This window comes from Streptomyces chrestomyceticus JCM 4735 (genome assembly GCF_003865135.1).
GTDB classification, from domain to species: domain Bacteria; phylum Actinomycetota; class Actinomycetes; order Streptomycetales; family Streptomycetaceae; genus Streptomyces; species Streptomyces chrestomyceticus.
Genome location: NZ_BHZC01000001.1, coordinates 113765 through 344450, shown reverse-complemented (window position 1 = coordinate 344450; position 230686 = coordinate 113765). Strand labels below are relative to the sequence as shown.

180 protein-coding genes and 9 pseudogenes (1 of these 189 only partly in view) are annotated in these 230686 nt (G+C 70.8%); 80 read left to right on the top strand and 109 right to left on the bottom strand.

The window, feature by feature from the left end:
• Window positions 1-83: 83 nt before the first annotated feature.
• The 3 genes from EJG53_RS01480 to EJG53_RS01470 form a co-directional block, all read right to left on the bottom strand.
• Entirely contained in the window at window positions 84-1175 is a 1092-nt protein-coding gene (locus EJG53_RS01480) for a DUF5954 family protein (protein WP_244954914.1), read from the bottom strand.
• Window positions 1176-1280: 105 nt separating this feature from the next.
• Window positions 1281-2567, bottom strand: coding sequence for a cytochrome P450 (locus tag EJG53_RS01475; RefSeq protein WP_125043162.1), 1287 nt, complete (start codon window positions 2565-2567; stop codon window positions 1281-1283).
• Window positions 2568-2642: 75 nt separating this feature from the next.
• Window positions 2643-4010, bottom strand: a complete 1368-nt coding sequence (locus EJG53_RS01470) for a glutamine synthetase family protein (protein WP_174856352.1) — start codon at window positions 4008-4010, stop codon at window positions 2643-2645.
• A gap of 254 nt (window positions 4011-4264) precedes the next feature.
• Here EJG53_RS01470 and EJG53_RS01465 point away from each other — a divergent pair, with 254 nt between their 5' ends.
• Window positions 4265-5116, top strand: a complete 852-nt coding sequence (locus EJG53_RS01465) for an acetoacetate decarboxylase family protein (protein ID WP_125049093.1) — start codon at window positions 4265-4267, stop codon at window positions 5114-5116.
• Here EJG53_RS01465 and EJG53_RS01460 read toward each other — a convergent pair.
• Entirely contained in the window at window positions 5097-5975 is an 879-nt protein-coding gene (locus EJG53_RS01460) for an SDR family NAD(P)-dependent oxidoreductase (RefSeq protein ID WP_125043160.1), read from the bottom strand. The two genes, EJG53_RS01465 and EJG53_RS01460, sit on opposite strands and share 20 nt — an antisense overlap.
• Window positions 5976-6250: 275 nt before the next feature.
• Between EJG53_RS01460 and EJG53_RS01455 the strand changes: the two genes are divergently transcribed.
• Window positions 6251-6826: a MarR family winged helix-turn-helix transcriptional regulator gene (locus EJG53_RS01455; protein ID WP_030019726.1), complete on the top strand. Its 576-nt coding sequence runs from the start codon at window positions 6251-6253 to the stop codon at window positions 6824-6826.
• An 8-nt stretch (window positions 6827-6834) separates the two neighbouring features.
• On the opposite strand, the gene EJG53_RS01450 is transcribed toward EJG53_RS01455, so the two are convergent.
• Together EJG53_RS01450 and EJG53_RS01445 are read right to left on the bottom strand one after the other, a co-directional pair.
• A complete protein-coding gene (locus EJG53_RS01450; RefSeq protein ID WP_125049092.1) occupies window positions 6835-7605 on the bottom strand; it encodes a gamma-glutamyl-gamma-aminobutyrate hydrolase family protein in 771 nt (256 codons plus the stop codon).
• A 5-nt stretch (window positions 7606-7610) separates the two neighbouring features.
• Window positions 7611-7712: pseudogene (locus tag EJG53_RS01445) on the bottom strand (aldehyde dehydrogenase family protein); the annotation flags it as partial.
• A gap of 258 nt (window positions 7713-7970) precedes the next feature.
• Here EJG53_RS01445 and EJG53_RS01440 point away from each other — a divergent pair.
• From EJG53_RS01440 to EJG53_RS01425, 4 genes are all read left to right on the top strand, one after another.
• A complete protein-coding gene (locus tag EJG53_RS01440; protein ID WP_174856351.1) occupies window positions 7971-9488 on the top strand; it encodes an aldehyde dehydrogenase in 1518 nt (505 codons plus the stop codon).
• On the top strand, window positions 9481-10368 hold the full coding sequence (locus tag EJG53_RS01435; RefSeq protein WP_125043158.1) for a DODA-type extradiol aromatic ring-opening family dioxygenase: 888 nt from the start codon (window positions 9481-9483) through the stop codon (window positions 10366-10368). Before EJG53_RS01440 ends, EJG53_RS01435 begins: the two co-directional genes overlap by 8 nt.
• Window positions 10369-10480: 112 nt before the next feature.
• Window positions 10481-11362: a fumarylacetoacetate hydrolase family protein gene (locus EJG53_RS01430; protein ID WP_125043156.1), complete on the top strand. Its 882-nt coding sequence runs from the start codon at window positions 10481-10483 to the stop codon at window positions 11360-11362.
• A 172-nt stretch (window positions 11363-11534) separates the two neighbouring features.
• Window positions 11535-12176 carry a hypothetical protein gene (locus tag EJG53_RS01425; protein WP_125043154.1) on the top strand — a complete coding sequence of 214 codons (642 nt, stop codon included), beginning with the start codon at window positions 11535-11537 and terminating at the stop codon, window positions 12174-12176.
• A 6-nt stretch (window positions 12177-12182) separates the two neighbouring features.
• On the opposite strand, the gene EJG53_RS01420 is transcribed toward EJG53_RS01425, so the two are convergent.
• The 3 genes from EJG53_RS01420 to EJG53_RS01415 are packed head-to-tail and all read right to left on the bottom strand — an operon-like array spanning window position 12183 to window position 15080.
• Window positions 12183-13706 carry a sodium:solute symporter family protein gene (locus EJG53_RS01420; RefSeq protein ID WP_167515015.1) on the bottom strand — a complete coding sequence of 508 codons (1524 nt, stop codon included), beginning with the start codon at window positions 13704-13706 and terminating at the stop codon, window positions 12183-12185.
• Window positions 13707-13738: 32 nt separating this feature from the next.
• Window positions 13739-14164 (bottom strand): PT domain-containing protein, encoded by a 426-nt coding sequence (locus tag EJG53_RS40920; protein WP_167515014.1) that lies wholly within the window; start codon window positions 14162-14164, stop codon window positions 13739-13741.
• Complete coding sequence (locus EJG53_RS01415) at window positions 14151-15080, bottom strand: amidohydrolase (RefSeq protein ID WP_307721665.1); 930 nt, start codon at window positions 15078-15080, stop codon at window positions 14151-14153. The genes EJG53_RS40920 and EJG53_RS01415 overlap by 14 nt, the downstream gene beginning before the upstream one ends.
• Before the next feature lie 606 nt (window positions 15081-15686).
• Between EJG53_RS01415 and EJG53_RS01410 the strand changes: the two genes are divergently transcribed.
• A complete protein-coding gene (locus EJG53_RS01410) occupies window positions 15687-17210 on the top strand; it encodes a chitinase (protein WP_125043148.1) in 1524 nt (507 codons plus the stop codon).
• Window positions 17211-17323: 113 nt separating this feature from the next.
• Here the strand turns inward: EJG53_RS01410 and EJG53_RS01405 are convergent, their stop codons facing one another.
• Window positions 17324-18259: an NmrA/HSCARG family protein gene (locus EJG53_RS01405; protein WP_125043146.1), complete on the bottom strand. Its 936-nt coding sequence runs from the start codon at window positions 18257-18259 to the stop codon at window positions 17324-17326.
• A gap of 110 nt (window positions 18260-18369) precedes the next feature.
• Here EJG53_RS01405 and EJG53_RS01400 point away from each other — a divergent pair, with 110 nt between their 5' ends.
• The gene (locus EJG53_RS01400; RefSeq protein ID WP_125043144.1) at window positions 18370-18726 is read left to right on the top strand and encodes a MerR family transcriptional regulator; all 357 of its coding nucleotides are present in this window, start codon (window positions 18370-18372) and stop codon (window positions 18724-18726) included.
• A gap of 73 nt (window positions 18727-18799) precedes the next feature.
• Here EJG53_RS01400 and EJG53_RS01395 read toward each other — a convergent pair whose 3' ends face one another.
• The 7 genes and pseudogenes from EJG53_RS01395 to EJG53_RS01365 form a co-directional block, all read right to left on the bottom strand.
• Window positions 18800-20371: an FAD-binding oxidoreductase gene (locus tag EJG53_RS01395; RefSeq protein WP_167515013.1), complete on the bottom strand. Its 1572-nt coding sequence runs from the start codon at window positions 20369-20371 to the stop codon at window positions 18800-18802.
• Window positions 20368-21648, bottom strand: coding sequence for a cytochrome P450 (locus EJG53_RS01390; protein WP_125043141.1), 1281 nt, complete (start codon window positions 21646-21648; stop codon window positions 20368-20370). The genes EJG53_RS01395 and EJG53_RS01390 overlap by 4 nt, the downstream gene beginning before the upstream one ends.
• The gene (locus EJG53_RS01385; RefSeq protein WP_167515012.1) at window positions 21645-24245 is read right to left on the bottom strand and encodes a type I polyketide synthase; all 2601 of its coding nucleotides are present in this window, start codon (window positions 24243-24245) and stop codon (window positions 21645-21647) included. The genes EJG53_RS01390 and EJG53_RS01385 overlap by 4 nt, the downstream gene beginning before the upstream one ends.
• Before the next feature lie 28 nt (window positions 24246-24273).
• A pseudogene (locus EJG53_RS01380) lies at window positions 24274-28875 on the bottom strand (type I polyketide synthase); the annotation flags it as partial.
• Between the two features lie 64 nt (window positions 28876-28939).
• Entirely contained in the window at window positions 28940-37480 is an 8541-nt protein-coding gene (locus EJG53_RS01375; RefSeq protein ID WP_371858783.1) for a type I polyketide synthase, read from the bottom strand.
• 124 nt (window positions 37481-37604) lie between these two features.
• Window positions 37605-42515, bottom strand: a complete 4911-nt coding sequence (locus EJG53_RS01370) for a type I polyketide synthase (RefSeq protein WP_125043132.1) — start codon at window positions 42513-42515, stop codon at window positions 37605-37607.
• The gene (locus tag EJG53_RS01365) at window positions 42512-45721 is read right to left on the bottom strand and encodes an AMP-binding protein (RefSeq protein ID WP_125043131.1); all 3210 of its coding nucleotides are present in this window, start codon (window positions 45719-45721) and stop codon (window positions 42512-42514) included. Before EJG53_RS01365 ends, EJG53_RS01370 begins: the two co-directional genes overlap by 4 nt.
• 209 nt (window positions 45722-45930) lie before the next feature.
• Between EJG53_RS01365 and EJG53_RS01360 the strand changes: the two genes are divergently transcribed.
• Together EJG53_RS01360 and mhpA are read left to right on the top strand one after the other, a co-directional pair.
• Entirely contained in the window at window positions 45931-46995 is a 1065-nt protein-coding gene (locus EJG53_RS01360; RefSeq protein WP_125043129.1) for an FkbO/Hyg5 family chorismatase, read from the top strand.
• Between the two features lie 47 nt (window positions 46996-47042).
• Window positions 47043-48674 carry a bifunctional 3-(3-hydroxy-phenyl)propionate/3-hydroxycinnamic acid hydroxylase MhpA gene (gene mhpA / locus EJG53_RS01355; RefSeq protein WP_125043127.1) on the top strand — a complete coding sequence of 544 codons (1632 nt, stop codon included), beginning with the start codon at window positions 47043-47045 and terminating at the stop codon, window positions 48672-48674.
• Between the two features lie 63 nt (window positions 48675-48737).
• Here mhpA and EJG53_RS01350 read toward each other — a convergent pair whose 3' ends face one another.
• From EJG53_RS01350 to EJG53_RS01335, 4 genes are all read right to left on the bottom strand, one after another.
• Window positions 48738-49739: a methyltransferase gene (locus tag EJG53_RS01350; protein WP_280526808.1), complete on the bottom strand. Its 1002-nt coding sequence runs from the start codon at window positions 49737-49739 to the stop codon at window positions 48738-48740.
• A 169-nt stretch (window positions 49740-49908) separates the two neighbouring features.
• On the bottom strand, window positions 49909-50622 hold the full coding sequence (locus EJG53_RS01345) for a class I SAM-dependent methyltransferase (protein WP_125043123.1): 714 nt from the start codon (window positions 50620-50622) through the stop codon (window positions 49909-49911).
• 35 nt (window positions 50623-50657) lie between these two features.
• A complete protein-coding gene (locus tag EJG53_RS01340) occupies window positions 50658-51743 on the bottom strand; it encodes a methyltransferase (RefSeq protein ID WP_125043122.1) in 1086 nt (361 codons plus the stop codon).
• A gap of 127 nt (window positions 51744-51870) precedes the next feature.
• Complete coding sequence (locus EJG53_RS01335) at window positions 51871-54672, bottom strand: helix-turn-helix transcriptional regulator (protein ID WP_167515011.1); 2802 nt, start codon at window positions 54670-54672, stop codon at window positions 51871-51873.
• 633 nt (window positions 54673-55305) lie between these two features.
• Between EJG53_RS01335 and EJG53_RS01330 the strand changes: the two genes are divergently transcribed.
• Together EJG53_RS01330 and EJG53_RS01325 are read left to right on the top strand one after the other, a co-directional pair.
• Window positions 55306-56097, top strand: a complete 792-nt coding sequence (locus EJG53_RS01330; protein ID WP_125043118.1) for an MBL fold metallo-hydrolase — start codon at window positions 55306-55308, stop codon at window positions 56095-56097.
• Between the two features lie 50 nt (window positions 56098-56147).
• The gene (locus tag EJG53_RS01325) at window positions 56148-56726 is read left to right on the top strand and encodes a TetR/AcrR family transcriptional regulator (protein WP_244955571.1); all 579 of its coding nucleotides are present in this window, start codon (window positions 56148-56150) and stop codon (window positions 56724-56726) included.
• Window positions 56727-56787: 61 nt separating this feature from the next.
• On the opposite strand, the gene EJG53_RS01320 is transcribed toward EJG53_RS01325, so the two are convergent.
• Both EJG53_RS01320 and EJG53_RS01315 read right to left on the bottom strand, forming a co-directional pair.
• Window positions 56788-57138, bottom strand: a complete 351-nt coding sequence (locus EJG53_RS01320; protein WP_031009717.1) for a hypothetical protein — start codon at window positions 57136-57138, stop codon at window positions 56788-56790.
• Between the two features lie 168 nt (window positions 57139-57306).
• Window positions 57307-57990, bottom strand: a complete 684-nt coding sequence (locus tag EJG53_RS01315) for a TetR family transcriptional regulator (RefSeq protein ID WP_125043114.1) — start codon at window positions 57988-57990, stop codon at window positions 57307-57309.
• Window positions 57991-58159: 169 nt separating this feature from the next.
• Here EJG53_RS01315 and EJG53_RS01310 point away from each other — a divergent pair, with 169 nt between their 5' ends.
• A complete protein-coding gene (locus EJG53_RS01310; RefSeq protein WP_218041894.1) occupies window positions 58160-59344 on the top strand; it encodes an MFS transporter in 1185 nt (394 codons plus the stop codon).
• Between the two features lie 40 nt (window positions 59345-59384).
• Here the strand turns inward: EJG53_RS01310 and EJG53_RS01305 are convergent, their stop codons facing one another.
• Complete coding sequence (locus tag EJG53_RS01305; protein WP_125043110.1) at window positions 59385-59969, bottom strand: helix-turn-helix domain-containing protein; 585 nt, start codon at window positions 59967-59969, stop codon at window positions 59385-59387.
• Window positions 59970-60100: 131 nt separating this feature from the next.
• Here EJG53_RS01305 and EJG53_RS01300 point away from each other — a divergent pair, with 131 nt between their 5' ends.
• Together EJG53_RS01300 and EJG53_RS01295 are read left to right on the top strand one after the other, a co-directional pair.
• Window positions 60101-60937 carry a DMT family transporter gene (locus tag EJG53_RS01300; RefSeq protein ID WP_125043108.1) on the top strand — a complete coding sequence of 279 codons (837 nt, stop codon included), beginning with the start codon at window positions 60101-60103 and terminating at the stop codon, window positions 60935-60937.
• A gap of 75 nt (window positions 60938-61012) precedes the next feature.
• Window positions 61013-61720, top strand: coding sequence for a B3/B4 domain-containing protein (locus EJG53_RS01295; RefSeq protein WP_125043106.1), 708 nt, complete (start codon window positions 61013-61015; stop codon window positions 61718-61720).
• Window positions 61721-61740: 20 nt separating this feature from the next.
• Here EJG53_RS01295 and EJG53_RS01290 read toward each other — a convergent pair whose 3' ends face one another.
• Window positions 61741-62505 (bottom strand): SDR family NAD(P)-dependent oxidoreductase, encoded by a 765-nt coding sequence (locus tag EJG53_RS01290; RefSeq protein WP_125043104.1) that lies wholly within the window; start codon window positions 62503-62505, stop codon window positions 61741-61743.
• A 241-nt stretch (window positions 62506-62746) separates the two neighbouring features.
• Between EJG53_RS01290 and EJG53_RS01285 the strand changes: the two genes are divergently transcribed.
• Window positions 62747-63637, top strand: a complete 891-nt coding sequence (locus EJG53_RS01285) for a hypothetical protein (RefSeq protein WP_125043103.1) — start codon at window positions 62747-62749, stop codon at window positions 63635-63637.
• A gap of 30 nt (window positions 63638-63667) precedes the next feature.
• On the opposite strand, the gene EJG53_RS01280 is transcribed toward EJG53_RS01285, so the two are convergent.
• The 4 genes from EJG53_RS01280 to EJG53_RS01265 all read right to left on the bottom strand — a co-directional run bounded on the left by EJG53_RS01280 (window position 63668) and on the right by EJG53_RS01265 (window position 70544).
• On the bottom strand, window positions 63668-66322 hold the full coding sequence (locus tag EJG53_RS01280) for a glycosyl hydrolase family 28-related protein (protein ID WP_167515010.1): 2655 nt from the start codon (window positions 66320-66322) through the stop codon (window positions 63668-63670).
• 178 nt (window positions 66323-66500) lie between these two features.
• Window positions 66501-68036, bottom strand: a complete 1536-nt coding sequence (locus tag EJG53_RS01275; protein ID WP_125043099.1) for a trypsin-like serine protease — start codon at window positions 68034-68036, stop codon at window positions 66501-66503.
• Between the two features lie 558 nt (window positions 68037-68594).
• Window positions 68595-69506 carry an alpha/beta fold hydrolase gene (locus tag EJG53_RS01270; RefSeq protein WP_307721664.1) on the bottom strand — a complete coding sequence of 304 codons (912 nt, stop codon included), beginning with the start codon at window positions 69504-69506 and terminating at the stop codon, window positions 68595-68597.
• Window positions 69507-69713: 207 nt separating this feature from the next.
• Window positions 69714-70544: a methyltransferase gene (locus EJG53_RS01265; RefSeq protein ID WP_125043095.1), complete on the bottom strand. Its 831-nt coding sequence runs from the start codon at window positions 70542-70544 to the stop codon at window positions 69714-69716.
• A 463-nt stretch (window positions 70545-71007) separates the two neighbouring features.
• On the opposite strand from EJG53_RS01265, the gene EJG53_RS01260 reads away from it, so the two are divergent.
• From EJG53_RS01260 to EJG53_RS01245, 4 genes are all read left to right on the top strand, one after another.
• On the top strand, window positions 71008-71259 hold the full coding sequence (locus EJG53_RS01260) for a hypothetical protein (protein ID WP_031009740.1): 252 nt from the start codon (window positions 71008-71010) through the stop codon (window positions 71257-71259).
• A complete protein-coding gene (locus EJG53_RS01255; RefSeq protein WP_125043093.1) occupies window positions 71252-72469 on the top strand; it encodes a DUF6895 family protein in 1218 nt (405 codons plus the stop codon). Before EJG53_RS01260 ends, EJG53_RS01255 begins: the two co-directional genes overlap by 8 nt.
• A gap of 634 nt (window positions 72470-73103) precedes the next feature.
• The gene (locus tag EJG53_RS01250) at window positions 73104-73823 is read left to right on the top strand and encodes an alpha/beta hydrolase (RefSeq protein ID WP_125043091.1); all 720 of its coding nucleotides are present in this window, start codon (window positions 73104-73106) and stop codon (window positions 73821-73823) included.
• A gap of 575 nt (window positions 73824-74398) precedes the next feature.
• Window positions 74399-75388 (top strand): PI-PLC domain-containing protein, encoded by a 990-nt coding sequence (locus tag EJG53_RS01245; protein WP_125043089.1) that lies wholly within the window; start codon window positions 74399-74401, stop codon window positions 75386-75388.
• Between the two features lie 145 nt (window positions 75389-75533).
• Here EJG53_RS01245 and EJG53_RS01240 read toward each other — a convergent pair whose 3' ends face one another.
• The 3 genes from EJG53_RS01240 to EJG53_RS01230 form a co-directional block, all read right to left on the bottom strand.
• Complete coding sequence (locus tag EJG53_RS01240; protein ID WP_125043087.1) at window positions 75534-75902, bottom strand: DoxX family protein; 369 nt, start codon at window positions 75900-75902, stop codon at window positions 75534-75536.
• A gap of 3 nt (window positions 75903-75905) precedes the next feature.
• Window positions 75906-76496 (bottom strand): TetR family transcriptional regulator, encoded by a 591-nt coding sequence (locus tag EJG53_RS01235; RefSeq protein WP_125043086.1) that lies wholly within the window; start codon window positions 76494-76496, stop codon window positions 75906-75908.
• A 328-nt stretch (window positions 76497-76824) separates the two neighbouring features.
• Window positions 76825-77559, bottom strand: coding sequence for a glycosyltransferase family 4 protein (locus EJG53_RS01230; protein ID WP_125043084.1), 735 nt, complete (start codon window positions 77557-77559; stop codon window positions 76825-76827).
• On the opposite strand from EJG53_RS01230, the gene EJG53_RS01225 reads away from it, so the two are divergent.
• The gene (locus EJG53_RS01225) at window positions 77558-78097 is read left to right on the top strand and encodes a hypothetical protein (RefSeq protein WP_125043082.1); all 540 of its coding nucleotides are present in this window, start codon (window positions 77558-77560) and stop codon (window positions 78095-78097) included. The genes EJG53_RS01230 and EJG53_RS01225 overlap by 2 nt on opposite strands.
• Window positions 78098-78158: 61 nt before the next feature.
• Here the strand turns inward: EJG53_RS01225 and EJG53_RS01220 are convergent, their stop codons facing one another.
• Both EJG53_RS01220 and EJG53_RS01215 read right to left on the bottom strand, forming a co-directional pair.
• Entirely contained in the window at window positions 78159-78911 is a 753-nt protein-coding gene (locus EJG53_RS01220; protein ID WP_125043081.1) for a class I SAM-dependent methyltransferase, read from the bottom strand.
• 499 nt (window positions 78912-79410) lie between these two features.
• Window positions 79411-82626 (bottom strand): S41 family peptidase, encoded by a 3216-nt coding sequence (locus EJG53_RS01215; protein ID WP_125043079.1) that lies wholly within the window; start codon window positions 82624-82626, stop codon window positions 79411-79413.
• Window positions 82627-83331: 705 nt separating this feature from the next.
• Here EJG53_RS01215 and EJG53_RS01210 point away from each other — a divergent pair.
• Window positions 83332-84101: pseudogene (locus tag EJG53_RS01210) on the top strand (transposase).
• A 150-nt stretch (window positions 84102-84251) separates the two neighbouring features.
• Here EJG53_RS01210 and EJG53_RS01205 read toward each other — a convergent pair.
• The gene (locus EJG53_RS01205) at window positions 84252-85016 is read right to left on the bottom strand and encodes a GNAT family N-acetyltransferase (RefSeq protein ID WP_125049089.1); all 765 of its coding nucleotides are present in this window, start codon (window positions 85014-85016) and stop codon (window positions 84252-84254) included.
• Window positions 85017-85215: 199 nt separating this feature from the next.
• On the opposite strand from EJG53_RS01205, the gene EJG53_RS01200 reads away from it, so the two are divergent.
• From EJG53_RS01200 to EJG53_RS01190, 3 genes are all read left to right on the top strand, one after another.
• Window positions 85216-85596, top strand: coding sequence for a hypothetical protein (locus EJG53_RS01200; RefSeq protein ID WP_125043077.1), 381 nt, complete (start codon window positions 85216-85218; stop codon window positions 85594-85596).
• A gap of 511 nt (window positions 85597-86107) precedes the next feature.
• The gene (locus EJG53_RS01195; protein WP_125043075.1) at window positions 86108-87895 is read left to right on the top strand and encodes a BCCT family transporter; all 1788 of its coding nucleotides are present in this window, start codon (window positions 86108-86110) and stop codon (window positions 87893-87895) included.
• A 188-nt stretch (window positions 87896-88083) separates the two neighbouring features.
• The gene (locus EJG53_RS01190; RefSeq protein ID WP_125043073.1) at window positions 88084-88725 is read left to right on the top strand and encodes a permease prefix domain 1-containing protein; all 642 of its coding nucleotides are present in this window, start codon (window positions 88084-88086) and stop codon (window positions 88723-88725) included.
• 66 nt (window positions 88726-88791) lie between these two features.
• Here the strand turns inward: EJG53_RS01190 and EJG53_RS01185 are convergent, their stop codons facing one another.
• Window positions 88792-89124, bottom strand: a complete 333-nt coding sequence (locus EJG53_RS01185) for a PadR family transcriptional regulator (RefSeq protein ID WP_125043071.1) — start codon at window positions 89122-89124, stop codon at window positions 88792-88794.
• 179 nt (window positions 89125-89303) lie between these two features.
• Here EJG53_RS01185 and EJG53_RS01180 point away from each other — a divergent pair, with 179 nt between their 5' ends.
• Window positions 89304-89723 (top strand): hypothetical protein, encoded by a 420-nt coding sequence (locus tag EJG53_RS01180; protein WP_125043069.1) that lies wholly within the window; start codon window positions 89304-89306, stop codon window positions 89721-89723.
• A 376-nt stretch (window positions 89724-90099) separates the two neighbouring features.
• Window positions 90100-90525: a hypothetical protein gene (locus tag EJG53_RS01175; RefSeq protein WP_125043067.1), complete on the top strand. Its 426-nt coding sequence runs from the start codon at window positions 90100-90102 to the stop codon at window positions 90523-90525.
• Between the two features lie 52 nt (window positions 90526-90577).
• Here the strand turns inward: EJG53_RS01175 and EJG53_RS01170 are convergent, their stop codons facing one another.
• From EJG53_RS01170 to EJG53_RS01140, 9 genes and pseudogenes are all read right to left on the bottom strand, one after another.
• Window positions 90578-91105 (bottom strand): S26 family signal peptidase, encoded by a 528-nt coding sequence (locus tag EJG53_RS01170; RefSeq protein ID WP_125043065.1) that lies wholly within the window; start codon window positions 91103-91105, stop codon window positions 90578-90580.
• On the bottom strand, window positions 91102-91455 hold the full coding sequence (locus tag EJG53_RS43575) for a hypothetical protein (protein ID WP_307721729.1): 354 nt from the start codon (window positions 91453-91455) through the stop codon (window positions 91102-91104). The genes EJG53_RS01170 and EJG53_RS43575 overlap by 4 nt, the downstream gene beginning before the upstream one ends.
• Before the next feature lie 21 nt (window positions 91456-91476).
• A pseudogene (locus EJG53_RS43570) lies at window positions 91477-91623 on the bottom strand (hypothetical protein); the annotation flags it as partial.
• Window positions 91620-93185, bottom strand: coding sequence for an ATP-binding cassette domain-containing protein (locus tag EJG53_RS40915; RefSeq protein ID WP_307721663.1), 1566 nt, complete (start codon window positions 93183-93185; stop codon window positions 91620-91622). The gene EJG53_RS40915 and the pseudogene EJG53_RS43570, both read right to left, overlap by 4 nt.
• Window positions 93182-93724 (bottom strand): thioredoxin domain-containing protein, encoded by a 543-nt coding sequence (locus EJG53_RS01160; RefSeq protein WP_125043063.1) that lies wholly within the window; start codon window positions 93722-93724, stop codon window positions 93182-93184. Before EJG53_RS01160 ends, EJG53_RS40915 begins: the two co-directional genes overlap by 4 nt.
• Window positions 93725-93770: 46 nt before the next feature.
• The gene (locus EJG53_RS01155) at window positions 93771-94343 is read right to left on the bottom strand and encodes a MauE/DoxX family redox-associated membrane protein (protein ID WP_125043061.1); all 573 of its coding nucleotides are present in this window, start codon (window positions 94341-94343) and stop codon (window positions 93771-93773) included.
• Window positions 94344-94576: 233 nt separating this feature from the next.
• Window positions 94577-94795, bottom strand: a complete 219-nt coding sequence (locus EJG53_RS01150) for a hypothetical protein (RefSeq protein WP_125043059.1) — start codon at window positions 94793-94795, stop codon at window positions 94577-94579.
• A 160-nt stretch (window positions 94796-94955) separates the two neighbouring features.
• Window positions 94956-95852, bottom strand: a complete 897-nt coding sequence (locus EJG53_RS01145) for a helix-turn-helix domain-containing protein (protein ID WP_125043057.1) — start codon at window positions 95850-95852, stop codon at window positions 94956-94958.
• A 455-nt stretch (window positions 95853-96307) separates the two neighbouring features.
• Complete coding sequence (locus EJG53_RS01140) at window positions 96308-96730, bottom strand: MarR family winged helix-turn-helix transcriptional regulator (protein WP_031009772.1); 423 nt, start codon at window positions 96728-96730, stop codon at window positions 96308-96310.
• Window positions 96731-96945: 215 nt separating this feature from the next.
• On the opposite strand from EJG53_RS01140, the gene eno reads away from it, so the two are divergent.
• The 3 genes from eno (at window position 96946) to EJG53_RS40905 (ending at window position 100136) form a co-directional block, all read left to right on the top strand.
• Window positions 96946-98253 (top strand): phosphopyruvate hydratase, encoded by a 1308-nt coding sequence (gene eno / locus EJG53_RS01135; protein WP_125043055.1) that lies wholly within the window; start codon window positions 96946-96948, stop codon window positions 98251-98253.
• A gap of 609 nt (window positions 98254-98862) precedes the next feature.
• Complete coding sequence (locus EJG53_RS43770; protein ID WP_371858654.1) at window positions 98863-99498, top strand: eCIS core domain-containing protein; 636 nt, start codon at window positions 98863-98865, stop codon at window positions 99496-99498.
• On the top strand, window positions 99483-100136 hold the full coding sequence (locus tag EJG53_RS40905; RefSeq protein ID WP_167515009.1) for a hypothetical protein: 654 nt from the start codon (window positions 99483-99485) through the stop codon (window positions 100134-100136). Before EJG53_RS43770 ends, EJG53_RS40905 begins: the two co-directional genes overlap by 16 nt.
• A gap of 14 nt (window positions 100137-100150) precedes the next feature.
• Here EJG53_RS40905 and EJG53_RS01125 read toward each other — a convergent pair whose 3' ends face one another.
• The 3 genes and pseudogenes from EJG53_RS01125 to EJG53_RS01115 form a co-directional block, all read right to left on the bottom strand.
• Window positions 100151-101005 carry a poly-gamma-glutamate hydrolase family protein gene (locus EJG53_RS01125; protein ID WP_244954911.1) on the bottom strand — a complete coding sequence of 285 codons (855 nt, stop codon included), beginning with the start codon at window positions 101003-101005 and terminating at the stop codon, window positions 100151-100153.
• 174 nt (window positions 101006-101179) lie between these two features.
• Window positions 101180-101527, bottom strand: coding sequence for a VOC family protein (locus tag EJG53_RS01120; protein ID WP_125043051.1), 348 nt, complete (start codon window positions 101525-101527; stop codon window positions 101180-101182).
• Between the two features lie 470 nt (window positions 101528-101997).
• Window positions 101998-104498: pseudogene (locus EJG53_RS01115) on the bottom strand (ATP-dependent Clp protease ATP-binding subunit).
• A gap of 412 nt (window positions 104499-104910) precedes the next feature.
• On the opposite strand from EJG53_RS01115, the gene EJG53_RS40900 reads away from it, so the two are divergent.
• Window positions 104911-105060: a hypothetical protein gene (locus EJG53_RS40900; RefSeq protein ID WP_167514988.1), complete on the top strand. Its 150-nt coding sequence runs from the start codon at window positions 104911-104913 to the stop codon at window positions 105058-105060.
• Window positions 105061-105174: 114 nt separating this feature from the next.
• Here EJG53_RS40900 and EJG53_RS01105 read toward each other — a convergent pair whose 3' ends face one another.
• Window positions 105175-105495, bottom strand: a complete 321-nt coding sequence (locus EJG53_RS01105) for a hypothetical protein (protein ID WP_244954910.1) — start codon at window positions 105493-105495, stop codon at window positions 105175-105177.
• A gap of 193 nt (window positions 105496-105688) precedes the next feature.
• Between EJG53_RS01105 and EJG53_RS01100 the strand changes: the two genes are divergently transcribed.
• On the top strand, window positions 105689-105880 hold the full coding sequence (locus EJG53_RS01100) for an immunity 51 family protein (RefSeq protein ID WP_244954909.1): 192 nt from the start codon (window positions 105689-105691) through the stop codon (window positions 105878-105880).
• A 139-nt stretch (window positions 105881-106019) separates the two neighbouring features.
• Here the strand turns inward: EJG53_RS01100 and EJG53_RS01095 are convergent, their stop codons facing one another.
• The 3 genes from EJG53_RS01095 to EJG53_RS01085 form a co-directional block, all read right to left on the bottom strand.
• The gene (locus EJG53_RS01095) at window positions 106020-107075 is read right to left on the bottom strand and encodes a DNA-3-methyladenine glycosylase family protein (RefSeq protein WP_244954908.1); all 1056 of its coding nucleotides are present in this window, start codon (window positions 107073-107075) and stop codon (window positions 106020-106022) included.
• A 398-nt stretch (window positions 107076-107473) separates the two neighbouring features.
• Entirely contained in the window at window positions 107474-108145 is a 672-nt protein-coding gene (locus tag EJG53_RS01090; protein WP_244954907.1) for a DNA alkylation repair protein, read from the bottom strand.
• A gap of 212 nt (window positions 108146-108357) precedes the next feature.
• A complete protein-coding gene (locus EJG53_RS01085) occupies window positions 108358-109281 on the bottom strand; it encodes an NmrA family NAD(P)-binding protein (protein ID WP_125043046.1) in 924 nt (307 codons plus the stop codon).
• A 103-nt stretch (window positions 109282-109384) separates the two neighbouring features.
• On the opposite strand from EJG53_RS01085, the gene EJG53_RS01080 reads away from it, so the two are divergent.
• On the top strand, window positions 109385-109939 hold the full coding sequence (locus tag EJG53_RS01080; RefSeq protein WP_125043044.1) for a TetR/AcrR family transcriptional regulator: 555 nt from the start codon (window positions 109385-109387) through the stop codon (window positions 109937-109939).
• A 253-nt stretch (window positions 109940-110192) separates the two neighbouring features.
• Here the strand turns inward: EJG53_RS01080 and EJG53_RS01075 are convergent, their stop codons facing one another.
• Both EJG53_RS01075 and EJG53_RS01070 read right to left on the bottom strand, forming a co-directional pair.
• Entirely contained in the window at window positions 110193-111641 is a 1449-nt protein-coding gene (locus EJG53_RS01075) for an FAD-dependent monooxygenase (RefSeq protein WP_125043042.1), read from the bottom strand.
• A gap of 1002 nt (window positions 111642-112643) precedes the next feature.
• A complete protein-coding gene (locus EJG53_RS01070; protein WP_125043040.1) occupies window positions 112644-113177 on the bottom strand; it encodes a DUF1648 domain-containing protein in 534 nt (177 codons plus the stop codon).
• Between the two features lie 85 nt (window positions 113178-113262).
• Between EJG53_RS01070 and EJG53_RS01065 the strand changes: the two genes are divergently transcribed.
• Entirely contained in the window at window positions 113263-113442 is a 180-nt protein-coding gene (locus tag EJG53_RS01065) for a DUF6234 family protein (protein WP_125043038.1), read from the top strand.
• A 218-nt stretch (window positions 113443-113660) separates the two neighbouring features.
• Here the strand turns inward: EJG53_RS01065 and EJG53_RS01060 are convergent, their stop codons facing one another.
• A complete protein-coding gene (locus EJG53_RS01060) occupies window positions 113661-114434 on the bottom strand; it encodes a DUF6461 domain-containing protein (RefSeq protein WP_125043036.1) in 774 nt (257 codons plus the stop codon).
• Between the two features lie 293 nt (window positions 114435-114727).
• On the opposite strand from EJG53_RS01060, the pseudogene EJG53_RS43765 reads away from it, so the two are divergent.
• From EJG53_RS43765 to EJG53_RS01050, 3 genes and pseudogenes are all read left to right on the top strand, one after another.
• A pseudogene (locus tag EJG53_RS43765) lies at window positions 114728-114841 on the top strand (DUF6891 domain-containing protein); the annotation flags it as partial.
• Between the two features lie 331 nt (window positions 114842-115172).
• Window positions 115173-116216: an NAD(P)H-dependent flavin oxidoreductase gene (locus EJG53_RS01055; protein WP_125043034.1), complete on the top strand. Its 1044-nt coding sequence runs from the start codon at window positions 115173-115175 to the stop codon at window positions 116214-116216.
• A gap of 251 nt (window positions 116217-116467) precedes the next feature.
• Window positions 116468-117229 (top strand): DeoR/GlpR family DNA-binding transcription regulator, encoded by a 762-nt coding sequence (locus EJG53_RS01050; RefSeq protein ID WP_125043032.1) that lies wholly within the window; start codon window positions 116468-116470, stop codon window positions 117227-117229.
• Window positions 117230-117326: 97 nt separating this feature from the next.
• Here EJG53_RS01050 and EJG53_RS01045 read toward each other — a convergent pair whose 3' ends face one another.
• From EJG53_RS01045 to EJG53_RS01035, 3 genes are all read right to left on the bottom strand, one after another.
• Window positions 117327-117902 carry a sigma-70 family RNA polymerase sigma factor gene (locus EJG53_RS01045; RefSeq protein WP_371858653.1) on the bottom strand — a complete coding sequence of 192 codons (576 nt, stop codon included), beginning with the start codon at window positions 117900-117902 and terminating at the stop codon, window positions 117327-117329.
• 451 nt (window positions 117903-118353) lie between these two features.
• Window positions 118354-120261 (bottom strand): SMI1/KNR4 family protein, encoded by a 1908-nt coding sequence (locus EJG53_RS01040; RefSeq protein WP_125043028.1) that lies wholly within the window; start codon window positions 120259-120261, stop codon window positions 118354-118356.
• A 440-nt stretch (window positions 120262-120701) separates the two neighbouring features.
• Window positions 120702-121808, bottom strand: a complete 1107-nt coding sequence (locus EJG53_RS01035; protein WP_125043026.1) for a serine hydrolase domain-containing protein — start codon at window positions 121806-121808, stop codon at window positions 120702-120704.
• A gap of 1121 nt (window positions 121809-122929) precedes the next feature.
• Between EJG53_RS01035 and EJG53_RS01030 the strand changes: the two genes are divergently transcribed.
• On the top strand, window positions 122930-123808 hold the full coding sequence (locus EJG53_RS01030) for a response regulator (RefSeq protein WP_218041893.1): 879 nt from the start codon (window positions 122930-122932) through the stop codon (window positions 123806-123808).
• 24 nt (window positions 123809-123832) lie between these two features.
• Here EJG53_RS01030 and EJG53_RS40895 read toward each other — a convergent pair whose 3' ends face one another.
• The 3 genes from EJG53_RS40895 to EJG53_RS01020 form a co-directional block, all read right to left on the bottom strand.
• Entirely contained in the window at window positions 123833-125221 is a 1389-nt protein-coding gene (locus EJG53_RS40895) for a phenylacetate--CoA ligase family protein (protein ID WP_167515008.1), read from the bottom strand.
• Window positions 125218-125874, bottom strand: a complete 657-nt coding sequence (locus EJG53_RS43230) for a TetR/AcrR family transcriptional regulator (protein ID WP_167515007.1) — start codon at window positions 125872-125874, stop codon at window positions 125218-125220. The genes EJG53_RS40895 and EJG53_RS43230 overlap by 4 nt, the downstream gene beginning before the upstream one ends.
• 141 nt (window positions 125875-126015) lie before the next feature.
• On the bottom strand, window positions 126016-126741 hold the full coding sequence (locus EJG53_RS01020) for a TetR/AcrR family transcriptional regulator (RefSeq protein WP_125043024.1): 726 nt from the start codon (window positions 126739-126741) through the stop codon (window positions 126016-126018).
• 144 nt (window positions 126742-126885) lie between these two features.
• On the opposite strand from EJG53_RS01020, the gene EJG53_RS01015 reads away from it, so the two are divergent.
• Entirely contained in the window at window positions 126886-128340 is a 1455-nt protein-coding gene (locus EJG53_RS01015) for a serine hydrolase domain-containing protein (RefSeq protein WP_125043022.1), read from the top strand.
• Between the two features lie 168 nt (window positions 128341-128508).
• Window positions 128509-129240 (top strand): phosphatase PAP2 family protein, encoded by a 732-nt coding sequence (locus tag EJG53_RS01010; RefSeq protein WP_125043020.1) that lies wholly within the window; start codon window positions 128509-128511, stop codon window positions 129238-129240.
• Window positions 129241-129252: 12 nt separating this feature from the next.
• Here EJG53_RS01010 and EJG53_RS01005 read toward each other — a convergent pair whose 3' ends face one another.
• The 23 genes and pseudogenes from EJG53_RS01005 to EJG53_RS00895 all read right to left on the bottom strand — a co-directional run bounded on the left by EJG53_RS01005 (window position 129253) and on the right by EJG53_RS00895 (window position 162496).
• A complete protein-coding gene (locus tag EJG53_RS01005) occupies window positions 129253-130578 on the bottom strand; it encodes a glutamate-1-semialdehyde 2,1-aminomutase (protein WP_125043018.1) in 1326 nt (441 codons plus the stop codon).
• A gap of 7 nt (window positions 130579-130585) precedes the next feature.
• Window positions 130586-131137 carry a dTDP-4-dehydrorhamnose 3,5-epimerase gene (rfbC, locus tag EJG53_RS01000; protein WP_125043016.1) on the bottom strand — a complete coding sequence of 184 codons (552 nt, stop codon included), beginning with the start codon at window positions 131135-131137 and terminating at the stop codon, window positions 130586-130588.
• Window positions 131134-132384 carry a polysaccharide pyruvyl transferase family protein gene (locus tag EJG53_RS00995; protein WP_125043014.1) on the bottom strand — a complete coding sequence of 417 codons (1251 nt, stop codon included), beginning with the start codon at window positions 132382-132384 and terminating at the stop codon, window positions 131134-131136. Before EJG53_RS00995 ends, rfbC begins: the two co-directional genes overlap by 4 nt.
• Window positions 132381-133337 carry a glycosyltransferase family 2 protein gene (locus EJG53_RS00990; RefSeq protein ID WP_125043012.1) on the bottom strand — a complete coding sequence of 319 codons (957 nt, stop codon included), beginning with the start codon at window positions 133335-133337 and terminating at the stop codon, window positions 132381-132383. Before EJG53_RS00990 ends, EJG53_RS00995 begins: the two co-directional genes overlap by 4 nt.
• Window positions 133334-134638, bottom strand: a complete 1305-nt coding sequence (locus tag EJG53_RS00985; protein WP_125043010.1) for an MATE family efflux transporter — start codon at window positions 134636-134638, stop codon at window positions 133334-133336. Before EJG53_RS00985 ends, EJG53_RS00990 begins: the two co-directional genes overlap by 4 nt.
• Before the next feature lie 5 nt (window positions 134639-134643).
• Entirely contained in the window at window positions 134644-135918 is a 1275-nt protein-coding gene (locus EJG53_RS00980) for a DUF4910 domain-containing protein (protein WP_371858652.1), read from the bottom strand.
• Window positions 135915-136940 (bottom strand): NAD-dependent epimerase/dehydratase family protein, encoded by a 1026-nt coding sequence (locus tag EJG53_RS00975; protein WP_125043006.1) that lies wholly within the window; start codon window positions 136938-136940, stop codon window positions 135915-135917. The genes EJG53_RS00980 and EJG53_RS00975 overlap by 4 nt, the downstream gene beginning before the upstream one ends.
• Window positions 136941-136943: 3 nt before the next feature.
• A complete protein-coding gene (locus EJG53_RS00970; protein ID WP_125043003.1) occupies window positions 136944-137591 on the bottom strand; it encodes a PIG-L deacetylase family protein in 648 nt (215 codons plus the stop codon).
• Window positions 137588-138382, bottom strand: a complete 795-nt coding sequence (locus tag EJG53_RS00965; RefSeq protein WP_031007624.1) for a glycosyltransferase family protein — start codon at window positions 138380-138382, stop codon at window positions 137588-137590. Before EJG53_RS00965 ends, EJG53_RS00970 begins: the two co-directional genes overlap by 4 nt.
• A gap of 13 nt (window positions 138383-138395) precedes the next feature.
• The gene (locus EJG53_RS00960) at window positions 138396-139631 is read right to left on the bottom strand and encodes a class I SAM-dependent methyltransferase (RefSeq protein WP_125043001.1); all 1236 of its coding nucleotides are present in this window, start codon (window positions 139629-139631) and stop codon (window positions 138396-138398) included.
• Entirely contained in the window at window positions 139628-140899 is a 1272-nt protein-coding gene (locus tag EJG53_RS00955) for a glycosyltransferase (RefSeq protein ID WP_125042999.1), read from the bottom strand. The genes EJG53_RS00960 and EJG53_RS00955 overlap by 4 nt, the downstream gene beginning before the upstream one ends.
• An 8-nt stretch (window positions 140900-140907) precedes the next feature.
• Window positions 140908-142203 carry an O-antigen ligase domain-containing protein gene (locus EJG53_RS00950; RefSeq protein ID WP_125042997.1) on the bottom strand — a complete coding sequence of 432 codons (1296 nt, stop codon included), beginning with the start codon at window positions 142201-142203 and terminating at the stop codon, window positions 140908-140910.
• Between the two features lies 1 nt (window position 142204).
• A complete protein-coding gene (locus EJG53_RS00945; protein WP_125042995.1) occupies window positions 142205-143731 on the bottom strand; it encodes a right-handed parallel beta-helix repeat-containing protein in 1527 nt (508 codons plus the stop codon).
• A gap of 8 nt (window positions 143732-143739) precedes the next feature.
• The gene (locus EJG53_RS00940; RefSeq protein WP_125042993.1) at window positions 143740-145698 is read right to left on the bottom strand and encodes a heparinase II/III family protein; all 1959 of its coding nucleotides are present in this window, start codon (window positions 145696-145698) and stop codon (window positions 143740-143742) included.
• Window positions 145695-147869, bottom strand: a complete 2175-nt coding sequence (locus EJG53_RS00935; protein WP_125042991.1) for a bi-domain-containing oxidoreductase — start codon at window positions 147867-147869, stop codon at window positions 145695-145697. Before EJG53_RS00935 ends, EJG53_RS00940 begins: the two co-directional genes overlap by 4 nt.
• A 26-nt stretch (window positions 147870-147895) precedes the next feature.
• Window positions 147896-149824, bottom strand: a complete 1929-nt coding sequence (asnB, locus tag EJG53_RS00930) for an asparagine synthase (glutamine-hydrolyzing) (protein ID WP_125042989.1) — start codon at window positions 149822-149824, stop codon at window positions 147896-147898.
• A 3-nt stretch (window positions 149825-149827) separates the two neighbouring features.
• Window positions 149828-151399: a Wzz/FepE/Etk N-terminal domain-containing protein gene (locus EJG53_RS00925; RefSeq protein WP_125042987.1), complete on the bottom strand. Its 1572-nt coding sequence runs from the start codon at window positions 151397-151399 to the stop codon at window positions 149828-149830.
• Window positions 151396-152793: a Wzz/FepE/Etk N-terminal domain-containing protein gene (locus tag EJG53_RS00920; RefSeq protein ID WP_125042985.1), complete on the bottom strand. Its 1398-nt coding sequence runs from the start codon at window positions 152791-152793 to the stop codon at window positions 151396-151398. The genes EJG53_RS00925 and EJG53_RS00920 overlap by 4 nt, the downstream gene beginning before the upstream one ends.
• Window positions 152790-154075, bottom strand: a pseudogene (locus EJG53_RS00915) (glycosyltransferase family 4 protein). Before EJG53_RS00915 ends, EJG53_RS00920 begins: the two are co-directional and overlap by 4 nt.
• The gene (locus tag EJG53_RS00910) at window positions 154065-155384 is read right to left on the bottom strand and encodes a nucleotide sugar dehydrogenase (RefSeq protein WP_125042983.1); all 1320 of its coding nucleotides are present in this window, start codon (window positions 155382-155384) and stop codon (window positions 154065-154067) included. The pseudogene EJG53_RS00915 and the gene EJG53_RS00910 overlap by 11 nt, the downstream one beginning before the upstream one ends.
• A gap of 81 nt (window positions 155385-155465) precedes the next feature.
• On the bottom strand, window positions 155466-156944 hold the full coding sequence (locus EJG53_RS00905) for a sugar transferase (RefSeq protein ID WP_125042981.1): 1479 nt from the start codon (window positions 156942-156944) through the stop codon (window positions 155466-155468).
• 930 nt (window positions 156945-157874) lie between these two features.
• Window positions 157875-162122, bottom strand: coding sequence for an nSTAND1 domain-containing NTPase (locus tag EJG53_RS00900; protein ID WP_167515005.1), 4248 nt, complete (start codon window positions 162120-162122; stop codon window positions 157875-157877).
• A 47-nt stretch (window positions 162123-162169) separates the two neighbouring features.
• Window positions 162170-162496: a CU044_2847 family protein gene (locus EJG53_RS00895; RefSeq protein ID WP_125042977.1), complete on the bottom strand. Its 327-nt coding sequence runs from the start codon at window positions 162494-162496 to the stop codon at window positions 162170-162172.
• A 406-nt stretch (window positions 162497-162902) separates the two neighbouring features.
• Between EJG53_RS00895 and EJG53_RS00890 the strand changes: the two genes are divergently transcribed.
• Complete coding sequence (locus tag EJG53_RS00890; protein WP_125042975.1) at window positions 162903-163790, top strand: alpha/beta fold hydrolase; 888 nt, start codon at window positions 162903-162905, stop codon at window positions 163788-163790.
• Here the strand turns inward: EJG53_RS00890 and EJG53_RS43760 are convergent.
• On the bottom strand, window positions 163715-164317 hold the full coding sequence (locus EJG53_RS43760) for a nuclear transport factor 2 family protein (protein ID WP_371858782.1): 603 nt from the start codon (window positions 164315-164317) through the stop codon (window positions 163715-163717). The two genes, EJG53_RS00890 and EJG53_RS43760, sit on opposite strands and share 76 nt — an antisense overlap.
• Window positions 164318-164428: 111 nt before the next feature.
• Between EJG53_RS43760 and EJG53_RS00880 the strand changes: the two genes are divergently transcribed.
• Window positions 164429-165457, top strand: coding sequence for a S66 family peptidase (locus tag EJG53_RS00880; RefSeq protein ID WP_125049084.1), 1029 nt, complete (start codon window positions 164429-164431; stop codon window positions 165455-165457).
• A 26-nt stretch (window positions 165458-165483) separates the two neighbouring features.
• Here the strand turns inward: EJG53_RS00880 and EJG53_RS43225 are convergent, their stop codons facing one another.
• From EJG53_RS43225 to EJG53_RS00860, 4 genes are all read right to left on the bottom strand, one after another.
• Window positions 165484-168792 carry a DEAD/DEAH box helicase gene (locus tag EJG53_RS43225; protein ID WP_125042973.1) on the bottom strand — a complete coding sequence of 1103 codons (3309 nt, stop codon included), beginning with the start codon at window positions 168790-168792 and terminating at the stop codon, window positions 165484-165486.
• 134 nt (window positions 168793-168926) lie between these two features.
• Window positions 168927-169712 carry an ArsR/SmtB family transcription factor gene (locus EJG53_RS00870; protein WP_125042971.1) on the bottom strand — a complete coding sequence of 262 codons (786 nt, stop codon included), beginning with the start codon at window positions 169710-169712 and terminating at the stop codon, window positions 168927-168929.
• A gap of 116 nt (window positions 169713-169828) precedes the next feature.
• Complete coding sequence (locus EJG53_RS00865; protein ID WP_125042969.1) at window positions 169829-170050, bottom strand: hypothetical protein; 222 nt, start codon at window positions 170048-170050, stop codon at window positions 169829-169831.
• Between the two features lie 170 nt (window positions 170051-170220).
• Window positions 170221-170592: an OsmC family protein gene (locus tag EJG53_RS00860; RefSeq protein ID WP_125042967.1), complete on the bottom strand. Its 372-nt coding sequence runs from the start codon at window positions 170590-170592 to the stop codon at window positions 170221-170223.
• Window positions 170593-171376: 784 nt separating this feature from the next.
• Here EJG53_RS00860 and EJG53_RS00855 point away from each other — a divergent pair.
• The 8 genes from EJG53_RS00855 to EJG53_RS00820 all read left to right on the top strand — a co-directional run bounded on the left by EJG53_RS00855 (window position 171377) and on the right by EJG53_RS00820 (window position 179321).
• Complete coding sequence (locus EJG53_RS00855; RefSeq protein ID WP_125042965.1) at window positions 171377-172126, top strand: SDR family oxidoreductase; 750 nt, start codon at window positions 171377-171379, stop codon at window positions 172124-172126.
• Between the two features lie 86 nt (window positions 172127-172212).
• Window positions 172213-172527 carry a nuclear transport factor 2 family protein gene (locus tag EJG53_RS00850; protein WP_125042963.1) on the top strand — a complete coding sequence of 105 codons (315 nt, stop codon included), beginning with the start codon at window positions 172213-172215 and terminating at the stop codon, window positions 172525-172527.
• 217 nt (window positions 172528-172744) lie between these two features.
• Window positions 172745-173620, top strand: a complete 876-nt coding sequence (locus EJG53_RS00845; RefSeq protein WP_125042961.1) for a LysR family transcriptional regulator — start codon at window positions 172745-172747, stop codon at window positions 173618-173620.
• A 547-nt stretch (window positions 173621-174167) separates the two neighbouring features.
• The gene (gene rph / locus EJG53_RS00840) at window positions 174168-176870 is read left to right on the top strand and encodes a rifamycin-inactivating phosphotransferase (RefSeq protein ID WP_125042959.1); all 2703 of its coding nucleotides are present in this window, start codon (window positions 174168-174170) and stop codon (window positions 176868-176870) included.
• Between the two features lie 150 nt (window positions 176871-177020).
• Window positions 177021-177278, top strand: a complete 258-nt coding sequence (locus EJG53_RS00835; protein WP_031007576.1) for a YlcI/YnfO family protein — start codon at window positions 177021-177023, stop codon at window positions 177276-177278.
• Between the two features lies 1 nt (window position 177279).
• Entirely contained in the window at window positions 177280-177651 is a 372-nt protein-coding gene (locus EJG53_RS00830; RefSeq protein WP_125042957.1) for a toxin Doc, read from the top strand.
• Window positions 177652-178000: 349 nt separating this feature from the next.
• On the top strand, window positions 178001-178243 hold the full coding sequence (locus EJG53_RS00825) for a hypothetical protein (protein ID WP_125042955.1): 243 nt from the start codon (window positions 178001-178003) through the stop codon (window positions 178241-178243).
• The gene (locus tag EJG53_RS00820; protein ID WP_125042953.1) at window positions 178236-179321 is read left to right on the top strand and encodes a response regulator; all 1086 of its coding nucleotides are present in this window, start codon (window positions 178236-178238) and stop codon (window positions 179319-179321) included. The genes EJG53_RS00825 and EJG53_RS00820 overlap by 8 nt, the downstream gene beginning before the upstream one ends.
• Window positions 179322-179361: 40 nt before the next feature.
• On the opposite strand, the gene EJG53_RS00815 is transcribed toward EJG53_RS00820, so the two are convergent.
• Window positions 179362-180081 carry a helix-turn-helix domain-containing protein gene (locus EJG53_RS00815; RefSeq protein WP_167515003.1) on the bottom strand — a complete coding sequence of 240 codons (720 nt, stop codon included), beginning with the start codon at window positions 180079-180081 and terminating at the stop codon, window positions 179362-179364.
• Between the two features lie 495 nt (window positions 180082-180576).
• On the opposite strand from EJG53_RS00815, the gene EJG53_RS00810 reads away from it, so the two are divergent.
• Together EJG53_RS00810 and EJG53_RS00805 are read left to right on the top strand one after the other, a co-directional pair.
• Window positions 180577-181341, top strand: a complete 765-nt coding sequence (locus EJG53_RS00810; protein ID WP_125049083.1) for an SDR family oxidoreductase — start codon at window positions 180577-180579, stop codon at window positions 181339-181341.
• 194 nt (window positions 181342-181535) lie between these two features.
• The gene (locus tag EJG53_RS00805) at window positions 181536-182300 is read left to right on the top strand and encodes a hypothetical protein (protein WP_125042949.1); all 765 of its coding nucleotides are present in this window, start codon (window positions 181536-181538) and stop codon (window positions 182298-182300) included.
• 159 nt (window positions 182301-182459) lie between these two features.
• Here the strand turns inward: EJG53_RS00805 and EJG53_RS00800 are convergent, their stop codons facing one another.
• Window positions 182460-184304 (bottom strand): hypothetical protein, encoded by a 1845-nt coding sequence (locus tag EJG53_RS00800; protein WP_244954906.1) that lies wholly within the window; start codon window positions 184302-184304, stop codon window positions 182460-182462.
• 291 nt (window positions 184305-184595) lie between these two features.
• Here EJG53_RS00800 and EJG53_RS00795 point away from each other — a divergent pair, with 291 nt between their 5' ends.
• The 6 genes from EJG53_RS00795 (at window position 184596) to EJG53_RS00770 (ending at window position 190153) form a co-directional block, all read left to right on the top strand.
• Complete coding sequence (locus EJG53_RS00795; protein WP_125042947.1) at window positions 184596-184865, top strand: hypothetical protein; 270 nt, start codon at window positions 184596-184598, stop codon at window positions 184863-184865.
• Between the two features lie 175 nt (window positions 184866-185040).
• Window positions 185041-185619: a TetR/AcrR family transcriptional regulator gene (locus EJG53_RS00790; RefSeq protein ID WP_167515002.1), complete on the top strand. Its 579-nt coding sequence runs from the start codon at window positions 185041-185043 to the stop codon at window positions 185617-185619.
• 436 nt (window positions 185620-186055) lie between these two features.
• Window positions 186056-186271, top strand: a complete 216-nt coding sequence (locus EJG53_RS00785; RefSeq protein WP_125042943.1) for a hypothetical protein — start codon at window positions 186056-186058, stop codon at window positions 186269-186271.
• Between the two features lie 494 nt (window positions 186272-186765).
• Window positions 186766-189042, top strand: coding sequence for a telomere-associated protein Tap (tap, locus tag EJG53_RS00780; protein WP_125042941.1), 2277 nt, complete (start codon window positions 186766-186768; stop codon window positions 189040-189042).
• A gap of 9 nt (window positions 189043-189051) precedes the next feature.
• Window positions 189052-189609, top strand: coding sequence for a telomere-protecting terminal protein Tpg (tpg, locus tag EJG53_RS00775; RefSeq protein WP_125042939.1), 558 nt, complete (start codon window positions 189052-189054; stop codon window positions 189607-189609).
• A gap of 310 nt (window positions 189610-189919) precedes the next feature.
• A complete protein-coding gene (locus tag EJG53_RS00770) occupies window positions 189920-190153 on the top strand; it encodes a hypothetical protein (RefSeq protein WP_125042937.1) in 234 nt (77 codons plus the stop codon).
• 35 nt (window positions 190154-190188) lie between these two features.
• Here EJG53_RS00770 and EJG53_RS00765 read toward each other — a convergent pair whose 3' ends face one another.
• Window positions 190189-191118 carry an NADP-dependent oxidoreductase gene (locus tag EJG53_RS00765; protein WP_125042935.1) on the bottom strand — a complete coding sequence of 310 codons (930 nt, stop codon included), beginning with the start codon at window positions 191116-191118 and terminating at the stop codon, window positions 190189-190191.
• Window positions 191119-191193: 75 nt separating this feature from the next.
• Between EJG53_RS00765 and EJG53_RS00760 the strand changes: the two genes are divergently transcribed.
• Together EJG53_RS00760 and EJG53_RS00750 are read left to right on the top strand one after the other, a co-directional pair.
• Complete coding sequence (locus EJG53_RS00760) at window positions 191194-191574, top strand: winged helix-turn-helix transcriptional regulator (protein ID WP_125042933.1); 381 nt, start codon at window positions 191194-191196, stop codon at window positions 191572-191574.
• Window positions 191575-192049: 475 nt separating this feature from the next.
• A complete protein-coding gene (locus tag EJG53_RS00750) occupies window positions 192050-193138 on the top strand; it encodes a hypothetical protein (RefSeq protein ID WP_125042931.1) in 1089 nt (362 codons plus the stop codon).
• Window positions 193139-194401: 1263 nt separating this feature from the next.
• Here EJG53_RS00750 and EJG53_RS00740 read toward each other — a convergent pair.
• Window positions 194402-195340: an alpha/beta fold hydrolase gene (locus EJG53_RS00740; protein WP_125042927.1), complete on the bottom strand. Its 939-nt coding sequence runs from the start codon at window positions 195338-195340 to the stop codon at window positions 194402-194404.
• A gap of 913 nt (window positions 195341-196253) precedes the next feature.
• Here EJG53_RS00740 and EJG53_RS00735 point away from each other — a divergent pair.
• The 3 genes from EJG53_RS00735 (at window position 196254) to EJG53_RS00725 (ending at window position 198221) form a co-directional block, all read left to right on the top strand.
• Window positions 196254-196850: a TetR/AcrR family transcriptional regulator gene (locus EJG53_RS00735; RefSeq protein ID WP_125042925.1), complete on the top strand. Its 597-nt coding sequence runs from the start codon at window positions 196254-196256 to the stop codon at window positions 196848-196850.
• A gap of 244 nt (window positions 196851-197094) precedes the next feature.
• A complete protein-coding gene (locus tag EJG53_RS00730; RefSeq protein ID WP_125042923.1) occupies window positions 197095-197781 on the top strand; it encodes a TetR/AcrR family transcriptional regulator in 687 nt (228 codons plus the stop codon).
• A gap of 35 nt (window positions 197782-197816) precedes the next feature.
• On the top strand, window positions 197817-198221 hold the full coding sequence (locus tag EJG53_RS00725) for an ester cyclase (RefSeq protein ID WP_125042921.1): 405 nt from the start codon (window positions 197817-197819) through the stop codon (window positions 198219-198221).
• A gap of 267 nt (window positions 198222-198488) precedes the next feature.
• Here EJG53_RS00725 and EJG53_RS41995 read toward each other — a convergent pair whose 3' ends face one another.
• From EJG53_RS41995 to EJG53_RS00700, 4 genes are all read right to left on the bottom strand, one after another.
• A complete protein-coding gene (locus EJG53_RS41995; RefSeq protein ID WP_244954905.1) occupies window positions 198489-198881 on the bottom strand; it encodes a calcium-binding protein in 393 nt (130 codons plus the stop codon).
• An 841-nt stretch (window positions 198882-199722) separates the two neighbouring features.
• Window positions 199723-200580 carry a glycosyltransferase family 2 protein gene (locus tag EJG53_RS00715; RefSeq protein WP_154806350.1) on the bottom strand — a complete coding sequence of 286 codons (858 nt, stop codon included), beginning with the start codon at window positions 200578-200580 and terminating at the stop codon, window positions 199723-199725.
• Between the two features lie 494 nt (window positions 200581-201074).
• Window positions 201075-202475, bottom strand: a complete 1401-nt coding sequence (locus EJG53_RS00710; protein WP_244954904.1) for an erythromycin esterase family protein — start codon at window positions 202473-202475, stop codon at window positions 201075-201077.
• Between the two features lie 806 nt (window positions 202476-203281).
• Window positions 203282-203854, bottom strand: coding sequence for a VOC family protein (locus tag EJG53_RS00700; RefSeq protein ID WP_125042917.1), 573 nt, complete (start codon window positions 203852-203854; stop codon window positions 203282-203284).
• Window positions 203855-204414: 560 nt separating this feature from the next.
• Between EJG53_RS00700 and EJG53_RS43755 the strand changes: the two genes are divergently transcribed.
• Window positions 204415-204888 carry a LysR substrate-binding domain-containing protein gene (locus EJG53_RS43755; RefSeq protein WP_371858651.1) on the top strand — a complete coding sequence of 158 codons (474 nt, stop codon included), beginning with the start codon at window positions 204415-204417 and terminating at the stop codon, window positions 204886-204888.
• Between the two features lie 117 nt (window positions 204889-205005).
• On the opposite strand, the gene EJG53_RS00690 is transcribed toward EJG53_RS43755, so the two are convergent.
• Complete coding sequence (locus EJG53_RS00690; RefSeq protein ID WP_125042915.1) at window positions 205006-205356, bottom strand: hypothetical protein; 351 nt, start codon at window positions 205354-205356, stop codon at window positions 205006-205008.
• A 303-nt stretch (window positions 205357-205659) separates the two neighbouring features.
• On the opposite strand from EJG53_RS00690, the pseudogene EJG53_RS00685 reads away from it, so the two are divergent.
• Window positions 205660-206479: pseudogene (locus tag EJG53_RS00685) on the top strand (phosphotransferase); the annotation flags it as partial.
• Between the two features lie 391 nt (window positions 206480-206870).
• Here the strand turns inward: EJG53_RS00685 and EJG53_RS00675 are convergent.
• Window positions 206871-208733, bottom strand: coding sequence for a trypsin-like serine peptidase (locus EJG53_RS00675; protein ID WP_244954903.1), 1863 nt, complete (start codon window positions 208731-208733; stop codon window positions 206871-206873).
• Window positions 208734-208991: 258 nt separating this feature from the next.
• On the opposite strand from EJG53_RS00675, the gene EJG53_RS00665 reads away from it, so the two are divergent.
• Window positions 208992-209969, top strand: a complete 978-nt coding sequence (locus tag EJG53_RS00665; protein WP_125042909.1) for a hypothetical protein — start codon at window positions 208992-208994, stop codon at window positions 209967-209969.
• Window positions 209970-210835: 866 nt separating this feature from the next.
• Here the strand turns inward: EJG53_RS00665 and EJG53_RS43750 are convergent.
• On the bottom strand, window positions 210836-211006 hold the full coding sequence (locus tag EJG53_RS43750) for a DUF4240 domain-containing protein (RefSeq protein ID WP_371858781.1): 171 nt from the start codon (window positions 211004-211006) through the stop codon (window positions 210836-210838).
• Between the two features lie 1610 nt (window positions 211007-212616).
• Between EJG53_RS43750 and EJG53_RS41990 the strand changes: the two genes are divergently transcribed.
• Window positions 212617-212859 (top strand): hypothetical protein, encoded by a 243-nt coding sequence (locus EJG53_RS41990; protein WP_244954902.1) that lies wholly within the window; start codon window positions 212617-212619, stop codon window positions 212857-212859.
• 350 nt (window positions 212860-213209) lie between these two features.
• Here EJG53_RS41990 and EJG53_RS00650 read toward each other — a convergent pair whose 3' ends face one another.
• Window positions 213210-214136, bottom strand: coding sequence for a LysR family transcriptional regulator (locus tag EJG53_RS00650; protein ID WP_125042905.1), 927 nt, complete (start codon window positions 214134-214136; stop codon window positions 213210-213212).
• A gap of 85 nt (window positions 214137-214221) precedes the next feature.
• Here EJG53_RS00650 and EJG53_RS00645 point away from each other — a divergent pair, with 85 nt between their 5' ends.
• The 4 genes from EJG53_RS00645 (at window position 214222) to EJG53_RS00630 (ending at window position 217593) form a co-directional block, all read left to right on the top strand.
• Window positions 214222-215340 carry an epoxide hydrolase family protein gene (locus tag EJG53_RS00645; RefSeq protein ID WP_125042903.1) on the top strand — a complete coding sequence of 373 codons (1119 nt, stop codon included), beginning with the start codon at window positions 214222-214224 and terminating at the stop codon, window positions 215338-215340.
• 95 nt (window positions 215341-215435) lie between these two features.
• Complete coding sequence (locus EJG53_RS00640; RefSeq protein ID WP_125042901.1) at window positions 215436-215759, top strand: hypothetical protein; 324 nt, start codon at window positions 215436-215438, stop codon at window positions 215757-215759.
• Window positions 215756-216646: a fumarylacetoacetate hydrolase family protein gene (locus tag EJG53_RS00635; protein ID WP_125042899.1), complete on the top strand. Its 891-nt coding sequence runs from the start codon at window positions 215756-215758 to the stop codon at window positions 216644-216646. Before EJG53_RS00640 ends, EJG53_RS00635 begins: the two co-directional genes overlap by 4 nt.
• Before the next feature lie 89 nt (window positions 216647-216735).
• On the top strand, window positions 216736-217593 hold the full coding sequence (locus EJG53_RS00630; RefSeq protein WP_125049080.1) for an SCO6745 family protein: 858 nt from the start codon (window positions 216736-216738) through the stop codon (window positions 217591-217593).
• Window positions 217594-217830: 237 nt separating this feature from the next.
• Here EJG53_RS00630 and EJG53_RS00625 read toward each other — a convergent pair whose 3' ends face one another.
• The gene (locus EJG53_RS00625; protein ID WP_244954900.1) at window positions 217831-218229 is read right to left on the bottom strand and encodes a hypothetical protein; all 399 of its coding nucleotides are present in this window, start codon (window positions 218227-218229) and stop codon (window positions 217831-217833) included.
• Between the two features lie 69 nt (window positions 218230-218298).
• On the opposite strand from EJG53_RS00625, the gene EJG53_RS00620 reads away from it, so the two are divergent.
• Window positions 218299-218817: a hypothetical protein gene (locus EJG53_RS00620; RefSeq protein ID WP_125042897.1), complete on the top strand. Its 519-nt coding sequence runs from the start codon at window positions 218299-218301 to the stop codon at window positions 218815-218817.
• 538 nt (window positions 218818-219355) lie between these two features.
• On the opposite strand, the gene EJG53_RS00610 is transcribed toward EJG53_RS00620, so the two are convergent.
• The 3 genes from EJG53_RS00610 to EJG53_RS00595 all read right to left on the bottom strand — a co-directional run bounded on the left by EJG53_RS00610 (window position 219356) and on the right by EJG53_RS00595 (window position 221913).
• The gene (locus EJG53_RS00610; RefSeq protein ID WP_125042896.1) at window positions 219356-219580 is read right to left on the bottom strand and encodes a hypothetical protein; all 225 of its coding nucleotides are present in this window, start codon (window positions 219578-219580) and stop codon (window positions 219356-219358) included.
• A 67-nt stretch (window positions 219581-219647) separates the two neighbouring features.
• The gene (locus tag EJG53_RS00605; RefSeq protein WP_125042894.1) at window positions 219648-220232 is read right to left on the bottom strand and encodes a phosphatase PAP2 family protein; all 585 of its coding nucleotides are present in this window, start codon (window positions 220230-220232) and stop codon (window positions 219648-219650) included.
• Window positions 220233-221022: 790 nt separating this feature from the next.
• Entirely contained in the window at window positions 221023-221913 is an 891-nt protein-coding gene (locus EJG53_RS00595; RefSeq protein WP_125042892.1) for a tachylectin-related carbohydrate-binding protein, read from the bottom strand.
• A 220-nt stretch (window positions 221914-222133) separates the two neighbouring features.
• On the opposite strand from EJG53_RS00595, the gene EJG53_RS00590 reads away from it, so the two are divergent.
• Window positions 222134-222394 carry a GlsB/YeaQ/YmgE family stress response membrane protein gene (locus tag EJG53_RS00590; protein ID WP_125042890.1) on the top strand — a complete coding sequence of 87 codons (261 nt, stop codon included), beginning with the start codon at window positions 222134-222136 and terminating at the stop codon, window positions 222392-222394.
• A gap of 266 nt (window positions 222395-222660) precedes the next feature.
• Window positions 222661-223035: a hypothetical protein gene (locus EJG53_RS00585; RefSeq protein WP_174856350.1), complete on the top strand. Its 375-nt coding sequence runs from the start codon at window positions 222661-222663 to the stop codon at window positions 223033-223035.
• Window positions 223036-223606: 571 nt separating this feature from the next.
• Here EJG53_RS00585 and EJG53_RS00580 read toward each other — a convergent pair.
• Both EJG53_RS00580 and EJG53_RS00575 read right to left on the bottom strand, forming a co-directional pair.
• Window positions 223607-224674, bottom strand: coding sequence for a serine hydrolase domain-containing protein (locus EJG53_RS00580; protein WP_167515001.1), 1068 nt, complete (start codon window positions 224672-224674; stop codon window positions 223607-223609).
• Window positions 224675-224839: 165 nt separating this feature from the next.
• Window positions 224840-225082 carry a hypothetical protein gene (locus EJG53_RS00575; RefSeq protein WP_125042886.1) on the bottom strand — a complete coding sequence of 81 codons (243 nt, stop codon included), beginning with the start codon at window positions 225080-225082 and terminating at the stop codon, window positions 224840-224842.
• A gap of 319 nt (window positions 225083-225401) precedes the next feature.
• On the opposite strand from EJG53_RS00575, the gene EJG53_RS41985 reads away from it, so the two are divergent.
• The 3 genes and pseudogenes from EJG53_RS41985 to istB all read left to right on the top strand — a co-directional run bounded on the left by EJG53_RS41985 (window position 225402) and on the right by istB (window position 227531).
• Entirely contained in the window at window positions 225402-226151 is a 750-nt protein-coding gene (locus EJG53_RS41985) for a hypothetical protein (RefSeq protein ID WP_244954899.1), read from the top strand.
• The gene (locus tag EJG53_RS41980; protein WP_371858780.1) at window positions 226076-226750 is read left to right on the top strand and encodes a Mu transposase domain-containing protein; all 675 of its coding nucleotides are present in this window, start codon (window positions 226076-226078) and stop codon (window positions 226748-226750) included. Before EJG53_RS41985 ends, EJG53_RS41980 begins: the two co-directional genes overlap by 76 nt.
• A pseudogene (istB, locus tag EJG53_RS00565) lies at window positions 226747-227531 on the top strand (IS21-like element helper ATPase IstB). The gene EJG53_RS41980 and the pseudogene istB overlap by 4 nt, the downstream one beginning before the upstream one ends.
• A gap of 9 nt (window positions 227532-227540) precedes the next feature.
• Here the strand turns inward: istB and EJG53_RS00560 are convergent.
• A complete protein-coding gene (locus tag EJG53_RS00560; RefSeq protein WP_125042884.1) occupies window positions 227541-228482 on the bottom strand; it encodes a polysaccharide deacetylase family protein in 942 nt (313 codons plus the stop codon).
• 144 nt (window positions 228483-228626) lie between these two features.
• On the opposite strand from EJG53_RS00560, the gene EJG53_RS00555 reads away from it, so the two are divergent.
• The gene (locus EJG53_RS00555; protein ID WP_125042882.1) at window positions 228627-228920 is read left to right on the top strand and encodes a hypothetical protein; all 294 of its coding nucleotides are present in this window, start codon (window positions 228627-228629) and stop codon (window positions 228918-228920) included.
• Here the strand turns inward: EJG53_RS00555 and EJG53_RS00550 are convergent.
• Window positions 228870-229454, bottom strand: coding sequence for a CGNR zinc finger domain-containing protein (locus EJG53_RS00550; protein WP_125042880.1), 585 nt, complete (start codon window positions 229452-229454; stop codon window positions 228870-228872). The genes EJG53_RS00555 and EJG53_RS00550 overlap by 51 nt on opposite strands.
• Before the next feature lie 165 nt (window positions 229455-229619).
• On the opposite strand from EJG53_RS00550, the gene EJG53_RS41975 reads away from it, so the two are divergent.
• Window positions 229620-230549, top strand: coding sequence for an MFS transporter (locus EJG53_RS41975; RefSeq protein WP_244954897.1), 930 nt, complete (start codon window positions 229620-229622; stop codon window positions 230547-230549).
• A protein-coding gene (locus EJG53_RS41970) for an MFS transporter (protein ID WP_244954896.1) crosses the window boundary here: on the top strand, window positions 230546-230686 show its beginning. 285 nt of this gene lie beyond the right edge of the window; the window shows 141 of its 426 coding nt (coding positions 1-141); it begins with the start codon at window positions 230546-230548; the stop codon falls past the right edge of the window. The genes EJG53_RS41975 and EJG53_RS41970 overlap by 4 nt, the downstream gene beginning before the upstream one ends.

The following is a 230686-nucleotide window of genomic DNA, read 5'->3' as shown; positions in this document are numbered from 1 at the left end:
CCAGCCGTTTGACGCGGCCGGGTGCTGTCGGAGCCGGCCGTCCGGGACGGCCAAGTGCGGTGCGCGTCCCGGACGGCCGGCCTTCACGGGGCGTCGTTCTCCTGTTCGTGATGGATGTTGCCGTCCTCATCGATACGGGGGTGCATCCGCTCCGGAGGATGACTGTTGGCGTCCGACGGGCGTGCCGCTTCCGGCCCGTCCGGGCCCCAGCGCAGCAGCCGGCGGGCACGGCAGATCCGGTGGACGGTGCCCCGGGCCTCGACCTGGTTGACCCGTTCGGACCGGAGCCGGTCGGCGGCCCGGACGTACTCGGCCAGCTCTGCGGCGGCAGGGTCGGTGCCCTCGGCGGTCACCGTCCGGGCGTCGGTGGTCATGTTGTCGGCCTCCCAGGGGATGAGCCCCTTCAGGCGCGGCTGCAACCACGTCAGGGCGAAGTCCAGCGACCTGCGGGCCGCGTGCGCACTGGCGTGCAGGCCGCTGCTCGATTCCCACCCGGGGTCGTTGCGCTCCACGACCCTGAAGGCCGTGGGCAGCAGCATCACGTCGGGATGGGTCTCCAGCGCCTTACGGGAGTCGGCGCGCACGTCCTCGGGGAACCGGACGCCGCTGTACGCCAGGCCGCGCAGCATCAGGCGTTCCGCGGCCTGGGTGGGCGTGACCGGCGCCTCGGGGTCGAGCAGCAGGCCGTTGTCGATCGGATCCCTGGCGCTGCGGCTCCAGTCGGGCACGGTGGGTTCGGGGTCGGTCGGGCGGGGCTGTTCGATGCCGTCCGGCCCCGTCCCCGCGTACTCCTCCGCACGGACGATCCGGTAGCGGGTCGTGAGCACGGTGAGTTCGTCGACGCGTTCGCTCTCCAGCCGGGCGACCGCCGCCAGCAGGGCGCATCGCTCCTCCCGGTCCTGGGCCTCGTCCTTCGCGCGGCGCCACAGCAACGAGTTGAGGCTGTCCCGGGCCTGCTGCGGGCAGCCGGCGTCCACCGCGACCACCACCCGCCACCGCGGTGCCTGCCCGGCGTCCTGCGCGGCCACCCCGAACAGCGGGCCCCGCACCAGTATCGCCGCGGTCTGCAGCTTGGCGTCGAGCGCGTCGGCCTCCATGACCGCTTCCACCGGATCCTCCGGATGCCGCACCACGATCGGCCACATCCGGCTCCGACCCACGTTCTCATGACCCATGCCCTCATCCTGTCGATCGCGGCGGGGGCACGGCACGGTTTTCCTGATTCCCGCCCGTCGTCCCGCGGAGCGTGCTCCGGCAGTACGCGATGACGCCACCGGCTCCTACGCCAAGGTGATCTCGACCGGCAGGGTCTTGAGGCCGTTGACGAAGTTGGAGCGGACGTACCGGGGCTGGGCGGTGAGACGGACGTCGGACAGGCGGGGGAGCAGCTCTTCGAACATGACGCGCAGCTCCAGCCGGGCCAGCGAACTGCCCAGACAGAAGTGCGGTCCGCCCTTGCCGAAGGTGAGGTGATCGTTGGCGGTGCGGGTGACGTCGAAGCGGTACGGGTCGTCGAAGACCGTCTCGTCGCGGTTGCCCGAGGCGAACCAGAGGACGACCTTGTCCCCCTCCGCGATCCGCCGGCCGCCCAGCTCGGTGTCGCGGGTGGCGGTGCGCCGGAAGTGGTGGACGGGGGAGGACCAGCGCAGGAACTCTTCGACGGCGCCCGGCATCAAGGACGGGTCGCGGCGCAGTTTCTCGCGCTGTTCCGGGTGGTTGATCAGGGCGAGCATGGTGTGCGAGATGGCGTGCCGGGTGGTCTCGTTGCCCGCGACGACCAGCAGCAGGAAGTAGTTGTCGAAGTCCCGCGCCGACAGCGGCACCCCGTCGGACGGCGTCCCGTTGACGAGCCGGCTCACCAGGTCGTCGCCGTCGGCGCCCCGGCGCCGCGCCGCCAGCTCCCGCCCGTACGCGAAGACCTCCAGCGCCGCGGGGCTGCGGAAGGGCAGGTCGCGGTAGCGCTCGCTCTCCGCGGTGCCGAGCAGGACGTCCGCGTAGTCCGGGTCGGTGTTGCCGATGATGCGGTTGCCCCAGTCGATCAGCCGCCGGGTGTCGTGCCCGGGGACGCCGAGCATGCGGGCGAGGACGTTGATCGGGAAGTCGGCCGCGACCTCCTGGACGAAGTCGAAGCGGCCCTTGGCGAGCGCCGCGTCGAGGGTGCGCGCGGTCAGCCCGCGGAGGAAGACCTCGTACGTGGCGACGGCACGCGGAGTGAACTGCCGCTGCAACAGTCTGCGCATGGCCCGGTGGCGTGGTCCGTCGGTCTCCAGGAGGGAGCGGCGGGTCTCGCGGTGCCGCTCGTCGACCTCTTCGAGGTTGGTGAACCGGGTGGAGGTGAAGGTGTCGGGGTCGCGGCCGGCGCGCACGATGTCGGCGTGCCGGGTGACGGCCCAGAAGCCGCTTCCGGGCGCGGCCTCCGGCTGCCAGTGGACGGGGTCCTCGCGGCGCAGCGTGTCGAGCATCCGCCAGCACAGCTCGCCGTCGGTGAAATTGTCGTGGTCGGTGAGGTCGACCGCGTCGAGGGGCAGGGGTTCGGGTGCGCGGGAAGTGGTGGAAGCGGTGGTCATGGGGCCGTCCTTGCGAAGAAGGCGAGGAGGGTGGCACAGGGAATCCGGTGCAGGCGGAATCCGTCACGCGATCCGTCACAGGAGAAAGGCGTACTCCTTGAACTCCCAGTCCGTGACGTACTGCTGGAACCGCTCGATTTCATTGCGTTTGTACGTGAGGAAGGAATGGGTGAAATCGGCTCCCAGCATGTCCGTCAATTCCGTGTCGCCCTCCAGCGCGTCCAGCGCCTCGGTGAGCGTGCGCGGCAGCCGCGCCGCGGTGTTCTCCCGGTAGCCGTAGCCTTCCAGCGGCTCGGGCGGCTCGCGTTTTTCCCGCAGGCCGAGTCCTACGGCGGCGATCGCGCCCGCGACGGCGAGATAGGGATTGGCCGTGGCGTCACCGAGGCGCAGTTCCAGGCGGGTGCCGTCGCCGCGCTCGGGCGGTATGCGCACCATGGCGCTGCGGTTGTCCAGTCCCCAGTCGATCAGCCACGGGGCGAGGCTGTCCGGGCCGAACCGCTTGTAGGAGTTGACGGTCGGGTTGAGCAGCGCGGTGAGCGCGGGCGCGTGGGCGAGGACACCGGCGGTCGCGTGCCGCGCGGCGGCGGACAGGCCGTGCGGGTCACCCTCGTCACGGCCTTCGAAGACATTGCGTCCGTCCGGGTCGACCATCGACAGGTGCAGGTGGAAGCCGGAGCCGCCCTCTTCGTTGAAGGGCCTGGCCATGAAGGTGGCGAGTCGTCCCTCGGTGCGGGCGATCTCTTTGACGGCCGCCTTGAAACGGAACGCGCGGTCGGCGGCGTCGAGTGCCGCCGAATGATCGAGGTTGATCTCGAACTGACCGCTGCCGAACTCGCGGTTCCCGGCCGTCGCGCCGATCTCCAGGTCCTTCAAGTGCCGCAGCGTGCGCAGGAGATGGCCGTCGGGGTCGCCACGCAGCCCCGCGCTGTAGACGTTGCCCGGCGCCCGCCCGTACGGCGACCAGCCGGTGACGGCGCTTTCGTCCCGTTCGCACAGGTAGTACTCCAACTCGGGGCCGACCACCGGGTGCAGTTCCGCGCCGATCCGGTCGAGGACGCGGCGCAGCAGGTCGCGCGGGGATTCGGTGGCCGGGCGCCCGGTCGCCGGGTCCAGCGCCTCACCCAGACACCAGGCGACGCCGGGCTCCCAGGGGAGCCGGTGCAGGGTGTCCAGGTCCGGCCGGACCGAGATGTCCGGCATCCCGGCCGACAGGCCCCCCGGCATGGGAACGGTGTCGCTCTGGGGGCTGGTGTGGTAGACCGCGCGGCAGAACGCCAGGCCGTGGCGCGTGGCGGCCGGCAGGTGGCTGACGAGGATGTCGCGGGCGCGGTCGGCGCCGAGCAGATCGGGGTAGACGACGCGCACCACGTCGATGTCCTGTGCGCGCAGTGCCGCGACGGCCTGCCGGGCCTGGTCGCTGTGTGCCGGGCTCTGTTCGCTCACCCTGTCCAGCCTTCCTGCGGGGACTGTGCGCGGGCCCACTCGGGATGTCGTTTGGGGTCGAACAATATGGAGAGGGTGGGGGGCGCGCAAGAGGGTGTGGCGGATCGGCGGCGCGGCCGGCCCGCCCGTGACAATCCGGCGGTGACGGCATATCGTACGGGCCCAAACGACTAGCCGGTACGCCGAGCGGGAAACCCGAGGAGTCCGCTGTGCCCACCGAGCCCACCGAGTCCGCTGTGCCCACCGAGTCCGACGTGCCCGCCGCCCCGGCCGTCCGAGGTTTCTTCCCGCCCAGGACCGCCACGGGCCGGGCCTCGCTGATCCCGCCCCCACCCTGGTACTACTCCGGCGACCTGCTCACCGTCGAGTACCGCACCGACCCCGCCCGGGTACGCGAACTCCTCCCCGAGCCACTCGCCCCCGCCGCCGAGGACCCGGGTGCCGTCGCGCTGATCTGGGCGGACTGGCAGTCCTGCGGCGCCGGGAAGGAGGAGCTGCTCGACCCGGTGCGCAGCCAGTACAAGGAGTGCTTCGCGGTCGTCCGCTGCGGCTACCGCGGCCGTACGTACTCGCGCTGCGTCTACATCTGGGTCGACAAGGACTTCGCCGTCGCCCGAGGGATCCACCAGGGCTACCCGAAGAAGCTCGGCTCCATCCACCTGACCAGGCCCCATCCGTACGGGCCCGCACCCCGCATCGAGCCCGGCGCCGTCTTCGGCGCGACGCTCGCCGCGGGGGACCGGCGGCTGGCACAGGTGGTCGCCACGCTGCGCGAACCGTCGGCGACGGGCGGCTTCGTGAACGGCCACCCGATGGCCCACCACCGTGTACTGCCCTCGGTCGACGGGACGGGACTCGCGCTGGACGAGCTGGTCGAGAGCGGAGCCGCTTCCTTCGAGGCGGGCCAGGCGTGGGCGGCGGACGCGGAGCTGGACCTGTTCGAGTCGCCCACGGAGGAACTGGCGGCCCTCGCCGTCGCGGAGCCGATCGGGGCGTACTACCGGCAGGTGGGGGTGTGCTGGAACGGGGGGACGGTGCTGGAGCGGAGCGCGGGCGCGTCGGCCGGTGCCTGTCAGCGGTACGGGGTCACCGCGGAAGCACGGTGAAGTCGAACGGCACCCGCCCCGCGTCGACCGAGGTCAGGCCGCCGTCCACGGTCAGCGTCGCCCCGTTGACGTACGACGACCGCGGCCCGAGAAGCCACAGCACGGCGTCCGCGACCTCCTCGGCCGCCGCCGCGCGCCGCTGCGGCACCAGCGCCGTGGCCCGCGCGTACGCCGCGTCCAAGGAAAGCCCGCCGCCGAACTCCCGCATCTCCTCGTCGGCCATCTCCGTGCGCGTCCAGCCGGGGCAGACCGTGTTGGCACGTACTCCGTACGGCCCGAACTCCGCGGCGATGACGCTCGTCAGCATGCCGGCTCCCGCCTTGGACGCGGCATACGCACTCGCGCCCGCGGCGGCGCGCAGTCCGGCGACGGAGCCCACGGTGACGAACGCGCCCCGCGTGGCCGCCAGGTGCGGAAGGGCCGCGCGGGCGAGCAGGAAGACGGAGGTGAGGTTGGTGCGCAGCGTGGCGTCCCAGTCCTCGTCGCTGAGTTCGAGCAGGCCGCCGGGGCGGATGGTTCCGGCATTGGCGACCACGCCGTCCAGCCGGCCGTGGTCCCGCACCACGGCCGCGACCAGGTCGTCGACCTCACCGCGTACGGTCACGTCGGCCACGTAGGGCATCGCGCCGCACGCCTCCGCGACCTCGCGCAGCGCACCGGCGCGCCGGGCGCACACGGCGACGCGCGCCCCTCCGTCCGCCCCGCGCGCGGCGACGGCGGCACCGATCCCGCTGCTCGCTCCGGCCACGAGCAGGACGGGGCGGGCGCCGGGGGAGGGCCGGTCGGGCTGACCGGACTGATCGGCCTTGCCGGGCTTATCGCGCTGATCGTTCTGGTCTGGCTCATCGGGCCGGGTCATGCGGAACTCCCTTTCGCTGAGGGCGGTGCGACGGTGTGCTGGGCACGGCGGAGAAAGCCGGCCCAGGGACCCCGGCGGGCCGCCGTGAAAGTGCTTCCGGCTGCCGTGGCGGGCGGTGCTTCCGGAAAAATGCTTCCGGAGGAGAGCGGATGGGCCGGTACGGCGCGGGTTATCGTTTGAGTCCGTAAGGATCGCGAACGGCAACGGTCTTACGGGGGCGCACGGAACCCGGCAGGGGATTGCCGGCGAGGGCGAGAGACACGGGAGAACACGACGTGACGGAGCACCGTTCCATCCGGGAGACCGAGAAGGCCGTACAGGCCAAGCTGGGCGACACACCGATCCGGCACGTACAGATGGTCGCAGTGGCGAACATCTACCGTGCCGCCGCGGCCGTGCGACAGCACTTCGAGAACTCCGTGCTGCGGGGCGCCGAACTGTCCTGGACCTCGTTCGTCGTGCTGTGGGTCGTGTGGATCTGGGGCGAGACGGAGACCCGCCACGTGGCGGCGGAGGCCGGCATCTCCAAGGGCACCTTGACGGGGGTGTGCCGCACCCTCCAGAGCCGGGGCCTCCTCGAACGCAACAGTCACCCCTCCGACGGGCGCCTGGTGCTGCTGCGGCTGACGGACCAGGGCGAGCGGCTGATGGCCGAGGTGTTTCCCGCCTTCAACGCGGAGGAGGTCTTCGTCTCCGAGCGGCTGACCGACGAGGAGTGCAAGACGCTGGCCGACCTGCTGCGGAAGATCGTGGTGCAGACGGAGGAGAACGGGGAGGAGCGGCGGCTCGCCCTCCTCGACGGGGCCGACCCCCGCCCGCGACGCAGCGGACGCCGCCCCTCCCGGAGCTGAGCCGCCCCTCAGGAGAACCGCCTCCCGCACGCCTCGGTCAACGCGTCGAACAGGCCCTGCTGGGCAGGATCGATGGCCGCCGTGTCCTCGGGGTGCCACTGCACTGCCGCGAACCACTCGCGGCGGCCCGGGAGTTCGAGGGCTTCCACGGTGCCGTCCGCGGCCCGCCCGATGACGGCGAGCCCTTCGCCCAGCCGGTCCGTGCACTGGTGGTGATAGCACGACACCTCCACGTTGACGGCTTCCCTCGCCGCTTCCCCAGCCTTGGACACAGTCACGGGTACGGGTACGGCCACAGACACCGAAGTCGCCCTCGCCATCGCCCTCGCGACCGTCGAACCCGCCGCGAGCGCGACACGGTGAACCCGGTGCCGGTGGTCGTACCCCCGGCCGCCCATGTCCTGGCGCAACGTTCCGCCGAGGGCGACGTTGACGACCTGGAGTCCGCGGCAGACAGCCAGCAGCGGCAGCTCGCTCGCCAGCGCGTACCGCGCCACCGCGAGATCGAACGCGTCCTGCTCCGCGTCGACGTCGTAGACCCTGTCGTGGACCTCGGCGCCGTAGAGGTACGGTGCCACGTCGCCGCAGCGGGCCAGCCGCTCGCCCGCCTCCTCCGGCGGGCCCGGGTGCAGCATGAACGGCTCGCCGCCCGAACGCAGTACGGCTTCCGACAGCGCCCGCGCCGTCACCACGGCGCCGTACCGCAGCGCCGAGGCCGAGGCGGAGAAACGCTGGGGGAGGGCGATGAGGGGACGGGCGCCGTTGCGCGGGGTGCTCACCACGTTCACCACTGGATCCAGGTCGTCTTGAGTTCGGTGTACTTCTCCAGCGCGTGTACGGACTTGTCGCGCCCGTTGCCCGACTGCTTGTAGCCGCCGAAGGGGGCCCGAACCGTCCTCGTCCGTGCCCGCGATGCGGAGGCGGGCGGGCGGCTCCCACCGGTCCGCCCGGCGCAGCCAGGTGCGGTGGCTGGTGGCGCTGTCCGGCATGAGTGTCACGCGCGTCTCTCCCGTCTCTTCCGGTACCACTCTCCGGCATGACGTTTGGGATCAAATGATAGCCGCGAGGGGCCGCCGGGGAAGGGGTTGACCGCCTGGAGCGAGGCCGCCTATTTTGTTTGGCCTCAAACGAATTGGAGGCTGTGATGGCTCTCCCCGCGCCCGCACCGGGCTCCCTGACCGCCGGTTTCACCGCCACGGTCGCCGGAGTCCCCGTCGACACCCGCCACTGGATCGGTGGCGAACGCCGCGCCTCCACCGTCACCTTCACCGACCGCTCACCCATCGACGGGACACCGCTCGCCGAGATCGCGCGGGGCGGCGCCGAAGAGGCCCGGGCCGCCGTCGCCGCCGCCCGCGCCGCCTTCCCCGGCTGGGCCGCGACGCCGCGCCGGGAGCGCGCCCGGCTGCTGCACGCCGTCGCGGACGGCATCGAGGCGCGCCTCGAAGACCTCGCCGCCGTCGAGACGGCGGACAACGGCGCGCTGCTGCGCTCCCACCGGCGTGGCGTGGTGCCCCGCGCGGCGCACAACCTCCGCTTCTTCGCCGACCGCCTGCTCGCCCTCGGCCACGACGACTTCGCCACCCGTGGCCACACCAACCACGTGACCTGGGACCCGGCCGGCCCCGCCGCACTCGTCACACCGTGGAACGCGCCGCTGATGCTGGCCACCTGGAAGATCGGCCCCGCGCTGGCCGCCGGCGACCCGGTGATCCTCAAACCCGCCGAATGGACCCCGCTCACCGCCTCGCTCCTCGCGGACATCGCCGCCGAGGCCGGGCTGCCCCCGGGAGTCCTCAACGTCCTCCAGGGGTACGGCGACGAGGCCGGCGCGCCCCTCGTGTCCGACGCGGGCGTGCGCCGCATCAGCTTCACGGGCTCCGTGCCCACGGCGCGGCGGATCGCCCGTGCCGCCGCCGCGAACCTGGTGCCCACCAGCTTCGAACTCGGCGGCAAGTCTCCCCTGTTGGTCTTCGCGGACGCCGACCTCGACCTGGCCACCGACCTGGCCGTCGAGCAGTACGACAACGCGGGCCAGGTCTGCCTGGCCGCGACCCGGCTGCTCGTCGAGAACTCCGTACGGGACGCCTTCCTGGAGCGCCTCCTGAACCACGCCAGCGCCCTCGTCCAGGGCGACCCGCGTGAGGATTCCACCGGCATCGGCCCCACCATCCACCCCCAGCACCTGGAGCGGGTCGACGGCTTCGTACGGCGCGCGCTGGCGGACGGCGCCACCGCGCTCCTAGGCGGCGGCCCGCACACCGAACTGAACGAGCGGACCGGCGGCACGTACTACCGGCCCACGCTGCTGACCGACGTCGCGCAGGACTCGGAGATCGTCCAGGAGGAGGTCTTCGGCCCCGTGCTCACCCTCCAGAGCTTCAGCACCGAGGACGAGGCCGTGGCCCTGGCCAACGACACCCGCTACGGGCTGGCCGCCACCCTCGCCACCGGGGACCGCGAGCGCGCCGCCCGTGTCGGCGCGCGGCTCGTCGCCGGAACGGTCTGGATCAACTGCTTCTTCGTCCGCGACCTCGCCGCGCCCTTCGGCGGCTCCCGCGCGTCCGGCATGGGGCGGGAGGGCGGCGACTGGAGCTTCGACTTCTACTGCGACCTCAAGAACACCGTCACGGCACCGAAGGGGTGGCAGCGGCATGGGTGAGATTGTCGGCGCCGGTCTGCTCGCCCACGTCCCCACCATCGTCCTGCCCGAAGCGGGCCGGCGGGAGCTGAACGGGGGACGGGAGGTCAGCCTCGTACCGGGGCTGCGCAGGCTGCGCCGGGACGTCTTCGAGACGCTCGACTACGACACGGTCGTCGTCCTGGACTCGCACTGGGCGACCACCGTCGAATTCGTCGTCGCCGCGCAGGACCGGAGGGCCGGGCTTTACACCTCCGACGAACTGCCGCGCGGTATGTGCCGGATGCCCTACGACTTCCCCGGCGACCCCGAACTCGCCCGCTCCGCCGCCGCGTTCGCCGGCAAGCACGGCACCTGGATCACCCCGATCGACGACCTGTGCCTGCCCATTCACTACGCCACCGTCAACCTCTGGACCTACCTGGGCCAGGGGCTGCCCGACAAGCGGTGGCTCTCCGTCGGGGTGTGCCAGACCGGAGACGACGAGGACCACCTCCGGTTCGGCCGCGCGCTCGCCGACGGCATCGCCGCACTGCCGGACCGCAAGGTGCTGCTGATCGCCTCCGGCGCGCTGTCCCACACGTTCTGGCCGCTGCGCGAACTGCGCGACCACGAGGCGAGCGACCCGGCCCACCTCCGTACCCCCGAGGCGCGGGCCGCCGACGAGCAGCGGATCGCCTGGCTCCTGCGCGGCGACCACGCGCGCGTGCTGCGCACCATGCCCGAGTTCGCCGCCCACCGCCCCGAAGCGGGCTTCGGGCACTACCTGATGCTGGCGGGCGCCCTGGGCGAGGACCGCCTGACCGCGCCCGCGCGCGCCTACAGCGCGTACGAGAACTCGATCGGAACGGGACAGATCCACCTGTGGTTCGACCGCCCGGCAGACGGCTGGACGGCGTAAGGACGCTTCGCCGTGCCCTGCATGGGCGTGGGGGACGGCGCGACAGGCCACCACACCCCCGCACCCCGCGACGCACCAACAGGGGCACCCCGTGCCCGGAAACGGAGGCCCCATGAACACAACACGCACCCCCAGTCAGGACGGAACCCGCGAATACCGCCGCATCCTGCTCGACGGCGCCGTCGTCCACGTCGTACGGGAGGGCGAAGCCCTCATCGCAGGCGACGGCCGCCGCGTGCCGGCGGCCACCGCCCGGCACCTGCCGCCCGTACAGCCCTCGAAGGTGATCGCCGTGCACCTCAACCACCGCAGCAGGGTCGAGGAATTCCAGACATCACTGCCGCCCGCGCCCACGTACTTCCACAAGCCCGTCTCCGCACTCAACGCGCACGGGGGAGCGGTGGTGCGCCCCGAGGGCTGCCAGTACCTCAACTACGAGGGCGAGATCGCGCTCGTCATCGGCCGCGTGTGCCGCAACGTCGCACCGGACGACGCCGGCCACTACATCGCCGGATACACCGTCGCCAACGACTACGGCCTGCACGACTTCCGCGACACCGACGCCGGCTCGATGCTCCGCGTCAAGGGCTCCGACACGCTCTGCCCACTGGGCCCCGGGCTGGTGACCGGGTGGGACTTCCGCGGCAAGTACCTGCGGACGTACGTCAACGGCGAGCCGGCGCAGGACGGTTCCACCGACGAGATGACGTGGGACATGCACTACCTCGTCGCCGACATCGCCCGGACCATCACCCTCGCCCCCGGCGACGTCCTCCTCACGGGCACGCCCGCGCATTCACGCCCCGTCCGGCCGGGCGACGTGGTGGAGGTCGAGGCGGAGGGCCTGGGGCGGCTGACCAACCACATCGTGGCGGGCCCGACACCCGTCCGGGACGACTGCGGAGCGCAGCCGACAGCCTCCGAGGAGGTCTTGTCCACGGCCTTCGGCGGTGACTGGGAGTACCGCGGCATCCGGCCCCCTCGCCGGTCCTAGACCCGGTGGCCCGGCCGTCACCGGCGTGCGACCTGAGGACGACGGCGTGGCGTCGGGCGGGGGAAACGGGTGCACGGCAGTGGCGACTCCAGGTGGATGGGGAGACGGCCGCCGATCGGCGACGATGATGCGGCCCGCGCGGCCCACGTCCCCTTCGACACCGGAGCATCACATGCGTTCTGTCATCCGCCGTAAGGTGGCCGTCTCTCTGACGGTCCTCGCCACGATGAGCACACTGAGTACGGCGTGTGCCACGTCGGCCGGTGCCAACATCGGCAGTCGGCAGGCGAGACCCGTGTACGCGAGTGTGACCGGCAGCGCGGAGTTCACGCTGCCGTACGTCAAGGACGACGACATCCGCTCGTTCAGCTTCGACGCGCATGCCGCGCCCTACAGCAAGCCGCTCCCCGGAATTCCGACCGGCCTGCCCACCGATGCCCGCGGCACGGTGAAGATCTCCCACTACTCGGCCGAGCGGGACACCACCTACACCTCGGAAGGCCGGGTGGACTGCCTGGTCACCGGCCCGCACACCGCCACGCTGACCGCCGTCATCACCAAGGTCGGCGCCGGAGGGCCGCCCTGGGCGGGCAAGCGGCTGGGGTTCAGCGTCCAGGACGGCGGCGCGGGCCAGGGCCGCTCCGACGACCGGGTGGGATTCTCCTGGGAGATGGTGAACCTGCTGCCGGGCGGCACCGCCGCACCGCCGGAGGCCGAGGTGGGCACCTGTATGGCACCGGCCCCGTACGCCCCCGTCACCAAGGGCGGATACACCGTCCGGCACGCTGATCTGCTGCCGCCGCCCCGGAACTGACCCCGGTCACGCCTGCGCCGGCCCGGGCGGCGGGGCCGCGGTCCTGCTGGGTGCGGCCCGCGTGCCGGGCACGGCCGTGGCGGTGAACAGCTCCCCGACCCGCCGCCTCTCCGCCGTACTCTGCGGGAGCAGGTACGCACACGCGACGTACACCGCGAGGTTGACGGCCAGGCCCACGATCCCCGAGGTCAGGCCGTTCAGCCAGGGGATGAAGGTGGGGTAGACCGCGGAGAGCCCGGCGGCGGTGACGAAGCCGGCCACGGTTCCGGCGACCGTGCCCGTCCGGTTGCCGCGCTTCCAGAAGAGGCCGAGGAACTGCGGGACGGCGAGCTGCACCACGCCCTGGTACGCCATGATCGACAGCGTGATGAGGTTGCTGAGCCCGAGATTGGCGACCAGCGCGGAGGCCACCGTGTAGACGGCGATGGAGATCTTCGCCGCCAGCAGCCGACCCTTGTCGTTCATCGGCCGGTACACGGCCACCAGGTCGTTGGAGATGAGGGTGCCCACGGACTGGAGCACCCCGTCGGCCATGCCGATCTGCGCGGCCAGGACGCACAGCGCGATCGCGATGATGACCCATGGGCCGCCGATGTGCCGGGCCAGGGTGAACAGGGCGCGGTCGGGGTTGTCGGAGACACCGGGCAGCGTCCCGGACAGCAGGGCGGCGGTCAGCAGCAGCCCGGCGAAGACGAGCGAGGCCGGCATCACGAACACGGCGGAGCGTTTGACGCTCCGTACCCCGTCCGCGGTGAAGAGCCGGACGAACATCCCCGACAGACACCAGCCTCCCACCGACCCGGTGAAGGTCAGCGCGAAGAGATACAGGCCGCCGCTGTCGCCGCCGGCCGGCAGCGTCAGCCGCTCCAGGGGCAGCCGCGCGAACCCGTGACCGTTCACGGCCAGGTAGACGATCAGCCCCACCAGCAGGACCGACCCGAAGACGTACGCGATCATGCCCTGGTAGAAGTCCGTGACGACCACACCGCGCATGCCCATGCGCACCGTCCAGAACTGGCGGGCCACCAGGACCAGCACGCCCGCGAGCACCGACTGGGAGTAGCTGAGGTGGCCGAACGAGATGTAGTAGAAGATCAGCCCCATGGCCTGCATCCCGAGCACGGTCATCGGGAAGTTGACCAGGACCTGGATCAGCGCGGGCACGGTGCGCGACGCCGTTCCGCCGTAGCGCAGGCCGAACAGGTCGGACTGGGTGCGCAGCCCGTGCCGCTCGCCCCACATCCACACCCGCCGGGACATCAGATACATCAGCAGGTAGGCGAACAGGCCGTAGACCAGCAGGTGGAAGCCGATCACCCCGCTGCCCGCCGCCATGCCCGCGTCGGCGATGAAGACCGAGCCGGGGAACCAGGTGTTGAGGACCGACATGGTCTGGTAGCCGCTGCCGAAGCTGCGGCCGCCGACGGCGTAGTCGGTGAAGTCGGCGTCGCGCCTGTGGTGGATGTACAGCGTGCAGAGCACCCCGCAGAAGAAGAGCACCACCATGCCGTAGCCGAGGAACACATTCACTGGGGCGAGCCCCTCTCCGTACCGAGGAGGTGTCAGTCGATCTCGCCGCGGGCCGACTCGACGCCGTACAGGGCGACGACGCCTGCCGAGATGTGCGCGCCGAGAGCGAGGAAGTAGCAGACGGACAGCGGAATACCGGGTCCGCCCTGGAACCGTGGATCGCCCGCGGCCCAGTACACCGGAGGTGCCAGCGCCAGTACGGCGTCGAGCGCGAACCAGCAGCCGAACAGCGCCCATTTCCGCCGTGGCGAGAGGGCGACGGCCCAGCGGGCGAAGCGCGCGGACAGTGTCCCGGTGAGCCGCCGGGCGAACCGTTGGGCGGACCGCCGGGTGGGCGGCAGGGCGGTCGGCTCAGAGGTTGGTTGAGAGGTCGGATGAGAGATCGGTTGAGTGGTTGACTGGGAGTACGGCTGCGAGGTCGACCGGCCGGCCGGTCGCACGGAATCACCGGATGTCATGGACGATCTCCCCGTCGAAAACCGTCATCGCCACCGGCATCGCCGCGATGTCGTGCGGATCCGCGTGCGCGAGATCACCGTCCACGACGCAGATGTCCGCCACCTTGCCGGGCTCCAGCGAGCCCTTCCAGTTTTCCGCGAAGTCCTGCCACGCGGCGTTCGAGGTGTACGCGCGGACCGCGGTCTCCAGGTCCACGCACTGCTCGGGGCCGCTCTGCCGCCCGCTCGCCGTCGCCTCCCGCAGCATCATCGAGGCCACGCCCCGACGCCAGTCGGGGTAGGTGATGGGCGCGTCCGAGCTGGCGGTGACCGGGATGCCGGCCGCCACGGCGCTGCGTACGGGCCACTGGTAGGCGGACCGTTCGGGCCCCACGATCGCGTCCATCGCGTCCGCGGTGGCGTCCTTGACGCCGGGGTTCATGTTGATGCCCCAGCCGTGCCGCGCGAGCGTGGCGAGCGAGCGGGCCGAGGCGAAGTCGCCGTGGATGACGTAGTGGCGGGCGTCCGGGCGAGGGGTCTCGGCCTGCGCCGCCTCGAATGCCTCGACGACCGCGTCGATGCCGTGGTCCCCGGTGATGTGCACGCCGAGCTGGTGGCCCGCGGCGTGCGCGTACCGCACGATCGTGTTCAGCTCCTCGACCCGCTGGGCGTCGCTGTGGCCGTGCAGACAGAGACTGCCGTATCCGCCGCCCTCGTACTCCTCGTGCATCCAGGCCGTACGGCTCGGCGGAATACCGTCCGCGAACAGCTTGACGCCGAGTACGCGCAGCCGCCGCGGGTCGGCTGCCGCGCACACCCCTTCCAACTGGACCAGCCGGTCGGGCAGGTGCCGGGCCGCGCCGCCCATCTCCAGGGGGAGCAGCAGCACACTGACCCGCGCCCGCAGCTCACCGGCCGACTCCAGACGTGCGTACACGTTGAGCGTCTCGGTGTCCGCGACGCCCAGGAAGAGTGAGGTGCCGCCGCCGCGGAGTCGATGTACGCGTTCACCTCGACGATGGTCTCGCCCTCGAAGCGGCACACCCAGACGTAGAACGGGTCGTACGGGACTCCGTCCTTCGCCGTGGCGACCCCGTCCATCTCGGCCACGGTCACCGCCCCGCCGCCGTACAGCCCCCGGATACGGAAGCGCAGCCCGCCGTCGAGCAGCGGCCGCACCTTGCCGATCGTGGCGGGGACGAACTCCTCCCGCCCCCGGTAGGACCCGGCCAGCGGGTGCTTGCCGAACAGTGTCCACCGCACGTCGTCGGCGAGCCGCCCGAAGAACTCGTCGACCGTGTCCACGCGCTCCAGCAGCGCGAACACCTCACGCCGGGCCGTACCGGGTTCGTCCGCACCGGCCATGATCACTCCTCACCGTGCACGGAGGCGGCGGGCGTTCATCCGCCCCTCGGCGCCGATTGGTCTAGTCCTAGTTTGGTCCAGACCATTGACATGTTCGTGCTCTCGGGGGGACTTTCTTCCCCGTCCCGTGTACCGCACGGGGCGAGCTGGACACCCCCTTCGGCTGGACGGAACAGACATGAGACCCAAGCACCCCTTACGGGCGGCCCTCGCCGCCGCGGTCACCGCCGCCACCGCGCTCGGCCTCGCCGGAACCGGCACCGGCACCGCGGCGGCGGCCACCCCCCTCCCGGCCCAGGTCTTGGCCCCCTACTTCGAATCCTGGACCGGCCAGAGCCCCGCCGCGATGTCCGCCGAGTCGGGCGCCAAGCACCTGACGATGGCGTTCATCCAGACGGCCGCCAAGGGCTCCTGCACGCCCCTGTGGAACGGCAGCACCAGCATGCCGATCTCCCCGGCCACCTTCGGCGACGACATCAAGACCCTGCAGGCCAGGGGTGGTGACGCCATCCCCTCGTTCGGCGGCTACACCGCCGACACCACCGGCACCGAGATCGCCGACAGTTGCACCGACGTCCAGCAGATCGCCGCCGCGTACCAGAAGGTCGTCACGACCTACGACATCAGCCGGCTCGACATGGACATCGAAGTCGACGCGCTGGACAACACCGCGGGCATCGACCGGCGGAACAAGGCGATCAAACTCGTACAGGACTGGGCGGCGGCCAACGGCCGGAAGCTCGAAATCTCCTACACCCTGCCCACGACCACCCGCGGCCCCGCCGCCAACGGCGTCGCCCTGCTGAAGAACGCGGTGCAGAACGGCGCCCGGGTCGACGTGGTCAACCTGATGACGTTCGACTACTACGACAACGCCGCCCATGACATGGCACGCGACACCGAGACCGCCGCCCAGGGCCTGCGCGACCAGCTCGCGCGGCTCTACCCGGACAAGAGCGACGCCCAGCTCTGGAGCATGATCGGCGTCACCGAGATGCCCGGCGTCGACGACTTCGGCCCGGCCGAGACCTTCACCCTGGCCAACGCCCGGCAGGTCTACGACTGGGCCAAGGCCAAGAAGATCAACACCCTGTCGTTCTGGGCGCTGCAACGGGACAACGGCAGTTGCCCCGGAGGCCCGGCCCGGGACAACTGCTCCGGCATCGAGCAGCAGACCTGGGACTTCACCCGGATCTTCGCGCCCTTCACCAGCGGCTCCAGCACCCCGCAGAACGACTTCTCGGTCACCGCCGCACCCGCCGCCGGATCGGTGACGGCCGGTGGTACGGCCACCACCACGGTGCGCACCGCGGTGACCGCCGGCGCGGCCCAGAAGGTGGACCTGAAGGTCAGCGGCGCCCCCGCGGGCGTCACCGCCGCGCTCAGCCCCGACTCCGTCACGGCGGGCGGCTCGGCCACCCTGACCCTCACCACGACCGCCGCCACGCCGTCCGGCACCCACCGCATCACCGTCACCGGCACCGGCCCCTCCGGCAGCCACACGGCGACCTACGCCCTGACCGTCACCGGCGGCAGCGGCGGCCAGTGCACGGCCGCACCCTGGGCCGTCGGCACGGTGTACACCGCGGGCCAGCAGGTCGCGCACCGCGGGCACACCTGGAAGGCCAAGTGGTGGACGACGGGCGAAGAACCCGGCACCACAGGCGAGTGGGGTGTCTGGCAGGACCTCGGCTCCTGCTGACCGGCTTCCTGCCGACCGGCCCCTGTTGACCGACTTCGCGTGAAGCTCCGTCCCCGGATGCCAGTGCCTGGCACTCGGGGACGGAGCGGGCGGGAGCCGGCCAGGGGCCGTCGTCAAGGACCAGCGGGTGAGGGGGCATGCAGCGCCTCGGCGAGGAGGCCCGCCCCAGGGCCTGACAGCCAGCGGTCGAAGCGCAACAGGAAGGGAAACTCCGCACGCAACGCGTCGAGGTCCGCGTTTCCCGTCAGCCTGCCGTCGTCCACCAGTGCTTCCAGCTTGCGAAGGATCTCGTCCTGTGCGAGCGGTGTCGTCGGCAGGCGGCTGTAGTTGATCTTCCGGCCGGCGGCCCGGGTCAGATGCTCGGCCAGGGCGTTGCCGGTGAGGGCGTCTCCGGCGATCTCCATGGTGCGACCGGCGTAGCGATCGGGGGAGCCGAAGACCTTGGCGACGATACGGCCGATGTCGCGCACCGCGATGAACTGCATGGCTTGGTCCGGGCGCATCAGGAAGGACAATTGTCCCCGGTCGAGCCCCGTCGCGGGGGTCACCAGGAGCTCCATGAAGGTGGCCGGCCGGATGATGGTTCCGGCGATGCCCAGGTTCCGGACATGGGCCTCGATACGGTTCTTGGTGTCGAGGTGGTGCACGCCCGTTGTCGAACCCGCGGTGACCGCCGAACTGTAGACGAGGTGGGCGACGCCGCGGTGCTCGGCGATCTCGGCCACCGCCGCGCCGAAGCGGATCTCGTCCTCGTCGGTCACCTCGGCGCCGGACTGGCCGGAGTTCGGCTGGACGCTGAAGACGCCGTGGGCGCCGGTGAAGGCCGCGCGGAGCGAGTCCGGATCGCCGAGGTCGCCGCGGACGGTCTCGACGCCGAGGGCCGACAGCGCCCGGGCCCGGTGGCCGGACGGGTCCCTCACCACCGCGCGCACCGCCCAGCCGTCGTCCCGCAGCGCCGCGGCGACCGCTCCGCCCTGCTGCCCCGTGGCGCCCAGGACGACGACGGTTTTGTGCGGTCTGGTGGAGTGAGTCGAAGACGTGCTGGTCACAGGCGAGCTCCAGGGTTCGGACGGGGTGGTTGTCACCGGTGTCCGCTACGCTAAAACCTGACGCCAACGTCAGGTGCAAGCGCGACGTGGAGTCGCGTCAGGAGGTCGGGATGCGGATCGGAGAGGTCGCCGCCAAGGCGGGCGTCAGCGTCCGGGCGTTGCGCTATTACGAGCAGCAGGACCTGCTCCACTCCTCCCGGAATCCGGGTGGCCAGCGCCGGTACGCGGACGGTGCCGTCGAACGGGTCAGGTTGATCCAGCAGCTCTACTCCGTGGGCCTGACCAGCAGAACCATTCGCGAGGTGCTGCCGTTCGCCGACGCCGGTGCCACGCCACCGGAACTGCTCGCACTGCTCGCGGCCGAACGCGACCGCCTCGATCAGCAGATGACGGACCTGCGGGACAAGCGCAGGCGGCTGCACAACTGCATAACCGAGGCTCGCGATCATGACGGAACAGGAAGGTGACGGCGGCGTATCACCCCGCCATGCACCATCACCCCGCCATGCACCGTCACCCGACGGTCTTCGAAGACGGACTTCAGCTCTCCGCGGCCGGCGGTTCGACGCTCATCCGGTGCCGGAACACGTTGCGCGGGTCCCAGCGTCCCTTCACCCTGCGCAGACGCGGATAGTTGTCCTTGTAGTAGAGAGCCGGCCAGGGGATGCCGGACCGGTTGAACTCCGGGTCGGTCATGTCGGCGTCCGCGTAGTTGATGTAGCAGCCGTCGGTGGCGGAGTCCGGTACGGGCACGCCGCCGGTCTCCGCGAACAGGTCCTGGAAGATCTCCCGCGTCCAGCCGATGTTCGACGCGTCGTCCGCCGGGTTCACCCACCAGTTCTCGATCCGCATCTTGATGACCGAGTCGCGCTGCGCGGAGGCGGTGGCGTCCGGGGCCACCGCGTTGATCTGCCCGCCGAAGGGCATCAGCATCACGATCGCGCCGGGGCTGTGCACGTCGGGACGGTTCAGATGCCGGTACATCGTGGCGGCCTGGTCGGTGGAGTAGTTGGTGCGCAGGTACGCGGACTTGGTGGCGCCGCGGACCGAGGGGATCGGCTGGTTGCCGATGATGGTGACCAGGTGCCGGTTGGCCTGCAGCCAGGTCAGTTCCTGGACGGCTTCGGTGACGGTGGGATCGCCTTGGACGGAAGTGCCCTCGACCAGTGCGGTGAGGAAGCCGCGCAGCCGGTCCCGCGCACCGGGCCGCTCCGCGTCGATCTGGCTGACCAGTGCCACCGGGCCGCCGGCGCGGTGGTTGAGCACCAGGACACTGGAGACTTCCGCGCCCGGCGAGCCCGGCGCGCTGTTCTGCTCGCTCCAGGCACCGTAGTTCAGGAGCAGCCGGCGGAAGTCCGCCTCCGGCAGCCGGTCCCAGGGGACGGCCGTCTGGCCGAACAGGACCTTGGCGGGCGGGGCGACCAGCAGTTGCGACGGGTCGGTACCGGTACGGCCGGGCGTACGGAACCAGTAACGCGTCACCAGCCCGAAGTTGCCGCCCCCACCACCGGTGTGGGCCCACCACAGATCATGGTTCGGATCGTCCGGGTCCCGGCTCGCCACCACGCTGTACGCCTTGCCTTGGGCGTCGACGCACACCACCTCGACGGCCTCCAGGTGGTCCACCGTCAGCCCGAGGGTGCGCGACAGCATGCCGTACCCACCACCGCAGACATGCCCGCCGACGGCGACCGAATAGCAGATGCCGCCCGGAATGACGACGCCCCAGCGCCGGTAGAGCTGCTCGTAGACGTTGAACAGCAGCGCGCCGCTCTCCACGGCGAATGCCTGACGCGCGTGGTCGAACTCGATGCGCGACATCCGCGTCATGTCGAGCACGACTTCCACGTCCGGGTTGCACACGAAGTCCTCGACGCAGTGCCCTCCGCTGCGCACCGCGATGCGCTTGCCCTCGCGCACGGCCTCCTGGACGGCGTGCACCGCGTCGGCCGTGGAGGTGATCAGCCTGATGCGTTCCGGGCTGCCGATGAACCGCTGGTTGGTGCCGGAGATCAGGTCCACGTACCGGGGGTCGCCCGGCTTGACCACCGTGCTGTCGCCGGTGTGCCGCGGCCCGGCGCTCTCGTCCGTACGGCTTGCTGTGTCGCTCAACGCTCTGCTCCAGTTCGGTTCCGGTGTCCACGCGGCAGCGCGCACGGCAGGCGCGTGATGCCGTGGACGAAATTGCTGTGCAGGTAGGAGGCGTCTCCCACCTCGAAATCCGGCGCCCGGCGCAGCAGTTCACCGAAGAGTTCGGTCAGTTGCGTACGCGCCACGACGGCGCCGAGACAGTGGTGCGGCCCGCCGCCACCGAAACTCACGTGCGGGTTGGGTGAGCGCCGGACGTCGAAGGCGAGGGGGTCGGTGAACACCCGCTCGTCCCGGTTGCCCGACAGGTAGAACAGGACGACCTTGTCCCCTTCGGCGATGCGCGCGCCGCCCAGCTCCACGTCCCGCGTGGCGGTGCGCCGGAACGTCAGTACCGGGGTGGACCAGCGGACGAACTCCTCGACCGCAGTCTTCGCCAGCCCCGGGAAGTCCGCGCGGAGCAGCTCCCGTTGCCGGGGGTGGGCGGTGAGCGCCAGCGCCGTATGGCTGATGGTGTTGCGCGTCGTGTCGAAGCCCGCGGTGACCAGGAGGTTGAAGAAGGCGCCGATCTCCTGGTCGGTCAGCCTGGCACCGTCGATCTCCGTCTGCACCAGACTGGTCATCAGGTCGTCGGCCGGCCGGCGGCGGCGGGCCCGGGCCAGGTCGGTGCCGATGCCGGTGACGAACTCGACGGCCTCGGCGACCACACGCATCGGATCGCGGCCCCGGTGCACGGACTCCTCGTGGACGGACAGCGGGACGTCGGCCGCCGTGGCCAGCTCGTCGTGGAGCGACGCCGGTACCCCCATCATCTCGGCGATGGTCCACACCGGCAGGCGGCGGGACACCTGAGCCACGAAGTCGCAGTCACCGGCGGCGAGAAGGCCGTCCACGATCTGCCGGGCCTGGGCGGCGATCTGCTCCCTGATGGCCGCCAGGCGCCGGGGCGTGAAGGCGGCGACCACCAGCCGACGCAACTGAGCGTGACGCGGGTCGTCCATGGCGATGAAGGACTGGGTCGCCTGGAGGATCTCCGGCGGGAAGTCGTCGAGCAGCATGCCGCGACCGGAACAGAAGGCCGCGGGGGCGCGGCTCACTTCGAGGATGTCCGCGTGCCGGACGACCGCCCAGAACCCGTCCCCCTCCTTGGCCGACAGCACACCGGCCTCGGGGACGAGTGGGTGCCAGGAGGGCGGTCGTTGCCGCAGTTCGTGGAAGACCTCTTCCTGTTCGGCGGCCCGGGCGGCCCAGAAGGCGCCGGTGAACGGCGTGTCGGTCGTGGTGGACGGCGTGCCGGTCATGAGGCGCTCACCGGGCCGGGGGCCGCAGCGGCGGCGTGCTGGTTGTCGTGATGGTCGCGGTCGTCGTGGCCCTCGGGGGCGTCAGGGCCCTCGCGGTCGTCGCGGCCGAGCCAGTAGCTGCGGCGCTGGAAGGCGTACGTGGGCAGGGAGACCGCCCGGCCGCCGATGCCGTCGTACGCCGCCCGCCAGTCCGGGGACGCGCCGTACGCGAACGCCATCGCCAGCCCCGGCAGCAGCGGGTCGCCCGCGTCCCCGCAGCGGGCGCCGGGAATCACGACCGCTGCCCCCGGCCGGTCCGGAACCTCGGCCGACGCGCCTGCCTCCGTACCACCAGACAGCCCGATCTCCTTGCCACCAGGCACCCCGAACCCCGTACCACCAGGCGCCCCGAACCAGATCACGAGCGGGCCGTCCCACTGCGCGAACGCCTTCTCCAGCGCTTCGGAGCCCGCCGGGGCGGACCGCCAGTGCCCGGCCGGCACCGTACCGAGGACGAGTTCGGTGGCCTGCCCGGCGGAGTACCAGGAAGCGGCGTCCGTCTCCGCGACGGCCGGTGCCGCAGCGCCGGGATCGCCGCCGCTGCCGCGCAGCGCGGCCATCCGCGCGCCGTCCTCCGGCCGTACCGCCCCCACGGCACAGGCCGCGGCGATCTCGCCGAGCCCGTCACCGACGACGGCGGCCGGGCGCACGCCGCAGGACCGCCACAGGTTGGCGAGGGCCGCCATCGCGGCGTACGCCGTCACCTGGGCGTCGACCTCGGTGTCCGCCGCGTCGGCGAGCGACGCCTCCGCAGCCGTACGGCAGCGCTCGTACAGGGCGGAGAAGCCGGGCGACCGGTCGCGCAGGGTGGCCACCAGCTCTGCCCAGGCGTCCCGGTCGGCTGCTCCGCCGTACTCCGGGAAAGCGAAGACGATCTGCCGACGGCCGCTGGTGCCGCTCCGGACGACCTCCGCTGCGGCCCGTCCGTCCGCCACCGCGCGCAGCCCCGCCGTCAACGCGTCCCGGTCGCCGCCGAGCAGCGCGGCGCGGTGTGCGAAGGACGCCCTGGTCAGCGCCAGTGACCAGCCGATGTCCCGTACGGACCGGCCGGGCCGCGCCGCCAGATCGGCCAGCAGCCGCCGCGCCTGGTCACGCAGGGCATCGGGCGTACGGCCCGAGAGCACCCACGGCACCGCACGGTCGCCAGGCTCCGCAGCGGGCGTCGTACCGGTCGGTTCCGGTGCCTGTTCCAGGATCGTGTGGACGTTGGTGCCGCTGACGCCGAAGGCCGACACCGCCGCCCGGCGCGGCTGCCCGGTCTCCGGCCACGGCGCCGCCCGCGCCACCAGACGGAGGGCGCCGGGGGACCGTTCCACCGTCTCGGCCGGCCGGTCCGCGTACCGGGACGGCGGCAGCGTGCCGTGGCGCAGCGCCAGTACCACCTTCATCAGCCCGGCCATCCCCGCCGCTGCCTGGGGATGCCCGAGGTGGGACTTGACCGAGCCCAGCCACAGCGGCCGGTCGCGCTCCGCCCCGTACGCGGCGAGCAGCGCGTTGGCCTCGATGGCGTCGCCGAGCGGCGTACCCGTACCGTGCCCCTCGACCAGGTCGATCTGTGTCGGCGACAGCCGGGCGTCGGCCAGTGCCTTGCGGATCATCCGCTGCTGCGACGGGCCGTTGGGCGCGGTCAGACCATTGCTCGCACCGTCGTGGTTGACGGCGCTGCCGCGGACGACGGCCAGGATGCGGCGGCCGTTGCGTACCGCGTCCGAGAGCCGTTCCAGCAGGACGACCCCCACACCGTCCGCCCACCCGGCGCCGTCGGCCGCCGCGGAGAACGACTTGCAGCGGCCGTCCGGCGCCATCGCGTCCTGCCTGCTGTACTCCAGGAAGATCTCCGCGTCCGCCATGACCGTGGCGGCGCCGACGAGCGCCAGCGAACAGTCCCGGTTGCGCAGCGACTGCCGGGCCAGGTGCAGGGCGACGAGCCCCGAGGCGCAGGCCGCGTCCAGGGTCGTACTCGGCCCTTCGAAGCCGAAGGTGTAGGAGAGCCGGCCGGCGGCCACGCTCGTGATCGAGCCGGTCATCCGGTGGCCGATGCCGTCTTCGGGAAAGGCGTCGACCGTGTCCCCGTACGGCTGCCGCGCCATGCCGAGGAACACGCCGGTGTCGCTGCCGCGCAGGGTGCGCGGGTCGATCCGGGCGTCCTCCACCGCCTCCCAGCCGGTCTCCAGCAGCAGCCGCTGCTGCGGGTCCATCATGGTCGCCTCGGCGTCGTCGATGCCGAAGAACTCCGCGTCGAACAGGTCCGCGTCGTGCAGGAACCCGCCGGTACGGACATGGGTACGGCCCGGTGTGCCGGGCGTGGGGTCGTACAGCCCCGCCACGTCCCAGCCACGGTTGTCCGGGAACGCGGTGATGCCGTCGGCGTCGCCGGTCAGCAACCGCCACAGGTCGTCGGGGGAGGAGACGCCCCCGGGCCAGCGGCAGCCCATGCCGATGACGGCGACGGCGTCCCGGGTGTCCTCCTCCAGTTCCCGCACCCGGGCGCGGGCCGCCTGGAGGTCGCCCGTCACCCGCTTGAGATAGTCCCGGAGCCGTTCTTCGTTGCTGTGCACGGTGTCCACCCCGCGTTCCGTTCCGTCGTCAGATGGTCGAGTCGAGTCCGTCGATGAGGCTGAACAGCTCCTCGTCGGTTGCCGTCCGTACGCGGTCGCGGTCCGCCGCCGCGCCGTCCGCCGCCCGGCCCGTCAGCCGGTCCGCCATCTCCCGCAGGCGCGCCACGACACCGGCGCGCACGTCCTCGTCGTGCGTGGCCGCCTCGCCCACCAGCGCCTCGACGCGGTCGAGCTCGGCGAAGACGGCGGCCGAGGGCGCCTTCTCGGGCGGCGCCAGCAGCGTCCGCAGGTGCACGGCCAGCGCCGCGGCGTTCGGCTGGTCGAAGAGCAGCCCCGCGGGCAGCCGCAGGTCCGTCGCGGCGCCGATCCGGTTGCGCAGCTCGACGGCGAGCAGCGAGTCGAGCCCCAGATCGCGGAAGGCCCGGTCCGGATCGATGTCGGCAGCAGAGGCGTGACCGAGCGCGGCGGCCACCTGGCGCCGCACCAACTCGGTCAGCACCTCGTCCGCTTCGTCCGCCGGGAGCCCGGTCAGCCGCTCCCGCAGGCGCTCCGCGTCCGAAGCGCCGCCGCCGGGCCGTCCGTCCTGCGGGTCTGTACGGCCGCCGTCGCGGATACGGGTACGGGCCAGCGCGGCCAGCAGCGGCGGCAGGCCCCCGTACTGCTCCCGGTCCGCCAGTTCTCCGGCAACGAGGCCCAGCGGTACGAGTACCGACGGCCCGCCGTCCGCCGCACCGAGCAGGTCGGCGGCCCGGTCGTCGGACAGGGGCGACGTGCCGTGCCGTCCGCCGTCCGCGTCGCGCTCCCAGGCGATCACCTGGCCCGGCAGCCCCAGGGCGGCCCGGTGCTGGACGAGAGCGGTCACGAAGGCGGTGCCGCTCGCCTGGGCCACTTCGCCGATCCTGGGCAGCAGGCCCGCCGTTGGGGAGGTCACGAGGAAGAAGGCCGGCGCGAGGCCGAGAGTCGCTTCGTGCAGCCACCACACCGGTGCGGCCACCTGGAGCAGGGCGGCGTCGAGCCCGTCCGGCGCAAGGGAGCCGAGTACGCCGTCGTCCGTGGCCGGTACGCCGTGCAGGACACCGGCCAGCGGCCGCGACAGCTCGGCCAGGATGGCGGTGAGTTGCGGTGGGTCGGTGCTGTCCCAGGGGACGGCGTGGACCTCGCACGGGAAGGCGGAGTCGGTCATGGCCTCGGTGATCTTTGTGGCTTCGCCGTCCGGGCCGGTGAGCACCGTGAAATGACGTACGCCACGGGCCACCAGATGCCGCACGGCCGAGGGGTCGGGCCGGCCGGTCACCAGGACGGTGCCCGCCGGGTCCGGAGCCGGCCCCGCGGCGGACGCCGGGGCCACCGCCGACAGTTGGGGTACGAGCAACTGCCCATCGCGTACGGCGGCTTCGGGCTCGCCACTCGCGAGCACCGCAGCGACCGCATCGGTGAGCGCGTCACGGTCCTCGACGTCCACCAGCACGATACGGCCGGGATTCTCGGCCTGCGCCGCACGCACCGCTCCCCATACCGCCGCGTCCCCGAAGCCGTCCGTACGCTCATCCCGCACGGCGACCGCACCCGACGTGGCGACGACCAGCGGTCCGTCAGCCCAGCGCGCGTCACCCAGCCACTGCTGCATCACGGTCACCGCGTGTGTCACACCGGTACGGGCGCGGTCGAGGGCGGACCCGGCCTCGTCGGCGTCTTCGTCGGCGTCCGGGAGGAGCCAGAGGGGCAGCACGGCTGTGGCGGCGTCGGGGTGCGGTTCTCCGTCTTCGGTGGCGGCGTACGGTCCGCTCAGCACCACCAGGTCGCCCGGCGAGAGGTTGCGTCCGGGCCGGTCGACGGCCGGGGCATGGTCTCCCGCCGGTTCCCACCGGATGGTGAACAGCTCGTCCCGTACATCTGAGCTGCCGACGGGTGGTGCGGCGTCCAGCCAGTGGTGTTGGTGTTGGAAGGGGTAGGTGGGGAGGTTGGTGGTCGGTTGGTTGGTGTGGGTGGGCCAGGTGATGGTGTGGCCGTGGGTGTGGAGGTGGGCGGCTGTGGTGTGGAGGTGGTGGGTGTCGGGGTGGTTGCGGTGGAGGGTTCCGGTGGTGTGGATGCGGGTGTTTTCGTGGGTGGTGGCGGTTTCTTCGATGGCGGGGGTGAGGACGGGGTGGGGGCTGGTTTCGATGTAGGTGTGGTGGCCTGCTTGGAGGAGGTGGGTGATGGCGGTGTGGAACTGTACGGGTTCGCGGAGGTTGCGGAACCAGTAGTCGGGGGTGAGTTCCGCACCCTCGACGAAGCGGCCGAGGAGCGTGGAGAACATGGGAACGCCGGTGTCGCGGGGGGTGATGCCGTCGAGTTCGGAGCGCAGGCGGTCCCGGATCTGTTCGATCTGGGGGGAGTGGGAGGCGTAGTCGACCGGGAGGAGGCGGGTGCGGGCGTTGTGGGTTTCGGTGGCGCGGGTGAGGGCTTGCTGGATCTGGTCGGCGGGTCCGGAGATGACGGTTGTGGTGGGGCTGTTGACGGCGGCGATGGTGGTGTCGAGCGGCAGGAGTTCCTGCACGGTGTGCGGCGTAAGGTTGATGGAAGCCATGGCGCCGTGGCCGGTGAGGGGGAGGAGAGCTCGGGCGCGGAGAGCGCTGATGCGGGCGGCGTCGGGGAGAGTGAGGGCGCCGGCGATGTGGGCGGCGGCGATCTCGCCCTGGGAGTGGCCGGTGACGGCGGTGGGGTGGATGCCCAGGTGCTGCCAGGTACGGGCGAGCGCGACGAGGACCGCGAAGAGGGCGGGCTGGACCACGTCGACGCGGTCGAGTGCGGGGGCGTCCGGGGCACCCCGTAGGACATCGGTCAGCGACCAGTCGACCCAGGGAGCGAGGGCGTCCTCGCAGGCGGTGATGGCGTGCGCGTAGGTGGCGTTGGTCTCCAGCAGTTCGGCCGTCATACCGGGGTACTGGCTGCCTTGACCTGGGAAGACGAAGACCGGTCCGGCTCCGGTGGGCCGGGCGGTGCCCCGGATCACTGACGGGTCGTCCTGCCCGGTGGCCAGCGCGCTGAGAGCGTTGTGGAGCTGGTCCGGTGCGGTGGCGGCGGTCAGGACGGCGCGGTGGGGGAAGGTGGTGGTGCGGGTGGTCGTCAGGGCGTGGGAGATGGCCTGTGGGGAGTCTTCGGGGTGCTCGGTGACGTGGGTCAGCAGACGTCGGGCCTGAGCGGCCAGAGCCGGTTCCGACTTGGCCGACAGCACCCAGGCGACGTCCCAAGGGCTGCCCCAGGCAGCGTCCCGACCTTCGTCGCCGGCCGGTTCCGCCGCGTACGTCCCGCGGGGCGCTTCGAGGATGAGGTGGGCGTTCGTACCGCTGACGCCGAAGGAGGAGATGGCGGCCCGGCGCGGGCCCTCGGCCTCTTCCCAGTCCCTGGCTTCGGTCAGCAGACGTACGGGTCCGGCGGACCAGTCGACGTGCGGGGACGGCTCGTCGACGTGCAGGGTACGGGGCAGTTCTCCGTGCTGGAGTGCCATGACCATCTTCAGCACGCCGGCGGCTCCGGCGGCGGCCTGGGTGTGTCCGATGTTGGATTTCACCGAGCCCAGCCACAGCGGCCGTTCGCGTTCCCGTCCGTACGTCGCCAGCAGCGCGTTCGCCTCGATGGGGTCGCCCAGGTTCGTTCCCGTGCCGTGCGCCTCGACGACGTCGACGTCGGCGGGGGAGGACCCGGCGTCCCGCAACGCGTCCCAGATCACACGCTGTTGGGCGGGCCCGCTAGGGGCGGTGAGGCCGTTGGAGGCGCCGTCCTGGTTGACGGCGGAGCCACGGATGACGGCCAGGACGCGGTGCCCGTTGCGCTCGGCGTCCGACAGCCGTTCCACGACAAGGATGCCGACGCCCTCGCCCCAGCCCACGCCGTCCGCCGCAGCGCCGAATGCCTTGCAACGCCCGTCGGGGGCCAGTCCGCGTTGGCGGCTGAACTCGATGAAGGTCATGGGGGTCGACATGACGGTGGCGCCGCCGGCCAGCGCGAGGTCGCACTCACCCAGTCGCAGGGACCGTACAGCCAGGTGCAGGGCGACCAGCGACGACGAGCACGCCGTGTCGACCGTCAGCGCTGGCCCCTCCAGCCCCAGCGTGTACGCGATCCGCCCCGACGCCACACTCCCCGCGCCGCCCGCGCCGAGCAGCCCTTCGATCTCTTCCGGCGTGGGGAAGAGCCGGGTGACGTGGTCCTGGTACATCAGCCCGGTGAAGACGCCGGTGCGGCTGCCGCGCAGCGACTCCGGGTCCAGCCCGGCACGTTCCACGGCCTCCCACGACACTTCCAACAACAGGCGCTGCTGCGGGTCCATCGCCAGTGCCTCCCTCGGGCCGATGCCGAAGAAGTCCGCGTCGAACAGCCCAGCGTCGTGCAGGAACCCGCCCTCCCTGGCGTAGGACCTGCCGCGCCGGTCCGGGTCCGGGTCGAACAGCCCGGCGAGGTCCCAGCCGCGGTTCGTCGGGAACCCGGACACGGCGTCCCGCCCGTCCCGTACGAGCTGCCACAGTTCCTCCGGCGTGGTCACGCCGCCGGGATAGCGGCAGCCCATGCCGACGACGGCGACCGGCTCGTGCCGCGCGGTCTCCGCCTCGACCAGCCGCTGCCGGGTGCTGTGCAGTTCTGCCGTGACCTTCTTGAGGTACCGAAGGGTCTTGTCGTCGGTCATGGGACCAGTTCCTCCGCGGTTCTGCGCTCGGTCAGGGCGTGCCGAACTCGGCGTCGATGAAGGCGAACAGCTCCTGTTCGCCGGCGTCCTCGATGTCCTGGCGTACGTCGTCGGGCCGGGCCCCGCCCGCGCTACCGGCGTCCTGCCACTGCGAGAGCAGTGCCTGGAGGCGGACGGCGACCCGGGTGCGTGCGGCGGCGCCCGTGTCCATGGCCGCCAGCGCCCCGGCCAGGTCGTCGATGCCCGCCAGGACGGCGGCCTCCGCGGCGTCGTCGTCCGGCTCCAGTTCGGTGAGCAGGAAGTCGGTGAGCTTGGCGACGCTGGGGTGGTCGAAGGCGACGGTGGCGGGCAGGCGCACGCCGGTGGCGGCCATCAGACCGTTGCGCAGCTCCACCGCGGTGAGGGAGTCCAGGCCCAGGTCGCGCAGTTCCCGTTCGCCGGTACCGGCCAGTTCCTCGTACCCCAGGACGACGGCGACCTGCCGGCTGACCCGGTCGAACAGCAGACGGCGCCGGTCCGCCGGGGACGCGGCCGCGAGCGTACGGCGCAGCTCCTGCCCGTCCGTGAGCGAAGCCCCGGCGGCGGCAGTGCCGTTCGCCGTGGAGGGCCCTTCGAGCGCGAAACGGGGGCCACGAGGCGCGAGTTCGCGCAGCAGCGGAGGTACGGAGCCGGAGCGTGCCACCGCACCGGCGTCGAAGCGCATCGGTACGAGCGTGGGACGCCCGGACGCCACCGCGACGTCGAACAGCCGTAGCGCCTCCTCCGTAGGGAGGGTGAGCATCCCGGCCCGGGCCATACGGGCCAGGTCCTTGTCGGTCACATGGGCCGTGACGCCGGTGCGCTGTTCCCACATGCCCCAGGCCAGCGAGGCGGCGGGCAGGCCGAGGGCGGCACGGTGCTCGGCGACCGCGTCGAGGAAGGCGTTGGCGGCGGCGTAGTTGCCCTGCCCAGGAGCGCCGAAGGTGGCGGCGCTGGAGGAGAACAGGACGAACAGCGCCGGATTCGCCTCCCGGGTCAGTTCGTGCAGCCACCAGGCCGGGTCCGCCTTGGGGCGCAGCACACCGCGCAGCCGGTCGGGCGTCAGGGAGCCGATCACACCGTCGTCGGCGACACCGGCCGCGTGCACCACACCTGTCAGCGGACGGTCCAAGGAGGCTATGGCGTGGGCCAGTTGGGCCCGATCGCCCACATCGCACGTCACATGGCGGACCCGGCCGTCCGGCCCGTCGCCGGCCTCCGGGGAAGCGGCGGGCGCCGGGCGGCGGCTGAGCACGGTGACGTGCGGCGCGCCGAGGTCGAGGAGGTGCCGTACGGTCACCGAGCCCACGCCGCCCGTGCCGCCGGTCACCAGGACGGTTCCCTCGGGGGACAGGTCCGGGAGCACACCGTGGCCGGTCACCGGTGGGGCGGTGCCCGACTCGGTGGGCTCCCTCGGCACGGTCGTCAGCCGGGGTACGAACATCGTGCCCGCCCGCACCGCCGTCTGCGGTTCGCCACCGGCCAGCACCTTGCCCGCGAGGTCGGCGAGCGACCCGGGTTCGTCCAGGTCCAACAGGACGACACGGCCGGGGCGTTCGGTCTGCGCGGACCGGACCAGGCCCCACACGGCGGCTGCCGCCGGGTCCGTGACCTCCTCGTCGGCGACCCGGACCGCGCCGTGGGTGACGATCAGCAGGGGGCCGGCGTCCTCGTCCGCCTCCGCATCCGTGCTGGCTTGCAGTTCCGCCAGCACCCGATCGGTCCAGGTGTGCATCCGGTCGACGACGGACGTACGGTCGCCGGGAGCGGGCGGGGGGATCACGAAGTCCGCCACGGCCTCCGGCGCGGAGGCGGCGCCGTCGTCCTCGGAGGCGACGGCGTCCACGGGCGTCCAGCGCACCGCGAACAGCTCTCCGGCGAGCCGGTCACCCGCCGTCCGGTCACCCGGTGCGGGAAGCCGGTCCCTGGGCACCGCGCGCAGCGTCAGCGCGTCCACGCCGAGTACGGGGCGGCCGTGCTCATCCCAGACCAGCAGCTCGACGGTGTCCGGAGCCTCCGGCCGGGCCGCCATCCGGACCCGCGCCCGGGCCACCGCGCGGTCACCGCCGCGTACTCCCGACCAGGAGAACGGCACCCGGCCCGGCTCGTCGGACGTGTCGAGGAGCTGGGCGGCGTGCTGGGCCGCGTCCAGCAGCGCGGGGTGCACCGTGCCCGCGGTGAGCGGTCCGGCCGCCTCGGGCAGGGCCAGCTCGGCGAACACCTCGTCCGCCCGGCGCCAGGCCCGCACCAGCCCACGGAACGCGGGCCCGTAGTCGAAGCCGTGCTCCGCCATCCGCGCGTACAGGTCGCCGGCGTCGAGCGCGGTCGCACCCGCGGGCGGCCATACGCCCGGGCCCTCGGGCAGCGGGCCGTCGGCGGCGCCGAGCACACCGGTGGCGTGCCGCGTCCACGAAGGCTCCCGGCCCTCGCCCCCGTCCCCGGGCTGTCGGGCGTACATCTCGACGGACCGCTGCCCGGTCCCCGGCTCCGGCCCGCTCACGACGACGCGCAGCGGCACCGCCGCGTCGCGCGGCACGACCAGCGGCACCTCGACCGTCAGTTCCTCGACGCGCGGGCTGTCCACCTCCCGGCCCGCCCGCAGCGCCATGTCGAGCAGCGCGGCACCCGGCAGCAGGACGGTGCCCAGCACGGCGTGATCGCCCAGCCAGCCGGTGGCGCCCGCTGCCGACACCTGGCCGGTGCAGACCATGCCCTGGCCACCGGGCAGTTCGACGCCGGCGCCGAGCAGCGGGTGGTCCAGCGTCCGCTGCCCCGGCGCCGCGGCGGACCTGCCCCGGCCCGGCTCCAGCCAGAGCCTGCGGTGTTCGAACGGGTACGTCGGCAGGTCGACCGACAGTCCGCCCGCCACCATGCGGGCCCATTCCACGTCGCGCCCCCGGACGTGCAGTTCGGCGAGGGCGGTCAGCAGGGTACGTACCGCCGGGCGGCCCCTGCGGGCCACGCTCACCGTCAGCGTCCCGGCCTCCTGCTCCGCACCGCCGGCCGCCAGGCATTCGGCGGCCGAGGTGGCGAGGACCGTGTCCGGCCCCAGCTCGCAGAAGTCGGTGACACCGGCGGCCCGCAAGGTGCTCACGGCGTCGTGGAACCGTACGGCGTCGCGCACCTGTCGTACCCAGTACCCGGCGGAGCAGAGGTCGGCCGGATCGGCGAGCCGCCCGGTGACGCCGGAGACGACCGGCAGGTGTGGCACCTGGTAGTCGATCTCTTCGGCCACGGCTCGGAACGCGTCCAGCACCGGGTCCACCAGCGGGGAGTGGAAGGCGTGACTGACCCGCAGCGGGCGCGTCCGGTGGCCGCGGTCCCGCAGGGCGGCGACGACCGGCGTGAGGGCGTCCGCGGCCCCGGACAGCACGACGGACGCCGGGCCGTTGACGGCCGCGACCGCCACCCGGTCCTCGTGCCCGGCCAGCAGCGGCAGCACCGTCTCCTCGGAAGCCTGTACGGAGACCATCGCACCGCCGCCGGGCAGCGCACCGAGCAGCCGCCCCCGGGCCGCGACCAGCCGGCAGGCGTCGCGCAGCGACAGTACGCCCGCGACGTGCCCGGCCGTCAGCTCGCCGATCGAGTGCCCCACCAGGTGAGTGGGACGGATGTCCCACGCCGCCAGCAGCCGGAACAGCGCCACCTCGACGGCGAAGAGGGCCGGCTGGGCGAAGGCGGTGTCGGTGACGGACACCGGGCCCGGCCCCGCCGCGTGCTTCTCGGGCTCGACGGCTACGGGCTCCACGGCTACGGGCTCCACGGGCTCTTCGGCCAGCAGCAGCTCCCGAACGGTCCGCCGGAGCGGCTCCTCGAAGTGGGCGCAGACCTCGTCCAGGGCACGGGCGAACTCCGGGAACGCCGCGTACCACTCCCGCGCCATGCCGATCCGCTGCGCCCCCTGGCCGGTGAAGAGGAAGGCATGACCTCCGCGCGCGGTCGCCGTGCCGCTGACGACATCGGGAGTCGGCCTGCCGTCCGCCAGCGCGGCCAGTGCTTCGCGGGTGCCGCTGACGACCACGGCGCGGTGTTCGAACGTCGAGCGGGTCGTGGCCAGGGAGCGGGCGATGTCCTGCGGGGCGCGGTCCGGCCACCGGTCGGCGAGCTGCCGGGCCCGCGCGGCGAGAGCCGTGGGCGTACGGGCGGAGAGGACGAGGGGGAGCGGAGCCGGCTCGGCCGGGCCCGGCCCCTGGTCGGCAGGGGACGGGTCCGCCGGGACCGGAGCGGCTTCGATCACGACATGCGCGTTGGTGCCGCTGACGCCGAAGGAGGAGACGGCGGCGCGGCGCGGGGTGCCGGTGGCTTCCCAGGGCGTTGCCGTCGTCAGTAGCTGTACGGGCCCGGCGGTCCAGTCGATGTGCGGGGAGGGTTCGTCCGCGTGCAGGGTGCGCGGCAACTGCTCGTGGCGCAGGGCCATGACCATCTTGATGACCCCGGCGGCCCCGGCGGCGGCCTGGGTGTGCCCGATGTTGGACTTGACCGTGCCCAGCCACAGGGGGCGTTCGCGGCCGGGGCCGTAGGCGGCGAGCAGGGCGTTGGCTTCGATGGGGTCGCCGAGGGTGGTGCCGGTGCCGTGGGCTTCGACGGCGTCGATGTCCGAGGGGCCGAGCCCGGCGTCGTGCAGGGCGTCCCGGATCACGCGTTGCTGGGCGGGTCCGCTGGGGGCGGTGAGGCCGTTGGAGGCGCCGTCCTGGTTGACGGCCGATCCGCGCACGACGGCCAGGACCTGGTGGCCGTTGCGTTCGGCGTCCGACAGCCTTTCCACGACCAGGACACCGACGCCCTCGCCCCACCCCACGCCGTCCGCCGTGGCACCGAAAGCCTTGCAACGCCCGTCGGGCGCCAGCCCACGCTGACGGCTGAACTCCACGAACGCCGTCGGACTGCACATGACCGTCGCACCACCGGCGAGCGCCAGATCGCACTCGCCCTGACGCAGCGCGCGCACCGCCAGGTGGAGGGCCACCAGGGAGGACGAGCAGGCCGTGTCCACGGTCAGGGCCGGGCCCTCCAGGCCGAAGGCGTACGCCACCCGGCCGGACGCCACACTGGCCGCCCCACCGGTGGTGGCGTACCCCTCCAGGTCACCCGGCACGTCCTGCGGGCGATTGGCGTAGTCCTGCAACGCGAGGCCGGTGAAGACGCCCGTACGGGTACCGCGCAGCCGGGTCGGATCGATACCGGCCCGTTCCACCGCTTCCCAGGAGACCTCCAGCAACAGCCGCTGCTGCGGGTCCATGGCGAGGGCTTCCCGGGGGCCGATGCCGAAGAACGCGGGGTCGAACCCGGCGGCGTCCGCGAGGAAACCGCCTTCCCTGGCGTACGTCGTGCCGGGGTGGTCCGGGTCGGGATGGTGCAGCCCGGCCAGGTCCCAGCCGCGGTCGGCGGGGAACGCGGAAACCGCGTCGCGTCCGTCGCGCACCAGCTCCCACAGGTCTTCGGGCGAGGCGACGGCGCCGGGGAAACGGCAGCCCATGCCGACGATCACCACCGGGTCGTCCCCCGGGCCGTCCACCGTGGCGGCGGTCCCGAGGGCCGGGCCGCCGAGGGTTCCGGGGCGGCCGGTCAGCCGGTCCACCAGATGTGCGGCCAGGGCCAGGGGCGTGGGGTGATCGAAGGCCAGGGACGCGGAGAGGGTGAGCCCGGTGGCGGTGGCGAGCCGGTTGCGCAGTTCGACCGCGCCCATCGAGGTCAGCCCGGCGTCGCGGAACGCCCGCCGAGGGTCGAAGGCCGCCGCCCGCGTACCGTCGTCGGCCGCGTCGCCACCGGCCGTACCGGCACCGGGGCCGCCCAGCACCTGGGCGCAGGCGTCCGTCACCAGGCGCAGCACCTCGTCGTCGGTGGTGACGGTGGGCGCGGGTGCCACGTCGGGCGTGTCCCCGGGCCCGGCCGGTACGGCATCCGCTCCGGCGTTCGTGGTCTCGGCGGACCGCTCCCGCACGTCGGCGAGCCAGTACCGCCGGCGCTGGAAGGCGTACGTCGGCAGGTCGACGTGCGGCGCTTTGGGCAGTACCGCCGGCCAGTCGACCCGACCGCCGCGTACATGCGTCCGTGCCACCGCCGCGAGCAGGGTGGCCACTTCGGGCCGGTCCCGGCGCATCAGCGGTACGGCGAGCGAGTCGCCGTCCGTCAGGCATTCCTGGGCCATCGCCGACAGCACACTGTCCGGGCCCAGCTCCAGGAACGTACGGGCCTCGTCGCGCTCCAGCTCCCGTACGGCGTCCAGGAAACGCACCGGTGAGACGATGTGCCGCACCCAGTACTCCGCCGATCCGAAGTACGCCGGATCGACCGGCCCGCCGGTCAGCGTGGACACCACCGGCACGGCGGGCGTCCCGAAGGAGGCCCGCGCCAGCGCGGACCGGAACGGTTCGAGCACCGGCCGCATCAGCGGCGAGTGGAAGGCATGGCTCACCCGGAGCCGGCGGGTCCGGTGCCCGGCTGCCGCGAAGCCGGCCGCGAGCTCCAGTACGTCGTGCTCGTCGCCGGAGAGCACCACGGCCTCCGGCCCGTTCACCGCGGCGAGCGCGACCCGTCCTTCGTACGCGGTCAGCCGCGCGCGGACCTCGGCCTCGGGCGCCTGCACCGCGACCATCGCCCCGCACTCCGGCAGCGCCTGCATCAGCGCCGCCCTGGCCGCGATCAGCCGCGCGGCGTCCGGCAGTGTCAGCACACCGGACACATGGGCCACCGCGAACTCGCCGATGGAATGCCCGGCGAGCACGTCGGGCACCACGCCCCAGGACTCCAGCAGCCGGAACAGGGCGACCTGTAGCGCGAAGATCGCCGGCTGGGCGTATTCCGTACGGCGCAGCAGGGCAGCCGACGGCGAACCGTCCTCCGCCCGTAGCACCTCGTACGGATCCTGGTCCAAGTGGGGCGCGAGCGCCGCGCAGACGTCGCGGAGCGCGACGTCGAACGCCGGGAAGACGGCGGCCAGTTCAGCCCCGGCGCCCGGCCGCTGCGACCCCTGGCCGGTGAAGAGGAAGCAGGTGTCACCCTGCACCGGGCGGCCGGTGACCACCTCGGCCTGGTCGGAGACACGGCCTTCGGCCAGAGCCCGGGTTCCGTCCAGAAGTCCCGCCATGGACGGGCCGAGCACCACCGCGCGGTCCCGGAGCGCCGCCCGGCTCACGGCCAGCGCCCGCGCCACACCCACGGCGGTCTCCTGCCGCCCGGGCAGCCATGCCGCCAACGATTCCGCCTGCGCGCGCAGGGCCGGTTCTCCTTGTGCGGACAGGAGCCAGGGGACGACGGCGGGCTCCTCGACCAATGGTGCTACGGGAGGTACGGGGCGGGCGGCTTCGAGGACGAGGTGGGCGTTGGTGCCGCTGACGCCGAAGGAGGAGACGGCGGCGCGGCGCGGGGTGCCGGTGGCTTCCCAGGGTGTCGCCGTTGTCAGCAGTTGTACGGGCCCGGCGGTCCAGTCGATGTGCGGGGAGGGTTCGTCCGCGTGCAGGGTGCGCGGCAATTCCTCGTGGCGCAGGGCCATGACCATCTTGATGACCCCGGCGGCCCCGGCGGCGGCCTGGGTGTGCCCGATGTTGGACTTGACCGTGCCCAGCCACAGGGGGCGTTCGCGGCCGGGGCCGTAGGCGGCGAGCAGGGCGTTGGCTTCGATGGGGTCGCCGAGGGTGGTGCCGGTGCCGTGGGCTTCGACGGCGTCGACGTCCGAAGCGGTCAGCCCGGCATCGCGCAGCGCTTCACGGATGACCTTCTGCTGGGCGGGTCCGCTGGGGGCGGTGAGGCCGTTGGAGGCGCCGTCCTGGTTGACGGCGGAGCCGCGGATGACGGCCAGGACGTGGTGGCCGTTGCGTTCGGCGTCGGAGAGCCGCTCGACCGCGAGGACCGCGGCGCCTTCGGCGAAGGCGGTTCCGTCGGCCGTGGCGCTGAAGGCTTTGCAGCGTCCGTCCGGCGCCAGTCCGCGTTGGCGGCTGAACTCGATGAAGGTCATGGGGGTGGACATGACGGTGGCGCCGCCGGCCAGGGCGAGGTCGCATTCGCCCAGTCGCAGGGACCGTACGGCCAGGTGCAGGGCGACCAGCGACGACGAGCACGCCGTGTCGACCGTCAGCGCCGGGCCCTCCAGTCCGAGCGTGTACGCGATCCGCCCCGACGCCACGCTCCCCGAAGCACCGATCCCCAGAAAGCCCTCCAACTCGCCAGGCGCGTCCAGCACCCCCTCGCCGTGGTCGTGCGTGATGCCGGTGAACACGCCGACCTTGCGGCCCGCCAGGGCATGCGGATCGATGCCCGTACGCTCCACCGCTTCCCAGGCCACCTCCAGCAACAGCCGCTGCTGCGGGTCCATCGCCAGCGCCTCGCGGTCCGAGATGCCGAAGAATCCGGCGTCGAAAGCGGTCGCGTCCGCCAGGAACCCACCGCGTTCGGTGAAGGGCGGACCGCCCGTTCCGGCGTCCGCGCGGCGCAGCCGGCCGAGGTCCCAGCCGCGGTCCGCCGGGAAGTCCCCGGTCGTCTCACCGCCGGACGCGACGACGTCCCACAGCGCCTCGGGGGAGTCGACGCCCCCGGGGAAGCGGCAGCCGATCCCCACGATCGCGACCGGCTCCCGGGTCCTGCTCAGCGCGTTCCGGGTGTGCCGCAGTTCCCCGGTGACCTGCTTGAGCAGGCGGCGCAACTGGTGGTCGTCGTTCATCGGGTGCCCCCGTCCGGTGTCCTCACGAGATGCCGAATTCACGGTGGATGAGACCGGCGACCTCGTCGTCGGTGGCCGTCTCCCAGTCGATGTCCGGGTCGATGTCCTGGTTGGTTTCCGGGTCGGTGCCCTGGCTGATGTCCGGGCGGGCGGTGTGCGAACCGTTGCCGGAGGAGCCGTCCGGTCGGCCGGGTTCCTGGTGGGCCAGCGTCCGTAGCCGGGCGCGCACTTCGTCGAACCCTTCCGCCGTGTCCCCGGCCTCCCGCAGCAGCGCTCCGATCGCTTCCAGGTGCGTCAGGGCACGCGCGGCGGCGGACTCCGCAGCCGCCGGTCCTGCTTCCACTTCCGTACCGGGCCCGAACAACTGCGTACGTACATGGGCCGCCAGCGACGCGGGGTCCCGCTGCTCGAAGACGACGGTGGTCGGCAGCCGCAGCCCGGTGGCGCGGTTGAGGCGATTGCGCAGCTCGACCGCGGCGAGCGAGTCGAAGCCCTGGTCCCGGAAACTGCGGCCGTCCTCGACCTCGGTGGCGGAAGCCCGGCCCTGCGCGGCCGCCGCGCTCTCGCGCACCAGCCTCCGTACCGCTTTCTCCTGCTCCTTGACCGTGGCGGTGGCCAGCCCTTGGAGCGGACCGCCCGACGGCTCGGCGGTCGCGGCCGGGCTCTCCGGGGGCAACAGGTCCCGGAGGAGCGGCGACGGGGCCATGGTGCTCCAGTCCGCGTTGACCACGGCGACACGGGTCTCGTCGCGGTCCAGCGCGGCCTGCAACGCGCGCAGGGCGGGCTCCGGCGCGAGCGAGGCCGTGCCCCGGCGGCGCAACTGCTCCTCCACCTCCGGCGCGGCGATCCCGCCGCCCTCCCAGTGGCCCCACGCGATCGCCGTCGCCGGAAGACCCAACGCACGGCGGTGCTCGGCGAGTGCGTCGAGAAAGGCATTGCCCGGCGCGTAGTTGGACTGGCCGGAGAGCGCGCAGACACCCGCGATGGACGAGAACATGACGAACGCCGACAGCTCCGCGTCCCGCGTCAGCTCGTGCAGATTGACCGCCCCGACCGCCTTGGCCCGCAGCGCCCGCGCGATCTGCTCCCGGGTGAGATCGCCGAGCAGCGCGTCGTCCAGCTCCGCGGCAGCGTGCACGACCGCGTCGATACGGTGCCCCGCCAGGACGACGGCCAGCTCGTCCCGGTCGCCGACGTCACAGGCGGCGACGGTCACCCGCGTACCGGCGGCGGTCAGCTCGGCGACCAGGTCGTCGGCGCCGGGCGCCGCCCGCCCACGCCGCCCGAGCAGCAGCAGATGCTCCGCGCCGCGCCCGGCGAGCCACCGCGCCACATGGGCGCCGAGCGACCCCGTGCCACCGGTCACCACGACGGTCCCCGTCTCCGGACGCCAGTCACGGAGTACGGGCGCGTGCGCCAGCGGTGCCCGCCGCAACCGCCGCGCGAGCACGCCGGCAGGCCGTACGGCCAGTTCGTTCTCCTCGCCCCGGGCCCCCACGAGGACGTCCACCAGACGCAGTACGTCCGCCTCCGTGGGCTCCGGCGGCAGATCCACGACGCCGCCCCACACCCCGCCGCACTCCTGGTCGGCGACCCGGCCTAGGCCCCAGACGAGTGCACCTGCCGGGTGGGTGACGTGGTCGGTTCGGTCGACGGTGACCGATCCGGTGGTGACGGACCATAGTTGGGGCACTGTGCCGGAGCGGTCGTCGTGACCGGCTTGTGCTGCCTGTACGGCCTGGAGGACTTCGACGGTGCAGGCGAAGCCCGCCGGGGCCTCCGACGCGGACGTGAGCAGCGGGTCGTCGGCGAGCGCCAGCAGGGACAACACGCCACGTACCGGGTGCGCCAATGCCTCGGTCAGCACACGGTAATCCGGGGCCTCCGGGTCGATCCGTACGACCGTGGCATGCCCGGCACGGCGGCTGAACGCGTCGATCAGCGACGCGACAAGGCCGTCGAGCACCGAGCGCCGGGAGCCCGTCGGCACCAGCACCAGCCAGTCACCCGCTCCGGTGCCGGGCGCCGGGACGGTGACGGGGGCCCACTCAACCTGGTAGCGCCATGCGTCCAGCGCGGCTTCGGTCCGCAGTTCGTCGCGCCAGGCGAGCAGCCTGGGCAGAACCAGCCCGAGCGCCTGCCGTTCGTCCTCCGCAAGGCCGTCGCCGCCGCTTTCCTTGGCATCGCGCGCCCGTTCCAGCCGCTCCCAGAACCGCTCGTCCTCGGCAGCCCCTTCTCCGCCCTCTTCCGTGATGTCCAGCCAGTGGTGTTGGTGTTGGAAGGGGTAGGTGGGGAGGTTGGTGGTCGGTTGGTTGGTGTGGGTGGGCCAGGTGATGGTGTGGCCGTGGGTGTGGAGGTGGGCGGCTGTGGTGTGGAGGTGGTGGGTGTCGGGGTGGTTGCGGTGGAGGGTTCCGGTGGTGTGGATGCGGGTGTTTTCGTGGGTGGTGGCGGTTTCTTCGATGGCGGGGGTGAGGACGGGGTGGGGGCTGGTTTCGATGTAGGTGTGGTGGCCTGCTTGGAGGAGGTGGGTGATGGCGGTGTGGAACTGTACGGGTTCGCGGAGGTTGCGGAACCAGTACTCCGCGTCCAGCTCCTTGGGCTCCGCCCAACGCCCGAGCAGCGTCGAGAAGAAGGGAATCCGTGCTTCCCGGGGCCGGACCGTGCCCAGGGCAGCGACCAGCTTCTCCCTGATGGTCTCGATCTGGGGGGAGTGGGACGCGTAGTCGACCGGGAGGAGTCGGGTGCGGGCGCCGTGGGATTCGGCGGCGCGGGCGAGGGCTTGCTGGACCTGGTCGGTGGGGCCGGAAATGACAGTGGTTGCAGGGCTGTTGACGGCCGCGATGGTGGTCTGCTCGGGGAGCAGGCCCTGGACAACTTCCGCCGGGAGGTTGATGGAGGCCATGGCGCCCTGGCCAGTCAGGGGAAGGAGGGCTTGGGCTCGGAGAGCGCTGATACGGGCCGCATCGGCGAGGGTGAGGGCGCCGGCGATGTGGGCGGCGGCGATCTCGCCCTGGGAGTGGCCGGTGACGGCGGTGGGGTGGATGCCGAGGTGCTGCCAGGTACGGGCGAGGGCGACGTACACGGCGAACAGGGCGGGCTGCACCACGTCGACGCGGTCGAGGGCGGGGGAACCGGGGGCACCTCGTAGGACATCCGTCAGCGACCAGCCGACCCAGGGAGCGAGGGCGTCCTCGCACTGGCCGATCCAGTGGGCGTATGTGAGGTTGCTGTCCAGGAGTTCGGCGGTCATGCCCGGGTACTGGCTGCCCTGACCTGGAAAGACGAAGACCGGCCCGGCCCCGGTGGGCCGTACGGTGCCCCGGACGAGGGCCGGATGCTGCTGGTGTGTCGCCAGCGCGGTGAGGGCGGCTTCCCGTTCGTCAGGACTGGTGGCGGTCAGGACGGCGCGGTGGGGGAAGGTGATGGTACGGGTGGTGGCCAGGGCGTGGGCCATGGCCTGCGGGGGAACGCCGGGGTGCGCGGCGATGTGGGTGAGCAGACGTTGGGCCTGAGCGGCCAGAGCCGGTTCCGACTTGGCCGACAGCACCCACGGCATGTCCGAAGGCATGTCCGAGGGGAGGCCCGAGGGAACGTCTGCGGAGGTGTCCCGGCCTTCGTCGTCGCCGCCCGGTTCCGCCACCTGATCCCGAGACGGCGCTTCGAGGATGAGATGCGCATTCGTCCCGCTGACCCCGAAGGAGGAGACGGCGGCGCGGCGCGGAGCGTCCTCCCCGGAACAGGACCAGGGGGTGTTCTCGCCGAGCAGGCGCACGGCCCCGGACGCCCAGTCGATGTGCGGGGACGGCTCCTCCGCGTACAGGGTGCGCGGCAGTTCCTCGTGCTGGAGCGCCAGCACCATCTTCAGCACGCCGGTGGCTCCGGCGGCGGCCTGAGTGTGTCCGATGTTGGATTTCACCGAGCCCAACCACAGTGGCCGCTCGCCTGCGCGGTCGCGCCCGTACGTGGCCAGCAGCGCGTTCGCCTCGATCGGGTCGCCGAGACCGGTCCCGGTGCCGTGGGTTTCGACGGCGTCGACGTCCGAAGCGGCCAGCCCGGCATCGCGCAGCGCCTCACGGATGACTTTCTGCTGGGCGGGTCCGCTGGGGGCGGTGAGGCCGTTGGAGGCGCCGTCCTGGTTGACGGCGGAGCCGCGGATGACGGCCAGGACGCGGTGGCCGTTGCGTTCGGCGTCGGTCAGGCGCTCGACCGCGAGGACGGCGACTCCTTCGGAGAACGCGGTCCCGTCGGCCTCCGCGCCGAATGCCTTGCAGCGTCCGTCAGGCGCCAGCCCGCGCTGGCGGCTGAACTCGACGAAGGTTGCCGGAGTTGCCATGACGGTGGCGCCGCCGGCCAGGGCGAGGTCGCACTCGCCCAGTCGTAGGGACCGTACGGCCAGATGCAGGGCGACCAGCGACGACGAGCACGCCGTATCGACGGTCAACGCCGGTCCCTCCAGGCCGAGCGTGTACGCGATCCGCCCGGACGCCACACTGCCCGAAGCACCGATGCCGAGCAGGCCCTCGAATTCACGCGCCTTCGTCTTGGATACACGTCCGTGCGGCGGCTGCCCGTAGTCGTGGTACATCAGGCCGGTGAAGACGCCGGTGCGGCTGCCGCGCAGCGACTCCGGGTCCAGCCCGGCACGTTCCACGGCTTCCCACGACACTTCCAACAACAGGCGCTGCTGCGGATCCATGGCGAGGGCTTCCCGGGGGCCGATGCCGAAGAAGTCCGCGTCGAACAGCCCGGCGTCGTGCAGGAACCCGCCCTCCCGGACGTACGACGTGCCGGGGTGGTCGGGGTCCGGGTCGTACAGTGCGGCCAGGTCCCAGCCACGGTCGGTCGGGAACCCGGAGATGGCGTCCCGCCCGTCCCGTACGAGCTGCCACAGGTCCTCGGGCGAGGTCACCCCGCCCGGGAGGCGGCAGCTCATCCCGACGATGGCGACCGGCTCCGTCGCCGAGGCATTCGCTCCGTGCGGCGAGTCCTCGGGGCGGCGCGGCCGGAGAGGCGCGCTTCGAGGTGTGCGGCCACGGCGTACGGGGTCGGGTGGTCGAAGGCCAGCGACGAGGCCAGGCTGAGTCCGGTGGCGGTGGCCAGGCGGTTGCGCAGTTCGACGGCGCCCCGCGACGTCAGTCCGGCGTCGCGGAAGGCCCGCTGCGGGTCGAATGCCGTGGCGCCGGGGCCGTCCAGCACCTCCGCGCACGTCTCCACCACGAGATTCAGCAGGCCGCTCGCATGGCGCGGCGCCGCCGCGTCCCCGCCCCCGCCCGACGGCTCTTCGGCGGGCGGACGGGCGGCCAGGACTGCTTCCGTACGGCCGAGGGCCAGGTCGAACGCCGCGGTGAGCCCGCGCTTCGACAGGCCGCCGGCCGGCAGGGCGAGGGCGAGTGCGGGCAGCCCGAGCGCCTGCCGGTGCCGGGCCAGGGCGGCGGCAGCCACCGGTACGGGGCCGGCGCCGTCTTCCGTCGGGTCGACGGTCACGAACGTCTGCACGTGCGCGTCGGCGGCGAAGCGGTCCAGCGCCAGCAACATACCGATTTCTGCGGCCAGTTCGTCGGCCTCGTCGCCGTCCGGGGCGCACGAAGCGTCGGCGGCGGTGGTGTCCGGAAGGATGTGGAGCACGCCGGTCACCTGTCGCTCCAGGCGCTTCAACGCGGCGTTGAGGGCCCCGCTCTCCGCGTCCGCCGACGCGTCGCGAAGGATCAGCGTCACGTGCGTCCCGAGGCGTTCCAGTTCCGTACGCAGCGCGGCGAGGTCCGTTCCTGCGGCTCCCGCCGGGCTCTTCGCACCCGCCGGGCCCTTCGTCCCCACCCGGTTCTTCGCCCCGACGAGTACGAGACGGCGGACCCGATGGGCCGTGACCAGGTGGCGGGCGAGCGTGGCTGTCAGCGGCGAGTCGGTGCCCGTCAGCAGCAGGGCGTCGTGCGGGCCGAAGGCCGCGCCGGGCCGGGCGGCGACGGGCGCCGCTACAGGGACCGTCAGCGCGCCGTCGTGCCACGTCACCTCCGGCTCGCCCGAATACAAGGCCGCCGCCAGCAGACCCGGGGAGCAGGCGGGCGCGCCCGGGGGCAGCGCGAGGACGGTGACCCGCTCGTCCCGGCACGCCTGCATCAGCCCGCGCACGGCAGCCCGTACGAGCGCCGCCCCGGCCACAACCGAGCCCTCCGCCGCTGCCGCTTCCGGCTCCCGGACCACCACCAACAACCGTGCCCTGTCGTCGCGTTGACCGGCCAGCCACTCCCGTACCTGTGCACCGAGCGCCGCGACCTCCCGTACGGCAGCAGCGAGGTGATCCGCGCCGCTCTCCGGCCTGCTGACGGGGACAGGCTCGGGGAAGAGCACGACGCCCTCCGGTACGTAGTCGCTGCAGCCCTCGGCCACCGCCGCCAGGTCCGGGTAGCAGCGCACCTCTCCACCGAACCGCTCCACCGCGGCCCGCGGGAAGTCCTCGTACGCGCCCGTCGCCGCCCCGCCCACCACGGCCCACCGCAGCCCGCCCGACCGCTCGCCCTCCGCCCCGCGCAGCGTCCGCCGCCCCACGCCGGACACCCGGCGGTGACTCACTGCGTTGACGGCCCACAGCCGGGCCGGGCAGTTCTGCAGCCGGTGCCGCATGACCTTGCCCGACGCGGCGGTACGCGGCACCTCGGGGACGAGGTACAGCTCCTCGGGCACCTTGGTCGCCGCGAGGCTCTGCCGGCACGCCGCGAAGACGTCCTCCGGGCGCGGCTCCGGACCGTCCGGCCCCGCGCCCGTCACCAGGAACGCCACCGGAACCTCGCCCAGCAGCTCGTGCGGCGCGGCGGCCACCGCGGCGTCGGCCACCCCCGGGACGGAGCGCAGCACGTTCTCCACCTCGGTCGGGTGGATGTTCTCGCCACCCCGGATGATCACTTCCTTGATCCGTCCGGTGATGCGGTGGAACCCGGCCTCGTCCCGGCGGGCGAGATCGCCCGTGTGGTACCAGCCGCCGCGCAGCGCCTCCTCGGTCGCCTCCGGATGCCCGTGGTACCCGGCGAACAGGCTCGGACCGCGCACCCACACCTCGCCCTCCGCGCCCACTGCCACGTCGGCGCCGGAGTCCGGATCGACCAGCCGCAGTTCCAGGCCGGGCACCGGCAGGCCGCACGAACCCTCCACACGGGCGCCGGTCGGCCGGTTCACGGTCATCAGGCCGCACGTCTCGGTGCTGCCGTAGCCGTCGAGCAGCCGCTGCCCGAACGTCTCCTCGAACGTGCGGTGCAGCGTCGGCGAACTGGCCGCGCCCGCCACGAAGCAGCGCCGCAGCCCCCAGTCGCGGGGCGGCAGATCCCGTGCCGCAGCCGTGAGCTGGTGGTACGTGGTGGGCACTCCGGCGAGGAAGGTGTAGCGGCGGCGCGTCAGCTCCTGGAGGACGTCTTCGCCGGTGAGGCCGTCCTGGACATGGGCCGTGGCGCCGACGGCGGTGACGCCGATGACGCACAGCACATGGGCCAGACTGTGGAACAGGGGAGTGGGCCACAGCACCTCGTCGTCCCGGGAGAGACCGAGGACCGGGGCATAGCAGGCCGCGACCGACCACAGACAGCTCCGCTGGGTCGACAGCACGCCCTTGGGGAGCCCGGTGGTCCCGGAGGTGTAGAGCATCCACGCGACGTCGTCCAGCCCGAGGTCGTCGCGTGCCGGGATACCGGGATCGGTGGCGCACAGGGCCTCGAACGACAGGGCGCCGTACCGGGCCGGCGGCTCCGGCCCGGTCACCACCACCCGCAGATGGGGGCGGGTGGCCTGGAGCGGACGCACCTGGTCGAGGTGGGCGGGGTCGGTGATGAGGACCCTGGCCCCGCAGTCGTCCAGGAAGTACGCCAGCTCGCTCTGCGCGGAGAGCGGGTTGAGCGGGACGCCCACCCCGGCCGCCCGCGTGATCGCCAGGTAACTCTCGATGTTCTCCACGCGGTTGCCCAGCAGGATCGCCGCCCGGTCGCCCGGCTGGAGGCGGGCCCGCGCCAGATGGCCGGCCAGCCGTGCGGTGCGCCGGTCCAGTTCCGCGTAGGTGACGGACCGCCGGGCGTCGCGGAAAGCCGTCTTGCCGCCCGCCCGTTCGGCGTGCGCGCGCAGCAATTGCGGCAACGGCGCGATCAATTCGGTCCGGAACACCTCGCCACGTCCTTCACTCGGCCGGGTACGGTGCGTCCCATCTTTGTCCGGGGGGCCGTCCGGCGGCCCCCTGTCATACCCCTACGCCACCCCTAACGTTCGGCTGCCGCCGGTGCCCGGCAATGTGCCGCGTAATGCCGGGGTAGCGTGCTGGCGGACATCGCGATGCGCCTTCCCCTTCGGTTCGTGCAAGCAATGCGAGGACGCACATGACAGACGTCGCTCTTTCTCCCGACACCCTTGATGTGGAATTCCGTAAACGTACCGAGGCACCCGCTCCGGATTTTCCCGGTGTGCACACGCTCGGTGTCGTCGAGTACGGGCCGCGGCCGGCCGGCCCGTCCCTGACCCACCGCGGAGTGGAACTCACCGTGCCCATGGCGGCCGCCGAGGCGGACGGATTCGCCGAGGTCTGGACGACCACCCGGCCCGTCCGGACCGGGTACCACCGGGGCATCCATTACGCGTACGACGGTGAACACCTGTTCTGTGCGGGTCACCTCCCGGCGGCCCGCAGCTACGCCCGGAAGACGGAGGAGGCGTACACCGCCCTGCTGGAGCTGGCCGGCGAGCTGGGCTACCACTCGCTGTTCCGCATGTGGAATTTCATCGGGCGCATCAACGAGGACAACGCGGAGCGGCTGGAGGTCTACCGGGACTTCTGCCTGGGCCGCGCCACGGCCTTCGAGAAATCCCGCTACCCGCTGCGCCGGCTGTCCGCCGCCACGGGAATCGGCGCGCTCGGCGAGGGCATATCCTTCTGCGCGCTCAGCGCGAAGTCGGGTATCTGCACCCCGCTGGAAAACCCCCGGCAGATCGCCGCCTACCATTACCCGCCGAAGTACGGTCCCAAATCGCCCAGCTTCGCCCGCGCGACGCACGTACGGCACACCGCTGCCGCTACCGGCACCGCCGAGGACGCCCCGCCGCCCCAGGACGCCCCGACCCACGACCGCCTGTACGTCTCCGGCACCGCCAGCATCGTCGGCCACGCCTCCGTGCACGCCGGACGGATCGAGGAGCAGGTCCGCACCACGCTCGACAACATCGCGGGCGTCATCGGCGACGCCAACGCGGCCGCCCACGGCCTGGCGCACGGCTACCGGCTGACCGACCTGTACCGGGCCAAGGTCTACGTACGGCACGCCGAACACCTCGACGCCGTACGCCGCCTGTGCGCCGAAGCCTTCGCGCCCGAGGCGGAGATCGCCTACCTCAACGTCGACATCTGCCGTTCGGATCTGCTGGTCGAGATCGAGGGCATCGCCCGGTGACCGCCGCAGCCCGCCCCGCCGCCGTCCCGCTCCACCGGAGGTGACCCATGCGTCCTGCTCTCTTCCCCGGCACACCGGACGAGGCTGCCACGCCGTCCGGCGCCCGGACCGACGCCGACGTCGTGATCGTCGGCTGCGGCCCGGTCGGTCTGACCGCCGCCGTCCTGCTCGCCCAGTACGGCTGGCGGGTCCTGGCGGTGGACCGCTACCGCGACCCGTACCCGTTCCCCCGCGTCGTCCACTTCGACGGGGAGACCTCCCGCGTGTTCGCCGCCGCCGGCCTCGGCGACGCGCTGCCCGAGATCGGCGACTCGGCGGAGGAGTACGAGTTCCGCAACGCCGAGGGCCGCACCCTGCTGCGATACGACGCGCCGGACATCCCCGCCGAGTCCGGCTGGCCCCGCTCCACGATGATCCACCAGCCGACCCTGGAGGCCACCCTCACGGCGCGGGCCGCCCAGTTGGAGAACCTGCGCATCGTCCGCGGCGATCCGGTGACAGCCCTGGCGGACCTCGGTGACCACGTACAGGTCACGGTGCCCGGGCCCGAACTGGGCGGGGCGCCGCTGACCGCCCGCTGGGTGATCGGCTGCGACGGCGCCAACAGCTTCGTCCGCGACCACCTCGGCGGCGGTATCACCGACCTCGGGTACGCGGGCGACTGGCTGCTGTGCGACGTGGTACCGAAGGAACCGCGCAAGTTCACGCCGAAGAACCTGCAGATCTGCGACCCGGCCCGGCCGACCACCGCGGTCGCGGGCGGCCACGGGCACCGCAGGTGGGAGTTCATGCGGATGCCCGGCGAGGACCCGCAGGCCCTCGCCGACGTCGACAACGCCTGGCGCCTGCTCGCCCCGTTCGACATCGACCCGGACAACGCCGACCTGGTCCGGCACATGATGTACACCTTCCGCGCGCGGTGGGCGGACACCTGGCGCCGCGGCCGCCTGCTGCTCGCCGGGGACGCGGCACACCTGATGCCGCCGTTCGCCGGGCAGGGCATGTGCTCCGGCATCCGGGACGCGGCCAACCTGGCCTGGAAGCTGGACCTGGTGCTCGCCGGCCGGGCCCCGGACACGGTGCTCGACACCTACCACAGCGAACGGCTGCCGCACGTCCAGCACATGATCGAACTGTCCGTCGCGATGGGCGACGTGATCGCCCAGACCGACCCGGAGAAGGCGGCCGAACGCGACGCGGTGATGCTCGCGAAGGACGCGGACCCCGACGCGCTGATGCCGCGGATGTTCTTCAACCCCATCGACGCCGGACTGGTCCGCACCGGCCCCGACGGGAGCGTGGCGGCACCGGCCGGCGCGCTCGTGCCGCAGGGCTGGGTCGCCCGGGGGCACGCGGTGGACCGCTTCGACGAGGTCGTCGGCCGTGGCTTCGTCCTGCTGACCTCCATCGACCCGTACACCGCCCTCGGCGCGGCGGAGGCCGCCTTCCTCAAGCGCCTCGGCGGCCGGGTCGTGCGGGTCCTGCCGTGCGGTACGTCGCCCGCGCTGGTCGGCCCGCACGCCGTGGTCGACACCGACGACGTCTACCTGCCGTTCCTCGCGGAGACCGGGCAGGCCGGCGTACTCGTCCGCCCGGACTTCTACGTGTACGGCGCCGCCGCCGACGGGCCCGGACTGAACGAGCTGGTACGGGATCTGCGCGACCGGCTCACCGGCTGAACCGCCGCACGTACGGGCCGGCCCCCTCAGGGACCGGCCCGTACGCGCGGGCGGCGCTCGCGGCTACTTCGTGCCCACCACCATCGATACCGAGCCCGCCAGGTGCTCGACGCGGGTGTCACGGAAGCCCGCCTCGGCCAGCCAGGCCCGGCCCTCCGCGCCGGTGTAGTCGGACCCGCCCGGCGTCTCCATCAGCATGTGCAGACTCACCAGCAGCGGCAGCGCGTTGCTGCGCCGGTCGTCGTCGATCAGCGCCTCGCGCACGATGACCGTCCCGCCCGGCGGCAGCGCCTCGTACGCCTTGCGCAGCAGCATCCGCCGGGTGTCCAGGTCCCAGTCGTGCAGGATGTGGCCGAAAGAGATCACATCGGCGTGCGGCAGCGGGTCCGTGAAGAAGTCTCCCTCCCGGAAGGCCAGCCGGTCCGCCAGGCCGGCCCTGCCGACCTCCTCGGCGAAGTGCGGGCCGACCCGCGGCAGGTCGAACCCGACACCCGTCAGGTGCGGATGCCGCTCCAGCACCCGGATCAGGAACGCGCCCTCCGAACATCCGATGTCGGCGACGGTCTTACGGCCGGACCAGTCGAACCGCTCGGCCAGCGCCAGACTCGCGCCGAGGGAGATGCCCGACTGCATCCGCTGGAAGCGGTGCAGCCGCTCCGGATCGGCGTAGAGCGCGTCGAACGGGTCCGTCTCCGCGTCCTTCGCGTTGTTCTGCGGGATGCCGGTGCGCAGCGCCTCGGTGAGCGACTGCCAGGCCGGATACCACTCGTCGTTGGCGAACTCGAAGAAGTGGCCCATGTAGCTCTCCGGCCGGGCCCGGTCCAAGTGGCGTTCGCTGACCGGGGTGTTGCGGTAGACACCGTCCGCCCGCTCCAGCAGCCCGAGGGCCACCAGCGCGTCGAAGAAGTCCGCGGCGCCCCGCCCGTGCAGCCCCAGCCGCGCGACGAGCCGGTCCCGGGACGCCGGACCGCCCGCCGCCAGCTCGGTGAACAGCCCCAGCTCGACCGCGGCGAAGAGCGCCTTCGACGCCCAGAAGCCCATACCGAGCCTGATCAGCCGCTCCAGATCGGCCTCGTCGGGGCGCGCTGCCCCGCTTCCGCGCCGCCGCGAGCAACACCGGCCACCGGGCCGTCACTGCCCGCCGAGCCGTCACCGTACCGCGTGAAATCCCGTACCGAACCCATCCCGCTTCCTCCTCCGGCGGTCCCCGGACCGGCCGGGCGGCCGGCCGTGTTCATGCGGTCGTGGCGGTGAACAGCGCCATGCAACCGCGTACGTCCAGGTCGAAGTCGGCGAAGGTGCTGCCGAGCACCTTCGCCAGGTCACTGAGGCTGTCGGCGGAGTTGTGGAAGATGCCCCGCTCGTTGAGTTTGCGCATCCGGCGCCGCGCGTACGGGGTGCGCGGCACACCGGCCGCGAGCACCGTGGAGCCCACCACCGTGCCGCCGGACCGCGCGGCCGCCGCCGCGTTCTCCAGCACCGCCCGCTTCGCGTGCAGGTCGCCGGGCACGCAGTGCAGCACCAGATTGACCGCCACCGAGTCGAACACGCCGGCCGGCACGCCCGCCCGCTCCAGCGGTTCGAGGGCGTCGGCCCGGACGGCCCGCGGTGCGTACCGGGCCAGTCGCTCCGACGCGAACTCCAGCGTGTACGGGTTGAGATCGAGCAGCGTGAGGTCCGGCTCGGCCACCGGGAACCGCGCCCGGTCCGGGCACTCGCCGGACCCCACCCCGATCTCCAGGTGTTTCGCGCCGACGGCGGCCTGGTAGCGGCGCAGGATCTCGTCGTGGTGGCAACGCCACACCCACCGCGTGTTGACGTGCAGGATCGCGTCGTACTTCCGGAGCGCCTTCCTGGTGTACATGGCCGCGCCGTCGGCGACGTCGGACGGTGTGCTGCCGGTGCCGGCCGCGGACGGCGCGGCGGTCTCGGGAACGGAACTGGACACGGAACCCCTCTCGGCTGGGCGAAGACGGTGGTGGACTAGCGGTCAATGGGGGAGGGGCCGGGAACCGCATGGATGACGGAGAAGCCCCCGGAGCCGGGCACCTCGTCGATCCCGGCCAGCGCGAAGCCGCTCGCTTCCAGGAGGGCGCCGTACTCCGCGCCGGTCCGCTCCCGGCCGCCCAGATTCACCAGCATCGTCAGGTCGTTGAGGTGGGACGGCACCCGCTGCCCCGGTGCCGCCACGTCGGGCAGCACCTGCGCCACGATCATCAGCCGGCCCTGCGGGGCGATCGCCTCCCGGCAGCGCGTCAGAATGCGCACGCAGTCCGGCGTCTCCCAGTCGTGCAGGATGTTCTTCAGCACATACAGGTCACCCGCCGCCGGTACGCCCGCGAAGAAGTCGCCGGTACGGATCTCGGCCCGCTCCGCGACCCCGGCCGCACCGAGTGTCGCCGCGGCGTCGGCCGCGCCCTCCGCCGTGTCGAACACCACGCCCCGCACGCCCGGATGGGCCCGCAGCACGCCGGCCAGCAGCGTGCCGTCGCCGCCCCCGACGTCCACCACCGTGCGGAACGGCGTGAAGTCGACGTGCCCGACGAGAGCGGGTACGACGGTCCGGCTGGCCTGCCCCATCGCGTCGTTGAACTCCGCGTACGCCCCGGCGTCGCGCCGCAGGTGGTCGAAGAGACCGGCGCCCAGGAAGTGCGGCAGCGCGGGCTCCCCGGTGCGCACGCTGTGCACCATGCCCCGGGACCCCTGCCACAGGGTCTCGTCACCGAACACCTTCGCCGCGGCCCGGTAGGAGCCCGGGACGTCCGAGCGGAGCAGCGCGCCGACCTCGGTCAGCGTGAAACGGTCCGTGCCCGCCTCGGTCACCAGGCCCAGCGCCGCCAGGGCGCGCAGCAGACGACGGGTGGCGTCCGGGTCCGTACCGGCCCGGTCCGCCACCTCCGCGCCGCTCTGCGGGGAGCCGGCCAGGTGGTCGGCGACACCGAGGGCGGCGGCCGCGGTCACCGCGGCGGACGCCGTGCTGCCCCACACCAGGCCCATCAAGACCTCGGCGGGCGTGCGGCCCGCGCCGTTCCGAGCCGGCTCCGCGGCTGTTTCCCCTGAGTTCAGCACTGTCGCTCCTGTCGACGTGACCACCGGTCCGAAGCTACTGACCGGGCCGCGCCCCCCAGTACCCCTACAGGGAGGCGGACCCCCTGTCTTGCCCCGCCGGGCCCCCTACGCCCGGCGGGGCCCAACCTCACAGATCGGTGGGCAGCTCGTCCCGCCGGCGGATCGACAGCTTGCGGTACACCTTGGTCAGATGCTGCTCGACCGTGCTGCCGGTGATGTACAGGCGCTGCGCGATCTCCCGGTTGGTGTAGCCGTCGGCGGCCAGGGACGCCACCCGCCGCTCGCCGGGCGTCAGGGCCGCGGCGTCCGGTGGGACGGCCATCGGCACCGCGTCCTTCGGCCGGGCGCCCGGCAGCAGCGACTCGGCCAGCGGCCCGGCCCCGCACGCCCGGGCCAGTTGCAGCGCCTTGCGCGCCAGCACCCACGCCCTGCGGTGCTCGCGCAGTTCGGACTCCACCCGGCTCAGGTCGGCCAGCGTGTACGCGGCCTCCAGCCGGTCACCGCACGCCTGGAGGATCTCCGCCGACTCCTGGAGCATCGTCCTGCGCTGCCGTACGGGACTGGCCGCGGCGAGCAGCCGCAGCGCCGCGCCCCGGGTGCGCGAGCCGTCCGTCCCCAGCCGTGTCATCTGGTCGTTGACCAGGCGCCTGGCCCGCTCCGTACGGCCCTTGTCGTGCCACGCCCGGGCGGCGCCCAGCCGCCACGGGAACAGGCCGGGGGAGTCGATGCCCCACTCGCACATCAGGTCGCCGCAGAACTGGAAGTCCGTCAGCGCGGCGTCCGGCCGCCCGGTGGCCAGGGCGTGCCCGCCCCGCGCGTACAGGTAGTGCAGCCCGTACCGGGAACGGAACATCGCGTCCGGCACCGGCTGCGCGAGCTGTTCCGCCGCTGCCGGGAAGTCGCCCATCCCGGTCTGCGCCGCCACCAGGCAGCTCAGCGGCAGACCGACCGCCACGCCCCAACTGGCCTGCGGAATCAGCTTCAGCGCCTCCCGGGCCCGTTCGGCGGCGGTCGGCAGATCGCCCTGCCGCAGCGCCGCCTCGGCCGCCGTCCAACTGAGCAGCGCCAGCCACGTACGGCCCTGACTGTCACCGCTGGAGTCCAGCAGCCGCTCGCTCCACCGCGCCGCGCGCTCGGCCCGGCCCGCGTACAGCAGCGTCTCCAGCGCCAGGACGGCGACCCGGAAGACCTCCCGCTCCCGCCCGGCCGGATACACGGTCTCCAGCAACTGGTCGGCGTCGGCCACCGCCGCGTCGTGACCGCCCGGCTTCAGTACGTCGAGCAGGGCCCCGGCCGCCCGCAGCGGCCGGTCCATCCGGCCGAGCAGCGGCCCGCTGTCCCGGCGCCGGCCCACCGGCGTCTGCGGCACCGTCCGGAGCAGGGACGGGTAGACGGAGGCGGCCCACAGGTGCGTGAACTGCCGCTCGGCGGCCTCACTCGGGCAGACCGCGCCCGTGCCGAGGCGCAGCCGGTCGAGCAGTTCCTCCGCGATGCCCGGAGCGCCGTGCCAGACCGCCTGCTTGACCAGCGGCGTCAGCGCCTCCTCGGCGACACCGCCCTGCCGGACCTGGCCGATCAGGTCCTTCAGGTGCCGCTGCGACAGCTCGGGATCACGGCACCACTCGGCCTGCACCATCTTGATCCGCGACGTCGTCCGCCGGACGGTGTCGACGGCCGACATATGGGCGTGCCGCAGGCAGTTCACCGCATGGTCGATGTCGTCGTCGGCCATGGCCGCCTCCGCGGCGGCCTCCAGCACCTGGCAGGCCCAGGGCGCGCCCACCTCACCGCAGCGCAGCAGATGCCGGGCGACTTCGGCCGGGCGGGCACCGCGCCGGTGCAGCAGTTCCGCCACACGCAACCGCAGCGCGCGGTGCCGTTCGTAGGGCACCGAGGCCAGTACCGCGGAACGGGCGCCCGGGTGACGGAAGCGGAAATTCTCGATGACGCCGCTCGTGCTCAGGGCCGTGACGGCCTGCCCGACGGACTCCGTGGTCATCCGGGTGACTTCGCCGATCAACTGTGCCGTGGCCGGTGTGTCGATCAGGGCCAGTGCGCGCGCGACGTCCGCCGCGCCCGGACCGCAACGGTCCAGGCAGGTCAGTACGGCATCGTGGAAACGGGTGCCGCCACATGCCTCTCCGGAGCCGACCACCTCCCCGGAGCCGGTCCCGCCCGCACCGTCGTCCCCGACCCCATCCGTTTGTCCGCACGCACACCCGTCGTCGCCGCTGTCATCGAGCAAGGCGTGCACCAGCAGCGGATTTCCCCCGGTGAGAAGCTTCAACCGAGGGGCCAGCCGCCGCGCCTGGACAGCACCGACACGGTGGGTGGCCAGCGTCCGGATGCCGTCCACGGACAGCGGACCAATGCGCAATCGGGTGCAGCTCCGGTGCGGAATCAACGCGGAACTGACCGAAGGAACGCCCGGCACCGGCTGCTCCGGCTCGGAGACGACGATCATGACCGGCGCCCGCTCCAGCCTCCGTACGGCGTACAGCAGGCAGTCGAGGGACTCCCGGTCGCTGTGATGGACATCGTCGACGACCAGGACGACCGGCGCCGTCCGGGCGAGCCGCGCCACCGTACGGTGCACCGCGCGTGCGGCGTCGGCACCGGAAGCGCCGGCCGACTGCGTGGACGGTGCGTGGTCCAGCGCGCCGTCCGCCAGGCGCAACCCCGGCAGCAACTGGTGGACCAGCTCGAACGGCAGCCTGCTTTCGGCGGGGGAGCCCGCCGAGGTGAGGACCGAAGCGCCGGTCGCCGCGGCCTCCTCGGCGAACGCCCGGAGCAGGGCGGACCGGCCCGACGCCGCGGGCCCCGTCACCAGGACGGTCTGGCCCCGTCTGCGGGACAGCGAGCCGAGGAGGTCGCGCAGGGTGGCGAGAGCGGGCTCCCGCTCCACCAGTTCCGGGCCCGTGCCCTGCATCTGAACAGCGTGTCCGATCAGCACTTTTCCCATCCTCCCCCGTCGTACGAGCAGGCGTCGCCGACACGGTTGCCGGGCCACAAGGTGGCGCTGCCCCGTGCGACCGTCCTTTCGAAGCGCCCGACTCTCCCGGACAGCAGCCGGACCGTCCGTGCCGTGTACGGACCGGTCCGGCACCGACCGCGTGGCCCGGCCGGACGAGCCCGGCCACCCACGGCCGGCGCGCTCGTCGGCCGGACTGGCGGCGGCTGCCGATGTGCCGCGGCAGAGCACATCTGCCGCCGCGCCCCCGTGAGCCGACTGGTGCCCTGCTGAGCACCGCACTGTGGAATACGTGATTCAGGACCGGCCGGTTCAGTCCGGTCGGGGACGAGTGCGAAGGGGCGGCCCTTTTTGGACATTCGCCGGAAGAGGGAAACCCGACTCCCGTTTCTCCCGTCCGGGCCACCCGGGATCGCTCGGCAACGGCACCGACGCCGCCCCCCCCACACCGAACAGCCCAACCACCCAACCTAGAACGCCCATTCTGCTACCGTAAGAATACCCGTTCTAAGAACGCTGGTTCTAGATCGTCCTGCCCGGCATGCCGGTGCGGGTCGCCGCACCATGAAGCCATGAAGTGAAGGAGACGCTGTGCGACTGCGACGTCTGGGATGGGCCGGCGCCGAGCTCGAACACGCCGGCCGGACGCTGGTCATCGACCTCATCGAGGACGCCTCGCCGCTGTACTCGGACGAGGAGTTCCCCGCGGCCTCCCGCCCGGGGGAGACGGTGGCGGCGTTGGTGACGCACCTGCACACCGACCACGCCGACCCGGTGGCGATCCGCAAGGCGCTCGCCCCCGGCGCTCCCGTGTACCGGCCGGAGCCGGTCACCGGACCGGGCGACGACCTCAAGTGGACCTGCGAGGCGGAGGCTTCGTTCCGTGAACACGGCGTCGCGACCGAGGTCCTGCGGCCGTGGGAGGAGCGCAGCGCCGGCCCGTTCCGCATCGGCGCCGGACCCTCCCTCGACGGGCTGGGTGATCCGCAGCTCTCCTGGGTCGTCGAATGCGATGGCCTGCGTGTCTTCCACGGCGGAGACACCATCTTCCACGGCCACTGGTGGTCGATCGCGCGCCGGTTCGGCCCGGTGGACGTCGCCTTCGTCCCCATCAACGGGCCGGTGGTGGAACTCCCGCACCTCCAGCCGCCGAGCCCCTTCCACGCCGCCATGCTGCCGGAGGAGGCGGCGGTCGCGGCTCATATCCTGGGTGCCCGCATCGCGGTTCCCATGCACTACGGCACGCTGAACAAGCCGCCGATCTACGTCGAGACCCCGCGGGCGGTCGAACGTTTCGAGCGGCGTGCGCGAGAACTCGGCATCACGCCCCTGGTCGTACCGTACGGCGAGTGGTTCGAACCGTCGGTCGCGCCAGTACACTAGAACCAACGTTCTAGCGTTCTGATGTAAGAGGAGACCCGGGGTTGACTGCGGTGGACGGTGACGAGGGGCGGACGCGCGTACTGGAAGCCGCCGAAGAGCTCTTCTACGAGTACGGCATCCACGCGGTGCGGATGACCCAGGTCCGGGACCAGGCCGGGGTGTCGCTCGCGCGGCTGTACAAGCTCTACCCCTCCAAGCACCACCTCGTGGCCGCCTACTTGCGGGCGCACGGCCGGCGACTGCGCGCGGCTCTCTCCGAGTCCGTCGAGCGGTCCGCCCCGGCCCCCGCCGACTCACGCACGCGCCTGCTCGCGGCGTTCGACCACATGCAGGAAACCATCACCGCACCGGGATTCCGCGGCTGCGCCTTCGTCAACGCCTGGGCCGAACTGGGCGGCCCCGGCCACGAGCGCCACCCGCTCGTTGCCGAAGCCGTCCAGGAGCACAAGGCCCTGCTCCGCGCCTACTTGACCGGACTCGCCGGAGACTTCGCCGACGCGCGCGGCGTCGGCGAGCAGATCCACATCCTGATCGAGGGCGCCATGGTGACATCCTCGATCCTGGGTGCGGACGCCGCCCGCCCGGCCCGCGACGGCGCCTGCGCCGCACTCACCGCGGCCGAGAGGTGAGGCGCAGCGCGCCGCCCCTACAGTCAGGTTGGCGCGACGGAACGCCTTTCGGGGGTGCCGCTCAGCGCACGAGGACGACGGAGTTGATCGGCGTCATGTTGTACGGCGCCGACTCGCCCACCCCGCGCATCACGACGGAGCAGCCACCGGTCCCGTTGTACCCGTAGCAGAACTGGAAACCGGCGCCGCCCGTCTGGTTGTTGACGATCACCCGGTCGCCGGTGACGTTCGACAGGTTGTGGGCGCCGTAGCTGTAGAAGATGTTCTTGCTCAGGATGCTTCCGTTCGTCTCGCGGATACAGACAGCTCCGGACGGACAGGGCGTCGCCGCATTGGCGCTGGGCGCCATGGTGAGCCCGAGGGCCCCCACGGCGAGAGTCAGGCTCGCGGCAGATACGGCAATCTTGCGCAATGTTCCCCCTTGGGTCGCGATGCCCCGGTGCGGGCCATCCCGCAATGAAAGTAGCCCCTGCAACAGGAGAGGCACCAGAGTGTCTGAACAAGTTGCCGGGGCGTTTTTCGCACTTTGGGGCCGGCGAGGTGCACTTCCAGTGAACGCCCCGCGCCGGATCGCGGTCGCTCAGCGCGGGCGCGCGGGCAGTGTGAGGCTCTCCGGCACGGCTGCGCAGGCATCCCGCAGTGCGTCGGCGAGCCCCTCGTGGCCGGATTCCGAAGGGTCTGCGACCCAGCGTTCCAGGGCCCGGCGGAAGGCTGCCGCCAGCAGGTCGACAGTCAATCGCGGCCGCAGGCCGTCCGGATCCGGCTGTACGGGCATGTCGAACCTGCGCTGCATGACGGTGGCGATGACCGCGCCGGTCCGGTCGCAGAAGGCCAGGTGGTGCGCCTCCATCGACGGTGTCCGCGCCGACAGCCTGCGACTGAGCCGCAGGCGGTCGGCCCAGCCGTCCGCGCCCATGCGGCCGAGCGCCGTGAGCAGTACGCCCGCCAGCAGCTCGAAGGCCGGGCCGCCCGTTGGCTCCGCGGTCTCCAGCTCTTCCATGAAAACGGCCCACAGGTCGTGGACGGGCGCCAGTGCCACGTCTTCCTTGCTGCTGAAGGTGCGGAAGAAGGTGCGCTTCGAGACGTCGACGGCGTCGCACAGTGTGTCCAGCGTGACGCCGTCGAAGCCGTGTTCCGTGAACAGTTCGAGCGCCGTGTCGACGAGCGCCTGACGCGTACGCAGCTTCTTGCGCTCACGCAGCGGCAGTTGGTCACCGGCCGGGCGCTCGCGGGTCACGGCAGCTCCGCTCTTCGGGTCCTCCATGGGGTGAAGTGTAGCCCGGAGGCCAATGCCTCTTGATGGCTTATGCCACTCAGTGGCACTATCGCTGCCCGAGCGACGGCGCGAGCGAGCGCGGTCGCCGTCCACAGAGAGGTACCACTGCCATGCGCGCGTCGGCCCAGCGCAGTTCGGGTGGCTCATCGGTCTGCTGTTGACGACTTTCGTCATCGGCACCGATGACTTCGTCATTGCCGGGATCCTCCCGGCGATCTCCGCCGACCTGGAGGTGAGCGAGGGCGCCGCGGGCCAACTGGTGACGGTGTTCTCGATCACCTACGCGATTGCCTGTCCCGTCCTCGCGGTGGCCTTCGGACGGGTGCCGCGCAAGGCACTGCTCGTGGGCGGACTCGCGGCGTTCGCGGTGGTCAACTTCGCCACGGCGTCGGCGCCTTCCTTCGGCATGCTGATGGCTCTTCGGTTACTGGCGGCGCTGGTGGCCGCCGCCCTCTCACCGGCGGCCTTCGCGATCGCGGGCCGGCTGGCCCCGCCCGGGCGTACCGGCAGGGCGATCGGCGCCGTGGCCGCGGGGCTGACCGTGTCGTTGGTGGTCGGCGTGCCCTTCGGCTCCTGGCTGAGTGGCGTGGCGGGATGGGGAGCCACCTTCGTCGCGGTGGGGACGCTCGCGTGTCTGGCGGTCGCGATGACGGCGCTGACACTGCCCCGGATCCCGCAGGCACCGGTGGTCGGGGTGACCGAGCGGCTGCGTCTGCTGCGGCGGCCCCCTGTGCTGCTGTGCGTGCTCGGCACGATGCTCGCGGCCTGCGGCGGGCTGATGCCCTACATCTACATGGCTCCCATCACCCATGATCTGACCGGCGTCGGTGGCCGGTACGTGGGCGTCTTCATCGCGATCGTGGGTGTCTCGGGTGCGGTGGGCACCGTCCTGGGCGGACGGCTGACGGACCGGTGGGGCGTGGACCGCACTCTGCTGACGGCGTTCGGCGGCGTGGCGGCGGCCGCCTTGGCACTGCTGGTAGTCGGCAGTATCGGGCAGGGGGCGGCACCGGTGTGGCTGGTCTGCCTCGCGTTGGTGCTGTGGGGGGTGCCCGGGTGGGCCAACAACCCCCCGATGAGCGCCCGCGCCCTGCACATGGGCGGCGACGCGGCCACCGAGGCGGTGGCGCTGAACACCAGCGGACTCTACGCAGGCATCGCACTCGCCGGCGCCCTCGGCGGTGGCGCGGTCAACACCTCCGGCGGCATCGGAGTCCTGGTGGCCGCTTGCGTCGCCGGCCTGATCACCATCGTGGTGATGGCGCTGTCCGTACGCCGTTATCCCTCTTCCCGACACGCGTCCGAGGCTGCCCCCGCCCCCGAAAAGGCAGCCACGCCCTGAATCCTGCGACCCGCTCATTTCTGCCCGCCACAGACACCGCTCACCCCGCCACGGCAGGCCCCGGCGGCAGATGCACCGTCATGACCAGATGACACGTCTCGTTGCCCGCCCCCCGGTAGCCATGGGGCTTGTCGCCGTCGAAGGTGGCGGTCCGACCGGCTTCTACGGTGTGCTCGGTGCCGTCGACGATAAGAATCATCCGGCCGGCGGTGACGCTGACGGTCTCCACGACTCCGGCCTGGTGGGGGTGGCTGGGGTACTCCTCGCCCGGCTCCAGCCGCCAGCGCCAGATCTCGGTGGGGGCCGGGCCCGAGGTCGTCAGCATGAGCCGGGCCTCGCTGCCCCGGGCTCCGGTCCACAGCGGTGCCACGGCCTCGGCGTCCACGATGCGTACGCGCCCCTCGGGCGATCCCTGCAGCAGGGCGGAGACGGAGACGCCCAGGGTGTCGGCCAGCCGGATCAGGGTCGAGAAATTGGGGTTGCCCTGGGCTCTCTCCAGTCCCACCAGCGCTCCCTTGCTGACCTGCGCGCGCCGGCTCAGTTCCTCCAGGGACAGGCCCGCACGGGCGCGGGCCGCCTTGACGTTCTGCGCGAGCGTCCGCAGGGCTGCGGCCGTCTCGGCCATCTGATCACCTTCCATGGCTGGTAGCTGGACAGCGGACCAATCGAATGCACCGTGCGGTCGTTCGGTTGACGCCACCCGGTCATTGTGTTGTACGGTCTGGTCGTTCCGTTGAATCGTAAGGGATTGTCGCTGTGATCGCTCTGCTGCTGGCTCTCGGGAGCTCCCTCGCCTATGGATGCGCCGACTTCCTCGGCGGCCTGGGCGCCCGCAAGGCGCACGTGCTGCGCACCGTGATGATCGCGGCGCCCGCCAGTCTCGCGGTCGAACTGCTGCTGTGGCCGGTGCTCGGTGCCTCGTTCAGCGCCGCGGCCCTGGGCTGGGGCGCCGCTTCCGGAGTCGCCTCGGCCGCCGCGTTCGCGCTGCTCTACAAGACCCTGGCGATCGGCCCGATGAACGTGCTCTCGCCCGTGACCGCACTCATGTCCGCCGTCCTGCCGGTCGGCGTGGGCCTGCTCCAGGGGGAGCGCCTGGCCACCGCCGGGCTGATCGGCCTGCCCCTCGCGCTGGTGGCGGTGGTGCTGGTCAGCGCCGGGCACGGTGCCGGGGCGGCGCGTCCCTCCCGTACGGCCTTGCTGCTGGCCTTCGGCGCCGGCGCCGTCATCGCCCTCCAGCTCGTCTTCCTGCACCAGGCGCCGTCCGACAGCGGGGTGGCCCCGCTGATCGTCGGCCGTACGGTCTCCTCGGCCGTCACCCTGACCGCCGCCGCGCTGATGCGCCGCAGGCTCGGCCCCGAGCGGCCCGCCTACGCGATGTCGGCCGCCGCGGGGGTGCTGGACTCCCTGGCGAACCTGATGTTCCTGCTCGCCGTACGGAGCGGCGACCTGACCGTCGTCGCCGTGATCACCGCTCTCTACCCGGCCGGTACGGTCCTGCTCGCCCGCGGCGTCCTCGCCGAACGCATCCACCGCGGCCAGCTCGTCGGCCTCGGCACCGCCGCCGTCGCCGTCAGCCTCCTCGCCCTGACCTGAACGGAACGACCTCGCCACCCGCACCACGCCATCTCCCGGAAGCGCCACCCACCCCACCCGCACAGGAACGGACCCATGCCCGACATCCACCTCACCCCCGCCGTCGCCGACGCCTTCCCCGACGCCCTCATCGCCCTGGTCACCGCCACCGGACTGCGGGGCCGCGAGCCCTGGCCCGACACCACGGCCGCTCTGGACGCCCTGGAGCGGCAGCTCGCCGACGGCACGTGGCAGCCCGCCGACGAGAGTGACCCCCGTATCGAGGCGTGGCACACCGCCTACCGGTCCTTCGGCACCAACCCCCGCCGTATCCGCCCCAGCGTCGACGCGCTCGGCCGCCGCTTCGCCAAGAAGGGCACCCTGCCGCGCATCAACCCGGCCGTCGACTCCTACAACTGCGTATCCGTACGGCACGGACTGCCGGCCGGAGCCTTCGACCTGGACCACGTCACCGGCGACATCGCCATCCGTCACGCGGACGGCACCGAGGAGTTCACCCCGCTCGGCGAACCCGACACCGTGGAGACCCCCAAGCCCGGCGAGATCATCTACGCGGACACCGCCGGCGTCCTGACCCGCCACTGGAACCACCGCGACGCCCACCGCACCCGCGTCACCGAGGACTCGACCCGCGTCACCTTCGTCCTCGAAACCCTCCAGGCCACCCGCGACGGCCACCTCCTCAAGGCCGCCGCGGACGAACTCCGGAACCTGCTCACCCCGCACGCCGAACAGACCGCCGTCCACTACCTCTCCCCGGCCCACCCCGGGACGACTGTCTGAGCTTTCTGGGTGCCTGCCGGTCAGAACTGGTTCTCGCCGCCGTCGACATACAGGTTGGCCCCCAGGACGAAGCTGCTCTGCTCGGAAGCGAGGAACGCCACCACGTTGGCGACCTCGTCCGCACGCCCGATCCGGCCGAGCGGGACAGCCGAGGCGAACTGTGCCTTGGCGCCGGGCATGTCTGCCGTGGCGGCCACGCCGTCGAGTCCGGGAGTGTCGATGGTGCCCGGCGAGATCGCGTTGACCCGGATGCCGCGGTCCTTGAGTTCGTTGGCCCAGGTGCGGGCATAGGACCGGACGGCCGCCTTGGAGGCCGCGTACGTACCGAAGGCCGCGACGCCGTCATCGGCCCGCACCGAGGCGTTCAGGATCACCGAGGCGCCGTCGTTGAGCAGCGGCAGTGCCTTCTGCACGGTGAACAGGGTGCCCCGCACGTTGACGTCGAAGGTCTGGTCGAAGTGCTCCTCGGTGGTCTGCTCCAGCGTGGCGAACGAGGCGCTCGCCGCGTTGGCGAAGAGCACGTCCAGGCCCCGGCCCCGGGCGCGGACCGCGTCGTACAGGCGGTCCAGGTCGGCCAGGTCCGCTATGTCGCCCGCCACGGCGGTGGCCCGCGCCGAGCCGATGGTCTCCACGGCCGCGTCCAGCTCGGTCTTGCGCCGGCCGGTGACGAACACGTACGCCCCCTCGGCCGCCAGCCGTACGGCGGTGGCCAGGCCGATCCCGGTGCTGCCGCCCGTGACGACGGCGGTCTTGCCTTCAAACGTCTTGCCTGCGAGCTGTCCCATTGGAATGACCTCCACGGAGTGACGAAAATCTGCACCGACAGTTCAGTATCGATCGGTACTGAATGAGAACGTAGCACATCTGTACCGCTCGATACGGAAGGGTGGAGGTGGTGACGCCAGGCGTGCCGGCGCCTCGGGCGGACGTTCGGTCTGGTCGCCGTGGGCGTCCTACGGGACACTGCGAGGGCTTCCTCGGTTCCGGTCGCTCCGGGACGGGGAGCGGCACGAGGGGGGAGAGCCGGTGGGTTCGAACGAGCACGACGGCCAACCAGCGGGTTCCCGCCGAGGTCTGGGCCGAGGACTCTTCGGCGCCGCCCGCCCGCTGAAGGCGGCGACCTCGGCCGCCGGGACCTTCCGGGCCGGAAAGGCGAAGCGGACCGCGCGGCGAGAACGGGAAGCGGCCCGACGTGAAGCGTTACGCGAGGCCCGCGCGGCCCAGGACCCGACCGCTCGCGCCGTCCACACCCGTAACGCCGTCCTGCGCTGGACGCATCAGCGGTACCAGGCCGGTGACCGCGCCCCGGTCTGCGGGGGCTTCATGAAAACCCCCGGCGCTTCTTTCGACGGCGTTCCCTTGGAACTCGGGGACCTGCAAGGCGCCTTGGAGTACTTGACCGAACGGGACCTGGTGGAACTGCATCACCCGATGCACTGGACGGACCCCGGCTACCGGGAGAGCTGCACCGCGCAACGGCTGTCGCTGACGCGCCTCGGGATCGACTGCGCAGAAAGCGGGATGACGGTGTCCGACTTCCTCCACCCAAGGCCCGCAGTGGGCGACACCTACAACACGACGGTCCACGCCGGAGCACAGGGCACACAGATCGGCCGCCAGAACACCATGCACAACGCATGGGGACTCGACGCGAACGCCCTGCTGCGCTTCGCCGGTGAGGTACTGGCGAAGCTGCCCGAACTCGGCCTCGACGCTCCTGCCGAGGCCGAGTTGGAGCACGAAGCCGGTGCGCTGCGCGACGTCGCATCAGCTCGGCGGCCCGACCCCACGGCACTGCGCCGGGCGTACGACGCGGTCATGAATGCGCTCGGCAGGGCCCCGGAGTCCACGGTCGGCCAGTGGCTGCACGAGGCCGGCACGGCGGCGATCAACAACGTACTCGGCGGAGGCGGGTGACGGCGGAGACCTTTCACGAGGAGACATCAGTCAGGAAGCCGCCAGTCCTTCCAGTGCCCGCAGCCTGACCGTGAAGGCCAGCGTCACTCCTCCCGGCGGCGAGCACTTCACCACGGCGTTCCCGTCCAACGGGACGATCTGGGGTGGGTTCCATCCGGCCGGTACCGAGCCATCGGCGGAACCGAAGGAGTCGAGCACACGGCTTTCAGGCGCCCAGGCGGTGACCGTACCGCCGATGGTGCTCAGGCCCTGTTCGACGACCCACGTCGCGGCCCGGCCGGCCGGATCGGTCGCCATGACCTCGGCCCGGTAGCGGCCGGCCCCGGCTGCCAGGGGCACCGCGGCCAAGGTGACGGGACGCGCGGCCGCGATGCCGCAGCCTTGCGCCTCCCGCTCGCGGGCCCCGATCCGTCCCGTCGCGGTGTCGAGGGCGAACACCCAGTCCCGCCCGCCTTGCCACTGTGTCTGGCCGAGGTCGGTCGTGGACACGCAGCCACCGAGGTGGGACACCCTGTTCCCGTCCTGGGGGAGGGCCCAGGGTTTCGCGGGATCGGTGGTGCTGCCGATGATCCGGACCGGCGACGGCCCCCGCCGGCCGGTGAAGACGATGTTCGCGCGGGTGCTCGGGCTCGGGCGGAACTCGCAGTTCACGAACGTCGACGCGGTGGGGAGCTCCAGCGGGGGCTTGGGCTGTTCCTGGGCGAGCAGGAGGAGGGAGTTGTCGATGCGTACGGGCGGGCAGTCGGTCTGCCGCAGGAAGCTGGTTTCCAGTACCGAACTCTCCAGGACGAGATGGTGCAGGTCGGAGGTGGCCACCGCGGACTGCCAGGTCTCCGGATGGCCCTGCGTCGCCTCCGAGCTGATGGCGATTCCGATGCCGTGGAAGGACCCGTACGGAGCCGCCGTGGTCAGCAGGAGCGGTACGACGGAGCGGTGACTGCCGATGTACCAGTCGCGCGCGGTGACGCCGACGAGGTCGGTCGCCACGAAGTCGTACTGCGTCCCGACGGTCTGCAACCGGTTGACCCTGGCCAGTCCGCTGCCGCCCAGGGTGAGGCCGAGCCGGGTGGCGCTGATGAAGAGATGCTCGATCTCGGAGAGGTACGAGTTGTTCCGCAGCCGCATCCCGTCGCGTGCGGCGGTGACGCGGAGGTGGCTGAACGCCGAGCTGTTCGAGAGCTGGCCGTGGATCCCCGCGCCCGAGGGGCACTGGAACTCCAGCCGCCGGACCGTGGTGACCGCGGCCGCGACCGGCGACCCGCCCCACTGGTACATCAGATAGACGGGATCGGGGTCCGGCGTCCGCCGGATCCAGGTCGACCCGACGGTGAAGGCGTCGACGTCCCGGTCGAAGTTGATCAGTATCCGGGTGACCAGCCGCTGGTCCGCGTGGGCGGGGTCGGGCCGGACGTTGGTGGCGAAGTCGGCGGGGAATTTCGCGGTCGGCGCGGTGAACGTCCGCGTACCGGCGTCCCGGTCGATCACGAAGTCGCTGATGCGGACGGAGTCGATACGTCCGGTGAACGGCCGCGTGAGATCCAGGTACTCCGGCCAGCGCTGCTGACTCCTGGCACCGAGGTAGACGCCCTCTTCGACGGGCTGGGTCAGCTTCGCCCCGGCCCGGGGACGCTGCCCCTCCCGCGGCTCCGCGGGGGTCAGTACCGTCCCGGGCGGCCCGGCGTAGAGATCGAGGTGGCTGCCGTCCCAGACCAGGCAGAGGTGGAGCGCCTGCCCGACCGGGAAGCTGCCGGGGTGGGAGATGATGTGGTCCACGCCGTCGAGCCGGGCGGTGGCGGTGACGGTGACCTGCCCTGTCGTGCCGCCGAGGAAGATCCCGAAAGCACAGGTGGCCGCTTCGCCGTTCAGCCGTCGGCCCGAACTGGAGATGACCGGCTCCCCGCCTCCGCCCGGAAGCACCTCGGGGCGCACCGTGCAGGAGACCGAGAACGATGCCGCGCCGTCCATGTCGAGCGCCGGGCTGTCGCGGAGGTTGACGGTGCTCCGGTTCTTCGCGCTGAGGGCGCCGGCCTTGCCCGCTCCGGTGAGCAGGGCGTCCGCCGTGGGCAGGTGGCCCAGCGACTTCGGCGAGATGCACAGCGCGGGACCGTGCCCGCCGAAGAACCTGATGGTGGTGGTGTGCTCGCTCTCGCCGAGCAGCTCGATCTTCCCCTGCTCGCGGCCGACGACCAGTGGCCGGCGGATGCGGTAGTAGCCCGCCGGGAAGTAGACCACGCCGGGTTGGAGCGGGTGCAGGGAGCGCATGGCGCGGGTGATGGCGTCCCAGTCGTCGCTCTGGTCGTCGCCCCTGGCGCCGAAGTCGAGGACGTTCGCGAAGTCGTGCTTCGGCGCCACGGTCACGTTGCCCTGCGCGTCACACTCGCCGACGACGAATGCGCCTTCGCCCAGGGGTAATTGGCGCACGCACCGGCCCTGCCCGTCGGCGACCACGGCGCACGGCTGCCCGGCTCCGAGCCCGGTGAGCCGCGCGGGCGCGACCTCCGGCTGTGCGTAGTAGCTCACCTTTGTGTCGGCCGCGGCCGCTGTGGCCGCGACCCCGGTGACCATCGTTCCCGCGGTGAGCGCGGCGGGCGTCGCCTTGGTCAGCCGCGTGGCATCGTCGGGGGCCAGTGCGGAGCAGAGCACATCGCCGGCCTGGACGTCGACTGCGACCGTTGCTGTTTCCATGGGCTCCTCCGGGTGCGGTGGCCGGTTGCCTCGGACCAGGAGACTGCGAACCGTCAACCGAGGACAGTCATCGGTCGAGCTTTCCACCCACATGAGTGATGTACCGCTGCCGGATGCGACAGAGGGGCACCCGGCCGCGGCGGCCGGGTGCCCCTCTCCTCGTGGTGTCGTCCTGGCGTCAGGACGCGCTGGGCCACATCGGGGAGCGCGTGCCGAGGGTGCCCTTGCCGTTGCCCGGGTAGAGGAACAGGTCGCCGGAGCTGTTGACGGCGGCGATGTCGGCCTTGCCGTCGCCGTTGAAGTCGCCGGCCATGACGGCCCGGAAGCCGCCCCAGCTCTCGTCGGGCCACATCGCCTTGTCGTAGTCGAAGGTGCCCTTGGCGTTGCCGGTGTACAGGCCCAGGCCGCCGGTCTGGGAGACGGCCGCGAGGTCGTCGCGGCCGTCACCGTTGAAGTCCGCGGTGGCCAGGTGCTTCTTGGACCAGGTCTTGTCGTGCCAGACCTGGCGCTTGAAGCCGGACAGGCGGCCGTCGGCGGCGGTGGTGTAGGCGTACAGCGAGCCGTCGTTCCAGATGGCCACCAGGCCGTCGCGGCCGGAGTCGTCGGCCTGGTAGCGGGCGAACTTCGCGACGGTCTTCCAGGAGCCGTCCTTGGCCATCGAGCGGGGCGAGCCCAGCTTGCCGCTCTTGGTGCCCGGGTACAGGTCGAGGGAGCCGTCGACGTTGAGGGCGGCGATGTCGGTCAGGCCGTCGCCGTCGAAGTCTCCGGCGGTCATCGCGCGCTTGCGGCCCCAGGACCCGTCGTGGTTCCACAGCTCGCGGCCGTAGGCGAGCCTGCCGTCCGGGCCGGTGTAGAAGACGTGCAGGTTCTTGTCGTCCAGGACGGCGGCGACGTCGGGGCGCCCGTCGCCGTTGAAGTCCGCGCCGGCGACGACATCGGTGACATGGCGGTACAGGGCCGTCAGGCGGATCTGCTGGACCCAGCGGTGCACGTCGTCGACGCGGGCCTCGAAGGCGCCCGTACGCGTCTCCTCGGAGCCCAGGCACCCGCCCTGCCACGCGGTGCTGCTGACCCCCACCAGCTCGTAGCCGCCGGCCTGCGTGGCCCGCAGGGCCGGGCCGCCGGTGTCGCCCATGCACACACTCGCGCCGTCCTGGCCGGTCAGGGCGAGCGTCGTCTGCTCCACCGCGTCGACGGAGAAGGCGCCGCTGTGCAGGCGGTCGGGAACCCATTCGTCCCGGGTACGGCCGTACCCGGCCACGCGCAGCGTCTCGCCCGCGGCGGGAGCGGTGGAGGCGACCGGGACCGGGGCGATGTCCTCGACCGGCGCCGACAGCTTCGCCATCACCAGATCCCGGTCCGTACGCGGCACGAGCTCGGTGACGGTGCGCACCTGCCCGCCCTTGCCGGACAGGTCACTGCGGCCGACGGTCACCGAGGCCGCCAGCTTCGGCTTGCCGGCGGCAGCCTTGTCCTGACCGGGCTTGTCGGCGAAGCAACTGGCGGCCGTGAGCACCCACTGGGAGTCCACCAGCGTGCCGGTGCAGGCGCGCCGGCCGCCGCTGATGTCGAGCTTCGCCGTGAACGGGTACGCCCCGTCCTTGGCGGCGTCACCCACGACAGCGTTGGCCGGGGTGCCGGTCAGCATGGTCACCGCGACGGCGGTCGCGGCCACTCCGGTGGCCCATATGGCGCGTGGACGTCTGCCAAGCACTTTTGTTCCTCAATTCTTGGGCAGGAGGGAAAAGGGGGGAAGGGATGAAGAAATATCCGGGGCCGGTCGACGGGGCTGCCTGTTCGCGGCGATGTCGAGCATCACGTGTTTCCGTTGTGCCGCGTGTTTCCGTCACACGGGGGCGACGGCGTATTCCGAGTGGATTCCCTTCGGGCGTCCGGCCGCGAGGGGCAGCAGGGCGAGGCGGCCGTCAACCCCGTCCTCGGTGAAGTGGAGGCAGCAGCCCCGCGCCGTCGAGCGGCCCGCAGGCACCCGTCGGCCGCTCCGAACAGCCAAAGGCATCAACGGTGAGGTCGCTGCCGGGCGAGCCGGCGGCGGTCGGCGGGCGCAGAGGCATCCGCATCGATGACTCACCCTTCGGTTGATGAGGCGCTGAAGGGAGCAAAGCGCGCCCCGCAGAAGAATTATCACTTGGCGCCATAGATCATCAAGTGCTACTGCTTTGCTAACAAAACGGCATCTATTCGGCCGCCGCACTCCGCATCGCCTGGCAAATCAGCTCGTGCCCCAGGAAGGACAGCTCCGCCCGCTCAGCCGTCAACCGACCCGGAGGGGATCTCCGGCGTGCCGTCGCGGCGCCGTTTCCACGCGGTGGATCAGGTGGGCGATGAGCAGGACGAGTTGGGGGCACAGCTCTTGGGGGATGCTGTGTCCCATTCCGTCGATGATGGCCAGCTCGGCGCCGGGGATGGCCGCGGCGGTGGCTCGTCCGCCGGCCATGTCGATCAGTACGTCGTCGGTGCCATGGATGACGAGCGCGGGAACCCGTACCGACCGCAGCCGTGCCGTACGGTCACCGGAGGCCATCGCCGCGGCGAACTGACGCACCATGCCCGCCGGGTCGTGCCCCCGGTCGTAAGCACGCTCGGCCCGCTCCCTGGCCGCGGCCTCGTCGAACGCGAATCCCGGCGACGCCACCGCCCGCAGGGCCCGGACCTGCCAGGCGATGAAGCCCCGGCGGTCCTGCGGAGGCGTGCCCAGACCGGCGAGCACGGTGGCGTCGGGGCGGCCCACGGTGCGGTCACCGGTGCTGGACATCATCGAAGTCAGCGAGCGGGTGCGCTCCGGGTGCTCGACGGCCATGGTCTGGGCGATCATCCCGCCCAGCGACGCGCCCACCAGATGGGCGCTCCGCACCTGCAGCACGTCGAGGAGGCCGACGATGTCGTCGGCCATGTCCGACAGCGTGTAGGGCGCCAGAGGGGAGTCGCCGTTCAGCGCCGTCGGAATATCTGGACCCGGCAGGTCGGGGCCGGGCCGGTCGGGGCCGGGCAGGTCGGGGAGGCGCGACGACCGCCCGGCGTCCCGATTGTCGAACCGGATCACTCGCAGACCGCGGCCGACCAGCTCGGCACAGAACTCCTCCGGCCAGGCGATCATCTGCGCACCGCCGCCCATCACCAACAACACGGGCGGCGCGTGATCGTCACCGAGGCATTCGTACGCCATCTCCATCCGTGACGGGCCGACATTCAGTGCTAGCTGTTCACCCATCACCGAACCACCCCGACACCCGATCGAAAGAAGCTGGACGAGCGTAAACATACTGGCAATTCCGACTCGCGGAATCGAACATGGCGCAATGGTTCGGCAGAATGAATAGGGGAGCGGGCGCGGAGCGCATTCAGTCGGGACGGTTGCGGCTGGAAGTGATCCTCATAGGCAGTCTCCGTCTCCGTCTGCCGACACCGGGCGTCGGCCCCAGGCGGACACCATCGGCGCGGTGGCCAGGTCGAGGCCACCGGCGGCGATGTTCGCCAGGTGCCGGTCGATCTCCTCGTCAGTGGCCGCCCCCGCCGCGACGAGCTTGTCACGGACCTGTTGGACGCTGGCCCGCTCCAGCTCGGAGGACGCGGGGGAAGCGATCGGGAAGTAGGCGTCGGCCTCGACCCCGGCCAGTCCGGCCTCCCGCAGCAGCCGCGGCAGCTTGCGCCCGTACGCCAGGTCCGCGCCGCGCTGCCGCAGCAGCTCGCGGAAGCCGCGCCGCAGCCTGTTGGCCAGCTCCTGCTCGGGCCCGTACTCGTCGGGACAGATCAGCGGCAGCAACGCCGGGTCACCGTCCTCCACCACCAGCCAACCGCCGGGGCGCAGCGCCTCGACCATGGACCGCAGGGCCTGGTCCCGGTCGGCCAAGTGCACCAGCACGAGCCGGGCATGGATCAAGTCGAACGGGCCTCCCTCCGGCGGCGCCTGGGCCGCCACGTCGTGGCGCAGCACCTCGTAGCCCGCTGCCTCGCGCATCCAGGAGGTGTCGATGTCGGTGGCCACCACGTACCCGGCCGGTCCGACACGCTCGGCCAGCCAGGCAGGAACCGTGGGCCCACCGGCACCGACCTCCCAGCACCGCCACCCCGCGCCGACCCCGACCGTCTCGAAGTGCCGGAACGTCGACGGATCGAAGAGCGCCGACAGCGCGGCGAACCGCTCGCCCGCTTCGGCCTGTTGGTTGTCCAGGAGGTACTCGTTGTCGGAGCCGTTCCGTGTCATGAGCGGATCATTGCACGCGGCCCGCGTGGGGGCCGGGGTTCCTGGTCCCGCACCACGAACCACCTCGCAAGCACACCCGAAACCGCCCCTTTCAAGAGCCCTCGTGCCCGTTCCGTAGCCGCCCGTGCGCAGCTCCGGCGGCCACGGCATTGATACGGACCATTCGGGTGTCGTCACCGCTGACCGGTTGAGCTACGCGTGGGAATCCCGAAGCGGAACGTGCGTCTGCGGAATGCGCCAACTCACGTACCGGAACTCGCTCCGGAGAACCCAGGTCCCATTGAGAACGCGGCTCCACTTGCGGACTTTGTCACAGCGCGGTCGCGTTCACCCGCTCACGCAATCCGTCGCTGCCGCCCCACCGAACAACGCAGGAGAACGCCGACGGAAGCCGGAAGCCAAAAGCCGAAGGCCGAAAGCCGGGACTCGCACCACTGCACACGCACCACGGAAGAGAGCAAACATGAAAGAGAGCCTGACGCACAGCGAGGTCGCCAAGATGGTCTCCGGACTCATCGAGGCGGGCGTGATCGACGGAGGCATGACCCTCGGGAAGCTGGTGGAGTCGCAGGCGGGAATGCTGGACGACGGGCCCGCGGACCCGGACCTCCACGTCCTGTGCTGCAACGAGTACTTCCTCGCGACCCAGGGGATTCCGCAGCCGACGGAGGACTCCGACTCGGTCGCGGAGAGCGTGCGGAGCGACCTTGCCTAGCCAGGACCAGGTGCCCGCCGGCTCGCCGGCGGGCACCGCCGCGGACGGGACGTACCTCCGCGGCCGGATGTGCGACATTCTCGACTTCGCCGTACGGCACATACCGCGGCTGCATTCCTACGAGAAGCACTGGACGGGAAAGCAGGACCCCGTCGTCTCGATGAACGACAAGATCGTGGTCGAGGCCGCGCTGCTCGCCCTCACCTGTCACCGGGTGAGCCACGCGGAGCCGCGTATCGCGGCCGCCGTCCGCGCACTCGCGGAAGTCCTTTTGCCGCACGCCAGGAGTGACCGGAACGCGGACATGCTGGCGCGCCTCCCGCAGTCCGCCGCCTCGATCGGCACCTCGCACCTGCTCCTCGACCGCATCGGATACCCCGACGCGCGCTACGACGCGCTCCACACGGCGGCGGTCGCCGCGACGCACCCCTGCCTGCCCGAACGGCTGCCCTACCGCTACATGGAACAGCAGTGGCTCGCCTCGCTCGCCCCGGGCGGCAGGGCCTCGCACGGGGTCGAGGCGCCGCCTGGGTCCGTCCTGTATGCGAACCAGACAGTGGTCGACATGCATCCCAATGACGTCTACTCGCTCACCCATGCGGTCATGTTCGGTACCGATTTCGGGCGGCGCACGGTCGATCCGCGGGTCAGCACCGAAGCCGTACTGGCCACCCTCGACTCCTGCCTGGCACTCCAGCTCGGCAACGAGAACCTCGACCTGATAGGCGAGCTGCTCTTCTCCGCCGCGATGCTGCGCCCCGGCACCACCTGCGCGTACACCCGCGCGGGCTGGGATCTGCTGACCGGCGTGTGGGAGCGGTTCGGCTATCTGCCGAGCCCGCAGTTCTCGACACCCGAGTACGGGGAACTGGCCCCCAGGGCTCGCGCCGCCTATTCCTTCCAGCACACGTACCACACGATGTTCGTCGCCGGAATCCTCTGCGCGGTGCTGTACGACGCGCTCGACACACCGCCACGGCCGCACGCGCACGCCGCTCCCGACGACGTGGCCTCGGACGCCGCGCTGGCGCTGGCCGCCAGGGAGTACCAGCTCGACGTGCTCACGCGGCAGCTCGGGCAGCTCACGGCAGCGGGCGGCCCGCTGACCCCGACGGCCGAGGCGGCGGCCCGCTACCTGCAGCTTCAACGGGCGGCGCCCCGAGGCGTCCCGTCCCGGCCCCACCCACAGACCCGGCAGCATCCGGGGTAACCTGCCACACCCTGAGACCTCTGGGAGATGATCACCCCGGGACCTGAAACCCAACATCAGCAAGGAAAAACGAAAGGATCAGTGCACGCTCGGACAGCGCGGAGGCACCCCATCGATGTCCGCCGCCTGCTCCGGCTCCCGCACAGGAAATACACCGGCGTTCCCTGCGCGCCGCAGCAGTTGCACGCATACGTCCACCGCCACGTCCTGGCGCCAGACCTCCCGGCGCATCGCGATCGCCTGGCCGCGCATCCGAACCGCCCGCTCCCGCATCTCCCGGGCCCTGACCACCGACTGCCGGGCACTCTCGCGCAGTCGCGCGGTCCGTTCGAAGGCGCGGAGAGGACCTTCCCCGGGGCCTGCCACACCTTGCATACGCGTCATCAACTTTCGCGGGGTCTCGGCGAGGAGTAACAGTCCATACAAGGATGCTCCTCCGCACGGCACCACGTGACGGTTTCGGCGTTCCGCGGAGCCACCCGGGCACGGCTTCTGGCCAGGTGGCGCGCCCGCAGGCGGCTGTGGCCAGAGATGCCCGGTGCCGAACTACGCCACTTGACGGTATCGATCACGCCCGTCCGCACCTGGCTTGCTTCGCGTGGCCGTAACGGCCCCACACACCAGAGGAGGCGCTGTGCATGCGAGCCCGCATCGGAGTCCGAGTCCGAGTCGTCCGCGACCGAGGAACATCGTTCTCGTCCACGGAGCTTTCGTGGACGGATCAGGCTGGCAGGGCGTCCACACCATCCTCAAGCGGGACGGGTACCACGTCAGCATCGTCCAGAATCCGACGGTGTCCCTGGAAGGGGACGTCGCCGCGGTACGGCTGGCACTCGACGCCCAGGACGGCCCGGTCGTGCTGGTGGGGCACTCCTACGGCGGTGTCGTGATCTCCGAGGCGGGCCACCATCCGCAGGTGGCGGCGCTGGTCTATATCGCCGCGTTCGCGCCGGACAAGGGCGAGTCGGTGAACACTCTCATCGCCGACCCGCCGCCGGGCGCCGTCGTACCGCCCATCCTGCCGCCCAGGGACGGCTTCCTGTTCCTGGACCGGGCGAAGTTCGCGGAGTCCTTCGCCGGTGATCTGCCGGCCGAACAGGCGGCGTTCATGGCCGACTCCCAGTCTCCCTGGGGCGTCGACGCCCTCGACGGCGCCGTGACGGACCCGGCCTGGCAGACAAAGCCGAGCTGGTACCTCGTCGCGACCGACGACCGTATGATCCCGCCGCCGGCGCAACGCGCGATGGCAGAACGGGCAGGCTCCGACACCGTCGAGGTCGCCGGCAGCCACACGGTCTACGTCTCCCGGCCGACCGAGGTCGCCGCCTTGATCAGGCAGGCCGCCGGCCACTGACCGCTGTCCACCTCTCCTGCCGGGGCGTCGGCCCCGCACTGTACGACCTCACAACGGTGACGGCTGCAAGGCGCCGTCAGTTTCAGCGTGCACGGACCTACTGGAAGCGTCCGGTCCGCCAGATCCGACGAGAACGGCGAAATGGCCATTTGCTGTTGAAAACAGGCCGATAACAAGTCACGGGAACGGTGCCGGGCGCGATACTTTCGCGGCGGAAAGACGGCTTGCAGCCGTCACGTTGCACAGAAGAGGAGCGCCGTGGGGACAGCGGCGGCGAAACCGACGCGCGAGGAGGCGGCACCCCGTCCGGCAAAAGGACGGAGATGGTGCCGCGGTGGCGCGGACACTCTGCACGGCACCGCCACGGCACCGGCCGGGCCCACGCCCGCCGGGACGAAGAGACACGGCGCCGCGCTGCGCCGTGACAGCGGCCGCGTATCGCACACCTGAAGCTCGGCCGAGCTCCCGATTCCCGGGCCACCCCTACCGGACGCGTCGACGCGCCGGACCGTCCCCTGCCCGCCGCGCTGCGCACAGCTCTCCGCTTCCGCACACTGACATGAGGAGCACCTTTCTTGACCACTCACCGTAGACACGGCGTCGGCCCGCGGATCGTACGGGCCCTGGTAGCGGCACTGTGCGGGATCCTCGGTGCCACCGCGCTCAGTACCACCCCGGCGGCGGCAGCCGACCAACGTCATGCGATCTACGCCATCGCGCACCGGGTCAACACCCTGGACGGCGTGGACGCCGCGATCAACCACGGTGCCAACGCCATCGAGATCGATGTCTGTGCCTGGTGGAACCCGAACGAATGGCGTGCCTGGCACGACTGTTCCTCGGCCGGCGACAACCGCCGGGGCACCAGCTTCGACAGCATGCTCGACCGCATCATCTCCAACGCCAACGCGGGGCGCCGGCTGTCGCTGGTCTGGCTGGACATCAAGGACCCCAACTACTGCGGTGAAGCGGAGAACCGTACGTGCAGCGTCGCCGGACTGCGCGACAAGGCACAGCGGCTGACGGCTGCCGGGATCCAGGTGCTCTACGGCTTCTTCGAGTACCACGGCGGCAACACGCCGGACGTCGGCGGCAGGGGCTGGAAGAGCCTGGAGGGCAAGCTCGGCAAGCTGGAGGGCATCACCACGACCGGCAGCCGCGACAAGGTCCGCAACGCCTTCAACCAGTCCGGTGCCGGATTCCCGAACGGCCGCCGGGTGATGGACTACGGCGACACCAACATCACCAACGGGTTCGGCAACTGCACGGAAGCCACGTGGAACACCTGCGCGGAACTGAAGAAGGGCGCCGCTGACCGCGCCGCCGGCCAGCTCGCGGCCACCCTCTCCTGGACGACCACCTACAACGACCCGTGGTACGTCGACAAGCTGCTGGGCGACGCGCAGGTGGACGGCATCATCGCGGGCTACGCCGCCTTCACCGGCGAGCGCGAGTACGACAACAGTTGGCAGTGCGCCAACGCCATCAACCTCATCCGTGACTGGGTGAACCGCCACAGCGGCTCCCACCGCATGGCCAACAGCGGGGACCGCCTGTTCAGGTGATGACCGGCCTAGGGCCAGGCCCGTACTGCCCTGCGCCCCATGCCCCTCGGACCGTCGGCCGGAACCCCGGTCGACGGTCCTTCGGCCTGTCCGGCAGGCAACAACTACCGGCCACTGACCACCGATCCGGCCGATCCGCTGCCTGTCACCAGCGCACGAAGCTCACCACGAGCACGGCCAGGGACAGCAGCAACATGCCGAGACAGTTGACCCAGAAGGCGGAGTTCAGGGCCCTCGCGCGAATATGGGCTGCGCCGGCCGCGAGGAAGTAGACCACGATCGCCGCGGTGGTCGTCATGGCGACACCCGGCACCCGGAGTCCCACGGCCAGCCCTACGACCGAGGCCGCCTTGGCAGTGGTCAGCACCCACCACCAGTCACGCGGGAACCGTACGCCTTCCAGACAGTCGACTATGAACTTCGGCGGGCGGACCATCATCACGGCGTCACCGGCCTGGATCACGAGGAGGACCAGGACCGGCCAGGCCGGGGACGGGAGTTCGGAGAGAGTCATCGCTCAGTTCCTGCCTTGCGTGGTGATGAATGCAGCGGTGTTCCGAATCCTGGAAGCCGTTTGCCGGCGATCGGTGGTCCCCGCGGCGAGCAGCATCAGCTCACCCAGGTAGCTGGTGAACATGACTTGCGCACCGAGCCTGGCGTGGGCGTCCTGCGTTCCCGCGTTGACCATCGCGGTGGTGAGGTTGCTCTCGGTCAGCGTGCGCAGTGCGCCGAGCGCCGCGTTCTCGGGCCCGCTTCGGGTCAGGGACCGGAAGTACGCGCGCGCAAGGTCCTCGTTCCCGGTGAACAGATCGAGGAAGGGGTCGAAGTAACGGGACAGGTAGTCGACCGCGGATGTGGTGGACTCCGCCGTCGGCGGTGCGGGGATGCGGGCGGCGATGGCCTGGTCGTAGACCAGGCTCAGCAGCGATTCCTTGTCCCCGACCGCCATGACCGCCCCTACGGAAACCCCTGCCGCGGCGGCGATCTGACGCACCGTCGTGCTGTGGAAGCCCTGCTCGGTGAAGAGTCGCGCGGCAGCGGCGGTGACGCGGGCGGCGGTACGTCGTTTCTGTTCAGCGCGGGTTGGATGAACACGTTCAGCGAACATGTTCAGAATATAGGAGGGGCGGCCACGACGACGCAACGGTATGGACCCGCACGGCCCGAGGCGGCCAGCGGCGACACGTACGCGGCAGCAGCGTCGGCCGCAGGGCCCGTAGAGCGCCACGACGGGGCCGCCGCCCGGCGTTTACGATGCCGGCACCGGGCTACTCGGCCGATACCTTGATCGCATGTCCTCACGCGGAGCGTTCAGGGCACGTTCACCGCGGTCGGCCGGCAGGCCGCGGTGAATGGTCGCCGCCGTCGGGCAAAGGCGGCGGCGATACGCGCCCCACCGGTGCGGTTTCTCCGGCCGACGGTGGGCTTCCGCCTGGTCACCTGCCCGCCTGCCGGGCGACTCGTGAGAAGTGGGTCCAGGCGCTGAGCGTGTCACGTTCGAAGTTCTCTTCGGATATCTCGGCCGCGATGCTCTCCCGCAGTTCTTTGCCGAGTTGCCGGGCGCCCGACGGGTCGGCGTACATGAACTCGATCGCGTCGGCCAGACCGTCGCTGCTGGGCAGGAACCGGTGCGCGACCGGAAAGAACCTCCGGGCTTCCACCTTGTCGGTGTCGGGCATCAGGGTGCAGACACCCGAGAGCGCGGCTTCGAGCGGCGTGATGCCCAACGTCTCGTACCGTGAGGAGCAGACGAAGATTCCGTTCGGCCGGGCCAGGCTGAACAGGGCGTAGAGCTGTGTCTTGGAAAGCTTTCCGACCGCCAGGAATTCCGCGCGGCGCTCCCTCGGTACCCGAGCACGCAGCGCCTCCCGCGCCACAGCGTCGTCGGGGCTGTCCCCGGCGACCAGAATCCGCAGCGGCACCCCTCGTTTGCGCGCCTGGACGCAGCCGCTGACGAGGAGTTCGACGTTCTTGAAGTAGTCCAGCCGTGCGACAGCGGTGAAGACGAGCAGCTCGGCCTCCTCGACGAACGATCTCAGCCTGTCGTCCCGGAGCGGCTCCGGTGCCGTGGACGGCGCTATCGGCGGCCGTACCGCGCGGATCCGTCGCTCGTCGACGCCCCGGCTGACCAGATACTCCCGCTGCAGGCGTGAGTGCTGGAGCACGAACATGCGCCCGTTCGACCGGACCCTGTTCACCCTGAGCTCCGAGCTCCTGGTGCTTGAACAGGTGCAGCGCCTTGGCCGCGTCACCGAATGCCCGGGCGGTCTCCCGCGCCGAGAACATGCCGACGAAGTCGTGGACGAACGGCCCGTGGTGGGTCACGCAGCATGCGAGTTCCCGCGGATGAAAACCGAGCAGGGCATCCGTCTGGTAGTAGAGCATGGCCTGGCCGCTGAAGCCGTGTTCGGAACAGAGCAGAGCCGCCGCTTCGGCGACAGCGCGGCTCACCGAGGCTGCGTCCATGTCGAAATGGAAGAGGAGCGTGGCGCAGCGGACGCCCGACCGGTGTGCGAGAGCGACCTGGGGCCCCGTCAGTTCTCCATCTCTCTTGTAGAGGATGACCCCGGCGGAGAGCCCGGCGTTCCGCAGACAGCGCAATGCGGAACGGGAGAACGAGGTGGCCCCGACCTGCGCCGGCTCCAGCTCGCTCTCCGGGAAATACCTCTCGTTGACTACGAGTATTCCGGCCATTCGCGAATCACATAAGTGTACGTTCATGGACTCCGGGCCTCTGGTTACTGTCGTGACATCCCGTGACCCGGAACGCCTACAGGTCGGCGGTCCGCCAGACACCGATCGACTTGTCGGCGAAGCGGTGCTCGACCCTCGCTCCATCTTCCTCCGACTCGTAGACCTCGGTGCAGTTCTCGTTGACGAGGTGCAGGGGAGCGGGGAGAGAGAACGGCGCACGGCACAGGTTGAGGGAGCGCCAGCCGCCGGTTTCGATGTCGTCGGCGTTACCGGCCCGGCCGGTGAAAGTGGTCGTGGCGAAGTAGGTGGAGCCGCTACGTTTGACGTTCCGCAGCGCCGCCCGTATGTCGGCGTCGCTGAAGTGCACCAGACAGTCCCGCGAAAAGATCATGTCGACCTGCGGAATCCGGCTCCGCGTGATGTCGAGCACGCGGAAATCGCGGCCCGGCCGCCCGAACTTCCGCTCATTCTGTTCGACGACTTCCGGGACGATGTCGGCGCCGAGATAGACATCCACCCCGAGCTCCACCTGGGACATCCAGTAGAAGTCCCCGCACGGCATGTCGAGGAAGCTGCGGATGCCGAGCCGCGAGATCAGCTCCGGAAGTTCCCGGCGGAGGGCCGCGGTCTGTACGAGATCGGATCCGCTGCCCGAACGTGACAGGTTCTCGTTCTTGCCGTCACCGCCGGGGAAAAGCTTCCAGGAGTCGCTGGCATAGAGTGCGCCGAAGATGCCCTGCATCGTCCGTTCCGATGGGGAACCGGCCGGTGAGATGACGGGAGAATGGCGAACGCCGGCCGTAGGGAACCCGCGGTTCATGTCGTTCATAACAACCCTTCACCTGGAAGCTGGTGGAGCGGAGCAGCCGGCCGGGAAGTATTGCCACCCCTGGGCCGTGTTTGCGCACAGGGTTTCGCGTATTCGCGCATGTCCACGTGAGGATCTGAGATGTGCGTCCACAATTCTTACACAGCGCTCGTGAATGTCCACCGGGCAATTGTAAATAGCGGCTAAACTGGCCGTCGCGCAGGCCCGATGATCTCCTTCGGCGGCCCGGAAATGTGGCACGGCAAAAAAGGTAGGTGCAGGTGAGGAGCCTGTGGCGAGCGTTGCCGCCGGGTGCGGTGCCCGCTTGCCGGGGCGGGACGCTCGAGTCGTACCGACTGCGGTCCATACCAATGGGCAACGTCGCGCCGGACGTTCCGCACCCGCACCACACCCGCCGGCCGTCGGAAGCATATCCCACGGCCGTCCGGCCGACACCTTGCGGGGCACCGCCGCTGTCCATGACCCCGTACGGCGCAGACGGCGTGCCCCGCAGTCCCTGTCAGGAGCGATCCGGCAGCGACGGCAGTGAAGGCAGCGAGGGCGGCGATTTCGCCGGGTTCTGGCGCAGCGCGGCAAGGGCGATCCTGATCGCCTCGTCGAGCTGGGGGTCGCGGCCGGCGGCATGGTCCTGCGGGGTGTGCAGAACCTCCACGTCCGGTTCGACACCGTAGTTCTCGACGCTCCACTCGTGGCCTTCGAACCACGAGGCGTACTTGGGCTGCGTGACCAGGGTGCCGTCCACGAGGTGGTAGCGCGAGTCGATGCCGATGACGCCGCCCCAGGTGCGGGTGCCGACGACCGGGCCGATGCCGAGTGCCTTGACGACGGCGTTGACGATGTCGCCGTCGGACCCGGAGAACTCGTTGGCGACGGCGACGATCGGGCCGCGCGGGGCGTCGCGCGGGTAGCTGTACGGCTGGGCTCCGCGCGGCAGCGTCCAGCCGATGACGTGGCGGGCCAGCTTCTCGACGACGAGTTGGGAGGTGTGGCCGCCGCTGTTCTCCCGCACGTCCAACACCAGCCCCTCGCGGGCGACTTCGACCCGCAGGTCGCGGTGGAGCTGGGCCCAGCCCGAGCCGACCATGTCGGGGACGTGGAGGTAGCCGAGCCGGCCGCCGGATGCCTCGTGGACGTACGCCCGCCGGTCGGCGACCCAGGCGTGGTAGCGCAGCGGGCCTTCGTCGGCGACCGGGACGACGACGGCGTGGCGCAGGCCCCCGCCGCCCGCCGGGCGGACCGTCAGTTCGACGGGCTGTCCCGCGGAGCCGACCAGGAGCGGGCCCGGTCCGGTGGTGGGGTCGACGGGCCTGCCGCCGACGGCGATGACCGCGTCGCCCGCGCGCACGGCGACACCGGGCGCGGCCAGCGGGGAGCGGGCGTCGGGATCGGAGGTCTCGGACGGCAGGACGCGGTCGATGCGCCAGGCACCGTCCTCGTGGCGGGAGAGGTCGGCGCCCAACAGCCCTTGCCGGGTGGCCTTGTTGTAGCCCCCGGTCGGGGAGACGTACGCGTGCGAGGTGCCGAGTTCGCCCTGGACCTCCCAGAGGAGATCGATGAGGTCGCTGTGGGTGGCGATGCGCTCCAGCAGCGGGCGGTAGCGGTCCAGGACGGCGTTCCAGTCGATGCCGCCGAGGTCGGCGCGCCAGAAGTTGTCGCGCATCAACCGGCCCGCCTCGTCGTACATCTGGCGCCATTCGGCGGCCGGGTCGAGGGTGTGCCGGATACGGGTGAGGTCGACGGTGATGTTGGAGTCGCTGTTCTCCTCCTTCGAGGGGCGGCGATCGGCCGGTACGAGGCGCAGCTTGCCGTCCGAGCGCAGCAGCAGTCGCTTGCCGTCTCCGGTGACCGCGAAGTAGTCGATGTCCGAACCGAGTTCCTCGCACTTCTGCTTCTCGAAGTCGTACCGCTCCAAGGAGCTCTTCGGGTCGGCGGCGTCGGGGGTGGCCCGGGCGGCGCCGAGCACCCCGCGCACCGGGTGGCGCAGCCAGAGAAGGCCGTCCTTGGCCGCGCTGAGCGCGGAGTACCGGGCGGCCTCCACGGGGAAGGGGATGATCCGGTCGCTCAGCCCTTCGAGGTCGACGGCGGTGACGGGCGGTGTGCCGTCCCCCTCCGCGGTGTCCTTCGTCTCGGCCTCGACGGCGCGGCCGGCGCGCTGCGGGCCGAAGGGGGACGGCGTGGTCGCGGCGAGGGCGATCAGATGTGGGCGGCACGCGCCGACGAAGGCGAGGTCGAAGACGTGCGCGTCGTAGACCGGGTCGAAGGAACGTTCGGAGAGGAAAGCGAGGTGCTTGCCGTCGAGCGTGAAGGCGGGGGAGAAGTCCCGGAATCGCAGCGGCGTCGCGTCACAGACCATCAGGTCGGAGGTGTTGGCGAGCTTGAGATGACGCAGCGGTACGGGGCCGGGGTGGGACCAGGCGAGCCAGGACGAGTCCGGCGAGAAGACCAGCCCGGTGACCGCGCCGTGCTCGCTGCGGTCGATCTCCCGTACGTGCCCGGAGGCCAGCTCCAGCAGCAGGACGCGCCCGTCGTGCGCACAGACGGCGGCATGGCTGCCGTCGGGGGCGACGGTGAGGCCGAGCACCCGGCCCAGCTCCCCGCTGCCCAGGCGGCGCGGCGTCACGCCGTCCGCCATGCCGCCGGCGGGCGCGAACTCCAGGGCGTCCTCGCCGTCGGCGTCCGACACCCACACCACATGCTCCTCCCCGTCCAGGCGGAAGGTCTGCGGCAGCCGGGCCCGCACGCCGGGCTGTGCGGCGAGCGCGCGGGCCGGGCCGTCGCGGTGGGTGATCCAGTGAATGGTCCCGCGGACGGTGACGGCGCTGCCGCGCCCGGTGTGGTCGGGGGACACCGAGGTGAGGTGGTGTTCGGCGGTGAGGGGACGAGGCGTGAGGTCGGTGCGCTGGCCGCCGAGCCGGATGTCCAGGAGCCTGGGCTCGGCCCCGTCGAGGTCGTCCAGCAGCCACAGGTCACCGGCGGACATGTAGACGACGCGGGTGCCGTCGGTCGCGGCGTGGCGGGCGTAGAACCCGCCGAGCGGGGTGTGCCGGCGCAGGTCCGTACCGTCCGGGCGTGAGGAGTACAGCGCGCCGGTCCCCTCGTGGTCGGACAGGAAGGCGATACGCTCCCCGGCCCAGAGCGGGAACTCAAGGTTCCCGGCCAGGTCTTGGTGGCAGCGTACGAATGCGCCGTCGCCCGTGTGATCGATCCACAGCTTGCCCGCCGTACCGCCCCGGTAGCGCTTCCACGACGAGGCGTCTACGCCGAACCCGGCGGAACGCAGCAGGACTTGACCGCCGGGACCATGGACTATGTCGCCGACCGGACCGTAGGGAAGCCTGCGGGACGGCCCCGCGTCGAGCGGCACGGCATGGCCCCATCTGCGGCACCAAGAGGCCTGCCCGTGGGCGCTGATGGCGACGACGTCGCCGTCCGGCGTCCAGCCGCACACCGTGACCCGGCTGCCCCAGTAGGTGAGTTGGACGGCCGGCCCGCCCTCGATCGACGCGGCGAGCACCTCCGGCGCGCCGTTACGGGCCGAGGCCCAGGCGACGTGCGTCCCCTCCGGAGATATCCGCGGGCGGGCCACCGGCCGGTTGTCGGCACTCAGCCGCCAGGCCCGGCCGCCACCGAGCGGGGCGAGCCAGACATCGTCCTCCGCCGCGAACGTGACCAGGTCACCGTGCAGGTGCGGGTATCGGAGATAGGCGGCGGTCATCGGGTACCTCCGGCCGGTGCCGTACGGGGTGACGGACGGGCGTACCGCCTCACAGGGGCCCGGGCGCTCCCCGGTCCGCTGTCGTCGTAGCCGTGGAACGTGAGCGGGACCACGAGGGCCCTCCTTCGACGAGAGATCCACTGCGTGCTGGCGCCTGACATGGCTCCCCGGTCATTCTGGCCCCGTCGGGGGGACCGGACCGGCGCATCGGCCTCTTTGCCCACGAGAAAACGACGGGGGATGCCGGTCGGGGGAGCGGTGGTCGCTCACCGGCTGCTGGGCAGCCCCGCTCTGACAAAGTGGTGGTCGCCAACTGTCAGTACGGCGGACGATCCAGTCGTCAGTCGGGCGTACGAGACGACTTCGACGGCCAGCCCGCGCCAGCCGGGTCGGTCTGGGGCTTCTTCGTGGAGCAGATCGGGTCCGTTCAGGCGGCCACTCAGAAAGTGGACCCAGCCCCACAGGAAGCCATCGGTCCCGGAGGTGGCCTGGGCCGGGCGGCGCCCACGGGCACGGTTCCGCTCGCGCATCGGCATGTCGGCGAGAAGTGACGCAGAGCTGATCTGCTTCGACCATGCCGGATCTGGGATCATGAGGCGAATTTGGCTTCATGCCGCTGTGCACGCCTCGTCCGGTACGGCCACTGAGGTTTTCGCAAGCTAAGGGTTGTCCCGTTACTGCTGATCACAGTGGGGTGCTCTTGATGTGGCTGGTGTGGTCACGGCGTCGGAGCCGTCCTGGACAGCCCGTTCACCGGGCTGAGCCCACGCTGCTTCGGCAAGTTGGTCACCCACGTGCGCCGCGGGACCGCGGGCGACTCGCAGCGTGGGCGGCCGTGGAGCCTTCCTCTGGAGGATCGAGTGTTGCTGGTTGCCGCGTACTGGCGCACGAGTTTGACGCTGCGCCAGCTCGGTCCGCTCTTCGGCGTCTCCAAATCGGCGGCCGACCGGATCATCGGCCACCTCGGCCCCAAACTCGCCTTCCAGTCGCGTAGGCGGTTCCGCCAGGCCACTGTGCTCATCGTGGACGGCACTCTCGGGCCCACCCGCGACCACACAGTGGCCGAGCAGTCGAAGAACTACCGTTACTCGACCAACCACCAGGTCGTCATCGATGCCGACACCCGCCTCGTCGTGGTGGTCGGCCGACCGCTGCCCGGCAACCGCAACGACTGCCGAGCGTGGGCGGAATCCGGAGCGAAGGACGCCGTCGGTGCCACGATGACCATCGCAGACGGAGGCTACCCGGGTACCGGCCTGGTGATTCCCCACTGCCGCGCGAAAGGCCAAGCCGAACTGCCGGGCTGGAAGCAAGAGCACAATCGCTCCCACAAACAGGTCAGGGCCCGTGTCGAGCACGCCTTCGCCCGCATGAAGGGGTGGAAGATCCTGCGCGACTGCCGCCTCAAGGGCGACGGCGTGCACCACGCGATGCTCGGCATCGCGCGCCTGCACAACCTGGCCCTTGTGGGCTGAGAGGGCGTTCTCGCTCCGATCCCCATGTGTGGTTTTCGCTGGTCAGACATGAGGTCGAAGCTGGAGGCCCATCGGAGCGATGCCCGGGCGTGAAGCGTTGCCGATGGACTACCAGGCGTTGGTGAGGAGCGGAGCGGTTGCCGCGACGGGTCAGGGGGTGAGGGCGTACTCGGTGAAGTGGCCGCAGGCGGTGAAACCGAGGCGGCGGTAGACGGGTTCTCCGTCGGCGGATGCCTGCAGCACCGCGGTCTCGTAGCCCGCGTTCCGGGCGGTGTGCAGGGTGGCCGCGGTGATGGCGCCGCCGTAACCTCGGCGACGGTCGGTGGCGAGTGTGGCGATGTTGTAGATGCTGGCGACGCCTGCGTGCAGGAAGACCTCGGCCGAGCAGACGGGACGGCCGTCGACGTAGCCGACCAGGTAACGGGTGGGGCAGTCGTCGGCGAGCGCCGAATCGGCGGTGTCGGCGAAGAACTGGCGCACCGTGGCGGCGGGCGGGTTCCAGTTCGCGGCGAGGATCGTGGCGTAGTCGGCGAGCTGTTCGGGGGTGGTGGCCGGGCGGATCTCCAGGCCGTCGACGTGTGCGTCGGGGAGGGGGTCGCGCAGGTCCTTCCACATGCCCGCCTCCGTTTCCGACGCCTCCAGGCCGGCGGCCTGAAGATGCTCGGCGAGATTGTCCGGCGTGGAGGCGGGGCCCACCCACCAGGAGAAGGGGCGGCCGGTGGCGGCCAGGGTCCGGGCCGTCTCCGCGGCGCGGGCCGGGGCGGTGCCCGGGGTGAAGCGGGCCGTCGCGACGATGTTGAAGGTGTCATCGTCGAGACCGCTGTCGGCGATCAGCAGGTCCCCGGTCTCGGTGACGGACGCGCCCTTCAGGGTTCGGTGCAGGTGGCAGGCGTGCTCGGCGAGATTCTGCTCCATCGCGAGCGGAAGGTCGGATTCATTGACGGACGGGATGTGCATGGGGCTCATGATGACCCATCCCAGCATGCCGTCTGGGGTGCTCGCAGGTCCTTTTTCCGTACCTGTGAACGGGCCGTCCAGGAGCTGTCCGCTGGATCAGGGGATTCTGGCAGCGAAGGCACGGTGTGACGGGTCGCGCGGTCAGTGTGCGAGCCTCGTGGCTCACGCCTCGGACGCAGCCCTCGCCCAGGACGCCACCGTCACCACACAACCCGTTCCGGGAGCAGGGACGGCAGACAGCGACATCCCGTACTTTCCGGTCACCCAGCCAGTTCCCTGCTGCCCGTCGGTGACTGCCCGTAGGGAAGTTGAAGAGCTGGTCAACGAAGGTATGCCGTCGGAGGAAGCCCCGCTGGAGGACATTGAAAAGGCGGAGCGTCTCCTTGAAAGCATCATCCCTCCGGTCACCGACGAAGAGGCGCAGATGCTGGCAACGGCGTTCGGGCCTGATGGGTGCTACGGACTGGCGTGGAGTTTGATGCATGTGATCGAAACAGACCGCAGGGGCGGGGACGGCAAGCTACCTGCAGGATGCTGACAACTGGTGGGTGCAGGGCCTGAACGCCCGGGTGGTGGCCGGCCGGGAAATCGCGGAGACGGGCCATGATGCGATGTGCCCGGATCACATGGGCGGTCAGGGTGGTCGGTAGAAGTGCTGCCGTCGGATCGGGGGCAGTGGCATCCGGGCGCTGTGCGAGCCTTTCGTGGTGTGGGGCCCGGGGCCGTGGAGGGCAAGGTGTAGGGGGCGTGCCGCCTTGTCGGGGGTAGGTGACCAAGGCCACGTGACGCGCCTCACGTCCCCGTCCGTACGCGTCAGACAGCCCAAGAGTGATCTTCGTCAACCACGGCACCCCACCGGACGCGAAAACCCCCGTCACCAGGGCATCGGCACGTTTGGGGCGGCTGTCCCGAATTTGACCGCATCACCTCATGGATAGCAGCCTTCCCTGTTGACCCGCGCACCGAGCGGTCCTGCGTCTCGTGAGCGCGTGCGTCCTTGCGGTGCGTCATGCCCCCGTGTGCGAATGACCCCGCCAGCAAGGAACCTCATGCCGACTCCCCACGCCCCGACCGCCACCAGCGCGGCCGTCCCCACCGGGACGGAATCGACCACGGACGGTGACGACGCGTGCCATACGACGGCCGCGCCGCCGTCCAGAGAGCCCAGGCGCACCGACATACCCGTCCTCGCTGTCAGTGGCGGGCTGCTCACCGCATTCGTCCTGGCCGCGCTGATCGCGCCCACGGCCACGGGTGACGCCGTCAACGCGGTCTTCACCTTCGTCGCGCGCTGGTTCGGTCCGCTGTGGCAGGTGCTGCTGCTGGCGACGTTCGGTGTCGCGCTGTGGCTGGGATTCTCCCGGTACGGGAAGGTGCGGCTGGGCGGCGCCGGGGCGCGCCCGGAGTACGGCAGGTTCCAGTGGGTCGCGATGATCATGTCGACGCTGCTCGCGGGCGGCGGAGTCTTCTTCGCGGCGGGCGAGCCCGTACAGCACTACGTCGAGACGCCTCCGTACTACGAGGGAGTCAAGAGCGGAACGCAGCAGGCGGCCGACGCGGCGCTCTCCCAGAGCTTCGCGCACTGGGGCTTCCTCGCCTGGGCCGTCCTGGGGACCCTCGCCTCGATCGTGATGATCCGGGGCCAGGAGCGCGGCATGCCGCTGCGTCCGAGGACGCTGTTGTACCCGTTGCTCGGTGAGCGCATCAGGCACTCCCGGTTGGGCGCCGCCGTCGACATCGTCTGCGTCATCGCCGTGGTGGCCGGCACCGTCGGGCCGATCGGTTTCCTCGGCCTTCAGGTCTCCTACGGCCTCTCCCAGGTGTTCGGCATCTCCGGCGGATACCCCGTACAACTCGGCGTGATCGTCCTGCTGACCGTCGTCGCCGTGCTGTCCGTCGCCAGTGGCATCGACCGCGGCATCCAGTTCTTCAGCAGGGCCAACATCTGGCTGGCCGTCGCCCTGATGGCCGTCTTCCTCGTACTCGGCTCCCTCGGTTTCGTGCTCGACTCCTTCCTCGGCGGGCTCGGCCAGTACGCGAAGGACTTCGTGCCGCTGGCCCTCAACCGGGGCGATCACGCGTGGCTGGGTTCCTGGACGGTCTTCTTCTTCGGCTGGTTCCTGGGCTACGGGCCCCTGATGTCGATCTTCGTGGCACGCATCTCCAAGGGCCGTACGGTACGTGACCTCGTCGTCTCCACCGCGATCATTCCGCCGCTGGCGACCATGTTCTGGTTCACCGTCTTCGGCGGCACCGGCATCTTCCTCGAACAGCAGAACCCCGGGACCATCTCCGGCCCGCTCAAGGCCGTCGGGATGGACGCCGCGGTCATCTCCATGGCCGAACGGCTCCCGATGGGTGCCGTGGTCGCGGTGGCGCTGCTCCTGCTGACCATCACCTTCGTGGTGACCACCACCGACTCGATGTCGTACAGCATCGCTGCCGCCGGCACGAAGACCGGCGAGCCCACCCGTGCGGTACGTGCCTTCTGGGCCCTGCTCATGGGGGCCGCGGCGGCCGTACTGATCCTCGTCGGGGACGGCGGCATCACCGCGCTGCAGTCATTCATCGTCGTGACGGCGGTGCCTGTCGGTTTCATCATGCTGCCGACTCTTTGGACCGCTCCGCGGGTCGCCAAGGAGATGGCTCTGGAGCAGGGGATCGTGCTGAGGGAGCCGCCGGTCACCGGTCCGGAACCCCAGTCATCGGCGGTCCCGGAGCCCTCGTCAGCGGTGGTTCCGGAACCCCAGTCATCGGCGGCCCCGGAGCCCTCGTCAGCGGTGGTTCCGGAGCCCCAGTCATCGGCGGTGGCGGGGCCGCAGGAGTCGCAGGGCTGAGCTTGCGGGCAAGTTTCCCGCCGGCCGTTGCGGGGCCGCTTGCCGATCAGGGCCCGCCGGCCGCGTGATCTCGGTTTTCCGGGAAAGCGCGGCCGGCGGGCCTTCTTGCGCATCAGCTGCGTACCCGGCGCTCCCTATACTGGCCGGTGCGGGACGCCGGCGAGAAGGCGGACACGGGGGGGGGACGAGTGATCGACCACTATGTCGCAGAACTCGACAAGGCCCTGGCCGGGCCACGTGCGGCCAAGGCAGATCTGCTGACCGAGGTACGGGACGGGCTGACCGACGCCGCAGAGGCGTACGAGGCGGCGGGCCTGGACCGGACGAGCGCGGAGCGCCAAGCCGTCCGGGACTTCGGACCGGTGCCGGTCATCGCTCCCGGATACCAGGCTGAACTGGGTCTGTCCCAGGGGCGGCGCACCGCGCTGCTGATCTGCGTCGTCATGCTCGTCCAGCCGGTCGCCTGGTGGGCGCTGGGGCATCTCGCGACCGGTCTCTCCATCGGCCGGGCGGACCCCGGATACCTCGCGGTGGACGTGGTGGTCCGCTGGGCCGGCGGAGGTGCGATCGTGCTCGGGCTGGCTGCCGTGCTCGCCACCGGGAGCGGGGTGCGGTTCCTCGGCGTACGGCGTCAAGTCGCGCGGCTGACCGGGCTGTTCGCCTTTGCGGTCTGTGCCGTCTTCAGCGTTCTGGGCGTGCTCCTGACGTGGTTGAGCACGTCTCCTGGCATGCTGCTGAGCCCCGTCGGGCTGCCGGGCACGCTGGTGTTGCTGGGTCTGCCGCTGGCCGGTATAGGTGCTTCAGGACGGCGCTGCCTGCGCGCGGCCTGACGTGGCTGCGTACAGGGGACGCGGCCGACCCGCCCTGGCATCAACCACCCTCCAGCTAAGGGGTGTTCAGGCTCTCTTCGGTCCGGGGCGCAGGACGCCTTCGACAGCGGCGGCGAAGTCACGCCACTCGGCGCGCTCGGCCGTGAGCGCGCGTTTGCCCGCGGTCGTCAACTCGTAGGTCCGGCGCTTGCGCCCGGCGACCGTGCTCCACTCGCTCCGCAGGTGTCCGGCGCGTTCCAGTCGGCGCAGTGCGGGATACAGCGAGCCCGTCGGCAGTTCCAGAGCGCCGCCACTGCTGCTCTGAAGCGCTTCCATGATCGCGTACCCGTGCAGGGGTTCCCGCTCCAGCACCGCCAGGATCAGGGCGTCGAGATGGCCCCTCAGCGCGTCCGACTTCATGTAGGCAGGCTACAGCACGTGCTACTATCGGCAATCTACATGTAGGCGAGCTACCTATCCTTCGCACGGCCACATCGGATCGGATTCAGGCGGCGGACCGCCCCAGCCAGAGCCGAAGAGAGCCTCCGTTCAGCACGTTGGCTGCCGCGCTCCCCGCCTTCCGGAACAGGAGTGTCGGGATGTCCGTGACACATGCACGAGGTGGCGCACTGCGCGCCATGCCCTGGGCCCTGATCGTCACGCTGGGAGCCGGGGCGCTGATCCGTCCCGTACTGAGCGTCCTCGGCGTCTACGAGTCCGGCCCGCTGGAGAAGCCCGTGGGGCCCGTACTGTTCACCGCGCTGATCGCGGTGGTGTGGCTCGCCGCGGCCGTACTTCTGCGCGTCGACAAGCCGGTGGAGGTGCTGACGCTGGCCGGCGTGGCCTACGGCGTCTTCGCGCTGGTACTGAACCTGACCCTGAACCTCTTCATGGACAGCGCCGAGGTGCCTCCGATGCCCGGCATGATCGGCATCCTGGTCTTCAACGCCCTTGAGGGTGCGGTCCTCGGCCTCATCGCTTTGGGAATTCTGCGCCTGCGTGAGCGCTCCGGGGGGTGAACTCCGGGGCGAGCGCCCGGTGCTGTGCGCCGGTGCACCGTGGTGAGTTGGGCTCGTGCGGGGGCGGAATGCGTAAGGATGCATAAGCGCCCTCGCCCTTGGGGAAAATGCTGGTGACGTCAGCGCATTCTCAGGTACGGGGAGCGCGTCCGAACCGTGGTCCGGTGCGCGGCGACGCGACCGTGACCGACCGGATTGCCGCGCATTTCTCCCCGTAATCGACGCTTCTCTCTCGGCGGCGCCCGCTGAATCGGCGGGAGGCTTTGCCGATGTCTCACCAGTCGTCACTCAATGGGCGACGTAGTTGACCGCCAGGGCAGTCCTCCGCGTCCGCAGCAGGGCCGAGCATCGCCAGGTGAAAAGAACAGGAACCAGTATGACCAGGAAGAAGACCGGGCCCAAGGACAAGCCGCTCACGGAACAGGCCGACGGAAGCGCCGGCATCGGCGCAGGCGTCGGCCGTCCGCCCGAGACGGCCGGAGCAGGCCGCGTAGTGACCGCGGCTCCCCGGACGCCCGCGACCTCCGCCCGCAAGAAACTCCTCGAAGCCATCGCCGGCGAGGCCACTGCCATCAGGAAGGCCAAACGCAGGGGGCGATCCTGCAAGGCGCTCAAAGACCTCGCCCGTGCGTACGCTCTTGTCGCCGCCGAGGAGACTCGCAGAGGTTCCGCCACGCCTGCCCATACGGGGAACGCAGGCACCCGTACAGGAGACGGAGGCAGGGGAATCCTCCCGTCGATGCGCACCATTTTCCTGACCAAGCGGACGGATGGCAGGAAAGGTAAGCGCGACGGAGACTGAGGCTGGCTGGCTTTGGTGGGTGCCCGCGGGTGTATCGCATTCGGGAGCCGGGCTACGGACATCGGGGAAAGTCTTCGCGGCTTCGGGCCGCTGCCGATGCCGTCACTGCCCGTCCTGGCCGGGCGAGGAGGGCTATGCCGAGCACGCGTGCGGTGGGAAAGTAGCCCACCTGCTGGGAATCGAGGCTGCAACGGTGGTTGTCACCGAGGAGCACGAGGTTGCCGGGAGGTACGCGGCCCGGTTGCAGCAGTGGGAATGCTGCTGCGTCCTGGGGTGTGAGGACGTCACCGGGCGCCGCGCGCACACGTTTGATCATCCAGTGCCGGCCGGACACCGCGGCGGCTCCTGCCCACGGCGGCAGCAGCGGCTGCGACCACAGGCGTCCGGGGCCGGGCCGTTCCAGGACGACCACGTGCCCTGCGGCCGGGGTGCGGCCGCGCAGCGCCAGGACCCGGTCGCCGTCGTGGTAGGCGGGCTCCATGCTCGTACCGCGTACCGTCACCGACACCAGTGCGCGGCGCAGTAGCACGGCCGTGGAGGCCGTGCCGAGCACGAGGAGGGGGAGTCCGGCGGCGGTCATCGGTCTCCTGTTGTTGGGGTGGGTAGGGGAGCGGTGTCGGCGTCGGCGTCGATGTTGGTGGGTATCGGGTGCAGCGGGACGGGCGGGGGCTGGAGCTCGTCGCGGTAGCCGGATGCCTGGAGGGCGAACAAGCGGGCGTACTCGCCACCGGAAGCCAGCAGAGCGGCGTGGTCGCCTTGTTCAACGATCCGCCCTTCGGACAGGACGACGATGAGATCGGCGTCTCGTACCGCGCCCAGGCGGTGGGAGATGAGCAGACTGGTCCGGCCCTGGCGGTGGCGCCTCAGGGAGACGTGGATCTCGTGCTCCGCCGCGGCGTCGAGGCCCGCCGAGGGCTCGTCGAGGATCATCAGTTCGCAGCGGTCGCGGAGAAAGGCGCGGGCCAGAGCGAGCCGCTGTCGCTGACCGCCGGAGAATTCGACGCCGGTACCGGTACTGGTACCCGTGTCTGGGATCGGTTCCGAGCGCGGAGCTGTACCCGTGCCTGGGCCCGGCTCCGGTGCCGAGTCCGACGTCATGAAGAACGTCCGCGACAACAACGTGTCGTACCCCGAGGCAGCTTGCTGATCGCGGCGTGAATCCCCGCCCGTACGGCGGCCGCTCGCAGGCGCGGTGTGTCGTCGAGTGCCGTGAGGTCGCCGAGGGCGATGTTCTCGGCGGCCGTCATGTCGTAGTGCATGTAGTCCTGGAAGACCGCACCGATCCGTCGCCGCAGTTCCGCCGCGTCGGCCTCGCGGATGTCCACCCCGTCCCACAGGATCGCGCCGCGCGTCGGATCGTAGAACCGGCACAGCAGCTTCACCAGCGTGGACTTCCCGGCGCCGTTGAGGCCCACCAGTGCCAGCGCCTTTCCGTGCGGAATGTGCAGGGTGACGCCTTGGAGCACCCAGGGGTGGCCGGGGGAGTAGCGGAACCATACGTCCTGCAGGGTGATGCCGCGGCGCAGTGCCGGCAGAGGGCGCGGTTCGGCGGCGACGGGCAGGTCGGGGCGGGCGGTGGTGACGGCGAGGTAGTGGTCGAAGAGTTCCAGTGCCTGATGGGAGCGGGCCAGTTCGCCCGCGATCGTCGCCAGCGCGCCCTGTGTACCGCCGACTGCTGCCACGAAAACGGTGACGTCACCGATCGACAGCGCCCCGCGCTGGGCCGCGACGACCGCCCACACCAGCCCCGCACCGGACACGGCCGCGGCCAGCGTCGCCAGTCCGGCCTGGACGGTGATGTCGCGGCGGTCCATCGCCCGCTTGGCCGCGTTGGCGGTACGCCGCTCGGTCAGCATCCGTGCGCGCAGGAACCCGCCGCTGCCGAAGAGCCGTATCTCCTTCGCCGCTTCCACACTGGACAGCAGGTCGTTGTAGAAGAACTCGCGCCGTTCGACCGGCCCGACCTCCCAGATCATGCGCGCCCGCCGCCGCGACAGCGAGATCTCGGCGGCCAGCACCAAAAGGCCGGAGAGCAGGAGCAGTACGGCCATGACCGGGCCCAGCAGGAAGAGCGATCCCAGGAAGCCGGTCAAGGTGAGGGCGGCGCGCACCACGCTCAGTACCCCGCCCACGACATCGTTCGGGTTCATGCCGACGGATGGCTGGGCGAGCCGCAGGCGGTCGAGGAAACGCGGGTCCTCGAAGCGGCCCAGCCCGATGAAGGATCCGGTCGCGGTGAACAGCCTGTCCTGCGTCAACAAGCCGACTCTGCGGTCCAGTTCACCTCGTAGGTACTGGACGAACTGGGGGAGCATCGCCGTAGCGACGCCGACTGCGGCCAGCCCTGACGCGAGGCCGAGCAGGGTGCTCAGCGGGCCGCGCTGGACGAGGTTGTCGACGACGAGTTTCATCAGCCATGCCGTGCCCACCGGCGCCGCGCCTGTGACGAGCGTCAGCAGCGCGTGGGCCGCGAAGGCGCCGGGGGCGGCCCGCGCGGCGAGCGAGGCGGCGGCGGTGATCCGGCGCGGCAGGCTGGTGGTCCGCAGCCGCTCGCCGGGCTCCCGCGACTCCGGCGGCGCCGACGGTGCCGGGGGTGCGGACGGTGCCGGGGGTGCGGACGGTGCCGGGGGTGCCGTGTCGGCCGGTTCTTCCGTACTCATACGGCAGGGGAGGGCCGCCGGTCCAGATCGACCCTGGCCGCCGTGACCACCGGCCGGCCGCTGTCGTTCGCCGCGACCTTCAGTACGGACGGGAAGGCGGCGACCTGGAACGCTCCGCCCACGGCGCCGCCCTGAGCCGGCTCGGCCACCACATGCGCCACCGGATTCAACATGGCGACCATGTCGGTGGTGCGCTGGACGTCACCGACGACCGCGGCCAGTACGCGGTCGCGTCCGCCCGGCATGGACCTGGCGAACTCGACGAACTTGGGAAGCTGCTCCTTGCAGGCCGGGCAGCCGGGGGAGAAGAAGCCCACCAGCGTCTCGTCCGTCAGCAGGTCGCGGCTGACCGGGAGGCCGTCCACGGTGACGGCGGTGAACGTGCCGACTTCCTCCCCGGCGCCGATGGAGGCCCGGCCGTTGAGGTTGTTGAGCATCTCGGTGTGTTCCCGCAGCCGTTTGACCACTCCCAGGCTGAGGATCAGGTCCAGGACGCACAGCAGACCCACGAGCACGACGGCGGCGATCAGGAACGGCATGGATCCTCCAGGGCTGGCACGTCTTGTGGGTGGGGACTGTCGGGGCTCACCGCACGGGTAGCCGGGCGGCGCGACGCGGTTCGCGGGGGCGGCCGGTTCGGAGCGGCCGGAAGAGTTCGAGGAGGTCGTCGAGCAGGACGAGGACACCGGCCGCGCACATCCCCACGAGTACCGCTGCCGCCACCCCGGCCGGCTGGGGAGAGCCAGCGGCGGCGGGCAGCAGCTCGGCCGTCGCGCCCACCGCCGCTCCGAGTGCCAGCAGCGCGTTCCGCAGTACGTGCCCACGCCCGAGCGGTCGGGCAGACGTACCGAAGCACTGGCAGGGCGCGTACACACCACGGCGCAGCGCCCCGGCGATGGCCGCGGTGAACGCGACGAGCAGTCCGCCCGCCAGCGCGAATCCGGGAGCAGGGGCCGGCACGAGGAGCATCCAGGCGGCGTACTCGGCCGCGACCACGGCTGCGGCCACCGTACGTACGTGGCCCGCGGGGACGACGTCCATGGCGCGTACGGAAGCGGCGAAGGCGGAGAAGCGGCCCCGTCCCGCGGTCTTGCTCAGGGACGAGACCAGGAACACGATGCCGAGCAGGCAGCGCATGCCTATGGCCACGTACAGCACGAAGACTCCCTTTCGGGCTGTCGAAAGGTTCGAGGGACGGTGCCGGGCCGGACGGGGCCGGGGCATCGCGTACCCCGGCCCCGCCCGATCACCGGTGCTGCTCTTTCCCGCAGTTCAGCCGGTTCCCTAACCGCTCAACCGGCCACTCCGACGCGTGACCTGCCACGGCCTGCCGTGATCTGTCACGACCGGCCATGACCTGCCACGCCTTACCCTGACCCGGTGAATGGGGGTCACGGACACTGGTCGCAGGAGCACCTGTAGCGGTTGCCGCCCGCGGCACAGCAGGGCGCGTTGCAACTGCACCGGCCGTCCGGGTGACCGTAGAGCTTGTTGCACTGCCAGCAGGCGCCCCAGCATGCCTGCATGCCGCCGGCTGCCGCCGCGGCGTCCACCTTGGGCACGAACAGGCCGAGCAGTCTGCTTCCCATCGACTCGATCGATGCGAGCATCGCCACCTCCTTCGTTGCGAACGTTGGGGACATTGCGGATGGTGCGAACTGTCCAAACGGTTGCGGAGGCCACACTGCTGCCTGGGCGATCCCCCGGTCTTGAAGAAATTCGCACCTTCCCCGGGCCCGCGACGGCAGCCAGGGGCTGGAGCCGCGACGGTCAGCTTCTGAGGACGAGGGAGGTGACCTCCCCGGAAATCCGGTCACCGGACATCGGGCGGGCGGCCGAGGCACACCGCGCGGCGAGGAATTCGCGCGGTGTGCGGCCGGTCATCGTCTTGATCTCCCGGCTCAGGTGGGCCTGGTCGCTGAAACCGCACATCGCGGCGGTGCGGGCCGGCCGCCGGCCCTGGGCGAGGAGCCCCAGGGCCCGCCGCAGCCGCAGGACGCGGGCCGCCTGCTTCGGCGTCAGGCCGATCTGTTGCCGGAAACGGCTGTCCAACTGGCGCCAGCACCAGCCGCTCTGCTCGGCCAGCGCGTGGATGGGCACCATGCCGCCGGTACGCCGCAGCTCGCGCCAGGCCCACACCAGCCGGGGCGAACTCGCCGGCCCGAGGGCGGCTCGGCAGGCCAGGACCGAGTCGAGCAGGGCGAAACGCTCGGGCCAGTCCGGCGAGGCGACGAGGGCCGCGATCAGGTCGTCGACCTGCGGGCCGAGTACCGCGTCCGGCGGGAGAAGGGTGTCGACCAGTTCGTGCATGGCGACGCCGAAGAGGGAGTACGCGGCCCAGGGTTCGAGCAGCACCTCCACCCCGGACAGCTCGCCGTCGTGCATACCGACGCGCGCCCGGGTCGACAGCCCGGCGAGCAGCGAGGTGAACATTTCCGGCCTGCCCGTACCGGTGCACCTCGGCCTGCGGGTGGCGTCCCGAATGTGCAGGGTGCTGCCGAAGCCGAGTACGAGAGTGACCACACCGGCCGGGATCTCCAGTCGCTCGCGGGGCCGGTCCAGTGAGATGGCGAACCCCCGATAGCCCAGTACTCCCGGGCGTAATCGGGGGTCCGGACAGCCCTCGACCACGTCGCAGGACCGCGTCGGACGACTTACCTGCTGCATTCCGGTTCCCTTTCTGCTCCACGCTGCGGAGGACCGGCAGCGCACACGAGGCGTCGCGGCCAGGCGGCCGGGCGGCCGGATAGTCAAGGCAGCCAGGCAGCCAGGCAGCCGGTCGGCTGTCGCGCGGCGGCTCCGGAGAGTGGCTCGGATCACGACTGGCTCGGACGGCTCGGATCTCGAACGGTTCGCATGGCTCGGATCGGAAGAAGCGCGCGAATGAGGAGGAGTGTGCGCCCGGTGGCGGCCGAGTGAGGCATGCTGCCCGTGGGCTTCCAGGGGACGCTTGGGGCAGTACCGTAGGTCATGCGACGGTTGTCGTGCGGAGGTACGTACGGGTATGGCCGAGAGTTGCCACCCTCCCCACGCACCCGCCCCCGCGCCCACGCGCAGAGCCGGCGGCGAGGCGCGCCGATCCCGTCAGGCACGCAATCGCTGATCACATGGGAATGGCTTGTCTAGCGTGCGGCGAGCCGCTCCAGCAGCGCGGCGCTGCGTGCCAGCAACGCCCGCTCCTCATCCGTGAGTTCGGCCTCGATGGCCTGCGCGAGCCAGCCTGCCCTGCGGCCGCGTTCCGCTTCGAGTGCGGCCCGGCCCTCGTCCGACAGTTCGACCAGTGACTTGCGGCCGTCCGTGGGGTGCGCCCGGCGCGTGATCAGGTTCTGTTCCATGAGCAGCCCGACCGCCCGGGCCATCGACTGAGGGCGGACGCGCTGATCGGCGGCGAGATCGCTGGTGGTCATGGCGCCCTCGCGGTCGAGGGTGCCGAGCACGGCGATCTGCCCGAGGGGGATGCGGTCCTCGTGTTTGACGCGTCGGGTGAGCTTGCTCATCGCGGTACGCAGTTCGGCGGCGACGGCGGCGGCTTCCGGGGTGGGCATAGGGCACTTTACCCCGCTGGTCAGCAGAGATGCGCACCTGACCTGCGCAGGAGCGCTGTGCGGCAGCACTGTACAGCAATACTGCACAGCAAAACTGAGCAGTTAAACTGGTCAGCCAAACTGAGCAGCATTGCTGTATGGTTTTGCCTCGTCGGGCTCAGCGCCAACGCTGTCGCAGCCGGGGCCACGGCACACGACAACGGGAAGGACCTCCCATGTCCGCGAAAGCAGCCGGACGCGTCAACGCCGCCATCGAGACGGTCGCCGCGCGCCGGATCATCGACAGCCGGGGCAACCCCACGGTCGAGGTCGACGTCGTGCTGACGGACGGGTCTCTGGGGCGCGCGGCCGTCCCCTCCGGCGCCTCCACCGGTGCCCGGGAGGCCGTGGAACTGCGCGACGGGGACTCCGCGCGCTGGCACGGCAAGGGCGTCGACCGCGCGGTGGCCCACGTCAACGGGGAGATCGCGGCATCCGTACGCGGCCGGGACGCGGCGGACCAGGCGGGTCTCGACGCCGCGCTGGTCGCCCTCGACGGCACGGCCACGAAGTCCCGGCTCGGCGCCAACGCGATACTCGGCGTCTCCCTGGCCACCGCCAAGGCCGCGGCGGCGGCCCACCGCCAGCCCCTCTACCGGTACCTCGGCGGCGCCGACGCCCGCCTCCTGCCGCTGCCGATGATGAACATCGTCAACGGCGGTGCCCACGCCGACAACCCGCTGGACTTCCAGGAGTTCATGATCGCTCCGATGGGCGCGGACACCTTCGCCGAAGCCGTCCGCATGGGCAGCGAGATCTTCCACACCCTGCGCCGCGATCTGCTGGCCGCCGGGCACTCCACGGGCGTCGGCGACGAGGGCGGCTTCGCGCCCGCGCTGCGTACCGCCGAGGAGGCGCTCGACTTCGTAATGGCCGCCGTCGAGCGCACCGGCTACCGGCCCGGCACGGACATCGGCCTGATCATGGACCCGGCGTCGTCGGAGTTCTTCCGCGACGGGGTGTACGACTACGCGGGTGAAGGGGTGCGCCGTACCCCCTCCGAGCAGGTCGACTACCTGGCCAAGCTCATCGACGCCTACCCGGTCGTCTCCATCGAGGACCCGATGGCGGAGAACGACCTGGACGGCTGGCGAGAGCTGACCGCCCGCGTCGGCGACCGCTGTCAGCTCACCGGCGACGACGTGTTCTGCACCAACGAGACGCTGCTGCGCGAGGGCATCCGCACCGGTGCCGGCAACTCGATCCTGGTCAAGGTCAACCAGATCGGCACCCTGACCGAGGCGCTGTCCGCGGTGACCACGGCCCACCAGGCGGGCTGGACGGCTGTCATGTCGCACCGCTCGGGCGAGACGGAGGACACCACCATCGCGGACCTGGCGGTGGCGACCGGCTGCGGTCAGATCAAGACCGGCTCGCTCTCGCGCTCCGACCGTACGGCGAAGTACAACCAACTGGTCCGCATCGAGGAGGCGTTGGGCGACTCGGCGCGCTTCGCGGGCCGCTCCGCGCTGCGTCGGGCGTGAGCGGCGGGCAGAGGTAGAGCAGAGGTCTGGTCCAGGTGCTGTTGCCGCGGCGGGAGGCGGCCCCGCCTCCCGCCGCGCCTTCAAAGACACGCCGGTCCTCGTCAGCGCCGTCGATCCGGAGGCCACTCTGACCCGTCAACAATCCTCCGATTGCCGCAGATGACGTCCGGGGCTGCCCGTAGACCAGCTCATAGACTCGCCCGAAGACCTGCCCTCGGGGCTGCCCTTCCGTCCCTTCCCGCCAGGCACGGGGCATGGCATCGTGCCCGGCGGAGGCGGCGAGTCGTACGGAATGAGGAACGCCATGCACGCACACGAGCCGGAGCGGTCGTCGGCGGAGAGGCGTCGGCCGTCCCCGGTCCGGCGCCCACAGAGCGCCGGACCGCTGCCCGGCACGCCGGCCGCCGCCGGTTCCGGGGCCGCGGCGCTGCTGGCGTTGCAGCGTGCCGTGGGCAACGCCGCCGTGCTCCGGGCGATGGAGCAGGAGCGTCACACGCACGGGCCCGGGTGCGGTCACCATGAGGAACGTCAGGACACGGTGCAGCGGTCGGCCGTCCACGAGGTGCTGCGGGGGCGGGCAGTCCGCTGGAGGGCTCGCTGCGGCAGGGGATGGAAGCCCGGCTCGGCGTCGACTTCTCCGGTGTACGGGTGCACCGGGACGCGGCGGCGCGGCGTTCGGCCGGGGAGATCGGGGCGCGTGCGTACACCTCGGGCAACCATGTCGTCCTCGGTGAGGGGGGCGGCGACAAGCACACCCTGGCGCACGAGCTGACGCATGTGATCCAGCAGCGGCAGGGCCCGGTGGCAGGCACCGACAATGGCACAGGGCTCCGGATGTCGGACCCCGGCGACCGTTTCGAGCGCGACGCCGAGGAGAACGCGACCCGGGTCATGGCGCAGGCCCCGCCGGTGGTCGAGACGGCGCCCGGGCCACAGGCGCCGACCGGGGTCGAGACGCCACAGGTGCAGCGGGCGGCGGACGAGAGGGACCGTAAGGACCACGAGGAGTACGACGGGCCGCGCTACCAGCAGGTGAAGCCGAGCAAGGAGGGCACCAGGTCGGCGAACCTGCGGATGCAGGACCGACTGGCGCGGGAGGCCCACGCACCGAACGCCTGGAAGACGCCGCACGTGGCGGTCACGCATGTCCCGGACGAAGGGCTGCGGTACTCCTCCAACTCGGGACAGAAGAAGCTGTCCGAGACGAAACAGACGACGGGCTCGCTTCGGTGGACGCCGCGATGAACCCGGCCGCGCCGCTGTCGGACGACCCGCGCCGCCGCAAGGATCAGATCAAGTTGCGGGCGGCGCGCTCCGGGGACTACGAGGCGGCGCACCGGGACGATACGGACCTCGGGGTCACCACGAAGGCGCTGCGGTCGTCGCGGGGCACCTGGAACGGCGGCCCCGTGCACGACAAGAAGGAAGCTTCCGTACACGGTGAGATGACGCTGCTCGGCGAGCAGATCGCGTACTGGCGGAAGAACCCGTGGCCGCTGGGCGAGGGCAAGGTCAAGGGTGTGTCGATGGGCGGCGTCAAGAAGGCGTGCGGCGCCTGTGCGATGGCGTTCGGCGCGGCCAATGCCACGTTCGGTGCGGAGTACGGGTACCGCGTGGTGGCGTCCGGTTCGCACCACGAGATGTTCCGCCGGCGGGCGCCCGACTGGCTGACCGGCCCCGCACTCCAGCAGGTGGCGGCCGCCGCGGCGCCTCGCGGCTACGAGTTCCGCGGCCGGATCCTGGAGCAGACGGAGGCGGCCGCGGAGCAGGAGCGGGCGTCCGGGGCGCCCCGTCTGTCGAGCGCCGAGCACCGTCCGGAGGATTCGGAGTCGGAGTGGGAGGAGGCGTGGTGGGGGAGTAGGGGGTGGGCCGGCCGTAGCTAGATCGCGTACAGGAATCAGAGAATCTTCTGGCCCGCTTCCAGACGCTGGAGAGCGGCGCGGGCGGCGCCGACGAAGTTCCGGAAGGTGTCCGTCTGCTGCTCCTGGCGTCCGGTGGCGGAGTTGTCCTGGAACATCGACGCGCGCAAGGACGTGGTGATCTCCAGTTGGGCGCCCTCGCCGAGCATCGTACGGTTGGCGATGTTGTCCGGGTCGGTGCCTGCGAGGGCGGGGATGCCGGTGGCGTCCTGGGCGCGGATACCCACCGCCTTGAACTCGGCGATCAGGTACGACCGCAGCGTGGCGTTGCGGCCCCCGACGAGGACGGCCGGGGTGCCGGCCGGCAGTCCGGCCTGTTCGGGCTTGCAGCCGTGCAGGCTCAGGGCGTTCAGGCTCCCGGCGCACAGCGAGCGGGCGATGTGGTCGTCGCAGTTGGTGGCGGTGACGTGGAGCTCGCCGTTGTCCTTCTTGCGGATGCCTTCGAACATCCAGTAGTCGTACACCGGGCCCTGGGCCGGGGTGGGCGCGAGGTCCTTGGGGCGGTACCCGGCGATGGCGAGGCACAGCTCGGTGGTGCCGGTCTCGATGCCGCCGCCGTGCGGGGCGAGGATCACCGACCGGGCGAAGTCGTGGCGCCGGCCGCGGTCGTCGTCGAACATCGCGTGCCGACGGTAGCGGCGGGCGTAGTCCGTGCCCTCGACGACCGTGGGGTCCGCGTACAGGGCGGTGTTGGTCAGCCAGTTGTCCTTGCTCGCGGCGGCCGGCGCGGCGAAGGCGTTCTGCGTGGCCAGCCCGGTGAGGAAGGGCGCCGCGGCGGTGGCTGTCGCGGCGGCCAGCAGGGTGCGTCTGCTGGGGGTGGGTATGGCGGGCATGGCGGGCATCGTGGGTCCTTCCCCGTTGAACTACGTTAGGTAGGGATAAGTCATACAGGGCTCTCGGGGTGTGCTGTGGCCCGGGGTGCCGATGGGCCACGAATGACACGGGCGCTGAATCCGGCTTCGTGCTGAACGTGACTCCGTACTGAGCGCGACGCCCCCGAGGGGCAGTCAGCGGTGGCCCAGCACATTCACCACCCGGCCGTTGGGATCGCGTACGAAGAACCGCCGCACCCCCCACTCCTCGTCCTGCAAGGGATGCACGATCTCCGCTCCGCGCTCCCGCATCAGCGCATAGGCCGCGTCCACGTCATCGACCTCCACGCTCATGTCCGGGGTGACAGGCGCGGTCTTGTCCTCGGCCATGAAGCTGACCTGCGCGGCAGGGGCGGCAGGGGAAGCGAGTGTCATGATCCAGCCGTGGTTCATGACCTCCTCGAATCCGAGCAGGCCGTAGAAGTCCCGGCTCTCCTGCACAGCCACTGACTGGACGTTGGGTACGACACGGCGAACGGCCATCGAAAGACTCCCGGTGATAGCAACTGGCTTCCTGTAACTCCCAAGGAGTACTACGACCGACCCGCCGTCGCGCACATTTCGCGGTAGGTCGCTCTGGTGACCGGCAGTCAGTTGTTGTTCACGTACGTCAGCGCCCCTGAGTGCCGCTCACACGGAGACGGTACGCGCAGCAGCCCGCCGTACTCTCGATCCGACAACGGGCTGACACCGGCCCGTACGACGCCCGGGTCCATCAAGCTTGTCAGCGGAGTGCGGCTCCTCTGAAGGGAGCCGGAAGCGAGGCCGTCAGGATCACGGGCTTCGGCATGACCGAAGACCTGTCCGACGACATGCTCCGCACCGTGACGGACCGAACCGCACACCACTTGCCCCGGGCGATGGGGCCCGGGGCAAGGTGTTACGAACGCTGGGCAGCCAGTGGCCGGTGGCGGCGGCCCACACGGGCCTCGACCGGCACGAGCCGGCCGTGGTCAGCCTGTTGTGGCCGACTCGGCGCTTTCCTCCCGACCGCCGGGTGTGACCTTGCACTCCAGTTGGCCGTCCCGCACGTCGCAGGTGACGGTGTCGCCGGGGCCCACTTGGCCGTCCAGCAACATGTTGGAAAGCCGGTTGTCGAGCTCCGTCTGAATGGTGCGGCGCAACGGCCTGGCACCGAACTCCGGCTGGTAGCCCTGCTCCGCGAGCCACTCCTTGGCGGCCTCGGTCACTTCGAGACCGACCTGCTGCGCATGCAGCCTGCGGCGACTGCGCTCCAACAGCAGGTCGACGATCCGCACGAGGTTTTCCCGGGTGAGAGCGTGGAAGACGACCACCTCGTCGATGCGGTTGAGGAATTCGGGGCGGAAATGGCTGCGCAGCTCGGCCATCAGGTCGTCGCGGATCTCGTCCACGGCGCCGTGGTGGTTCAGGATGAGCTGCGAGGCGAGGTTGCTGGTCATGATCACGACCGTGTGGCGGAAGTCGACCGTACGGCCCTGCGCGTCGGTCAGCCGGCCGTCGTCGAGGACCTGGAGCAGCAGGTTGAAGACGTCCGGGTGCGCCTTCTCCACCTCGTCGAACAGCAGCACGCTGTACGGCTTGCGCCGGACCGCCTCGGTGAGCTGCCCGGCTTCGTCGTAGCCCACGTACCCGGGAGGGGAGCCGACGAGGCGGGAGACGGTGTGGCGCTCCTGGAACTCGCTCATGTCGAAGCGGATCAGCCGGTCCTCCTGGCCGAAGAGGATCTCGGCGATGGCCTTGGCGAGTTCGGTCTTGCCGACGCCGGTGGGCCCGAGGAAGAGGAAGCTGCCGGTGGGCCGGTCGGGGTCGCCCATCCCCGCGCGGCCCCGCCGTACGGCCTGTGCCACCGCGGTGACCGCCTCGTCCTGGCCGACCACCCGCGCGTGCAGGGTCTCCTCCAGCCGGATCAGACGTTCGCGCTCGGTGGCCGTCAGTTGGGCGACCGGGATGCCGGTGCGCCGGGAGACGACCTCGGCGATGTCCTCCTCGGTGACCTCCGCCACGGGCGCCCGCTCACCGTCCAGGCCCGAAAGCCTCTCCTGCGTCTCGTCGATCTGTCTCTTGAGCCCGGCGGCCCGGTCGTAGTCCTCGTTGTGGACGGCCTCGTCCTTCTCCCGGTTCAGCCGGGTCAGTTCCTCCTGGGCCTCGTCCGCCTCGGGGCTGTCGTTGCCGCCGCGCAACGCCACCCGGGCCCCCGCCTGGTCCAGCAGGTCGATGGCCTTGTCGGGCAGGAACCGGTCGGTGATGTAGCGGTCGGAGAGGACCGCCGCGCTCTCCAGCGCCGCATCGGTGAAGCGCACGCCGTGATGGGCCTCGTAGGAGTCGCGCAGGCCATGAAGAATCTCCACGGTCTCGTCGACCGTGGGCTCCGGCACGATCACCGGCTGGAAACGGCGTTCGAGCGCGGCGTCCTTCTCGATGTTCTTGCGGTACTCCTCCAGCGTCGTGGCGCCGACCAGACTGAGATCGCCGCGCGCCAGGGCGGGTTTGAGGATGTTCCCCGCGTCCATGGACCCCTCGCCGCCGCCACCCGCGCCGACGACCGTGTGGAGCTCGTCGATGAACAGGATGATGCTCTCCTGCGCCTCGGTGACCTCGTCGATGACCTTCTTCAGGCGCTCCTCGAACTCTCCCCGGTACTTCGAACCGGCCACCAGCCCCGGCAGGTCCAAGGCGACCACCCGTCGGCCCCGCAGGGTCTTGGGCACATCGCCGGACACCACCCGCTGCGCGAGGCCCTCCACGATGGCGGTCTTGCCGACCCCCGGGTCGCCCAGCAGTACCGGGTTGTTCTTCGAACGCCGGGAGAGGATCTCCACCGTCTGCTCGATCTCCTGGGCCCGCCCTACCACCGGATCCAACCGCCCGCGCGGGCCTCTTCCGTGAGGTCGCGGCCGTACTCGTCCAGCGTGGGCGTCGCACTGGACCCACCTCCGGCCGAACCACCGCCGGCCCCGCCCGTGCCCTTGCGGCCGCGGCGGGCTCCGGTGCCCTCCGAGCCCAGCATCCCGGCAGCACCGGACGAGGGGTCCTCCACGACCGCGGCCACGATGTGCTCGGGCCCGATGTACGACGCACCCGCCTCCTGGGACTTGGCGTGGGCCCTGAGCAGGGCCCGCTTCGCCGCCGGAGTCAGCCGTGGTTCCCCCACCCCGTCACCGGAAGGCAGCGACTGCTCCACCTGATCCGCCAGTGCGTCGGGATCGGCACCTGCCTGCGCCAGCAACTGGCGGCCGGGGTCGACCTGGGTGGCGGCCCACAGGAGGTGCACGGTGTCCAGATCGGCCCCGTCCTCGGCGGCGCGCCCGCCGGCCGTAGCCAGCAGCTCCTGCGAAGCGTCGCTGAGCAGGCGCCCGATGGGCACCCGCTGGACCGCCGGTGGTGAGGCCGCCGGGCTGGTGCCGAAGAAGCGGTTGAACAGGTCCGAGAACGGGTCACCGGACCCGAAGGGCGAAGTCGTCACAGCGGTCATCCGATCCGGCGGGCACCCGGCCCGCGTCCGTCGTCGATGGAGCAAGGACCCGCGGTCAAGGAACACGGCTGCCCGGCGGCATCAGGGGCCGCCGGTGTACGGGCCATAATTCACCTTGGACGCCGACCGGTGTACCCGCATGTCAGCCGTCCTTCCGTACGTCCATTCGAGTGACCTTGTGCGCGAGTGCCGCCGGGCGCCGGGAAGCCGGCTCGGGTCTCACTCGGCGGGAGTCGGCGGTCTGTGCTTGCGGTGAAGTTACCGGCCAACTGCCGCACCGCGAACTGAAAGGGTCGGCTGCTGTTGCGGCAGTTGCTTCAGGGGCGCCCTCTTGCTGCCCGAGCACCGGCACTCGTGCTCGCTTGCCCTCACCGGCAAAGCGCCCTTCGCGCGCTACCACCGTGCCCTCGCGGTGGGATGGCCCATCGCGACCGGAGTGATCGAGGGAGCCTCCCGCCACCTCGTCGGCGACCGGCTCGACATCACCGGAGCCCGCTGGGGCATCGCCGGAGCCGAAGCCATCCTCGAATTCCGCACACTGACCAGGCCCGGTAGACCCTAGCCGCCTGATCAATACCGCCCCTCCATTGGTGCTCCCGATCACGGCTGGCCGATATCGAGGCCGCTCCGGTCGACCTGGCCGAGACAGCGCGTCGGCCGTGCGGCTGCTCAGGCATCAGGCATGCCGGGACCAGAAGGCGACGAAGCCGATGTAGGAGACGGCGGCGATGGCCACGAACCAGAAGTACGGATCGCCGCTTCGTCCGGATGCCAGCCCACCGATGAAAGCGCAGAGATTTCCCATGGTGAGCACGACGCCTGTGCCGGCCCAGGCCCGCCCTCCGATCCGCGCGAAGCGCTCGTCGGGAGCCTTGTCGGTGAGGCCCTGATAGGTCTCGCTCCGGCGTCCCAGCAGCACCAAGGCAAGACTGCAGGCCGCCAGGATCCCGAAGGCCACCAGACCGAGAGCGAGGCGGCCGCCGAAAGTCGCGGCCACAAGGCAGGCGCCTCCGAGGGCGAGGAAGAAGCCGGGGACGGCCCGGGCGGATGCTCGCACCTGTGGGCCGGCCGGTGCGCGTTGTCTGCCGCAGAATGGGTCCTGTGACGCGCCAGTTCGCCGCCGACGTCAGCCCCAGAGACCCCCCCGACCTCGTCGCCAGCATCCGAACGGCTACTTCGGGGAAGGCCTCGTGCGGTTTGCCTGGCCGGACATCGCTGAGCGCCTTGATTTCGACAGTGAGGCCGGCATGTTCTGCGAGGCCGGGAGCCCGGGCGACCTTGCGCGACTCAAGGCGGCCGTTGAAACCGTCATCACGAGGCCCGAGGCAGTCCGCGACATCATTGTCCGTGCGGAGATTTCGGGCTTCGAGTTCGATGACTAGTGGGGCGACCTCCCAGGGTTGAGCAGCGGCCTGCCGCCCCAGCGGAGGCTTCGTTCGCTGCGGACGCGTGCGCGCTCGCGTCGTTGAGCAGCCAGGACGTCAGGAGGGCGTCGAAGGCGGATGCATGGGCCGCCCTTTCTCACTGCCCGAGCATTAGCTGTGAAGAAGACCGGAAGGGGCTGCCGTGCCGCTCACTGAGATGGCGAACGGCTGCTGGAGAGAAGCGACTTGACCGCTGCTGTGGCGCGACGCCGCGCGGGAGCGCTTCCCCGAGCCGGACGCGAAGCAGGAAGGCTGCCCAACTGCGGTAGGGCTTCCACCGATCGGCAATCTTGGACAGTTGGGTGACGTCGGTGGCTGCCGCTGCGGAGAGCCCGTATGCCGCGGCGATGGCTTGGTGGACCCGTGGTTCGTGGCGGGGGAAGACGTCGGGGTGTCCGGCTCCCCGGATGAGGACGAGCTCGGCGGAGAAGGGGCCGATGCCTGGCAGGGCGCGCAGTTCGGCGAGGGCGTAGTCGGCAGGCAAGCTGCGCAGACGGGTGGCGTCGAGTTGCCCGTCGAGGGCTGCTTCGGCCAGCGCGTGCAGCCGTTGGACCTTGAGGTTGGTCAGGCCAGACAGGCGGGGGAGGGAGCGCAGGACGGTGGGTGTGGGGAAGGCGTGCAGGACTTGGCCCGAGACGTGGATGCGCTGTCCGTATTCGCGGGCGATACGGGCCTTGATGGCGGCTGCCTGGGTCTTGCGGATCCGGTTTCCGATGATGGCCCAGACGGCAGCTTCGTAGGGCGAGTGGAAGCACACCGGGCGCAGTCCCGGGTAGCGCGCCATGAGCCCGGCCATCACGGGGTCCGCGCCAAGAGCCGGGAATCCGGAGCCGTCGACATCGAGGGAGAGGATCCGGGCGAGTTGGGTGCGCCCGACCTTGTCGATCGTGGGCTCAGCGGTGGCCGGCTTCTCCGGGGTCGGAGTGCCGGGGTGGGCGGTGAGTTCGGCCTGCACCGTGCCCGGGACGCCGTCTGCCCCCATTTCCTGCCGGACCGTGGCCGCGAGCACGGATGTCGCGTTGTCAGCGGGGAAGGCCAGGCGGAGGATGTCGTCTGGCGCGTGGTTGTAGCTCGCGGGCGTGAAGCTCATCAGGAATCGCACGCTGGAGGCGAGCGAGAAGGGGCCGGTGGGGGTGAGGGAGGCGGTCGGCACGGTCAGCCTCCCTGCGCGGTGAGTGTGGAGCCTTCGGGACCCTCGAAGGGAAGCTTCGGCATGGCGTTACCCGCTCCTTTCATGTCAGGCATCTGACATGGGTCACGCTAGGCGTGCGCAACCGTAATGTCAAAGCCCTGACATGGGAGCTTGGGTATCGAGATTCATGGTCAGGCGCGGTCTCCGGGTGGGGCAGGCGGTACAGAAGCCCTTGCAGGCTGCTTGCGCCGCGCGGCCGGAGGCGGGACCGGGGGATGCAACGGTCCCCCTCTTCGTCCTGGCCTGTGCGACTGCCGACGAGGCGGACCGCTGCCGCTTCGTCGGTAGTCGTGTAGTGACGGTGTCTGTCAATGGTTGAAAGCGGGCTCGTGGCGCACAGGGGGAGGCCGGACGATCTCCTACGTATTCTCCTTACGGCGCACCATCTCGGTGATCCAGACGGGCGCAAACGGCGACGTGCAGCCTGGCGAAGTCGGGTAATCCTTGAGCACCTGAAGGCGCTCGCCGATGTCGATGGCGCGGGTGCGGTACTCCGCGTGCTCGATCCCGATCTGGGCCAGGCATTGGTTCATCGCCCACTGCAGACGATCGGGAGCGTCCTTCATCTCCGCCTCGATGGTGTCGAGCAGCCCCGCGAGGTCGAGGTCCTCCGGCTTCTTCGCCACGCGTTCGGTGGTCAGCGCCCAGCCGGCGCTCGCGACCACGGGATCGGGGTCGGCGGACCAGGCCAGGCGCAGCTCTTCTGCGTACGGATTCTTCTTCACCACGTAATTCACGAGCCAGTCGTGCACCTTGGGCGTGCGCGCTGAGCGCAACATGACGTCCAACTCGTCACGGCCGAACGCCTTCGGCCGACAGATCAGGGTAGCCAACAGCCTTGCCGCGGTGTCACCCGTCTCCCAGAGCTGGCGCGCCAGTTCCTGCTGCGTCTTGAGCCGTTTGGCGAGTGCGCGCAGTTTGCTGAGGTTCACACCGTGATCGTCACCGTGCCTTTCGTTCACGGCGCGCGTCTTGGGGTCGTCAAGCTCGGCCAGCTCGGCCATCACCTCAGCCAGCACCGTCTCGGCCACTTCAGCCTCCTGTCCTTTACGCACGGAATTTCAGCCGTGGGATCTCAGCGCGTGGGATCTCAGCCTACGGTGGCTGGAGGGCTTTGCTGGTGTGCCGGTCCGTTGTCGTGGCCGATGGCGACAGCCGAGCTTCTTGATTAACCCCTGGGTGCGCGAGTGCCGAGTGTCTCCTGATCGCTGGCGCTGGCGGTTCCGTCAGATTCTGTGAACAGTCAGGCGGCGGGGCGCATGTGTTCCTGTGCCCATTCCTCGAAGCTGGTGAGGGGGATGCCGAGGTCCCTCGCGTACTGCGGGCGGGCCGGCTGGCCGGCCACGTTCAGCCACTCGTGGCCGGCGCCCATCGCGGGCATCCCGGCGGCGACGGCTTCCTCCTCGGTCATTTCCGGCGCGGACAGGTGCGTTCCCGTAGCGCGGGAGAGAACCTCGGCGATCTCCGTCATCGACAGGTAGTCGCTCGCCAACTCCAATTCGACGGAGTCGAATCGCTCTGGCGCGGTGATGGCCGCGGTGGCCGCCCTGCCTATGTCGTCCACTGCGGCCAGGGACAGCCGGGTCTCGGGATTCAGCACGCTCACCAGGCCGCCCGCTATGCCGCGCGGGAACAGAAATGCCATGGACGGGAGGAAGTTCTCCATGAAAAATCCCGGCTTGAGGAGCGTCCAGTGGGGGAATCCGGCCGCGCGGAGCCGATCCTGGATCGCGCTCTTGGCGCTCAGGGTGGGTTCCATCGAAGCCCAGCGGCCTTCGGCCCAGCCGGGAGTTTCGGTGTGCTGGCCGGCGCCACTGACGGAGGTGTGCACGAATTGCGGCACTCCGGCGGCTTTCGCGCCCTCGATGAGATTGACGCCCTGGGTCACCTCCCCTTCGAAATCGAAGCCTGCCGCGCTGATGCCGGGCATCTGCACGGAGAAGACGGCGCGGGCGCCCTCTGCGGCCCGGATCACGGAGTCACGGTCGTGCAGGTCGCCGGTGACCAGTTCGACGCCCCATGCTTCGACGGCCTTGGCCCGGTCGGTGGCCGGGTCGCGCACCAGGGCGCGGACGGGAATGCCTGCCGCGAGCAGTGCGCGGGCGGTGGCTCCGCCCTGCCTGCCGGTGGCGCCGGTGACCAGGACGGGTGCGAAATGTGTGGACATGACACTTCCTCGTGCTGCGCGTCGAGTAAACGGCGGGGCCCGCCGTTTATGCTCCGCTACGATACGACGGGGCCCGCCACTTATCAATCCTGGAGGAGATGCCATGCCGGAGCACCAGCGTGCGGACGCCCGACGCAACTACGCGCGCATCCTCGCCGTGGCCGAGGAGGAGGTCGCTGCTCACGGAGCGGACGCCTCCTTGGAACAGATCGCGCGGACCGCGGGGGTCGGCTCGGCAACCGTGCGCCGACACTTCCCCACGCGCCGCGCGCTGTTGGAGGCAGTCTCCCGGCAACGGATCGAGGCTCTGTGCGTGCGCGCCCGTGAGCTGACCGGCAAGGAAGACGGTCGAAAGGCGCTCCTGGAATGGCTGGATGACCTCGTCACCTACTCCGTCTCCGCCCGAGGGCTGGCGGCAGCGCTGGCCTATGACGGCTCGGTGTACGAGAACAGTTGCTCGGCGGCGCTGGAAGAGGCGGCAGGCCCGCTGGTGCGCCGCGCCGCGCAGGACGGCGCACTGGCGGCAGACGTCACCTTCGCCGACCTGGTCACGCTGGTCGTGGGCATCGTCTTCGCCACGGAGCACTACTCCGATCCCACCGCTCAGGCGCACCGGCTGTTCCGGCTGGCCGTGGCGGGACTGAGTCCGCAGAGCTGAGCAGGGCACACAACCGGCGGAGCGGGGCGCGGGTTACAGGGCGCATTCACCGTACTGATCGTTCGGTTCGGGCTGGGGCGCGACGGTTCCCAGCTTCAGCCGAGGCAAAGTTTGACCGCAAGTAGGCAGAGCACCAGGCGGAGAGGTTACGGCGTCGACCACATGTGTTGACGTGAACTCACGCCTCCAGGAGGAGGAGCAGGCACAGGAAGGGCACTGGGCACTCCCGCACGACTCGCCCGTAGGGAAGACCTCACGAACTGGTGCCGTCATCCGCCGCAGAACGCCGGGAGCAGGCTGGTGTGACACGCTGGGCCGGCAGGTTCAACGGAGGTCCGGCGAGGGGTGGTTGCACGGGACCCAGCAGGACTCTGGCGGCCACGTCCGGCCGTAACAGGCGTTGCAGCGGTGCGGACAGGGTCATCACGTCGAGCAGGGCCCGGGTGACGGCCGGGTCGCCGGTGGCGGTCTTCAGGAGCCGGTCGGTGTAGCCGCGCAGGAGTCGGGCGGCCGCGGGGGGCTGGGGGCCGATGGCGCCGGGGTAGAGGATGTCCTGGCCGGTGGCCATGGCCCAGGGTGCCTGGGTCAGGCGTCCCACGGTGCGCTGCAGGCGCCGGGCCAGGTCCGGGGCGGCCAGGCCGTAGCGGTTCAGCGCGTCGCGCAGGGCGGCGGCTTCCTGGGCGGCGACCGACATGCCCTGGCCGTACAGGGGGTTGTAGGTGGCGACGGCGTCACCGAGCACGATGAGGCCGCGGGGCCAGGTCCGCAGCAGGTCGAAGCGGCGGCGCCGGTTGACGGTGCTGCGGGAGAGGCGGACGTCGGTCAGCGGTTCGGCGTCGGCGATGAGGTCGGCGACGATGGGGTGCCGGACGTTGCGGGCGAACGGCAGGAAGGCGCTGGCTTCTCTGGTCGGCTGCCCGCCGCGGGTGCCGGACAGGGTCACCAGCCAGCGTGCGCTTTCGATCGGCACGAGGGTCGCTGTCTGGCCGGGGACGGGGACGCGTGCGTCGGACTGGACGTTGACGACGGGCCAGTGCGCTGTCCCGGCAGGAGCCTGGAAGATGCGGGTGGCGTAGGCCAGTCCGGAGTCCACGTGCTCCTCCGGTACGGGCGGCAGGCCGAGCGCGGCCAGCCAGGCGGTCGCCGCGGAGCCGCGGCCGGTGGCATCGATCACCAGCTCGGCGTGGAGTTGTTGTACGTTCCCGGTGGCGTTGTCGCGTACGTGGACCCCCGTGATGTGCCCGGCGGTGCCGCACAGTCCGACGGGCTCGGTACGGGTATGAACGCGGATCCTGGGGTGGGCCAGGACCTGCTGGCGTACACCCCAGTCGAGCAGATCGCGTGAACAGGCGATCAGGTACTGCATTTCGGGCCACCGGCGCAGCCAGCCCGCCGAGGTGAGAGACACCAGCCCGGTGGGCAGCGGGATACGGCGCGCGCCCGCCGTCAGCCATCGCTGTGTGATGCCGGGCAGCAGGCTTTCGATGATGCGGGCGCCGCCGGACCACAGCAGGTGGGCGTGCTGGGCCTGGGGCAGGCCCTTGCGCGGGGCGGGGGTGCCGGGCAGCAGGTCGCGTTCGACGATATGGACCTCGGCGTGAGGGGACAGGACGGTGGCGGCCAGCATGCCGGTGAGGCCGCCGCCGAGTACCACGGCGGTGGGGGAGTGGGCGCCGGAGGCGCGCGGGACTCGACGGTTCATCACAGGCGGCACTCCCCGAGCGGTAGGCGGACAGGCGTGACCATCGTTGCACGAAGATGGTCACGGGCAGAGGCTCGGTCAGCGCGCATCAGCCACCGGGACTGCTCGTCCCTCGGCAGACCGCATACGGTCAACCAGCGGCAGGGCCGAGACCACCGCGTTCTCGGCGCACGGCGGCGTTGGCGGCCAGGACTGAGCCGCTTGCGGACGCAGAGCGTCCGGGGGAGAAGCCGGGCGGGTAGAATGCAAAGAATGCGTCAAGAGCGCAGGGTGTGCCGGGAATCTGGTCGGCGTTTGCAGGGGCAGTGTGCCCGTTCGTCGATGGTGCCCGGAGGTGCCGCTCCCGTGTCTTCCGTTCCGCGTTCCCGGCCTTTGCTTCTTGGGCTGTTGCCTCCGCCGGAACGGCAGGTGGTCTCGGCCACCTCGCGGCACAGCCCTCGCAGAGGTGACTGATGCTTTCTCGATGGTGGTATGCCCTGATCAGCGCCGTCTGCCTGTTGGGATTCCTTTTCGCTGCCGGCACAGGGGACTGGGCCGATGAGAACAAGATCGGCTGGCTGTCCACCGGTTGCGTAGCCTTCGGAGGTTGCCTGTTGGGTGTCGGTCTTATCTTCGCCGGGCGAGCCCTTCTGCCCGGACGACTCCGGCGAGCGATGTTCCGCGTCCCACCTCCGGAAGGACGCCACCGCCGACCAGGGCCACGGCAATGAACTTGCCGAGACACCGAATGGCCCACACGACAGGCAGCACGCTGACGTCTTCGGTCACCTGCGCTTCCTGAGTCCTCACCCTCGCCTGCGCACTGCCGCCACCCTCACAGGCCACGGTGAGCACAGCCGAAAGCGACCGAGAGGCTCCCCCGAAACGGCTTTACCGTTCCCCTTCCACTCCTCCACCCACAGCAGCTCGTCCGGGCCGGGGAAGAAGGTCCCCAACGAGGTGAACGCGCAACCGCGCCAGACGGCTGCCTGTGCGTCTGAGCCTGCCCCCGCCTACGGTGATTCACCGTTTCCGGTCCTTCACGGCCGCAGTGATCGTCACCGCTGTACCGACAAGGAACGGCAGGAGCATCGCCGGGACAAGCCATGCCGGCAGGTTCGGGTCCGGTGCGGAACGCCAAAGCACTCCGCAGCCTGTGAGAAGAGAGATGCCTATGCAGGTGTTGAGCAGTAGCAAGGCGCGTGCGAGCCGGCGTGCCGAAGCCCGGCTGCCCGGCCTGTTCATCAGGGATGACGTCGCCTGGGCGGCAGCGAACGGTGTGACATCGGCGTTCGTCAGTTCATCGCGTGGTGTCTGCCGCAACGTCAGCTCCGCGGAGCCGACCATCAGCACCGTCACCCCTACGTACACGAAGACCAGCAAGAACGCGCTGCCGACCGACTTGTCCGTCCAGGCATCCACTCCACCGCCCGCGATGTGCTTCGGTATCCGCCCCGGTAGGTGTGGATAGCGCAGCGCGCCCCAAATCGTCATCACGACGAGCAGGACGGTATTGGGGAGCAACCACAGCCGGACGGAGGAGGAGAAAAGCGCCATGGGGCCAATTATCCGATGAGCGCTTGCGCTGGAAAAGAGCTCGGTCCGGCCACGCTCAGTCAGATGGAACCACAGTTGAGTTCGCGTGCTGCTGATTGCCGCATTCGTCATGGCGGCTCTCGCGGGGGTTTTTCGTGCCCGCTGGACGGCGAGTGCGCACCTGTTGGTCGATCTCCTGGCCGGCGGGGTGTTGGTGGTAGTGCAGCATCAGTGGGAGAGCAGCCATACCCCGCCCTGGTGCATCCGCTATGCCGCGCACTGCTGAGATACCCGGAGTGGCGTGCCTTTGAAGCCTGCTGGGGCCTGAACCCTTCGCCGCCGGTACGGCTATCACTGTGTGGCGGGCTCCCCCCAAGCTCATGCCTGCCTCTGCGCTCGCTCTTCCGACCAGTTACCGATCGCCACTCGCTCCTGGATCCGTTCCGACGGCGTCGAGGTCGTGGGAGTCGTGGAAGTCGTGTACGAGTTCCACGAGGCGGTGCCTCAGGTGAGGCGGCGTCCGTTGCGTTCCCACCACTGCGGATCGGTGGCCTGCTCGTAACGCCTGCGCAGCTCGGTCGGGACCAGACGCAGGCGTTCGTTCGGGAGGGGCCTGTCATTGGCTGCGGCCCACGCGGAGATTTCTTCGAAGTCAGGGGCCGGTGAGCCCATGATGGCGTACACGGGAAGAGAGTCTTCGGCGAGCGCGGCGCGGGGGAGGGAGAGGCCGAAGCGGTCTTCGAAGACGGCCAGGCTTCGGCATTGGCGATGGACGTAGTCATCGATGTAGCGATGGCAGTGGGTCTTGCCGTCGGGCTCCAGGATGCCGGCGGCCACGAGGTCGGGTAGGAGCAAGTCGGGGTCCTGCCCGTAGCGGTGGTCCTCCTCGTGCAGGCCAAAACCGCACACGGTGCGACCGTCACGCGCATACATGATGGTGGTGGGCGGATGTCCGGAGTTGTAGTGGTAATGGACGGCTTCCGTGTCGTTCTGTGATACCTCCTCCAGTCGTTCGAGGTAGGGACCGTAGGTGATGGCGAATGCCCAGCCGGCGTCCTCGCCGACACGCACCACGGCGCTGCCCGGCCCGTGGTCGGGACAGGCGTCGACATCAAGGGCGCCTGCCCCGCTATCGGTCATCGGTCCGGCCCCCGCTCCTCGCTGTGCCCCCATGCGAAGTGCCAGTTCCTCGGCGTCGATGCCGCGGGCGAAGTGCACATCCAACATCCATCCGGAACTCGTCGTCACGCCCGCCAACCACTGGATACCGTCGCTCATGTGCCCTCTCCATCGGCCATGGAACAGGCGCGCTGCCTGGTCGGGACGACCATAGGACGACCCTCTGACATCTCGGCCGTCCGACCGGATCCGATCTGATCTGTGTCCGGGGGTGCACTCGGAGGTAGGCAGTGGGGGCGAAGGCGTCGGGCAGGTCGAGTAGCGCTGGGCCACAAGAGACCGGCCCTGTCCGCTGAAGAGATCTGGCACGAGGCCGGTGGTGACTACACACTGGAACACCGTGACGGCGGCGCCGACCGACATTTCCGAGCAACGGCCGACAGGCCGGAGGCCGTGGCTTCGTCTACTTCCACACTCAACGCACGGCCTCCGCCGTCGCAGGCCACGGGCTGACGCTCCTCTACGGTGGCTTCGACGGCTCCTCCGAAACCACTGCGGCCATCGGCACGAGGTCGGGTGCCGGCGCTGCAAGGCAGCCTCAGGGTCGCCGAAGAGCATTGAGGAGCACCGAGGTGCTGGCCCAGGCCGGGTACGTACGACGACGGGGCCATGCCCGGGGCCACACGCGTAGGTGTGCCAGTCCCCTGGCCACGCACCGCTGCCAGTGGGAGTCTGCCGGGCGGAGAGACTTCCTCTCTGCTGTCGGAACGGACCAGGCGACTCCGGCAGGGACACGTTCGTACAGGCACTGATGTGGTGGGTGTGGCGCAGTGTCTGGACGTGGCCCGCGGGGGCGCGGCGTCCATCTGTTGGTACGAGCTCTGGAAGGAAGCCGTCATGGGTGTGCTGTCCACCAGGCTGACCGAGAAGTTCGCCGTCCCGTACCCCTTCGTTTGCGCAGGCATGGGCTTCGCGGGTGGAACATCCGAGCTGGCGGTGGCTGTCACCGGCGCGGGTGGTATCGGCGCGGTGGGGGCCGCGCTCATGCCCGCAGGCCGCCTCCGGGAGATCATCCACGAGATCCGGGCGGGCGTCGGGGAGGCACCGTTCCACATCAACTTGATCACGTACTTCGACAACACCGAACATCTTCAGGTCTGCGTCGAGGAACGGGTTCCGGCCGTTTCCTTCCACTGGGGGCACCCGCCGGCCCGTCAGATCGAGCAGCTACGGACGGCGGGGGTGTCGGTGTGGGAGCAGGTGGGCTCCGCCGAGGCGGCCGAGCGCGCCGTCGAAGACGGGGTGGAGGTCGTCGTGGCGCAGGGCTGGGAGGCCGGCGGGCACAACTATGGGGGGCTGCCCACCATGGTCGGTGTCCCTGCCGTCGTGGATGCCGTGGGAGGGCGGGCGTTGGTGCTCGCCGCGGGTGGGATCACCGACGGGCGCCAGGTGGCGGCGGCTCTGTGCCTGGGCGCCGACGGCGTCTGGGTGGGCACTCGGCTCGTCGCCTCGACGGAGGCTCATGTGCATCCCGAGCACCATTGCCGCCTGGTTGCTTGCCGGGGAGAGGATACGGTCCGTACGGCGGTGTTCGGGCCAGAGTGGCCGGATTTCAATCCGATGCGGGTGCAGCGCGACCGTGTGGTGTCCGAGTGGCATGACCGGCTGAATGAAGTGCCGACCGACCGTGCTGCGCTGGAGCAGGTCGGCACCACGGTGTTCCAGGGAGAGCCGACTGTGCTGCGCAAGTTCAACGTGCTGCCGCCGGTGCCTGGGACAGAGGGGGACTGGGAGGAGATGCCCTGGTTGATGGGGCAGGGAGTGGGGCTGGTCCGTGATGTCAAGCCTGCGGGGGACATCGTTCGGGAGATGGTGGGAGAGGCGGAGCGGACCCTGGCACGGTTCCGGGACGGAGGAACGTCGGGAACGCTCAAGGGCTGAAGCCCCGGCCAAGTAGCCTCCGTCACTCGGCCGGGGTGCTGATGCCATCGTCGAGGCGGTCCGGACGGGATCGGGCGCGCGTGGCCACGAGGCCGCTGTGCCGGGCTTGGCCGGTTGGTCTGAACGGCGGTAAGAAGGGGTATCGAGCACCGTGCGGGCGTGACGAAGGGCGGTCGCTGAACGGCGGTGGGTCAGCCGGTGTGAACGATGTCCGCCGTGTTGCCGGCGTCCGGATCGGGGGTGGGTGCGCAGTGGAGGCCGAGGAGCGTCGGCGGCGCATCGTGGAGGCCGCTCGCCAGGGGGGATCGGTGGATGTCGGCAATCTCGCCGCAGAGCTGGGGGCGGCCAAGGAGACCGTACGGCGTGATCTGCGAGTGCTGGAGGAGCACGGTCTGGTGCGGCGTACGCACGGGGGCGCGTACCCGGTGGAAAGCGCGGGCTACGAGTCCACCCTGGCGTTCCGCACCACCATGCACCTGCCCGAGAAGATGCGGATCGCGGAGGCCGCGGCGGCGCTGTGCGGCGATGCGGAGAGCGTCTTCATCGACGAGGGGTACACGCCACAGCTCATCGCCGCGGCGCTGCCCGCCGACCGGCCGTTCACCGCGATCACGGCCTCGTTGGCCACCGCGGCGTTGCTGGCCGCCAGGGATCACGTCACGGTGGTGCTCCTGGGCGGCCGGGTGCGGGGTGGCACCGTCGCCACGGCTGACCACTGGACGGCGGGCATGCTGTCCGAATTCGTCGTCGACCTGGCGTACATCGGCGCCAACGGCATCTCCCGGGAGTACGGTCTCACCACCCCCGACCCGGCGGTCAGTCAGGTCAAGCAGCAGGCGGTACGGGCGTCCCGACGCCGGATCTTCTCGGGCGTGTACACCAAGTTCGGCGCGGTGAGCCTGTGCCGCTTCGCCGAGGCCGCGGACTTCGAGGCCATCGTCACCGACACCCGGCTGCCGCAGAGCGAGGCACACCGGTATTCGCTGCTGGGCCCGCATGTGCTGCGCGTCTGATGAGGGCAGCCGGGGTGGCATCGGCGGCGGTGCACGGTAGTGGAGTTGTGATGCGGTCTGGCCGGGCGAGGCAGGAGTGGTAGATGGGGGCGTGTGGTCAAGCCGCAGTCAGACCGCGACTGTTGAGCCCCTCGCGTAGCGCACGCGTCGCGTGGTACATACGTGACTTGACCGTGCCTGGCGGCACCCCCAGCAGCTTCGCTGTCTGGGGGAGACTGCGGCCCATGTAGTACACGTGAACCAGGACCTCGCGGTGGTACGGCGCCAGCTCCCGCATGGCTGCGACCACCACCTGCCGGGTCAGGGTGCGATCGACTCCGTCGGGCACGGACGAGAGAGGAATGTCCGCGGCTTCGGCTTCCAGGGGCCGGGCCTTGCGCGAGCGGTGGACGTCGATGACCAGGTTGCGGACGACGGTGAACAGCCATGGACGCAGCGCATTCGTGGTGGGATCGAGATCGTCGGCACGCTGCCAAGCACGGAACGCCACCTCCTGCACGATGTCCTCCGCACGGTGCCAGTCGCCGTCCAGCAGCCGGGCCGCGAAGCCCAACAAGACCGACCCGTGACGCTCGTACAGGGCTCCGAGGAACCCGTCTGCCTGCTGTGCCGAACGGCCCGGTGCGGTACGGGAATGCATGGCGCGCCCGGCCGGCGTCGGCGATGTCTCCACGTTGCTTCTCCTCATGAGCGGTTCTGAGCTGAGGCGTTTGCCCTGGGCGCGAGGCGAACGCGCCACTCATGACGTTGTATCGCCGGGAGAGGCAGACGGTGGAGCCCGTGTGGGCCGGCAGCGCGCCCGAGTCCGAGAGACTTTCCGCGCCCGTGCAGTGCGCTGACCTGCCGAGCTGCGGCTCGGCTGCGCGCGTAGGTGCCCGGAGTGCCCGACCGGGTGTCCGCGGTGCCCGTTCCTGTGCCCGCATGCTGCCCGGACGGGTATCAGACACCCGGGTTACAGGGCCGTCGGGCCGGACAGTGTACGTGCCTGTGACGGGCCTGTGCCGAGGTCACCTTGGCGCTGAAGGCGTTCATCGGGCGCGCCGCCACTGCCTCTGCGACGAGAGGCGCCGACCAGGCCCGGGCCCTGCTGTGGCGGTACGAATGGGCTACCGGAGCTGCGTCAGTCAGCGCTCCGCGTTCCAGTTCATGCTGATCACGGCGTAGGTCTCCCCGTTTTCCGGCGGCCGTGTCCAGGAATGGGTGGTGAACGTGTGCAGCCGTCCATTCGTGATCGCGTGGCGTGGCAGGCGGGCATCGAACACGTCGGTCAGGGCCTCCAGCAGCGGCCGTTCCGCCTCGGTGGCCTCCTGCCGGGAGGTGAAGAACCGGTCCGGGTCCAGTACCCGGGGTATCCGTCCGGTGCGATGCGTCTCGCCGTCCGCGTACGTGAAGGCGTACTGCTCCGTGCCGTCCTGCGCTACGGAAAGGTGGAAGAACGGCTGTCCGTGGCGGGTTCTCAGGCCGCTCCACACGACCACCGCGCGGGTGCCCGCGCTGGCGCCCGCTGCCGGGGAGATGAACCGCTGCGGGTCGAAGGAGGCGGGAGCGCCGTCGAAGGCGAAGCTCCAACGACTGCCGGCCCGGCCGACCGCCATGAGGGCTCTGTCGTCGTAGGACGAGAACTCCCGCTGCCCGTGGAGCAGTCGCTGGCGCGCCTCGTGGGCAGTCATGGGGGCGACCAGCGTTGCCTCGTTCGCGTCCGCGAGGCGTCCGGGCAGACCCTCCGGTTCCACGGCTTCGACCAGGACGAACCGGTAGGACGTGCGGTCGCCGTGGGCGTCCGGGTCCGCGAGCCATGCCAGGTTGTCCGGGTCGAGGCCGGCCGCCCGGACCGGTGCCTCACCTGCCTGTCCGCCCCTGGGGGTGGACAGCAGCTCGCGGCCCCGCTCCGGGGTCAGCAGAGGGCCGAGCAGGGGGTCGGCCACCCAGCCCAGCGGCGCCAGGTGGTCGGGGCCCAGCGGCTGCCAGACCGGCAGAGCGTCCATCAGCGTCCGCCATGCCGCGTCGGTGTCGCCCCACCGCGCCAGCTCCCGTGCCCGCTCCACCGCTTCGCCGAACGGTCCGGTCGCCGTGTACCGGTACGTGCCGTTGCGCACCTGTTCCAGCGTCGCGTAGGCCAGCGACACCACGTCGTCACCGGCTCCCCGCAGGTCGAACCGCAACGTGGAGTCGTCCCCGTACGAGCGCGCCGCGTGCTCGGTGACCAGCGAGGGCAGGAGCTCGGGCGCGTACTGCGGGTCGGTCGCCAGGTCCTCGAAGGACACCATGTAGGTCCGTCCGAGCAAGCGGCGTATCTGATCGCCCAGGCCGGCGGCCCGCGGCCTGCCGTACTTCCTCGCCTCGTCCAGCGCCTGCTCCGCCCGTTCCCAGTCGCCGCGCAGCGCCTCCAGCCGGGCCTGCTCCACCAGGGCGTCCAGCTCTCGCGTCGTGTCGTTGACGAACTCCGGTTCCCCGGCGGCCGGGCGTGCCCGCAGGCCGTGGAACTCCTGGTGCATGGACCGCATGAACTCGGCGAAGTTCGCGTACCGTTCGGGTGGTGCGGCCCGCCAGCTCGCCCACGTGTACACGGCCCACTCGCCGTCCTCGTCCACATCCTCGGGGTCCAGGAGGACGTGGGTGATGTCGGACACGACGTCGAGCTGGAGCCCGCGCCGCCAGATGTCGGCCGACCGCCGTTCGGCGGGACCGGCGTCGTCGTCCAGGTACTCCTCGAACATGTCCGCGAGCCCGGACTCGTTGTTGTGCCAGCGTGCGTCCGTGGTCCCCGCCAAGAGCCTGACGAACCCGCCGGCGTGCTGCCACCCGTCGCTGACCTTGAGGAACTCCCGGTACGACGGGGGCATCCGTCGACCGAGGCGCTCCTCCATGGCGAAGATCCGCTCCTTGGACGCGGGCGGAAATCCCAGCCATCGGGCCTGCCGGGCGGCTTCGTCCTCCTCGCTTCGTGTCGCGTCGTCGGGCAGGGAGTCCGCCCACTCCTCGCTCCATCTGAGCAGGAACGGACGCCAGTTGAACGCTGTCGGATGTGTCATGTGTTCGATGCTGCCACCTACCACTGACAGTGCCCTGTGGCCTGCTGGCGGTGTCCGGTGCCTTACGGGTGGGTCACGGCGGCAGCACAGGTCACGGTGGGCGCCGGACGGCCGTCGGGGCTGCGGCGTGAGCGTAGCGCGCGGCGCGATGAGGAGATAGAAGAAGGGGGTGAGGAGTGGGAGAAGACGATGGCGGAGAAGGAACCGCTCCCATGGGGGAGCAAGGTTTTGATCGGAGTTCTTGTGGTCTTCCTCGTGCCGGTGGCTCTTGCGATCGCGGCTCTGGTGATGTTCGCCGTTTCGTACCACACTGCGCCACGCGATCCCGGACCGTCGTTACCTGCGCCGTCGGCGACGGCCGGAGGGTAGGTAGGGGCCGTCGGCGACGGCTGGTGGATGGGTGCGCGCCGGGCCCGGCTGACCGGGCCCGGCGCGCGTGGTCAGGAGCGCAGGGCCGTGACGCCGTCATAGGCGGCCATCACGACCTCCAGTCCACGGTTGTCGTGGCCTGGCTCGCGCATCTGGTTCGTCACGTACGCCACCACCATGCGGGCGTCGGGCTCGATCATGACCATCGAGCCGCCCCAACCTCCCCAGCCGTAGGTACTGCCGAACAGGCCGTACCCCAGGCCGTAGCGCATCGGCATGCCCAGGACGCGGTCCTCGCCGCGGAACTGCTCCTCCCATGCACGGTCGCAGCCTGCCTGTGACAGCAGCCGCACACCGCGCACCGTCCCCCCGCAGGCCATCACCGACTGGACGAGAGCGACCGAGCGGGCATTGCCGAAGCCGCCCGCCGCGGGAATCTGCGCGCGGCGCCAGGCGACACTGTTGCCGTCCCGGACGCGGATCCCGGTCCCGGCGGCGGGAGCCGCGGTGGCTCCGGGCGCGCTGGCGAGGTAGTCCTCGTCGTGTGACGGCGGCGGGACCGCGAGCGCGACCCGGTGGTCGTGCTCGGCGGACAGCCCGATACGGAAGTCCGCGCCGAGCGGGCCGGCCACCTCGGCGGCGAAGAACTCGCCCATGCTGCGGCCCGTGATCCGGCGCACCACCTCGCCCACGAGGTAACCCTGGGTCAACGAGTGGTATCCGGCCGCGGTGCCCGGCTCCCACAGCGGAGCCTGGGCGGCGAGGCGCGCCGTGGCGGACGGCCAGTCGTACAGCTCTTCGACCGGGCCGTCCCAGTGGGGCAGGCCCGCGGTGTGCGCGAGCAGGTGCCGTACCAGCACCCGGTCCTTGCCCGCCGTGGCGAACTCCGGCCAGTACCGGGCCACCGGCGCGTCCATGTCGAGCTGACTGCGGTCAGCCAGGACGAGGGCACACAGTGCCGTCATCGTCTTGGTGACGGACCACACGCCGGTGATCGTGTCGCGCTGCCACGGGATGGTGCGGTCCGCGTCGGCGTATCCGCCCCAGACATCCACCACCGGCTCGCCGTCCACGAAGACCGCCACCGAGCCGCCCGTGTCTCCGGAGTCCAGCAATGCGGCGAGTACGCCAGGCACCGCGGTGAAGAGATCGTCGTAGGAACCCTGAATCTCGGCCATACGTGAAGCTAGCCCCCGCCGCGCCGTGCCGGTCAACCTAATTTCTGATGCTGCGCCGCGTCGGGCACTGGAATGACCAATTCCGTACCGGAAGATCCATTAGGCGCGCGGGAAAGTCATGGAAGCTGTTCAAAACTGGGGGAGTTCATGTCGTGCCCAGGGGCATTGAGTTATCCCTGCCCCGCTGCGGGTGTCGCAGCCCGGCGCACCGTCCGTAGAGGCCGGTGTACGTGACCGTCTCCAATTTGCACGCTACCGAGGTCAGGTGGGGCTGCGTCGCGGTGGACCTGCCCGCCGACGACCCAGCGAATGCCTTGACGGATTCCGTCGAAGCGGGAGAGGGCGCCGCAGAGTTCGGTTTCGTCAAGGCCAGGAACAACCTTCTGGCGGCCTCGCCCTCGTTCCGGCGAAACACCCTACCGGCAAGCGGGTCCTTCACGCTTATGCTAGAGGACATTTCGATTTCCAGCTTGCAGGGGGGCTGGCTCGCTTGAAGATCCGGGAGAAGGCCCGGTGTGACGAAGGCAATTCGTACATGCATCAGCGCAGCGTCGCGTTCAGGCTGCCCAAGAGCACTCCGAAGATTCCACGGAACTTCCGCCCGGACAGTTCCTTGGTGGCCAGCCCCACCCCGGAACGCGGCACCACCTACACCCTCGTGGGCCGGGCGGCCGACAGCTCGGGCACCTGTCGGTCCGTAACGGGTCTGCGTGGCTTACGCATGCGAACGACGAACAGGTGTCCACCCAGGGCAAATGGAGGATACGCGGGGCATTCCGCTCGGACGGCTGGCCATCCTGGTGAGACGGCCGGGTACGTCGGCGAGGCGCCCGACGGTAAGCGAGGCCGACACGACATCTGTACGGCCCTTCACCCGTTCGTGAACCGGTGCGCGCCCCGTACCAGTGACTTCACATGACATTCACACTGTGGGCCCGAAGTACGCCACGGCCAGGGCCGCGAAGCCGATCGGCGGCCGTTTAGCTGTGTCACGAGGGGAACCCGTGAGACACAGTGTGAAAAGCCCCCCGTGGACCGGCAGCCGCACCGACGCGGCCGTATCAGCGGTACGGCACCACCGACGCCGGGTCCGGGCAGTGCAGGGAAAGGCAGCGTCCGCCATGCCAGAGATCACCAGCGCCGTGCACCACAGTGCGGTCCAACGGCGTACCGCGGATGCCCCGGCCCCCGCGCCCCACGCGCTGTCGATCCCCGTCCCCTCCCCAGCCCCGGAGCCCTCCGCGCCCGCGGCCATCCGTCCCGGGGCAGCCCCGGGACCGGAGCGCGGCGGGCCGGTCACCGTCCTGCTGGTCGACGACCGGGTGGAGAACCTGCTGGCCCTGGAGGCCGTCCTTGCGCCCCTGGGCTACGACCTGGTGCGCGCGACCTCCGGCGAGCAGGCCCTCAAGGCCCTGCTCGTCAGGGAGTTCGCGTTGATACTGCTGGACGTGCAGATGCCGCACATGGACGGGTTCGAGACCGCGGCCCACATCAAGCGCCGCGCCCGTACCCGCCATGTACCCATCATCTTCCTGACGGCCGCGAGCCACGGCCCGCACCATGCCTTCCGCGGCTACGCGGCCGGCGCCTCCGACTACATGGTCAAGCCGTTCGACCCGTGGGCGCTGCGGGCCAAGGTCAACGTCTTCGTCGACCTGTACCGCGTCAACCGGCGCCTGCACGACCAGCGGGCCCTGCTGCAGGCGGAAGGACTGCTCAAGACCGGAGAGCTGAAGGCCGGAGACCTGAGCCGCAGCGGCGGGCAGACGGCGGCGAGCCCGGTGCTGGCCGAGCTGGACGCCCGGCTGCAGACCGTCGAGGACAGCGCCCGCGACCTGTTCGCCCAACTGCCCTCGCCGCGCGCCCCGGCCGGTGCGCAGGCCACAGCCGCAGCCCTGGCCGAACAGCTCATGCGGCTGCGCCAGCACATCGACCTCCTGCTGGACGGCCATGCCCTTCCCGGGGAGCGATGCCCGGGCGGTCCGCGAACGCACACGTGATGCCCGGTCCATCGCTCTGCCGCGTCAGGGGTGACTGCCCGACCGGTCGAAGGGAATGACTGTGCGGTACTTGCCGCCGGGTGCCTGCTGCGGGGGTTCTTCGGCGCGCTGGACCGTGACGTGGTCGAGTGCGTTGTCGGCGAGGAGGCGGGTCAGCTCCAGGTGCGCGGTCTGCCATACGCGCTCCGGGTCGGCGTCGGCGGCCGGCAGCAGGCGTACGCGCAGGGACGACGGGGCGGTCTGCTCGACCTGGAACAACTCGACCCCAGGCGTGCGGTCGAAGAGGGTGCCGAAGGCCAGGGGAGCGAGCTGCACGGGGTCGCCACCGTGGGTGGGGAAGGTGAGGATGTCGCCGGAGCGGCCTTGCACGCGCAGCGCGGGCAGCGGGTTGCCGCACGGGCACGGGTCGGGCCGGAGCATGACGCTGTCGCCGAGGTCGTAGCGCAGGAACGGCTGCACGCGGTTGGCGAGGTTGCTGATCAGTACGGTGTGCGAGTACTCGCCGGGCGGGGTGGGCCGGTGCTCGGCGTCGACCGGTTCGAGCACGGCCCAGTCGCTGTTGACGTGGTACCAGCCGTGGGCGCAGCTATGGCTGAGGTAGGTGCACTCGGTCGCGCTGTACATCGCGCGGACCGTGGTGCGGAAGGCGCGGGCGATCCTGTCGGTGTCGTCCGTGCTCATCGTCTCGCCGGCCGGCTGGACCAGCACCGGGTCGATGCGCAGACGGCCGGCTTCCTGCTCGGCGGTGAGCAGCATGATCGTACTGGCGTAGCCGATGACGAAGGCGGGGCGGTACTCGTTGAGTTCGGCCACCAACTGCGCCATCGGTGTGTGCACCGGGAACGCCCGTATCAGTTTGCTGCGCCATCCGCCCGCCCGGAGCGTGCGGGAGTACGCGGCGAAGCCGACGTAGTGCCCACCGGTGGCGACGAGTTGGGCGAAGCGGCCGCCCCGGGTGGCCGCCCGGAGGAGCCCGGCGGGGCCCAGCCACGAGGCGAGCGCCCGGGAGGTGAGTGCGGCGCCCACGTCCATGTACCGGTCGTCGAGGACGAAGAGGCCGCGCCGGCCGCTGGTGCCCGAGGTCGTGGCGACCATGTACTTCCCGTGGAACCGCTGCCCGATCCGGTCGGGGTCGTCGCTGAAGGCGCGCACCTTCTCGTACGTGACGGCACGGTCGGCCACCCAGTCGTCGAAGTGCCCCATCAGCTTCTTCTTGTCGGTGACCGGCAGCAGCGCCGGGTCCTCGATCCGCTCGGGCAGGCCGTCGTAGAGACTGCGGTAGTACGGGGAGGCGGCCCGGGCGTGGGCGACCATGTCGGCCAGCCGGTCGCGCTGCCGCCGGGTGACGGCGGGCATGCCCTCCTTGCGGGCCCTGCGGGCGTCCCGTCCGAGCCACGCCATGCTCTCGGTCATCGTGCGGTGCTCCTTCGAGGTGCGGGGGAGGTCTGCAGGCCGACCTGTCCCAGGATGGCGAGGAAGTAGGACTTGACCTCTTCCGGGCCGGTGGTGTCGGGGTGCGCGGCAAGGTGGTGCAGGGCCGCGCCGCTGAGCATCTGCTGAAGGATCTCCGGGTCGCTGTCCGGAGGGAGCTGTCCGGCCGCGCGAGCCCGCTCCAGAGTGGTGCGCACCGCGAGGCCGCGGTGGCTGCCGTGTGCCTTGTGGTAGGCGTGCAGCAGTTCGGGGAGGTCGTCGACCGTGCTGTAGAGGCGGCGGATCAGTCTGCGTGCGCGGGGTCTGCCGAGGTGGCCGGCCCAGGCTGTGACCATGCTGTCGATGTCCGGCCAGTCCATCGAGCCGGGGTCCACGTCCCGGTACTCCCACTCGACCGCACACACCAGCAGGTCGGTCAGAGTGGGGAAGCGGCGGTACACGGCGGCGCGGGTGACTCCGGCGCGCCGCGCCACCTGTTCGATGCTGGCCCAGCCGGCGCCGCGCTCGATGAGCAGATCGAGCGCGGCCGAGAGGATCGCCTCGTCCGCCTCCCGGCTGCGCGGCCGGCCGGGGGCCCGCGTGGGCGGGGGAGACGTGGTGAGGGTGTGCTCTTCGGAATCGTCGTCAAGCTTCACGTTCAATACGATACAGCACAGCTCTGTATTGTATTTGTTTCTGGAGGGGGCTGAGTGGGGGGCTTCGTGCCGCACCTGATGTTTGGTCAGCCCCGCCGCTGGGGGAGGGGCTGACGGGCGCCCGGGTGCCGGTGCATCGGTTCAGGCGTCGAGCCGGGCCGCCAGGCCGTCGAGGACCCGGTCGAGTCCGTAGGAGAAGGCGTCGTCGCGGAGCTGCTGCGGATGTACGTCCTGCTGGGCGGAGTCGCCGTCCCGCAGACGCGGATGGTCCTGCGATGCCTTGTCGAAGGCCGGTCGCAGGTCCGCCACCCACTCCTGCTCCGTCTTGCCGCTGCGGGCGATCGCGGAGAGGTAGGCGGCCTCGGAGGTCGCGATCCCGATGACGTAGGCCGTGAGGGTCCCCGCGGCCTGGTCCTTCTCGGCCGTGGGGAAGCCGGCCGCCTCGAACTGGGCGAGCAGCCCCGACGACATCCGCATGGCGTTCGGACCGATGTGGACGAGGCCGACCTGGCCCAGCTCGGGGGCGATCCAGGGGTGGCGCAGGGTCATCGCCCGCAGATCGGTGGCGATACGGGTGACGGCCGCGCGCCACTGGGACGGGTCGGCGGTGGCCGGCGGTTCCAGCTCGCCGTAGACGTCGTCCACGACCAGTTGGATCAACTCGTCCCGGTTGGCCACGTGCCGGTAGAGGGAGGTGGCCGCGGCGTTCAGGCGGCTGCCGAGTTTGCGCATGCTGAGCGCCTCGGTGCCCTCCTGGTCGAGCAGTTCGACCGCCGCGGCCACGATCTGCTCGCGGGTCAGTTGCTCCCGCTGCGGGCGGCGTGGCCGGGTCCACACCGATGCGGTCGGCTTCTCTTCGGCTGCCATACGGCCCTCATTCCTGCTGGTTGTCGTCCTGCGGCTTCCCTCGCCGATCGTAGCGGACGGTGTACGCACCTTGCATACACCGTTCCGCCGTGCGTACAGTGTGCGCATCGAGAGAACGCTGTGCACATCGGGTGGGGAGCAGACGTGTCGAAGAGCGTGAGCTGGGACGAGCAGGGCAACTGGGGCGCCACGGGCACCTGGGGAGCCCGGGATTCCGCGGGCCGGAAGCTGGACCTCGCCCACTGGCAGGCCCGCCTCGACGCACTGCGCGCCCAGCACCATGTCCCGGGCGCCTCGCTCGCGCTCCTCGTGGACGGGACCGTCCATGAACTGGCCAGCGGCGTGCTGCACCGGGGAACGGGCGTGGAGGCGACGACCGACTCGGTCTTCCAGGTGGGCTCGATCGCCAAGGTCTACACCGCCACCCTGATCATGCGGCTCGTCGAAGCGGGCCGGCTGGACCTGGACGCGCCGGTCGTGGACGTCCTGCCGGAGTTCTCGGTCGCCGACCCCGAGGCGACCAGAACGATCACCACCCGACAACTGCTCAGTCACACCAGCGGCCTCACCTGCGACTTCACCCACGACAGCGGGCGCGGGGACGACTGCCTCGGCAAGTACGTCGAGGCCGCGAAGGACGTGGCGCTCGACTGCCCGCCCGGCACCGCGATCTCCTACAGCAGCGTCGGCTACAACGTGCTCGGCCGGATCATCGAAGTACTGACCGGAAAGGTCTGGGACCAGGCCCTTGACGACCTGCTCCTGACCCCGCTCGGTCTGACCCGCACCATGACGCTGCCGGAACAGGCACTCCGGTTCCGCGCGGCGATGGGACACCTGGGCGAGCCGGGCCAGGCGCCGGAACCGGCACCGGAATGGGACATGATGCCGCGCTCGGCGGGCCCCTACGGAAGGGTTCTCGCCACTGCCGGAGATCTCGTCCGGCTCGCGCGGATGCACCTGGCCGGCGGCGTGGCCGAGGACGGCACGCGCGTGCTCGCCGAGGAGACGGTCGCGCTGATGCAGCGCCGGGTGGCCGACTGCCCCGACAAGTGGACGGTCAGCTCGGACGGCTGGGGCCTGGGCTGGACCCTGTACGACTGGAACGGCGTCGCGGGCTACGGCCACGACGGCGCCTCCATCGGACAGTACGGCTATCTGCGCGTCGTGCCGTCGGCGGGCGTCGCGGTCGCGCTGCTCACCAACGGCGGCGGCGCACGCGAGGTGTACGCGGCCCTCTACCGCGAACTCCTCGCCGAACTCGCCGGGGTGACCATGCCGGCCCCCTTCGCCCCGCCCGCCCAGCCGCCCACGGTCGACTTCGCACCGCTGGTCGGCACGTACCGGCGCGAGGGCGTGGTCATCACCGTGACCGAGCGGGACGGCGCCGGCCACGCACGGTATGAATTCGTCGACGGCATGGCGGACTTCTCCGAGCCCCTGGAGATCGATCTGCTGCCGGTGACCGACACGGTCTTCGCCGGTACGGGGGTGGGCGCGGCCTTCAGCGAGGACTACATGCCCGTCGTCTTCTCCACGCTGCCCGACGGTACGGGGTGCGTCTACATCGGTATGCGCTGCGGACCCAAGGTCGCGTGACAGCGGCTGCTGCAACTGGAGTTGAGGGCTTCCTCAGGGGCCCGTGGGGAGCCGTATCTCTCGTACGGCTCCTCTCCGGGCTCAGGGAGGACGAGCACTGCCGCCCCGGCACATCGGAACGTACACTGACCCGATGTTGGTCAAGAACCGACCGTACGGGGTGGGCGTGTGACGGGACGGCCGGTGTCTGCGGTGCTGCCCCCGGTGCTGCGCGCGTGGCTCGGGGCGGTCGCGGCCCTCGCCACGCTGACGGTTGTCGTGCTCGGCGTGCTGTACGCCGGTCACACCCGGCCCGGCACGGTGGACGGGTGGATCTTTCCGCCGACGGCTGACAGTGTGCGGCCGCCGTGGCGGGGCGTGGCCCTGGCCGCGGACTTCCTCGGGGAGCCCGGGGGAGCGGTGGTCCTGATGGTGGCCGTCGTGGCGGGCTGTCTGCTGCTCCGGTGTCCTCGTGCGGCGGTGTCGGCCGTTGCCGGAGCCGGCGTCGCGGTGGGGGTGGCGACGCTGCTCAAGTTCCTGGTGGGACGCACCATCCACGGTGACAACCTGTCCTACCCGAGCGGGCACACCGCCTTCGTCACCGCGCTCGCCCTGGTGATGGCGCTGCTCGCGGCCGGCCGGCTCGGCCTCGGCAGGGCGGCCGGCATGCTGCTCGTGCTGGCGGCGGCGGTGGTCGCCGGCGCCGCCATGGGCTGGGCGCAGGTCGCGCTGGGCGCGCACTATCCGACCGATGTCCTCGGCGGCTGGTGCACGGCGCTGGCGCTGACACCGGCGACCGCGTGGCTGGTCGACCGGACGGCCGACCGGCTGGACGCTCGTACGTACGGTTGGCCGGGCGATCGTGCGGCGGACGGACCGGGTGAGCGGACGGCCGACTCGGGTCGGCAAAAGGGCCGCTGACGTCACGTCACCTCACGCCGAGCGGCGGAAGACGGGTTTCACCGGCCGGCCGCCCAGCCAGGGAGTGGGGTCCCCGGCGTCCAGTGCCTTCCGGTACACCGCACATGCCTGGGCCACCACCTCCACGGTGTGGTCGATGTCGGCGTCGTCGAGCGCGCTGCTCACCACGAACGACGGGGCCAGGACCCCGCCCGTGAGGAGCCGGCGCAGGAACAGGGTGCGGTACGGCTGCGACGGCTGCCGGTTCTCGTCGAGGGTGGCGAAGACCAGGTTGCTGGACCGGCCCCGGACGACGAGGTGGTCGCCGACGCCCATGGCGGCCGCGGCGTCGCGGACACCGGCGGCCAGCCGTTCGCCGAGGGCGTGCAGCCGCGCGGTGATGCCCTCTTCGACGTACGTGGTGAGTACGGCCATCGCTGCCGCCAGGGAGTGCGTTTCCGCGCCGTGCGTGGTGGACAGCAGGAACACCCGGTCACCGGAGTGGCGCAGCCCGCCCCGCTCCATCAGGTCGCGGCGCCCGGCCAGCGCGGAGACGGCGAACCCGTTGCCCAGCGCCTTGCCGAACGTGGAGAGGTCCGGCACGACGCCGTACAGGCCCTGGGCGCCCGCCTCGGACCAGCGCAGACCGGTGATCATCTCGTCGAAGACCAGGACGCAGCCGTGCCGGTCGGCCAGCTCACGGAGGCCCTGGAGGTAGCCGGGCGGGGGCTCGGTGTGGGTGGCGGGTTCGAGGATCAGACAGGCGACCTCGCCCCGGTGGCGGGTGAGCAGGTCCTCCGTGGCGGCCAGGTCCCCGTACGGGAACGTCACGGTGAGCTCGGTGGTCGCCGCCGGAATGCCCGCGGCCATCGGCGTGGTGCCGATGAACCAGTCGTCGACGGAGAAGAACGGATGGTCGCCGCAGACGGCCACCCGAGGGCGCCCGGTGACGGCGCGGGCGAGGCGTACCGCGGCGGTGGTGGCGTCGGAGCCGTTCTTCGCGAACTTCACCATCTCGGCGGTCGGCACGGTGGCCAGGAAGCGTTCCGCCGCCTCCACCTCCACGACGGACGGCCGGACGAAGTTGCTGCCCCGGTCCAGTTCCCGCCGTACCGCCTCGATCACGCGGGGGTGGGCGTGGCCGAGACTGACCGACCGCAGGCCGGAGCCGTACTCGATGTAACGGTTGCCGTCGATGTCCCACACGTGGGCGCCCTGGCCGTGGCTGATGACCGGAGCCAGGTCCTCGGGGTACTGGTCGTCGCCCTTGGCGTAGGTGTGCGCGCCTCCGGGGACCATGGCGTGCAGGCGCTCGTTGGCCAGCCGCGACAGGGGGAGGGAGAACTCTTCGCTGTCCACGCCGGCCTCAGCTTTCCTGGTGGAGCAGGGCCTTGGCGAGGCTCGGCGCCTCCCGGTCCCGCTGTGACATCGAGGTGACCGGCAGCGGCCACGGAATAGCCAGCTCCGGGTCGTCGAACGCGATCGTCACGTCCTCGTCCGGATCGTGCGGACGGTCGATCCGGTACGCGGTGTCGGCGGTCTCCGTCAACGCCTGGAAGCCGTGCGCGCACCCCGCCGGGACGTACAGGGTCACCTGCGTCTCGCCGGACAGCTCGAAGGACGCCACGTTGCGGTACGTCGGCGAGTCCTTCCGCAGGTCCACGACGACGTCGAAGATCTTCCCGTACGAGCACCGCACCAGCTTCGCCTCGCCGTCGCCGGAGCGCAGGTGCAGCCCGCGGAGCACGCCCCGGGCCGAGCGGGACAGGCTGTCCTGGACGAAGGCGTGCGGGTCGAGGCCCACCGAGCGGACCACGTCGGAGTCGAAGGTGCGGCAGAAGAAGCCGCGCTCGTCGGCGTACGGCGTCGGCTCGAAGAGGTACGCGCCGTCGATCGCCGGGACTTCGGTCGCTTTCACGGTGTCTCCTGCTGCAAGTGGGCGTGAGCATGGGAACGGGTGCGGGCGGCCGCCGGGAACAGGGCCGCGGTCAGGGCGGTGAACTGGTGTTCCAGGCGCTGGTTGGCGGCCAGGTTCCGCTCGGTGAGGGTCCGCCGTAGCTCCGCCGAACGCCGCTCCAGCTCCCGGAATTGGGCGAGCAGCCGGTCGGCGTCGACCTCGCGGGCCGGATGGCAGTACGTGCCGAGGCCCATCTGCGCCATGAGCGCGTCGCTCTTCGCCGCATAGCTGAGCGCCAGCGTCGGCGTACCGGCCTTCAGCGCGCAGATCAGGTTGTGGTAGCGGGTCGCCACCACGGTGCCGGCGGCCGCCGTCTCTTTCATCAGGTCGGAAAGGGAGGCCGCTTCGGCGGCGGTGACCAGCGGTGAGTCCACCGCTTCGAGGATCGCGGCGACCACCGGCGCGTCGCACGCGTCGCCGGTGAGCAGCCGGACCGGCCGCTTCTCCTCGGCCAGCGTACGGACGAAGCGGGTCGTCCCTTCGAGGTAGCGCCGGTGGATCTCGTCGGCACGGGCGCGGTCGTCGTCGCCGCCGTGGAAGGCCATGACGCCGACACAGACCGTCCCCGGCGGGTCCGGGGGTGTGTCCGCCCGCGGTGTCGGCAGGGCGAAGGCGAGGTCCGGGTAGACCTCGTCGCGCGCGGTGTCCACGCCCATCGCCCGCATCGCGTCGCGGGACAGGGTGTCCCGGTACGAGCGGTACGTGGCCAGCCGGGCCGACCAGCGCACCAGGGCGCGGGTCGCCCGGTTGCCGATCGGAGCGGCGCCGACGCCGACCAGCGCGACCCGGGTGCCGGTCAGCCGGCCGCTCGCGCAGAGCAGGAACAGCGCGTACGGGAAGCCCCACGGCCGCAGCGGCAGCGTGGCCTCCAGGACGCCCATGCCCGGCACGATCACCACGTCGTGGCGGCGCACCCAGGCAGCGGTACGGAAGGCGTCGACGACTTTGCCCAGCCCCTTCGCCGCGACCGCGCCCGCACGTGACGCGGTCCGGTATTCCCCGCGGTACCAGTGCAGCCGCGTCGCGGGGATGCCGTACCGGGCCGTGACGACCTCCGGTCCGCCGCACAGTGCGTCCACCACCGCCTCCGGATGCTCCGCGCGGAGGTAGCCGAGCACGGCTTCCAGCGATCCGTCGTTGCCGAGGTTGCCGGAGCCGAGCAGGCCGAACACCCCTACGCGTACGGGGGTGTTGTCCGTGGATGTCATGTCTGTCGCCCCTCACGTCCGGCGACGAGGTCGTCCACGGAGATGCTGAGCAGTTCCGGGTCGACCGGTGCGCGGTCCTCGACCCGCTCTCCCGCGCCCGGCCGGGCCCGGCTCGTCAACCACGAGACCAGGTGCCCGTAGCACGCCCGCCGGTCCGCCGGGGACAACGGCGCCCGCCGGATCGCCGCCACGAAGCCCCATACGTATTCGGCCAGCAGCCGGGGCGTCGGGTGCAGCGGGCCTGCCCGGCGCGGGTCCAGGTTGACGCACCGGGAGCGCTTGGACGGGTTCGCCCGCTCGGCGCGGGTGGGATGGTCCCGGCGGAAGTACAGCAGCTCCGGTACCTGGTGGAACGGCCCGTGCAGGGTGATCTCGGCGACGAACGTGCGGTCCGCGTGGTGGTAGCTGTCGTGCGGCTTCACCCGGCGCAGCACCTCGGCGCGCATCACCCCGTAGAAGTCGTCACCGCCGGGCTCGAACAGCAGGCTGCGGAACCGCTCCGGCGCGCGCGGTGAGCCGGTGGCGAGCCGGTACTCGTACGGGACCTTGACCTTGCCGTCACCGTCGATGACCGCCTGGTCGGAGTGGGCGAGGATCACGTCGGGCCGCTCGTCCAGGGCCTCGACGCAGCGGCGCAGCAGGTCTCTGGCGTACAGGTCGTCGTGCGAGGCCCACTTGAACAGCTCGCCGTGGCACTGGGTGAACACGTAGTTGTGGTTCGGCGCGGCGCCGACGTTCCGCAGCAGCCGGATGTACCGGATGCGCGAGTCCTTCGCCGCGTACGCGCGGCAGATGTCCTGGGTGCCGTCGGTCGAGGCGTTGTCGGAGATGACCAGTTCAAAATCCTCGTACGTCTGGCCGAGCAGGGCGTCGAGCGACTCGGCGAGGTACTCCTCGCCGTTGTACACGGGCAGGCCGATGCTCAGCCGGGGAACGCTGCGAAACGCGGTCATGGCGTCCTCACTTCGGGGAGGGGGTGGGTGCGGCGCTCGCGCAGGGCGGACCGCAGGTGCAGCCACCACACGGCCGAGCCGCCGAGGGTCGCGGCGGCGACGCCCCAGGCCGAGCCCGCCGTGCCGGCCACGGCCGCTCCGCCGAGCCCGCCGGTGACGTAGCAGGCGGAGGCGAACAGTTGGCTGCGCAGGCTGCGCCGGGCCGCGGCGAGGGCGCGCAGCCCGGCCGCCGCGCCGGTGCCGAGGCCGGCGCCCGCGACGCCGAGCGTGACCGGCACGATCAGCTCCGAGGAGGCGTGCCAGACACCGCCGAGCACGAGTTCGCCGAACTGGTCCGGCATCAGCAGCAGCGCCGCGCCCCAGAGCAGTGCGGCGACGGCCTGTGTGCCGCCCAGCAGGAGGCAGAACCTGCCCAGCCGGTGCGGGGCCCGCCGCAGCACCCGTGCCGCCTCCGCGACGGTGACCAGCGACAGCCCCATCAGCAGGGCGAGGAAAGGGCCGAGCAGGAGCTCGGCGCCCCGCACCACACCCACCGCGCCGACCCCGACGATCGCGCCGAGCCCGTACGCCCGGAGCTGGCTCGCGCCGCTGTTGCTGACGTTCTCGACCAGGTACCGGGAGCCGAGATCGCGGTGCTCGCGAAGCCACTCGCGCACTCCGGTCAGCCGGGGCCGGATGCGGGACTGGAGGCAGCCGTACACCGCGGGCACGGCGGCGGACGCGCCCCAGGCGAGCACGAAGGCGGGGACACTGTCCACGCGGGCCGCCACCACCATGGCCGGAACGAGCGCGACGGCCCACACGAGGTCGTTGACGAACGCCTTCCGCCCGGTGCCCGCGGCGAAGAACGCGAACCGCCAGGCATCCTGCAACAGCAGCGCCGGAAGGACGACACCGAGGCAGGCGAACGCGGGCCCCACGCGGCCACCGAGACCCACCCCGACCGTCAGGCACGCCGCGCCGAGCGCCGCGCCGACGCCGAGCGCGGTACCCGAGGAGCGGGCCACCGCCGCGCGCCAGGACGCGGTCGGCACGCCGCTGAAGCGCACCATGAGCGGGTCGGTGGCCAGCCCGCGGGAGACGTTGAGCACCACGCCGTAGGTGACCCAGGCCAGGCTGAACACGCCGAAAGCGGTCACCCCCAGCGAGCGGGCCACGTAGATCCCCACCGCGAAGTTGTTCATGCTGCAGACCGCCTGGTCGGCCAGTCCCCAGGACAGCCGCCCCGCGACGGCCCGCTTCGCCGACGGCCGGGGGCCCTCGGCCCGGTCCGTCGTCGTCCTCTTCCCCTCGGCGGTCATCGGCCTCACGCCTTGATCAGTCCGGCGTCGCGCAGGGCATCGGCCGCGGTGGCGACGGTGTCGAAGGGCAGCCCGGACCGCTCGGCGACGTCCAGCAGACCGGTCCCGCCGTCGGACATGCTGAGCACCCAGAGCATGGCCAACTGGGCCTGTCGGGTGTCGCTGCGGCCGCCGAGCGCGTCGTACAGCCCACGCCTGCCCAACTGCGGTTCGCCGTAGGGGCTGAGGTTGACGTAGCGGCGGTTGCGGTCCAGTACGGAGAACGCCTCGCGGCAGACGGCGAGCGTGTCCGCCATCGCGTCCGGGGAGACGAAGCCCGGGTTGTCCGCCGAGGTGTGGTATTCGGGGTACCCGGCGTACGGGGTCCGGCTGAGCGAGCCCACTCCCAGATCGAAACCGGGGGAGCAGTACTGCCGCTCGTCGTAGCCGTACGGAGTGAACTCGGTGACGCGGTGCGGGCGTTCGGAGGCGGACAGGACGTGCCGCAGCACCCGGTCGATCTCGGCGTCGCCGCGCCTGCTCTGTTTGTACGTCAGGTGGCCCCGGTCACCGGCGCAGGCCAGTACCAGCCCGTGCTTGACCCGGTCGATCCGCTCGGCGTTGCGGGCCAGCCAGGTGATCGCCCCGATGGTGCCGGGCGCGTAGATGAACCGGTAGGTGTGGTGCGGCGTCTCCCGCGCCAGCGCGCGGGCCAGGAACGTCGCCACCGCGATGCCGGCCAGGTTGTCGTTGGCCAGCGACGGGTGGCAGACATGGCAGGAGACGATCACCTCGTCGGGCACCTGCCCGGGGACCACGTGCTCGGCGTAGGTGAGGTGGCCGTCCGCGAGAGTGGAGTCGATACGTACCTCGTAGTCGCCGTCCGGCAGCGCGTCCAAGGTCTCCTGGGCCAGGCAGAACCCCCACTCCGGCTTGTAGTAGCTGGTGCGGTACGGCACCCAGGCCGGGTGCTCCGGCAGGGTGTGCAGGTGTTCCCGCAGCTCGGTGAGCGGCATGGTCGCCGACACCGGCACGCTGTAGCCCAGCACGTGCAGGCTGGACGCCGCGAAGTCGACGACCCGGCGGCCGGTACTGTCGGCGATGTACGCGTCCCGGATGTTCCACTCCTGCGGCACCGTCCAGTCGAGCACCTGCGTCCCGGTCGGCACTTCGTGCACCTGCAGCGGAACGTACTCGCCGACGATCTCCAGGGTGGCCCGCACCCCGTCGCCGGTGATGCTCCGGCAGAGCGGGTGCAGCCGCTCCACCAGAGCGTGCATCTCCTCGCCGACCGCGGTCATCGACGCCACCGCAGGGTGTCGTCGACGGCGCCGGCGTCGGACGCCGCGCGCAGCACGGCCAGCCGGGTGAAGCGCTGCTCGAAGTCCTCCCGGGTCAGCCCGTGTTTCCGGTAGGCGTCGGCGAGTTCGAGCGCGCCCTGCTTCACCGTCCACTCGCAGTCGAAGCCGGGCACCGCGGCGCGGAATCGGGAGAAGTCCACCCGGTACGACCGAGGATCGGCGCCGGTCTCCCCGGTGATCACCACCTTCGAGCCGGACACCGCCTCGGCGACCTGCCCGGCGATCTCGGCGACCGTGACGTTGTTGGTCTCGCTGCCGATGTTGAACGCCCGGTCGTGCACCGCCTCCCGGGGCGCGGTCAGCGCGGCCGTGAAGGCCCGTGCGATGTCGGCGGCGTGTACCAGCGGGCGCCAGGGGGTGCCGTCGGAGAGCACCAGCACCTCGCCGGACAGCAGCGCGTGGCCCACCAGGTTGTTCAGCACGATGTCGGCGCGCAGCCGGGGTGAGTGGCCGAAGGCGGTGGCGTTGCGCATGAACACCGGGCTGAAGTCGCCGTCGGACAGTGCGTGCAGGTCGTCCTCCACCCGCACCTTGGACTCCGCGTACGGGGTCACCGGGCGCAGCGGGGCGTCCTCGGTCACCAGGTCGCTGCTGCCGGCGGCACCGTAGACCGAGCAGGTGGAGGCGTACAGGAAGCGGCGTACCCCGGCGTCGCGGGCCAGCCGGGCCAGCCGTACGGACGCATGGTGGTTGATGTAGTAGGTGAGTTCCGGCGCCAGCGATCCCAGGGGGTCGTTGGACAGCGCGGCCAGGTGGATCACGGCGTCCACCCCGGCCACGTGCTCGGCCGTCACGTCGCGCAGATCCACCCGGTGTCCCGGAGGGTCCACGGGCGACGGGCCCAGTACACAGTCGGCGAACAGGCCGGCGTCGAGACCGACGACCTCGTGTCCGGCGGCCGCGAGGACCGGGGCCATCACGGTGCCCAGGTAGCCCTGGTGTCCGGTCAGCAGCACGCGCAAATTTCAGTCCCCCAGATTGAGAGTGAGCTTGGTGACGGTGAACGCCTCGGCGTAGCGCGCGTGGCATTCGATGCCGCGGATGCGCGCCAGCCCGAGGAATGCCTCCCGGTCGTACCAGGGCCGGTGACGCTGCGAGGGGTAGTGCTCCTGCAACAGCCGCACCTTTTCTTCGGCGGCCTCCGGCGACAGGGGCTGGTACGCCGACGGGCGGCCCAGATCGCCGTCCCACTTGACGATCTCGTAGCCGAGGACGAGGTGGTCGCGGAACGCGGTGGTCATCAGCTTCGCCAGGCCGCGGTGGTCCTGGTGGGCGTCCTCGGTACGCGGCGCCAGCACCAGGTCCGGCTCGGTCTGCCCGCGCAGCTCCTCGACCGCGGCCTTGGCCTCGTCCCAGTGCGCGGGCAGCCGGCCGTCCGGCAGCTTGAGCACGGTCAGCCGCAGGTCGGCGCCCGGGCAGAAGGCGGCGAGCGCGGCCTGCTCCTCCTGCTCCCGCTCACTGCCGCCGCCGGAGAGCACCAACGCGTCGACGCGCAGGCCCGGGTGCGCCAGGCACATCGTCAGCAGGGTGCCGCCGGCGCCGATGGCGATGTCGTCGCAGTGCGCGCCCACCGCGGCGATCCGCTCCAGGCGCCCGGCCCCGAGCCGGATCACGCCCGGACTCCGGCGCTGTCCCGCTCCCACACGGCCCACGGGCGGTCCCCCCGGGCATAGGCGGCGTCCAGCGCGGCCCGCTCCTTCACGGTGTCGGTCGGCTTCCAGAAGCCGCGGTGCTGGTGCGCCACCAGCCGCCCCCGCTTGGCCAGTTGGGTGCAGCCGTCGGCCACCAGGTCCCCGTTCTCCGGGATGTGGTCGAAGACCTCCTGGCGGAGCACGAAGTAGCCGCCGTTCTCCCACAGCGGCAGTTCGCTCACCTCGGTGATGCCGCCCACCAGGCCGTCCTCGCCCAGGTCCACGCAGTGGAACGAGGACTGCGGCGGCACCACCATCATCGACGCGCCGGCGTCACGCCGGGCGAACCGGTCGATCATCTCGGGCAGCGGAGCGTCGGTGAGCACGTCGGCGTAGTTGGCGAGGAACATCTCGTCGCCGTCCAAGTGGTGCCGCACCCGGCGCAGCCGTTCCCCGATCGGCGACTCGATGCCGGTCTGCACGAACGTGATGTTCCAGTCCGCGATGTCGGTGGACAGCAGCTCGACCCGCCCGTTGCGCAGCACGAAGTCGTTGGACGTCGTCTCTTCGTAGGTGAGGAAGAAATTCTTGATGTGGTCGGCCCCGTAGCCGAGGCACAGGATGAAGTCCGTGTGCCCGAAGTACGCGTAGTAGCGCATCACATGCCAGATGAGCGGCCTTGGGCCGACCATCGCCATCGGCTTGGGCACGTCGTCGGACGCGCCGGCGCGCATCCGCAGTCCGTAACCGCCGCAGAACAGTACGACCTTCATGCTGCGACCTCTTTCACGACGTGGCCTCGACGATGCTCAGTTCCGGGATGGGGAAGACCAGGCGGCCGCCCCAGGCGTGCACGAAGGACAACTGCTCGGCCAGTTCGGCCCGCAGGTTCCAGGGCAGCACGAGGACGTAGTCCGGCCGGTCGGCGGCGATCTGCTCGGGCGGCAGGATCGGGATACGGGTGCCGGGGGTGAACCGGCCGTGCTTGTAGGGGTTGCGGTCGACGGTGTACGGGAGCAGGTCGGGCCGGATGCCGCAGTGGTTGAGCAGGGTGTTGCCCTTGCCCGGGGCGCCGTAGCCGACGACCGTCTCGCCGCGCTCGGCCGCCTCGACGAGGAACCGCAGCAGGTCCCGGCGCACCTTGGCCACCCGGGCGGAGAACTCGGTGTACCCGGACAGCTCCTGGAGTCCGGCGGCCTTCTCCCGTGCCAGTACGTCGGCCACCCGGCGGGACGGCTCGCCGGCCACTCCGTCCGGCCGGGCCCACAGCCGGACGGAACCGCCGTGCGTGGGCAGCAGCTCGACGTCCACGAGGGAGAGGCCGCCGCTCGCCAGCGCCCGGATCGCGGATGCGACCGTGTAGTACTGGAAGTGCTCGTGGTAGATCGTGTCGTACTGGTTCTGCTCGATCAGCGTCAGCAGGTGCTGTACCTCGATGGAGACCCAGCCGTCGTCGGCGACCAGGGCGCGCAGCCCCCGGGTGAACCCGATCACGTCGGGAATGTGCGCGTACACGTTGTTGGCCACGACCAGGTCCGCCGGGCCGTGCTCGGCGCGGACCGCCGAGCCGGTGGCCGGGTCCAGGAACTCCGTGACGGTGGGCACGCCCGCCTCCCGCGCCGCGGCGCCGACGTTCACCGACGGCTCGATGCCGAGGCAGCGGATCCCACGGTCCACCACGTGCTTCAGCAGGTACCCGTCGTTGCTGGCGACCTCGACCACGAAGGCGTCCGGGCCGAGGCCCGCCCGCTGGACGGCGTCGGCGACGAACGCGCGCGCGTGCTCCACCCAGGACGTCGAGTAGGAGGAGAAGTACGCGTACTGCGTGAACGTCTCCTCCGGGGTGATCAGCGGCGGGATCTGCGCGAGCCAGCAGTCGGTGCAGACCCGCAGGTGCAGCGGGTACGTCGGCTCCGGCTCGGCCAGTTGGTCCGCCGCGAGAAAGCTTTCGCACGGCGGGGTCGCTCCGAGATCGACGACGCTGGCCAGCGCCGCCGAGCCGCAGAGTCGGCATCGTGTCATTTACTGCCCCCATTTCCGCTCGCACGGTGCCCCCGCCGCGAGCCGGTGCTCTCGTTCTCCGGCGGCGGACCGTCCCCGCCGCCCGGCCGCCCCGCGATCGCGGTGCGGTACCCCTCCACCAGGCGCTCCAGGCCGACGGCCGGGCTGAAGCCCCGCTCGTAACGGCGCCTGGCTGCCTGGCCCAGCTCCCGGTTGCGGGCCCGGTCCGCCGTGATCCGGCGCAGGCGGTCCGCGAGCGAGGCGGACTCGCCGGGCCGGTGCAGCAGCCCGGTCACCCCGTCCTCGACCAGTTCGACGAAGGCGCCGTGACCGGCGGCGACGGCCGGGACCCCGGCCGCCATCGCCTCCACGACCACCAGGCCGAACGCCTCCAGCCACGTCGAGGGAGCCACCACGGCGACCGACCGCGCGACGGCCTCCCGGCACTGCGCCGGGTCGTACAGGCCGACGTACCGTACGTCGTCCCGGCCCGCCGCCCAGGCCCGCACCTCCTGCTCCAGCGGCCCCGCCCCGGCGATCACGAGCGGCACGCCCACCCCGCCGTCCGCGGCGATCCGGTCCCACGCGGCCATCAGCAGCCGTACGCCCTTGGCCTCCGCGAGCCGGCCGAGATACAGCACCTGCTCGCCGCCGCCCGACCGGCGGATGCCCGGCTCCGGCACGAAGTTGTGCTTCACCGCCAGCCGCTCGGCCGGCATCCCGGCCCGCACCAGGACGTCGCGCTGCGCCGCGGAGATGCAGAAGAACCGGTCCACGCCGGTCCACCACCGCCGCCGGTTGACGGACAGGCTGACCGCGAGCGGCACCGTCGCCAGCCGGGAACCTCGGTAGCAGCCGTGCCGTACGGCGGGCAGCGGCGCCGACCCGACGCACTCGGCGCACGGCCGGCCGTCCCGTTGCAGGGTGCCGGGCGGGCAGACCTGGGTGTAGTTGTGCAGCGTGGCGACGACGGGCACACCGGCGTCGGCGCAGGCGGCCAGCACCGCGGGGGACAGGAGCGGGAAGACGTTGTGGACGTGCACCACGTCCGGCCGTTCGGCGCGGAGCCGGGCGGCCAGCTCCGTGCGCACCGCCGGGTTCCACGGCACCAGCAGCGGCACCGCGGCCTTGCCCCGCAGGGACCGGCCGGCGATGTCGTCGCTGCGCCGCTCGAACACGCCGACCCGGTGGCCGGCTGCGCGCAGCAGCTCCACCTCCTGGTCGACCACGTTGTTCTCCCCGCTCGGCTGCGCCGAGGAGTAGCGGTTGTGCACCACGAGAACGTGCATGTGCGAGGTCACCTCCGGTCCCGGGCCCACCGCGGGACATGTCGTCTGGGGGGTTCGGGCGCCGGGAGCGGCGTAGCCGTGGCGGGCACCGTCAGCAGTGCGGCGGCCACGGTCAGGTGCAGCAGGTACGGCGAGGCGTCGCCCAGTCCGGCCTCGGTGTACGACGCGATGGCGCAGTAGCTGATCAGGAAGATCGCGCAGGCCCTCGGCAGCGACGGCGGCCGCAGCAACGCCACGCCGCCCAGCACCAGGAGCATCGCCGCCACCAGGGCGATACCGGTCAGCCCCTGCTCGTGGTAGACGGCCAGCCAACTGTTGTCGATCGGCAGCCCGCCGAACGACTTGTCGCCCAGGCCCACGCCGAACAGCGTCTCCACGGTCGTCCGGGGCGCCGCCAGCAGGGCGTCCCAGACCGTGGCCCGGCCGGTGAGGCTGGTGAGGTTCTCCTGGCTCTGGCCGCGCAGGAACCACGCCCGCAGCGCACCGGCGAACACCGTCGCAGCCACCGCGGCGCACAGCACCGCCCAGGTGAAGAACCGGCGGGCGGCGGCGCTGGTCAGGACGAGCGAGCCGATCGCCAGCGTCAGCCCGACGAGCAGGCCGAGCGTGGCGGTCCGGGTATGGGTCAGCGCGAGCAGGACCGCCGAGGGCACGATGACGACCGCCGCGCTCGCCCGGTCGGTACGGCGGCCCAGGACGAGCAGCACGGCCAGCCCGATGATCACGGCGGCGTACTGCCCGATCTGTGGCGGGGTGAGCGGCCACAACGCGCCGACCAGCCGCCCGCCGTAGAGCTCCGGCAGGGCCGCACCCGGCGAGACGACCAGGCCGGCGGCGACCGACCCGAGCACCGCGAAGTACATGCGGATGTGGTGCCGTACGAACGTCAGACCGTCCCACCAGCGGCTCAGCAGCCACAGCGTGCCGACGAACAGCGCCAGCCGGGCGCAGCGGAACAGCGCGCCGAGCCCGGACTCCAGTTGCAGGCTGGAGAGCACGCTCGGTACGAGGAGCAGGGTGAGCAGGAACAGGAAGGTGCTGGCCCGGACGCGCAGCCGCAGGTTGAGCGCGAGCGCCAGCGTGAACGCGGCGACCAGCGCGCCCATGGTGACGAGCTGGATGAGGGAGCGGGGCAGCGGGATGATGGTCTTCGCCCCGGCGGAGCCGAGCGTGTTGAGGATCAGCAGCCCCCAGACGACTCCCACGGTCCTCGGTGTGCCGGCCGCGCGCGCTTCGGTGCCTGGCCGGGTGCGCTCCGTGTCCGCCCCGCCCGGCAGCCCGCTGTGCCGCAGGTCTCCGTCCATCTCAGTCACCGGCCCCTGGGGCGTGGGTGCTGCCCGCGTCCTGCTCGTAGGGCGCGCCCTGCCACTGTCCGAAGTCGAGCACCCGGCTCGGGTCGTGGGCGACGAAGGTCCAGGGGCCGACGTAGGTGTTGTCGTGCCAGCGGTTGTGCTGCTTGAGGGTGATCGCCTCGGCCACCCGCTCGCCCTGGTACGGCGACCAGTCCGGGTAGGTGCCGTAGTTGGCGAGCAGCGCCATCCGGTCGCACTTCTCCGTACAGCCGACGACGGACTTGTCCAGCACGAAGCGGTTGGCGTGGATGTCCACCCGCTGGGTCTTCCACCGGCAGTCGGCGTAGAGCGGTGCGGTGGCGATCGCCGGCCGCGCGCAGCGGCCGGGCGGCCGCACCAGCAACGTGCAGTCACCGGAGGAGGTGTTGGCCGGGCTGTTGCAGAACCGGTCGGCGTTCTCCCACAGGGTGATGCCGGACCAGTTGTTCTCCAGTACGTTCCGGTAGATCTCGATCTTGTCGGTGCGGGCTTTGACGCGCGGTTCGCCGCCGGACTCGGACAGGTAGACGGTCGCGAACGGGAAGTTGTCGCCGCGCTCGGCGTACCGGCGGCCCTCGACCCAGTTGTTCCGCCGGATCGTGTTCCTCCGGATGACCGCGTTGTAGCTGGTCTCGTAGATCAGCGCGGCACCGTCGTTGGCCTCCAGCACGTTGTCCTCGATGCGGAAGTCGTTGTTGTTGGTGTCCGCCCACAGCCCGGTTCCACGGTTGTCGTGCACCCAGTTGCCGCGTACGTCGGCGCCGTTAACGGACCAGAACTTCGCGCCACCGGTGCAGCCGCAGCCCTCCTTCCGCCGCTCCCAGTCACCGGTGTTGTTGCCAACGATCTCGTTGCCCTCGACCACCAGGCCGCTGAGCGGGCCGTCGTCCTTGTACGCGTTCAGGCCGTACTGCCCGTTGTCCCGGAGGCAGTTGGCGCGGACCCGCTGGCGGGCACCGGCCATCAGCCCGGCGCCGGAGTTGCGCTGGACCGTGGTGTGCTCGATCACCCATCCGTCGGCCGAGTCGTGGTTGACCACGCCCTCGTCGTGCGGCGCGACGAAATTCTGCACGGTCAGGTGGCGGACGGTGATGTCGCGGGCCGTACCGCTGAACGCGTACTGGTTCTTCTTCCGGCCGTCGAGCACCGCCCCCGGCGCGCCGAGGTAGCGGTCGCCCTGCTTGGGGACGACCTGGGCGTAGCGGTCCGGATCGAGCCGGTGGGTGCCCGGCCGGAGCCAGAACGTGGTGCCCGGCGGGCTGCTCTTGGTCTTGGCGGCCAGGTCACCGACCACCGAGGGATCGACCGTCACCGCGCCCGCCGGTGCCTGCGCCGGCCCGGGAGCGGGCCTGGCACACACCTTGGCCACGGCCGACCGGGCCCCGGACGTGGAGGGCGCGGCGGACGGCTGCGACCCGGCGCCCGGCGTGCCGACACAGCCGGACGCCAGCAGTGCCAGTGCCGCCACCGGCAACGCCCGATTCCGCCACGTGATCCCCACCCGTCCCCCTAGCCGTGGAACCTGAGTACGGTGGTGAACTCCGCGGCGCCGTCGGCACGGCCGGAGCCGACCAGCGTCGTGGCGGGCTCCTTGCGGCCGAAACCGGGGGAGTACCAGCCCAGCGGCTTGTCGGTCTCGCCGCGGTGCGCCCGCCAGCTCAGCCGCCCGGGCAGATCGAGCACCGCGGACCGGTCCTCGCCGTCCCGGGTCCAGGTGAGTGCCGCCCGGTTCCCCGTCAGCTCCGCGGTGATCTCCGGGCCGAGATGGAACGCCAGCCGCACGGCCCCGCGATCGCCGCGCACCTCGTCCACCACGCTCAGCTCCCGGCTCGCGGCGGTCAGCTCCACTTGGCGGCGGTGCACGCAGGGCTGGTAACCGTCGTGCTCGGCGCACCAGCGGGTCACCTTCTCGTGGGAGGTGTCCGCGACCAGGACGCGGCTGCGGGCGTGCCGGGTCCACAGGAACGGGCCGCCGGAGACGGACTGGTCACGGCCGTCCCATTGCAGGGTGTTGTGGGCGAGGGTGGACCGGAAGTACTGCCGCCACTCGGGCTGCCCGTGGTAGCAGAACGTCCCCGGGTCGGCCAGCACGTCGACCCCGTCGTGCCGCACCTCCACGGACAGCGCGTCCGCGTGGGCGTGCGCGGCGATCGACAGGAAACCGTGCGGACCGCCGTCGCAACGGCACCAGATTTCCTCCGGACCGCGCAGGATCGTCAGGCCCGCGTCGGCGAAATGACCTGGCCGGCTCGCCGGGCGGGTCACGGCCGGCGCGGTGCCCGGTTTCCCGTACGGCCGGACGAGCGCGGCCAGCAGCGGGGTGCGCACATCGGTACCGGTCACGGTCGGCCACCAGGCGAGCCGGCCGAACACGGCGTCCCCGGTGGCCAGCAGTGAGGCCCAGCGGTCGGTGCCCGCGCCGTCCAGGACCAGTCCGTGCCCGTCGTCCGCGTCCCCCTGGCGCGGCGGCCGCAGCCGGTTGTCCACGATGGCCGCGAGCGCGTCGGTCATCCGGAGCAGCACCAGCCGTACGGTCGGCGGGACCGGCACACCGGCGGCATCCGCCTCGGCCACCGCGGCCAGGCCGAGCTCCAGCACCAGTCCGTGATACTCGGTGGCCAGCTCACGATTGAGACCGGAGGCGAAGGTGTTGCCGCGCAGGTGCCGCTCCAACGACCGCAGCGCGCCCGCGCGCCACCGTGCCGAGGCGGGGAACCACCCGAACGCGCAGGCCGCCGCGAACTGCCCGGCTGCCTCGGCGACGACGTGATTGTTCGCCGAGGAACCCCGGCTGGGGAAGGCGGCCAGCCAGCGCTGGTGGTGCCAGATCTGCTTCAGCGCCACCGGGTTGTCCTCGAACAGCCCGGCCGCGCCGGGCCAGCCGTGGAGCAGCCGGCGGACCCACACCCAGGAGATCAGCCGGATGCCCAGCTCGATGCCGCTGATCCAGTGCACGCCCCGCAGCGGCGGGTTGGCCGCCCACCACGACCGCAGGTGCGCGGCCACCCGCTCGGCGTACCGCTCGTCCCCGGTGACCGCGTAGGCGGCGGCGAGCACGGTGAGGTACTGGTGCCGGGACGGCTCCCAGATCTGCTTGATGTCCCCGACCGTCTCCTCGTCCCGGTACGGCACGTCGAAGGCGTAGCCCCACGGGGCCCGCCGCCCGGTCTTCGGGTCGTACCACCAGTCCGGGTCGGTCAGGTCGTCGCGGACCACTCCGAAGTACTCGACGTGCCCGGCCATCAGCCGGTCCGCCTCGGCGAGGAGACGTTTGACGGCGTCCGCAGGGAGTGCGGCGAGCGTCCCGGCGGGCAGGATCGCCGTGAACCGGGCGCCGGTCACGCTCGGGTCGCCGGGCCGTACCGACCGCCACCGCCGTCTGCGCACCGCGTCGCCCACCCGGCCGCCGACCTCCCGCGGTCCCATCCGGGAGAGGCGGCGCAGGTACCAGCCCGCGTTCATGGTCATGGCGTCCTCGCCAAGGTCACCGGCGTACCGGCGGCCAGGCCGGCCTGTACGGCGAGGGTGGCCGCCGTGGTGGCGACCAGCGACTCCAGCGGCACCGGCATCGGCCCACCGGTCCGTACGGCCTTGACGAACGCCGCCAGTTCGGCGTTCTGCCCCTTGTCGCGGGCCTTGGGCAGCCGGGAGCTGACCCACCGCTTGCGTCCGTACACGGAGGCGCGGACGAAGTCGTCGAGCCGCAGCGCCTTGCCGTCCGCGACCAGGTCCAGCGTCTCCTTGGGGAGACTGGCCGGGCCGGAGGTGACGTAGCTGATGGTGGCGGTGGACCCGTCCGGGTAGCGCAGTACGGCCTGCAGATCCTGGTTGCCGGACGTGGCGACCGCGTACACCGAGACCGGGTCGGCCCCGAGCAGCCAGCTCGCCGTGTCGATGAAGTGCCCGCCCTCCCCGGCGAACCGCGAGCCCTCGGTGCCCTGCCGGAGGTACCAACTGCCGTGTTCCAGCCGGCCCGCGTTGACCAGGTAGCGGAGGCTCGCCGGACCGCTGCGGGCGCCGAATCGCTGCCGGGCCTCCCGCAGCAGCGGCGCGAACCGGCGGTTGAAGCCCACCTGAATCCGGTCGTTGCCCGATTCCTCCACCGCGGCGAGCACACCGGCCAGGTCGTCCTCGGTGAGGGCGAGGGGCTTCTCCACGAACACCGCCTTGCCCGCGAGGAGTGCCTTCCGGGTCAGTTCGGCGTGCGAGCTGTGCCGGGTGACCACGAACACCGCGTCGATCGTCTTGTCGCCGAGTACGGCGTCGAGATCGGTGGTCGCCTCGGCGAAGCCGAACTTCCGCTTGGCGTTGGCCGCGGACAGTGCCGTCGTGGTGACCACGGACGACAGGGCGATACCGTCGCGCTGGGCCAGGTGCGGCAGCAGCATCGACGTCGCGTAGTTGCCCGCGCCGACGAACGCCAGTCGCACCGGGGACTGGGCGGGCCGGCCCGGAGCGGACGCCCGCACGGGCACCGCGGGCACGGCCACCGCCGGAGCCTCCGCTTCCCCCGCGTGTCCGGGGTACCGGAACAGCACCGCCACGGCCTTCAGATCGCCGTCCTTCAGGCGCTGATACGTCTCGACGGCGTCGTCGAAGTCCGCCGTGTGGGAGACCAGGGGCTCCACGTCGACGCGGCCTCGGGCGACCAGGTCGAGGAAGCACGCCAGGTTGCGGCGCTCGGTCCAGCGCACATAGCCGATCGGGTAGTCCCGCCCCTGGAGTTCGTACTCCGGGTCGTAGCGCCCGGGGCCGTACGACCGGGAGAACCGGACGTCCAGCTCCTTCTCGTAGTACGCGTTCCACGGCAGGTTCAGGCTGCACTTGCCGATGTCGACGACCCGGCCGCGGTCCCGGCTCAATTTGGCCGCCAGCTCGACGGGCTGGTTGCTGCCGCCGCCGGCGGCCAGGTACACCTGATCCGCGCCGTGCCCGCCGGTGAGTTCGGCGACGGCGGTCTCCACGGCGGCGGACGCGGGATCGCCGCAGGCCGCGGCGCCCAGGCGCTCGGCCAGCGCGCAGCGCACCGGGTCCGGATCGGCTCCGACGACGCGGACCCCCGAGGCGGCCAGCAACTGGACCACCAGTTGCCCGATCAGCCCGAGGCCGATGACCAGCGCCACGTCGCCGAGCTGCGACTCGCCTTGGCGGACGCCCTGCAACGCGATCGACCCGACGGTGCCGAAGGCCGCGTGGCGCGGCGCGAGGCCGTCCGGCACCGGGGCGTAGAGGTTCTTCGGCACCCAGTTCAGCTCGGCGTGCAACGCGTGCTCGTTGCCGGCGCAGGCCACCAGGTCGCCGACCGCCACATCCTCGATCCCGGCGCCGACCTGCTCGACCACCCCGCACAGCGAGTAGCCCAGCGGCGTGTACGAGTCCAGCTTGCCCATCACCTTGCGGTAGGTGGCGGGCACCCCGTTGGCGGCCACGCTCTGGACGACCTTGGCCACCTGGTCGGGACGGGAGCGGGCCTTGCCCACCATCGACATGCCGGCCTCGGACACCTTCATGAGTTCGGTCCCGGTGGAGATCAGCGAGTAGGCGCTGCGGACCAGCACACCGCCCGGCTTGCACCCCGGAACCGGCACGTCGAGCACCGCCAGCTCGCCGCTCTTGTAGTTCTGCACGACCTGTTTCACCCGAGCTCCTCTTGTGTCCACACCGTTCAAGCCGCCCGGCTCCGGCCGGAGCCGGAGGTCGCGCCGCGATACCAGTACTCCAGGGTCAGCACATGCCACAGATGCTTGGAGAAGTCCCGCTGCCCGGCGGCGTCCTCGGCGACCATCCGCTGCAGCGCGTCGCGGCGCAGGAGCCCGGAACCGACGAGCACCCCGTCGTGCACCACCTCGCGCACCAGTGGTGCCAGGTCCCGGCTCATCCAGGCCCGCAGCGGGGCACTGAACAGGCCCTTGGGCCGGTACACGATCTCCCGGGGCAGCACCGAGGCGGCCGCCTCCTTGAGGACGGCCTTGCCCTGCCGCCCGACGATCTTGCGGTCGCCGGGCACCGCGAACGCCGCCTCGACCACTTCGACGTCCACGTACGGCACCCGCACCTCGGTCGACGCGGCCATGCTCGACCGGTCCGTGTAGGCGAGGTTCAGGCCCGGCAGGAACATCCGGGCGTCGCCTAGGCACATGCGGTTGACGAAGTCGTCGAGGTCGTTGTCCTGGTAGATGTCCGCGTGCTCGGTCAGGACGTCCTCGACGCTCCCGGCCAGGTCCGGGTCGACCAGGGCGAGCAGTTCGTCCTGGTCGTACATGGTGTAGCTGCGCCGGAACGCGGTCTCCTCCGGCAGCTCGGCGAAGGACAGGAACCGCTTCGCGAAGCGCACCGAGCGGTACCCGCGGCGGGCCGTGGCGACCGGCAGCCGGTCCACGGTCGCGGACAGACCGCTGCGCAGCGGCCGCGGGATGCGCTGGTAGCGCAGCGCGAGCAGGTTGGCCAGGTGCTTGCGGTACCCGGCGAACAGCTCGTCGGCGCCCATGCCCGAGAGCAGCACCTTGACGCCGGCCTCCCGGGCGGCCGAGCAGATCAGGAACGTGTTGATCGCGGCCGGGTCGCCGATCGGCTCGTCCAGGTGGTAGGTCATCTCCGGCAGCAGGTCGAGCACGTTCGGCGCGATCTCGATCTCCCGCAGGTCGACGCCGAACCGCTCGGCCACCTGCCGGGCGTAGCGCAGATCGTCCGGCATCGCCTCGAACCTGGCGTCCTCGGCGCGGAACCCGATCGTGTAAGCGGCGATCCCGGGCCGGTCGCGGGCCGCCAGCGCGGTCAGGTAGCTGGAGTCGAGGCCGCCGGAGAGGAAGGTCGCCACCGGTACGTCGGAGAGCAGGTGCCGGCGGGTCGACTCCTCGACGACGGCGGCCAGGTCCGGCTGCTCGCCGCTGCGGGCCCGCTCCCGGGCCTCGGCGGCGACGTCCTTGAGGTTCCAGTACCGGCCGGTCTCGACCAGGCCGTCGGGCCGGCACCGCAGCCAGCTCCCCGGCGGCAGCTTCTCCGCCTCGCGGAACGCACAGCGCGAGTCCGGCACCCAGTAGTACAGCAGGGAGGCCACCAGCGCCGCGTGGTCCACCTGCAGCGTCCCGCCGGTCACGGCGGCGAGCGCCTTCAGCTCGGAGGCGAACAGCAGGCCCCCGCCGCGCCGGAGCAGGAACAGCGGCTTGATGCCCAACTGGTCGCGGGCGAGCACCAGCTCACCGGTCCGCTCGTCGAAGACCGCGAACGCGAACATGCCGCGCAGCCGCGGCAGGCAGTCGGTGCCCCAGCGCCGCCACGCCTCCAGCAGCACCTCGGTGTCGGACGTGCCGCGGAAGCGCACCCCGGCGGCCGACAGCTCGGCGCGCAGCGCGGGCGCGTTGTACAGCTCGCCGTTGTACGAGAGGGCGAGGCCGTCCGAGACCATCGGCTGGGCGCCGGTCCCGGACAGGTCGATGATGGCCAGCCGGCGGTGTCCCAGGTGGACTTCGCCGTCACCGGCGGGGTGGCTGTAGCGGCCCGCCCCGTCCGGGCCGCGGTGGGCGAGGATGTCGGTGAGCCGGTCGGTCACGGCCTTCCCGTCCGGCCACCGGTACGTACCTGCGATGCCACACATGTGCTACCGAGCCTCCTGGTCGCTGCCCGGGGCGCGGGCGGCCGACATCGGCGGCCGCTCCGTCCACAACGGGCCTGTCGCGTGCTGCCGGGCCAGCCGTTCCGTCCGCGGCAGGCCCGTCCCGTGCTGCTGGGCCGGCCGCTCATAAGGGCCGCGCAGCGCCGTGTGCGGTCCGTCCCACAGCGTGCCGTCGGTCCGGTCCCGCGGATCGGGGTCGATCAGCACCACACCGATCACCGGAATGCGCTGCTCCGCGAGCTGCCGCGCCACGGTGTGCAGCCAGGCGGCCCTGCCGTGCCCGGCCCGTACGACGAGCACGGTCCGGCCGCCGAGGTACCGGAGGTCGGTCCACGCCGTGCCGGGCGCGACCGAGCCGACGCCGAGCCGGCGCACCTCTCTCGGCACGGTCGCGGCGCGCTCGCCCCTGACCACGGTCGTGTTGACCGGCTCCTGGCCGCTGTCGGCGAGCTCCGGACCGGGCAGGCCGTCGACGACGACCACCGGGCCCTCCGCCCCCAGGGCTCCGGCGACGTTCAGGGCGATCACGCTCGTCGTACGCGCACAGCCCAGTTCCAGCAGCGACACCGGCTCCGCGGAGTGGCGCACGGCGCGGACCAACGCCGTGGTGAGCCGTTCGTGCGCCTCCCGGGTCCGGCGGCGCTGCCACAGCCCGGCGGGCCGCCGGAGCGCGCGGGGCAGCTCCGCGACGACCGAGGCACCCAGATTCGCCGCGATCTCCCGGCGCAGTACGGGGCGGTCCGCCACCACCGTGCCGACCGCGGCCAGCGCGAGCCCGATCGCGAGCCCGAGGACGAGCCCGATGGCGGCGTTGGTGGCAGCGGCCTTGGGCAGGGAGTGCCGCACCGCACGCGGGGCGTCCACGACCTGCGTACCGGCGACGAGCTGGGGCGTGCCCATGCGCGCCTCCTCCGCGCGCTGGTCGAAGTCCGCTATTCGTGAGGTGAGTTCGGCCCGGCGGGCGAAGAGCGACTCGATGCTCGCCGACGCCTTCGGGTCGCTGCCCGGCGACCGGTTGCCGATCGCCTTGTTGACCTGGGCCAGCTCGTCCCGCATACGGTCCCGCTGATCGCGCAGGGCCTTGGCCTCGGCCTGCGCGGCTTCCCGCATCCGCCGCACATGGTCCGCGATGAACGCGTCGGCCAGCGCCTTGGCACGGGCCACCGCCTCCGTGTCGTCGGCGCCGGTCACATCGATCTGCAACAGGTTGTTGGTCAGGCCGGTGCCCCGGTAGTCGTGCAGGAAATCCTCCGGCTTCTCCGTGGACTTGAGGGACCGCAGGGCCTGCGCGGCGATCCGCGTGGTCCCCAGCAGCGCGACATCGGTACGGATCAGCGTGCCGGTGTCGTTCGGCTGGTCCGCCTGATGGGTGACCAGCACCGTGGTCACCGCGGACGGCGGGGGCGGCATCAGGACCGCCGCCGCCGCGCCGATCAGCAGCCCCAGCAGCGCCATGGCGCTCCAGAGGCGGCGGCGCCTGCGGACCGCCACCACCAGCGCCTGCAGGTCCAGCAGGGGAGTGGTCGCCGACGACTCCGCAGCCGTGCTCGTCGTCACCCGGAACCTCCCGTCGCGGGGCCGCGGACCGCGAGCGACAGGGCGGCGTGCTCCGGAGGACGGCCGGCGGTCCGCGCCGGACGGGACGTGACCGTACCCGCGACGACGGTGCCCACGACCTCGTGCCGGGCGTCCGTGCACGCCGCGGCGACGCCGGCCAGCTCTTCCGCGGTCCAGCAGCCCGCGCTGACCACGATCAGGGCGCCGGACTCGGTGTCGCGGTCCGGCACCATCGGCCGGGACACCGATACCTCCACCACCCGCAGCACGGGGTTTCCCCTGCCCGCAGAGGCCGGGGAGGGATCGTTCGCGGCCTCGGCGACGAGCTGCCCGGCGGCCCGGCGGGCGATCTCGTCACCGTCCGGTACGACGAGCAGCACCTGTCGCGGGGCCGGCAGCCGGTCCCGGAGGCGAGCGCACACCCGCCGGTAGTGGACGCGTCGGCCGGCCTCGTCGGCGAACCGTTGCGAGGCCGGTACGTCCCACCGGGTGTCGACGCCCAGCAGCCGGCGGATCCGGGCCCGCCGGCCCTCGCCTTCCGGCCGGTGCGTACGCCCTTCATCCGGTACGTCGACCGACCCCAGCAGCGTGGAGCCCAGTGCCGCGGCGATCTCCGGCTCGGTGCGCAGCCGGCGGTTCATCCGCGCGGCGGCGAGATGGCCGACGACCGCGACCAGGAAGAACAGCAGGCCCCCGGCGACGATGAGCTGCGTCCTCGTCGGCGGCACCGCACCGGTCGGCCGGGCCGCCGGCCCCATGACGACCATGCCGGCCTTGCCGGTCGCCGGGTCCGCCTCGTCCAGCTTCTTCATGGCCTCCTGCAGCGCGGTGCGCAGCTTCTCCAGCGAGGTGCGGACCTGCACGCTCTCCACGGTCCGCCCGGGATCGGCGGCATTGGCCAGGTCGGTGATGCGGCGGTTGGTCTCGGCGACCTTCTTCCGCAGGTCCTCGGGCCGCGCGGCCGCTCCGGGGTCGGCGGTGCCGCCGGCGATCCGGGCGGCGAAGGCGACGAACTGCTGCGCCACCCGGTCGGACAACTGCTGCGCGCGCTCCGGTGTGTCGGCCGTGCCCGAGATCTCGATGATGTTCCCGTCGGCGGCCTTGGCACTCACCCGGTCCCGCAGCTCGGTGCCGCTGACGCCGTCCCAGCCGAGCTTGGCGGCCGCGCGGTCGACCACCGCCGAACTGGCGGCGATCTCCACCTGCGTCAGCAGCTCGCGCTGCTCCCACTGTCCCGGCAGCAGTACCGATGCCGACGCCGTGTAACGCGGCGGGTACAGCACCGAGGCGCCGTAGCCGACGAGCGCGCCCACCACGGCGAGGACGGCGAGGAACCGCCGGCGCCGGCGGAGCATCCGCCCGATCGTGACCAGGCGTATCGTGTCGTCGCTCAACGGCGCCGCCTCCTCCCCACCCGGCGCCGGACCGGGCCGCCTTGGGCACCGCAGGCAGCGGCGTAGGCGGCGAGCAGCGATCTCTGGGAGTTCCGCCAGGACAGCTCTCCGCCGACCCGCTCCTGGCCGATCTTGCCCATCCGGGCGCGCTTCTCCGGATCGTCCAGCAGTTGCGCGATCAGCCCGGCGAAGGCGGCCTCGTCGTTGGCGGGCGCGTACACAGCGGCCTCACCGGCGGAGACGCGTGCTTCCCGGAGGTCGAAGGAGACGATCGGCCGCCCCATCGCCATGTACTCCAGGACCTTGTTCATGGTCGACACGTCGTTGAGCGGATTGCGCGGGTCGGGGGAGAGGCACACGTCCGCGGTGGACAGGTAGCGCACCAGGTCGGCGTCCGGAATGCGTCCGGTGAACTCCACCTGCCCGGCGAGCCCGAGCTGCCGGGACAGCTCCACCATCGCGTCGAACGCGTCGCCGGCGCCGACGAACACCGCGTGCCAGTCGGTCCGCCCGTGCTCGTCGCGCAGCTTCGCCAGCGCCCGCAAGGCGTAGTCGACGCCGTCCTGCGGACCCATGACGCCCAGATAGCACAGCAGATGGGGCTTGCCGCGCTTCAGCTCCGGCTCGGACGGGACCGGTTGGAACCGGTCGGTCTGCGGCGCGCTGCGCACCACGAAGACATCCTCCGGCCACTGGCCGCCGCGGCGTATCGCGACCTCCCGGTAGCTCTCGTTCGTGGCCAGGACGACATCGGCGGCCCGGTAGGTCAGCCGTTCCAGCGCGCACACCGCGCGGTAGAGCAGGTCCTCGCCGCGGTCGAACCGGGAGAGATACAGCTCGGGTACCAGGTCGTGCTGGTCGAAGACGAACCGCGCGCCGCGCCGCTTCAGCCACAGGGCGGGCAGGAACAGCAGGTCGGGCGGGTTGCAGGCGTGCACCACGTGGACCGGGCCGACCTTGCGGGCCAGCCGCGCCGTGTGCCACAACGCCGATCCGTACTCCCGGAGATAGCCGGCCGGCCCTCCGGTGGCCGCGCGCAACGGGTAGCGGTGGATCCGCACCCCGTCGATCACCGCCTCCGGCTCCGTGTCGCGCTTCTCCCCCGGGGACAGATGACGTGCACCGTCCAGCCCGCGTCGCGCAGCGTGGTGCACTCCTGCCACACCCGCCGGTCGAACGGCACCGACAGGTTCTCCACCAGGATCAGCGCGCGCCGACCCGGCCGGCCGCCGTCGGCGGTGCCGCCGGACGACGTGCCGTTGAACGTTGTGTCACCAGGCAAGGCCTATGTACCCCGGTTCGGCCCGGCGCGCCTCGGCGTCGGGAAGGCGGACGAGATCGATGAGCACCGGGCCGTCGCCGCCGTGGGGCAGCGCCGACAGCACGGCCGGGTCCTTGGTACCGACCAGGCACACCTCGGCGTGTTCCAGTACCTCGCCGACGGAGTCCGCGAGCAACTGCGCCAGATGCGGCAGCCGGGTCTCGATGTACTCACGGTTCGCACCGAGCAGCCGGGACAGGCTCACGTTGGCGTCGTAGATCTTCAGGTCGTACCCCTTGCCGAACAGCCGCTCCGCCAGCTCGACCAGCGGGCTCTCGCGGAGGTCGTCGGTGCCGGGCTTGAAGGACAGGCCGAACAGGCCCGCCCGGCGCTTGCCGGTGCGCTCGACCAGCTCCACCGCCCGTTGCAGATGCGCGGAGTTGGACGGCAGCACATGGGAGAGGATGGGCACCGAGACGTCGGCCCGCTGCGCCGCGTGGACCAGGCTGCGCAGGTCCTTGGGCAGGCAGGAGCCGCCGAAGGCGAAGCCGGGCCGCAGGTAGGCGGGGCTGATGTTCAGCTTGCGGTCGGCCAGGAAGACGTCCATCACCTGGTGCGAGTCCACCCCGAGTGCCTGGCAGACCGCGCCCAGCTCGTTCGCGAAGCCGATCTTGAGGCCGTGGAACGCGTTGTCCGCGTACTTGATCGCCTCGGCCGTCGGGACCGGCACCCGGAACACCTCGCCGGGCAGGCCCTCGTACAGCGCCGCCACCACGTCACCGCTGGCCGGGTCGAACTCCCCGATCACGGTCTTGGGCGGGTCGAAGAAGTCCCGCACGCTGGTGCCCTCGCGCAGGAACTCCGGGTTGACCGCGACCCCGAAGTCCACCCCGGCCGTGCCGCCGACGTGCTTCTCCAGGATCGGCACCAGCAGGTTCAGGCAGGTGCCCGGCAGCATGGTGCTGCGGAACACGACCGTGTGCCGCCCGCCGCGCTCCGCCAGTACGGCGCCGATCTGCTCGGCGACCCGCTCCAGATACGTGGTGCACAGACTGCCGTTGGGCTCCGACGGCGTGCCCACGCAGACCAGCGACACCTCGCTGCCCAGGACCGCTTCGCGCACGTCACCGGTGGCGCGTAACGCCCCGGTCCCCACCACCTCGGCGATCAGCTCGCCGATCCGCTCCTCGACCACCGGTGCCTTGCCGTCGTTGACCAGGTCGACCTTCACCTGGTTGACGTCCACCCCGATGACCTCGTGGCCGAGGCCGGCCAGGCACGCGGCCGACACACAGCCCACGTAGCCGAGCCCGAAAACACTGATCTTCATGATGCGTCCTTCCCCCGGGCAGGCCCTCCCGGCCTGCGGTCCGCGCGCCGGCCGGACCGTTGCGTAGCAGCCCCCCGCGCATCAGTAGGCCCCCTGCCCGTACAGCACCGCCCGCAGCGTCTTCCACAAGATCACCGCGTCCAGGGCGAGCGACCAGTCCTCCACGTACCGCAGGTCGAGACGGACCGCCTCCTCCCACGGCAGGTCGCTGCGCCCGCTGATCTGCCACAGACCGGTGAGTCCGGGCTTGACCAGCAGCCGCCGCCGGATGTCCGGGCCGTACGCGGCGGACTCCTCCGGCAGCGGGGGCCGCGGACCGACGAGCGACATCGATCCGGTGAGCACGTTGAAGAGCTGCGGGAGCTCGTCGATCGAGTACCGGCGCAGCGCCGCCCCCACCCGGGTCACCCGGGGGTCCCGGCGGAGCTTGAACAGCAGCCCGGCGCCCTCGTTGCGGTGGATCAGCTCGGCACGTGCCGCGTCGGCCCCGGTGACCATGGTGCGGAACTTGAAGATGGTGAACTCGCGGCCGTCCTTGCCGACCCGGCGCTGGCGGTAGAACGCGCCGCCCCGGCTGTCCGCCAGCACGAGCAGCGCGACGCACAGCATCAGCGGCGCGAACAGCACCAGCAGGACCGCCGCGCCCAGCCGGTCGACGATCCCTTTGACGGCCCGCCGCCCTCCGCTGAAGGTCGGCATGCTGACCCGCAGCAGCGGAATCCCGAGCACGGCGTCGACGTGCAGCCGCGGGCCGGCCACCTCCATCAGCACGGGCGCCACGACCATCTCGGCGTCGCTGCCTTCGAGGTTCCACGCCAGCCGTTGCAGCCGGTCCGGTGACCAGTGCGGGTCCGCGGTGACCGCGACGACCCGGTAGCCGTCGCGGCGTACATGGTTGGCGACCTCCGACAGCGCTCCGACGACCGGCACTCCGTCCACGTGGTCACCGTCGAGCCCGAGACCGTCCGTCGTGCACACCGCGTCCACCCGCCACCCGAGGTGCGGGAACTTACGGGACCGGGTGATCAGGTCGCGTACGGTCTCCGGGCTCCCGGCGGCCAGCACCGGTCTCAGGCACCGCCCTTCCTTCCGCTGCCCGTGCAGCCACAGGCGCAGCAGGTACCGCACGGTCATGGTGATGAGCGCGAGCGCCGGGATCGCGACGAAGATCCAGAGCTTGATGTTGCGCGAGGTCAGGGCGATTCCGCCGAGCGCCAGCACGACGGCGGCGGTGAACAGTGAACGGCCGAGCCGGCGGAATTCCTCCGCCCCCTGGCCGAGCACGGCCGGGGCCCACGCCCGGCTCACCGCCAGCGCGCCCAGCACCAGCAGTTCGGTGCCGAAGGCGAGAATGCCCCACTTCTCGTGCCAGTTGGCCGCGTCCCGGGCCCCGAAGAAGATACCGATGGCCGCCACCACGAAGGCGGTGGCGACGGTGTCGCTGGTGATCACGGTACGCCGGTACCGCTGCTCCCAGTCGATCGCGGGCTGGCTGCTCGCCCCGTCCGCCAGACGCCCGCGCGCCGACGGAAACGGGTTGACTAATCCCCCCTGTTGCACAGATTCCCCCCGGTCGCCAGTGGCCCGGCGTGTTCGCCCAGCCCTGTTCCTCACCCCCGGGAGGCCCCCCGGCCCCCCGCGCCGCACTGTTCCTCCCCCACGGGGGACCCCCGTCCCCCGCGCACCGTCCCGGCCGCGTGAGCGCTGTGTGGACAACCCGCCCCGGGAGCTGCGGACGCGCAGGTCCGGGCAGACTTCCGGGGCACGTGGAAACCCGCCGGAACCCCGGGCGCTCCCCGCACCCGAGGCCCTTTCGGGCACCAAGAATTGATCACCACACGTCTGGCGCCGGGGACGTAAAGCTGGCTTTTTTGCAGCGCCGAAACAGAGATCACTCAGCGGTCGCTCCGGGCCTGAACGCCTGAAGCACGGTCAATCTAGAGCATCGGCGCCGATATGAAGAAGGGGATGTGTGTAATTTGTGCGCAAGCTGCGGAACTGGATCTACCAGATGGTGATCGCCGACGGTTTATCGATCATGAAGATATGCTGTGTGACCTGTGGGAAGGGCGAATTTCGGGGACGGCCGGCACCGGCGCTGAGAGGCGTCCCGGCGTTGGTACCTGAGCAGGGCCCAAGGCTTGCCGACGCCCCCGTCGGGGCTGCCGTGGCTGGAGGTCCGACGTCGGCCGGCCCCGGACGCTGCCGTGTGATCGTTGAAGTCCGGCCCTGTCGGAGCTCGGTGGCCTGGCGACAACGCCATCGGCGGGATGAGGACGATCACCGACGCGCATGAGGTGTTGGTGCACCGGACGTCCGCACGAGGGGACGCGGTCGCCTGGAACAGTGGCCCGTTCGTTCCGGGTTTCCGTCCGGAAATCGGCCCCCGGACCGATTCTCGTCTCCCTGATGGTTTCACGCGAAAGCGCCGGTCCGGTGTCGGCCTTCTTCGGCCCGGCCGCTCGGAAGAGATACGAATTCAGCCACACCTCAAGGGCAGATCCGCTGATACACCACTCCCTCGGGAACGTAGCGCCGCCATTCCTTTTCGGTCAGGGACCGGACTGCGATCGTGCAGGTTTCGGCTGTAAGGGTGGCGAAGTCGTGGAAGGCGCCGGTGTCCCACAGGCGTACGGTTCCGTCTTCGCCGCTGGTGGCGAGGGTGTTGCCGTCCGGGGCGAAGACGGCCGAGCACAGGGCACCGGTGTGGCCGGTGAACAGGGCCAGTTGCCGGTGGGTGCGGAGATCCCACAGGCGGGCTGTCCGGTCGTCGCCGGTGGTTGCCAGCGTCTTGCCGTCCGGGCTGACGAGGACGGACGAGACGATGCCCGTGTGGCCGCTGAGGGTGGTGAGTTGGCGGTGGGTCCGTACGTCCCACAGCCTGGCCGCGGCGTCCCGGCCGCTGCTGGCGAGGGTGTTGCCGTCCGGGGTGAACGCCACCGACTGCGCGATGCCGGTGTGGCCCGCCAACGTTGCCGTGAGGCGGCGTTGCCGTACGTCCCACAGCCGCAGCTTGCCGTCCCAGCCGGCCGTCGCCAGGGTGCTGCCGTCCGGACTGAAGGCCACGGAGCTGACTGTGCCGGTGGGCCCGTCGAGGGTGCCGAGGTGCTGATGGGTCCGCGCGTCCCACAGGTGTACGGACGAGGACTTGCGGCCACCGGTCACGAAAATCTTCCCGTCCGGGCTGAAAGCCATCCAGGTGACCATGATGGTGATGGGGAAGGACGCCAGTTGCCGATGGGCCCGCACACTCCACAGGCGGGTGGTGCTGTCGATGTAACTGGTGGTGGCGAGGGTGAGCCCGTCGGGACTGAAGAGGACGGACTGTACGGGCTTGCGGTGGCCGGCGAGGGTGGCGAGGAGCCGGTGGGTGCGTACGTCCCACAGCAGGACCGCCGGATCGTCGTTGCTGCTCGCGGCCACGTACCGGCCGTCCGGACTGAACCGCACCGCCTTCACCTCGCCGGTGTGCCCGGTCAGGCGGCCCACTCTGCGCCGCGTACGGGCGTCGTACAGGTGCACGGTCCCGTTGCGGTCACCGGTCGCGAACACCCTCCCGTCAGGGCTGTAGGCCGGGCTTCCCGAACCGCCCGGCCCGGCGAAGGTGGCGCGCGGCAGCCCGGCCCGCATGTCCCACAGCCGGACCGTGGCGTCCTCGGACCCGCTGGCCAGCGTCGCGCCGTCCGGGCTGAACGCGAGTGCGTTCACGTACCCGGTATGACTGTTCAGCACGGTCACGCCGGTGCGCGTGCGCATGTCCCACAGCCGTACGGAGCGGTCCTGGCCCCCGCTCGCCAGGAGTCGGCCGTCGGGGCTGAAGGCCAGGGCGAACACGGTGCCGCTGTGTCCGGTCAGTGTGGTCGGCGCGCGCTGCCCGCGCACGTCCCACAGGCGCGTCGTGGAGTCGCTCGCGCCCGTGGCCAGTGTGGTGCCGTCCGGGCTGAACGCCAGTGACACGACCATCCCCGTGTGGCCCTTCAACGTGGCGGTACGCCGCTTCTCCCGTACGTCCCAGAGCTGTACCTGGGCCTCGGCGCTCTCGTCGGCGCCGTGGCCCGTGACGGTGACGGCAAGGGTCCTGCCGTCAGGGCTGAACGCGAGGAGGGCGGGCTGGACGCCATCGTCGTCGCGGTACACCTGGAGTTCGTCGGTCTTCCGACGGGTACGGGCGTCCCAGAGCGACACCTTGCCCCGCTGCCCACCGATGGCGATCGTGTCTCCGTCCGGGCTGAAGACCGCCGGACTCCCCGAGGCCAGGACAGCGGTCTGCTGCCGCGTGCGGACGTCCCACAGGCGCACTTTCCAGCCACTGTGGCTCGTGAGGAGAGTCCTGCCGTCGGGGCTGAACGCCACCGTGTGCACCTGGCTGTTGCGATCACCGAGGACAGCCGGACGGCGGCGCCCCGCCGTGTCCCACAGACGGGCCGTGCCGTCGTTCCCGCTGCTCGCGAGCGTCTTGCCGTCCGGGCTGAAGGCGACCGACCGTACCTCTCCCGTGTGCCCGGAGAGCGTGGCGCGCAGGGGTGAGGAGACCAAGGCAAGGAGCTGGGCGCGGGTTTCCGCGGTGGGGGAGACGCGCTGAGCGGCCAGTGCCAGTCGAGCCGCCAGGGCCGGGTCGGTGTTGGCCTGCTGCCGGCTCTGCTCCGTCAGGCTCCGGGAGGCGGCCAGGGCCCGCTGCTCGCTGCTGCTGCGGGCGTTGAGGGCGGCCAGTCCGGCGGCGACTAGGACGAGCGCGGTGAGCACGGCGAAGCCCGTACGGACCAGACGTCGCCGATGGGCGAGATGCTGCTGGACCTGGGCACTGACCTCGAAGAACTCCCTCTCCTCGGCGGGAATCTCGGTGCCCCGCGCGCCGATCCACCGCCGCGCCTCCACGACCTGCTCCCGGCCCAGCACCAGTCCGCGCGGGCGGCCCTGCTCCTGCCAGGCACGCAGGGACCGGCGCAGCCCCTCCTGCCAACTGCGGAACTCCCGGTTCTGCTCGACCCAGCGGCGCAGCCGCGGCCACTGCTCCACCAGTGTCTGGTGCGCCAGTTCGGCGGTGTCCCGCCCGGTCGGGCGGCGCGTCACCACGACCAGCCGGGTACTGGCCAGCCGGTGGATCAACGCCCAGTCACCCGCGGAGAACTGGGTGCGGGCGGCGACCCGGCGGGTGTCCGGGCCGCGCTCCCCGGCGTCCAGCAGCTCGCCGGGACGTACGAGCTGGATGAAGATCCGCTCCAGTGCCTGCTGCTCGGCCGCGTCCGCCCAGTCCCACAGCCGGTGTTCCGCCTCTCCCGCCAGCGCCCCCTCCACACCGCCGAGTGCCTGGTACGCGGTGGTGGTCAGCCACCCGCGCTCCTGCCGCTCCCACAGGCGGCTCAAGGCGTACTCCAGCATCGGCAGCGCGGCCGGACCGGGCGGGGCGTCCCGCAGCAACTGCTCGACCAGACCGTCGGCGAACCGGACCCCCGCGTGCCCCTCCAGCGGACAGGTGATCACCTCCCGTAGCTGCGTCCGCATCATCGGCTGCACCACCATGGAGGTGGCGTCCCAGGCCGTACGCAGGTGGGGGAGCTGCTCGATCTGCCGGAGGAAGTCGATCCGGACGACGACCACGGCGTGGGCGGGTCGGCTGCCGTCCGCGCGGCGAGCCGTCAGGACCCCGAGCATGGCGTCCAGCCGGCGGGCGGTGCCGGGCGCGTCCGCGAGCAGTGTCTCGAACTGGTCGGCCACCAGCACCAGCCGACGCCGCCCGCCGTGGCCGGAAAGAGTCTGTTCCACGGCGGTACGGATGCCCTGCTCGTCGGTGAGCTGCCGGGCCAGCGCCGTCCAGCGGTCGTGCCAGCCCGCGTGCAGGGTGTCCGCGTCCCCCGCCGAGGCCAGGGCCCAGGCCAGCAGTTCCTCGGCGGTCAGGCGCAGCCCGTGAGGCAGGCGGGCGATCAGGTACCGGTCGCCGTCGAGGTACCCGAGCAGACCGGCGCCCACCAGCGAGGACTTGCCGACGCCGGAGGGGCCGAGCACCGGCAGGACGGGTACCTGGTGCTGTTCGAGGAGTTCGACCAACTGCTGCGTCTCGTTCGTACGGCCGTGGAAGACGGCGCGGTCGTGCTCGGTGAACGGCAGGAGCTCCCGGTACGGGCTGTCCGCCAGCAGCCTCCTGCGCAGTTGCGGCCACTCCCGCGTCAAGGACTCCACGGTCAGGGCGTAGCCGGTCCGGCGCCGCTGGTCCCCCTCGACGGCGACGACGACACCGATGACACCGCCGTACTCCTCGTCCCACACCGGAGCCCCGCTGAAGCCGCCCGCCAGCGGAAACGGCGCTTCATCGGCGCAGGTGAGCTGCCACCAGCCGGTGCCTTCGCGGCCCTCGACGGTGCCACGGGTCCAGATCCCGGCGTCCTTGCCGCCCCCTCGCCCCGGGTACTTCGGGAAGCCGAAAGCCCGCCAGCGGTGCCCGGCCAGGTCCTCCGCCTCCACGATCCGCAGGGGCGCCGCACCCGCCGGGGGCTCGCCGCTCAGTTGGAGGACGGCCACGTCGCCGGTGTTGTCACCGGCCACCGGAACGCTGAAGTGGACGGCGGCCGTGACCTCGGGGCGCCCGGGCAGCAGCGGGAAGTCGAGGGTGACCGGAAGCCGGTCCGGCAGCGGTTCGTCGTCCGGGAGGTCCGCGGTGGAGGCGACGACGTGCGCGCACGTGAGCAGCAGGCGGTCGGGGATCAGGAACGCCACCCCGACCGGGCGACCGTCCTGAAGCACCCGGGCGGTCCCGCGCTCCCACCCGGCCCCCGACTCGCCCGCCGGCCTCACCTGCCGCCCTCGGGGCGGCTCCACTCCAGTTCCAGCTTGATGTGCGCGTCCCCGGTCCCCTTCGCCACGACCAGACCCGCCTGCGCCGTCACCCGCAGCCCGAACTCCGCACGGACGTGATCGGGGCTGCGCGGCAGATCCGCCAGCCGCTCCAGCATCGCCGCGGCCACCCGCTGCACCCGGGCCATGCCCGACTCGAACGTATCGGCGGACATCTCGAAGAGCTCGTCGCCGCGCCGCGCCCGGACCACGCCGGAACCCTGCTCCTCGGACAACTCGACGACGAAGACTTCACCGTCCTCGAAGGGGACACTCAGGTACACTCGGCAACCTCTCCGCTGCTCGTCAAGTCACGCGTGGATCATGGATGTTGAGCCGATCTTCCCGGCCTGCCATGGTAGCTGCGATCTCCGGCCGCGGACCTTTTCCGTAGGGCCTGAGTCGGGTGACTCGCGTACGGGTGGACGATGTTGACGGCGGCTGCGGTCGGTACGGGCGGAGCGCTTGCGGGTCAGGTGGTGGCCCCCCGCTCCGGCGCCCTGACCCCCTGCACCATCTCCGCCGGAATGCCCATCGGCCCGGATGATGTTGGACGCAGTGGCGCCGGCGACGTGAGCGACCGGGGCGCCACGGAGAGGGCCCAGCGACCGCTGAGCGCCTCCGGTGCAGACCGTCGCCCCACGCCCGACCCCGGGGTCTTGCCGCCCCATTCCGATGGAGGAGTCACCCGTGAACAAGATCGAGCAGACCGTCGAGATCCCCCACCTCGGCGGATCCCGAGTCGGTTACACCTTCGCCAGGCCGTACGACCCCGCGCTCCCGACACTGGTCCTGATCAACTCGTACACCACCTCGGCCGAGCTGTACCGGCCGCAGTTCGCCGATCCGGCGCTAGGCTCCGCCGTCAACCTGCTGGCCCTGGAGCCGTACGGGCACGGCCGCACGAGGGCCTCGTACCGGCACTTCACCTACTGGGACAGCGCGGTCGCGAACCTGCAGGCCCTCGCGGCCCTCGGAATCCGCGAGGCCTTCGTGCTGGGAACCTCGCAGGGCGGCTGGGTGGCCGTCCGCATGGCGCTGCTCGCCCCGGACACCGTGAAGGGGTTGATCACACTCGGCACGTCGATGGACTCCGAGAGCGAGCGCAGCCGCGAGCTGGGGTGCTGGGACGGGATCGGGTTCAACACACCGCTCATCGATGACCTCGCCGAGCCGGTCGGCGACGACTGGGTGGTGCCGGACGATGTCGTGGACGGCGTGTTCACCACGGCCATGGGCGGCCTGCCGGCCGAGGAACGCGCCTTCTGGCTCGCCGCCTACCGCGCCAACTACGCCGGTGACGCCGGGCGCCGCCGCCTGCGGCTGAGCACGGTCAACCTGCGGGACCGCGACGGACTCCACGGCAGGCTGGACGACGTCCACTGCCCCGTCCTGTGGCTGCACGGCACCGCGGACCAGGTGTACTCCGTGGCGAACGCCCAGGAGGAGATCCGGATGTTCACCCGCTCCCCGGAGGCGCGCCTGGAGATCATCGAGGGCGGTCAGCACTTCCTGAGCGCCTCGCACCCCGCCGAGGTCGACTCCGCAGCCGTCGACTTCGTGAAGCGCTGGGCCTGAGCGCCCTGACGCCCACGCGTTCCGCCATCCGGAGCCGGGTGCCGCGATGCCACGGCACACCCGTCATCAGGAGCCGGATGGCGGAGGGGCTGAACGAGTGTTCGGTGCAGTCCCTCGGCGTTCCGCGAAGCCGCGCCCGTGTCTGGGGAGCCGCTGAGGCCGCAGCGGGAGACGGCAATCGACGTAGGACTGCACCACCTGCTCCAGGGCTTCACCCTGCGCGCGTGAGTGGCTCGTGCGGGAAGGCCGAGGTGATTGACGCGACCGGCGAACTTCCACCGGCCTGCGACCCGGACGTAGCGATCGTTGTACGTGACGTGGGCGCGGGCGCAACTGCCGTCGGTCTTCATGATCTCGACCAGGCAGTTGACCCTGCCCTCACCGTGGTCGCCCTCGATGCTGGTGATCAGGTGGTTGAACATCATGTGGACGACGTGCGTGGAGTTGGCCATGAGGCTGTCGCGGAAGAAGGCGCGGATCGCCTCGCGGCCTTCGAACAAGCCGAAGCCGCCTTCGGTCTCGTCCAGGATGCCGTCCCCCGCCCAACAGTTGACGGACTCGTCGAGCTGTCAGCCCGCCGTCCTGCCGTTGCGGAAGTCAGTAGTGTGTGGCCGTGGCACCGTGCCAGAATCCGGCGCATGTCGGTTCGATACCCACGACCCCTGCGTCCCGGTGACCGCGTCGGCGTCACGTCCCCTTCGAGCGGAGTCGGGAAAGAGCTGCGTGCGCGCCTCGACGTGGCCGTCCGCGACGTGGAGGCCCGGGGATACGAGGTCGTGGTCGGCCGTTGCATGGACGGAGCCGGTCATCTCAGCGCCCCGGCGGCCGACCGCGCCGGTGAGTTGATGGCGATGCTGACGGATCCCGGCATCGGAGCGGTGGTGCCGCCCTGGGGCGGGGAGACGGCGATCGACCTGCTGCCCCTGCTCGACTGGGGCCGGCTGCGGGACGCCGAGCCGACCTGGCTCGTCGGGTTCTCCGACATGTCGACCATCATGACGCCGCTCACCCTCCTCACGGGAACAGCGACCGTGCACGGCAACAACCTGATGGACACGCCGTACCGGGTTCCCGAGGGACTCCTGTCCTGGCTCGACATCGTCGCCGCTCCGCAGGGGCACCGGTTCACGCAGATCCCGCCCGGCCGCTACCGCTCCACCGGCTGGGACAACTTCCACGCCCATCCTGAGGTACGCGAGTACACGCTCGACACACCCGGCAGGTGGACCAGGCTGGACGCCGACGGAGACGTGGAGGCCGAAGGACGCCTGATCGGGGGGTGCATCGAAACGCTCTGCAACCTCACGGGAACCGCCTACCTCGACGTGTCCGCCTTCGCACGGGCCGAGTCCCCGCAGGGGCTCCTCGTCTATGTCGAAGCGGCCGGCGACGACGCCTTCACCATCTGCCGGAACCTGCACGGGATGCGGCTGGCCGGCTTCTTCGACGCGGCGAACGCGATCCTCGTCGGCCGCACCTCGGCATCTGACAGCAACTCACTCACACAGCACGAAGCCGTTCTCGACGCACTCGGCCCCCTGAACGTACCGGTCATCGCCGATGTCGAGTGCGGACATGTACCGCCGTACCTGCCCATCGTCAACGGAGCACGCGGCCGGGTCGTCCACACCGCGACACGCAGCGAACTGACCCAGACACTGGACTGACCGGCCTCCGAGCCGGCTGTGCGGACTCACCCCTGCCAGGTGTGCGCCGGGAGCGCATCGGCCAGCGTGGCGAAGAAACGCTGGTCGCGCCAGGCGTCGCGGTCACCGATGACGAACAGGCGACGCTTGGCGCGGCTGACGGCGACGTTGAGGAGGTTGGGGCGTGCGGCTGCCCAGCTTCGCGCACCGGGCCGGCGCGGATCACTGCCCAGCACCACGATCACCACATCGGCCTCCTTGCCCTGAGTGGTGTGAATGGTGCCGACGCGCCCTTCCGGCAGCAGCCCGCGGCAGGCCCGCTGAGCGCCGTCGACCACGGCCCGGAAGGGACTGATGACGTACACGTCCTCCGCGAGATCGACACCCTCGTCGCGAAGCTTCTCCACGACGGCGCGCAGCGCACGGCCCTCTTCGGCGATCCAGTGCCCGTCCGCCTCGCTCGCACTCACATGCACCCAGCAACTGCGGGGCCGGTAGCGGTAGTCGCCGCGCTCCGGAGTGCCGTAGACCATGAGGTTGTCGTAGGCGATGGCGTTGCTGACGGTGAACATCGGGTCGTCGCAGCGCCGGTGGACGCGCAGCGGGCTGCCCACCCACACCTCCTGCTGCCCGTCGGGGAGTTCGGCAGGCAGCCAGGTGCCGTAGCGGTTGGTACGGTCGGCGAGCTGCTGGACCGAGGTACGGCTGGGCGCCCACTGTTCGTCCACGCCGAACTCCCGGCCCAGAGTCCGCTGCGCGGTCCACGGCAGGACCACCACAGGTTCGAGCTGGAGCGGGTCGCCGACAACCACGGTGCGTGCGGCGCGCCACATGCCGCCGACAGCCATCTGCCCCGTCGCCTGACCGGCTTCGTCGATGAACAGCCAGCCCAGGGACTCCTGGCCCAGACGCCCGAAGACACGGTCCAACGACGCGAAGGTGGTCGACACGACGGGAACGAGCAGGAACAGGCTCTGCCAGGCAGCCCGCAGCGCCTCTTGCGCCACGGTCTTGGGTACGGCGCCGGCCACCGCGTCCATGGCGGCCATCAAATTCGCGTACATGGTGCGTGCCGTACACCGCAGGAACGCCTCGTGCAGGCCGAGCGCGGCCAGGAGCACTTCGCTCCGGGCCCGGCTGATCTCTTCGTCGCCCCACGGGGCAGCCAGTTCCCGCGTCGTGTCTTCCGACAGCCACGCCTGCTCCGGCACATGAGGGCCCCACGCTTCCCGGGCCCGGTCGACCACGTTCTGTTGCGCGGCCAACTCGGTGTTCGCGATCTCTCGTGCCTGCCGACGCGCCCTGTGCTCGGCAGCAGTCCGGGCAACGGCTTCGTGCGCCTCGTCGCACGCGGTCTGCGCGGAGACACAGGCACCCTGCGCTTCTTCCACGCGAGCCGCCAGTTCCTGGTCCCTTCGGTGCCAGTCCCGCCCGGCCCGCCCCAGCGTGCACAGACTCACCAGGAAGCCCGGCCGTCGCTCGAAGTGCCTGTCCCGGGCCTTCTCCGCCTGCTCCAACTGCGCCTGCACCCGCACCAGGGCTCCGACCGCCGCGGGGAGCGCCTGCCGACAGCGATCCTCCTGCTCGGCTGCTTCCCTGATCGCCTGCCGCGCCTGCGCCACACCGGATCGAAGTTCAGGAAGCCGCGCCAGGGCGTCCGCAGCCGCCGCCCGGTCGGCCCGCAGCCGCTCCACCTCGCCGAGCGACGCTTGGAAGCGCTCCTTGGCCTGCCGCCACACCCCGCTCTGCGGCGTGCTCATCCACTCCCGGAACAGTTGGGACAGGCCCTGCTCACTGTCGATCCAGGCATCACGCCGACGCGGCGCCTTGCCTGCCGGGGGCGGTGGCGCACCCAAGTCTGTGATCTTGTACTTGCCGTGCCAGAGCCGGTTGATGAACTCCATACGGTTCTTCTTGTTGCCCAGCCGGGCCGCGACCGCACCCCACGCAGGCGTCCCCTTCAGCAGCCGGGTCGCCTGCTCGGCGAAGTAGTCCGCCTCCTCGCGCCACGGTGCGCCGAGCGCGGTACGGGCGGGAATCTCCGTGGAAATGTTCTCCACCGCCCCGTTGTTGGCGGAGGCGACCACCATCTCGAAGCCGGTGAACTCCGCCCGCAGCGGCGTGACGGTGCGGGTGTAGTCGCCGCTCTTCCAGGTGTACGGCTTGTGGTCGGCGAAAGCCTGGGACGGCAGGCGGAGCTGTGCCAGCCTGCGGGCGCGGTCCACGATCACCGCGCTGAAACAGTCCCGCAGCATCGTGGTCTTGCCGGTACCGGGCGGCCCGTTCACGGCGAACAGCCCGCTGGACGTGCCGAGTTGCGACCAGAGACTGTTCACGGCGAACTGCTGGCTCAGCGCGAGCGGATGCGCCGGCTCCGTCGGCCACCGGCCCTCCGGGGTGGAGAAGGGCGCCACGGCGTCGAGCGCCGCCTGCGGCTGGCGACGCAGATCGACTCTCCAAGCGGTGTTCACATCCTGCGACGGGGTGAGGTAGGAGGCCAGCGCCGTGCCGGGCGCGTTCGTGCGCAGGGCTCCCGCGACCAGCCCCAGATCGGCGGCGATGAAACTGTTCAGGAAATCCTGCTGGTCGGCTTCGGCCGTCTGCCGGACGCGCACCGCTGTACTGCGTACGCGCACCTCGCCGGGTGCCAAGGTCTGCTCAAGCCCCCAGGCCGCGGTCAGGTCGTGGACGAAGCCGAGCAGGTCCTTCGCCGTGAGACGGTGCGATCCCATCTTGGCATCGGCGTCGGCATCGCCATCAGCACCGGGATCGGCATCACTGTCCGGCCCGTCCGCAAGGTTCTCGTCTTCAAGGTTCCCGTCCGCGAGGTTCCCGTTCTCAAGGCCCTCACCCACGAGGCTCTCGCCCACGGGCACGCCGCCCAGGTCAGCGGCCCGGGCGAGCCAGTCGGCCGCCTCGTCGTCGAAACCGTCCAACCAGCCCTTCCGCCCCGGCCCTGGGTTCAGCGCCCGTCCGGTGGCCCAGGCGCACGTGGACAGGACGGGGGAGTCCAGCACCAGACGTCCCTCATCGGTGACGGTCAAGGCGAACAGGGCACTCTCGCCGTCCATCCGCCCGTCGTGGTCCTCCTCGCTCTCACCGAACACGGCGAGCAGCGTGTCGCGCACGGCCCGCAGCCGGTACGCACCGCCGTACACCACGTGCTGCCACGCGTAACCAGGATTCAGCGGCACCGACCGCAGCGGATGCCCCTCCTCCCAGGGCAGCGGGCCGTCCGCGGTCACCGAGTGGACCCGGTCCCGTACGGAGACGGCCGGCACCTTCTGCGGACTGAACAGCTCCACCGCCCGCCAGTACTCGATGATCCCGGTATGCCGTTGCCGCGGCTCCGTCACGCTGCCCCCACCCCACCCGTTGCGCCGTTTCGCCTCGTACCTTACGCACGGTGGCGAGTGCTTGGCACGGCGTACGGCCGACCGGCCGGACCGTGCGGGCGATACCGCACGTGTCCGGCCTGCCGGGAAGTGGTTCAGCCCTTTTCGAGGATCGTCTTGAGCTCCGACAGCATCATGATCCAGCCGCCGCTGACGCCCTCCAGCATCTTGGAGTCGGCCGAGTCGAAGCCGTCGTGGGTGATGGTCAGCTTCACACCCAGCTCCGGCTCCTCGGCCGGCTCGATGTCGAAGGCGACCTTCGAGCGCTCCTTGACGGCCTCGGCGAACTCCGCGTCGCTCATGCCGAACATCTCCTGGTGCATCGGCTGCAGCGTGTGCCAGGTGTAGGCGAGCCGCTTGCCGGGCTCCGACTCGGTGACGACCTGGCCGAGGTCCTGCGGCTCGCCGCCGCCCTCGACCGGCCACAGCACCTTCGAGCCGACCTTCCAGTCGGAGGAGGGTGCCCAGTCACCGTGGTACTGCTTCAGGAATTCCGGGCTGGTCAGCCCCTCCCAGAGCTTCTCGGCCGTGGTGTGGATGTAGATCGTGTAGACGAACTCGGGCTTGCTCATCGCCGTTCCTTCCAGGGCGTGCTTCAGGTTGCTGAGCGCGGTCATCCGGCCTCGCTCGTACTGGCCGATCCAGCGGTCGGCGAGATCATGGATGGGGACGGGGTTGAGGTAGTGCAGCCTCTCCCGGCCGTGCCGGACCGCCGTGACCAGGCCCGCGCCCTCCAGCACCGCCAGGTGCTTGGACACCGCCTGCCTGGTCATGTCCAGCCCCGCGCACAGCTCGCGCAGGCTCTGCCCGGACCGCTCGTTCAGCCGGTCCAGCAGCCGCCTGCGGCTCACGTCCGCGAGCGCCTTGAACACCTCGTCCATGCCATCCAACCCCCTCACTCTCAGATTGGCAACCACCTGGTTGCATGTCAAGCCGAGAGAGTGCGAAGAAGTGCCGACCGGACCGGTTCACCTGGCCCGACGGGGTGTGGCCGGCCTCAGCCGGCCATGGTGGTGACCTTGAACAGGTGGGTGAGGTAGCCGGCGCCGTCGAAGGGAATGAGGTGCGGCGGCGCCCCTGGACCGTAGGGCCAGGCTTTGGGGGCGATGGCCACACCGGGCGTGATCGCCGGGTGCAGGCTGAAGCTGCCCAGGAGGCCGGAGGGCCGCAGGACCGACCTCCACTGCACGTCCTTGGCGTCCGACGCCGCCACCGTCACCGACGCGTAACGCGGGGCCGCCGAGGCGACGACCAGGTAGTCGGGGAGCGCGGGGCCGCAAGCTGAAGAGGGAGAAGGGCGAGTGGGGGTGGCTTCCTCGGCCGCAGGCTCCAGGGAAGACGAGCCGCGTCACGTCGCCTGCATGAGGCAGGCCAGGCAGGCCGGGAACATCAGGCAGGTTCAAACGTCAGCGGCTTGCTCAACGTGGAGCGCACCGGCGAGCGCGCTATGCGCTCCTCGATCGCGGGCCGGTGTGCCTCCAACTCCGGTGCGAGCAGCAGCTCGTAGCGGAACCGCGTCGCGGCCTCCTCGCGCTCCAGGTGCACCCGCACCCGCACATCGGCGTCGGTGATGCTCAGGTCTGCCAGCGCCATCCGCGCGGAGATGGTCATGCACGTGGCCAGGGAAGCCTCCAGCAGCTCGTGCGGCCGCATCCCCGCCGAACCGCCGGTACCGGCCTTGAGGGTGTCGGCGACAGCCACGTTGTCGCCTGCCTGGAACCTGACCTGCCAGGGCGCCGGAAGCGCCACAGCCTCGACCATCGCTTGCCTCCCTGCGGATACCCGGCTCGCCGGGATCGTAGCGAGCAACTCGCAGGGCGAGAAGCCGATGACCGGATAGTGGAAGGGGCGGGCAGTCCTCCACTTGCCGGGCGGCACCGCCGGAATGGAGTTGTCCAGACCTGTGCCTTGATGGTTGCTCGCGCGTATGGGGTGCCGCGGCCGGCAACTGCATGACCGGGACGGTCAGTGGGGTGGGCTTCTTCATAAAGGACGGCGCGCTGCACACATCTGGACCAGGTCTTCGCGGCCGCAAGCTGCACTGCGAGGACCCGCAGGTGGCCGTCCACTCCGTCGTCCGGCCACCCGGAGACCGGCGAGCGGGCCTCTTCGCCAGCCCCGGTTCGACCATCCGCACATGGGCTTCTCCGAACCCTCACGGACTTCGCCCACCTCGACGTCGAGCGGGTGCTGCACCGCGTCACCGTCCTCGGCGGGTCGGCGAGTCGGCGAAGGGACCGAACGGATTCGTCTCCGCGTGTGTCGCGGGGGCCCGGTCGGCGCAGGGCGCCTGCCAGGCGTTTTTCGCCGACGAGGCGAGTCCCGCCGTACAGCATCGGATGCATCCCGACGAGACGCCAGCAGATCACGACCGGCAGTCCCCGGTCCTTCCGCGTGGCGCCGGACGATCTGCTGCCTGGGGGTATCGACGATGTTTGTGGAGCGACTCGAAACTTCTGTTACCCGATGACTGAAATGTCCCCCTAGTGTCGTCCATGGAAGGTGATCAAGTCGGTCACCGGCAAGAACGTGAGGAGTGCGGAACATGGCCGAGAACACTCTGCGGGACAAGGTCGCGGTCGTCGGCGGGGGCGAGAAGAACCTGGGCGGACTGGTCAGCAGGAACTTCGCGGAATCCGGGGCCAAGGTGGTCGTGCACTACCACAGCTCCCAGAACGAGGCCGAGCAGACGGTGGCGGCGATCAAGGAGGCCGGGGGACAGGCCGTCGCCGCCCAGGGCGACCTGACCAAGGTCGCGGACGTACGACGGCTCTTCGACACGGCGGTGGACACCTTCGGCGGCGTCGACATCGCGGTGAACACCACCGGGATGGTGCTGCGCAAGCCGATCCTGGAGACCACCGAGGAAGAGTACGACCGCATGTTCGGCATCAACGCCAAGGCGGCGTACTTCTTCATCCAGGAGGCCGGGCGACGGCTGAACGACCACGGCAAGATCATCAGCCTGGGTACGTCGCTGCTGGCCGCCTTCACGGACGGCTACTCCACCTACGCCGGCGGCAAGGCGCCACTGGAGCACTTCACCCGGGCGGCGGCCAAGGAGTTCGCCGACCGCTACATCTCGGTGAACACCGTGGCGCCCGGCCCGATGGACACGCCGTTCTTCTACCCGCAAGAAACCCCCGAGCGGGTGGAATTCCACAAGTCGCAGGCGATGGGCAACCAGCTCACCCATATCGAGGACATCGTCCCGATCATCAGGTTCCTGGCCACCGAAGGCTGGTGGTTCACCGGCCAGACCCTGTTCCCCAACGGCGGCTACACCACCCGCTGACCCCGCGCCGCCCGGCGGGCCGCACCGGCCGCACTCCGGCACGGCCGGCCCGCCGGCGTCCCGATCACACCGTCTGGAAGTACTGAATGCCTGCTCACCCAGCCGATCCCGCGGTGGCCGCCTTCGTCACCGCCGTCAATACGGGCGACAAGAACGCCTTCTTCGCCGCGCTGACGGACGACGCCACCATGTCCGACGACGGCACCGACCGCGACCTTGCCGCATGGGCCGACAGCGAAATCTTCTCCTCGAACGGACGCATGGACATCGAGGGCACCTCGCCCGACGGCCGGACCCTGACCGCCACCTACACCAACTCCACCTGGGGCAGCATGCGCACCCGGTGGACCTTCACCGTCACCGACGGCCGCATCAGCCGCTTCGAGACCGGCCAAGCCTGAAGTTGGCTGCCACTTACGACAACAGGGGCCGGCTGCCGACATAATCACCCACATGGCGGCCTGCCCGTACCTCTGCCCGCTCCTCCCGGCGGGCGGGGTTACGGTCAGTGATCGACCTCGTGTCTGACAACGCCAAGAGCCCCGGCACCGCCCACCGACAGTCACCCTTTGAACCTCCACACCACTGCCCACCACTACCGAACCCAGGGATGCCCACGTGCGACTGGACCTGAACAAGCTCGAACACCTGGTCGCCGTTGCCGAGGAAGGCAGCCTCACTCGCGCCGCCGCCCGGCTGCACCTGTCCCAGCAGGCCCTGTCCGCTTCCATCCGGGTCCTCGAACGCGAAGTCGGCGTGCCCCTGCTGGAGCGCGGCAGCGCCGGCGTGACCGTACTGCCCGCCGGAGCGGCCCTCCTTGAGGACGCCCACGTTCTGAACGGCATGGCGCGCTCCGCCCTGCGCCGCGCCCGGCGCATCGGACGAGGTGAGAGCGAGACGCTGCGCATCGGCTACACCCCTGCCGTCACCGGCGACGAACTCGTCACTCTGCTCGCACCCGTGACCGACGCACACCCCGGCATCGCCCCCGAGCCCCACCAGCGCTACCCCTCCGAGCTGACTGCCGCGCTCCTCGCGAACGACCTCGACATCGGACTGTGCCGCGCCATCACACCGGCCCACGGCCTGACCCGCACCACCCTCGGCCACCAGCGCCTGCACATCGCCGTCGCCTCCGACCACCCCCTCGCCGGCCGGAGCACCGTCACCCTCCCCGAACTCGCCGACGAGTCCTTCATGGTCTGGGGCACCCCCGGCCACTCCGGCTACACCGACCTCCTCGTCGACCACTGCCGCCATGCGGGCTTCGAGCCCCGCATCGAACGCACCGACCGCCAAGGCACACCCCCGGTCACCGCCGTCATCGGCACCCACCGCATCGCCTTCGTCACTACGGCACCGGGCCCCGCCGCAGGCGGCAAAGCGCACATCCTCGCCCTCGAACCCCCGGTCTACGCACCTCTCCACGCGCTCTACGTCCCCCACACCACATGCCCCAGCCGCGACACCTTCCTCAGCCACGTGACGCTGTGAGGATGAGCCGGGCCGGGAGACACGTGACGGGCCGTCCTCGCGCGTTCCCGCCGGCCGCAGGGCTGTCCGCAGCCTGTTCCCGGAGGCGTCGCAGCGGCTCCAGTGTCTGCGGAACGGTGCCGTCAACGAGGAGCGAGCTGGTCAACTTCCGTACAGGGCCGACTGGTTGACGCGCGACGTAGACGATCAGCGCTCGGGTCGTCAGCAATCTCGCCGCCAGGCAGTGGGAAATGGACCGCGAGGTGGGCACCGGCCATGCAGGAGTCCAGACCGGCACGCCGCGCCGGTTCCGGCAGCGAGCAAAAGCAAAGGCAAGGAGAACCCTCTCCTTGCCACTCCTAACATATAGCGCACCAGGGGCCTTGCCGCAAGGCCCGGGGGATGGCGCAGAATCATCCGCCGTAGCCACAACCTGCGGAAATGAGGGGCACGACGTGCGTGTGTTGTCGACGTATGGGGGACGCGGTGACGTCGGACCAGGGGTGCGGCCGGTGAGTGGATCGGCCGGCGCAGCGCAACGGAACACGACTGCCCCGGAGGCATCGCGATGACCGAGCGGTACGTGTGGGACCTGAAAGAGATCGACGAGACGCAGGTCGCGGTCGTGGGCGGCAAGGCCGCGCACCTGGGCGTGCTGTCGCGCATCGACGGCATCCGCGTCCCGGCGGGCTTCTGTGTGACGACGGACGCCTTCCGGCGGGTCATGGCGGCAGCGCCGGCGCTCGATGAGCGGCTCGATCTGCTGTCGCGCGTGGCCCCGGACGACCGGGAGGCGATCCGTACGCTCAGTGCGCAGATCCGCCGGACCATCGAAGAGATCGCCGTCCCGGACGATCTCGTGGCGGCGATCACCCGCGCGCTCGCCCGGCTCGGCGAGCAGGCCGCCTGCGCCGTCCGGTCCAGCGCGACGGCGGAGGACCTGCCGACGGCCTCTTTTGCCGGCCAGCAGGACACGTACCTGAACGTGGTGGGCCCGACGGCGGTCCTCCAGCACGTCAGCCGGTGCTGGGCCTCACTGTTCACCGAGCGGGCCGTGACCTACCGCCGTCGGAACGGCATCGACCACCGTACGGTCCACATGGCTGTGGTCGTGCAGCAGATGGTCTTCCCGCAGGCGTCCGGCATCCTGTTCACGGCCGATCCCGTCACCGGCAACCGGAAGGTCGCCACCGTGGACGCCGGCTTCGGCCTCGGCGAGGCGCTGGTCTCCGGCCTGGTGAACCCGGACGTCTTCAAGGTGCGGGACGGCGAGGTCGTCGCCAAGGAGATCGCCGCCAAGGAGCGTGCCGTTCAGGCCCTGGCGGACGGCGGCACGCGGGAAGTGGCGGTCGAGGCGCAGCGGCAGGAAGAGCCCGCGCTGACGGATGCGCAGGTCGTACGGCTCGTCCAGCTCGGGCGGCGGATCGAGGCGCACTTCGGCCGCCCGCAGGACATCGAATGGTGTCTGGCCGACGACGGCTTCCAGATCGTGCAGAGTCGGCCGGTCACGACGCTGTTTCCCGTTCCGGAGGCGGACGACGCGGAAAATCACGTCTACGTCTCCGTCGGGCATCAGCAGATGATGACGGACGCCATGAAGCCCCTGGGACTCTCCACGTGGCAGTTGACGGCCATGGCGCCGATGCACACGGCCGGCGGGAGGCTGTTCGTCGACGTCACCCGGCGCCTGGCCTCGCCCGGGAGCCGCGCCGGGCTCCTGGACCTCATCGGCAAGGGCGACCCGCTGACCAGGGATGCCTTGGAGACCGTGCTCGACCGCGACGGTTTCGTCCCGTCGCTCCCGGACCCGGCCCCCGGCAAGCCGCCGGTCGGCGGTGCGCCCGCCCCGATCGCCACCGATCCGGCCGTCGTCACCGAGCTGATCGAGCGCAGCCAGGCATCCGTCGCCGCCCTGGAACGCGACATCCGGTCGAAGACCGGGCCGGCGCTCTTCGACTTCCTGCTGGAGGCGTTCGAGGAGCACAAGCGAGTTCTCGGCGACCCCGTGAGCATGCAGGTGATCATGGCGGGGATGGAGGCCACGTGGTGGCTCAACGACAAGCTGTACGAGTGGCTGGGCGAGAAGAACGTGGCTGACACGCTGACGCTGTCCGCCCCCGACAACATCACGTCGGAGATGGGACTGGCGCTGCTCGACGTCGCGGACGCGATCCGCCCGTATCCGGAGGTGGTGACGTTCCTGCAGGGAGTACAGGAGGGCGGGACCAGGGACGAGGCTGTCCGGAGCGGGGATACCCGGGGCGGGGGCGCCCGGCATGACGGCGTCCGGCATGAAGGTGCCCGGCATGAGGATGTCTGTCACGAGGGCTTCCTGGACGAGCTGGCGAAGCTCACGGGCGGACCCGAAGCGCGCGACGCCATCGAGGACTACCTCGACCGGTACGGCATGCGCTGCGTCGGCGAGATCGACATCACCAGGCCGCGCTGGCGCGAGCGCCCCACCACACTCGTCCCCGTGATCCTCGACAACGTCAGGAACTTCGAACCGGGCGCCGCCGAGCGCCGTTTCGAGGAAGGACGGCAGAAGGCGCTGAAGAAGGAACAGGACGTACTGTCACGCCTGCGGGCCCTGCCGGACGGGGACCGGAAGGCCGACGAGACCAAGCGGATGATCGACCGGGTCCGCACCTTCATCGGGTACCGCGAGTACCCGAAGTACGGCATCATCAGCCGCTACTTCGTCTACAAGCAGGCCCTGGTGGGGGAGGCGGAGCGCCTGGTGCGGGCCGGGGTGCTGGCCGAGCGGGAGGACGTCTTCTACCTCACGTTCCAGGAGTTCCACGAGGCCGTGCGCTCGCACCAGGTGGACGACCAGCTCATCCGGGAGCGCAAGGAAGCGTTCCGGTCGTACCAGGCACTCACACCGCCCAGGGTGCTCACCTCGGACGGTGAGGCCGTCAACGGGTCGTACCGGCGTGACGACGTGCCGGCCGGCGCCCTGACCGGCCTCCCGGTCTCCGCCGGGACCGTCGAGGGGCGGGCCCGCGTCGTCCTCGACATGGCGGACGCCGACCTCGAAGCAGGCGACATCCTGGTCACGGCCTTCACCGACCCCAGTTGGTCGCCGCTGTTCGTCGGTATCGCGGGCCTGGTGACGGAGGTCGGCGGCCTCATGACCCACGGCGCGGTGATCGCCAGGGAGTACGGCTTGCCGGCCGTCGTGGGGGTGGCGCAGGCCACCCGGCTGATCAGGGACGGGCAGCGGATCCGCGTGCACGGAACCGACGGGTACGTCGAGATCCTGTCCTGACGACCGAGCACACGGAGAAGCCTAGTGCGCAGCCTCCGCCCGAATGCCTGAACAGCGCCAAGCCTGTGCGGCTCGCGGAGCCGACACGGTGAGTCCCCTCGGTTCCCTGGTTCCGCTCCCATGCTGTACGCCCTGCTGTACGGTCGGGGTATGTCGAAGCCAGTGACCATCCGGGTCCCCGAAGAACTGCACGCCCAGTTGCAGGAGCGGGCGGAGGCCGAGGGCACCACGGTGACCGCGCTGATCACCGAGGCCGCGCGCAACGCGGTCCGCGACCCCCGCCTCGAAAGTGCCGCGGATCTCTTCCGGCGGTTCGTCGCCCAGAACGCCGACGCCTTCGACGCGGCCTTCCCGGACGACGCCCCCGCCGGCCTGGACGCCGGTGATTCTCCGGGCCGGGCGGCCTGAGGTGGAGCTGCACATCGACCTCCGCTGGCTGCTCGAACGCCAGGCGGAGGTGTTGCCCAAGCACCCCTCGGTCCACGACTTCTCCAGCCTCGTGGCGGCGGTCGCGCGTCATCGCGTCAACACCCCGCAGGTCGGCGTCGCCGTCGACAATGCCTGGCGCGCGGCCGCCCTCATGCACACCATCATCCGGCTGCGTCCCCTCCCGGCCCGCAACGCCCTGTACGGTGCCGCGGTCGCCGTGTCGTACATGGACGCCGCGGGGGAGGGGATCGACCCGCCGTACGGCGCGCTGATCGACCTCGCCCGTGACCTCCACGCCGGTCACGTCGACGGCTACGACGCGGCCGACCGCATCCGCTCCTGGCGGATCTGACCGCCGGGCCTGCCGCTACGGCGCCCGCAGTGCCCGCAAACCCGCAGCGCCGTCCGGCGCATTCAGTGCCCGAAGCGCTGCCGGGCGCATTCGGTGCCCCGAAGCGCCGCCCGGCACCGTCGGCCGCCGTGTTGCCGCAACACCGCCCACCGCACCAGGCATGACCTGCGCTTCCGAGTGTTGCGGACGCTCCGGCGCAGGCGGCAACAGCACTGGAATGTTGCCGGTTCTTCGATTACCTGGCGCAACGGATCCGCCTGACGCCATGGTGTGGCTCATCGCACAGCGGGCCCAACCGGGGCGCGCTGTCCCAGCCGGTGTCCGGCAGGGGAGAGGGAGGGCAGGTTCGATGGATCGTTCGCTTGTGTCGGTGAGGGCGGCGCTGGTGTTGTTGCTGTCGGCGCTGGCCGGTGTGTGCGTCGGCCTGCTGTCTGTGTCGGCGGGCAACGGGACGGTGGGCGGGGTGCTCGCCGGTCTCGCCGCTGCTGGTGGGGCGGTGCCGGTGGTCAACCAGGTGATCGCCCCGGACACCGTCCGCGGCAGGCCGGCCGTGCGCGAGGCACGTGCGAAGGGCGGGAGTGCCCGTGGGTGAGCTGCGTCCCCTCGCCGAGGGACTGACACCGGAGTCGCGTGCGCTGGCCATGGCGCTGCGGGAGCTGTTCGAGAGCATGGGTGTCTCGGTCCGCCGCTACGCGGCCCGCCGCGTACGTGATGCCGGCACGTTCTCCCGTTACCTCAACGGCACCCGCGTCCCGCCGTGGGAGGTGGTGATGGACCTGTTCACCGACGTCGCCGAACACCGCGGCATGGCCGCCACCCCGGAGGCCATCGACCTGGTGCGCCGTCTGCACCGGGCAGCCGTCGAGACCAGCGCTTCGCCCCGCCACGCCGTGGAAGTGCTTGAGCAGCAGCTCGCCGAGGCCGACCGCGTCTCCCGCCGTTCCACCGCCCGCGGCGACGCGCTGGACGACGCGTTGCTGGACCGTAAACACCGGATCGCCGACCTGGAGGTGCGCCTGCACCAGTTGGAGGCGGAGTGGAACGCGGAACGAGAACGGGCCGAACGCCTGGCCGCGGCCAGCCCGGACGTCACCGACCTGCTGCGTGAACGTGATCAGTTGCAGGACGAGGTCACCCGCCTGTCAGCCCAGCTCGGCGAGGCGCAGCAGCGCCGGGACGACGCCGAACAGCGCTGCACCCTGCTGGAACGGCAACTGGAGGCGGTCGAACAGGTCCAGGCCGTCGCCGCGATGACCCCCGCGGCCCCGCAGGCCATGCCCAAGGTCCTCGTCGTCGACGACCAGCCGGACAATCTGCTGGCCATGACGGCGGTCCTGTCCACCCTCGACCAGGAACTGGTCGTCGCCTCCTCCGGCCGCGAAGCGCTCAAAGCCCTCCTCGACCAGGACGACTTCGCCGTGATCATCATGGATGTCCAGATGCCGGACATGGACGGTTACGAGACCGCCGCCCACATCAAACGACGTCCCCGCACCCGCGACGTGCCCATCATCTTCCTCACCGCCATGGGCACCGACCCCGAACACTCCGCACGGGGCTACGCCGTCGACTACATCGGCAAGCCCTTCGACCCCTGGGTCCTGCGGGCCAAGGTCGCGGTCTTCACCGGCATCTATCTCGAACAGCGCCGCCTCGCCGGAGCTCAGTGACCGCCTGGCAGAGGTGTGGTGAAAGCCCCTCGGACAGGCATCAATTCTCCCTCTCCAGCGGCAGCCACGCGCTTGGGGCCTGACCGGTCACACGGGCGAACGCATCGCTGAATGCGCCGGGTTTGCGGTACCCGACTGCACGGGCGGTAGCTCCGACGGAGACGCCTCGGGCGAGGTGGGTCAGGGCTGCGCGCATGCGGGCGTGGGTGCGCCAGCGGGCGAACGTCATTCCGGTTTCGTTCGAGAACAGCCGGGTGAGGGTCCGCACGCCCGCGCCGACTTCGTGGCCCCAGGCGGCGAGGTCGCGCCGGTCGGCCGGGTTCGCGATCAGCGCATCGGCGATGGTCCGTATGCGGGGGTCGGTGGGCAGCGGCACATGAAGGCGGGTGCCGGCGGTGGGTTCGAGCAGGTCGAGCAGGAGTGCTTCGACGCTGGTCCGCGTGGGGCCGGGATGTGGGTTGCGGTCCAGGTGGACGATCAGTTCACGCACCAGGGGAGTGACGACGATGCCGACGGGCTCCGACCAGGTGATCGGACAGCGGACGGTGTCGACGGCGACGGTGCAGGAGTTGCCGGGCTGGAGCACGTCCAAGGCGTGCGGTGTGCCGGCGGGCAGCCAGAGCGCATGGGCCGGCGGCACGAGCCGGTCCCGGGCGTCGGTGCGCACCGTGACGGTCGCGCTCGTCGCCCACACGATCAGGTGATGCGGATGGCGGTGGTAGGCCAACCGGGTGCCCTGATCGACCTGCGCGCGGGTCACGACCGGCAGCGGGAGACTGCCGGCCGTAGCGTCCGATGAGCGGTCAGCGTGCACAAGTCCCCTCCCGCAGTGGGAAACGTGGCCGTTTCACGGTCATGATTGGCCACCTGCCGCCAGCCAGCCAGATTAGCCTGACCTTACTGACCACCCGGCCCAGACGTCCGGAAAGCACCCGGATTCCTAGGGACATCCCTGCGGCTCCTTGGCACCCGCCGTGCAGAGAGGACATCCGCTCATGCCGAGAACGCCGTGGACATCCGCGAAGGTGATGCACGCACCACCCTGTGCGATCTCGGCGGTCCGGTCGACTTCGCCCTGATCGACGGTCGGCTCGGGACCGAGCCCTCGTTCGCCCGCCAAGTCATCGAACTCGTCGCGCCGCAACTACGCATCGGCGGCTATGTCATGAACGACAATGCCGAGCCCGACTCCCTGGGTCACATCCGCGATACGACCAAGGGGTTCCTGATCACCACGATCGATCGAGGAGCGCATGTGACACATCTCAGCGGAAAGGTCGCACTGGTCACCGGCAGCAGCCGGGGCATCGGACGAGGCATCGCCGAACGCCTGGCCCGGGACGGCGCTTTGGTCGCCGTGCACTACGGCAGCAACCGGACGACGGCCGAGGAAACCGCCGCGTCCATCGCCGAGGCCGGCGGCCGGGCCTTCACCGTAGGCGCCGAGCTGGGCGTTCCCGGCGACGTGGACACACTCGTGACCGGGCTGGAGAGCGGACTGCGCGCACACGGGGAATCGATGCTCGACATCCTGGTGCACAACGCGGGACTCAACTTCATGGGGCGGCCGATCGAGGTGCTCACTCCCGAGGAGTTCGACCAGATGGTCGCCGTCAACGTCAAGGCACCGTTCTTCCTCACTCAGCGCCTGCTGCCACGATTGCGCGACGGCGGCCGGATCGTCAACATCTCCTCCGTCTCCACCCGTCTCGCCTCGGATCACGGCATCGGCTACCCGCTCACCAAGGGCGCACTCGACGTGTTCAGCCACACCCTGGCCAAGCATCTCGGCCCCCGAGGCATCACCGTCAACTCCGTCGTGGTCGGATTCACCCGCACTGACATGACTGCCGATGCGCTGTCCGACCCGGCGACCCTGGAGCGCAATATCAGCCGTACTGCCCTCGGCCGGATCGGCCAGGTCCCGGACATCGCCGACGCGGTCGCCTTTCTGGCGTCCGACGATGCCCGCTGGATCACCGGCGCAAAGGTCGACGTCACCGGCGGCGTCAACCTGTAGCAAACGCTCAACGGGGCTTTTCACGTACCCGGCAGACACGTACGTTCCGGCACCACGAGCCGGGGACAACCCTCCTTCCCGAGCTCAAGAACAGAGGCCGTCGAGATCCGACATTGCGCACGGTGGGATCCCAACGGTGCGGAAGACGCGTACGGTGACTGGATCACTGTCAGGCACCGACCGAAGGACACCAGGTGACTTCTAGCGTCGAAACATCCGCCCTCCAGCAGGCCATCAACGACCTCGAACGCCAGTTGCCGGAACTGTCCGCACGTGAGGAGTCGCTGCGCAAGGAACTCCAGGAGGCCGAGCAGCGCCTGTCAGCGGCGCGGCAGGCCCTCCAGCACCTGCGGGTACTGACTGGCACCATCCCGCCCGGTCCCGCCACGACATTGGTGGGCGGCAAGCAGCCGGAACCGGAACCGGCCGGCGACACGCCCGAGAAGGACTCGCAGGCACAGTCCGAGGCGCCTGCTCCGGCCGACGAAGCCGCCGCCACGGTGCCTCAGCCCCGCACCCCCGCCAAGAAGGCTGCCGGAAAGGCTCCCCGGGCCACCGCTGCCGGCAAGAAGCCGGCCGCTGACAAGGCTGGGGGAGCTGAGAAGAAGCCGGCCACGGCCAAGGCCGGGGAAGCCGCGAAGAAGTCGGCCACGGACAAGGCCGAGGAAGCTGCGAAGAAGCCGAGGACGTCCAAGCCGGCGGCCAAGAAGAAGGCCCCGGCCGGTTCGCGAGCGGCTGCCCCGGCAACCGAGGAGTCCGCGAAGGTGGCTTCGCCGCTTCTGACCGCGGCTCTCAACGTCCTGCAGAAGCACGGAGCCGCGATGCGCCCCGCCGAGATCAACACCGCGCTGGGCCGGGAAGACACCCCCGGCCAGCGCGAATCGCTGCGCAACACCCTGGAACGCGCCGTCAAGGCAGGACAGCTGAAGCGCCCGGGGCGCGGCCAGTACTCGGTCTGAGCGATCAGGATGGCCTCTGAGCCCTCCTGACCACCCATCGACCACGGTGGGGGCCTTCACCCGGTGACCCGGTAACTCGGTGGATTCGGCGTGAAGGCCCCAGGCCCGGCACCCCCACGGGACTGGCGGGCCGCGCCACCACGCCTGGAGGTGAGCGGGTCATGCACGGACGATGTCGACGACCGCGGTCTCGCCCGGCGGCACCCAGACGTTCACGCAGGTATGCACCTTCCCGTGAATGGTCCTCCGCTCGATCTCGTACGGCCTGCCGTCGGTCCTGACGGCGTGATGGTCACCAGGGAAGCGCGCTTGCCATGCATACACCCTTGACGTGCCGTTGGTGAGCGTGGACCGATGGGTGCCGTCGTGCCGCACGTCGAAGTAGGCATCGCCGACGGGGACCCGGTCGATCCGTACCCAGTCGACGCCACGGGGCAGGTGCGAGCGGGTGGTCACCCTGCTGCGCGGGGCGTCCGGGCGGAAACCCATCAGCCCCTCGACGGTCTGTGAGACGAGGGTGAACGCGACCTCCGGGTAGTCACCGTTGATTCCCTGCGCGGCAACGGGGTGCCGGTCGTTGCGGTGATCGTAGACATAACGCATCCACTTCCACGCCTGCCGGTCGCGGTCGTTGGCGAAGAAGGTGTCGGGCAGGTACGTGATGGCCTCGATGTTCACCGGCTTACCCACACCTTCGGCCATCTCGTCGATGTAGTCGAGGTAGGCGTCGTTACGCGGTCCGGGCAGCAGCAGGCGCTTCATGGGCATGAACCAGCTGTTCTCCCTGCCCCATCCGGACAATGGGTCACCGGAGAGGGAGTAGGCACGTGTCATCGCGGCTCCCTGGTTCGCGACCCAGCCATGATGGAAGTACCTGCGCAGTTCCGCGGCCAGGCCGGCGTACCGGGCCGCCTGCTCCTCCTCACCGCGGGCCGAAGCGAGGGCAGAGGCGGCCAGGTAGGCCCGATACTGCGAGGCGAACGCGTCGCCGGCCTCCACCAGTTGCTCGCCGCCGCTCTCGTTGTAGCTGGCCGACCCTTCGAAAATGCCTTGCCCCGTACCCTCGGCGACGCCGTTGGGTTTGAGCCGGTCGTGCTCCTCGACGAATTCCGTGGTGGCATGACGGCAGAAGTCCCACATGGCATCGTCGACATAGAAGGCGTCGCCGCTCCACCGGTAGGCCTGTTCCGCCTTTTCCACCAGTTCGAAGGGCGCCGGTACCTCGCGTACGAACGAGTCGACGCCGCGGTAGTCGATGCTCAGATACGTCCGGGCGTCGAAGTTGAACGACCACACGGGGTAGTACGCGTGTGCGGCGACCGCCGAGGCAGCGAAAGACCCCAGCATGGTCTTGTTCTCTTCGCTCAGCCCCAGGATCTGGGCTCCGACAACCTGGTGCGCGGTGTCGCGCGCGTAGTAGCCGCTCCGGTGCGCGTAGCCGGCCCAGTACGACGGCGCATAGGCTGCGGACCCGGTCCCGCCGGGGTGCCTCTCGTCCACGTTGAGAGGCCCGACGGTACCGGCCACATGAACCCAACTGTTGGCCTTGCGCTTGGCCCACTCGAACATCTCCACCAGCACGGGATCCGAGGAAGTGACCCGAGGATCGGCCGGAGCCGCGGGGGACAGCATGACGTCGTCGACGTCGACCCAGGCGTCACCGTCACCGGAAGTGAACACGATCTCCATCCGGTCCCCCTCCCTCAGGGCGACCCGTGAAACGGTGTGGCGTGAGTAGAAGGAGCGCTCCGCGACGTCGACTTGACCGGCCGGCGCGCCGTTGACCCGCACGAGAAACGCGCTACGCGGCCCGCCCGCGGCGATCCACGCGGACACGTCGTACATGCCCTTCCCGGCCGCGGTCACCACCTGCCTCACCTGCCGCCCCCGTCCGGCGTCCAGGTGGGCGTGGGAGCGCCCGGTATGCGGGTGGCCGGTGGCGACACCGGTGCCGTCACCCCACTCCCACCCCTCCCTGCCCTGCTCGAACCCGGGGTTGGCCACCGCCAAGAACGAGGGGCCGACATAGGGACTGTTTGGTAATGACACGAGCGAACCGTCCTCTCGTTCGGCGGGCACGGCCCGGCCGCGCTTCTGGCACCGTGTGAGGCATGCGAAGGCGGGCCACCGCACCAGGGTCGTGGTGACACGGGGTGCGCACAAGACGCTGGGACCGCTGGAGCGCGCGTCGGGACTGGACTCGCTGACATGGATCGTGAGAGGTAGTCAGCGGCGATTTCACATCCCGAGTGGGCCGCGCCGCCCACCCTCGCCCCGCCTACCCTTCCAACCACGGTGGGCGACACCCGTATCACCAGACGCCGTCCGATCGGCGGTTCACTCGTCGTCGGCGCCACTGCCGCGGGCCCGCTCGGCGCCCTCGCCACCTTGGCGCAGGCCGCACCCCGGGTCCACGCGGCGCCGCCCACGCACTTCGACCACGTGCTGCTCGATGTCACGAACAAGGTCATCGACAACTACAACCCATGGGTCGCCCATGCCTTGAACTCGCGGCAAGGTCGACGAAGAAGCAACATCTGCGCGGAATGCCTACAAAACCCATAGCGCGCTGCCTGGGTTTGGAACCGGTGGAGCCGTCTCGACACAATGGCAGTGGCAGGCGAGCGGCCAGAATCATGCTGGCTCATGACGGCGGGTACGGGCATGGATTCGCGCTTCCCCGTCCCGGGGTGCTCCACTGTTCAACTAAAGTGAAGTATTCGCTAGGACGGGGGACATCGTGCAGGACCGGGCAGTCACCACACGGCACACCATCCTGACCACAGCCGCCGAGGTCATCATCGAGCGCGGCTACGGCGGAGCGTCCATTTCGCAGATCACCGCGCGGGCGGGCGTCGCCGCGGGAGCGGTGTACTTCCACTTCCGCAGCAAAGAAGGCATCGCCCACGCGCTGCTCGGCCTCGACCTCCTGGAAGGTCTGCCCCCGCGCCGCGGCCCGGCCCTGCAGTACTGGAGCGACCTCACGCTACTGATGGCCCAGCGCCTCGACACCGACCCGAAAGTCCGGGCCGCACCGTACCTGGCCGCACTCGCCGACAACCACGACGGCTGGCCTTCACCCTGGCCCGCCTGGCGAGCTACGGTCGCCCGACCGCTGCACGCCGCCGAGAGGGAAGGCGAGCTCCAGGCACACGTACAACCCGAGGCCGTCGCCGAGCTGCTGATCAGCGCATGGGCCGGAATGGCCGGCCACCGCACCCCCGGTACGGCCCAGGCGCAGATGCGCACGTTCCTCGACTGCTGCCTGCCCGGAATCGCCATGCCTGCGGTCGTGACCCGGACGGAACAGAACCTTTGATGCAGAACGGCGCATTCTGGTGGCTGAACGGGACGAAGGTGGGACGGCCCGGTCAAGGCCGACCAGACGCGCGACAGACCATGGTGAGGGCGGAGCGGTGCAGCACCTGGTCGAGCTCGGGGGCGACCGCTGCCGAGCGGAAGGCGCGGATGCAGGTTACGGACCCCTGGAGGCCGATGACTGTCGAACGGCCGGAGGAGAGGGCAATGTGGCTCAGCGACCTGACAACACCCCATGCTCGCGACTGGCTTCGACACGCGCCCTATCGGAGGGTGAACGACTGCCCCCTGGCTTGGTCACCGTCAGCTCCACCAGGCGGCGACGGTGGACAACGGGCGGGTACCTCACGAGCCTGGTCCGCCGGTGGGGGGCGCAAATACTCTGGCTAAGCTAAGACGTTGATCGCCCATGCGTCTCATCCCGAGGAGTGCCGAACGTGCTGAGCTGGGTCAAGGAGGGTCTCGGTGAACTGGCTGCGGCACTCTTCGGAATACTCGTGTTTTTGTGGTGGGTCGGTGGTCCGGGCGTGACCGCCATTGTCTGGAGTGAGGGGGAGAGGCGTCTCGCGCTCCAGTTTCTGGCGGCCTGGGCGGTTGTCACCGCACTGTATTTCGTCGTGTCCTGGCTGATCCGCCGCGCTCGACGCGCTTGAACTCAAGCTTGGCCTGCGTCCGGCTCCACAACCCCAACGCCGTCAGGCGTCGCGTGCGGGGTGAGAAGGAGGGGGGACGCGTCGGCTGAACGATCCGTATGTCGTTTCGTGGCGGGCCGATCTTGATCCCTGGGCAGGGGCCCACAGGAACTGGCTGTAAGCGGCAATGCACTCATCGAGGTACTCAGCCGGATGCCGGCGGCCGCCTGGTTCCGCTCGGTGATCCCCGCGCAGGCAGGACCATGCTGCTGGTACGCCTCATGCTCAGCCTCGTCGAGCAGCGAGCGCCGGGCCCCTCACCAGCGACCTGCCGTCCCGGATGTGATCAATCGGGCCCTGCCCTCCGGGGAAGGCACTCGTTCTCTCCAGCAGCCCCGCCGAATACGCCGCAGGGCTCACTCCAGCTACCCGTACGCACTCCGTACGCCATCCGTACGGTAAATGAACGCGACCCGTACGCTTCGTCGGATAGGGTGTCGATCAGGAGGTGTCCCATGTCCGAGTTGTTCGATGCGGTCGACGCGCTGGTGGCGTCCCGCGCTCCGCTGCCGTCGGCGGAGGAGCGCAAGCGGTTGCGCCAAGCCCACGGCCTGACGTTGGACGACGTGGCCGGCGCGCTGAAGGTGCGGCGGGCGACGGTGTCGGCCTGGGAGTCGGCCAAGAAGCCGACCGAGCCGCGCGGCCCGGAACGCGAGGCGTACGCCCGACTGCTCGACAGGCTCGCGGAGCTCTACCCGGCCCCGGCCGACACGGCTGACACGGTCGCCCCGGCTGACGCGACCGCCCCGCTCCAGGACGCTGCGGTGCCGGACACCGGCACCGGTCCATCCGCCTCGACGGAAGCGCGGACCTCGGACACGGGACCGGCGCCCGAGACTGCGGACGTCGCGGCATCCAAGGCCCCCCGGAACAGCCCCACTCCCGCCGCCGCCCCTCTGGCGGCCGCGCCGCGCCTGGCCCGTACTGCCAAGTCGTCCTCGACCTCACGCCGACCGGTCGCGAAGAAAGCGGCTGCGGCCAACCCCCCGGCAGATGGCGCCGACCCACGTTTCGAGAACGGGCCGCTCGCGGTCGTCGACGTCGAGGACGGGAAGGTGCTGGCGTACTGCACCGGTGGCCTGGTCCTGGACGTGCCTGCCAAGTCTCTCCCGGCCCTGGTGGACTGGACCCTCAAGGAAGCCAGGCTCGGGCAGCCGAAGCTGTCCGGCCCGGGCAAGCCGGCTGATCCGCTGCTCGTGCTCACCGAGGCCGCACTGGAGCGTTACGGCCTGCCCGTAACCCTTTCCGAGGAGGGGCGGGTGGCCGGTCGGATCCCGGAGAGCCACAAGGTCATCAAGCAACTGGCTCGCGCGCAGTGGCAGTTGACCAAGCGCGGGTTCGGGCCGTGGGCGCGCATCTACCGCCCGGCGCAAGGCTCGGAGCGTGCCTGCGTGCAGGTGTGCATCCCGTCCTGGAACGCCCTCGACACCCGCCACTGGGGCCCTGCCGGGCAGCTTGCGCCGGCGGAACTCGCGCGCCTGCTGGGCACGTACGCCTCCCGGGTGATGACCCCGCGCGGCTCCACCGCAGTCACGGGTCTGGAGCTGATGACCGCGTTGCACCCGCCGACCCGCGCCTCCGAGCCGGATGCCGACGGCAAGCGGCATTCCGAGTACAACCCCGGCTCGCTGGGCACGGAACCGGTGGACTGCGCGCCATGCGAAGCGCCGGACGGTCACCCCCTGCTCAAGGACCTGCCGCGCTTCCACGTCCGCGGCCCGGCGGAGAAGCTGTTCGAGGAGGCGTACGACTGGGCGCGGCCGATGACTGACGCCGAGTGCCTGCGTCGCAGCCTCGTGGGCCTGGACGTCAACATGGCGTTCGCTGCCGGAGCCAACGGCCTGATCGTCGGCCTCGGCGCTCCGACCCACGTCAAGAACCCCGTGTTCGATGCGAAGCTGCCTGGTTCGTGGCTGGTCGACCTGTCGCACATCGACCTGTCCCGGGTGAAGGTCGCCAAGGACACGTGGGCGCAGCTTGACGGTGACCTGCTGCCCAGCCCGTTCACGCCGAAGGGCGAGCGCCCCGAGGGCCCGGCCTGGTACGCGACGCCGACCGTCGCCTACGCGGTGGAACTCGGCTACGACGTGCGCCCCATCGAGGCGTACGTACGGTACGAGAGCGGCCGCTACCTGGACAGATGGTACACCCGGCTGCGCGATGCCTACCTCGCCACCATGGCCGACCTCGGCGTCGACCAGAACCTGGCGCCGGCCGACTTCCTGGCGGCGATGGACGGCTACCGCAGCCGCGACCCGCAGATGGCGATCGTGGCGTCCGCGATCAAGGCGACGGTCAAGGGCGGCCTCGGCAAGCTGCGCGAGCGCCCGCGCGGCGAGGGCTGGCGCCCCGGCGAGCCGTGGCGCGCCCTCGCCCGGCCGACCTGGCGTCCCGACATCCGCGCGGCCGTCATCTCCCGTACACGGATCAACCTGCACCGCAAACTCGTCAAGCACGCGGCGTTCACGGGCCAGTACCCGGTCGCGATCCTCTCCGACTGTGTCGTGTACGCGGTCGACGGCACCGGCCCGCTGGACTTCCTGCCGTACCGGGAGGGCAAGCCGCTGCCTGGCGGCTTCAAGCTCGGAGTCAACCCTGGCCTGGTCAAGCATGAGGGCACCCAGAGCACGCTGTGGGGCGAGGGCGTACGGGAACAGTTCGACGCCCCGGCGCTCAACCTCGCCCGGTACATCAAGGACGGCACCGTCACCGACGTCGACCATGGGGAGTAGGGGAGGGCGATGAGCCTGTTCGGAGACGGCCTGGACGCCGCGGTGCAGAAAGCCTTCACCCGCCCGGCGCCGAAGTCGGCCGGCGCGCAAATGCGGTACCTGGTCAGGCAGTTGGGGGGTACCAAGGCGGTCGCCCGAATGCTGCGGATCTCCCAGCGCACCGTGGAGCGGTACGTCAAGGACCAGATCAGAAAACCCCGCCCTAACCTCGCCGCGCGCCTGGAGCGTGAGGTGAAGTCCCGATGGCAGCCACAGATCCGGGCCAAGGCACGACAGAAGGCGGCGACGACGGACGGCATCGTCGTCGACGTCCACGCCCGCCTCGGCTACACCGCGCCGATCGGAACGACGGACCAGGACCGCATCCGCCACCTCACCGTCGCACTGCCGCCCCAACACGCCGCCCGCCTCTTCGACGCCCAGCAGCAGGGCGCCGGCGACGACCGACTGCGCGAGCTGACTGCCGAAGCCCTCAAGGAGGTGTACTTCCAGGATGACGGCCGCCGCGCCGGCTCCCTGCAGGAAGTACAGATCAACGACGTGATCCACTTGGACTTCGAGTTGTAGAGGCCGCGCATCGAATGGCGGGGGAGCCCTGAGCTGACAGGGGAGGCTCGCCCGTTGGAATCGTCACCCTGCACCCTTCCGCGCCAGGGGTCGGGGCCTGCAGTGGTGCAGGACTTGCATCCCCGCAACGAGGCGGAACCGGGCCATACCGGCTATGGGAGCGCGGGTGCGGGAATCGGCGTGCGAGGTACTCGCGGACTGGCGCCTGAGGACAGCGGAGCAAGACGAGGAAACCCCTGTCCGGCCCCGCTACCTGTTCCCGGCTGCTCACCGGCTTCTGGCCCACGACCAAGTACCGGCCGTGCGAGGCTTGCGCGCTGCCCGGACCGTACACACGCTGTATCTCCTCCAGGCGCTCGCGGCGCTCTGCGCCGAAAGCTTCGCGCAGCCACCCCGCTCGTCGTACGGTGCTGAGGACCACCGTCAGGGCCTCCTCAGATGCATCGGCAACGAGGAAGTCGCCCAGGCCGGCCGGGGCCACATGCACCGCCGCGCCGCAGCCAGTACCCCCTTCACCTCCAGCACCACCACCGAACCGACCTGAGTGGCACCTCACTCACGCGAGGCCCCACGACGAGATCAGACGGTGAGCACGAGCTTGCCTTGGAGGTGACCACCGTCGAGCAGCCGGTGCGCGTCGGCGACGCGCTCGAAAGGGAACGTCTCCTGTACCTGGACCCGGAGCCGACCTTGCTCGACGAGTCCGACGAGACCTCGCAGGGCGACCGGATCAGGATCGACCGCGATGCCGCTGAAGCGCATGCCGGCCGCCTCGTACTCGGCGGCGAGCTTCGCGTCCTCCTCGACAACCGCCGTCACCAGGTGTCCGCCTGGGCGGAGCACGTCGAGCGACCGCTCGGCGGTGTCACCGCCGATCGTGTCGAGCACGACATCGATGTCGTGGACCGCCTCGGTGAAGTCCACCGCCGTGTAGTCGATCACCTCGTCGGCGCCACACCCCTCGACGAACTCCCGTTTGCTCCCGCTGGCAGTCGCCACCACATGCGCGCCGCGCGCTTTTGCTGTCTGGATCGCAACGTGGCCGACCCCGCCGCCACCGCCGTGGACCAAGACGCGGTCGCCCTCGGTCACGCCGGCGAGGTCGACGAGGCCTTGCCACGCCGTCAGCCCGACGATCGGCAGCGCCGCCGCCTCGACGTGCGAAAGTGACGTCGGCTTGCGTACGAGGTGCAACGCCGGAGCCGACACGACCTCGGCGTACGCGCCTGCCGCTCGCGGGAACAGCGGCATCCCGAACACTTCGTCGCCGGGCCTGAACCGCCACGTCTGCGGCGCCTCGCCGACCACGCCGCTGATGTCCCAGCCGAGTACGAATGGCGGCCGGCCGATGAGTGGGAACTCACCGGCGCGCAGGCGCGCCTCCAGCGGGTTCAACCCGATCGCCTTGACGCGGACGAGAACCTCGGTGGGCAGGGGCTGGGGCTCGGGCGCGTCCACGATGGTGAGCACCTCGGGACCGCCGAGGGTCTGCTGGGTAATGACTCGCATGACTCTCCTGGCTTCGAAAAGGGAGGAGAAACCAGGCTATGTATCCGACAGGAACCGCCAGGTACCTTTGGCGCCATGAGCGGTTTCGGTCCCGGTGATCCCTTTCTGGCCGACTGTCCAGCGCGTCTGGCGGTTGAGTTGATCGCCGACAAGTGGACGGTGGTCGTGCTCTACGGCCTCAGCAAGGGCCCGGTGCGCCATGGCCGGCTGATCGAGCTGATCGGCGGCATCTCACGCAAGGTGCTCACCCAGACGCTCCGACGGCTTGAGGCGCATGGGCTCATCCGCCGTCACGTTTACGCCGAGGCGCCGCCCCGCGTCGAGTACGAGCTGACTGCGCTCGGGGCGACGCTGATCGATCCGATCCACGTGCTGACCGAGTGGGCGAGGGCGCACGGCGACGCAGTGCTCGATGCGCTCGACGCCGCTCCCGAGCCGGTGGCCCCTGGCGACTGAGACCCTAGCCACGACCACGAGCGTCTCACCCATCTCACCCCAGGTGCGGTGCATGAGGTCAAGCGAGCGGTCCTCGAAGGACGCGGCATTTTCGCCGGCTCCCGAACGCGGCCAGGTGCGCAGTCCGCAGTTGTGCGCGGCGAGGAAACTCGCGGCGATGGCGTACGCAGGCAGCTCGCCGTCCGGCGTTGCGTACCCGAGCGCCTGACCTTCGCCGCATCGCACTGAACATCGACAGTACGGTCGTGGATCGGCGGATCGCGTGCGAAGACGAACGACTGCCGTCACCGGTGTCCGGCGGCTGTCGTCGGCCCAGCCCCCTGCTTATGCGATCATGCGTCCATTGTGGTGGATGGTTCGGCGCGCAGCCGAGCCGCTGATCAGGCGATCTGCGGCTCGCGCCATCAGATGCCGAGCGATCGAGCGAAAACGGGAGTGCGTTGTGAGCGGGGCTGGGGGACAGGGCGGTTCGTCCGTGTCCGACGAGGAGTGGGAACGGTTCCTCCGCGAGTCGGTGGCAGGGGCGCCCGGGGCTCCCGTGGAGCCGTCGGCGCGCGCCCGTGAGGTGGGGCGACGGCTGCGGGAGCGTCCCGGGCAGCCGGAGGGGTGGCGTTCGTACTCGCCGGGACGGCCCCGGCGTAAGACAGGTTGGTACGTGGCGGGACTGGCGGCCGTGGCTCTCCTGGCCGTGGCGCTCTTCCCGCAGCAGCTCGTCGGCTGGCTCGGCGACGAGGGCGGGCAGGACGGGAAACCGTTGGCCGCGGAGTCCCAAAGCCCGCGGCAGGCGCCCGGCGCGGAGCCCGCTCTCCGCCCCACCCTGGCCGAACCTTTCCGAGGTTCGCCCGCCGCTCGCTGGGCCGACGGAGCAGCCGGGATCGCGGTACCGGAGGCCAAGGCGACCGGCTGGATGGACGCCGCCCAGGTCGAGCAGGCCCTCCAGCAGAGCCGGGAATTCATGGTGGCCGCGGGGCTCGACTCCCGCGTGCTGCGCGGCGAACGGCCCACAAAGGCGATCGCGCTGCTGAACCCGCACCAGAAGGACGTCCAGGAGTATCTCCGCAGCGCCCTGTCGTCGGCGGCGACTCCCGAGGCCGACCCGCTGCGGTTGTTCAGCCGCTTCCGGCCGGAGCGGGCCCGGCTGGTCGGTGATGTCGTCAAGACACGCGGTCGGCTCACGTACCGCGAGGGCAAACGGGGGGCGGTCGAGGTGACAGCGGACGTCACCTTCGTGTACCCGGTCACCCAGGCAGCGGGCAACGCCGGGCCGGACGCCGAGGTCATCCGTACGATCGTGCGGCGCAAGGTAGTGATGAGCTGGGACAACCCGGCCAAGGTCATCACCGAACCCGGCACGCTGTCCCTCGTCTCGTACGCGCTCGACATGACCAACGGAGGCTGCGCCGGCCCCACGGGCTACTTCGAACCGCCCTTCGGCACGGCCGAAAAGCAGTCCGCCGACACAGCCCACCAGGTCGATCCGTACGACCGCAGCAAGCCGATCGACACGAGCGACGGAACGACGACGGCGGGCAACAACGACTGTGCGACCGCAACCCGTTCCTGATGCGTGTGGCGGAAGGCGTCCGGCAGGCCCGGCCGGAAGGCATCACGTATCTGCACCTCTTTCTCCGAGCTCGACAAGCAGGTGAAGGAGAGTGTGAATGGTGGCGTTCAGCATCGGCCGGTTACTCGCTGGCCGGGGGTTGGACGGCACCCGCTGTTCCGGTGCGACGTTCTTCTGCACGGGCCGCAGCTTCTGCTGGAGGCAGGAGAGGTAGGAGGGCGGGCCCGCCATTTGCCGCGTCGGGCGGCAGTTCCTGGTCGTACGGTGACAACGACGGCGTCTGTGGCAGGTGCTGAAAAGCATGGGGTTGTGCATGTTCCCGGCAGCGCTGTGGACGGAGACGGGCCTGGTCGCGCTTGCCTGCCTGATCGTGGTGACGCTCTCAAGTGTCGTACCGGCCCCTTGTCACTGCGTCACTCGGGCCGGGGCGTATCGGCGAGTGAGGGCTGGCGCTCCACCAGGCGGCGGGTGGATGAGGGCACGGGCCTCTCGCCACAGGCCGGACGAGCCATCCGTTGTGCCGAGAACCTGCTGTGCCAAGAACCTGCGAACGGCAGTGGGGTCACGTACGTGACCTGTGCCTGTTCGGTACCTGGCTGGTACGGTCCGCGTTGACGGAATGCTGAGCAGGCTGGCATCGCTGCCCGGAGCACCGTTGACTTGAACCGCCGGGAGACGGACGAGCAGCGGCTGCCTGCTGCCAGGAAGCAAGCGCGCGACCTTCAGCCGTACGCCAGTGAGCGCGAAGACGGCAGCGAGGGCCGGGTTCCGCTGTGCGTTCCACCGCCAGAAGGCATGACCGGCGTTGCGTCTTGGGACGCCGAATGGCTGCGTGCCGAATGCTGCCGGGATCACCGCAGCGCGCACCGGAACCGGACGTCTATGGACGTACGGCAGCCAACGCGGCCACACTTCTCCCCACGGCCGAATCAGCCCTGGTGTCAGCCAGGCCAGACCTTCCTGGAACCGCAGAATCACATCGTAGGCTGACTACCCGTCATGCCGGAACCGGGCCTGCGCGAAGGGCGCAGATTCGCGCCAACCGGAGCAGGGCTGGGGCTGCTGAAGGGCCAGTGGCTATGGGCTCGCCGTAGCGGCAGGCGCATCCGGGACAGGCATTGCCATGGGCCGGGCAGTTCAGGACGGGCGGTCGGCGTCCCGTCAGCGTCAGGACGGCTGTTACTGCCCGGAGGGCCGCCAGGACGAGGGCGTCCTGGCGGCCGTGCGCCTGGGTGGGTGCGTGCTGGGCAGGTCTGAGTGGCGTCAGTCGCGGCCGGTGATGAAGCCGGCTAGAGCGGCAGCGACGGCTTCGGGCTGCTCATCGGGGATGAAGTGTCCGGCGTCAGGCACGACGGCTCCGGTGGTGTTGTCGGCCCATGGGCTGATGGAGGCAGCCATGTCCGGGATGGAGCCGTGGCTGCTGGAGAATCCGAGGATGGGCACGGCCAGGCGGTGCCGGTTGAGCGCCTGGTGGTTCTTGCGTGCCGACTCGGCGGCGTCTCGGTAGTAGGCGAGGGAGGCTTGGAGGCCGCCGTCGGCGGCGAGGGCCGCTGCGTAGTGGTCGAGGTCGGTGTCGTCGAACGCGTCGGGAGAGAGGGCCTTCGTTTTCAGGAACCAGCCGACGTAGTCCCGTTCGCGGTCGGCGAGGAGGGTCTCAGGCAGGTCGGGCACGAGGTGGAACGCGAAATGCCAGGTCTTCCACGCCCGGGCCGGGTCGGTGGGAATCGTTTCCGGAAGGGTGATGCCGGGGATTCCAGCGTCGAGCAGGGCGACCCCGTGCAGTTGGTTCTCGTAGTTGAGGGCGAGGGAGAAGGCGACCCAGGCACCGATGTCGTGGGCGGCCAGCCAGTATGCCGACACTCCGAGTGCTTGCACGGCGGCGTGGACGTGGGCGGCGACCGTGTGGGTGTCGTAGCTGCGCTCCGGGCGCTCGGAGTGGCCTTGGCCGGGCAGGTCGATCGCGATGACGCGGAACTGGTCAGCGAGACGAGGCATGACCTTTCGCCAGGCCTGCCAGGTCTGCGGGAACCCGGCGAGCAGGACAACAGTCGGGCCTGCCGGTTGGCCGCCTTCAACGGCGTGAAGGCGGATTCCGTCTGCGTCGACCCAGCGGTGGGTGAACCCGTCCAGGTCGTGCAGGGGCAGGTCGCGGGCAGGGTTGGCTTCGGAGACATGCTGAGTAGTGGTTGCAGGGTCAGTCACGGGGATTCTCCATTTTGGTGCGGGGTTTGCTGGTTCAGTGCTACGTCTCCGGGCCGGGCAGGCCCGCGAGTGCGGTGATCCGGGTACCGGTTGTCTGGTCGAGGACGCTCAGCAGGGGGAGGGGGCCGACGAGGCCGGATTAGGCGAACAGGAAGTACGTCGCGCTGAGCTCGGCGCGGTTGCCGGATTCGCTCAGCATTCGCTCAGTGTGTTCGTGACGCCAAGGCCGTGGCCCGTGACGATTCCGACAACTGGCCCGGCGAAGACGGTGCCGATGCCCGCGCCGATGACGGCCAGGTTGGGTACAACACAGGTCGCACCCGGAGAAACGTCGAGGGCAGCGACAGCGACGGGGAGCATCTGTCCACGCTCAAGGGTCGGGCCACAAGCATGCCGCTGGCGGCGAACAAGTGGGGCTGGCCCGGGCCGCGGGAGCGTGCCTGGCGGCGGACGGGGGTCGCCAATGCGGCCTCGGCCCTGCGGTCTCGGCGAGTCGGCCAGCCAGGCAAAGCCCGCTGCCGCTGCGGACTTGCGGCCGGCCACGAACTCCATGATCGACGACGTCGTCGGCGCGGTGATGAGACCGTTTGCCGTGCCGCTGAGGTCCCGCGGTACGCGCCAGGACGGGGTGGCGTCCGATCGCGTCGGACAGTGAACCAGCCACGAGCATGCCAAGCCCCCAGGTCGCAGAGTGGAAGGGTCGGAATCCCGCCAGTCATGACGATGGCGTAGGTGAGGACATCGGCGGTGGCGGCAGGGATCAGGCGGCGTGCGTGTGGCACTTCCCCGGATTGAGGCGGGGTCCGCGGTCGTGATCATGTCTGCAACATAGCAGATCTTGAACTATTCAGTTCAAGATAGAATGGCGTGAGCACGGCCCATGGACATCGACACACCGGCAAGGAAGTGCCACGTGGCAGGCAAGAAGCAGTTCGACATGGACGCGGCACTGGACGCCGCGATGATTCAGTTCTGGCGCGCCGGCTACGCCGACACTTCAGTGGACGACCTGTCACGGGCGACCGGCCTGAACCGCAGCTCCATCTACTCCTCGCTCGGCGCCAAGGACACGCTCTTCCTGCGCTGCCTGGATCGCTACGCCGCGCGCTACGGCGACAAGTACGACGCCGCCCTGTCGTGTGCAGCATCGGAACCCCTGGCGGCTGTTCGTGCGTTCTTCGACGTGACCCTTAAGCGCATCGCCGACCCTGAACTGCCCGATGGATGCCTGATTGCCCAGTCCGCCATGGCGATTCCGGTGCTGAGCCCGGCCGTCGCGGCGCACGCCAAGAAGGCACTCGGCTGCCAGCGTTCGCGCCTGCGCGCCGCGCTGAAGGCCGGGCGATTGACCGACCGGGACGCCGATGCCTTCGCTGAACACGCGGCGGCCGTGAACCAGTCTCTCGCCGTCATGAGCAGAGCCGGGGCGAGCCCGGCGCAGCTCCTGGCCGTAGTGAGCGTGACTGTTGACGCGCTCTCGCAAGCGTTGCGCGCAACCAGGCGTGTTTGAGGTGGCCGAGGGGCGGGGATGAACTGTGGGCACGTTCCCGTAGATCTGACGGGCGTGGACTGGCGATGTCACGTTGCCGCACGGTGCTGGTTGTGGGTAGTGGTGTCGGCTGCGGGTTCGGAGGGCTTTTCGGTGGGCGGGGTCGCCTCCAGGGCCTGGTGCGGGCGCCGCGATCGTTGGAGCGTGTGGTGCGGCCGTCGTCCGGCCTGCGGGCCGGTGTCCCGGTGGTGCCAGACTGCGTGCCGTGAGTGAGGAGCACAGCGCAGCAGGTACGGGGTCGGGTGGGGGAGCGGTGCGCCGTGGGCGGCCGGCCCGGCTGTCCCGGGAGCGTGTCATCGAGGCGGCCTTGGACATCGTCACCAGGCAGGGCAGCCAGGCGTTGACGATGCGCCGGGTCGCCGAGGCGCTGGGCAGCGCCCCTATGAGCATCTACCGGCATGTGCGGGACAAGGATGAACTCCTGGTACTGCTTCTGGACCGTATCGTGGCCGACCTGCCCCGGCCTGAGCTGCCCGAGGAGCCCCGCGCCCGTCTTATGGCCCTGCTGACCTGGCAGCACGGCGAACTGGCGGCCCGGCCCTGGATCGTGGACGTGCTCAGACGCGGCGATGTGATGGCTCCCTCGGTGCTGTGGCTCCTGGAGGAGCTCTACACCGCCTGGCAGGCCTGCGGCCTGTCGCTGCAGGAGGCGGCCACCGCCAACCGGATCGTCTGGAACTTCCTGCTGGGCGACCTGACCCAGCACGTCGAGGGCCCCGCGGACCGCGCTCCGTACCAGGTGAGTGTGCCTGCCGGGGCGGACCCCGCCCAGTACCCCACGGTGGCCGCGCTGCGCCCGTACTGGCAGTCCGCGGGCCGCCGGGACCGCTTCGGCGACGACCTCGCCGTGCTGGTGGGCGTCCTGACGACGACCGCGGGCCGAGGTGGGTGATTGACCCGTTGCGTACACGTACGCAAAATGGGGGCATGGATACCGTCGCTGCGCTCTACCGCCGTTGGCTCTGCGATCTGTGGCACGGAGATTTCTCCGCCGCCGAGGAGATCTTTGCTCCCGGCATCGTCGGCCACTGGCCCGCCTTCGACGTGCACGGTCCGCAGGGGATGGTCGGCCAGGTCCGCCAGTCGTACGACTACTTCGAGGACATCAAGGTCACCCTGGACGTCGGTCCGGTCGTCGGCGATGCGCTGGTGGCGGCGCACTGGACCTTCCATGGCACGTACCGCGGTGGGATTCCCGGTGCCACTGCCCCGGCCGGCACCCGGGTCTCCTTCGCCGGACAGGACATCTTCCGCGTCGCGGACGGCCGTTTCACGGAGTACTGGGTTGTCTCGGACGGCCTCGGCATGATGACCGCGCTCGGAGCCGTCTGACACCGCGTCTGCGGCGTTGCCGGGAACGATGCGGGGTATGCGCCCGGCCTGGTTCCGCGCCGCCTGGTTGGGCCGAGGGCCTGTACGGGCTGTCCGGGCAGTCGCGGTTCCGGCCTGGCCGGGCCGATCCCGCCGTACGGGGCTCCCGGCTGTACCGGGCTTCGCGGGGCACCCGCCCCTCACTCCTGATGCCTCCGCCCCCGACGCGTCTCAATTCGGTCCTGGTGCACCAGTCCCGTTGCCCTCAGTCCTGCTACCCCCGCAACCTCAGTTCTGGTGCACTTCGTTACGGCCGGGCCCGCCGGAGAGCTTGTCTGTGCCCGGGCCGCCCCACAGGACGTCGTCGCCGCTGTTGCCCCACAGGGTGTCGTTGCCCGCCTCGCCGTAGAGCTTGTCGTTGCCCTTGCCGCCGTAGAGGACATCAGCGCTGCCCTTGCCGTGCAGGATGTCGTCGCCGTCGTCACCGTGCAGGGTGTTGTCCTCGTCGGTGCCGGTCAGGGTGTCGTTGCCCGCTTCGCCGTAGCAGTCCTGCCCGCAGTTGGTGAGGGTGTCGTTGCCCGGGCCGCCGTAGGAGCCGAAGCCGAACGGTCCGCCGCCGCCGTCGAGGTGGTCGTCGCCGTCGTCGCCGTGGAGCATGGCGCCCGCGGAGGCGGTGAGCACGTCGTTGCCCTTGCCGCCGTGGACCCGGGCCCAGGCCTGGCTGTCGGGTCCGAGGGTGGCGGTGTCGTCCTGGTCGCCGAGGTCGATGGCGTAGGTGTCGGAGTCGTCGGAGTTCTCCGGGATCTTGACGGCACAGCGTACGGCGGTGTGATTCCCGGGCGTGGGGTAGGCGCACTCGTCCGCGTCGGCCGCGTTCGGGTCGATGGCGATCTCGTAGCGGTCGTGGAAGCCTCGATCTTTTCGTCCACGGACAGTTTGTTGTGCTGGCCGGGGGCAGCCCGGTACAGCAGTTTTTTGGCGTTCTCATGGACGACGACAGCGGTGGCGGTGGACGCTGCCCGGGCGGCCGGCGCCGACGTGGCGAGGGCGGCGGCGCTGAGAACGAGCGCGAAAGAGGTGGCAGCAGCGGCGGCGGGACGGCTGGTACGCATACGGAAGTGACCCTTCGGGACGTCGGTGTGCCGTGATGCTCGTGGTCACCTGGGTAGACCGGGGCGCCGGGGAGTGCGTTGTGCGGTCGGGGATGAACAGCGACGGGCGGGGCAGTGACCGGGATGTGGATCGTCCGGGCCATCGGGTCGGCCCCGGATGCGGTCGCTCCTCCGTATCGGCCGTGGCTGCCCCTGGCGCCGGGGCCGGCCGTGGCTGCGCGGGGCGGGTGCCGGTGCTCGTCGGGGGCAGTGCTCGATGGTCATGGCCGTACCGGCCGTGACCGGTTCGGCGTTGCGGTGGGTCCTGGCCCAGCCGGTGCGGCCCCACAGGAGCCGTACGAAGGCGCGGGCGGAGACCGGGAAGAGGCGGTACGCGTACAGCCACAGCGCCAGCCCCTACAGCAGGCCGGTCAGCCGGGACCAGCCGGCGGCACGCATACGCCGGTAGACCGGCCCCCAGAGGACGAATGGGCCGATCGACAGGATGGCGAGCCCCGCCGGCAGAGATATGACGGCTGTCTGTTCCAGCACCGCGCCGCGGTCCTCGTCCGCCAGGAGCAGACCGAGCAGAACACCTGTGACGACCAGTGACACCAGGTGCGCGACCGACTGGAGGAACGTGTAGAGGGTCTCCAGGACGCCGCGCCCCCGGTAGTGGCGGGGGCGATGACGCGGGGGGCGTAGCGCACGCACTGGAGGTTGCCCTGCGCCCACCGGGTGCGCTGGCTCAGCAGGCGGCGAAGGCGCGGCAGGCCCTCCTGGGAGACCCAGGTGTCGGCGATGTGGCGCACCTGGTAATCGCTGAGGATCATGTGGAGGCCCAGTTCGTATTCCTCCAGGAGGGCGCCGCGCTGCCAGGGGTGGCGTTCGGCGGCGGCGATGCGGTCCAGGGCGGCAGACGGATGAACTGGCCGTTGCCGCCCAGCCCCGCCGAGCCGGTGCGGTTGGGCCCGGGTGTTGGACACGGTGAACTCCATGTCCTGCACCCGTACGAGCAGCCGCGCGAGGGCGTTGCGCAGCCGGCCGTGGCCGGGCAGCGGGGTCCGGTCGTCGGCGTTGCGCATGCGCACGGTCACCTGCACGCCACCGGTGTGCGGGTTGCCGAATCCGGACGGGCCGCAGCAGCAGGACGGGCCGCCGGGCGAACAGCAGGCGCAGGCCTTCGCGTCCGTTGGGGCCCGTACGACGTCGTGGCCGTCTTGTGCGAGCAGCGTGCGCAGCGCCGCCGCGAGGGCGTCGTCTTCCTCAACCACCAGCAGCCCGCTCACGGCCCGCTTTTCCTCGGGCCGCGCCGTTCCGCCGGGCCGTCCTGATCCGCCGCGCGGCCGCGAGCGTACGCGCGGGGGTGATGGGTGGTGCGGGCGCGACCGGAGGGCCGGTGGTGTCGCATGGTCATACCGGTACGTACGTCTCACGGAGGCGGCGGGCAGGGCTGAGGCCTGTGTGCGGCCACCGTACGCCCGAGATCCCAAGCCCGCGAGCCGCTCGCGTCCGGCCGGGCGGACGCGCGGGCTGGCAGCGCCCGTGCCCTTCCCAGTCCTGGACCGGACCGCGCCGCCGCTGCATGGCCGCGCTGCTGCCGGAGCCGAGGTGTCCGGGCCTGCCGTCCGTCGGGTCCCGTGGCCGCAGCCCCTACGGCCTGCCTCGTGGGCCGTATCGATTCCCGTACCTTCGCGGGGAGGGCAGGGAAGCCGCGGGTGGGGGAGCAGGACGTTGTACCGGCTGACCTACCGCGCCGCCGCCGCGCCGCGCGGGTCCGGCACTACTTGAGCATGCGGGCCGCCTCCACCCGGTGGAGGTGGATCAGGACGTCGTGCGAGTCCGCGAGTCGGATCTGGGGGGCGTCCGCGATCCCGGGGTAGGTGGCGCCGATGTTTTTGACGGTGTGCGGCGCGGCGAGCCAGGCGCGGGCCGCCGCCGGGGCGTTGCGCAGGTCCAGCACGTAGTCGCGGTGCCGTACCCGGTCGAGGGTGTGCTCGGCGGTGCCGGGCGCGGCCGGGCCGACGGTGAAGCGGCGGGCGCCGCCGTCCTGGCCGGAGGCGTTGAACGAACCCCGGTCGAAGGTGAGGCCGACACTGAGGTAGCCGACGCCCAACCGCTCGCGGAGGAAGCCGCCCTGGACCTTCGGGTAGTGGCCGGGGACGTACGTCTTGAGGGCGAGGTGGCTGTTGTGGGCGGAGAGCAGGATCTTGTCGCCGGTCCGCTGCTGCCACCAGGCGATGTTCTCCGCCATGATCCGGTCGCGGTGGAGCATGGCGTCGCTGATGTCCTTCGGGTCGTCCCAGTCGAAGGCGTACAGCGTGGTCATCTGGTGGATCGCGGTGGCGTGCTGGAGGGCCCAGGCGTGCGCGTCGGCGTCGGCGCCCGTGCCGGGTCGCTGCTTGAGCAGGTCCACCGCCCGGCCCGTCCGCTCGGCGAGCTTCTTGCGTTCGGCCAACGGCTTCGCCAGGTAGTCGCTGACGTACGTCTCGGCGTCGGTGGCGAGCCGCAGGCCCCGGTACAGCTCGGTGAGCTCCGGGGCGAGTTCGGGGCGGGCCGCGGCCGCGTAGGCGCTCACCTTGTCGTACAGCGCGGCACCGGCGAACCCGCCGTCGTCGCCGACGAAGCGGACCGGGTCCTTCGGGTGCTTGACGTTGTACGCGCGTATCCACTGGAGCAGATCGCGGTACTCGGAGTTGTTCCACCACCGGTAGTCGCCCCGGAACTCCTCGTCCATGATCTGCTTCAAGTCGCCCTCTCCGCGCAGGAGGTAGGCGTCGAACCGCAGTCCGGTGCTCCACGGGGCTTCGAGGGCGAAGGCCCGAAAGCCCTTCTCCTCGACCAGATACCGCAGAACCCGGTGCTTGACGGTGAAGAACTCGTGCGAGCTGTGGGTGGCCTCGCCCAGGCCCACCACCCGGGCGTCGCCGACCATCCGGCCGAACGGGCGGAGGTCGGCCAGGCCGCCGCGGGGCTCGGTGGTGCGCAGCGGGTGGGCCACCCGGTCCAGTGCCGCCTCGGGAGAGCGGAACGTGGCGGCCGCGGCCTCCTCCGGGCCAGCGGGCGCGGCGGCATCGGCGGAGACCGATGCGGCGGCCGGGGCGGCGGAGGCGGCCGGGGCGACGGCCAGGGTGGCACCGAGCGGGACGAGCAGGGCCGTGAGCAGGGACTTGTGCATGTTCATAGGCGCAACCCTGCCGCGCCGGAGCGCCCCGGACCATCCACTCCGCCCCCCTCTCGGCCGGGGGGCTAGCTACACCCGCGACGGGTGGCGGGGGACCGGGACCCGGACCCGGCTTCAGGACGGGCGGCCCGAACGGGGCCCGGTGCCGGCGAGGCTGCTCCGGTGCAGCGGCCGGACGCGTTCGGTGAGCCGCCCGCGCAGGCAGCCCGCGGTGGTGTCCGCCTCGGTGAGCCAGTCGGCGGACCGGTCCAGGTCCAGGCCATCGTCCCTGGCGGGTCCAAGGCGGCCGTCGGGGTGGGTGTGGGCGGCGGTGCACGCGGCCAGGAGGCGGGTGGTGGCGCCGGTCGTCGGTGGGTGAGCCGGAGGAGAAGCGGCTGCTGGCGGTGGGGAGGGCGCAGGCGGCGCGGCGGGGCGCGACGGCCCAGGCGGGTGTGCCGGGGGCACGGCGTCGTGAGGTACCGCGTCCGGTACGGCCGGACCGAGCGTGGACTTCGGCGGCGACGGGTGGGTGGAGGCGGCTGCCGCAGAGGGAGCGGTTGGTGGCGGTCCGGCGGACTTCGGCGGCCCGCCAGGATGTGGCTTGGGGGCGGGGCGAGTCGTCCGTCCGGGGCTGGGCTTGCGGATGGCGGTCGCCGCCCGGAACTCGTTGACCATGCGTTGTACGAGGGAAAGCGGTGGCGGGCAGGCGGGCGAGCTGCTTTGGCCGGTGACGGCGTCGTAGGCCCGGTGGACGAGCTCCCGGTGCTCTTCGGCGAACATTCGCAGTTGGGGCCGGAGCGGCGCCGGTCAGCGCCGCAGGGTGCAGATCAGCGCCAGCGGTTGTTGCTGGTGTGGTCTCCGGCGAGCCAACGGGCGAGGTCGGTGTGTGCGGTGGTGCGCTGCTCGGCCTCGATCTTCTCCACGTCGGGGTGGTCGACGGCGAACTCCAGGATCAGCCCGTTGGGGTCCGTGACGTACAGCGAGACGCAGAAGCCGTGGTCGATCACATGGGGGTTCGCGTCCGCCGAGCCGACTGCGTCGACGCGCTCGCGGATGGCTTCTTGTGCACCGGCCTCGACCTTGAAGGCTATGTGACGCATGGGAGTTGAGTTGATACTGGTCCTGAATTCCTCCTGGTCCTTGGGGTCGGCGAACTGGAAGAAGGCGAGCGCGCTGCCGTCGGCCAGGCCGTAGAGAGTGTGGCTGTAGGCGCGCTCGACGCCGGCCATCGCCTCGCGCTCGGTCCACGTGGCCACCAAAGGCAGGCCGACCACGTCCTCGTAGAAGCGGCGGTTGGCTTCCTGGTCGTCGGTGATCCAGGCGTGGTGATGGAGACGGAGGGGCAGGGACCGGGCCTGCGCATGAGGTCGGGGCTGCGTCTGTGTCTGTGTGTGCGGCATGGCGGGTCATCTCCTGTACGTGGGTGGGACGTTAGGCCTGGCGTCGGCGCTGGTTGGCGCCGCCTTGAGCAGCATGCCACCAGAGCAGGTTGAACGTTAAATCAATTTTGGCCATGTTCGCGGGTGAGGTATGAACGCCGACGAACTGCATGACGGGCCGGACAGGTCCCAGGCCCTGTTGCGGGGCTGGACAAGGGCGCACATACGCTCCTGAGCGGTGGACAGTGAGGGCCTGCTTGGGTTTGCCGTCGGCGACGCCCACGTGTCCCGTTCGTCCGTCCGTTGCTCACGCGTGACGCGTACCGGACTACTGGATCCGTCGTAGCTCACGCCACGGTCGAGGCGGCGCTGTCCGACGACCCGACGCAGGCAGGGGAGGCGCTGCTGCGACACGCGCGCCACGTGATCGCGCGTGTGGAGGCGGCGGGGGAGATCGCCGGACTCCGTGACCGTATCGCGGGCCGACTGGCCGTCGGCGCGTACCCGACCGCGGCGGCCACGCTGGTGCCCCGGGCGATCGCTCGCCTGCGAAAGGCTCACCTGGCGCTCAGCGTGCGCCTGTGGGAGCAGGGAGGGCGCCCTCCCCGGTTCGCGCCTGGCCGACCCTTGAGGCTTCGCGTGTGGCCCACGAGGCGAGCGGTCGGCAGACGCGCCTGAGGCTCGTCGCCGCGGGACTGGGCGTCTCCGTCCTGCCCGGAGTGGCCGCCGACAGCGTCCCGCACGGCGCCAAGGGGCTGCGCGTCGAGGACCCCGCACTCGTTCTCGAACGAGAAACCTTGATGGTCACGGACGCCGACGCCTCGGCCGGCGTGAGAACCATGCTCCAGGCCCTGCGCGACGAGAGCACCGCACGTGCCACGGAACCCTCGACATCACCCCACACTGATCGGGCCCAGCCGTCATCCGCCGTCAATCAGGCGCTTCCGGCACCGTGTCGAACATGTACGTCGTGGCCTTCGGCGCTGTCACCGCTCGGTGGAGGCTGCTGCCCGTTCCTTGTGAAATACGTTCCACAAGCGGTTCCGAACCGCTGAACCGCCCGAAACCACTTGTGAAACGCGGTGCGCACATCCGCTGAGTGACAGCGTTTCACAGGCACTGCTCAGGAATCAGTGACCTGAGCTCGGCCTGAGTTCGGCCCGCTTTCGTCCTCAGCAGTGCACGTCCACCTTGATGACCGTGTTGTTGCCGTCCAGTGGCCGTTCGGTCCACGCCTCGACCCGGTCCCACGTGCCGTTCACGTAGGTGACGGTGAAGGCATTGCCATGGGCCTTGGCCCAGGAGTAGCGGTCGTTGATGGGGTTGTAGCCGCAGCTGTTCAGGTTCCACCAGCGCCCCGCGTCCGACGCGAGGCGAATGCACGCTTTCCCCCAGTCGCACTGAGGAGACCAGCCCTTCATGCTGGTCGAGGCCGAGGCCGGACCGCTGGCGAGGGCGACAGCGGCCCCGAACGCGGTCGCCAGGACAGTGGCGCGGGACGCTAACCGAGTGATCGACGGCATCTCAGATCCCTTTCTGTACAGGCCCTACCTTGCGTTATGAGAGTGACAGATGCGGTATGCATCGGTCACCGTTCCGGGCGTGAATTGGCCTGCATGTGACGCCGGACGCCGATTGCTGTTTCCGGGGACTCAGTGACACGTGTCGTGAAATGGCAGGTCAAGGGGCGGGCGTGCGCGGTGATTCAGGATGTTCGAGCCGGTCGTACCCGTTTGTCTCCGGTCAAGATCGCCGGGTGGCGGGACCCGGTGCCCGTGCCGATGACAGCGGCGCACATGGACAGCGGAGCTTAAGGACGGCCGAGCGTGAGGCAGTCGAGCACAGCAGACCTGGTCCGTGACCTGCTGCGGGAGCAGCATCCGGACCTCGCGGGGGCGGCCGTCCGCGAAGTGGCGGGCGGTGGGGACGACCAGCAGCGGCGCCTTGGGGACGAGCCGGCCGTGCGCATGCCGCGTACGGAGCGCGCTCCGGATCGCCGGCGCGAGCTGTGCCGGTGGCTGCCTGCCCTGTCCCCACGTCTGCCGATCCCGGTCCCCAACCCTGTACGGATCGGTGAACCGTCCGCGTGCCCGAAGCCCTGGACCGTCATGACCTGGGTTCCCGGCGAGCCGATGGACCACGCCTCCATCAGCCGCGGCGACCCTGCGGCCGACACCCTGGCGGCCTTCCACGCTCCACGTGGAGGCGCCCGAAGACGCGCTCATCAGTGAGAACCGCGGCGAACACCCGAAGAAATGCACAGACGGCTTCGACCACTTCTTCCACGCCGTTGCCCCCGGCGATGTCGCAGGCGAGGCCCGGGGCGTCCGGGATGACGCCGTCGCGGCTGCAGAGCGGCAGGGCCCGCCGGTGTGGGTGCACGGCGACCTCCACCCCGCGAATGTCGTCGTCTCGGACGGAACGCTCTCGGGTGTGATCGACTTCGGTGCCATGTTCGCGGGCGATCCGGCGTGGGATCTCCCGGCCGCATGAGTGGTCCTTCCCAGAGGCGCCGCCGCACGCGTCTTCGACGCATACGCGGACACGGACGAGGCGACGATCCGGCGCGCCCGCGGGCCGGCCGCTCTCTCACGATGTCCTCACCACGGTGAGAACGGACCGCTGCCCGGTTTTGGCCGGCGGTGGAGAGCGCAGCGGAGTTCCTCCGGCCAACCGGCCGGGGCGTGCATCAGCGTCCTTGCCCCGCCCAGGCCGACCGGCTCCGTGACCTGGGCACGGCGGCCCGAGCGCAGGTCCGGACCCGGACCCGGCAGCTCCCAGCAGCCCGGACCGCGACCCGCCACGATCATCTGCCGGCTCAGCGGCATGTTGATCACGCCGACAGCGGGCCCGTAGGTGGAGCCAGATCACCTTCGTACGCCGTGGGCCCGCTTCCGCGCCGTGCCGTGGAGCTCCCTGCGAGACGGAGCACGCTGTCGGCCCGGCACGGCCTGTGCGGCCGTGGCGCCTGAGGCCAGGCGCTACGGCCGCGAGTGGGCGGGGCGGGGTATGTCCGCAGGGGTGTCGCGGCCGGTTGTCAGTTGGGCGGGGCGACGAGCATGACCTCGGATCCCAGCTCGCTGAGGCGGGTGTCCTTGTACATCGTGGTCTCGCCGTCGGACCAGCGGACGACCAGGTCGTCCGAGCGGCCGTTGCCGGTGAAGTTCCCGGCCGTCAGGACGGTGTCGTGCGGCCACAGGTCGTTGCCGTTGTGGATACGCGTCTCGGCGCCGAGGGCCTGGGGGGTGGTACCCGTGTAGGTGTCGAGCTCACCGTCGGACCAGCGGACCATCAGGTCCCATTTGCTACTGCCGGAGAATTCGCCGGCGGCCAGCAGTGTGGCGTGTTCCCACGTCTCGTTCCTGGCCTTGAGCTGGTGCTCCTGGCCGAAGGTGCCGGAGCTGACGCCGGTGTAGAGGGTGAGTTCTCCGTCGGCCCAGCGCACCATGAGGTCGGTGACGTACTCGGCGGCGTTGAACCGGCCCGCCGTGATCTGCGCGGCGTACTTCCAGGTGGAGTCCTTCGCGGCCATCTGCGTGCCGTCGTTGGCGAGGCCCCGCGAGCCGACATCGCCGTAGAGCGTCACCTCGCCGTCGGACCAGCCGGTCATGAGGTCGAACTGGCGGGACCCGGTGAAGTCGCCCGCGGTGACGGTGGTGGCGTGCGTCCAGGTGTCGTTGCTCCCCAGCAGCCGGCGCTCGTTGCCGTAACCGCCGTTGCCGTTGCCGGGGTAGAGGGTCACCTCGCCGTCGGTCCACACCACGATCAGGTCGCTGTGCCCGGTGCCTGAGAAGTCGCCGGAGGCCATCAGCTTGGCGTGCTGCCAGGTATCGGCGGCGCCCGGCAGCACGGCGCTGTCCGGCGCGGGTACGTAGGGCGGCCTGGCCGCCGGCTTGCGGTGGGCGTTGGCGTCGTCGTACAGAGCCACGGCGTCCTTGCCGTAGAGCGGTGAATAGGTCACCCAGTGGTCATTGTCGTCGTTGCCACCGCCGTAGTAGCCGCCGGTGCTTCCCACCAGCTTGCCGGTGCGCTTGGCGGCGTCGTACCCCTCGATCCACGGACCGCCGGACACCCCTCCGTAGAAGCCGGCGCAGGTCATCTGCATCTGTCGGAAGTGGGGCAGCCGGGACGTCGCGACATCGCAGAAGACGGCCTGGTGGTTCTTGTTGACCGAGTCGTCGGAGGGATAGCCGACCACCCTGACGCTGTGCTTGAAGCTCGTGCTGGGGGCAAAGGTGAGTGCCCCCGTCACATCCTCGATGTTTCCCTTGCGGGCGGGAGCGACCCGTGCGAACGCGAAGTCGAGGTCGGAGACCGGTGCCTTGGTGTTCCTCACGTAGCGCGGATCGATGTAGAGCTCGGTCAGCGGGAAGATGCCGTGGGGCTGCTGGGCAGCCGGCGTCCCGTGGCGGTACTGCGGGACGAAGATGCGGTGTTGGCCCACCATGTACGTGGCGCAGTGCCCGGCGGTCAGAACGAGGTCCCGGCCGTTGGAATGGACGACGCTGCCCGTGCAGGAAGTGACCTTCCCGCCCAATTCCGACTCGCTGGAGAAGAAGGTCCCCACCATCGGGTAGCCCTCGAAGTGCTGAGCCTGCTTGGTGCCGGCCGGCGGCTTGCCCGAGGACAGCAGCGCACGCCGGGCTCCCGCGGGCGACGCCGCGTCAGGTCCCGGCCCGCGCGCGGCGTCGACGGGGACGGCCTGGTCCATGCGCTCCGCCGTCCAGAACTTCTCTTCTTCACCGAGGCTCGGCGCCGGCGAGGAAGACGCGGAAGGCGTCGGCGCTGTCGTGGTGGGAGAGTCGGCGAGGGCCCGGGAGGGGGTGGAGTGATCAGCGGCCGTGTGCGGGACGGCCGGTACCGCGGGTTTCGCCGTGGCGGTGGCCGACTGAGCGGTCACTGCTCTCTCCGGCACGGCGGGCGGGGAGGTATCGGTCAGAGCAGCGGCCGGGCTCACGCCGGCTATGCCCGCGCACAGCCCGAGTGCGAGAGCCGGGATCCATCTGGTACGGAACACGTTACTTTCTTCTCTTGTCAGTGAGCCGGACGGCTCGAAGCAACGAGAATCACACATCTGTACGACTCGTGGGGCGATAGCGTAAACGCGCAGCAGCGCTCGACGCGCGCGGAAAAGCCGGAAGTAAGGACAGGCCAGGCGATGAAGCGACACCACACGGCAGCCAGCGCCGCGCTCACCCTGCTGTGCGCCCTGGGAACCGCTCCGGCCTCAGCGGCCTCCGAGCCCGCGACGCGGTCCCTGCCGTACGGCAGTACGCAGACCGTGCGCCCGGGGGACAGGCTGACGGTGAGCGCGGCATACGGACAGGCTGTGCCCGGCGACCGCGTCACATCCAAGGCGCTCGTGGGACTTGAGGCCCTGCGGATGCGTACGCCCGTAGCCACTGCCACCGTGACCGTCGCCTGCCGGACGAAGCCCGGCGTGTATCCCGTCGGCATCGTCGGACCGGGGGAAGGTCCGACGGACCAGAAGCCCGCGCCGTGGGCGAAGGTCCGCGTGGAGCGGGTCGACGACGCCGCGGTACACACCTGCCGTGACAACGCCGGGCACCGGCCGCCGGAGTCCTCCGAGGAGCGGTGGGGCGCTGATACGACATGGCCTCAGTCGCCGTGGGACGTACGTACTTTCCGGCCCGGGAGCCGGATCACCGTCACCGACAACGGCCACGAGGGAGCGGACGACCGCATCACCCTGCACTCCGCCGCCTTCACCGGCAAGCCGGTACTGCGGGGAGCCCGCGCCGTGCTGACGGCGCCCGCGACGATCAAGTGCGGTCTTGAGCCGGGTGTGTATCCGGTCTACCAGCACAAGGCAACCACCGGGAAGGTGGAAGTCGAGCTGTGGGCCCGGTTGCGTATCACCGCCGACAGCCGCAAGGAGGCGGACGGCTGCCGTACAGAGGGCGGAAAGGGCGGCAAGGAGGCCGGAAAGAGCGGCAAGGAGGAAGGTACGAAGGCGGCGCTCGCCTCTGCCGATACCCGCGCCGACACCGACACCGGCCCCGCTATCAGCACCAGCACCGTGGCCTGGAGCGCGGGCGGGGCCGGCCTCGTCGCGGCCGGAGGTGCCTTCTACGCCTTCCGCAAGCGCGGGGCGCGGCGTACCGGCGATTCCTGACGTGCCCCGCGTGTCCCTGGCCGTCCGGTCGGCAACTCGGTGTTGACCGGTCAGCGACTCGGTTCGGCCGCCGATTCGCGGGAGGCTGGCACGCCGGACAGTACCGGACAGCACCGGACAACCTCTTGAAGCGTGATCACCTCATGCGGTGACCGGCACATTGCGGAGGCCGACCCGAAAACGGGCGGGCGATTGTCGGACGCTCGTGATAATCGCCATTGCGACGCCGGTGTGGTCACTGGCCCCCGTTCACCGGTGGCAAGAATTCCCGGCGATGCCGGGCTACGGAGTATCGGTTCGCGTGTTGCCGATGGCCGCCTTACCACGTTCTTCCCCCATCGCGCGGCTTCCGGCCCCGCCGCGGACGACCGGGACGCGCGGCAGTCACCAGCCAGGAGCTGACGCATCGCGGGCGCCGAGAAGACGTCCGGTTCATGGCCTTCTGCCGTGCGGGCCACGCGTACCAGGCAGCATTCATCACCGGCCTTCCGCCCCGCCCTTGGATCAAGGCCTGTACTCTCCTGTGCACCCGCAGGGAGTGCAGGCCTTTTGCGTTTCCACTGGGAACGGGCGTCCTCCGTCGATTACAGCCCCTGTCCCGGCGCGTTCGTTGCGCTCGGACATCTGCGCGTCTTTCTCAAGGGAGCTCCAGAGATCCCCTGTGCCCGTCAGGCTGTTTCAGGACTGAGATGAAGTGCGGCCAGCCGCGGCAGACGTCGGCGCATCTGGTCGGCGCCGTCGAAGTCAAACGACTCGTCTCGGCACGAAATTCAAGTCCTCATCGAAAATGACGTCCTGGTCCCGGTGGCTGCCGCTCTAAGCACGGCGGGATGCTGGGCGAGGGAGTCTGGACATATGGCTGCCCGTTAGTACGATTCACATCGGAGGGCCACCGAGCCCGCGGGGAAATCGCTGAACCGGTCATCGGAGCATCCTCCGCCGGTGAGGTAGGCGACGGTCCACACGTTCCAGCGGCGGACAGCGTCACGCAGGCGGGAGCAGCAGTGCTCGAACGCGAGGATCTCTTCCGCCGACATGGCCCGCCAGGTGATCGGTGACGGAGTTGGCGAGTGGTGTGTCATCGTCTTCCGCAGCGTCGAGAGTGCGCCAGAACGCTTCGGTGTCCATGGCGGCAGTCTGCCAGGACCCTACGGCAGCGATTTCCGTCCGGGACCCAAAGCTGAACCTCATGCTGAAGAGCGCCTCACCGCGCAGGACCCGAGTGGCCGCATCTGCTGGCCCGACTGAAAGTGAAAGGGTGCCGAGACGCTGACGATACGCATAGTGCCTGGCATCGTGGGCGCCATCTGTGGAGGGCTCTGTGCGGTTCTCATGCAACGCAGGCGGCGCTGAGGCGCAGCGAAGCGGTAATGGGCGGGCGGCGATTCCGCTGTCCGCCCGTTCCGTTACCCGGGCCCCGCCGATGCCCCAACCGCCTCGGACGCACCTACGGTCCGGTGTCGACTGCATTGCCCTCCCCGGCGGCCAAGAAGATCCCTATCTCGACACTGGTGGCTGTCCCGTCAACGGCATCGACAAGAGCGGCCTGTTCGACCTTGCTGGCGTTTTGGCCGCTACAGGGGCTGTTACCGCTGTAGCGGTGTCAGGCACCCTGGCGGGAGGCCCGGTCCGGGCGTGGCGGCCGCGTCGGCGGAGCTGTCGGCGAGAGTGTCACCGGAGGTTCGGATGCCTGGTGTTGCGCGCGGTGCCACGCGTGTCAGATGGGCTTTCCTGGCCCTTGCGATATGCGTGGTCACAGCGATGGTGAGCCTCCTCTGGGCCCGCTCTGCACTGACTCTTTGGGTACTGCTCGGCATCTCACTCGTCTCGCTGCAGCAGATCGTTCTGGGGACGCGGGAGATCAGAAGAGGGAAACGGTCCAGCTGACCCGTCTCTCCTCGCGTCCGGACTCGGGATCGTCAACTCCGTGCGGTCAGGTATGCAGCTGTTCGCCGACCGCACGCTGGGCGGCGTCCTCTGGAGGACGGCCTTCCGTGGCCTCCTTCCGGCCGTCGTTGCAGAGCAGGCTGCCGCCTGTGCGCTGCGTTGCCCATGTCCGCTTCACGTAGGCGCTGGACGAGACGGTGTGACGGTCGGCTGGAACTGGGCCGCCTGAGAGCCGAGTTCGGGGGAACAGAGCGAAAATTGTGAGTGCCATATGACAGTTTGCGCGGTCCCGGTGGCCAGTGGGACCAACGCGGCATTTCTTCCGTGGGGGGAAGATGATGCACTTATGTGCCACGGGCACGTCGCTCCCGGCTTCGGGGAACATCGGTACAGCGATTGCCGCTGAGATTGATCATGGTCGGCCAGCACACCAGCCGGGGGCTCCGCCGGGGCTCCCGGAAGGGCCGCCGCGTGGGTGCCGGGGCTGGCTATGGTCCGCTCGTGCCGGTGGAGTTTCTGACTGACCGCCGAGGCCAAGGGCGCAAAGGGCGGGCGCCGCCCCGCCGTTGCGGCCGCGAAGACCGACGCCGTACGCACCGCGTACCTGGAAGGCCGCTCCATTGCCGCATATCACCCGTGACCACAGCGTCAGCCGTAGCGCGGTCCGTAGCGCGATCCGTGCCGCCGTCACCGGCCTCCTGCCGACCACACCGTCAGTGAGGAGGACGCACCCACCCCGAAGCAGCCGGCCACCCTCGATATGCCAGGCAAGATCGCCGACCACCTCCGCACCACCGAGCTGGAGCGCGCCGCACTCGACCAGGGGGTGGCCGTACGGCGTGGCCAGGGCCACACCCTGCGCGTCAGCGCCGTCCCCGCCGTACACCGCCAACTCCTCGCCCGCTGCCAGCCGCTCGTTGGCGGCCAGGGCGTCCCCGCGGTCCCGGCCCGGCCCAAGGTCCGCCGCGAGTACGGGAATTGGGTGAGCGCCCTCACGCCCTGACCGTGATCGTCTTCACCACCGACCGCTGTACCGATGTTCCCCGAGCCCGCTGTCCGCCGACCGGCCGTACTCGCGGCGGGCCTTGCCCTGTACCAGGGTGCCGTCGGGGGGCCGGCATCGCGCACGGAGAGCGCGTTGCACACCGGGTGTGGTGCTGACGCGCGAGGCGCAGCCCTGACCGCGCCGTACTGTCTGTGCTCTGACCGAGCGCGGCCCGCCCGCCCGGCGTCGTCCAGTCCAGCAGTCCGCAGGACGCCCCCGGAGGGGACCGCCGATCTCGTCGGGGCGCTGTGGCGGCAGACCAGGTACGGGCCATGATCGCTTGTGTATGCGGGCGGAGCCGCCGCTGATCATGTCGTGTGTATCGGTCCGGTCCGGTGGGGTCCGGTGAGCAGAGCTTCGGCAAGGCTGCGGAAAGCGGTGACCAGACGGCTGCGGTCGCCGGTGCGCGTGGCGAGTACGACCTGGCTCGGTTCGACCCCGTGCAACGGGACGGTGGTGAGACTGGGGTGCAGGCCGGTGGCGTGGTCGAGGGGCGGTCCGACGGCCACGGCCTGTCCGGCGGCGATGAGTTCGTGTTTGTCCTCAAGGGCTTCGGCCAGGGGGCCGTCGGGCGCGGGCCGCCCGTCGGGGCGGGGATCGAGCCGCCAGTAGGCGTTCAGCAACGGGTCGGACTGGCGTACGTGGGGGATCGGCTCGTCGGCGATGTCGCCCAGGGTGACCGACTCCTTGCCGGCCAGACGGTGGTCCCGGGACACGACCAGCACGCGCGGCTCGTCATGGAGGACGGTGACGCGCAGCCGGTCGGTGGGGAACGGCAGGCGCGTCACCACCGCGTCGACGCGGTGCTCCAGCAGCGCGCCGCGGGAGTCGTTCCAGGCGAGCAGGCGGGTGTGGACCTCGGCATCGGGATTGCGGTCCCGTAGGGCCCGTACGGCCGCAGTGATGACCAGCCCCTTGCTGTAGCCGATGGTGATGCTGCTGGGCCGGGCCGCCGCACGGGTGCGGGCCATCGCCTCGACGGCGGTGCGCAGCAGCCCCTGGGCCTGTGGCAGGAAAACCTCGCCGGCCTCGCTGAGCCGGGTGCCGTGCGTGGTGCGGTCGAGCAGGCGGACGCCCACTTGCTGTTCGAGGCGGCGGATCTGCCGGCTCAGCGACGGCTGGGTGGTGTGCAACGCCTCGGCGGCACGGCCGAAGTGCCGGTGCTCGGCGACCACCGTGAAGCACTGCACCAGCCGGAGGTCGAGGTCCACGGGTGTGGGGAAGCGTTCGGACACCACCCCACTCTAGCTGGCCTTATACGCAGTCCGTATTACCTGTAACGGAACAATCATTGGACTGCGCGCTCGTCGCGGCCGCACCGTGGTGACCATGACTTCGGACAGCGTGACACCGTTTCGTATCGGCATTCCGGACAGTGCCCTGGAGGAGCTGAAGGACCGGCTCCACCGGGTACGCCTTGCCGGCCGGGAGACAGTGCCGGACGGCAGCCAGGGGGTGCAGCGGGAGCGCCTTGAGGAGCTGCTGGAGTACTGGGCCACCGGGTACGCCTGGCGCGTTCTGGAGCGGCGGCTCAACGAACTGGGCCAGTTCCGCACGACCATCGACGGTCTCGGCCTCCACTTCATGCACGTACGCTCACCCCGCCCCGACGCCACCCCCCTGTTGCTGCTGCACGGATGGCCGGGCTCGTTCCTGGAGTTCCTCAAGACCGTCGGGCCGCTCACCGAGCGCGGCTTCCACCTCGTCGTCCCCTCGATGCCCGGCTACGGCTTCTCCGGCCAACCCGCCTCGGCCGGCTGGGATCCGGACCGGATCGCCCGTGCGTACGGCGTGCTCATGCGGCGCCTCGGCTACGGCTCCTACCTGGCCCAGGGAGGCGACTGGGGCGGTGTCGTCGCGACCCGCATGGGGGCGCAGCGCCTGGCGGGCCTGCGTGCGATCCACGTCAACTTCCCCGAATTCCTCGCCGCACCACCGGTCGGTGACGACCCGGCCCCAGAGGAGAAGGCCGCACTCGAACAGGGCAGCCGCTTCTTCGCCGTCCATGCCGGATACCACGTCATGCAGCGCACCCGGCCGCAGACCATCGGCTACGCCCTGACCGACTCCCCGGCCGGGCAGGCCGCCTGGATCTACGAGAAGTTCCTCGACTGGGCTCGGCCCGACGCCCTCACCCCCGACGAGATCCTCGACCACGTCTCCCTGTACTGGTTCACCGGCACCGCTGCTTCCTCCGCCCGCCTGTACTGGGAGTACGCCCGGCAGCCGCTCGTTCTGACCGAGCTGGGCCTTCCCGTCGGGGTCAGCGTCTTCCCGGACGAACTGACGCGTACTCCGCGCATCTGGGCCGAGCGCGCCTATGCCGACCTGCGCTACTTCAACGACGACATCCCCGCAGGCGGCCACTTCGCCGCCCTGGAGCAGCCTGAGCTGTTCGTCGAGGAGATCGTCAAGTTCGCGCGGACGGTGGCCGCATGAAGACGGTCGTGCTCAACTTCGGCGGCGCCGGGCGTTCCGGGCCCCCACGTCGGGACGACCTTCAGCAGCGAACACGCTGTCACCGCCTCACCGCAATGCCCTTCGACGCTGCGCTGGCGGTGGACTTCGTCGGCCGCCACCCCGCCGTCCGGTACGAGAACAACTTCCCCGGCACCGTCACCACGATCTTCGCCGGTGACTACGACGAAGCCGAGACCGCGCAGGTCAGCCGCCCTCGCGCGACCGGCGAACCCGTGGAGACCGCCGCCAAGGAGGCCCTGCCGCTCCTGGACTCCGGCACCGCGGGCCGCCCCGTCGCCGTGCGCGAGGGGAGTGCCGTCCCCCTGGCCCCTCAGACATCCTCCCTCGCCGACGCACGAGGGCTCCACGACTACACCCGGGAGGTGCTGGCCCGATGAAGTGGGTGAACTACCGCTCCGCCGGCGGTTCCACGCGCTGCGGCGTGGTGCACGAAAACAAGATCCACGCCGTGGGCACGGGCCTGTTGGAGCTGTTGCGCGCCGAAGGCGGGCTGGAGGCCGCCGCGACCAGGGAACCGGCTGAGACCGTCGAGCTGGCCGCGGCCGACCTGCTGGCGCCGGTACCGGTGCCCCCGGCGGTCCGGGGCTTCGCCGCGTTCGAACGTCACGTCAGCAACGCGGGTAAGGCAGCCGTCGGCGACGGCACGGTCAGCCCGGTCTGGTACGAGTATCCGCTCTTCCACTTCTCCAACCCGGCGGCGATCAAGGGACCGCACGACGAGGTTCCCATCGCTCCAGGGGCTCAGTTGTGGGACTACGAGGTCGAGGTCGCCGCGGTGATCGCCGGGGACTGCTCGAACCTCGACGCCGCCACGGCGGAGAATCACATCGCCGGCTACCTGGTCTACTGCGACTGGAGCGCACGCGACATATCCGCGAGCGAGATGGGGTTCGTGTACGGCCCGTCCAAGAGCAAGGACGCCTCGACCAGCCTCGGCCCGTTCCTCGTCACCCCCGACGAACTGGAGCCCTATCGCTCGGGCAAGGGCTATGCGCTGCGCATGGACGGGTACGTCAACGACGAGCATTACGGCGGCGGTAGCTGGGACGAGATTCACTGGTCGTTCGGCGAGATGCTGGCGCACGCGTCGCGCGGCACCACGCTGCGAGCCGGTGACATCATCGCCAGCGGCCCCGTGGGCACCGGCTGCATCCAGGAGTTGTCCGGTCGCCGCCCCTACCTGGCACCGGGAGACACGGTCCGGATCGACGTGCAGGAACTCGGCGCGATCTCCGCGCGGATCACCGCGCCAGAGCGGTCCTGACCTACCGGATACACCAAGACGATCTTGATCCTTCCACTTGCCAGGAGACCACCGCGGTGCATCTCGCCAACACCTTCGCTCGCGCCGGTATGGACCCGAACGCCGTCCGCGAGGTCAGCCTCACCATCAACGCGACCCACCTGTTCGTCTACTTCATCCCCGAGACACCGGAAGAGGCCGCCAGGCTGGGCGTGACCGAGGACGGACCGGCGTACTTCGCGTTCCGGTCAGCCCCGATGGGCGCAGTCCCGTGGCAGGTCACACTCGCGGCCTTCTACAACTTCAGCCCGCGGTCGGTGCAGGCCATGGCAGGCGTGTGGGACACAGCGACGCCGGAGCAGTGGCAGGCCGCTCGCTTCGCAGCCGTCGACCGTGCGTTGCGGCGCGTCGGCGTAAGCCTTACCGCCGGTCAGATCGCCGAGGCACGATCGCTGATCGACCCGGTCGTCGCGAGCGCCGACTACGCCGGGAAGACCATGGCTGCCGCCAACGCCTCGGTTCCCCTCCCGGCCGATCCGCTCGTCGCGCTGTGGCAGCAGATCACGGTGCTGCGCGAGTGGCGCGGCGACGCGCACTTCACCGTGCTCGCCGCCAACGGCCTCGGGCCGTGTGACTGCAACGTTCTGCAAACCGCGACAGGTCACTTCCCGGAAGCGATCGCACGTGCCACCCGGCTGTGGAACGACGAGGAGGTGGCTGCGGCAACGTCACGCCTCGTCGCACGCGGCTGGCTCAACGCCGACGGCACCGCTACCGCGGCCTGCGTCGCGGCGCGCGAGCAGATCGAGGCCGAGACCGACGAGCACTGCGCTGCCCTGTGGACGCCGATCGGCGACACCGACGTCCGTCGCCTCACCTCACTCATCATGCCGATCCACGACGCGTTCACCGCAGCCAGGACGTACCCCTTCCGCGTGGAGATGGGAGACACGCAGTCCGCCGCCTGACCTGGATGACCTCGCCCTGTCCAACCGCCGGATCACCATCGTCGGACAGGGCCAACGGCTCGGCGAACTGCCCCACCAGACCCTGCTGGCCTGGCTCACCCAGCGTCGCGTCACTTGGCCGAAGACCCCCAACCGGCACGTATTGATCAACGCGACCATCGCCCAGAACGGCTCGACGACCAGTCTGATGACACTCTTTGATCTTGGCTCTGGCCCCTTCTCGGATCAGTCGGATGCCTATAGCTCTGTGCGTTCCAGCATGTCGGGGAGGGGAGTCCCCGTTCGCGCTGCTGCGATTCGGCGGGCGCGTAGCTGAGCTCGGGTGCGGGGACGGAACGTGGGTTCCTTGCCGCAGCCGCACGGCTCCCGGCCCTCATAACGCAGTCCGACGTTGAGAACCGCGGCCACGACGGTCCATGCCTTGATGTCCCGGCGCCGCGGCGCCGCGAAGTCATGGCCGGCACAGACCATCGGTTCCGAGCATCGAGGGCATCGGTGCTCGCCGGGGCCGGAATGCCGCTTGAACGCGACGCGGCAGGGCACGCAGGCGTAATGCAGCTTGTAGGGCTTCTCGGCGTAGTAGCACACGAGGTGAAGGTAACCCGGCAGCGCGGCGGCCGGCGAGATGATTCTCATGGCCCAGATCATGGCTGAGCGATCCGGTGAGTCGACAGGGTCCCCATGTCTGCCTCCTAGGCTGCCGCCATGGACAACTGGCTAGCTCACGAGAAGAGCGCCTTCATCAACTTTCGACGCTACCTCCCGGATCCGAAGGAGCACGGGTTCCGGTGGGTCGACATCAAGCAGCTCCGCTTCTCTGTGGAGTCCGTGGACGACAGAGGGCTGCTTACCGCGCTGATCGGGCATGAGCAGTTCCGGGACGACTATGCCGGCGGTGGAGTGCTGCCGGAGGGACTCCGGCACGGTCCGTATTGGCTGCGGTTGATCACGCCTGACCTGTACGAGCCCATCAGCCAGGAGAAGGCCGCGCAAATCCTGCGGGAGTGGGTGGACCCGCTCTGGGAAGTGTCCACTGAACTGGAGGCAGATCTGCAGCGGGAGTTCTTCGCCCGCCTGGCCGCAGCCGATGGCATCTTCTACCTCAGCGAGCTCGGTGATGAGGCGGTTCATGACTGGGGACGTGTGCACGACTGCTTCCACGAGTTCGTGCTCATCGACCGCTCGGCCGGGCGGATCACGCTCATCGTCGCCGCCGACGACTGAGACTCCCCGGGGCGTCCACTACGGTGGCTGAAATCAGGCGCGGAGCCACAAAGCCCCCAACGGGTGCAGGCCGGTTCCGTTTGTTGGTCCGACGGCGGCCGGACTCCCACGCGCTCACCAGACTCGCGTCCGATGCACCCCCAGTGACCGCGTTCAGGGCGTCAGCTGTCTCCTCCAGCGTCATGTTCCGTGCCACCCTGGCCCGCTGGAGTGCCGAGCCCCAACTGCCGGCCACGGACAGTGTTCCCTCCCCGCTGTCGGCATGTACTCCAAGTCTTCCCCGTGCGAGAGACCTTCAGGTTCTCATCGCTCGCCGCATCCGCTTCATTCCGCTTCTGACCGCTGGGTGAGTGAGCCGTCGGCTGCCGGTGCGCACCGGGTGCGGAGTGCATGGCGTGGGCCAGCACCAGGTGCTCGTCGCGTATCGCCTCCAGGGTGTCGGCGGTGTCTGGGTGGTCGGGGTCGGGGATGGCGTTCGCCGTGAAGCGGAAGATGCTGCGGGCGATGTCCTGCGCCGCGTGGTGGGGGAGTCCCGTGCTCAGTCCCGCAGCGCGGACAGCGGCACGCCCCCGGCCTCGTCCAGCACGAAGAGGTCCGCGCACGCGTCGGCCTCCCGGTCTGCGGCCGTGGCGGGCCGGATGATGTCCTCGGCCAGCCGCAGCAGGACGAAGGCCGACTCCGGTGCTGTGTCCGCCCGGTTGGCGACCGCGGCGCCGCCCCCCTGCCTACAGCCCCAGGAGGCAGTCGAAGTCCCATTCCGCATGAGCACGGTATGAATGCCGTGGCGCCCCGGGCCGGGAGGCCCGGGGCGCCGTTGTCTGCCTGCCGGGTCAGGCCAGGAGGAACGCGGCGGCGGTGATCGCGCCGCAGGACGCGCCGGCTATGGTCTGCGCGATGGTGTGGTAGGCCAGCGTGACCCGGGACCAGCACACTGCGAGGGTGAGCAGGTAGGCCAGCAGCCACCAGGGGGAGTGCACGACGGCGAGTAGGGCGGGGACCGCGGAGGCGACGGCGGAATCCACGGAGATCTTCCAGACCGTGTTCACGGCCAGGAGGACCACGGTCATGGCCCACAGGGCAAGCATGGCGACGAGGATGCCGGTCGGGGCGTGGCCGAGGACCATGACGAGCGCCCCGAACCCGACGGACGTCAGGATCACCAGGAAGATGGGGCCGCGCTTCGTACGGTCGACGACGTGCCGGTCACCCCAGGTACCGCGCTTGCGCTGCCACTCGATGTATCCGGCCGGGACGAGACCGGCGCACAGCGCGCCGAGCAGGCCCCACGGCAGGCCGGTCCAGTCACCCGCGGCCGCCCAGCCGATGCCCGACATGCCTGCCACGAGGACGTTGCGGGGCTGAAGCGTGTCGGTCACGGCGCGCGCGGCCGTCGTGGTCGAGGTGGTGGTCGTCATACAGCTGTCTCCACGGTGTTGAGCAGGTCCTGCGCCTGTGTCCGGCCATAGTGGCGGGGTGGTGCTCCCGGCGCGGCCACCGGGGCCATTGTCGTATCCGGGAGGGCTGCCGGCGCTGCGGCGCAGACGCCTGATGCTGCTCGTTGTGCTGGATACCGGATGCGCCGCAGCGACCAGCAGCCTCCAGTCCGCGTCCATGATGACCTGCACGTTCGCCGGGAGGATTCGGGTGTTGCGGCTGGATGCGTCGACCGGGCGGGCGCAGTGTTTGGTGCTCCGCCCGCCCCGGCGGCAGCACTCACGTTGGGACGCCTGCCTTGTCTTTGGCCAAGGCGGCGAGCGGAGAGCGCTGGCCTTTGCCGACGGTGCGCAATTGCTCCCAAGTGCCGATTCGCAGTTCGGTGTCTGTGGCTCTTTCGTCTCGGTGTCCTGGTGCCGGGGCCTTGAGCGTGAGCGTTGCCGGACCGTGTGGCGCAGCGAGTGTGGGGTGCCCGGGAGGTGAACTGCGAAGCCGCAGGACACTTCGGTGCGAGTCCGCAGCGGCCTCGGCACGCAGCCGGTGCCGTACGGTGCCGTCGCGGCACGTGTCGGCCTGGGCGACCGGCGCGGAGTACGCCGCGTACGCCGTGTCCAGGACGGTGGAACCGGCCGCGCCGGCAAGCTGGTGAACCGGAGTCACACGATCAAGGCCAGCCTCCGTGAGCGCTTTGTCCGTGTTCAGGCGGCCGGGGCGTGCCGGGCGTGCGGCGGGCCTGCTCCGGCCGGCCGGGCCGGAGCAGGCCGGAGCGGGTCAGAACAGGAGGTCGTAGATGTTCCAGCCGCCGCCGACCGGGATGGCCTTGTTGGGAACGACCTCACCGTGGTAGCGCAGTCCCTGGTAGACCGACAGGTTGCCGTCGAGGTCGCGGGCGGCCAGGTCGGGCAACTGATCGCCGTCCAGGTCCCGGATGCCGACGAAGTCGGCGTAGACGTTCCAGCCGCCGCCCACGCGGACCCGGCTCTCGAAGGGCCGGGAAGGGTCACTGGAGCCGGTGGCCTGGTACTTCCAGAGCACGCCGTCCGTGTCGCGGGCCAGGAGGCCGTCTCCGAAGGTGGTCAGGCGGTCGTAGACCTGCCAGCCGCCGCCCACTCGCACCGGCGGCGCGAACGGGGCGGAGGGCTTGCCCGTACCGGCGTAGAAGTAGAGGCCGCCGTCGGCGTCGCGGGCCACGAGGTCGTTCTTGCCGTCGTTGTTGGCGTCGCCCGCACCCGTGATGCTGGTGTACCGGTCCCAGCCGTACCCGATGGCCTGCGACGCCTTGAACGGCGCGGACGGGTTGCCGCTGCCCTCGTAGAAGTACAGCTTGCCGCTCTTGTCGACGGCCGCGACGTCCCCCGTGCCGTCGGCCGACGTCCCCCCGAGCGAGGTGATCTTCACGTACTGGTCCCAGCCGCCGCCGATTCTCGTCCGCGGCTGGAACGGCGGAAGGGTCCATCCCGTGCCCCCGTACTGCCACAGCACGCCGTCGTGGTCGCGGGCGTACATCGCCGTACGCTCCGAGGCGGGCCGGGGCTGCGCCGGCGCGGTGTCCGTGGCCGGCGCCGCGACGGCCGCGCCGGAGGCGGTGAGCGGCAGGGCGAGCGAGGCCGCGACGGTGGCGGCGGCCAGGGCCGGGCGGATACGACGGCGGGTGCGCTGCATACGTAACATCAAGTCCCCTGTGTACAGGTGCCGTTACATCCTCCGATGTCCGGAAGACGGGCGGCATCAACGGTTTTCCGGGACAGTACCGTCAGGTGACCGTTTTCTGAGCGGGAGATGGAGATCGGTGACCGAATGGTCATATTGCGGGGCGTAGGGCGGGCCGCGAGGGGCACACGCACAGGTGTCCGAGGGTGCACCTCCAGCGGAAGGAGTCGTCGTGTCGTTCCTGTGGGCCGTCATCGCGGGGCTCGTCGTCGGGCTGCTGGCCAAGCTGGTCCTGCCCGGCCGGCAGCCCGTCCCCCTGTGGCTGACGATCATCCTGGGCATGGTCGGCGCCGTCGCCGGCAATGCGCTCGCCACCGCCTTCGGCGTGCGCGACACCGGCGGTATCGACTGGATCCGCCACACCTTCCAGGTCGGCATCGCGGCCGTCCTGCTCGCCGCCATCACCCCGCTGTGGGCCAAGCGGCACACCTGACACACCGTACGGACCGGCTCCGCCGGGCACCGTCTCGGCGGAGCCGGTCCGTATCAGCACCCCGCCCACCCCGCCCACCTCGATCGCCTCGTGGCCGGTGTCCGGGCGGGCCAGGAGGGCCAGCCGTGGACCGGCGGGAGGGTGCCGACTCGCAGTTCGGTGTCCGTGGTTCTTTCATCTCGGTTCATCTCGGTGTCCTGGCGTCGAGGTCTCTGGCGTGAGCACTGCCGGACCGTGTGGCGCAGCGAATGCGCGGTGCCCGGGACATGAACTGCGAAGACGCAGAACCTTTGCGTGCGAGTCCGCGCCCGGCCCAGGAGGCCCGGGACTACGAGCGCTACGCCGGCCGCCGCGTCTGGGAAGGCGCCCGTGGCACCGTCGGCCGCTCGTACGACTTTCGGGCTCGTCACGGCTACACCCGCAGCGGCCTCTTCCCGACCCTGCACGTCGTCCTGACCGGCCTGCCCGAACACCGCCTCCAGCGCCGCCTGAAAGCTCTCGCCCGCGACGTCGAAGGCATCACCCTCGCGGTGCCGGCCACCACGCTCCCGCGCCTGAAGCGCGGCGAGCCGTGGTACGAGCTCGCCGACGACGACCACTACCGCCGGCACATCCGCTACCCGCAGGTGTTCAGCCGTTGACCGCCGCCCCGGGGTCGACGGACCGGTCCACCCTTCTCTGACCGGGTGAAGGGTGCCCGCGTTGTCGGTGGGTGCTGGGAGCCTGGCCAGTATGGACAGGGGCAGGGATGAGGAACTGCTGCGCGGCCGGGTCTACGCCGCAGGAGATCGCCACGGGCGCCGCGCTGATGACGGAGATCGGGCAGTTCGGTGCCGGCGGGCGGGCGCTGTACGGGCCCCGGCCGGGAGACGCGGGGCGGGGGACTGGGACGGCGATGTCCCCTGAACCCCGGCAGCGGGGACCGACGCGCATCCGTCCGTCGCCCCATGGCGCTGAGCGGTGCGCAGCGGTACATGGTCCGGCCTGCGGCGCCGGTAACACCACCGCCTGGACGCTGACCGCGGAACCGGCTCGTCCGGCCCACACTCATTGCTGTTGCCGGGGCGGGTCGCAGTCCTCGTTCGCGCTGTACGGCAGGGCGAACGCCCGCCCCCCCCGGCTCGCCGCTCGCTTGGTGGGCGGTCATGGGTGGGATCACGTCGTGCGGCTTGATCGCCTGCAGGGCCCGGTCCCCGGACAACAACATGCGGCTCACCCGAGCAGGGCCGCCTTGACCACTGCCTCGACGCGGGCCCGCTGCTGTGCGGAGGTGGCCGCAGCGCCGGGCCGCAACAGGTGGACCGACCGGCGGTGCTGGCCCGCGCTCGCGAAGACGCCGCTGGTCCAGCCGCCGCTGGAGCCGGTTTTGCCCCACACCTCGACTCCGTTCAGGTCGATCCTCATCAGCCCGCCGGCGCTGAAGCAGGCCGCGGACGTGGGGCAGCTGGTGTTCTCGGGCGCGCTGGGCACCGCGGGCACTTCGAAGAGGTGCCGCTGCCGGCCTGGTGGCAGGAGCCTGCCCTCCAGCAGCGCTCTGAGGAACGTGTCGAGGTCGGCCGGGGTGGAGACCAGCCCGCCCTCCGACCAGGCCCATGCGATTACTGGATCTTCGGAGAGCCCAGTGTGGCGCAGGCCCAGCGGGCGCAGGATCCGCCGGTCGAGCTCGCGGACGAAGGGGCGGCCGGTGACCTGCTCCACCAGCAGGCCGGCTACGAAGCTGTTCAGCCCGTTGTACTGCTGGACGGTTCCGGGAGCCGGGATCCGGCCGGGATGCGCCGTCGCGTCCGCGGCGAAGGAGGCGGCCACCACCGCGTACGGGTCCAGTGGCACCCGGGCCGGGCGGGGCAGGTCGCTGGTGTGGTCCAAAAGCTGACGCGCCGTCACGCCCGCGTAGGCGGCCGGAATCACCTCGGGCAGACGGGGACGGACGGGCTCGTCGATGCCGATCCGGCCTTCGGCGACCAACTGGAGCACCACGGCGTCGGTGAAGACTTTGGTCACGCTGCCCACCGGGAAACGCCCGCCCGCCGCCACCCGCCCGGCTCTCCCGGTATACGGAGGCTGCAGGCCCCGGCCGGCCACCCGCACCAAGGCCGCGTCCGTCACCCGGTCGGGCAAGGTGGCCAGCAGCGCCCTCACGGCGGCCGGGCCACGGGTGCTGGGAGAGGCACGCGGGGCAGACGGGCCGGGCACGGCCGTGGCCGCGGGGGCGGTGACCAGTGCAGCCAGTGCTACGCCGGTGGTGGCCAGACGGCGGATGGTGCGAGAACACGGGGTCATCGGTGGCTCCCTGGAACGCATCGGAACGGGTCGGTGCGGCTTGCGCGCTGGGGCAACCTTCACCGCCGCACCGCGCGCTGCTCATCGGTGATGCCCCCGGCTCGTCCCGGATTCCACCCCGATGCGTCGTCGGGGAGCGGACAGGCACCGGGGCGCGGCCTGGCATCATCTGCTGGCGGCGGCGCACCAGCGGGTCTCGTCCTGCTGCTGGACATCACCCGCGCCACGCCGCAAGAGGTCGCCGTGGGGGCCGGTCTGATGACGGGACTCGGGCAGTTCGGCGCCGACGGTCGGGCGTTGTACGAACCCCGGCCGGGTAGCGCTGAGCGGTGCGCAGCGGTACATGTACCGCATGGCGGGCAGCGGGTGCGGTGGCCGGCCGTCGTGGACCGGGGAGCAGGGAAGCACCGGGATGCTCCTGGTGAAAGGTCCTGGTCATACCGCAGATGTCCAAGGTCGAGCTGTACGCGGCGATCCGACATGACTACCGTGCCGGCACGAAAATGCGCGAGCTTGAGTGCAAGTACAACATCTCGTGGAGGACAGTCAAGAAGGCCGTGGACTCCGTCTGGCCGGAGCCCCGGAAGAAACTGCCGCAGCGGCCAACTGCGCTGGATCCGTACAAGCCGGTGGTCGACGAGATGCTGCGGACGGACCTCGACGCGCCGCGCAAACAGCGGCATACGATCACACGGATCACCGGCTCATCGAGGAACACGGTGCCGATGTGTCCTACCAGATGGTCCGGCGTTACGTCTCCGACCGGAAGCCGGAGATCCTCGCAGCCGCGGGCAAAGCCCCCGTTGAAGCCTTCGTGCCGCAGACCCACCTGCCCGGTCACAAGGCGGAGGTCGGCTTCGGCGACGTGACCGTGCGCTTGGCCGGCGGGCGGGTGACCTGCTACCTGTTCTCGCTCCGCCTGCCTTACTCAGGCAAGGCCGTCCACCGCATCTTCGCCTCCTGCGGCCAGGAAGCCTTCTCCGAAGGACACGTGCTCGCGCATCGCACGCTGGGCGGTGCCCCTCGAAGCAAGATCCGTTACGACAACCTGAAGTCGACCGTCGCCAAGGTGGTGGGGCTGAACAGGGCCCGGGTGGAGAGTGACCGGTGGATCGCCTTCCGCTCGCACTTCAACATCGAGAGTTTCTACTGCCGCCCTGGCATCGAAGGCGCCCATGAGAAGGGCGGCGTGGAAGGAATGATCGGCTATTTCCGCCGCAACCACTTCACGCCCGTCCCGCAAGTCGACTCCCTCGCTGAGCTGAACGAGATGGTCGACCAGTGGAACCTGCACGACGGGCATCGCCGGATCGGCTCACGGCCGCGGACCGTCGACGAATACTTCGCCGTCGAGCAGCGGCTGCTGATGCCGCTGCGGAAGAGCCGTTCGAGACCGGCCGCCTGTTCACGCCACGGGCCGACCGCTACAGCCAGATCGCCGCCCGCACCAACCGCTACTCGGTCCCGACCCGTCTGATCGGCAAGCGGGTGCGCGTCGTCCTGCACGCTTCTCACCTGGTGGTTTATGACAGGAACGTTGAGGTAGCCCGCCACGAGAGGCTGATCGCGAAGGGCAGCCGCCGCCTGGACTTGGACCACTACCTCGAAGCCCTCATCCGCAAGCCCGGCACCTTCCCTGGTGCTACGGCTCTGAAACAGGCCCGCTCCGCAGGCAAGTTCACCCCGACCCACGGCGCCTGGTGGGTCCCGGCCCGCAAGGCTCATGGCGAGCGGGACGGCACCCGGGCATTGATCGAGGTCCTGCTGCTGAACCGGCACCTCGCCCACGAGCACGTGGTCGCGGGCCTGGCCACCGCACTGCGGGCCGGAGCCCTGACCGCCGACCCCGTTGCCCTGGAGGCCCGCAAGGCCGCCCAGGCAGAAAACGAGCCGGTCACCGGCGCATCCGTCCCGGCGCTTCCTGGGCAGACGCCAGCCACCGTCACCTCGCTGCACGAGTGGCGCCTCGCGCACCTCCCGCCGGACACCAGGCCGCTCCCGTCGGTGACCCCTTATGGCCAACTGCTCCGCCGCCGCACCAGCGGCAGCGAACACCGTGAGGGAGAAGCCCAGTGAATCTGCCCCGCCGGCGGGGCTTGACCGAGCAGGCCGCCGACGCAGCGATCGACACCGCCTGCCGCCCGCTGCGGCTGCCCTCGATCCGCAACGAGTTCAACGAGATCGCCGACAGGGCGGTCAAGGACCAGGTGACCTACCGCGGCTTCCTCGCCGAACTGCTGATGACCGAGTGCGACGACCGGGCCCGCCGCCGTTCAGAACGGCGCATCAAGGCAGCCGGCTTCCCACGGGAGAAGTCCCTGCGGGCCTTCGACTTCGACGCCAACCCGAACATCGGCGCGGCCACCGTCCATGCGCTCGCCAGCGGCGAATGGATCAAGAAGAGCCAGCCCCTCTGCCTGATCGGAAGCTCCGGCACCGGCACGTCCCACGTGCTCATCGCCCTGGGCACCGAGGCTGCGATGAAGGGCTACCGCGTCCGCTGCACGTTGGCCACGAAGCTGGTCGAGGCCGCGGACGAGAAGAAGCTCAACAAGACCATCGCCCGCTACGGCCGCGTCGATCTCCTCTGCATCGACGAGCTTGGCTACATGGAACTCGACCGTCACGGCGCCGAACTCCTCATCCAGGTGCTGACCGAGCGCGAGGAGAAGAACAGCGTTGCGATCGCCTCCAACGAAGCGTTCGGAGGGGGACGAAGACCTACACCGATCCCCGTCTCTGCGCCGCGATCGTCGACCGTCTCATCCTCAACGGCACGATCATCGGGACCGGCGCCGATTCCTACCGTCTGGCCACCGCCCGCGCGCGAGCCGAACAACCGGCCGTCGCAGGCTGAGCCTCACAGTCAGCTCAGCGGCCCGTCGTCCGCAGGGACGACGGGCCCGGTCTGCCGTCGAGGACTCAGGCTCTGGGACCAGACGCGCTGAATCGTTCGGTAGTCGATCACGGCTATGTCCTCCTGCTGGAGAACCTCACGGGCCTGCGGCGATGTCAGGAACTCGTAGTCCGTCCGGCGCACGGGCCAGCCACCGTCGACGGCCTGCGACTCCTTGTCGCCCAGACTGGGATGCACCGCCCATTCATTGAGCCCGGCAGGCAGGTCACGCAGCATCTGAGCGTATCGGGCCGCCTTGCCTTCAATGCCGAGGGAGAAGCTGTCCACGAAGTCGTTGTCGGTGACCGGCAGCCCGCGTCTCCGCATCGCCTGGCGCCCAGGTTCGAGCCAGACCCGGACTGCCAGGCCGTACTCCGCTGCCAGCACTACGGCCAGGTCGAGGATGTCGTCGCGGCCGCCATCAGCCAGGCAATGAAAGTCCAGGTGGGTCGGCGTGAGCCCAGCGTCGGCGACGGCATCGATCTGGGCACGGAACTCAAGTTCGATCTCATCGAGCCGAGCCCGGCCGAGCAAGGTCGCCCGGCCGGCAGGCGTCGGCGAGAACAGTGCGCCTGCAGCGTCCAGCAGTGAGGGAACTCGTTCTTTGGCGACCACCGGCCCCCACGGGATGCCGGGCATCTCGCACACCAAGGTGAGGTGAATCCCGAACGGGATCTGCGGCCGTCGACTGAGCAATTTCATAGCCTCCGGCGCCCCAGGACACGGGACCATCAGGCTGCACGAACTGGCGATGCCCTCTTCGACCGACTCGATCACCGCGGCGTTGATCGCTGGATACATCCCGAAGTCATCGCAGTTGATGATCAGCAGCCGAGCATCAGGCGGATAGCCCAGCAACTCACTCGACTGCTCCGAAGACACGACGGCCGCGGGAACGCTGACTTCATCCATGCCCGCAGTGTGAGACCTGGCCCAAAGCTCCGCACGGCAATTTTGACGCCGCGGAGCGACAGCGCCGTCATCTCTCGTGAACATCTACGTGCCTGTTGGTCAGCAACTGCTGCCACAACCAGTGGACAAACGCTGCTGCTGAACGTGAACGAAGCCAAGCGTCTGGGCATCGCGCCGATCGAGACGGATCTCGATGCCGGGCAGTTGCTCGCGTATCTTCGCCAGTCGCCGGTGACGGTGGCGACGTCGTCCGGCGCGGTCTTCTGTGCGCCGACGTCGCGGAACTGTCCGGCGAATTGGCTCGTGCGGATGGTCTCCCACGTCTCCACCCGCGCGGTGTTCGCCACGCTGCGGGCCTCGCTCTCCACCTTGCGTCAGGCCGCCCGCTCAACGCGGGCTGCGCCGGCTCCGGTAGGCCGCGACGCTGGCCCGGTGTGAGCAGGTTCGGGTGCAGTACTGCTTCGAGCCGTTGCGCGAGAGGTCCACGAAGGTGGCCCGGCAGGTCGGCCCGGCACATACGCCGAGACGAGCGGGACCGAGCGTGGCGATCACAGAGGCCAGTGCGCTGAGCGTAGTCGCGGCAAGGTGAGTCGAGCAGCGGTCGGTGTCGGAAGCCACCTCGGTCCACCAGCGGTCGTCCTCGTGGCGCAGTACGGGGGTGGCGCGGCTGCGACGCAGACCGTCGTTGATCAGAGCCGCAGCTTCGTCCGCGTCCGCGTTCGCCCGTTCGAGCACCTCACGCACCGTCGCGCGCAACGCGCGGACTTCCGCCAGGTCGGCGCGGGTGAGATGCCGCGGACCGGTTCTTTGGTCCGCGGCCGAACCCGGAGGCACCGCTACGGGATGATCGTCAAGGAAGTCCCGGAGCTGCTCCACGGTTTCGAGCGCGTCCTCTCCCTTGATCGGCCTCAAGGTGTTGGCGAGGTCGACGGCCGTCTGGACCTCCTCTGGGCTGTAATGCGCATTCTTCATTTGACGTGCCTCCTCGCTGCTCCATAACGTTACACGCAAAGGAGCTTTAGCGTGTCACAACGTACTCGGCAGGGGACGACGCCGCAGGCCATCCCGTCCGGAGGGGCCCCGGCACCGGAGCGAACGGACGCCCCGGACGGGCGTCGGCTGGGGCTGACTTGGGGGATGCTGGTGCTGCCGATGTATGTGGCACTGGGAGCGCCGTCGGTGGCCCTGCCGGCCATCGGCCGCGCACTCGCGGTGCCGTTCGGGGCCACCGCATGGATTCTCGCCGCGTGGTCGCTGACCTCCGCGCTCGCGATGCCGGTCGCGGGCCGGCTGCTGGCCCGCTGGAGCCCCTTCCAGGTCCTCGTCGCCGGGGTCGTGGCGCTCGCCGCGGGCTCCGCTCTCGCCGGGGGAGGGCCGACGCTGCCCGTCGTGGTCGTCGGCCGACTGATCGGCGGCGCCGGGGCGGGCACGACCGTGATCGCCGTCTTTGCCGCGGCCACCGCCCTTCCCGGGCGGCAACGAATCCGCGCCCTGGGAATCATCGCGGCCGCCAGCGCGACGGCGTCGGGGTGCGGGACGCTGTTGGGCGGGGCGGTGACCGCATGGCTCGGGTGGCGTGCCGTACTCGCGATCCCGGCCCTCGCGCTGCCCCTCCTGCTGGTTGCATGGCCGAGTAGGCTCGCACTGACGCGGGACGGTAGCGGCGAGCGAAACGGCTCGACCGGGCCCCTCGATATCGTCGGCGCGGCCGTGCTGTCGGTACTCGCCGGCTCCTTGATCACGTTGCTGCAGGCACACTCGGTCGGCCTGCCCACTCCGGTCACGCTCGTCGTGGCTGCTGCCGGGGCGCTCGCCGCCGTGGGACTGTGGTGGCGCGTGCGAAGCACGCCCGACGGGTTCGTGCCGCGGCGGGTGATCGCATCCCGTGGCTTCCTGGCGGCCGGGCTCATCGGCGCGACCGTCTTCGCCGGCTACTACGGGGTGCTGTTCCGCGCCCCGTCCCTGATCGAGCAGGCCACAGGCGGTGGCCCCCCTGGAAGCCGGCGTGCTCCTGGTCCCGGCCGGCGCCTGCTCGGTGCCAGCCGGGGCGGTTGGTCGGCACCTTGACCGGCCGGTTCACCGGCTGGCAGGTGTCGACCGGGCTTGCGGCACTCACCGTCATCGGCGTGCTCGTGGTCGCGGTCTCCACCGGGCCGATCCCGTTCATCGTCGGCACGGCGTTGACCGTGTGGGGGTTTGCCGGC

Bases quoted from the DNA above. Each gene is read 5' to 3' on its own strand.
- EJG53_RS01480 (WP_244954914.1), bottom strand. From the start codon at position 1,175: ATGGGTCATGAGAACGTGGGTCGGAGCCGGATGTGGCCGATCGTGGTG.
- EJG53_RS01475 (WP_125043162.1), bottom strand. From the start codon at position 2,567: ATGACCACCGCTTCCACCACTTCCCGCGCACCCGAACCCCTGCCCCTC.
- EJG53_RS01460 (WP_125043160.1), bottom strand. From the start codon at position 5,975: ATGACCCGGCCCGATGAGCCAGACCAGAACGATCAGCGCGATAAGCCC.
- EJG53_RS01440 (WP_174856351.1), top strand. From the start codon at position 7,971: ATGGCTCTCCCCGCGCCCGCACCGGGCTCCCTGACCGCCGGTTTCACC.
- EJG53_RS01435 (WP_125043158.1), top strand. From the start codon at position 9,481: ATGGGTGAGATTGTCGGCGCCGGTCTGCTCGCCCACGTCCCCACCATC.
- EJG53_RS01430 (WP_125043156.1), top strand. From the start codon at position 10,481: ATGAACACAACACGCACCCCCAGTCAGGACGGAACCCGCGAATACCGC.
- EJG53_RS01425 (WP_125043154.1), top strand. From the start codon at position 11,535: ATGCGTTCTGTCATCCGCCGTAAGGTGGCCGTCTCTCTGACGGTCCTC.
- EJG53_RS40920 (WP_167515014.1), bottom strand. From the start codon at position 14,164: ATGACATCCGGTGATTCCGTGCGACCGGCCGGCCGGTCGACCTCGCAG.
- EJG53_RS01410 (WP_125043148.1), top strand. From the start codon at position 15,687: ATGAGACCCAAGCACCCCTTACGGGCGGCCCTCGCCGCCGCGGTCACC.
- EJG53_RS01400 (WP_125043144.1), top strand. From the start codon at position 18,370: ATGCGGATCGGAGAGGTCGCCGCCAAGGCGGGCGTCAGCGTCCGGGCG.
- EJG53_RS01390 (WP_125043141.1), bottom strand. From the start codon at position 21,648: ATGACCGGCACGCCGTCCACCACGACCGACACGCCGTTCACCGGCGCC.
- EJG53_RS01370 (WP_125043132.1), bottom strand. From the start codon at position 42,515: ATGAGCTGCCGCCTCCCGGGCGGGGTGACCTCGCCCGAGGACCTGTGG.
- EJG53_RS01360 (WP_125043129.1), top strand. From the start codon at position 45,931: ATGACAGACGTCGCTCTTTCTCCCGACACCCTTGATGTGGAATTCCGT.
- mhpA (WP_125043127.1), top strand. From the start codon at position 47,043: ATGCGTCCTGCTCTCTTCCCCGGCACACCGGACGAGGCTGCCACGCCG.
- EJG53_RS01335 (WP_167515011.1), bottom strand. From the start codon at position 54,672: ATGCAGGGCACGGGCCCGGAACTGGTGGAGCGGGAGCCCGCTCTCGCC.
- EJG53_RS01315 (WP_125043114.1), bottom strand. From the start codon at position 57,990: ATGGAGGACCCGAAGAGCGGAGCTGCCGTGACCCGCGAGCGCCCGGCC.
- EJG53_RS01305 (WP_125043110.1), bottom strand. From the start codon at position 59,969: ATGGCCGAGACGGCCGCAGCCCTGCGGACGCTCGCGCAGAACGTCAAG.
- EJG53_RS01295 (WP_125043106.1), top strand. From the start codon at position 61,013: ATGCCCGACATCCACCTCACCCCCGCCGTCGCCGACGCCTTCCCCGAC.
- EJG53_RS01290 (WP_125043104.1), bottom strand. From the start codon at position 62,505: ATGGGACAGCTCGCAGGCAAGACGTTTGAAGGCAAGACCGCCGTCGTC.
- EJG53_RS01280 (WP_167515010.1), bottom strand. From the start codon at position 66,322: ATGGAAACAGCAACGGTCGCAGTCGACGTCCAGGCCGGCGATGTGCTC.
- EJG53_RS01270 (WP_307721664.1), bottom strand. From the start codon at position 69,506: ATGGCGTACGAATGCCTCGGTGACGATCACGCGCCGCCCGTGTTGTTG.
- EJG53_RS01265 (WP_125043095.1), bottom strand. From the start codon at position 70,544: ATGACACGGAACGGCTCCGACAACGAGTACCTCCTGGACAACCAACAG.
- EJG53_RS01260 (WP_031009740.1), top strand. From the start codon at position 71,008: ATGAAAGAGAGCCTGACGCACAGCGAGGTCGCCAAGATGGTCTCCGGA.
- EJG53_RS01240 (WP_125043087.1), bottom strand. From the start codon at position 75,902: ATGACTCTCTCCGAACTCCCGTCCCCGGCCTGGCCGGTCCTGGTCCTC.
- EJG53_RS01235 (WP_125043086.1), bottom strand. From the start codon at position 76,496: ATGTTCGCTGAACGTGTTCATCCAACCCGCGCTGAACAGAAACGACGT.
- EJG53_RS01225 (WP_125043082.1), top strand. From the start codon at position 77,558: ATGCGCCCGTTCGACCGGACCCTGTTCACCCTGAGCTCCGAGCTCCTG.
- EJG53_RS01230 (WP_125043084.1), bottom strand. From the start codon at position 77,559: ATGTTCGTGCTCCAGCACTCACGCCTGCAGCGGGAGTATCTGGTCAGC.
- EJG53_RS01220 (WP_125043081.1), bottom strand. From the start codon at position 78,911: ATGAACGACATGAACCGCGGGTTCCCTACGGCCGGCGTTCGCCATTCT.
- EJG53_RS01215 (WP_125043079.1), bottom strand. From the start codon at position 82,626: ATGACCGCCGCCTATCTCCGATACCCGCACCTGCACGGTGACCTGGTC.
- EJG53_RS01205 (WP_125049089.1), bottom strand. From the start codon at position 85,016: ATGGAGCAGAATCTCGCCGAGCACGCCTGCCACCTGCACCGAACCCTG.
- EJG53_RS01195 (WP_125043075.1), top strand. From the start codon at position 86,108: ATGCCGACTCCCCACGCCCCGACCGCCACCAGCGCGGCCGTCCCCACC.
- EJG53_RS01185 (WP_125043071.1), bottom strand. From the start codon at position 89,124: ATGAAGTCGGACGCGCTGAGGGGCCATCTCGACGCCCTGATCCTGGCG.
- EJG53_RS01180 (WP_125043069.1), top strand. From the start codon at position 89,304: ATGTCCGTGACACATGCACGAGGTGGCGCACTGCGCGCCATGCCCTGG.
- EJG53_RS01175 (WP_125043067.1), top strand. From the start codon at position 90,100: ATGACCAGGAAGAAGACCGGGCCCAAGGACAAGCCGCTCACGGAACAG.
- EJG53_RS01170 (WP_125043065.1), bottom strand. From the start codon at position 91,105: ATGACCGCCGCCGGACTCCCCCTCCTCGTGCTCGGCACGGCCTCCACG.
- EJG53_RS43575 (WP_307721729.1), bottom strand. From the start codon at position 91,455: ATGATCCTCGACGAGCCCTCGGCGGGCCTCGACGCCGCGGCGGAGCAC.
- EJG53_RS40915 (WP_307721663.1), bottom strand. From the start codon at position 93,185: ATGAGTACGGAAGAACCGGCCGACACGGCACCCCCGGCACCGTCCGCA.
- EJG53_RS01160 (WP_125043063.1), bottom strand. From the start codon at position 93,724: ATGCCGTTCCTGATCGCCGCCGTCGTGCTCGTGGGTCTGCTGTGCGTC.
- EJG53_RS01150 (WP_125043059.1), bottom strand. From the start codon at position 94,795: ATGCTCGCATCGATCGAGTCGATGGGAAGCAGACTGCTCGGCCTGTTC.
- EJG53_RS01145 (WP_125043057.1), bottom strand. From the start codon at position 95,852: ATGCAGCAGGTAAGTCGTCCGACGCGGTCCTGCGACGTGGTCGAGGGC.
- EJG53_RS01140 (WP_031009772.1), bottom strand. From the start codon at position 96,730: ATGCCCACCCCGGAAGCCGCCGCCGTCGCCGCCGAACTGCGTACCGCG.
- eno (WP_125043055.1), top strand. From the start codon at position 96,946: ATGTCCGCGAAAGCAGCCGGACGCGTCAACGCCGCCATCGAGACGGTC.
- EJG53_RS43770 (WP_371858654.1), top strand. From the start codon at position 98,863: ATGGAAGCCCGGCTCGGCGTCGACTTCTCCGGTGTACGGGTGCACCGG.
- EJG53_RS01125 (WP_244954911.1), bottom strand. From the start codon at position 101,005: ATGCCCGCCATACCCACCCCCAGCAGACGCACCCTGCTGGCCGCCGCG.
- EJG53_RS01120 (WP_125043051.1), bottom strand. From the start codon at position 101,527: ATGGCCGTTCGCCGTGTCGTACCCAACGTCCAGTCAGTGGCTGTGCAG.
- EJG53_RS01085 (WP_125043046.1), bottom strand. From the start codon at position 109,281: ATGTCCACACATTTCGCACCCGTCCTGGTCACCGGCGCCACCGGCAGG.
- EJG53_RS01080 (WP_125043044.1), top strand. From the start codon at position 109,385: ATGCCGGAGCACCAGCGTGCGGACGCCCGACGCAACTACGCGCGCATC.
- EJG53_RS01075 (WP_125043042.1), bottom strand. From the start codon at position 111,641: ATGAACCGTCGAGTCCCGCGCGCCTCCGGCGCCCACTCCCCCACCGCC.
- EJG53_RS01070 (WP_125043040.1), bottom strand. From the start codon at position 113,177: ATGGCGCTTTTCTCCTCCTCCGTCCGGCTGTGGTTGCTCCCCAATACC.
- EJG53_RS01060 (WP_125043036.1), bottom strand. From the start codon at position 114,434: ATGAGCGACGGTATCCAGTGGTTGGCGGGCGTGACGACGAGTTCCGGA.
- EJG53_RS01055 (WP_125043034.1), top strand. From the start codon at position 115,173: ATGGGTGTGCTGTCCACCAGGCTGACCGAGAAGTTCGCCGTCCCGTAC.
- EJG53_RS01040 (WP_125043028.1), bottom strand. From the start codon at position 120,261: ATGACACATCCGACAGCGTTCAACTGGCGTCCGTTCCTGCTCAGATGG.
- EJG53_RS01035 (WP_125043026.1), bottom strand. From the start codon at position 121,808: ATGGCCGAGATTCAGGGTTCCTACGACGATCTCTTCACCGCGGTGCCT.
- EJG53_RS01030 (WP_218041893.1), top strand. From the start codon at position 122,930: ATGCCAGAGATCACCAGCGCCGTGCACCACAGTGCGGTCCAACGGCGT.
- EJG53_RS40895 (WP_167515008.1), bottom strand. From the start codon at position 125,221: ATGACCGAGAGCATGGCGTGGCTCGGACGGGACGCCCGCAGGGCCCGC.
- EJG53_RS01020 (WP_125043024.1), bottom strand. From the start codon at position 126,741: ATGGCAGCCGAAGAGAAGCCGACCGCATCGGTGTGGACCCGGCCACGC.
- EJG53_RS00995 (WP_125043014.1), bottom strand. From the start codon at position 132,384: ATGACATCCACGGACAACACCCCCGTACGCGTAGGGGTGTTCGGCCTG.
- EJG53_RS00990 (WP_125043012.1), bottom strand. From the start codon at position 133,337: ATGACCGCGTTTCGCAGCGTTCCCCGGCTGAGCATCGGCCTGCCCGTG.
- EJG53_RS00985 (WP_125043010.1), bottom strand. From the start codon at position 134,638: ATGACCGCCGAGGGGAAGAGGACGACGACGGACCGGGCCGAGGGCCCC.
- EJG53_RS00980 (WP_371858652.1), bottom strand. From the start codon at position 135,918: ATGACCGCGGTCGGCGAGGAGATGCACGCTCTGGTGGAGCGGCTGCAC.
- EJG53_RS00965 (WP_031007624.1), bottom strand. From the start codon at position 138,382: ATGAAGGTCGTACTGTTCTGCGGCGGTTACGGACTGCGGATGCGCGCC.
- EJG53_RS00960 (WP_125043001.1), bottom strand. From the start codon at position 139,631: ATGACACGATGCCGACTCTGCGGCTCGGCGGCGCTGGCCAGCGTCGTC.
- EJG53_RS00955 (WP_125042999.1), bottom strand. From the start codon at position 140,899: ATGCACGTTCTCGTGGTGCACAACCGCTACTCCTCGGCGCAGCCGAGC.
- EJG53_RS00950 (WP_125042997.1), bottom strand. From the start codon at position 142,203: ATGGACGGAGACCTGCGGCACAGCGGGCTGCCGGGCGGGGCGGACACG.
- EJG53_RS00940 (WP_125042993.1), bottom strand. From the start codon at position 145,698: ATGACCATGAACGCGGGCTGGTACCTGCGCCGCCTCTCCCGGATGGGA.
- asnB (WP_125042989.1), bottom strand. From the start codon at position 149,824: ATGTGTGGCATCGCAGGTACGTACCGGTGGCCGGACGGGAAGGCCGTG.
- EJG53_RS00910 (WP_125042983.1), bottom strand. From the start codon at position 155,384: ATGAAGATCAGTGTTTTCGGGCTCGGCTACGTGGGCTGTGTGTCGGCC.
- EJG53_RS00880 (WP_125049084.1), top strand. From the start codon at position 164,429: ATGTCGGTTCGATACCCACGACCCCTGCGTCCCGGTGACCGCGTCGGC.
- EJG53_RS00870 (WP_125042971.1), bottom strand. From the start codon at position 169,712: ATGGACGAGGTGTTCAAGGCGCTCGCGGACGTGAGCCGCAGGCGGCTG.
- EJG53_RS00860 (WP_125042967.1), bottom strand. From the start codon at position 170,592: ATGGTCGAGGCTGTGGCGCTTCCGGCGCCCTGGCAGGTCAGGTTCCAG.
- EJG53_RS00855 (WP_125042965.1), top strand. From the start codon at position 171,377: ATGGCCGAGAACACTCTGCGGGACAAGGTCGCGGTCGTCGGCGGGGGC.
- EJG53_RS00850 (WP_125042963.1), top strand. From the start codon at position 172,213: ATGCCTGCTCACCCAGCCGATCCCGCGGTGGCCGCCTTCGTCACCGCC.
- rph (WP_125042959.1), top strand. From the start codon at position 174,168: ATGACCGAGCGGTACGTGTGGGACCTGAAAGAGATCGACGAGACGCAG.
- EJG53_RS00835 (WP_031007576.1), top strand. From the start codon at position 177,021: ATGTCGAAGCCAGTGACCATCCGGGTCCCCGAAGAACTGCACGCCCAG.
- EJG53_RS00825 (WP_125042955.1), top strand. From the start codon at position 178,001: ATGGATCGTTCGCTTGTGTCGGTGAGGGCGGCGCTGGTGTTGTTGCTG.
- tap (WP_125042941.1), top strand. From the start codon at position 186,766: ATGTCCGAGTTGTTCGATGCGGTCGACGCGCTGGTGGCGTCCCGCGCT.
- tpg (WP_125042939.1), top strand. From the start codon at position 189,052: ATGAGCCTGTTCGGAGACGGCCTGGACGCCGCGGTGCAGAAAGCCTTC.
- EJG53_RS00765 (WP_125042935.1), bottom strand. From the start codon at position 191,118: ATGCGAGTCATTACCCAGCAGACCCTCGGCGGTCCCGAGGTGCTCACC.
- EJG53_RS00760 (WP_125042933.1), top strand. From the start codon at position 191,194: ATGAGCGGTTTCGGTCCCGGTGATCCCTTTCTGGCCGACTGTCCAGCG.
- EJG53_RS00725 (WP_125042921.1), top strand. From the start codon at position 197,817: ATGGATACCGTCGCTGCGCTCTACCGCCGTTGGCTCTGCGATCTGTGG.
- EJG53_RS00710 (WP_244954904.1), bottom strand. From the start codon at position 202,475: ATGAACATGCACAAGTCCCTGCTCACGGCCCTGCTCGTCCCGCTCGGT.
- EJG53_RS00700 (WP_125042917.1), bottom strand. From the start codon at position 203,854: ATGCCGCACACACAGACACAGACGCAGCCCCGACCTCATGCGCAGGCC.
- EJG53_RS00690 (WP_125042915.1), bottom strand. From the start codon at position 205,356: ATGCCGTCGATCACTCGGTTAGCGTCCCGCGCCACTGTCCTGGCGACC.
- EJG53_RS00665 (WP_125042909.1), top strand. From the start codon at position 208,992: ATGAAGCGACACCACACGGCAGCCAGCGCCGCGCTCACCCTGCTGTGC.
- EJG53_RS43750 (WP_371858781.1), bottom strand. From the start codon at position 211,006: ATGTCGGCGGAAGAGATCCTCGCGTTCGAGCACTGCTGCTCCCGCCTG.
- EJG53_RS41990 (WP_244954902.1), top strand. From the start codon at position 212,617: ATGCCAGGCAAGATCGCCGACCACCTCCGCACCACCGAGCTGGAGCGC.
- EJG53_RS00640 (WP_125042901.1), top strand. From the start codon at position 215,436: ATGCCCTTCGACGCTGCGCTGGCGGTGGACTTCGTCGGCCGCCACCCC.
- EJG53_RS00635 (WP_125042899.1), top strand. From the start codon at position 215,756: ATGAAGTGGGTGAACTACCGCTCCGCCGGCGGTTCCACGCGCTGCGGC.
- EJG53_RS00630 (WP_125049080.1), top strand. From the start codon at position 216,736: ATGGACCCGAACGCCGTCCGCGAGGTCAGCCTCACCATCAACGCGACC.
- EJG53_RS00625 (WP_244954900.1), bottom strand. From the start codon at position 218,229: ATGAGAATCATCTCGCCGGCCGCCGCGCTGCCGGGTTACCTTCACCTC.
- EJG53_RS00620 (WP_125042897.1), top strand. From the start codon at position 218,299: ATGGACAACTGGCTAGCTCACGAGAAGAGCGCCTTCATCAACTTTCGA.
- EJG53_RS00610 (WP_125042896.1), bottom strand. From the start codon at position 219,580: ATGCGGAATGGGACTTCGACTGCCTCCTGGGGCTGTAGGCAGGGGGGC.
- EJG53_RS00605 (WP_125042894.1), bottom strand. From the start codon at position 220,232: ATGACGACCACCACCTCGACCACGACGGCCGCGCGCGCCGTGACCGAC.
- EJG53_RS00595 (WP_125042892.1), bottom strand. From the start codon at position 221,913: ATGCAGCGCACCCGCCGTCGTATCCGCCCGGCCCTGGCCGCCGCCACC.
- EJG53_RS00585 (WP_174856350.1), top strand. From the start codon at position 222,661: ATGAACTGCGAAGACGCAGAACCTTTGCGTGCGAGTCCGCGCCCGGCC.
- EJG53_RS00580 (WP_167515001.1), bottom strand. From the start codon at position 224,674: ATGACCCCGTGTTCTCGCACCATCCGCCGTCTGGCCACCACCGGCGTA.
- EJG53_RS00560 (WP_125042884.1), bottom strand. From the start codon at position 228,482: ATGGATGAAGTCAGCGTTCCCGCGGCCGTCGTGTCTTCGGAGCAGTCG.
- EJG53_RS00550 (WP_125042880.1), bottom strand. From the start codon at position 229,454: ATGAAGAATGCGCATTACAGCCCAGAGGAGGTCCAGACGGCCGTCGAC.
- EJG53_RS41975 (WP_244954897.1), top strand. From the start codon at position 229,620: ATGCTGGTGCTGCCGATGTATGTGGCACTGGGAGCGCCGTCGGTGGCC.